This window comes from Streptomyces sp. NPDC059452, assembly GCF_042750035.1.
GTDB lineage: Bacteria > Actinomycetota > Actinomycetes > Streptomycetales > Streptomycetaceae > Streptomyces.
The window spans coordinates 1-229,814 of sequence record NZ_JBHYVE010000001.1 but is presented as its reverse complement, the minus strand read 5'-3'; the positions used below and the strand labels follow the sequence as shown (position 1 = coordinate 229,814).

184 protein-coding genes, 1 other RNA gene and 1 pseudogene (1 of these 186 running past the window's edge) are annotated in these 229,814 nt (G+C 71.7%); 79 read left to right on the top strand and 107 right to left on the bottom strand.

Going from position 1 to position 229,814, the window contains the following annotated elements; genetic code table 11:
- The 3 genes from ACFW9Z_RS00930 to ACFW9Z_RS00920 form a co-directional block, all read right to left on the bottom strand.
- A protein-coding gene (locus ACFW9Z_RS00930) for a hypothetical protein (protein WP_175511947.1) crosses the window boundary here: on the bottom strand, positions 1 to 96 show its 5' end (the start). 105 nt of this gene lie to the left of the window's left edge; only the first 96 of its 201 coding nucleotides appear in the window; it begins with the start codon at positions 94 to 96; the stop codon falls past the left edge of the window.
- 87 nt (positions 97 to 183) lie between these two features.
- The gene (locus ACFW9Z_RS00925; protein ID WP_175511948.1) at positions 184 to 1,536 is read right to left on the bottom strand and encodes an FtsK/SpoIIIE domain-containing protein; all 1,353 of its coding nucleotides are present in this window, start codon (positions 1,534 to 1,536) and stop codon (positions 184 to 186) included.
- Positions 1,537 to 1,538: 2 nt separating this feature from the next.
- Positions 1,539 to 1,868 (bottom strand): hypothetical protein, encoded by a 330-nt coding sequence (locus tag ACFW9Z_RS00920; protein ID WP_112491631.1) that lies wholly within the window; start codon positions 1,866 to 1,868, stop codon positions 1,539 to 1,541.
- A 141-nt stretch (positions 1,869 to 2,009) separates the two neighbouring features.
- Here ACFW9Z_RS00920 and ACFW9Z_RS00915 point away from each other — a divergent pair, with 141 nt between their 5' ends.
- Positions 2,010 to 2,783, top strand: a complete 774-nt coding sequence (locus ACFW9Z_RS00915; protein WP_127465667.1) for a GntR family transcriptional regulator — start codon at positions 2,010 to 2,012, stop codon at positions 2,781 to 2,783.
- 21 nt (positions 2,784 to 2,804) lie between these two features.
- Positions 2,805 to 3,314 (top strand): GNAT family N-acetyltransferase, encoded by a 510-nt coding sequence (locus tag ACFW9Z_RS00910; RefSeq protein WP_175511949.1) that lies wholly within the window; start codon positions 2,805 to 2,807, stop codon positions 3,312 to 3,314.
- 471 nt (positions 3,315 to 3,785) lie between these two features.
- Here ACFW9Z_RS00910 and ACFW9Z_RS00905 read toward each other — a convergent pair whose 3' ends face one another.
- Both ACFW9Z_RS00905 and ACFW9Z_RS00900 read right to left on the bottom strand, forming a co-directional pair.
- Positions 3,786 to 4,805 (bottom strand): ParA family protein, encoded by a 1,020-nt coding sequence (locus ACFW9Z_RS00905; RefSeq protein ID WP_175511950.1) that lies wholly within the window; start codon positions 4,803 to 4,805, stop codon positions 3,786 to 3,788.
- A 263-nt stretch (positions 4,806 to 5,068) separates the two neighbouring features.
- Complete coding sequence (locus ACFW9Z_RS00900) at positions 5,069 to 5,683, bottom strand: hypothetical protein (protein WP_112491634.1); 615 nt, start codon at positions 5,681 to 5,683, stop codon at positions 5,069 to 5,071.
- A gap of 175 nt (positions 5,684 to 5,858) precedes the next feature.
- On the opposite strand from ACFW9Z_RS00900, the gene ACFW9Z_RS00895 reads away from it, so the two are divergent.
- The 7 genes from ACFW9Z_RS00895 (at position 5,859) to ACFW9Z_RS00865 (ending at position 10,977) form a co-directional block, all read left to right on the top strand.
- A complete protein-coding gene (locus ACFW9Z_RS00895; protein WP_112492617.1) occupies positions 5,859 to 6,923 on the top strand; it encodes an HNH endonuclease in 1,065 nt (354 codons plus the stop codon).
- A 258-nt stretch (positions 6,924 to 7,181) separates the two neighbouring features.
- Positions 7,182 to 7,739 (top strand): DUF3592 domain-containing protein, encoded by a 558-nt coding sequence (locus ACFW9Z_RS00890; protein ID WP_384632281.1) that lies wholly within the window; start codon positions 7,182 to 7,184, stop codon positions 7,737 to 7,739.
- 199 nt (positions 7,740 to 7,938) lie between these two features.
- On the top strand, positions 7,939 to 8,337 hold the full coding sequence (locus ACFW9Z_RS00885) for a TraR/DksA family transcriptional regulator (protein WP_384632278.1): 399 nt from the start codon (positions 7,939 to 7,941) through the stop codon (positions 8,335 to 8,337).
- A gap of 82 nt (positions 8,338 to 8,419) precedes the next feature.
- On the top strand, positions 8,420 to 8,638 hold the full coding sequence (locus ACFW9Z_RS00880) for a hypothetical protein (RefSeq protein ID WP_384632275.1): 219 nt from the start codon (positions 8,420 to 8,422) through the stop codon (positions 8,636 to 8,638).
- Positions 8,639 to 8,851: 213 nt separating this feature from the next.
- A complete protein-coding gene (locus ACFW9Z_RS00875; RefSeq protein ID WP_384632272.1) occupies positions 8,852 to 9,295 on the top strand; it encodes a hypothetical protein in 444 nt (147 codons plus the stop codon).
- 1 nt (position 9,296) lies between these two features.
- A complete protein-coding gene (locus ACFW9Z_RS00870) occupies positions 9,297 to 10,697 on the top strand; it encodes a DUF1254 domain-containing protein (RefSeq protein ID WP_384632269.1) in 1,401 nt (466 codons plus the stop codon).
- A gap of 40 nt (positions 10,698 to 10,737) precedes the next feature.
- Positions 10,738 to 10,977 (top strand): DUF2277 domain-containing protein, encoded by a 240-nt coding sequence (locus ACFW9Z_RS00865; protein WP_384632267.1) that lies wholly within the window; start codon positions 10,738 to 10,740, stop codon positions 10,975 to 10,977.
- Positions 10,978 to 10,995: 18 nt separating this feature from the next.
- Here ACFW9Z_RS00865 and ACFW9Z_RS00860 read toward each other — a convergent pair whose 3' ends face one another.
- Complete coding sequence (locus ACFW9Z_RS00860; protein ID WP_384632264.1) at positions 10,996 to 11,802, bottom strand: DedA family protein; 807 nt, start codon at positions 11,800 to 11,802, stop codon at positions 10,996 to 10,998.
- Positions 11,803 to 12,002: 200 nt separating this feature from the next.
- Here ACFW9Z_RS00860 and ACFW9Z_RS00855 point away from each other — a divergent pair, with 200 nt between their 5' ends.
- The gene (locus tag ACFW9Z_RS00855) at positions 12,003 to 12,863 is read left to right on the top strand and encodes a superoxide dismutase family protein (RefSeq protein WP_384632261.1); all 861 of its coding nucleotides are present in this window, start codon (positions 12,003 to 12,005) and stop codon (positions 12,861 to 12,863) included.
- A gap of 227 nt (positions 12,864 to 13,090) precedes the next feature.
- Here the strand turns inward: ACFW9Z_RS00855 and ACFW9Z_RS00850 are convergent, their stop codons facing one another.
- From ACFW9Z_RS00850 to ACFW9Z_RS00840, 3 genes are all read right to left on the bottom strand, one after another.
- On the bottom strand, positions 13,091 to 13,537 hold the full coding sequence (locus ACFW9Z_RS00850; RefSeq protein ID WP_384632258.1) for a DoxX family protein: 447 nt from the start codon (positions 13,535 to 13,537) through the stop codon (positions 13,091 to 13,093).
- Between the two features lie 113 nt (positions 13,538 to 13,650).
- The gene (locus ACFW9Z_RS00845) at positions 13,651 to 15,327 is read right to left on the bottom strand and encodes an alkaline phosphatase D family protein (protein WP_384632255.1); all 1,677 of its coding nucleotides are present in this window, start codon (positions 15,325 to 15,327) and stop codon (positions 13,651 to 13,653) included.
- 192 nt (positions 15,328 to 15,519) lie between these two features.
- Complete coding sequence (locus ACFW9Z_RS00840) at positions 15,520 to 16,161, bottom strand: DUF1524 domain-containing protein (RefSeq protein WP_384632252.1); 642 nt, start codon at positions 16,159 to 16,161, stop codon at positions 15,520 to 15,522.
- A gap of 267 nt (positions 16,162 to 16,428) precedes the next feature.
- Here ACFW9Z_RS00840 and ACFW9Z_RS00835 point away from each other — a divergent pair, with 267 nt between their 5' ends.
- The gene (locus tag ACFW9Z_RS00835) at positions 16,429 to 17,163 is read left to right on the top strand and encodes an ABC transporter permease (protein WP_384632249.1); all 735 of its coding nucleotides are present in this window, start codon (positions 16,429 to 16,431) and stop codon (positions 17,161 to 17,163) included.
- 13 nt (positions 17,164 to 17,176) lie between these two features.
- On the opposite strand, the gene ACFW9Z_RS00830 is transcribed toward ACFW9Z_RS00835, so the two are convergent.
- The gene (locus tag ACFW9Z_RS00830; RefSeq protein WP_384632246.1) at positions 17,177 to 17,839 is read right to left on the bottom strand and encodes an HAD-IA family hydrolase; all 663 of its coding nucleotides are present in this window, start codon (positions 17,837 to 17,839) and stop codon (positions 17,177 to 17,179) included.
- Positions 17,840 to 18,096: 257 nt separating this feature from the next.
- Positions 18,097 to 19,260 carry a peptidoglycan-binding protein gene (locus ACFW9Z_RS00825; protein ID WP_384632244.1) on the bottom strand — a complete coding sequence of 388 codons (1,164 nt, stop codon included), beginning with the start codon at positions 19,258 to 19,260 and terminating at the stop codon, positions 18,097 to 18,099.
- A gap of 165 nt (positions 19,261 to 19,425) precedes the next feature.
- Between ACFW9Z_RS00825 and ACFW9Z_RS00820 the strand changes: the two genes are divergently transcribed.
- On the top strand, positions 19,426 to 21,579 hold the full coding sequence (locus ACFW9Z_RS00820; protein WP_384632241.1) for a DHA2 family efflux MFS transporter permease subunit: 2,154 nt from the start codon (positions 19,426 to 19,428) through the stop codon (positions 21,577 to 21,579).
- 120 nt (positions 21,580 to 21,699) lie between these two features.
- Here ACFW9Z_RS00820 and ACFW9Z_RS00815 read toward each other — a convergent pair whose 3' ends face one another.
- Positions 21,700 to 22,188: a GNAT family N-acetyltransferase gene (locus ACFW9Z_RS00815; protein ID WP_384632238.1), complete on the bottom strand. Its 489-nt coding sequence runs from the start codon at positions 22,186 to 22,188 to the stop codon at positions 21,700 to 21,702.
- A 147-nt stretch (positions 22,189 to 22,335) separates the two neighbouring features.
- Here ACFW9Z_RS00815 and ACFW9Z_RS00810 point away from each other — a divergent pair, with 147 nt between their 5' ends.
- Both ACFW9Z_RS00810 and ACFW9Z_RS00805 read left to right on the top strand, forming a co-directional pair.
- The gene (locus tag ACFW9Z_RS00810) at positions 22,336 to 23,439 is read left to right on the top strand and encodes a serpin family protein (protein ID WP_384633343.1); all 1,104 of its coding nucleotides are present in this window, start codon (positions 22,336 to 22,338) and stop codon (positions 23,437 to 23,439) included.
- Positions 23,440 to 23,676: 237 nt separating this feature from the next.
- Positions 23,677 to 25,953, top strand: coding sequence for a bifunctional glycosyltransferase 87/phosphatase PAP2 family protein (locus ACFW9Z_RS00805; RefSeq protein ID WP_384632235.1), 2,277 nt, complete (start codon positions 23,677 to 23,679; stop codon positions 25,951 to 25,953).
- A 152-nt stretch (positions 25,954 to 26,105) separates the two neighbouring features.
- On the opposite strand, the gene ACFW9Z_RS00800 is transcribed toward ACFW9Z_RS00805, so the two are convergent.
- Positions 26,106 to 27,386 carry a cytochrome P450 gene (locus ACFW9Z_RS00800; RefSeq protein ID WP_384632232.1) on the bottom strand — a complete coding sequence of 427 codons (1,281 nt, stop codon included), beginning with the start codon at positions 27,384 to 27,386 and terminating at the stop codon, positions 26,106 to 26,108.
- Positions 27,387 to 27,714: 328 nt separating this feature from the next.
- On the opposite strand from ACFW9Z_RS00800, the gene ACFW9Z_RS00795 reads away from it, so the two are divergent.
- Complete coding sequence (locus tag ACFW9Z_RS00795; protein ID WP_384632229.1) at positions 27,715 to 28,893, top strand: steroid 3-ketoacyl-CoA thiolase; 1,179 nt, start codon at positions 27,715 to 27,717, stop codon at positions 28,891 to 28,893.
- 66 nt (positions 28,894 to 28,959) lie between these two features.
- On the opposite strand, the gene ACFW9Z_RS00790 is transcribed toward ACFW9Z_RS00795, so the two are convergent.
- From ACFW9Z_RS00790 to ACFW9Z_RS00765, 6 genes are all read right to left on the bottom strand, one after another.
- Positions 28,960 to 29,841, bottom strand: a complete 882-nt coding sequence (locus ACFW9Z_RS00790; protein ID WP_384632226.1) for an ECF transporter S component — start codon at positions 29,839 to 29,841, stop codon at positions 28,960 to 28,962.
- Positions 29,838 to 31,547 carry an ABC transporter ATP-binding protein gene (locus ACFW9Z_RS00785; RefSeq protein WP_384632223.1) on the bottom strand — a complete coding sequence of 570 codons (1,710 nt, stop codon included), beginning with the start codon at positions 31,545 to 31,547 and terminating at the stop codon, positions 29,838 to 29,840. Before ACFW9Z_RS00785 ends, ACFW9Z_RS00790 begins: the two co-directional genes overlap by 4 nt.
- On the bottom strand, positions 31,544 to 32,752 hold the full coding sequence (locus ACFW9Z_RS00780) for an energy-coupling factor transporter transmembrane component T (RefSeq protein WP_384632221.1): 1,209 nt from the start codon (positions 32,750 to 32,752) through the stop codon (positions 31,544 to 31,546). The genes ACFW9Z_RS00785 and ACFW9Z_RS00780 overlap by 4 nt, the downstream gene beginning before the upstream one ends.
- A complete protein-coding gene (locus ACFW9Z_RS00775) occupies positions 32,749 to 33,570 on the bottom strand; it encodes an SCO2322 family protein (protein WP_384632218.1) in 822 nt (273 codons plus the stop codon). Before ACFW9Z_RS00775 ends, ACFW9Z_RS00780 begins: the two co-directional genes overlap by 4 nt.
- Complete coding sequence (locus ACFW9Z_RS00770; RefSeq protein ID WP_384632215.1) at positions 33,567 to 34,832, bottom strand: prenyltransferase/squalene oxidase repeat-containing protein; 1,266 nt, start codon at positions 34,830 to 34,832, stop codon at positions 33,567 to 33,569. Before ACFW9Z_RS00770 ends, ACFW9Z_RS00775 begins: the two co-directional genes overlap by 4 nt.
- Positions 34,833 to 35,243: 411 nt before the next feature.
- On the bottom strand, positions 35,244 to 36,290 hold the full coding sequence (locus tag ACFW9Z_RS00765) for an MBL fold metallo-hydrolase (protein ID WP_384632212.1): 1,047 nt from the start codon (positions 36,288 to 36,290) through the stop codon (positions 35,244 to 35,246).
- A 210-nt stretch (positions 36,291 to 36,500) separates the two neighbouring features.
- Between ACFW9Z_RS00765 and ACFW9Z_RS00760 the strand changes: the two genes are divergently transcribed.
- Together ACFW9Z_RS00760 and ACFW9Z_RS00755 are read left to right on the top strand one after the other, a co-directional pair.
- Complete coding sequence (locus ACFW9Z_RS00760) at positions 36,501 to 37,970, top strand: aldehyde dehydrogenase (protein WP_384632209.1); 1,470 nt, start codon at positions 36,501 to 36,503, stop codon at positions 37,968 to 37,970.
- Positions 37,970 to 38,203, top strand: a complete 234-nt coding sequence (locus tag ACFW9Z_RS00755; RefSeq protein ID WP_384632207.1) for a ferredoxin — start codon at positions 37,970 to 37,972, stop codon at positions 38,201 to 38,203. Before ACFW9Z_RS00760 ends, ACFW9Z_RS00755 begins: the two co-directional genes overlap by 1 nt.
- A 256-nt stretch (positions 38,204 to 38,459) precedes the next feature.
- Here the strand turns inward: ACFW9Z_RS00755 and ACFW9Z_RS00750 are convergent, their stop codons facing one another.
- The 7 genes from ACFW9Z_RS00750 to ACFW9Z_RS00720 form a co-directional block, all read right to left on the bottom strand.
- Positions 38,460 to 38,861 (bottom strand): Imm50 family immunity protein, encoded by a 402-nt coding sequence (locus ACFW9Z_RS00750; RefSeq protein WP_384632204.1) that lies wholly within the window; start codon positions 38,859 to 38,861, stop codon positions 38,460 to 38,462.
- Positions 38,848 to 39,351 carry an Imm50 family immunity protein gene (locus ACFW9Z_RS00745; RefSeq protein WP_384632201.1) on the bottom strand — a complete coding sequence of 168 codons (504 nt, stop codon included), beginning with the start codon at positions 39,349 to 39,351 and terminating at the stop codon, positions 38,848 to 38,850. Before ACFW9Z_RS00745 ends, ACFW9Z_RS00750 begins: the two co-directional genes overlap by 14 nt.
- A 61-nt stretch (positions 39,352 to 39,412) precedes the next feature.
- Positions 39,413 to 40,006: a DinB family protein gene (locus tag ACFW9Z_RS00740; RefSeq protein WP_384632198.1), complete on the bottom strand. Its 594-nt coding sequence runs from the start codon at positions 40,004 to 40,006 to the stop codon at positions 39,413 to 39,415.
- Between the two features lie 404 nt (positions 40,007 to 40,410).
- The gene (locus ACFW9Z_RS00735) at positions 40,411 to 41,031 is read right to left on the bottom strand and encodes a hypothetical protein (protein ID WP_384632195.1); all 621 of its coding nucleotides are present in this window, start codon (positions 41,029 to 41,031) and stop codon (positions 40,411 to 40,413) included.
- A gap of 976 nt (positions 41,032 to 42,007) precedes the next feature.
- On the bottom strand, positions 42,008 to 46,297 hold the full coding sequence (locus ACFW9Z_RS00730) for a caspase family protein (protein ID WP_384632192.1): 4,290 nt from the start codon (positions 46,295 to 46,297) through the stop codon (positions 42,008 to 42,010).
- The gene (locus ACFW9Z_RS00725; protein WP_384632189.1) at positions 46,294 to 46,680 is read right to left on the bottom strand and encodes a hypothetical protein; all 387 of its coding nucleotides are present in this window, start codon (positions 46,678 to 46,680) and stop codon (positions 46,294 to 46,296) included. Before ACFW9Z_RS00725 ends, ACFW9Z_RS00730 begins: the two co-directional genes overlap by 4 nt.
- A 227-nt stretch (positions 46,681 to 46,907) precedes the next feature.
- Entirely contained in the window at positions 46,908 to 47,543 is a 636-nt protein-coding gene (locus tag ACFW9Z_RS00720; RefSeq protein ID WP_384632186.1) for a TetR family transcriptional regulator, read from the bottom strand.
- Positions 47,544 to 47,883: 340 nt separating this feature from the next.
- On the opposite strand from ACFW9Z_RS00720, the gene ACFW9Z_RS00715 reads away from it, so the two are divergent.
- The 3 genes from ACFW9Z_RS00715 to ACFW9Z_RS00705 all read left to right on the top strand — a co-directional run bounded on the left by ACFW9Z_RS00715 (position 47,884) and on the right by ACFW9Z_RS00705 (position 51,117).
- On the top strand, positions 47,884 to 49,200 hold the full coding sequence (locus ACFW9Z_RS00715) for a glycosyltransferase family 4 protein (RefSeq protein ID WP_384632183.1): 1,317 nt from the start codon (positions 47,884 to 47,886) through the stop codon (positions 49,198 to 49,200).
- A 115-nt stretch (positions 49,201 to 49,315) separates the two neighbouring features.
- Positions 49,316 to 50,047: a class I SAM-dependent methyltransferase gene (locus ACFW9Z_RS00710; protein ID WP_384632180.1), complete on the top strand. Its 732-nt coding sequence runs from the start codon at positions 49,316 to 49,318 to the stop codon at positions 50,045 to 50,047.
- On the top strand, positions 50,044 to 51,117 hold the full coding sequence (locus tag ACFW9Z_RS00705) for a prenyltransferase (RefSeq protein ID WP_384632177.1): 1,074 nt from the start codon (positions 50,044 to 50,046) through the stop codon (positions 51,115 to 51,117). The genes ACFW9Z_RS00710 and ACFW9Z_RS00705 overlap by 4 nt, the downstream gene beginning before the upstream one ends.
- Before the next feature lie 29 nt (positions 51,118 to 51,146).
- On the opposite strand, the gene ACFW9Z_RS00700 is transcribed toward ACFW9Z_RS00705, so the two are convergent.
- Complete coding sequence (locus tag ACFW9Z_RS00700) at positions 51,147 to 51,437, bottom strand: hypothetical protein (protein ID WP_384632174.1); 291 nt, start codon at positions 51,435 to 51,437, stop codon at positions 51,147 to 51,149.
- Between the two features lie 104 nt (positions 51,438 to 51,541).
- On the opposite strand from ACFW9Z_RS00700, the gene ACFW9Z_RS00695 reads away from it, so the two are divergent.
- The gene (locus ACFW9Z_RS00695) at positions 51,542 to 52,321 is read left to right on the top strand and encodes a maleylpyruvate isomerase family mycothiol-dependent enzyme (RefSeq protein WP_384632172.1); all 780 of its coding nucleotides are present in this window, start codon (positions 51,542 to 51,544) and stop codon (positions 52,319 to 52,321) included.
- A 24-nt stretch (positions 52,322 to 52,345) separates the two neighbouring features.
- On the opposite strand, the gene ACFW9Z_RS00690 is transcribed toward ACFW9Z_RS00695, so the two are convergent.
- From ACFW9Z_RS00690 to ACFW9Z_RS00675, 4 genes are all read right to left on the bottom strand, one after another.
- Complete coding sequence (locus ACFW9Z_RS00690; protein WP_384632170.1) at positions 52,346 to 53,356, bottom strand: LLM class F420-dependent oxidoreductase; 1,011 nt, start codon at positions 53,354 to 53,356, stop codon at positions 52,346 to 52,348.
- Between the two features lie 126 nt (positions 53,357 to 53,482).
- Positions 53,483 to 54,298, bottom strand: coding sequence for a hypothetical protein (locus ACFW9Z_RS00685; protein WP_384632167.1), 816 nt, complete (start codon positions 54,296 to 54,298; stop codon positions 53,483 to 53,485).
- A 209-nt stretch (positions 54,299 to 54,507) separates the two neighbouring features.
- Positions 54,508 to 55,461: an N-acetylmuramoyl-L-alanine amidase gene (locus ACFW9Z_RS00680; protein ID WP_384632164.1), complete on the bottom strand. Its 954-nt coding sequence runs from the start codon at positions 55,459 to 55,461 to the stop codon at positions 54,508 to 54,510.
- A 197-nt stretch (positions 55,462 to 55,658) separates the two neighbouring features.
- Positions 55,659 to 56,306: a class I SAM-dependent methyltransferase gene (locus tag ACFW9Z_RS00675; protein ID WP_384632161.1), complete on the bottom strand. Its 648-nt coding sequence runs from the start codon at positions 56,304 to 56,306 to the stop codon at positions 55,659 to 55,661.
- A gap of 183 nt (positions 56,307 to 56,489) precedes the next feature.
- On the opposite strand from ACFW9Z_RS00675, the gene ACFW9Z_RS00670 reads away from it, so the two are divergent.
- The 4 genes from ACFW9Z_RS00670 to ACFW9Z_RS00655 all read left to right on the top strand — a co-directional run bounded on the left by ACFW9Z_RS00670 (position 56,490) and on the right by ACFW9Z_RS00655 (position 61,912).
- Positions 56,490 to 56,942 carry a carboxymuconolactone decarboxylase family protein gene (locus tag ACFW9Z_RS00670; RefSeq protein WP_384632158.1) on the top strand — a complete coding sequence of 151 codons (453 nt, stop codon included), beginning with the start codon at positions 56,490 to 56,492 and terminating at the stop codon, positions 56,940 to 56,942.
- A 148-nt stretch (positions 56,943 to 57,090) separates the two neighbouring features.
- Positions 57,091 to 58,293: an MFS transporter gene (locus ACFW9Z_RS00665; protein ID WP_384632156.1), complete on the top strand. Its 1,203-nt coding sequence runs from the start codon at positions 57,091 to 57,093 to the stop codon at positions 58,291 to 58,293.
- A gap of 104 nt (positions 58,294 to 58,397) precedes the next feature.
- Positions 58,398 to 60,686, top strand: a complete 2,289-nt coding sequence (locus ACFW9Z_RS00660) for an acyl-CoA dehydrogenase (RefSeq protein ID WP_384632153.1) — start codon at positions 58,398 to 58,400, stop codon at positions 60,684 to 60,686.
- Between the two features lie 29 nt (positions 60,687 to 60,715).
- Positions 60,716 to 61,912: a lipid-transfer protein gene (locus tag ACFW9Z_RS00655; RefSeq protein ID WP_384632150.1), complete on the top strand. Its 1,197-nt coding sequence runs from the start codon at positions 60,716 to 60,718 to the stop codon at positions 61,910 to 61,912.
- A gap of 40 nt (positions 61,913 to 61,952) precedes the next feature.
- On the opposite strand, the gene ACFW9Z_RS00650 is transcribed toward ACFW9Z_RS00655, so the two are convergent.
- Entirely contained in the window at positions 61,953 to 62,315 is a 363-nt protein-coding gene (locus ACFW9Z_RS00650; RefSeq protein WP_384632147.1) for an RICIN domain-containing protein, read from the bottom strand.
- Positions 62,316 to 62,482: 167 nt separating this feature from the next.
- Between ACFW9Z_RS00650 and ACFW9Z_RS00645 the strand changes: the two genes are divergently transcribed.
- The 4 genes from ACFW9Z_RS00645 to ACFW9Z_RS00630 all read left to right on the top strand — a co-directional run bounded on the left by ACFW9Z_RS00645 (position 62,483) and on the right by ACFW9Z_RS00630 (position 67,196).
- Positions 62,483 to 63,994 (top strand): MFS transporter, encoded by a 1,512-nt coding sequence (locus ACFW9Z_RS00645; RefSeq protein ID WP_384632144.1) that lies wholly within the window; start codon positions 62,483 to 62,485, stop codon positions 63,992 to 63,994.
- Positions 63,995 to 64,196: 202 nt separating this feature from the next.
- Positions 64,197 to 65,063: a MaoC/PaaZ C-terminal domain-containing protein gene (locus ACFW9Z_RS00640; RefSeq protein ID WP_384632141.1), complete on the top strand. Its 867-nt coding sequence runs from the start codon at positions 64,197 to 64,199 to the stop codon at positions 65,061 to 65,063.
- A gap of 68 nt (positions 65,064 to 65,131) precedes the next feature.
- A complete protein-coding gene (locus ACFW9Z_RS00635) occupies positions 65,132 to 66,208 on the top strand; it encodes a Zn-dependent alcohol dehydrogenase (protein WP_384632138.1) in 1,077 nt (358 codons plus the stop codon).
- A 37-nt stretch (positions 66,209 to 66,245) separates the two neighbouring features.
- Complete coding sequence (locus tag ACFW9Z_RS00630; protein WP_384632135.1) at positions 66,246 to 67,196, top strand: 3-oxoacyl-ACP reductase; 951 nt, start codon at positions 66,246 to 66,248, stop codon at positions 67,194 to 67,196.
- Positions 67,197 to 67,605: 409 nt separating this feature from the next.
- On the opposite strand, the gene ACFW9Z_RS00625 is transcribed toward ACFW9Z_RS00630, so the two are convergent.
- Positions 67,606 to 68,904, bottom strand: coding sequence for a hypothetical protein (locus ACFW9Z_RS00625; protein WP_384632132.1), 1,299 nt, complete (start codon positions 68,902 to 68,904; stop codon positions 67,606 to 67,608).
- Positions 68,905 to 69,117: 213 nt separating this feature from the next.
- Between ACFW9Z_RS00625 and ACFW9Z_RS00620 the strand changes: the two genes are divergently transcribed.
- The 5 genes from ACFW9Z_RS00620 to ACFW9Z_RS00600 all read left to right on the top strand — a co-directional run bounded on the left by ACFW9Z_RS00620 (position 69,118) and on the right by ACFW9Z_RS00600 (position 73,958).
- On the top strand, positions 69,118 to 70,155 hold the full coding sequence (locus ACFW9Z_RS00620) for an ABC transporter substrate-binding protein (protein ID WP_384632129.1): 1,038 nt from the start codon (positions 69,118 to 69,120) through the stop codon (positions 70,153 to 70,155).
- A 105-nt stretch (positions 70,156 to 70,260) separates the two neighbouring features.
- Entirely contained in the window at positions 70,261 to 71,097 is an 837-nt protein-coding gene (locus ACFW9Z_RS00615; protein WP_384632126.1) for a Nif3-like dinuclear metal center hexameric protein, read from the top strand.
- Positions 71,094 to 71,837, top strand: coding sequence for a zinc ribbon domain-containing protein (locus tag ACFW9Z_RS00610; protein WP_384633340.1), 744 nt, complete (start codon positions 71,094 to 71,096; stop codon positions 71,835 to 71,837). The genes ACFW9Z_RS00615 and ACFW9Z_RS00610 overlap by 4 nt, the downstream gene beginning before the upstream one ends.
- A complete protein-coding gene (locus ACFW9Z_RS00605) occupies positions 71,837 to 73,147 on the top strand; it encodes a bifunctional RNase H/acid phosphatase (protein WP_384632123.1) in 1,311 nt (436 codons plus the stop codon). Before ACFW9Z_RS00610 ends, ACFW9Z_RS00605 begins: the two co-directional genes overlap by 1 nt.
- Positions 73,148 to 73,169: 22 nt before the next feature.
- Positions 73,170 to 73,958, top strand: a complete 789-nt coding sequence (locus tag ACFW9Z_RS00600; protein ID WP_384632119.1) for a TSUP family transporter — start codon at positions 73,170 to 73,172, stop codon at positions 73,956 to 73,958.
- 45 nt (positions 73,959 to 74,003) lie between these two features.
- On the opposite strand, the gene eda is transcribed toward ACFW9Z_RS00600, so the two are convergent.
- From eda to ACFW9Z_RS00580, 4 genes are all read right to left on the bottom strand, one after another.
- A complete protein-coding gene (gene eda, locus ACFW9Z_RS00595; RefSeq protein WP_384632116.1) occupies positions 74,004 to 74,657 on the bottom strand; it encodes a bifunctional 4-hydroxy-2-oxoglutarate aldolase/2-dehydro-3-deoxy-phosphogluconate aldolase in 654 nt (217 codons plus the stop codon).
- A gap of 70 nt (positions 74,658 to 74,727) precedes the next feature.
- Positions 74,728 to 75,528 (bottom strand): peroxide stress protein YaaA, encoded by an 801-nt coding sequence (yaaA, locus tag ACFW9Z_RS00590; protein WP_384632114.1) that lies wholly within the window; start codon positions 75,526 to 75,528, stop codon positions 74,728 to 74,730.
- A gap of 87 nt (positions 75,529 to 75,615) precedes the next feature.
- Positions 75,616 to 76,524, bottom strand: coding sequence for a hypothetical protein (locus ACFW9Z_RS00585; RefSeq protein WP_384632111.1), 909 nt, complete (start codon positions 76,522 to 76,524; stop codon positions 75,616 to 75,618).
- On the bottom strand, positions 76,521 to 77,282 hold the full coding sequence (locus ACFW9Z_RS00580; RefSeq protein ID WP_384632108.1) for a MerR family transcriptional regulator: 762 nt from the start codon (positions 77,280 to 77,282) through the stop codon (positions 76,521 to 76,523). Before ACFW9Z_RS00580 ends, ACFW9Z_RS00585 begins: the two co-directional genes overlap by 4 nt.
- A 145-nt stretch (positions 77,283 to 77,427) precedes the next feature.
- Between ACFW9Z_RS00580 and rnpB the strand changes: the two genes are divergently transcribed.
- An RNA gene (gene rnpB, locus ACFW9Z_RS00575) (RNase P RNA component class A) lies at positions 77,428 to 77,836 on the top strand.
- Positions 77,837 to 78,023: 187 nt separating this feature from the next.
- Here rnpB and ACFW9Z_RS00570 read toward each other — a convergent pair.
- The 4 genes from ACFW9Z_RS00570 to leuC form a co-directional block, all read right to left on the bottom strand.
- Positions 78,024 to 78,875, bottom strand: a complete 852-nt coding sequence (locus tag ACFW9Z_RS00570) for a hypothetical protein (RefSeq protein ID WP_384632105.1) — start codon at positions 78,873 to 78,875, stop codon at positions 78,024 to 78,026.
- 59 nt (positions 78,876 to 78,934) lie between these two features.
- Positions 78,935 to 79,648 (bottom strand): winged helix-turn-helix domain-containing protein, encoded by a 714-nt coding sequence (locus tag ACFW9Z_RS00565; RefSeq protein ID WP_384632102.1) that lies wholly within the window; start codon positions 79,646 to 79,648, stop codon positions 78,935 to 78,937.
- Between the two features lie 382 nt (positions 79,649 to 80,030).
- Positions 80,031 to 80,666 (bottom strand): 3-isopropylmalate dehydratase small subunit, encoded by a 636-nt coding sequence (gene leuD / locus ACFW9Z_RS00560; RefSeq protein WP_384632099.1) that lies wholly within the window; start codon positions 80,664 to 80,666, stop codon positions 80,031 to 80,033.
- Between the two features lie 68 nt (positions 80,667 to 80,734).
- Positions 80,735 to 82,141, bottom strand: coding sequence for a 3-isopropylmalate dehydratase large subunit (leuC, locus tag ACFW9Z_RS00555; RefSeq protein ID WP_384632096.1), 1,407 nt, complete (start codon positions 82,139 to 82,141; stop codon positions 80,735 to 80,737).
- A gap of 415 nt (positions 82,142 to 82,556) precedes the next feature.
- Between leuC and ACFW9Z_RS00550 the strand changes: the two genes are divergently transcribed.
- Entirely contained in the window at positions 82,557 to 83,915 is a 1,359-nt protein-coding gene (locus ACFW9Z_RS00550) for an alpha/beta hydrolase (protein ID WP_384632093.1), read from the top strand.
- An 83-nt stretch (positions 83,916 to 83,998) separates the two neighbouring features.
- Positions 83,999 to 85,270, top strand: a complete 1,272-nt coding sequence (locus ACFW9Z_RS00545; RefSeq protein ID WP_384632090.1) for an acyltransferase family protein — start codon at positions 83,999 to 84,001, stop codon at positions 85,268 to 85,270.
- On the opposite strand, the gene ACFW9Z_RS00540 is transcribed toward ACFW9Z_RS00545, so the two are convergent.
- On the bottom strand, positions 85,265 to 86,713 hold the full coding sequence (locus ACFW9Z_RS00540) for a class II 3-deoxy-7-phosphoheptulonate synthase (protein WP_384633337.1): 1,449 nt from the start codon (positions 86,711 to 86,713) through the stop codon (positions 85,265 to 85,267). The genes ACFW9Z_RS00545 and ACFW9Z_RS00540 overlap by 6 nt on opposite strands.
- A 236-nt stretch (positions 86,714 to 86,949) precedes the next feature.
- Here ACFW9Z_RS00540 and ACFW9Z_RS00535 point away from each other — a divergent pair, with 236 nt between their 5' ends.
- Entirely contained in the window at positions 86,950 to 88,476 is a 1,527-nt protein-coding gene (locus ACFW9Z_RS00535; protein WP_384632087.1) for an anthranilate synthase component I family protein, read from the top strand.
- Complete coding sequence (locus ACFW9Z_RS00530; RefSeq protein WP_384632084.1) at positions 88,473 to 89,120, top strand: anthranilate synthase component II; 648 nt, start codon at positions 88,473 to 88,475, stop codon at positions 89,118 to 89,120. The genes ACFW9Z_RS00535 and ACFW9Z_RS00530 overlap by 4 nt, the downstream gene beginning before the upstream one ends.
- Before the next feature lie 15 nt (positions 89,121 to 89,135).
- Here ACFW9Z_RS00530 and ACFW9Z_RS00525 read toward each other — a convergent pair whose 3' ends face one another.
- Positions 89,136 to 90,539, bottom strand: a complete 1,404-nt coding sequence (locus ACFW9Z_RS00525; protein ID WP_384632081.1) for a PLP-dependent aminotransferase family protein — start codon at positions 90,537 to 90,539, stop codon at positions 89,136 to 89,138.
- A gap of 189 nt (positions 90,540 to 90,728) precedes the next feature.
- Here ACFW9Z_RS00525 and trpD point away from each other — a divergent pair, with 189 nt between their 5' ends.
- Complete coding sequence (gene trpD, locus ACFW9Z_RS00520; protein ID WP_384632078.1) at positions 90,729 to 91,805, top strand: anthranilate phosphoribosyltransferase; 1,077 nt, start codon at positions 90,729 to 90,731, stop codon at positions 91,803 to 91,805.
- A gap of 233 nt (positions 91,806 to 92,038) precedes the next feature.
- On the opposite strand, the gene trpC is transcribed toward trpD, so the two are convergent.
- The 17 genes from trpC to ACFW9Z_RS00435 all read right to left on the bottom strand — a co-directional run bounded on the left by trpC (position 92,039) and on the right by ACFW9Z_RS00435 (position 130,735).
- Positions 92,039 to 92,836 carry an indole-3-glycerol phosphate synthase TrpC gene (trpC, locus tag ACFW9Z_RS00515; RefSeq protein ID WP_384632075.1) on the bottom strand — a complete coding sequence of 266 codons (798 nt, stop codon included), beginning with the start codon at positions 92,834 to 92,836 and terminating at the stop codon, positions 92,039 to 92,041.
- On the bottom strand, positions 92,833 to 94,533 hold the full coding sequence (locus tag ACFW9Z_RS00510; protein WP_384632072.1) for a 2-isopropylmalate synthase: 1,701 nt from the start codon (positions 94,531 to 94,533) through the stop codon (positions 92,833 to 92,835). The genes trpC and ACFW9Z_RS00510 overlap by 4 nt, the downstream gene beginning before the upstream one ends.
- Before the next feature lie 95 nt (positions 94,534 to 94,628).
- Positions 94,629 to 95,483, bottom strand: coding sequence for a dimethylargininase (gene ddaH / locus ACFW9Z_RS00505; protein WP_384632069.1), 855 nt, complete (start codon positions 95,481 to 95,483; stop codon positions 94,629 to 94,631).
- A 251-nt stretch (positions 95,484 to 95,734) separates the two neighbouring features.
- A complete protein-coding gene (locus ACFW9Z_RS00500) occupies positions 95,735 to 96,250 on the bottom strand; it encodes a flavin reductase family protein (protein WP_384632066.1) in 516 nt (171 codons plus the stop codon).
- Positions 96,251 to 96,255: 5 nt separating this feature from the next.
- Entirely contained in the window at positions 96,256 to 97,524 is a 1,269-nt protein-coding gene (locus ACFW9Z_RS00495) for a cation:proton antiporter (protein ID WP_384632063.1), read from the bottom strand.
- Positions 97,525 to 97,576: 52 nt separating this feature from the next.
- Positions 97,577 to 99,124: a tryptophan halogenase family protein gene (locus ACFW9Z_RS00490; RefSeq protein WP_384632060.1), complete on the bottom strand. Its 1,548-nt coding sequence runs from the start codon at positions 99,122 to 99,124 to the stop codon at positions 97,577 to 97,579.
- A gap of 105 nt (positions 99,125 to 99,229) precedes the next feature.
- On the bottom strand, positions 99,230 to 99,748 hold the full coding sequence (locus ACFW9Z_RS00485; RefSeq protein ID WP_384632057.1) for a YbaK/EbsC family protein: 519 nt from the start codon (positions 99,746 to 99,748) through the stop codon (positions 99,230 to 99,232).
- Positions 99,745 to 100,893 (bottom strand): branched-chain amino acid aminotransferase, encoded by a 1,149-nt coding sequence (locus ACFW9Z_RS00480; RefSeq protein ID WP_384632054.1) that lies wholly within the window; start codon positions 100,891 to 100,893, stop codon positions 99,745 to 99,747. Before ACFW9Z_RS00480 ends, ACFW9Z_RS00485 begins: the two co-directional genes overlap by 4 nt.
- A 32-nt stretch (positions 100,894 to 100,925) precedes the next feature.
- The gene (locus tag ACFW9Z_RS00475) at positions 100,926 to 101,315 is read right to left on the bottom strand and encodes a nuclear transport factor 2 family protein (protein ID WP_384632051.1); all 390 of its coding nucleotides are present in this window, start codon (positions 101,313 to 101,315) and stop codon (positions 100,926 to 100,928) included.
- Positions 101,312 to 102,316: a TauD/TfdA family dioxygenase gene (locus tag ACFW9Z_RS00470; protein ID WP_384632049.1), complete on the bottom strand. Its 1,005-nt coding sequence runs from the start codon at positions 102,314 to 102,316 to the stop codon at positions 101,312 to 101,314. The genes ACFW9Z_RS00475 and ACFW9Z_RS00470 overlap by 4 nt, the downstream gene beginning before the upstream one ends.
- Before the next feature lie 45 nt (positions 102,317 to 102,361).
- Positions 102,362 to 102,571, bottom strand: a complete 210-nt coding sequence (locus ACFW9Z_RS00465; RefSeq protein ID WP_384632046.1) for an MbtH family protein — start codon at positions 102,569 to 102,571, stop codon at positions 102,362 to 102,364.
- An 80-nt stretch (positions 102,572 to 102,651) separates the two neighbouring features.
- On the bottom strand, positions 102,652 to 110,574 hold the full coding sequence (locus tag ACFW9Z_RS00460) for an amino acid adenylation domain-containing protein (protein ID WP_384632044.1): 7,923 nt from the start codon (positions 110,572 to 110,574) through the stop codon (positions 102,652 to 102,654).
- 60 nt (positions 110,575 to 110,634) lie between these two features.
- Positions 110,635 to 124,770, bottom strand: a complete 14,136-nt coding sequence (locus ACFW9Z_RS00455) for an amino acid adenylation domain-containing protein (protein WP_384632041.1) — start codon at positions 124,768 to 124,770, stop codon at positions 110,635 to 110,637.
- A 241-nt stretch (positions 124,771 to 125,011) separates the two neighbouring features.
- Positions 125,012 to 126,307 carry a serine hydrolase gene (locus ACFW9Z_RS00450; protein WP_384633334.1) on the bottom strand — a complete coding sequence of 432 codons (1,296 nt, stop codon included), beginning with the start codon at positions 126,305 to 126,307 and terminating at the stop codon, positions 125,012 to 125,014.
- 304 nt (positions 126,308 to 126,611) lie between these two features.
- Positions 126,612 to 127,022 (bottom strand): hypothetical protein, encoded by a 411-nt coding sequence (locus tag ACFW9Z_RS00445; RefSeq protein WP_384632039.1) that lies wholly within the window; start codon positions 127,020 to 127,022, stop codon positions 126,612 to 126,614.
- A 142-nt stretch (positions 127,023 to 127,164) separates the two neighbouring features.
- Entirely contained in the window at positions 127,165 to 129,909 is a 2,745-nt protein-coding gene (locus ACFW9Z_RS00440) for an FtsX-like permease family protein (RefSeq protein WP_384632036.1), read from the bottom strand.
- Between the two features lie 7 nt (positions 129,910 to 129,916).
- Complete coding sequence (locus tag ACFW9Z_RS00435) at positions 129,917 to 130,735, bottom strand: ABC transporter ATP-binding protein (RefSeq protein ID WP_384633332.1); 819 nt, start codon at positions 130,733 to 130,735, stop codon at positions 129,917 to 129,919.
- 264 nt (positions 130,736 to 130,999) lie between these two features.
- Between ACFW9Z_RS00435 and ACFW9Z_RS00430 the strand changes: the two genes are divergently transcribed.
- Positions 131,000 to 132,211, top strand: a complete 1,212-nt coding sequence (locus ACFW9Z_RS00430; RefSeq protein ID WP_384632033.1) for a sensor histidine kinase — start codon at positions 131,000 to 131,002, stop codon at positions 132,209 to 132,211.
- Positions 132,199 to 132,873: a response regulator gene (locus tag ACFW9Z_RS00425; protein WP_384632030.1), complete on the top strand. Its 675-nt coding sequence runs from the start codon at positions 132,199 to 132,201 to the stop codon at positions 132,871 to 132,873. Before ACFW9Z_RS00430 ends, ACFW9Z_RS00425 begins: the two co-directional genes overlap by 13 nt.
- Before the next feature lie 172 nt (positions 132,874 to 133,045).
- Here the strand turns inward: ACFW9Z_RS00425 and ACFW9Z_RS00420 are convergent, their stop codons facing one another.
- The gene (locus ACFW9Z_RS00420) at positions 133,046 to 133,477 is read right to left on the bottom strand and encodes a hypothetical protein (RefSeq protein ID WP_384632027.1); all 432 of its coding nucleotides are present in this window, start codon (positions 133,475 to 133,477) and stop codon (positions 133,046 to 133,048) included.
- Between the two features lie 88 nt (positions 133,478 to 133,565).
- Positions 133,566 to 133,775: a hypothetical protein gene (locus ACFW9Z_RS00415; protein WP_384632024.1), complete on the bottom strand. Its 210-nt coding sequence runs from the start codon at positions 133,773 to 133,775 to the stop codon at positions 133,566 to 133,568.
- Between the two features lie 320 nt (positions 133,776 to 134,095).
- Between ACFW9Z_RS00415 and ACFW9Z_RS00410 the strand changes: the two genes are divergently transcribed.
- Positions 134,096 to 135,460 carry an MFS transporter gene (locus tag ACFW9Z_RS00410; RefSeq protein WP_384632021.1) on the top strand — a complete coding sequence of 455 codons (1,365 nt, stop codon included), beginning with the start codon at positions 134,096 to 134,098 and terminating at the stop codon, positions 135,458 to 135,460.
- 61 nt (positions 135,461 to 135,521) lie between these two features.
- Positions 135,522 to 136,304, top strand: a complete 783-nt coding sequence (locus ACFW9Z_RS00405; RefSeq protein WP_384632019.1) for a thioesterase II family protein — start codon at positions 135,522 to 135,524, stop codon at positions 136,302 to 136,304.
- Here ACFW9Z_RS00405 and ACFW9Z_RS00400 read toward each other — a convergent pair.
- From ACFW9Z_RS00400 to ACFW9Z_RS00385, 4 genes are all read right to left on the bottom strand, one after another.
- Positions 136,261 to 136,806, bottom strand: coding sequence for an ATP-binding cassette domain-containing protein (locus ACFW9Z_RS00400; protein ID WP_384632016.1), 546 nt, complete (start codon positions 136,804 to 136,806; stop codon positions 136,261 to 136,263). The genes ACFW9Z_RS00405 and ACFW9Z_RS00400 overlap by 44 nt on opposite strands.
- Before the next feature lie 256 nt (positions 136,807 to 137,062).
- Positions 137,063 to 137,521, bottom strand: coding sequence for a hypothetical protein (locus ACFW9Z_RS00395; protein WP_384632013.1), 459 nt, complete (start codon positions 137,519 to 137,521; stop codon positions 137,063 to 137,065).
- Positions 137,522 to 137,631: 110 nt separating this feature from the next.
- Positions 137,632 to 138,534 (bottom strand): glycosyltransferase family 2 protein, encoded by a 903-nt coding sequence (locus ACFW9Z_RS00390; RefSeq protein WP_384633329.1) that lies wholly within the window; start codon positions 138,532 to 138,534, stop codon positions 137,632 to 137,634.
- Positions 138,535 to 138,618: 84 nt separating this feature from the next.
- Positions 138,619 to 139,173, bottom strand: coding sequence for a GNAT family N-acetyltransferase (locus ACFW9Z_RS00385; protein ID WP_384633326.1), 555 nt, complete (start codon positions 139,171 to 139,173; stop codon positions 138,619 to 138,621).
- A gap of 244 nt (positions 139,174 to 139,417) precedes the next feature.
- Between ACFW9Z_RS00385 and ACFW9Z_RS00380 the strand changes: the two genes are divergently transcribed.
- Entirely contained in the window at positions 139,418 to 140,443 is a 1,026-nt protein-coding gene (locus tag ACFW9Z_RS00380) for a hypothetical protein (RefSeq protein ID WP_384632011.1), read from the top strand.
- A gap of 113 nt (positions 140,444 to 140,556) precedes the next feature.
- On the opposite strand, the gene ACFW9Z_RS00375 is transcribed toward ACFW9Z_RS00380, so the two are convergent.
- The 3 genes from ACFW9Z_RS00375 to ACFW9Z_RS00365 form a co-directional block, all read right to left on the bottom strand.
- The gene (locus ACFW9Z_RS00375) at positions 140,557 to 141,411 is read right to left on the bottom strand and encodes a PhzF family phenazine biosynthesis protein (RefSeq protein ID WP_384632008.1); all 855 of its coding nucleotides are present in this window, start codon (positions 141,409 to 141,411) and stop codon (positions 140,557 to 140,559) included.
- A gap of 109 nt (positions 141,412 to 141,520) precedes the next feature.
- Positions 141,521 to 142,000 (bottom strand): lamin tail domain-containing protein, encoded by a 480-nt coding sequence (locus tag ACFW9Z_RS00370; protein ID WP_384632005.1) that lies wholly within the window; start codon positions 141,998 to 142,000, stop codon positions 141,521 to 141,523.
- Positions 142,001 to 142,163: 163 nt separating this feature from the next.
- Positions 142,164 to 142,919: an SDR family oxidoreductase gene (locus ACFW9Z_RS00365; protein ID WP_384632003.1), complete on the bottom strand. Its 756-nt coding sequence runs from the start codon at positions 142,917 to 142,919 to the stop codon at positions 142,164 to 142,166.
- A gap of 280 nt (positions 142,920 to 143,199) precedes the next feature.
- On the opposite strand from ACFW9Z_RS00365, the gene ACFW9Z_RS00360 reads away from it, so the two are divergent.
- The gene (locus tag ACFW9Z_RS00360) at positions 143,200 to 144,870 is read left to right on the top strand and encodes an alkaline phosphatase D family protein (RefSeq protein ID WP_384632000.1); all 1,671 of its coding nucleotides are present in this window, start codon (positions 143,200 to 143,202) and stop codon (positions 144,868 to 144,870) included.
- 24 nt (positions 144,871 to 144,894) lie between these two features.
- On the opposite strand, the gene ACFW9Z_RS00355 is transcribed toward ACFW9Z_RS00360, so the two are convergent.
- Positions 144,895 to 145,890, bottom strand: coding sequence for a Gfo/Idh/MocA family protein (locus tag ACFW9Z_RS00355; RefSeq protein WP_384631997.1), 996 nt, complete (start codon positions 145,888 to 145,890; stop codon positions 144,895 to 144,897).
- A 90-nt stretch (positions 145,891 to 145,980) separates the two neighbouring features.
- Here ACFW9Z_RS00355 and ACFW9Z_RS00350 point away from each other — a divergent pair, with 90 nt between their 5' ends.
- Positions 145,981 to 147,321 carry a multidrug effflux MFS transporter gene (locus ACFW9Z_RS00350; protein ID WP_384631994.1) on the top strand — a complete coding sequence of 447 codons (1,341 nt, stop codon included), beginning with the start codon at positions 145,981 to 145,983 and terminating at the stop codon, positions 147,319 to 147,321.
- Between the two features lie 160 nt (positions 147,322 to 147,481).
- Here the strand turns inward: ACFW9Z_RS00350 and ACFW9Z_RS00345 are convergent, their stop codons facing one another.
- Positions 147,482 to 148,816, bottom strand: coding sequence for a hypothetical protein (locus tag ACFW9Z_RS00345; protein ID WP_384631991.1), 1,335 nt, complete (start codon positions 148,814 to 148,816; stop codon positions 147,482 to 147,484).
- 259 nt (positions 148,817 to 149,075) lie between these two features.
- Between ACFW9Z_RS00345 and ACFW9Z_RS00340 the strand changes: the two genes are divergently transcribed.
- The gene (locus ACFW9Z_RS00340; RefSeq protein ID WP_384631988.1) at positions 149,076 to 150,104 is read left to right on the top strand and encodes a small ribosomal subunit Rsm22 family protein; all 1,029 of its coding nucleotides are present in this window, start codon (positions 149,076 to 149,078) and stop codon (positions 150,102 to 150,104) included.
- A 4-nt stretch (positions 150,105 to 150,108) separates the two neighbouring features.
- Here the strand turns inward: ACFW9Z_RS00340 and ddaH (ACFW9Z_RS00335) are convergent, their stop codons facing one another.
- Positions 150,109 to 150,969 carry a dimethylargininase gene (gene ddaH, locus ACFW9Z_RS00335; protein ID WP_384633323.1) on the bottom strand — a complete coding sequence of 287 codons (861 nt, stop codon included), beginning with the start codon at positions 150,967 to 150,969 and terminating at the stop codon, positions 150,109 to 150,111.
- Positions 150,970 to 151,170: 201 nt separating this feature from the next.
- Here ddaH (ACFW9Z_RS00335) and ACFW9Z_RS00330 point away from each other — a divergent pair, with 201 nt between their 5' ends.
- Both ACFW9Z_RS00330 and ACFW9Z_RS00325 read left to right on the top strand, forming a co-directional pair.
- The gene (locus tag ACFW9Z_RS00330; RefSeq protein WP_384631985.1) at positions 151,171 to 151,800 is read left to right on the top strand and encodes a TetR/AcrR family transcriptional regulator; all 630 of its coding nucleotides are present in this window, start codon (positions 151,171 to 151,173) and stop codon (positions 151,798 to 151,800) included.
- A gap of 152 nt (positions 151,801 to 151,952) precedes the next feature.
- On the top strand, positions 151,953 to 152,699 hold the full coding sequence (locus tag ACFW9Z_RS00325; protein ID WP_384631982.1) for a bifunctional DNA primase/polymerase: 747 nt from the start codon (positions 151,953 to 151,955) through the stop codon (positions 152,697 to 152,699).
- 73 nt (positions 152,700 to 152,772) lie between these two features.
- Here ACFW9Z_RS00325 and ACFW9Z_RS00320 read toward each other — a convergent pair whose 3' ends face one another.
- From ACFW9Z_RS00320 to ACFW9Z_RS00305, 4 genes are all read right to left on the bottom strand, one after another.
- Complete coding sequence (locus ACFW9Z_RS00320; protein WP_384631979.1) at positions 152,773 to 153,777, bottom strand: hypothetical protein; 1,005 nt, start codon at positions 153,775 to 153,777, stop codon at positions 152,773 to 152,775.
- A gap of 151 nt (positions 153,778 to 153,928) precedes the next feature.
- Entirely contained in the window at positions 153,929 to 154,765 is an 837-nt protein-coding gene (locus tag ACFW9Z_RS00315; RefSeq protein WP_384631976.1) for a heme ABC transporter ATP-binding protein, read from the bottom strand.
- Positions 154,762 to 155,913 (bottom strand): FecCD family ABC transporter permease, encoded by a 1,152-nt coding sequence (locus ACFW9Z_RS00310; RefSeq protein WP_384631973.1) that lies wholly within the window; start codon positions 155,911 to 155,913, stop codon positions 154,762 to 154,764. The genes ACFW9Z_RS00315 and ACFW9Z_RS00310 overlap by 4 nt, the downstream gene beginning before the upstream one ends.
- Positions 155,910 to 156,986: a hemin ABC transporter substrate-binding protein gene (locus tag ACFW9Z_RS00305; RefSeq protein WP_384631971.1), complete on the bottom strand. Its 1,077-nt coding sequence runs from the start codon at positions 156,984 to 156,986 to the stop codon at positions 155,910 to 155,912. The genes ACFW9Z_RS00310 and ACFW9Z_RS00305 overlap by 4 nt, the downstream gene beginning before the upstream one ends.
- A 192-nt stretch (positions 156,987 to 157,178) precedes the next feature.
- On the opposite strand from ACFW9Z_RS00305, the gene ACFW9Z_RS00300 reads away from it, so the two are divergent.
- The 3 genes from ACFW9Z_RS00300 to ACFW9Z_RS00290 all read left to right on the top strand — a co-directional run bounded on the left by ACFW9Z_RS00300 (position 157,179) and on the right by ACFW9Z_RS00290 (position 161,218).
- Positions 157,179 to 158,684, top strand: coding sequence for an HtaA domain-containing protein (locus ACFW9Z_RS00300; RefSeq protein WP_384631968.1), 1,506 nt, complete (start codon positions 157,179 to 157,181; stop codon positions 158,682 to 158,684).
- Positions 158,685 to 158,768: 84 nt separating this feature from the next.
- Positions 158,769 to 160,409, top strand: coding sequence for an HtaA domain-containing protein (locus tag ACFW9Z_RS00295; RefSeq protein ID WP_384631965.1), 1,641 nt, complete (start codon positions 158,769 to 158,771; stop codon positions 160,407 to 160,409).
- Between the two features lie 137 nt (positions 160,410 to 160,546).
- Positions 160,547 to 161,218 (top strand): PhzF family phenazine biosynthesis protein, encoded by a 672-nt coding sequence (locus ACFW9Z_RS00290; protein WP_384633321.1) that lies wholly within the window; start codon positions 160,547 to 160,549, stop codon positions 161,216 to 161,218.
- Between the two features lie 32 nt (positions 161,219 to 161,250).
- Here the strand turns inward: ACFW9Z_RS00290 and ACFW9Z_RS00285 are convergent, their stop codons facing one another.
- Together ACFW9Z_RS00285 and map are read right to left on the bottom strand one after the other, a co-directional pair.
- Positions 161,251 to 161,916 (bottom strand): heme oxygenase (biliverdin-producing), encoded by a 666-nt coding sequence (locus ACFW9Z_RS00285; protein ID WP_384631963.1) that lies wholly within the window; start codon positions 161,914 to 161,916, stop codon positions 161,251 to 161,253.
- 222 nt (positions 161,917 to 162,138) lie between these two features.
- The gene (gene map / locus ACFW9Z_RS00280) at positions 162,139 to 162,996 is read right to left on the bottom strand and encodes a type I methionyl aminopeptidase (protein ID WP_384631960.1); all 858 of its coding nucleotides are present in this window, start codon (positions 162,994 to 162,996) and stop codon (positions 162,139 to 162,141) included.
- 58 nt (positions 162,997 to 163,054) lie between these two features.
- On the opposite strand from map, the gene ACFW9Z_RS00275 reads away from it, so the two are divergent.
- Positions 163,055 to 163,312, top strand: coding sequence for a hypothetical protein (locus tag ACFW9Z_RS00275; RefSeq protein ID WP_384631958.1), 258 nt, complete (start codon positions 163,055 to 163,057; stop codon positions 163,310 to 163,312).
- Between the two features lie 83 nt (positions 163,313 to 163,395).
- On the opposite strand, the gene ACFW9Z_RS00270 is transcribed toward ACFW9Z_RS00275, so the two are convergent.
- Both ACFW9Z_RS00270 and ACFW9Z_RS00265 read right to left on the bottom strand, forming a co-directional pair.
- Positions 163,396 to 164,712 (bottom strand): MFS transporter, encoded by a 1,317-nt coding sequence (locus ACFW9Z_RS00270; protein ID WP_384631956.1) that lies wholly within the window; start codon positions 164,710 to 164,712, stop codon positions 163,396 to 163,398.
- A gap of 70 nt (positions 164,713 to 164,782) precedes the next feature.
- Positions 164,783 to 165,385: a hypothetical protein gene (locus tag ACFW9Z_RS00265; protein WP_384631954.1), complete on the bottom strand. Its 603-nt coding sequence runs from the start codon at positions 165,383 to 165,385 to the stop codon at positions 164,783 to 164,785.
- A 186-nt stretch (positions 165,386 to 165,571) separates the two neighbouring features.
- Here ACFW9Z_RS00265 and npdG point away from each other — a divergent pair, with 186 nt between their 5' ends.
- The 3 genes from npdG to ACFW9Z_RS00250 all read left to right on the top strand — a co-directional run bounded on the left by npdG (position 165,572) and on the right by ACFW9Z_RS00250 (position 167,899).
- On the top strand, positions 165,572 to 166,285 hold the full coding sequence (npdG, locus tag ACFW9Z_RS00260) for an NADPH-dependent F420 reductase (protein ID WP_384631952.1): 714 nt from the start codon (positions 165,572 to 165,574) through the stop codon (positions 166,283 to 166,285).
- 106 nt (positions 166,286 to 166,391) lie between these two features.
- The gene (locus tag ACFW9Z_RS00255) at positions 166,392 to 166,574 is read left to right on the top strand and encodes a hypothetical protein (RefSeq protein WP_384631950.1); all 183 of its coding nucleotides are present in this window, start codon (positions 166,392 to 166,394) and stop codon (positions 166,572 to 166,574) included.
- A gap of 158 nt (positions 166,575 to 166,732) precedes the next feature.
- Entirely contained in the window at positions 166,733 to 167,899 is a 1,167-nt protein-coding gene (locus ACFW9Z_RS00250) for a DUF3533 domain-containing protein (protein ID WP_384631948.1), read from the top strand.
- A 16-nt stretch (positions 167,900 to 167,915) separates the two neighbouring features.
- Here ACFW9Z_RS00250 and ACFW9Z_RS00245 read toward each other — a convergent pair whose 3' ends face one another.
- Positions 167,916 to 168,722: a site-2 protease family protein gene (locus tag ACFW9Z_RS00245; protein WP_384631945.1), complete on the bottom strand. Its 807-nt coding sequence runs from the start codon at positions 168,720 to 168,722 to the stop codon at positions 167,916 to 167,918.
- Positions 168,723 to 169,131: 409 nt separating this feature from the next.
- Here ACFW9Z_RS00245 and ACFW9Z_RS00240 point away from each other — a divergent pair, with 409 nt between their 5' ends.
- Positions 169,132 to 172,764: a BTAD domain-containing putative transcriptional regulator gene (locus tag ACFW9Z_RS00240; protein WP_384631942.1), complete on the top strand. Its 3,633-nt coding sequence runs from the start codon at positions 169,132 to 169,134 to the stop codon at positions 172,762 to 172,764.
- Between the two features lie 96 nt (positions 172,765 to 172,860).
- On the opposite strand, the gene ACFW9Z_RS00235 is transcribed toward ACFW9Z_RS00240, so the two are convergent.
- From ACFW9Z_RS00235 to panB, 3 genes are all read right to left on the bottom strand, one after another.
- Positions 172,861 to 173,724: an ABC transporter permease gene (locus tag ACFW9Z_RS00235; protein ID WP_384631939.1), complete on the bottom strand. Its 864-nt coding sequence runs from the start codon at positions 173,722 to 173,724 to the stop codon at positions 172,861 to 172,863.
- Positions 173,721 to 174,743, bottom strand: coding sequence for an ATP-binding cassette domain-containing protein (locus tag ACFW9Z_RS00230; protein WP_384631936.1), 1,023 nt, complete (start codon positions 174,741 to 174,743; stop codon positions 173,721 to 173,723). Before ACFW9Z_RS00230 ends, ACFW9Z_RS00235 begins: the two co-directional genes overlap by 4 nt.
- A gap of 177 nt (positions 174,744 to 174,920) precedes the next feature.
- A complete protein-coding gene (gene panB / locus ACFW9Z_RS00225; protein ID WP_384631933.1) occupies positions 174,921 to 175,817 on the bottom strand; it encodes a 3-methyl-2-oxobutanoate hydroxymethyltransferase in 897 nt (298 codons plus the stop codon).
- Positions 175,818 to 176,000: 183 nt separating this feature from the next.
- Between panB and ACFW9Z_RS00220 the strand changes: the two genes are divergently transcribed.
- From ACFW9Z_RS00220 to ACFW9Z_RS00205, 4 genes are all read left to right on the top strand, one after another.
- Positions 176,001 to 177,620 (top strand): MFS transporter, encoded by a 1,620-nt coding sequence (locus ACFW9Z_RS00220; RefSeq protein ID WP_384631930.1) that lies wholly within the window; start codon positions 176,001 to 176,003, stop codon positions 177,618 to 177,620.
- A gap of 141 nt (positions 177,621 to 177,761) precedes the next feature.
- Complete coding sequence (locus ACFW9Z_RS00215; RefSeq protein ID WP_384631927.1) at positions 177,762 to 178,463, top strand: TetR/AcrR family transcriptional regulator; 702 nt, start codon at positions 177,762 to 177,764, stop codon at positions 178,461 to 178,463.
- Between the two features lie 284 nt (positions 178,464 to 178,747).
- A complete protein-coding gene (locus ACFW9Z_RS00210; protein ID WP_384633318.1) occupies positions 178,748 to 179,773 on the top strand; it encodes an endonuclease/exonuclease/phosphatase family protein in 1,026 nt (341 codons plus the stop codon).
- A gap of 137 nt (positions 179,774 to 179,910) precedes the next feature.
- Positions 179,911 to 181,161: an MFS transporter gene (locus tag ACFW9Z_RS00205; RefSeq protein ID WP_384631924.1), complete on the top strand. Its 1,251-nt coding sequence runs from the start codon at positions 179,911 to 179,913 to the stop codon at positions 181,159 to 181,161.
- Positions 181,162 to 181,242: 81 nt separating this feature from the next.
- Here the strand turns inward: ACFW9Z_RS00205 and ACFW9Z_RS00200 are convergent, their stop codons facing one another.
- The 4 genes from ACFW9Z_RS00200 to ACFW9Z_RS00185 all read right to left on the bottom strand — a co-directional run bounded on the left by ACFW9Z_RS00200 (position 181,243) and on the right by ACFW9Z_RS00185 (position 185,860).
- Positions 181,243 to 182,997 carry an NAD+ synthase gene (locus ACFW9Z_RS00200; protein ID WP_384631921.1) on the bottom strand — a complete coding sequence of 585 codons (1,755 nt, stop codon included), beginning with the start codon at positions 182,995 to 182,997 and terminating at the stop codon, positions 181,243 to 181,245.
- A gap of 110 nt (positions 182,998 to 183,107) precedes the next feature.
- Positions 183,108 to 184,724 carry a multicopper oxidase family protein gene (locus ACFW9Z_RS00195; RefSeq protein WP_384631918.1) on the bottom strand — a complete coding sequence of 539 codons (1,617 nt, stop codon included), beginning with the start codon at positions 184,722 to 184,724 and terminating at the stop codon, positions 183,108 to 183,110.
- An 85-nt stretch (positions 184,725 to 184,809) separates the two neighbouring features.
- Positions 184,810 to 185,340, bottom strand: coding sequence for a hypothetical protein (locus ACFW9Z_RS00190; RefSeq protein WP_384631916.1), 531 nt, complete (start codon positions 185,338 to 185,340; stop codon positions 184,810 to 184,812).
- Positions 185,341 to 185,434: 94 nt separating this feature from the next.
- Complete coding sequence (locus ACFW9Z_RS00185; protein ID WP_070203308.1) at positions 185,435 to 185,860, bottom strand: CBS domain-containing protein; 426 nt, start codon at positions 185,858 to 185,860, stop codon at positions 185,435 to 185,437.
- 302 nt (positions 185,861 to 186,162) lie between these two features.
- On the opposite strand from ACFW9Z_RS00185, the gene glnA reads away from it, so the two are divergent.
- Positions 186,163 to 187,524: a type I glutamate--ammonia ligase gene (gene glnA / locus ACFW9Z_RS00180; protein WP_164616245.1), complete on the top strand. Its 1,362-nt coding sequence runs from the start codon at positions 186,163 to 186,165 to the stop codon at positions 187,522 to 187,524.
- Between the two features lie 96 nt (positions 187,525 to 187,620).
- On the opposite strand, the gene ACFW9Z_RS00175 is transcribed toward glnA, so the two are convergent.
- The 4 genes from ACFW9Z_RS00175 to ACFW9Z_RS00160 all read right to left on the bottom strand — a co-directional run bounded on the left by ACFW9Z_RS00175 (position 187,621) and on the right by ACFW9Z_RS00160 (position 189,750).
- Complete coding sequence (locus tag ACFW9Z_RS00175) at positions 187,621 to 188,043, bottom strand: hypothetical protein (protein ID WP_384631912.1); 423 nt, start codon at positions 188,041 to 188,043, stop codon at positions 187,621 to 187,623.
- Positions 188,044 to 188,051: 8 nt separating this feature from the next.
- Positions 188,052 to 188,810, bottom strand: a complete 759-nt coding sequence (locus ACFW9Z_RS00170) for a hypothetical protein (protein WP_384631910.1) — start codon at positions 188,808 to 188,810, stop codon at positions 188,052 to 188,054.
- Positions 188,811 to 188,978: 168 nt separating this feature from the next.
- Positions 188,979 to 189,293 carry a hypothetical protein gene (locus ACFW9Z_RS00165; protein ID WP_384631907.1) on the bottom strand — a complete coding sequence of 105 codons (315 nt, stop codon included), beginning with the start codon at positions 189,291 to 189,293 and terminating at the stop codon, positions 188,979 to 188,981.
- Between the two features lie 118 nt (positions 189,294 to 189,411).
- Complete coding sequence (locus ACFW9Z_RS00160; protein WP_384633315.1) at positions 189,412 to 189,750, bottom strand: hypothetical protein; 339 nt, start codon at positions 189,748 to 189,750, stop codon at positions 189,412 to 189,414.
- A 156-nt stretch (positions 189,751 to 189,906) separates the two neighbouring features.
- On the opposite strand from ACFW9Z_RS00160, the gene ACFW9Z_RS00155 reads away from it, so the two are divergent.
- Complete coding sequence (locus tag ACFW9Z_RS00155) at positions 189,907 to 190,662, top strand: GntR family transcriptional regulator (protein ID WP_384631904.1); 756 nt, start codon at positions 189,907 to 189,909, stop codon at positions 190,660 to 190,662.
- Positions 190,663 to 190,724: 62 nt separating this feature from the next.
- Here the strand turns inward: ACFW9Z_RS00155 and ACFW9Z_RS00150 are convergent, their stop codons facing one another.
- The 5 genes from ACFW9Z_RS00150 to ACFW9Z_RS00130 form a co-directional block, all read right to left on the bottom strand.
- Entirely contained in the window at positions 190,725 to 191,270 is a 546-nt protein-coding gene (locus ACFW9Z_RS00150; RefSeq protein WP_384633312.1) for a GNAT family N-acetyltransferase, read from the bottom strand.
- A 4-nt stretch (positions 191,271 to 191,274) separates the two neighbouring features.
- On the bottom strand, positions 191,275 to 191,772 hold the full coding sequence (locus ACFW9Z_RS00145) for a lasso peptide biosynthesis B2 protein (RefSeq protein WP_384631901.1): 498 nt from the start codon (positions 191,770 to 191,772) through the stop codon (positions 191,275 to 191,277).
- A 220-nt stretch (positions 191,773 to 191,992) separates the two neighbouring features.
- On the bottom strand, positions 191,993 to 193,813 hold the full coding sequence (locus ACFW9Z_RS00140) for an albusnodin/ikarugamycin family macrolactam cyclase (RefSeq protein WP_384633309.1): 1,821 nt from the start codon (positions 193,811 to 193,813) through the stop codon (positions 191,993 to 191,995).
- A 72-nt stretch (positions 193,814 to 193,885) separates the two neighbouring features.
- Positions 193,886 to 194,029: an albusnodin family lasso peptide gene (locus ACFW9Z_RS00135; protein ID WP_384631898.1), complete on the bottom strand. Its 144-nt coding sequence runs from the start codon at positions 194,027 to 194,029 to the stop codon at positions 193,886 to 193,888.
- A gap of 87 nt (positions 194,030 to 194,116) precedes the next feature.
- A complete protein-coding gene (locus ACFW9Z_RS00130) occupies positions 194,117 to 194,647 on the bottom strand; it encodes an ATP-binding protein (RefSeq protein ID WP_384631895.1) in 531 nt (176 codons plus the stop codon).
- Positions 194,648 to 194,865: 218 nt separating this feature from the next.
- Between ACFW9Z_RS00130 and ACFW9Z_RS00125 the strand changes: the two genes are divergently transcribed.
- Both ACFW9Z_RS00125 and ACFW9Z_RS00120 read left to right on the top strand, forming a co-directional pair.
- On the top strand, positions 194,866 to 196,143 hold the full coding sequence (locus ACFW9Z_RS00125; RefSeq protein WP_384631892.1) for a helix-turn-helix domain-containing protein: 1,278 nt from the start codon (positions 194,866 to 194,868) through the stop codon (positions 196,141 to 196,143).
- Between the two features lie 421 nt (positions 196,144 to 196,564).
- Positions 196,565 to 197,401 (top strand): putative protein N(5)-glutamine methyltransferase, encoded by an 837-nt coding sequence (locus ACFW9Z_RS00120; RefSeq protein ID WP_384631889.1) that lies wholly within the window; start codon positions 196,565 to 196,567, stop codon positions 197,399 to 197,401.
- Here the strand turns inward: ACFW9Z_RS00120 and ACFW9Z_RS00115 are convergent.
- Entirely contained in the window at positions 197,386 to 197,907 is a 522-nt protein-coding gene (locus tag ACFW9Z_RS00115; protein WP_384631886.1) for a pyridoxamine 5'-phosphate oxidase family protein, read from the bottom strand. The two genes, ACFW9Z_RS00120 and ACFW9Z_RS00115, sit on opposite strands and share 16 nt — an antisense overlap.
- A gap of 174 nt (positions 197,908 to 198,081) precedes the next feature.
- On the opposite strand from ACFW9Z_RS00115, the gene ACFW9Z_RS00110 reads away from it, so the two are divergent.
- Positions 198,082 to 201,075: a bifunctional [glutamine synthetase] adenylyltransferase/[glutamine synthetase]-adenylyl-L-tyrosine phosphorylase gene (locus ACFW9Z_RS00110; RefSeq protein WP_384631883.1), complete on the top strand. Its 2,994-nt coding sequence runs from the start codon at positions 198,082 to 198,084 to the stop codon at positions 201,073 to 201,075.
- A gap of 157 nt (positions 201,076 to 201,232) precedes the next feature.
- Here the strand turns inward: ACFW9Z_RS00110 and ACFW9Z_RS00105 are convergent, their stop codons facing one another.
- Positions 201,233 to 202,201: a phosphatase PAP2 family protein gene (locus ACFW9Z_RS00105; RefSeq protein ID WP_384631881.1), complete on the bottom strand. Its 969-nt coding sequence runs from the start codon at positions 202,199 to 202,201 to the stop codon at positions 201,233 to 201,235.
- Between the two features lie 76 nt (positions 202,202 to 202,277).
- Entirely contained in the window at positions 202,278 to 203,321 is a 1,044-nt protein-coding gene (locus ACFW9Z_RS00100) for a LacI family DNA-binding transcriptional regulator (protein ID WP_384631878.1), read from the bottom strand.
- Between the two features lie 417 nt (positions 203,322 to 203,738).
- Between ACFW9Z_RS00100 and ACFW9Z_RS00095 the strand changes: the two genes are divergently transcribed.
- The 9 genes from ACFW9Z_RS00095 to ACFW9Z_RS00055 all read left to right on the top strand — a co-directional run bounded on the left by ACFW9Z_RS00095 (position 203,739) and on the right by ACFW9Z_RS00055 (position 220,650).
- Positions 203,739 to 205,010: an extracellular solute-binding protein gene (locus tag ACFW9Z_RS00095; protein WP_384631875.1), complete on the top strand. Its 1,272-nt coding sequence runs from the start codon at positions 203,739 to 203,741 to the stop codon at positions 205,008 to 205,010.
- 19 nt (positions 205,011 to 205,029) lie between these two features.
- Positions 205,030 to 206,049: a carbohydrate ABC transporter permease gene (locus ACFW9Z_RS00090; RefSeq protein ID WP_384631872.1), complete on the top strand. Its 1,020-nt coding sequence runs from the start codon at positions 205,030 to 205,032 to the stop codon at positions 206,047 to 206,049.
- Positions 206,046 to 206,924, top strand: coding sequence for a sugar ABC transporter permease (locus ACFW9Z_RS00085; protein WP_384631869.1), 879 nt, complete (start codon positions 206,046 to 206,048; stop codon positions 206,922 to 206,924). The genes ACFW9Z_RS00090 and ACFW9Z_RS00085 overlap by 4 nt, the downstream gene beginning before the upstream one ends.
- 111 nt (positions 206,925 to 207,035) lie before the next feature.
- Positions 207,036 to 208,712, top strand: coding sequence for a glycoside hydrolase family 13 protein (locus ACFW9Z_RS00080; RefSeq protein ID WP_384631866.1), 1,677 nt, complete (start codon positions 207,036 to 207,038; stop codon positions 208,710 to 208,712).
- Positions 208,697 to 209,755 carry a LacI family DNA-binding transcriptional regulator gene (locus tag ACFW9Z_RS00075; RefSeq protein ID WP_384631863.1) on the top strand — a complete coding sequence of 353 codons (1,059 nt, stop codon included), beginning with the start codon at positions 208,697 to 208,699 and terminating at the stop codon, positions 209,753 to 209,755. Before ACFW9Z_RS00080 ends, ACFW9Z_RS00075 begins: the two co-directional genes overlap by 16 nt.
- A gap of 433 nt (positions 209,756 to 210,188) precedes the next feature.
- A complete protein-coding gene (locus ACFW9Z_RS00070; protein WP_384631860.1) occupies positions 210,189 to 211,931 on the top strand; it encodes a carbohydrate-binding module family 20 domain-containing protein in 1,743 nt (580 codons plus the stop codon).
- 90 nt (positions 211,932 to 212,021) lie between these two features.
- Entirely contained in the window at positions 212,022 to 217,340 is a 5,319-nt protein-coding gene (gene pulA / locus ACFW9Z_RS00065; protein WP_384631857.1) for a pullulanase-type alpha-1,6-glucosidase, read from the top strand.
- Between the two features lie 209 nt (positions 217,341 to 217,549).
- The gene (locus ACFW9Z_RS00060; protein ID WP_384631854.1) at positions 217,550 to 219,817 is read left to right on the top strand and encodes an ATP-binding protein; all 2,268 of its coding nucleotides are present in this window, start codon (positions 217,550 to 217,552) and stop codon (positions 219,815 to 219,817) included.
- Positions 219,818 to 219,945: 128 nt separating this feature from the next.
- Positions 219,946 to 220,650, top strand: a complete 705-nt coding sequence (locus ACFW9Z_RS00055) for a DUF2470 domain-containing protein (RefSeq protein WP_384631852.1) — start codon at positions 219,946 to 219,948, stop codon at positions 220,648 to 220,650.
- Here the strand turns inward: ACFW9Z_RS00055 and ACFW9Z_RS00050 are convergent.
- From ACFW9Z_RS00050 to ACFW9Z_RS00040, 3 genes are read right to left on the bottom strand one after another with little or no spacing between them, the layout of a single operon-like run.
- A complete protein-coding gene (locus ACFW9Z_RS00050) occupies positions 220,647 to 221,381 on the bottom strand; it encodes a TetR/AcrR family transcriptional regulator (RefSeq protein WP_384631849.1) in 735 nt (244 codons plus the stop codon). The genes ACFW9Z_RS00055 and ACFW9Z_RS00050 overlap by 4 nt on opposite strands.
- 35 nt (positions 221,382 to 221,416) lie before the next feature.
- A complete protein-coding gene (locus ACFW9Z_RS00045; RefSeq protein ID WP_384631846.1) occupies positions 221,417 to 222,493 on the bottom strand; it encodes a PDR/VanB family oxidoreductase in 1,077 nt (358 codons plus the stop codon).
- Positions 222,494 to 222,496: 3 nt separating this feature from the next.
- Positions 222,497 to 223,402 carry a metal-dependent hydrolase gene (locus ACFW9Z_RS00040; protein ID WP_384631843.1) on the bottom strand — a complete coding sequence of 302 codons (906 nt, stop codon included), beginning with the start codon at positions 223,400 to 223,402 and terminating at the stop codon, positions 222,497 to 222,499.
- Positions 223,403 to 223,499: 97 nt separating this feature from the next.
- On the opposite strand from ACFW9Z_RS00040, the gene ACFW9Z_RS00035 reads away from it, so the two are divergent.
- Positions 223,500 to 224,252 carry a class I SAM-dependent methyltransferase gene (locus ACFW9Z_RS00035; protein ID WP_384631840.1) on the top strand — a complete coding sequence of 251 codons (753 nt, stop codon included), beginning with the start codon at positions 223,500 to 223,502 and terminating at the stop codon, positions 224,250 to 224,252.
- Between the two features lie 27 nt (positions 224,253 to 224,279).
- Positions 224,280 to 224,777 carry a hypothetical protein gene (locus tag ACFW9Z_RS00030; protein ID WP_384631837.1) on the top strand — a complete coding sequence of 166 codons (498 nt, stop codon included), beginning with the start codon at positions 224,280 to 224,282 and terminating at the stop codon, positions 224,775 to 224,777.
- Positions 224,778 to 224,859: 82 nt separating this feature from the next.
- Here ACFW9Z_RS00030 and ACFW9Z_RS00025 read toward each other — a convergent pair whose 3' ends face one another.
- Positions 224,860 to 226,386, bottom strand: coding sequence for a DUF1996 domain-containing protein (locus ACFW9Z_RS00025; protein WP_384631834.1), 1,527 nt, complete (start codon positions 226,384 to 226,386; stop codon positions 224,860 to 224,862).
- Positions 226,387 to 226,507: 121 nt separating this feature from the next.
- The gene (locus ACFW9Z_RS00020; RefSeq protein WP_384631832.1) at positions 226,508 to 227,050 is read right to left on the bottom strand and encodes a carboxymuconolactone decarboxylase family protein; all 543 of its coding nucleotides are present in this window, start codon (positions 227,048 to 227,050) and stop codon (positions 226,508 to 226,510) included.
- Between the two features lie 44 nt (positions 227,051 to 227,094).
- On the opposite strand from ACFW9Z_RS00020, the pseudogene ACFW9Z_RS00015 reads away from it, so the two are divergent.
- Positions 227,095 to 227,632 (top strand): annotated as a pseudogene (locus ACFW9Z_RS00015) (MarR family winged helix-turn-helix transcriptional regulator).
- Positions 227,633 to 227,724: 92 nt separating this feature from the next.
- Here ACFW9Z_RS00015 and ACFW9Z_RS00010 read toward each other — a convergent pair.
- Together ACFW9Z_RS00010 and ACFW9Z_RS00005 are read right to left on the bottom strand one after the other, a co-directional pair.
- Positions 227,725 to 228,372 (bottom strand): LuxR C-terminal-related transcriptional regulator, encoded by a 648-nt coding sequence (locus tag ACFW9Z_RS00010; protein WP_384631829.1) that lies wholly within the window; start codon positions 228,370 to 228,372, stop codon positions 227,725 to 227,727.
- Complete coding sequence (locus ACFW9Z_RS00005; protein WP_384631826.1) at positions 228,357 to 229,628, bottom strand: sensor domain-containing protein; 1,272 nt, start codon at positions 229,626 to 229,628, stop codon at positions 228,357 to 228,359. Before ACFW9Z_RS00005 ends, ACFW9Z_RS00010 begins: the two co-directional genes overlap by 16 nt.
- Positions 229,629 to 229,814: the final 186 nt, after the last annotated feature.

Sequence of the window (229,814 nt, the reverse complement as noted above, 5' to 3'; positions counted from 1 at the left end):
CCCGGACCCGTTACACGGCGAGCAGACAACCGGCTCGGCCGGGGCGGGCGGGGCGGGGTTCTTAGGGGGCTTGGTGGTGGTCCGTCGAGGTGCCATGGCGGTGGTTCCTTCCGGTTCCGGGCATGGGCGGGGTAGGGACCTGGCGCGAAGCAGTCACGCCAACTGGCAGTGCAGGGAGGGGTGTTAGCTGGTTGCCGGGCGGGGCTTGAGGAGCGACGGGCCCGGGGCGGGGGCGGCGGACACGGCGGGCCGGAACGGTGCCAGAGCGGCAAGGTGGGGGGTGAGGTGCGCGTACTCGTGGCAGACCGCGACGGCTTGGGCGGGGGTCATGGCGGGGGTGCGGATGCGGGACCAGCCACCGGAGGAGTCCCCGGCCACCGCGACACCGGGACGGTCCGGCGCGATGGTCGTGGCAGTGAAGACGGCTTCGGGGGCGATGTCCCCCAGGGCCATCTCGGCGGTCTGCTTGTCGTTGACCCGGTGCACCACACGCCCGGTGAGCTGAGCGCGCAAGGCGGTGGCGCCCTTGCCGAGGTCGGAGCCGAACCGCTGCCCGCACACCTCCAGGAAGATCCCCACCGCACGGGCCATCTGCGCGAGCCGGATCATCCGCATCACCATCCGGTCCCGCCGCTCCTCATCCTTCTTCGCGGCGACGAGGAACAGCTCCGCGACCTCATCGACCAGGACGACCAGCGGCACCGGCCGCACCTTCGCAGGCAGGCCCCACATGTCCGGAACACCGTGGGAGCTGAGGAGGTCGAAGCGCTCTTCCATCTCGCCCACGAGGGCTTCCAGCAGCCCGTCCGCCTCATCCGGAGTGACCGCCAGAGCGGAGAACCGGGGCGCGTAGGCCCGCTGTTCCACACCCCTTTTGCAGTCGATGCCGACCAGGCCGACCGGCCGTTTCGCCAGGCCGGAGATGAGGTTGCGCTGATACATCGACTTGCCCGACTGATTCGCCCCCACGGTGAGGGCGTGCGGGATCTTCCGGTAGTCCCGGACGAACGCCGAACCGTCCTCCCGCAGTGCCACCGGCACGACCAGCGGCCCAGCGGTGACGTTGCGGGGGAGGCGGCGGGGCATCTTCACGCGGCGCAGCACGTCGTAGCCGGTCATCCGCAGTTCCACGAACCCCGGCTTCACCTCCACCACGTGCACGGAGTGGACGCCCCAGGCGTGGCGGAGCCGTTCCGAGGCGGCGGACACGTCGGCAGGCTCCAGACCAGCAGGGAGGCGGAGGATGGCCCGCATCCCGGTGGTGGAGTAGCGGACCCGGCGGACCTGCGGGGGAACGGGCTGAACGTCCTGGCGACGGGCCACGTTGCGGACCATGAACGCCCGTAGACGGGACGGCTGGACCGTCAGCCCACACACATCCATCGTCGCCCGGTACGTCACCGCGAACCGCACCCGGGCGACCGGGGCACCAACCAGCGACCAGAACACCCGAGGAGACCGAGCCTTCGCGTAACCGAGGCCACCGGCAGCCGATAAGGCCCCCGCAACCTCGATCACCGTGGACAGGTCCGACATGCTCAGGCACCCGCCGTGATGGCCACCGCACGGAAGCTGATCCCGTGCCGGGTCTGGCCGTTGAACGTGTTCTCCCAGTCCCGGGCTTTGAGCCCGACCACCGTGACCGGGGTGCCCGGGACCAGGTTCTCCGGGACCCCCGTGCTCGGCACGGTCACCTGGTACAGGTTGCCCTCGCCCTCGTCGGAGATCAGCAGACCCACCGTCGCCAGCGGGGCACCGGTCTCACGGTCGATGGCAATCTCGCCGGTCTGCTTGCTCACGAGCTTCGGCGTCGGAGGCGTCGCCACGAACACGACAGCGGTCGAAGTGTCGATCTTGAACGACGGCATGAGCGTCTCCCTCATCGCGTGGGGCAGCACGAGAAGCGCCAGCCCCAACTGGCTTGAGCCACTAACTGGCTTAAGCCAGTTGAGCATGCTGTGGGAAGCGTCGTCAAGCTTCTGGCTTGAGCCAGTTGCTACGCTGTCGGTATGACCCCGCCCGAGCCCCCTACTCAGCAGCCAGCAAGCAGACGCATCGCGGAAGAGCTACGCCGACGGATCTGCGAGGGAGAGATCCCGGCCGGGGAGAAGTTGCCTTCGGAGCGAGCCTTGGCCGAGGAGTACGGGGCCGCCCGGAACACCGCGCGCGAGGCTGTGCGACTGCTCGCGGAGCAAGGTCTCGTGACTGCCAAGCACGGGCGGGGGGTGTTCGTGCGCGAGCCGCAGAAGCTGTTCCGGTTCGGGAGTGATCGGTACTCGATCAAGAACCGGGAGACTGGGCTGACCCCGTTCCGCCTGGAGGCGCAGCGCCAAGGCAAAGTGCCCAGGATCGACGTGCTGTACATCGAGCGCGAGACGCCTCCGCTCGACGTGGCGGAGCGCCTCGGTGTGGCCTCGGACGAACTGAGCGTCGTGCACCGGGAGAACCACTACTTCGCGGACGACGAACCCGTTCAGATCGTCTCGACGTACCTCCGGTGGGACGAGGCCCGGGGCACTCTGCTTATGCAGCCGAAAACCGGCAAGGACGGAATCTATGGGCGGCTTGAGGATCTAGGGCACGTCATGACGCGGGTCCGTGACGAGATCAGCGCGCGGATGCCGACGCCTGAGGAAGCCCGGTTCCTCCAGTTGCTGCCAGGCGTGCCGGTTCTAGAGGTGCTCCACACCAGCCTTGATCAGGACTCGCAGCCGTTCGAGGTGTCTAGGTATGTACACCGTGCCGACCAAACGGGACTGCTCTACGAACTGCCGGTTGAGTAATCCGCAATAGAGGGGGAGACCATGTCAACAGCCACAGTTCGCCCGCGTGAGTCACGTGACCTTGCGGAAGCGGCAACAGCTCTCATGGCAGTACATGAATCCGACGGATACCCGGTCGAAGGGGTGAAGGACCCGGAAGCCTGGCTATCTCCAGAAGGACTTCTGGCGGCATGGGTCGCGGAACTCGATGGACATGTGGTGGGGCATGTCGCCATCAACAGCCCGCAGTCAGGGGAAGAGGTAGCCCGGCTGTGGAGGGAAGAGAGCGGTGACGACGACTCCCGCATCGGGGTCCTAGCCCGACTCTTCGTGGTACGTGAGGCGCGTAAGGCGTCCGTCGGTAAACTCCTCATGGAAGCCGCTACGGCCTACGCCCGACAGAGGCGCCTGCGCTTGGTGCTGGAAGTCCTGACGAAGGATGCAGCCGCGATTCGCCTCTATGAACGGCTTGGCTGGAAACGCATCGGTGAAGCCGTCCACACCTTCGGCGGCAAGCAGTTCGACGCCGTCTGCTTCGTGGCACCCGCCTGACGGCGAGAGCTGTTACAGGTTTCTCTACCTCATCAAGGCACCCGGCTGCGCTCCGCTCCGCCGGGCGCGCTTCCCGGCTCCGCTCCGGGCGCCGCTCCTGCCTTCGGCCCGCTCCGCCCGCGCTGCGCCGACGCGCGCCCGCAGTGGATAGGCCCCGTGGGGCATGAGTCGAGAGCCAAGCCCGCGGCTTCAAGAGGATGCCTCCGGCGGGGGCGCTCAGACTCCGGGAGGGGAGGGGCGCCGTTCGCGAGTGCCGGCCGGAGCGGGGCGAGCGTCGTGGGGCTCCCATCCCGACCGCCTTCGACCCAGGCAGAGCCGAGCAGTCGCGGCCCAGGGCGTCAAGGTCGTTCGTACAGTGGCGCGCTCCACCTTGACGCCCTGAACCACGACCGCTCCACGACGTGTGGGTCGAAGGCGGACGGGATGGGAGCCGGGGTGGGTGATAAAAAGTCACCCGTCCCCCCTCGTCGGTTACAGCATCGACGTCAGCTCGTTCATGGCGGCGACACAGTTCTGCCTGTAGTCCTCGTGTACGGAAACCCTATGACCCATCACGTCCAGGCGCCCGGCCTGCAAGCCGTACAACGGGCATCCGCGAGCGAATGCGACGACACCAGTGGTCTGGAAGTCGCGAATGTCAACCACTCCGTCGGCCCGGTTCTCGAAAGTGAAGATCTCGGGGTTGCTCTGCAGCAACTTACTGATGTCGCCATCGATCGAGCGGAGAACGGCGGCGTATGCCGATGCAGGCCCCATGTACTGAGTGAGGCGATTCTTAGCGATCGCGTGCACTCGCGGTAGCTCCCGGTCCGCTGCCTTCAGGCGCGTCGCAAACGCGTAGGTGGCGTAGATGTCCGAGGGAAGTTTCAGTCCGTACACCAGAGAGAAAGCGTTCTGGATGGCGCGCCGCGAAGAGTCGTCCGCCATGACCGGGAGAATCAGGCGATCCACCGCAGATAGAGCGATCTGCGTGTAGATCGAGAAGCTTGGATTGCAGTCGACGAAGATTGTGTCGTACTGATCCTTGATTGGTTCCAGTAGGTCGCGAATCCAGTCGATCACCGACAACCAAGCATTTGTTCCCGGAATCTGGTTGTTGGCCAGAGTCGAGATCGCATTTGCCTGGAGCTCCAGCAGCGGATCGCCGCACACGAGGTCGATGTTCTCGGGCACCGACTGGTTGTAGTCGCTGGGCTTTGTCACGAAGTCGAGCGGCGACAAGTTGGGTGCGGAGTAGGGCGAGGGGAGCCTCTGCTGGAAGTAGCCGCCGATCGTCGCGCGAGGCATCTCCCCCTGGCGGGCGAGCAGTTTCGCGCTGCCGTCGTTCGCGAGCCCACCAAGAAACAACTCGGACAGATTTGCCTGGGGGCAGACATCGATTGCCAGGATTCGCTCATCGGGATGCTCGTTGGCGTAGAAGCAGATCGATTGGAAGCACAGGCTCGTCTTGCCGGTGCCGCCCTTGTTGTTCCAGAACGCGTAGACAGTCATATGCAACCCCTAGATCGTCGACTGTGACCATAGTAGCGTCATGTTGGGACCTTGTCACGTCCAATTATGACGCGCAATCGTCGTGAGGGGTTCTTTGGGTGGTGCTCTCCTTGCCCGCAGGCGTCTCGCGCCCCGTGTCCGGGACGTCCATAGGCCGTGCGGGGTCAACTAGGAGCGACCGCAGGCGACAGCTAGTGACAGATCAACTACGCGCTCGAAGCGGTGGTGCCCAGACGAGACGGGTTACCGTCCGGGGATGAACGTCAGGCAAGATGGGGTGTTTCTTGCCGTGGCGGTAGGCGAAGCGGCTCGTGGTGGTGCCAGACGAGGTAGCGGTCCTCGCGGCGCAACTCAGCGGAGCCCCACTCAATGCGCATGACGCCAGAAGCCATGGAGCAGGCGTAAGCGACGAGTACTAGCTTGACGTCCTCTGACAGCAGCGCTAGGTCAGGATGGGACTCTTGCTCGTCCAGCTCGTCAAGCCCCAGGTCAAAAGCTTGTTGCATGGGCTCGGGACCATGTCGGCGTATCAGGTCGGCACGGAAGCCTGTGGCCCGTCGCAGTCGTGCCGCCGTGACGGGCACGTCCTTCTTCGCATAGCGGAGCGGATAGATCACATGACCGCCAAGGATCATGAGCGTCCGCCCCTGTAAGCGCACGGGCGTGGCTGCAGGGAGTGAGGCGAGGCCGACTTCCAGTTCTTCGTACTGCGCGGCGTACAGACCGTGCCCGTATGCCTCCAAGGTCTGTGTGTGCACCCCCTCATGGCCGTTACGGGCTCGGGCATGTGCACGAACCAAGCTGGAAGGGATCAGGTCGGCCAAGGGTCCTGCGGTGTCACCGAAGGTCCTCTCGGCCCACCCTGTCACGGTTGCCATGGCCTACCGCCCCCCTCTTTGTGGCACCTGAGTGTCGAGCAGCGTGCAGCAGAACCGTGCAGGCTGGGGGTGAGCTACGCAAGAGGGCATACGGAGCGTGGAGAGGCGCACGGTGGCCTGAATCGATCGGGTCTGGGGGCAGGTGGATGTCAGCAGCGGGCCGTACGCTGCCGCCATGCACAAAGGAGCGATCACGCAGGAATCCATCCTCAAGGCCATTGCTGAGTATGACGAGTTAGGCCGGGATGCGTTCCTGGCAAAGTACGGCTTTGGCGAGGCGCGCTCGTACGTCGTGGTGCACGACGGGCAGGAGTACGACTCCAAGGCCATAGCTGGGGTGGCCCACCACTGGGACCAGGGGCGACCTCTTAGGCCTGATGAGTTCAGCGGAGGCAAGGAGCACGCCGCGGCGTGGCTGAGGCGGGCGGGCTTTCAGATCAAGGCCGTCAAGAATCCCGATTGGGTTCGGGACGAGATCATTCTTGCCTGTCAGCTTGTGATGGAGAACGGCTGGAAGGGGCTGGATGCTCAGGACGCGAGTGTGGTTGAGCTGTCCGACCTACTCCAGTTGCTTCCGATCCATGTCGAGGCGGAGCGCAACGAGAAGTTCCGTAACCCGAACGGAGTGGCGCGCAAGACGTTCGACATCGCCACTCGCCACCCGGACTACCGGGGGAAGCCCACCAACGGCGGCGCGCTGGATGTGGCTGTGCTGCATGAGTTCCTTGCCCGACCGCAGGAGATGACGGAGGCCGCGCGGCTGATCCGTCAGGGGATCGCGACTGGCGAGTTGCAGTCCTTCGCGCCGACTGAGGACGAGGAGTTCGGCGACGACTACAGCGCGCCCGAGGGGCGTCTGCTCATGCGGCGGCACCGGGCGCGTGAACGGAACAAGAGCCTGCGCAAGAAGAAGATCGCTTCGGTTCTTCAGCGTGGCGGACAGCTCGCTTGTGAGGCGTGCGGCTTCGACTTCGAGAAGATCTACGGGGACCGCGGTGCCGGGTACATCGAGTGCCATCACGTTCTTCCGCTCCACGTAGCGGGGGAGGGCCGTACCAAGCTCAGCGATCTCGCCCTCATCTGCGCCAACTGTCACCGCATGATCCACCGGCGCGCGCCATGGCCGACTCCTGCGGAGTTGCGAGCCTCGATAGAGCAGAAGCACGCTGACGACAGGCGCGCCGCAGTGGCTTTGACGCGACCGCGCAGGGCAGCCGACGAGCAGATGCCTAACCCGTGAGCTGACATCCACGGCCGACATCAACGTCGGCGCACAACGGCAGCCCCGGAGAGCCCTGGACGGCAGCCGCGACCGGGCCCGCCAGGGCCCTCAACTACCTCCGGCCGAACTTACAAAGCAGATGTCGGCGGTTCGAAACCGTCCGCGCCCACCAGTGTCCACCGTCAACGCCCCCGCAGCGAGCCGCTGCGGGGGCGTTGACGGTGGGTGGGGACAGGAACGGTGGGCGGCGACGACAGCCGGGGGGTGTCGTAACAGATGGCGAAAGACCTGGACGGCAAGGCGAACGCAGCGGCCTCCAGCGCGAGTGGGCAGCAGCCGAATCCTCGTGCGGCCCTGCTCTGGTCGCTGGTGCTCGGGCTTCTCCTGGGCTGGGTGGCGGTGGTGATGTTTCCGGCGGCCCAGCACCTGCGCTCCTTCCAGGACGGTGAGCGGGCTCAGGCGACGATGCATACGAGCGGGACGTGCATGCTGGGCCGCTGCAAGGTCGAGTTCGAGGCCGATGGCCGGACCGTCGTGGCGGATCTGCCGGTGGGCAGCGGCGCCGGCAAGCGTTCGGTCGGCGACCCGCTGACCATCCGCCACCGGGCGGACGATCCCCGGACCGTCGCCCTCGAAGGGGATCTCTGGGGCGGCGGCGCAGCCGTGGTGACGGTGCTCTTTGGCGGGGCCGCCCTGCTCTTCCTGATGATGGCGGCCGTGGCGGCGTTCTTCGTGGTGCGGGAGAGGCGCGGGCGTCCGGCGCCGGGCCGCACTCCCCAGGACGGGCAGGAGCCCGGTGGTCACGCGGGACCGTCGGACACTGCCGCTCGCTAGCCCTCATCCCCAGGCCCCATCCTGCAGGTCCCGCACGACACCCTCAGTGGTTACGCCTGGTCCGTCCGTTTCAGCGAGGGTTCGCAGCAGACCCCCAGCAGCGGACCCCAGCAGCAGACTCCAGTAGCAGACCCCCAGCAGCGGACCCTCAGGGGGAGCGGCCCGGAATGGCCGCTCCCGGTCCGGCGTTGTTCAGTGGGTGACCGACAGCACCCGTGGCTCCCCGTACACCCCGTCCGAGCGTGCAGCGGTACGGGAGCGTCTCGTGGCCGAACGCGTCGGAACGGCCGAACAGATGGCGGCGCTGAGCCGCGACTTCGAGGCCATCGTCGAGGCGAACGCCCTGGTGGCCGTCGACGACGAGCACGACCCCGAGGGAGCGAGCACCGCTTTCGAGCGGGCCCACGTCGTGGCCCTGCTGGCGCGGGCGCGCGAGCACCTGGCCGAGCTGGACCTGGCCGTGGAACGGCTGGAGACGGGTGACTACGGATGCTGCGAGGCGTGCGGTGAGCCCATTCCGGCCGCGCGCCTGGAGGTGCGGCCGGCGGCGACCACCTGTGTCGGCTGTGCCACCGGGGACGCGGGCCGCCGCCGTTGAGAGCGTTCCGGCCCGCTCCCGCGCGGCAGCGGGCGTCCCCTCCCGGGATGCGCTCCCGCAGTGCCCAAGGCACCGTGGAGACATGGCCGCGCATCCGCCTGTGATCGTTCATCCGCCCTCCGCGACCGGAGCGCGGCGCGTCACCGTGCACGGGCAGATCGTGGGGCTGGCGCACGGGCGGGGTGAGGTGGCCGCGTTGTTGCGGGCCGCCGGGTTCGCGCCGGGGCCGGACGAGGTCATCGAGCTGGACCGGCCCGGACTGATCGAATGGCGCGGGGGCGATCTCGACACCTGGGCGTGAGTCCGTCCCGCCTTGTGAGCCCGTGAGCCCGTGGGCCCGTGAATTCCTGAACCCGTGAGTCCGTGTGTCCGTGTGTCCGTGACCGTCACCCGAATGGGTGCGTCCAGGTGGCTCGGCCGACGGGCTGCGAGGAACGTCGAAGCTGATCTGCACACACCATCAGCGCAGGTCAGGACCGCAGGCGCCCGCGTCTGCCCCGGCCGAGGAGTCCTCATGTCCCAGTCCACCGCATCCACGCCCGGCGCCTCCCGACCCGCCGCCTCCGGCGACGACACCGGTAACCCGTGGGCCGGCGGCGGAACGCTCTTCGCCGGTTTCCTGCTCCTCGTCGACGGTGTCCTCGGGGTGATCAAGGGCATCGCGGGGATCGCCACCAACGACGTCTACGCGGCGGTCAACGACTACGTCTTCAAGTTCAACGTCACCACATGGGGATGGATCCACCTCATCCTCGGCGTGGTCCTGATCTTCGTCGGCTGGGGCATCCTCAAGGGCGCGACCTGGGCCCGGGCCGTGGGCATCGCCCTGGTCTCCCTGAACCTGATCGTCAACTTCATGTGGCTCCCGTACACGCCGATCTGGGCCATCGTCACCATCGCCATCGACGTCTTCATCATCTGGGCCCTGTGCACCGACCGCTCCAAGCCGGTGTTCTGAGGTGGCCGACAAGGCCGGGACGGGGCTCGTGGACCTCGCCGCCGAGGCGTACGTCTACGGGTCCCCCCTCGTCCACGACCTCTCCATGGTCCGGACCTCGCTCCACGAGGGGTTCGGCGCGATGGCGGCCGCGCCCTTCAACCGGTTCGCCCACTCCGGGCACCTCGCCGACCACCGTACGGAGTTCGTCTCCGTCAACAACGACACCCTCTACTCCGTCGCCCAGCTCGACCTGTCCGGCGGGCCGCTGCGCCTCCACGTCCCGGACACGGGCGGCGCGTACTACGTGCTCCAGTTCGTCGACGCGTGGACGAACAACTTCGCGTACGTCGGCCGGCGCGCCACCGGTACCGGCGAGGGTGAGTGGCTGATCGTGCCGCCCGGCTGGTCCGGCAGCGTCCCCGACGGCGTACGCGGGGTCATCGACGCGCCCACCTCCGTGGTGACCGTCGCCGGGCGCAACGCCTGCGACGGCCCCGAGGACCTGGAGCGCGTCCGGGCCCTCCAGGAGCGGTTCACCCTCACCCCGCTCGACGGCAGGCCCCACCGCACGGGGCTGCCCGCGCCGGAGCCGGGCGTACCGGAGGAGCTGGGCTTCTTCGAGCGGCTGCGGGTGTGGATGGCCGACTTCCCGCCGTCCTCGGCCGACCAGGCGTACCAGGACCGGTTCCAGCCGCTGGGGCTCCTGGAGGAGGGGCCGTCGCCGTACGCGGGCGCCGAGCCGGCTCTCGTCGAGGCGCTGGCGAAGGGGCTGGAGCGCGGGCGGGCCCGGGTCGAGGGGGTCAGCCGCGCCGGGGTGAGCGGCGGCGGTGGTGGGGGCGGGGGCGTCGGTGGGGGCGCTGACGGGGGTAGGAGGCCGGGGAGCTGGGACCTGAACCCGCACCTCTTCGACTACAACCTGGACCACTTCGGCGTGGGCACGATGAACTCGCCGGAGTGGCGGATCGCCGACCGCGAGGACTCCTACCTGGCGCGCGCGGTGGCGGCCCGGATCGGGCTGTGGGGGAACCACGGGTACGAGGCGGTGTACGCCCAGACCTTCCAGGACAGCGAGGGACGGCAGCTGAACGGGGCGCACTCCTACGTACTGCGTTTCCCTCAGCCGCCGCCCGCCGAGGCGTTCTGGTCGGTGACCATGTACGGCACCCCGGACTACTACCTGGTCGAGAACCCGGCCGGCCGGTACTCGATCGGGGACCGTACACCCGGCCTCGTCCACGCGGACGACGGCTCGCTCACCCTGTACGTGTCCCGGGAGCGGCCCGCCGACCCCGAGCGGGCGGCGAACTGGCTTCCGGCGCCCGCCGGGGACTTCCGACCGATGTTGCGGCTGTACACGCCGGGGGCCGCCGTCCTCGACGGGAGCTACGAGATCCCCGCCGTCGAGCGGGTGGGGGGATGAGGGAGGGGCCGTTGTCAGTGGGGCGGTCCACACTGGAGTCATGTGCCGCAGTATCAAGACCCTTCGACCGCCCGCCCTCCCCGAAGAGGCCACCGAGGAGGACATGCGGGCCGCAGCCCTTCAGTACGTGCGCAAGGTGTCCGGCTTCCGTGCGCCCGCCGCGCACAACCGGGAGGTGTTCGACCGTGCCGTCGACGAGATCACCGCAGCCACGATGAAGCTGCTGGACGGCCTGGAGATACGGGGAGCCGCCGCGGGCCGGAGCACCGCCGGAGGCTGAGCCGCCCCGGGAGGAAGCTCAGGGGGAGACCGGCGCCGGTGCCGTGACCGGGGCGGGGCCGCTCGTCTGGCCGGAAGCGGAGCCCGGGACCGTCCGGGACGCCGAGGCCTGTGCGGGCACAGCTCCCGGCGCGGACGGTACAGACGGTATGGACGGCACGGCGGAGCCCTGGAGCGCCTGCGCCTTCGCCTGCACCTTGGTCATGGCGGCCCGTCGGCCGGCCGGCCGCTTCACGACGAACGCGGCCAGCGCGCCCGCCATGAACAGGGCCAGCACCGAGACGGCCGTCCCGAACCAGGTCGAACCGAGCCACCGGCCCCCGAAGTAGCCGAGCCCCACGCTGTAGCCCGCCCAGGCCAGGCCCGCCAGGGCCGACCACGGAAGGAAGTCCCGCACCCTGCGGTGGGCGGCGCCCGCCCCGAGGGAGACCACCGACCGTCCGGCGGGCGCGAACCGGGCGATGACGACGAGCGCGCCGCCGCCCCGGCTCAGGGCGACGCCGAGACGTTCCTGCGCTCGGGTGAGACGGCGTGAGCGGGCGATCGCCCGGTCCAGCCGGTCGCCTCCACGCCAGGCGAGGCGGTACGCGACGAGGTCGCCGAGCACCGACGCGGTGGCCGCGCAGAGGATGAGGACGACGAGCGAGGGCACCTCACCGCTGCCGACACCGTTGACACCGGTGGAGCCCGCGGCGGCCGCGGTGGCGGCGGTGATCACGAGGACCCCGCTGGGCAGCAGGGGCAGAAAGACGTCCAGGAGCACCGAGACGCCGACCACCACGTAGATCCATGGGCTGCTGGTCAGTGCGCCCACACTCTCAAGCACCCGTGTACTCCCCGATCGTGTCAACGCCGCGACGTCGCAGGGGAGCGGCATGGGCGGCAGGTTCAGCTGTACAGCGTACGCGTGAGGGTTCCGCGCAGATCCCTCAGGGTCGGGTGATGTTCCGCGCGTCACGTACACCTCGCGGGCGGTACGCGCGTTAAGGAGGCGAAACGACCGGTACGAGCGAGGAGCGGCAGCGTATGACGGCACGGGCGGACCAGGCGGCGGAAGCGGACCGGGCGGCGGAAGCGGACCAGGCGGCGGGAGCGGCAGGCGAAGGGGGAGGAGGAGCGGCAGGCGAGACGGGCGAGGTGGGCCGGGTACGGAGGCGGCGCCGGGTGCTGGTCGGGGCGGTCGCCCTGCTCCTGCTCACCGGAGGTGTCTCCATCGCTCACGGCGCGGCGGACGGTTCGGGCGGCGCGCCCGGCCCGGACGGCGCAGGGCACGCAGGTCAGCAGGCAGGGCAGCACGCAGAGCAGCACGCAGGTCAGCAGCCAGGGCACGCGGCCCACAGCGCGGGGAAGGCAAGCGGCACCGGAGAGGCGGGCGGGGCCGCCGCAGAAGCGGGCGGGGCCGCTGGGGAGGCGGGGCCGGTCGGTGGTGCCTCGCGGAGCGGTGGCCTCTGGATGCGGGTCGACGGGGTCTTCTCCCCGCCCGGCTCCTTCGTCCCGTCCGACGCCCTGACATACGACACCGGCCTCGTGCCGGCCGCCGCGCGGATCGAGGTCACGCAGTACGCGGACCGGTCCGCCACCCGCGTCTCCACCCGGCTCCGGGGCCTCGTCCCGAACCGCGCGTACGGGATGCACGTGCACACCTCACCCTGTGGAGCCGACCCCGCGTCGGCGGGGCCGCACTATCAGCACCGGACCTTGCCCACCGCGGACCCGGTCAACGAGGTGTGGCTGGACTTCCGCACCGACCGGAACGGTGACGCCACGGCGGAGGCGCGGCACGACTGGGGGTTCCGCGACGGCGGTGCCCGGTCGGTGATCATCCACGATGTGCAGGGCGGCGCGGGGAAGCGGGTGGCCTGCTTCACGGTGCCGTTCTCGGCGTAGGGAGTGCCAGGACGGGGAGTACGGGGAGTACGGCGGTGCCCCGTCCCCGCGCGACCGTCGCGCGAGGAGCGGGGCACCGTACCGTCCGGGGGCCCGGCCACCGGGTCGGCGCCGGTGGGGGCTCTGCCGGAGTCCCGGGAAGTGTCTATGTACCGATGTACCGATGTATCGGCGTACCGATGTACCGATGTACCGGCGTATCGACGTACCGCCGGTACCGGTGTGCGTCAGACCGATACGGCCGGTGACTGCTCCCGCCGGGTCTCGTCGGCCGGGGCCTGCGTGTTCCGCTCCTTGAAGAGCCGGTCCAGGGCCAGGGCGCCCGGGCCGGTGAAGACCAGCAGCAGGAACGCCCAGCAGAAGATGGCCGATGTCTCGCCGCCGTTCTCCACCGGGGTGAGCGCCTCGGGCTGGTGGACCACGAAGTACGCGTAGGCCATCGAGCCGGAGGCCAGGAAGGCGGCGATACGGGTGCCGAGGCCAAGAGCCACGAACGTGCCGCAGACCAGCTGGATCAGGGCGGCGTACCAGCCCGGCCAGGCTCCGACCTCCGTGTCCCGGCCGTTGAACACTCCGAAGAGGGAGGAGGCGCCGTGGATGGCGAAGATCAGGCCGATGACGAAGCGGAAAAGGCCGAGTGCGTAGGGCTGGGCCGCGTTCAGGCGGATGAGCATGGGGGGTGGCTCCTTCGGTCTGGGTGGGGACGTGAACCGACTGAGCGCCTCAGGTTAGGGACACCTCACTAGTACTTGCAAGTTCAACATTTGGTCGTGTGGCTGAAAATCGTCTAGCTCTCGCCGGTGAGTGAACGCTCAAGAACGCTCCTTAGCTGGTCGTCCCTGCCGATCGACTTGGCCTGGACCAATGTCAGCGCAGAGTTCCGGCCATGTAACGTCAACGTCATGAGCTGATTGCCGAACCAGGGGCCGCCCACCCTGCTCCAGGTCACCGGTGAGCGCTCCGTACGTCCGTGGCGCGTCAGCATCCGGCCGATGCGCCGGCCCGCCCGGCTCCAGCCGAAGCGGAAACCCAGCCGGATCGACCGGGGCACCGCGTTGTGCGCGGGCGAGCACGTCAGCTGGAGGACGCGGGCCTCCGGGGCGCCGCCGGGGGTGGACACGGGCCAGTGGGGCTCGGCGATGTAGGCGTGGTGCACGTCCCCGGACAGCACACATACCGTCGCCGGGGCGTCCGGCCCGCTCCCCGCCCGGCGGAGCAGCTCCGTGAACCGCCCGAAGGAATCCGGGAACGCGGCCCAGTGCTCCAGATCGGCCGCGCGGCGCAGCCGCTCGCCGAACCGGGCCCACCGCCTGCCCCGGGAGCCCGAGCACAGGGCCGCGTTCCAGGTCTCCGCGTCGTGGACGAGCGGCGGCAGCAGCCACGGCAGCGAGCTGCCGATCAGGACGTGGTCGTACGCGGAGGGGTCCGACAGCACCCTCTCGCGGAGCCAGCGGGCCTCGTCCTCATCCAGCATCGCCCGCCGCCCCTCGTCCAGGACGCGGGCCGCCCGGGTGTCGACCATCAGCAGTTGTACTCGGCCGAAAATGCGCTGGTAGCTCCAGCGGGTCCGGGCGGGATCCGCGTCGGTCTCCGCGGCGAACCGGCGCAGCGCCTCGGTGCCGTCGGGGGAGGCGCGGACCGCCGCGTACACGGGGTCGGCGGCCAGTTCGGCGGGGGAGAGGTTGCCCAGGTGCTGGTAGACCCAGTACGACATCAGTCCGCTGACGATCCGTTCGTGCCACCAGGGCGTGGCGCGGATCTGCTCCTGCCAGGCGGCGCTGGTGTTCCAGTCGTCGATGACGTCATGGTCGTCGAAGATCATGCAGCTCGGCACGGTGGAGAGCAGCCAGCGGACGTCGGGGTCGCGCCACGATTCGTCGTACAGGCAGGTGTACTCGTCGTAGTCCGCGACCTCCGCGCCCGGCGGCTCGCGCAGATCGCGCCGGGCCGCGAGCCTGCGCCGCGTCGCCCCGGACGTCTCGTCCGCGTACACCTGGTCGCCGAGCAGGAGGAGTACGTCGGGGCGTTGAGCGGCCGGGTCGGCGGCGAGGTGGGCGGCCAGGGTGACCAGCGCGTCCGGGCCCGCCGGGTCGTGGCCGGTACCGGCACCGGGGGAGGCGGCCCAGCGGCACGAGCCGAACGAGATCCGGAGCTCGCGCGGTTCCTGGGCCGACGGGGGTGTGGTGATGGTGCTGGGCGGGTGGCGGGAGTCCTCGGGCGGCCAGACGCGCCGGCTCCCGATCCGCACCTCGTACGTCGTGGTCGAGCCGGGCGTCAGCCCCTCCACGACCACCAGCGCGTAGTGGTGCCCGGCCACCGCGAAGGTCGGGGCCGCCCCCGAGGCGCCGTCCGCGCACCGGACCTCCACGGTGCACGGACGGCTCGCCTCGGCCCAGACGGTCGCGGTGGTACCGGACTCCTGGTCGACGTACCGCAGCAGTGGCCCCAGACGCAGTCCGGCCATGTCGTGCCCTCCTCGCGCCTCGCTCCTCGCGCCTCGTGCTCACGTCACGGATGGGCTCCGTAACGTACAGAACGACGAGGAAGGGCGCACGCGTTCCGGCGGGCCCGTGGCCGGGTCGCGGTGGCCGGGGTGCGGTCGCCGGGTCGCGGTGGCCGGGGTGCGGCGGGGGCGTCGGCCGGTCGGTGGGTGCGGTCAGCAGCCGTTGAGTGCTGTCTGCAGGGCGCTCTTCTCGTTGGCGTCCACGCTCAGGCCGTAGTAGTGCTTCACGTGCACCCATGCGCGGGCGTAGGTGCACTTGTACGCGGCGCGCGGGGGCATCCACTTGGCCGGGTCCTTGTCGCCCTTGGCCTGGTTGACGTTGTCGGTGACCGCGATGAGCTGGGGGCGGGTCAGGTCGTTGGCGAAGGACTGCCGTTGGGCGTTGGTCCAGCTGCTCGCGCCGGAGCGCCAGGCCTCGGCGAGCGGGATCACGTGGTCGATGTCGACGTCGGAGGCGGCGCTCCAGGTGGCGCCGTCGTACTGCGAGTACCAACTGCCGCTGACGGCGGCGCAGGAGGCGTTCTGCTGGACGTTCGTGCCGTCGCGCTTGAGGACCACCTCGCGGGTGTTGCAGGTCCCCGACTGGGTGATCCAGTGCGGGAACTTGTCGCGGCTGTAGCCGCTGGACGAGCCCTCGGCGCCGACGGTGAGCTGGCCGAGGTAGGTGCGTGCGGTCGCCGCGCTGACCGGGGTGGGGAGCGCGGCCTGCGCGGTCGGGGCGGTGAGCAGTACGGAGGTGGCGGCGAGGGTGGCGGTTGCGGCGACGAGTGAGCGACGCGCGTAGATACCGGACATGCGAACTCCCTTGGCGTGGGGGGTGCTTGGGCGGGCGGCATGTGGAGCCCGACCAGCGTGGCGGCGCCAGGTTTCGGTGGGGTGGGCACCAGGTAACAGCGTGACGACATGGGCATGTCATATCAAGGGGTGTGACGGGGTCCGTGGAGGTGAACCGACCGCCGGGCGTGCGGGGGGAGTTGAACCGTCGGTCCGTCTGCCGGGGGTGCGTCCGTCAGTGGGTGTGCCGGGGGCGTGCCGACGGCCGGGCGGTTCTATCGTTGCCGCGTGCTGCTTCCCGTCTCACCGGCCCTCGGGGTCGTCCTCGCCGGTCTGCTGCTCTTCGCGGCCGCCGTCGCCGCGCGGGCCCGGCTGGGGCGCTCCCGCGAGATCCTCGTGGCGGGGGTACGGGCCGCGGCCCAACTCGGCGCGGTCTCCCTGCTCATCGGCTGGGTGGCCCGCCATCTGGGGCCGCTGCTCGGCTTCGTGGCGCTGATGTTCGCCGTGGCGGCCTGGACGGCGGGGCGCCGTATCACCCGCAACCGCACCTGGTGGTGGGCGGCCGTGCCGATCGCGGCGGGGGCGCTCCCGGTGGTCGGGCTGCTGCTGGTCACCGGGCTCGTGCCGGTCCGGGGCCTGGCGCTCATCCCGGTGGCGGGCATCCTCATCGGAGGGGCGCTCACCGCGACCGTACTCGGTGGGCGGCGCGCGCTGGACGAACTCACCACCCGTTACGGGGAGGTGGAGGCGGGGATGGCCCTCGGGATGCTGGACCGGGACGCCCGGCTGGAGATCGTGCGGCCCGCGGCCTCGGACGCGCTGCTGCCGGGGCTCGACCAGACGCGGACGGTGGGGCTCGTCACGTTGCCGGGGGCGTTCGTGGGCATGCTGCTGGGCGGCGCCTCACCGGTGGAGGCGGGTGCCGTGCAGCTCTTCGTCCTGGTGGCGCTGATGGCGGTGCAGGTGGTGGCCGTCGCGGCGGTGCTGGAACTGGTCGCGCGGGGGCTGCTGCACCGGGAGTGAGAGCGGGGCGGGCTCAGGCCCCGCTGATGTGCAGGCGGATCCGGCCGTCCTCGGCCGCCTCCACCCGTACCCGCGTCAGGTCCTCGACGTGCACGTCCGGTGCCAGCGCCGCCGCGCGCGGGCCGACGCCCATGACCCGCATCCCGGCCGCCCGGCCCGCCGCGATGCCCGCCTCGGAGTCCTCGAACACGATGCAGTCCGCCGGGTCGAAGCCCAGCTCCGCCGCGCCCTTGAGGAAGCCCTCGGGGTCCGGCTTGCTGGCGCCGACCTGCTCGGCGGTGACGCGGACGGCGGGCATCGGCAGTGCGGCCGCGCCCATCCGGGCCGTCGCGAGGGCGCTGTCGGCCGAGGTCACCAAGGCGTGCGGGAGGTCGGCGATCGCGGCCATGAACGCTGCGGCGCCACCGATCGGGACCACGCCGTCGACATCGGCGGTCTCCTCGGCGAGCATCGCGCGGTTGTCCGCGTAGTTCTCCTCGACGGGGCGGTCCGGGAGCAGGACGGCCATCGTGGCGTACCCCTGACGGCCGTGGACCACCTTCAGTGCCGCCTCGGGGTCCAGTCCGTGCCTGAGGGCCCAGCGGCGCCAGCAGCGCTCCACGACCGCGTCGGAGTTCACGAGGGTGCCGTCCATGTCCAAGAGGAGGGCGCTTGCGGTGAGGACGGTGGCCGACATCGGCTGGCTCCAGAACGCGGGGGGATGGTGGTGCGGTGACGCGGGGGTGCTCGGTACAGCGGGGTGCTCAGTACGGCGGGGTGCTCGGTACAAGAGCAGCCCCGCCCGCCGGTCAGGGAGTGCGGGCGGGAGCTACTTTGTTCCACGAACATACAAAAACCTGGGCCGGAAAGCCAATCCCGCAGGTCCGACCCGTAGGTTCGCCCCCGCCTGAAGGGCTCGGGGTCCGCCCCTGCCTGAAGGGCTCGCGCGGCCGGTCAGTCGCGCCCCCGCCCGGTCGTCTCCGCCTCCAGCGCGCGCCGGGTGTTCGGCCCGTACACGCCGGGTGGGTCGCCCTGGATCGCCTGATACGACTGGTAGATCCTTACGCCGTTCATCACCTGGTGGTTGAATTTTCCGTCCACCGGGCCGCCGTACAGCCATACCTCCATGAGCCGGTTCTGCAACTCGGCCACCTGCGGGCCCTGGTCGCCCTGGCGCAGAGAGGAGGGGGCCAGCTCCGCGGGCGGGGCGGCGGACGGCGGGACCGGGTCCGGGCTGCCGGTCTCCGGTGCGGACGGGGCGCCCGCGCTCGGCGTCGCCGGGGCGGAGGCGGTCGGGCTGGGCGACGCGCTCTCCGAGGGCGAGGCGGAGGGGGACGGCGAGGCGGACGGGGTGGAGGGGGTGGGTGAGGCGGATGCGGTACGGGAGGGAGCGGCCGAGGGGGAGGGGGACGGGGCGACGGAGGCCGCCGGTTCATCCGTCGTGTCCGGGGCGCTCGTGGTCGCCTCCGGCAGCGCCTCGTCCTGGCTCCCGTCCCCGCTGAAGAGCCCCCCGGCGAAGGCCGCCGTGCCGACCACCGCCGCCACGGCCGCCCCCACGGCCAGGGCTGCGAAGGGGCGCCTCCGGCGCGGCTGCACGGGGTCGACGCCCTGAGCACCCGCCCCGAAGGCGGGGTCGGCACCGAAACCGGGGCCCGTACCCATGCCCGTACGAGAGTCCGAGCCCATGCCCGTACGGGAATCCGCGCCCATGTCCGTACGGGAGTCCATGCCCGGGCCTGCGGGGGAGCCCGGGGTGCCGCCCAGATGGAGCGGCATGGTGGCGTCGTCGTCGCCGAAACCTTCCTGCGCGGGTCCACCGGCAGTCGGCCCTTTGGCTCCCCGGGGCCCGTCGGCCCCGGCCTCCTGCGCTCTGCCGTACGTGGCCCCCGCGGCCCCGACGTCACCCGCGGACGCGTCCCCCAGCGTCACGTACGGCCTGATCCGCAGCGGGTCGAAGTCCTCCGCCGCCGCCATCTCCGCCGAGCGGGCGGCGCGCAGCTCGTCCCCCGTGAGCTGCGCCGTACCCGTGTCGGCACCGCACCGGCAGGGCACCCGGTGTTCCGTACCGGGCTCGCTCGCCGTCCGTCTGCCGCACTCCGGGCATGCGTGTCCGGTCATCGTGGGTCCCCTCCCTTGAACTGCCTGCGATTATGCAGCCCGCTCCGGCGAAGCCCAATGCCCCCCGGTACTGCCCGGCAGGACACAAACGGCACTCGGCAGGCCATAACAGGGCAGAACGTCCAGGATGGGGGTGTAGTGGATCAGCGGATCTAGGAGATGTCCATGGCCCAGCAGCTGAGCCCGCCGCCCATGGCCCCCGGCGAGGGACAGTCCCGCCGGACCGTCCTGGTGGCGATCGGCGCGCTGCTCCTCGGCATGCTGCTCGCGGCACTCGATCAGACCATCGTCTCCACCGCGCTGCCGACGATCGTCAGCGAACTCGGCGGCATGGACCACCTCTCCTGGGTGGTCACCGCCTATCTGCTGGCGGCTACGGCCGCGACCCCGCTCTGGGGCAAGCTCGGCGACCAGTACGGCCGCAAGAAGCTCTTCCAGACCGCGATCGTCATTTTCCTGATCGGCTCCGCCCTCTGCGGCATGGCCCAGAACATGCCCCAGCTCATCGGCTTCCGCGCCCTCCAGGGGCTCGGCGGCGGCGGGCTCATGGTGCTCTCGATGGCGATCGTCGGCGACCTCGTCACCCCGCGCGAACGCGGCAAGTACCAGGGCCTGTTCGGTGCCGTCTTCGGCGTGACGAGCGTGCTCGGGCCGCTGCTCGGCGGGTTCTTCACCGAAGCCCTCAGCTGGCGCTGGGTGTTCTACATCAACCTGCCGATCGGCGTCGTCGCCCTGCTCGTCATCGCGGCCGTACTGCACATCCCGGTCCACCGCGAGAAGCACACCATCGACTATCTCGGCACCTTCCTCATCGCCTCCGTCGCCACCTGCCTGATCCTCGTCGCCTCCCTCGGCGGTACGACCTGGGCCTGGGGATCGGCGCAGATCATCGCGCTGGCGGTGCTCGCCGCCGTGCTGCTGGTCGCGTTCGTCGCCGTCGAGCGGCGGGCGGCGGAACCGGTGCTGCCGCTGAAGCTCTTCCGGATCAGGACCTTCAGCCTCGTCGCCGTGATCAGCTTCGTCGTCGGCTTCGCGATGTTCGGTGCGATGACCTACCTGCCCACCTTCCTCCAGGTGGTCCACGACATCACGCCGACCATGTCCGGTGTGCACATGCTGCCGATGGTCCTCGGCATGCTGCTCACCTCGACCGGCTCCGGCCAGATCGTCAGCCGCACCGGCCGCTGGAAGGTCTTCCCGCTCGCGGGCACCGCCCTCACCGCCGCCGGACTGCTCCTGCTCCACCGGCTCTCCCCGGCCAGCTCCACCTGGGAGATGAGCCTCTCCTTCTTCGTCTTCGGTGCGGGGCTCGGCCTGGTCATGCAGGTCCTCGTCCTCGTCGTGCAGAACGCGGTCTCCTACCGGGACCTCGGCGTCGCCACCTCCGGCGCCACCTTCTTCCGCTCCATCGGCGCCTCGTTCGGCGTGGCCATCTTCGGCACCGTCTTCACCAACCGGCTCACCGGCCAGCTCGACAGCGCGCTCGCGGGCCGCTCCCTGCCGCCGGGCGTCGACGCCGACCGGCTGGCGGCCGACCCCCGGGCCATCCAGATGCTCCCGGCCGACCTGCGCCCGACCATCCTGGACGCGTACTCCACCTCCATCACGGACGTCTTCCTGTACGCGGCCCCCGTCGTCCTCGTCGCCTTCGTGCTGGCCTGGTTCCTGCGGGAGGACAAGCTCCGGGGCTCGGTGACCGCCCCCGACACCAGCCAGACGCTCGCCTCGAACCCCGTCGAGCGGTCCTCGTACGACGAGTGCGCCCGCGCACTCTCGGTGCTGGCCACCCGTGAGGGGCGCCGGGAGATCTACGAGAAGATCACCGCGCGCGCCGGGTACGACCTGTTGCCCGCCGCGAGCTGGCTGCTGCTGCGGATCAAGCGGCACGGCACGGTCGAGCCCGCGCGGCTCGCGGAGGTGGCCCCCGTACCGCTGCGGGTGATCACGGATGCGGCCCGGCAGGTGGAGGAGCGCGGGCTGGCCCGGCGCGAGGGGCTCCAGATGATCCTGACCGACGAGGGGGCCGAGGCCGTCGTCCGGCTCTCCCAGGCCCGGGAGGACTCCCTCGCGGAGCTGCTGGGGGACTGGTGGGGGCCCGAGCGCCCCACCGACCTGGTCAAGCTCGTCGCCGAACTGACGGCCGAGGTCAGCGGGTCGAGCAAGGAGCGCCCGCACATGCCGGCCCCGCCGCGCGACCACGCGGCGGACTGGCACCACGACATCGACCACCCGGACCGGCGGGGGCGCGGTCGTCACGGGGACCGGGGCCGGGGCCAGGACGACAGGGATCACCCGGACCGGCGCGGCCACCGGCCCTGAGGCCCCGCCGGGACGGGTCGGTACGGGACGGATCTCCCAGGACGACCGGCCTCGACGCCCCTCTCACAGCTCCTTCGCGAACTCACACCTCCTTCGCGAAGTCACACCCCCTTCGCGAACTCACAGCTTCTTCGCGAACCAGACCTCCGCGTACGGGTTGCGCCGGTGGAAGGCCTCCACCTCCCCGTAACCGTGCTTCGCGTACAGCCCCCGCGCCTCGACCAGGTCGAGACGGGTGTCCAGCCGGAGCAGCCGCACCCCGAGCGCCCGCGCCTCCTCCTCGATCGCGGCCAGCAGCAGCCCGCCGCCCCCCGTCCCACGGAACTCCGGCCGTACGTAGACCCGCGTCAGCTCTGCCGTACCCGGCGCGGCCTCCTCCGTCACCACCAGCCCGGCGCAGCTCGCGGCCTTGCCCTCGTGGCGGCCGACGACGAACTGGCCGGTCGGCGGCAGCAGCAGGTCGGCGCCGTCGTCGGCGAGCCCCTCGGCTATCTCCGCGTCGGTGGCGGGCCGCTGCCAGTAGCGGCTGGCGACCTCGTCGTAGTAGTCGCGGCGCAGCGTCGTCGCGTCGGGGGAGTCGAATCGTTCGGCGGTCACGGTCCAGGCCATGTGGGGCATTCTTGCTCCCGCACGAGCAGTGGGCGACGCGATTATCCCCAGGGGGCAGCAGTGAACCGACCGAAGACCGGCACCGACAGTCGCAGCGGCACTACCACCACCACCGACACCACCACCAGCACTACCGACACCAGCACCATCGACGCCGCAGCGAGGGCCCGGGCCGTCCAGCACCTCGCCGACCGCTGGATACGGGACGCCCCGGCCACCGGGAAGCCGGGGGACGGGGACAGCTTCGTCCGCTCGCCCGCCGGGCTGTGGCTCGCGCTGGCCGCCGTGGCCGCCGGGGCGCGCGGCGGGACCGCCCGGGAGCTGCGGGCGCTCCTCGGTACGGCGGACCGGGAGGCGGCGCCCGCCGTGACGGCGGTGGCCCGGGAGCTGGCGCTGACCGGGGCGCTGGGGGTGGCGACCCGGGTGTGGAGCCGGGTGCCGGTGGAGCGCGCGTACCGCGAGGCGCTGCCCGACGTCCGCTTCGACGCGATGGACCCGGCGTCCGTCGACGCCTGGGTGCGCGAGGTGACGGGCGGGCTGATCGAACGGCTGCCCCTGAAGATCACCGACGAGACCCTCCTCGCCCTGGTCAACGTCCTGGCGCTGAAGGCCCGCTGGGAGAAGCCCTTCGACGCCGGGCGGACCCGGGAGCTGCCGTTCACGGACACGTCCGGGACGACCCGCCCGGTGCCGACGATGACCAAGGACGTGGCGCCCGCCGACGTGTGGGCGGTGGACGGTACGTACGTCGTCGAGCTGCGCTGTGCCGCCGGGTCGGACGGCGCCGGGGCCCGGGTCAGGTTCGTCCTGGGCGAGCCGGGCGCGAGCGCCGGCCGGGTGCTGCCCGCCGGATGGGCGGACCGGGCGGCGGGCACCCCGCCGGAGGCGGACCGGGTGAGCATCGCGCTGCCGCGCCTCACCCTCCGTACGCGCGTCGACGTCACCGGGCAGCTCCCCGCGCTCGGCGTCCTGCTGGCCACCTCCGACGCGGCGGACTTCTCCGGTCTCTCGCCCGTACCGCTCTCCGTCTCCGCCGTCGTCCAGGAGGCCGTGCTGAAGGTCGCCGAGGAGGGCGTGGAGGCCGTGGCGGTGACGGCGGTCGCCATGCGGTTCGGCAGTGCGCCCCCGCAGCCCCGGCGGGTCCTGGAACTCGCCTTCGACCGCCCGTTCGGCATCGTCGTGCTCCCCGCCGACGGCGAGGTTCCGCTCTTCACCGCCTGGCAGGCGGAGACGCCCGTCGACCCGGCCTGAGCCCTCCTCACGCGGCCGCCGCGAGCACCCGACCGCTCCTCCCGTTCCTTCCGTTCCTTCCGTTCCTTCCGATCTCTCCGGACCGGAGAGCCGGACCGGAGAGCCGGACCGGAGTTCTCAGGAATTCTCCGGAACGAAAGCGTGATGGCAGTCAGGCAAAGAGGGGGTTGATTGTGTCTACCTCTTGGGGCAATGCGAGGCTTCATCCGGCACTGCCCCGAGTCGAAGGGGCGGGGCATGGAACGGTGGGAGGGTCGGCGCAGCGTGGCAAAGGCGGATCACAGAGTGCGCGGTGACGCGTTGGCGGACATCAGGACGAGGACCGGGCTGACCCGGGCCCTCCTGTGGCTGGTCGTGGCCGCGCTGGCGGTACGGCAGACGGCGGTGGTGCTGCGGCAGCCGCCCGGTGAACGGCTCCCCGATCTGGAGACCTGGATCGGGGAGAACGGCGTCCTGCGGGTGACGGGCTCGCTGTACGACGGCGGCCGGTTCACCGGTACCCCCTTCGCCGGCCTGCTGCTGAAGCCGCTCACCCTCTCGCCCGGGGCGGCCTCCGGCATCGCGTGGACCTTCGGGACCCTCCTCCTGGTGGCCGCCCTCGGCGTGGTCGCGGCCCGGGCCCTGCCCGCCCCGGTCGGCAGGCGTACGGCGCTGCTCGCGGTTCCGGCCGCGATCGCCCTGCTCCTGCTGTCGCTGCCGGTCCGCAACAGCCTCCACCTCGGCCAGACCAGCATCCTGCCGGTCCTGCTGGTGCTGCTGGCCTGGTTCGTCGTCCGGGACCACCGCTTGCAGGGCGTCCTGGTCGGCCTCGCCGCCGCCCTTCAGCCGATGCTCCTGCTCTTCGCGGCGCTGCTCTGGCTGACCGGGAAGCGGCGGGCCTCGGTGACCGCGGGGGCCGCCTTCGCCTTCTGCACGGCCGCCGCCTGGGCCGCGGTGCCGAAGGACTCGTGGACGTACTGGATGCACCATGCGGCGGGCGCCGGGCTCAGTGAGCGGCCGGACGGCCTCGCCAACCAGTCCCTGCACGGCGTGTTGCTCCGGCTCGGCCTGGAGGGACCGGCGGAGATCGCCCTGTTCCTGGTCCTCGCCGCGGCGGTCACCGTCATCGGCGTGCGCCGCGCGGTCCGGTACGCCCAGGACGGGCAGCTGCTCCTCGCCGTGGCCGTGACCGGGTGCGTCGTCGTGGTGATCTCGCCGACCGCCTGGCAGCACCAGCTCCTGTGGGTGCTCCTCGCGGTCGTCGGCAAGGTCGGCAAGCGCGCCTCCGACCGGCTGGTCTGGCCCGCCGTCGTGGTGCTCGTCCTCACACTCCCCGGCAAGATGCTGCTCCCGAGCATGGGCCCGGTCACTCCCGTACGGGACAACGGGCTGCTCCTCGTGGCGCTCGGCGCGGCCTGCCTCGTCCCGTTCCTGCCGCGCACCTCGCCGTACTGGCAGCGGCCGATCCCCACCGACTACGCGAAACCGGTCGCCGCGCGCTGGAGACGCGTGCCGCTCCTGCCGTTCTGGCGCCGGGTGCTCCACCGCCCCAACCTCCTGCTGGAACTCCTGCTCATCCGCGCCGTCTACTCCGCGTACTCCCAGGTCCGCCTCGCCGCCACCGCCGGCCGCCCCGTCGCCGAGGAGCACGGCCGGCAGATCCACGCCATCGAGCAGTGGCTGCACATCGACATCGAGCTGTGGGCCAACCAGACGGTCGTCCAGATCGCCTGGCTGCGGGAGTTCTTCGACTACTACTACTCGACCTTCCACTTCCTCATCCCGCTGGCGATCCTCGGTGTGCTGTACGCGCGCCGCCCCGCCGACTACCGCTGGGCCCGCTCCTCCATCGGCTTCGCCACCGTGCTCGCGCTCGTCGGCTTCTGGCTCTACCCGCTGGCCCCGCCCCGGCTGATGCCCGGCCTCGGCTTCATCGACACCCTCAACGGGGTCCAGGACTTCGCGAAGCCCGATTACGGGACGCTGACGGGGGTCACCAACCAGTACGCGGCGATGCCGTCGCTGCACTTCGGCTGGTCGCTGTGGTGCGGGCTGGTCATCGTGATCCTCGCCCCAAAGATGTGGATGAAGGCGCTCGGCCTGCTCCACCCGCTCCTCACCGTCGCGGCGATCGTGGCGACGGCGAACCACTGGGTGCTGGACGCGGTCGGCGGGGCGCTGGTCGTCACGCTGGGCTTCGGGCTGACGTACCTGCTGTCGGGTCCGCGCAAGCTGGCGACGGAGCAGGAACAGGCGCAGGAGCCCGACGCGAGGGCAGAGCCGGTGACGGAGCCGGTGGAGGTCCCGGTTGCGGTCCCGGTGGCGGTGGCGAAGGCCGGAGAGCAGCGGTCGGCAGCACGGTCCACCGTGCCCGCCCCCGCAGCCACTCCGGCAGCCGAATCCGTCCCCGCGTCCGTCCCCGCGTCCGAATCCGCCCCCGTGTCCGAGGCCGTCCCAGCATCCGCGTCCGCGCCCGTCCCCGCCTCCGCCTCCGCTTCCGCCGAGGTGGCGGAGAAGGTCGGCGGCGGTACGTAAACAGGCGGCCAGCAGCAGCCCGAAGGGGTGCCGGGACGACGTTCACCGCCGTCCCGGCACCCCTTCCGCATGGATCGCCGCGTCTCCCCATGGTCCGCCCGCCGCGCCCGCCCCGCCACTCGTGCACCCCTGAGGGAGTCCCGGGGGAGCCCTCACCCCCGGGACGTACTCACCTGCAACTGCTTGATCCCGTTGAGCCAGGCCGAGCGCAGCCGCCGTGGGTCATCGAGCAGCCGCAGATCGGGCAGTACGTCGGCGATGGCGTTGAAGATCAGGTCGATCTCCATCACGGCCAGCGACTTGCCCAGGCAGAAGTGCGGGCCACCGCCCCCGAACCCGAGGTGCGGGTTGGGGTCGCGGGTGATGTCGAAGGCCTCCGGGGCGTCGAACACCTCGGGGTCGTTGTTGGCGGAGGAGTAGAACAGCCCGACCCGCTCGCCCTTCCTGATCCGCTGACCGCCCAGCTCCACGTCCTGGGTGGCGGTCCGCTGGAAGGAGACCACCGGGGTCGCCCAGCGCACGATCTCCTCGGCTGTGGTCTTCGGACGCTCCCTCTTGTAGAGCTCCCACTGCTTGGGGTGGGTGAGGAAGGCGTGCATGCCGTGGCTGATGGCGTTACGGGTGGTCTCGTTGCCCGCCACCGCGAGCAGGATCACGAAGAACCCGAACTCGTCGGAGGACAGGTTCCCCTCGCCCTCCGCCGCGACCAACTGGCTCACGATGTCCTTGGCGGGGCACTCCTTGCGGGCCGCCGCCAGGTTCATCGCGTACGCCACGATCTCCATCGCCGCCTCGGCGCCGACCTCCTCGGTGATCGCGTACTCGGGATCGTCGTACGCGGCCATCTTGTTCGACCAGTCGAAGATCTTGGAACGGTCCTCCTGCGGTACGCCGATGAGTTCGGCGATCGCCTGGAGCGGCAGCTCCACCGCGATGTTCGTGACGAAGTCGAACGAGCCGTCGCCCCCGCCCCCGGCCCCAGCCCCGCCCCCGGCCGCTGCCGCCGCGTGCGCGGTCTCCACGATGGAACGGGCCCGCGCCCGCAGCGCCTGCTCCAGCGAGCGCACCGCACGCGGGGTGAAGCCGCGCTGGACGATCTGGCGGACTCGGGTGTGCTCGGGCGGGTCCATGTTCAGCATGATGAGCTTCTGGACCTCGATCTGGTCGCGGCTGATCGTCTCGTTGAAGCGGATGACAGCGGTGTTGGTGTTCGAGGAGAACAACTCGGGGTGTGTGGAGACGTACTTGACGTCCGCGTGCCGGGTGACGGCCCAGTACCCCTCGTCGCCGAAGCCCGAGATGTTGGCGGGCTGAGTGCACCACCACACCGGGGCGGTCTGCCGCATCAGGGCGAACTCCGGGTGCGGGACCCGGGATTGGAGGAGGTCGGGGTCGGTGAAGTCGAACCCGTCGGGCAGATGGGGGCAGGGCATGGGGCACCTCTCCACTCCGGATCCGGCGGCGGACCGTCCGACGGCCGCCGTCTCCTTGCATTCCTGACGCTCCATCAGAAGCTGCCCGCAAGGTAGTAACGAGTTCTACAAGTCGCAAGGCTCCCGGCCCGATTCGTTCCCCGGCGGCCCCGCGCGCGGGCGGTCACCCCGGTGCGGGGGGCGCGCGTAAGGGGTGTACGCGGTGGCTGCACGCCCCTTGCGCAGTCGGCCCCGCGTCACGAGACTGCTTGCATAACTAGAACGCGTACTAGTTCCTTCCGTGGGCGCCGGGACGCCCCCGACGGAAGGGCGAGGAGAGGACGAGCTCATGGCCGCGGAACCCGTCATCGTCGAAGCCGTACGCACCCCGATCGGCAAGCGCGGAGGCGCGCTCGCCAATCTGCACCCCGCCTATCTGCTGGGCGAGACCTACCGTGAACTGCTCGGCCGCACCGGCATCCAGGCCGACTGCGTCGAGCAGATCGTCGGCGGCACCGTCACCCACGCCGGGGAGCAATCCATGAACCCGGCCCGCAACGCCTGGCTGGCCGTGGGCCTGCCGTACGAGACCGCCGCGACCACCGTGGACTGCCAGTGCGGCTCCTCGCAGCAGGCCTCCCACATGGTCGCCAACATGGTGGCCGCCGGGGTCATCGACGTGGGCATCAGCTGCGGCGTCGAGGCGATGTCCCGGGTGCCGCTGGGCAGCGGCTCCAAACACGGGCCGGGCAAGCCCTGGCCCGACGAGTGGAACGTCGACCTGCCCAACCAGTTCGAGGCCGCCGAGCGCATCGCCCGCAAACGCGGCCTCACCCGCGAGAGGGTCGACGCGCTCGGCCTCCTCTCCCAGCAGCGGGCGGCCGAGGCCTGGGCCGAGGAACGCTTCAAGCGCGAGACGTACGCCGTCCAGGTCCCCACCACCGAGGAGGAGCAGGCGGCCGGGCAGGGCATGTGGCGGCTCGTCGACCGGGACGAGGGGCTGCGGGACACCTCGATGGAGGCGCTCGCCGGGCTGAAGGCGGTCATGCCGAGCGCGGTCCACACGGCAGGCAACTCCTCGCAGATATCGGACGGGGCCGCCGCCATCCTCTGGTCCTCGAAGCGGATGGCCCGCGCCCTCAAGCTCAAGCCCCGGGCCCGGATCGTGGCCCAGGCCCTGGTCGGCTCCGACCCGCACTTCCACCTGGACGGCCCGATCGACGCCACCCGGGCGGTGCTCGGCAAGGCGGGCATGTCGCTGAGGGACATCGACATCGTCGAGATCAACGAGGCGTTCGCGTCGGTGGTGCTGAGCTGGGCCCAGGAGTTCGAGGCGGACCTCGACGGCCTGGAGAAGGTCAACGTCAACGGCGGCGCGATCGCGCTGGGCCACCCGGTCGGCGCGACGGGCGCCCGCCTGATCACCACGGCCCTGCACGAACTGGAACGCCGGGACAAGGAGTTCGCGCTGATCACGATGTGCGCGGGCGGGGCACTGGCCACGGGGACGATCATCCAGCGGCTGTAACGGCCCTGGGCTCTCGGGAGCCCTCGCGTCCTCAGGGGCCGGGTCCCCAGGAGCCCAGGGGGCCGTTCACCCCCCGGGCTTCCCAGGCTTCCCGGGCTTCCCGGGCTTCCCGGGCTTCCCGGGCTTCCCGGGCTCCTCGAACCCCACCCGCGCGTCGAACGCCGCCCGCCGGGTCGCCCGGCGCAGCGCCTTCAGCAGCGTCGGGCCGATCGTCAGCGTCAGCACCACCGTGAGCACCGCCCGCCCCAGGTCCCACCCCAGCGACGTCGCCGCACAGTAGGCGAGGAACCGGACCAGGTTCTCGTGGAGCGGGTCGCCCGCCACGAACGAGATGCCCGAGGCAAGACCCGGGATGATCGTCCACCCGTACAGATTCATGATCGTGCCGTACGCGAACGCCGCCACGGACCCGTAGACCGCGAGCATCGCCAACTCGGCCCGGCCGCGCAGCCGGTCCGGGCCCGGCAGCAGCCCCGCGCCCATCGTGAACCAGCCCATCGCCAGCATCTGGAACGGCATCCACGGCCCCACCCCGCCCGTGAGCAGGGCGGACGCGAACATCGTCACCGAGCCGAGGACGAAGCCGAAACCGGGCCCCAGCACCCGCCCGCTCAGCACCATCAGGAAGAACATCGGCTCCAGGCCCGCCGTGCCCGCCCCCAGCGGGCGCAGCGCCGCCCCGACCGCCGCCAGCACGCCGAGCATGGCGACGGCCTTGGCGTCCATGCCGGACTCCGAGATCGTCGCCACCACCACCGCGACCAGCAGCGGCAGCAGCGCGGCGAACAGCCACGGCGCGTCCTGCGCATGGGCGAGCCCGGAGTCGGCACCGGCCAGCAGCGGCCACCCGAAGGCGACCACCCCGATGGCGCTGACCAGCACCAGCGCGGCCACCGACTTCGGCCCGAGCCGCACGGGCCGGGGGGCCCGTTGCCGTACGCCGCTCACGCGCCCGCCTCCAGCGCGCCGCGTACCTGGGAGACGGTCAGCCACTCCTGCGGGGCCAGGATCTTCGCGGTCTGCGGGGCGAAGGCGGGGGAGGAGACCACCACCCGGCCGGTCGGGCCGTCCGCGACGACCTCCCCGTCGGCGAGGATCACCACCCGGTGGGCCAGCTCCGCCGCCAGCTCCACATCGTGCGTGGCCAGGACGATCGCGTGCCCCTCGGCCGCCAGCGACCGCAGTACGCCGACGAGCCGGCCCTTCGCCGCGTAGTCCAGGCCCCGGGTCGGCTCGTCCAGCAGCAACAGCGGCGGGCGGGCCGTCAGCACCAGCGCGAGGGCCAGCGCGAGCCGCTGCCCCTCGGAGAGGTCACGGGGGTGCGTGGTGTCCTCGACCCCCGGCAGCAGCTCGGAGACCAGCGCCCGGCAGGTGCCCTCCGCCGCGCCCGCGTCCCGGTCGGCGGCGGCGCACTCGGCGGCCACCGTGTCCGCGTACAGCAGATCGCGCGGCTCCTGCGGGACCAGGCCGACCCGGCGGACCATGGCGCGCGGATCGGTACGGGCCGGGGCCAGACCTCCCACGCGTACGGAACCGGACGTGGGCTCGACCATGCCGACGAGGGCGTTGAGCAGCGTGGACTTACCGGCCCCGTTACGGCCCATCAGCGCCACGGTCTCACCGGGCGCCACGGTGAGCGTGACCCGCCGCAGCGCCTCGATCCGCCCGCGCCGCACGCTGAGCGCATCGACCCGGGTGACGGGATCGGCGGCGGGCGCGGGGGCTTCCACGGCCTTCGTACGTCCCAGGAGCCGGGCGATCCGACCGGGGCGCGGCCCGCCCGGCACCGGCGCGACCGGCACACTCCCGGACGGCCCCGGCGGCGCGGGCACTTCGGCGGACGCCAGCCGAGCCCGCAGCTCACCGGCCCCGCGCCGGGCGTCCCGTACGGACAGTGGCAGCGGGTCCCAGCCCGCCAGCAGCCCCAGCTGGGCGACCGGCGGCCGGACCGGCGACACCTTCATGATCTCGGCGGGCGGCCCCAGCACGGGGGCGGCGCCCGGCGCGGGCAGCAGGACGACCTGGTCCGCGTACTGCACGACCCGCTCCAGCCGGTGCTCGGCCATCAGGACGGTCGTCCCGAGGTCGTGCACCAGCCGCTGGAGTACGGCGAGGACCTCCTCGGCCGCCGCCGGGTCCAGCGCGGACGTCGGCTCGTCGAGGACCAGCACCTTGGGGTGCGGGGTCAGCACCGAACCGATCGCCACCCGCTGCTGCTGGCCGCCCGAGAGGGTTGCGATCGGCCGGTCGCGCAGCTCGGCCAGGCCCAGCAGATCGAGCGTCTCCTCCACGCGTCGGCGCATGACGTCCGGGGCCAGGCCCAACGACTCCATGCCGTAAGCGAGTTCGTCCTCGACCGTGTCCGTGACGAAGTGGGCCAAGGGGTCCTGCCCCACCGTGCCCACCAGATCGGCCAGTTCACGCGGCTTGTGGGTGCGGGTGTCCCGCCCGTCCACCATGACCCGGCCGCTCAGCACCCCGCCCGTGAAGTGCGGCACGAGCCCCGACACCGTACCGAGCAACGTCGACTTGCCGACCCCCGACGGGCCGACGAGCAGCACCAACTCCCCTTCCGGGACCGCGAGATCGACGCCGGACAGGGTGGGCCGGTCCGTCCCGTCGTACCGAACGGAGACCTGCTCGAACCTGATCACGCCTGCTCCTTGCTGCGACGGTCATGCTCTTCGAAGCCCCGGTCGTTCTGTGCCGACGGCGGTACGGGGGCGGCGTCCCGGGCCGACGGCGGTACGGGGGCGACCAGCGCGGGCAGCAGCCCCACCAGCACAGCGGCGGCGGGCCACAGTGGCAGCTCGGGCGCGGTCAGCGGTACGACCCCGGGGTGCAGCGCCTCCGGATCGACGGAGCCCGCCCAGATCATCGCGGCCGCCACCACCGCACCCGACCCCGCCACCAGCCACGCCCGCACACCCCACCGGTCCGGGCGGTACCGGGTGCGCACCGAGCGCCGCCCGCCCAGCCGCAGCCCCGCCATCGCCGCGACGAGCCCCGCCAGCAGAACCGGCAGCCCGTACACGGCCCCCTGCGCGGCCAGCAGCCCATAAGTCCCCGCGCACACCCCGAGCAGCCCGCCCAGGGTGAGGACGTTGGTGGTGTGCCGGACGGCGGGCGGGACCTGGGCGGTACGCCCGTAACCGCGCGCGTCCATCGACGCGGCCACCGCCACCGACCGCTCCAACGCCCCTTCCAGCACCGGCAGTCCGATCTGTGCGACGGCCTTCACGCCACCGGTCGGCCGTCCCCGCAGCCGCCGCGCGGTCCGCAGCCGGACCACATCGGCGACCATGTTCGGGGCGAACGTCATCGCGACGACGACGGCGACCCCGGCCTCGTACAGCGCGCCGGGCAGCGACTTCAGCAGCCGGGCCGGGTTGGCGAGCGAGTTCGCCGCGCCGATGCAGATCAGCAGGGCGGCCAGCTTCATCCCGTCGTAGAGCGAGAAGACCAGCTGCTCCGCCGTGACCCGGCCACCGATCCGCACCCCCTGCGCCCAGCCGGGCAGGGGCACTTCGGGGAGCGTGAACACGGTGTGCGAGCCGGGGATCTGCGAGCCGAGGAAGACGGAGAAGAGCAGCCGCAGCGCGATGACGAAGAGCCCGAGCTTGATGAACGCCCCGTAGGAGCGGGCCCAGGGCGCGTCGGTACGCCGGGCGGCCACCACGTACCCGGCCACGCCGACCAGCAGCCCGAGCAGCAGCGGGTTGGTGGTCCGGGAGGCGGCGGTGGCGAGCCCCAGCGCCCAGAGCCACCACGCCCCGGCGGGCAGCGCGTTGGCGCGGCCCGCCTCGGGCGCGTGCAGGGCACGCCGGAGCAGCCGGGCCGTCCCCGGGGAGTGCGTCATCGGCGCCGACGGGCCTGGAACACGGCGGCGACGCCCAGCAGCAGGACGGCCCCGATACCGACGAGGAGCCCGGCGGAGGGACCACCGCCGCTGTCCCCGTCGCTGTCCCCGTCGTCGGCTGCCGGGGCCGAGGAGGCGGCGGGAGCAGAGGGCTTCTCGCTACCGTCCTTCTTGCCGCCGTCCCCGTCCCCGTCCCCGGACACCTGCTCGCCGCAGCCCGTCTTCGGGTAGCCGGAGATCGCGCAGATCATCGCGCTGCTGTCGTACCGCAGCGGCTTCGCCACCGAGGCGAGCGCCTCCGCGCTGCTGGCGTCCGGGGCGACCTGGGCGCAGGCGGTGCGAAGGGCGGGCGGCTTCTCCCCGGCCGGGGCGTCCTCCGGCGTACCGGGGTCGATCACCAGGGCGACCCGCTTGGAGCCGTCCTTCGCCGGGGTGGACGCGCAGATCGCCCCGAAGTCGGGGGCGCGGCGCGGCTGGTCGGCGTCGGTGGAGTCCTCGCTGACGGAGAACCGGAAGCCCTGGACCGTACCGTCGTCGGGGCGCAGGAGGGACGGGCCCTGGGTGGCGTACTCCCAGTTCTTGCCGTTGCCCTCCCAGAAGGACCAGTAGCGATACCCGGCGGCCTCGGCGCCGCCCGCCCCGAGGAGGACCGCGGAGGCGGCGAGGAGGGTGGCGAGGAGAACGCCGATCGACGACCGGAGCGGTGCTCCGGACTGTGTGCTCCGCTCACGACCGGTACGCGCGGTACGCGTGTGCCACTCGTCGGCTGACCCGCTCCGCGCGCTCCGCTCACCGATGGCCCCGGTCCGCATCGTCACGGCTGCTGCTTCTTCCGGCGCATGCTGAGCAGGAAACCGATGCCCGCGCCGAACAGCAGACCGATCCCGACCAGCCACCACAGGCCGAGCCCGCCGTCCTCGCTGCTGGTGCCGCTGGTGGGCTGCGTCCCGGTCGGCGTCGCCGAGGGGGCGGCGGTCGCGGCGGGGGAGGGGCCCATCGCGTTCAGCTGCTTGACGAGGTCGACCCCGCCGAAGCTGCGGGCGTCGGCGTCCGTCGCATGCGCGGCGAAGATCAGCTGCGCGGTGGCGGCGGGCCCGCCCTGCTGTGCCCAGTCCTTGGCGTTCTCCTCCAGCCACTTCACCGAGGCGGTGGCCTTGTCCTTGTGCCCGGAGGCGGCGAGGGAGACGACCGCGTCCGCCGTGTTGCCGAAGTCGGGCTGCGGCGCGCTGTCCTCGGCGCCGGGCATCGGGGGCTGGTTGAGGTAGGGGGAGGCGGCCAGGGTCTCGGCGAGGTAGTGGGCGCCGTTCTGCGCGCTCTCCTCGGGGGTGAGGTCGTCGCCCTTGCGGCAGACGGGGTCCTTCACCGCGTTGGCGTTCCCGACGGCCATACCCTTGCCCATCAGCCCGAGCACGGCGGCGGCCGAGGCGTCGGCGTTGGCGACGAGCTCGCCCTTCTTGCCGGGCTGGTAGGCGAAGGCGCCGCCGTCCTTCTTCCCGCACGGGATGGCCAGGGCCTGGAGCGCGGTGTACGGGGTCTTGCCGTCGGCGGTGGTGAGCTCGCTGATCGGGACGCTCGTACGGGCGAGGGCGCCGATCACGACGGCGGTGGAGTTGGCGTCGCTGGGGCTGCCCGCGTTGTACCCCCAGCCGCCGTCCTCGTTCTGGATGGACTTCAGCCAGTCGGCCCCGTTGTTCGCCGCGTCGCGGTGCTGGTTCAGCTCGACGAGCGCCTGGACGGCGGCGGCGGTGGCGTTGGTGTCCATCACGGTCGACGCGTCGCACGGCTTGGAGGTGTCGCGGTACGAGGCGAACGCACCGCTGTCGCACTGCTGCGCCACCAGCCAGTCCACGGCCTGGGTGGACGGTGTGGCGTACTCGATCTTCTGGGCGAGGAAGGCCAGCGACTGCCGCCAGACCCCGTCGTACGTGGGGTCCGTGGTGCCGTAGAGCCCGGGCGGCAGCTCGGCCGACGGGGAAGGGCTCGGTGCGGCGACCGCGACGGGCGCCACCGCGAGGGGTGCGGCCGCGCCCAGAAGAACGGCGGTGGTCGCGAGCGCGGCTGCGCTGCGGCGTACGGTCATGACGGGGTGGGCCTCTCCTGCGGGGGCCGGTCCTCCCGGGCGGCGTACGAGGCCACCGGGCTCCGGCCCCGTATGCCTCGACGGTGCCGGCCACCGGGGGGTCCGGTGGCCCTGGGGCCTGTGGTCACACTGCCCCTGGCCGCCCACGCTCCGCGGACAGGGCGTTCCGGCTGCCGTCGGGCTCGACGGGTTCACGGCTGGGGTCCGGTGCCGGGTTCGCACCGGCTTCCCCCTGTACGGGCATGATGACGACCTGCCCACTCTACCGGGCCGTAGCCCAGCTCCCGAGGGTGGCAGACCGCCCGCATCGTCCGAAGGGAGCAGTGCCCGGGCTCGTCACACCGGGTACACGCGATGCCGGTGCCTGGGCTCGTCACACCGGGTGCACGCGATACCAATGCCCCGGGCTCGTCACACCGCGATGTACGTCACCGGGTCGCTGCCGCCCACCGCCTCCGCGCGCCCCAGCTTCACCAGCCGCCGCAGATGGGCCTCGGCCTCCGACACGGCGATCGACCGCGAACCGTGCGGGATCTGCTCCCAGGGCCGGTTCCACTCCATCCGCTCGGCGAGCTGCCACGGGGTGAGCGGCGTGGCGAGGAGCGCGAGCAGCCCGGTCAGCCGCTCCTCGTGATGGCCGAGCAGCTCCCGTACGCGCCCGCCCGCATCGGTGAACGCGTGCTGGTGCGCGGGCAGCACCTCCGCCACCCCGAGCCGCCCGATCCGCTCCAGCGAGGCGAGGTAGTCCCCGAGCGGGTCGGTCACCTCGGTCTCGTCGGGGTCCTCGTACAGCCCGATGTGCGGACTGATCCCGGGCAGCAGGTGGTCCCCGGAGAACAGCCGCCCGTGCCCCGGCAGATTCGCCGGATGCCGTTCCTCCAGATGGAGGCAGACATGGCCCGGGGTGTGGCCGGGGGTCCAGACGGCGCGCAGCCGCCGCCCGGCCAGGCCGAGCAGCTCGCCGGGCACGATCTCCCGGTCCGGCAGGGCGGCGCGCAGCCCGGGAAGCGTTCGCAGCCGGCCGCTGCCGCGGGCGGCGAGCAGCGGGGCGAGGTGGTCCTCGGGGGCGCCGACGGCGGCGAGCTTGTGGGTGAGGTAGTCGAGCCAGGTGGAGGGCCCGGCCTCCCGGGTGCGGCGGACGATCGCGGTGTCCGCCTCGTGCATCGCGATCCAGGCCCCGGACGCCTCGCGGACCTGGCCGGAGAGCCCGTGGTGGTCGGGGTGGTGGTGGGTGATGACGATGCCGTGTACGTCGGTGACGGAGGTGCCGAGCGCGGCGAGCCCGGCCACCAGCGTGTCCCAGGAGGCCGGATCGTCCCAGCCGGTGTCGATGAGGACGGGGCCCCGGTCGGTGTCGACGAGGTGGACCAGGGTGTGGCCGAGCGGGTTGTCCGGGATGGGGACCTTGATGCTGTGGACGCCTCCGCCGTGGTCGGTCACCTGCGTCACCTGCGTCATGGGCTTCCCATCTCTGCTCGGCGGCGTGCGCTGTCCCCACTGTAACGAGAACTCGTTCCAGTGGTAGCCCGGGTCTACCAATTCTTCGACGCCTGTCCGGTCCGGGTGCGGTCCGCACCGTGGACTCCTGGAACAGGAACTGGTATCAGTTCTGACGAACAGTCAGTTTCAGTTGGGCGTGCGCGTGCGGGGCCACGGGAGGCAACAGCCATGACGGAACCTACGGAGCTTGTGGAACACGGACACCTGTTCATCGGCGGGGAGTTCACCGATCCGCTCGGCACGGACGTCATCGAGGTGATCTCCCCGCACACCGAACAGGTCATCGGCCGCGTCCCGCACGCCTCCGAGGCCGATGTGGACCGGGCGGTCGCCGCGGCCCGCCGGGCCTTCGACGAAGGCCCCTGGCCCCGTATGTCGCCGGACGAGCGGATCGCGGTGATCACGCGGATCAAGGATGCCTTCGCCGTACGCCACGAGGAGTTCGCCCGCCTGATCAGTGCCCAGAACGGCACCCCGTACAGCGCGAGCGTGATGGTGCAGGCGCTGGCCGCGATGATGGTCTGGGACTCCGCGATCACGGTGGCGCGCACGTTCCCGTACGAGGAGCGGCGCGACGGCGTCCTCGGCCCGCTCCTGGTCCGCCGAGAACCGGTCGGAGTGGTGGCGGCGGTCGTCCCGTGGAACGTCCCCCAGTTCACGGCTGCGGCGAAACTGGCCCCCGCGCTGCTGGCAGGCTGCACGGCGGTCCTGAAGGTCTCCCCGGAAACCCCCTTGGACGCCTACCTTCTGGCGGAGATAGTGAGAGAGGCGGGACTGCCTCCCGGTGTCCTCTCCATCCTCCCGGCGGACCGTGAGGTGAGCGAGTACCTGGTGGCGCACCGGGACATCGACAAGGTCTCCTTCACCGGCTCGGTCGCCGCCGGCCGCCGCGTGATGGAGGTGGCCTCCCGCAACCTGACCCGCGTCACCCTCGAACTGGGCGGCAAGTCGGCGGCGGTGATCCTGCCGGACGCGGACCTGGAGGCGGCGGTCGCGGGCATCGTCCCGTTCGCCTGGATGATCAACGGCCAGGCGTGCGTGGCCCAGACGCGCATCCTGGCCCCCCGCTCCCGCTACGACGAGATAGCGGAAGCGTTCGCCGCCGCCGCAGGGGCCCTCCGCGTGGGCGACCCCCTGGACCCCACCACCGAACTGGGCCCCCTGGTGGCCCGCCGCCAGCAACAACGCTCCCTCGACTACATCCGCCTGGGCCAGGAGGAGGGCGCCAAGATCCTCACGGGCGGCAACGTACCGGCCTCCCAGGAACGCGGCTGGTACGTCGAACCCACCCTCTTCGGCTCGGTCGACAACTCCATGCGCATCGCCCGCGAGGAGATCTTCGGCCCGGTGATCTGCCTGATCCCGTACGGAGACGAGGCCGAGGCCGTCCGCATCGCCGACGACTCCCCGTACGGCCTCAGCGGCAGCGTCTGGACGGCGGACACGGAACGCGGCATCGACATCGCCCGCCGCGTCCGCACGGGCACGTACAGCGTGAACACCTTCAGCCTCGACATGCTCGGCCCGTTCGGCGGCTACAAGAACTCCGGCCTGGGCCGCGAGTTCGGCCCCGAGGGCTACGGCGAGTTCTTCGAGCACAAGATGATCCACCTCCCCGCCGGCTACCGGGAGTCCTGATGGGCGACCGCTGGCACGTGGAGGTCGACCGCTCGGTCTGCATAGGCTCCGGCATGTGCGTGAACCACGCCCCGACCACCTTCCACCTGGACACCGCCCGCCAGTCCCACCCGTCGGAGGAGGACCACGACGCGGCCGAACAGATCCTCACGGCGGCGGAGGGCTGCCCGGTGGAGGCGATCACTCTGACGTTGGCGGGGTCGGGGGAGGTGGTTTTTCCGCCGGAGGAGTAGCGGGAAATCCGGATGCTCCGAGGCGCTGGCCGCCCGTTTCCGATTTCATCCACTTGGGCAGCCCCAACCCCAGCCCCTGGCTGTCAGGCCGCCGCCTCATCACTGCACGGAGGGACCTCCTGCCATCCCTGACGGCTGCTCAGAAGTACTCGCTCGCCAAGTAGTCGAAGTGCTCTGCGTCCGACTCCGGCAGGAGTTCGCGCTACCACCCTGACTTCGCACCGTCATCGTTTCTGGGTTCTGAATCGACCCGGCATCATCGGGAAACCAGCCCGACACGCGCTGCGGTGAGGGAAGCCTGACCTGCGCGAAAGGTGACCGACGTGCCCTCTGATGTGATGGCTACCATCAATATTCCATCGATGTCGCGCCGGATGGACACACTCTTCTGTGCAGGGGAAACCCACCCCCGGGCGGTCATTCCCTGAACCCCGGTAAAAACGATATAGAAGGTGAAGGAATTGTGTTCTGCTCCTTCCCATTCGGGCCTGATGCGCGTAGGCATCTGTGCTGTCCGGAACCCCAGCGTGATGCTGTCCGCTCGCTCGTCTGCCAGCAGATGAAACAGGTCGCTTCGGTCGAGGTCGGGCTCCTCGTCGTACAGCGCGTAGATGGGTTGCGGATCGTCCAGGAATTGTCCCCAATCAGGTGTGTCCATAGAAAGTTCCCTCGTGTGTTCCGGGTAGAGATGAGAATCTGCGTGCATCGAGGGGATGCAAGAAACTGCGCATCCCTTCGTCGGACCCGGATGCGGTGCGGCGAAAGGAGCTGAGGTGGCCGATGATGAGCGAATCGCTGCAGGTGAAAGTGGAATCCAACGCGGTGCCAGGGACCTGTGTGCGGATTCTCCGGTCGTCCAGCCGTGAGAAGTTGATGTCGACTGGGGTAGCTGGAATCCACCCGTCTAAGATCAGATCGTCCACAGCCAAGAATCTCAGATGAAGCTGGAGAGTGTTGTGGCCATACTTCGACCAGTCAGGTGGTGCGTGATCAGGGTAGGAAGGAAGGTCGATCCGCAAGGTCAGCGTAGGGCCTCGCCAATCGAGATGAAGGGATCTCAACCGTACGGATTGCAGAGGTGGAACAGCGGAGTAGAGAGATTTCAGAGGATGCGGGTTGGCCACGAGATCGATCCAGTGATCTGTCATGGTGACGCTGTCCTCTCTCCTGGCGTCAGTCAGGCCGACGGGGAAGCAGGCAGGCCAGGGGTCAGCCGCTGTAAGCCCTGAGCGGTGCGGCCGACCTGGCGGCCTGCTCGATTTTCGCGCAGTAGGCCGCACGGGCTTCCTCGTCGATCGGCTTCTCGTGTTCGGCGCGCAACCCGGTCCGGCCGTCGAGGCCCTCGCGGAGGATATCGGTGTGCCCGGCATGCCGGATGGTCTCGCCGAGGACATGGACCATGATGGCGAACAGGTTCGTGTGGGTATAAGGCTCCGGCCACCACGGCACATGGCCGGGGGCGTCGAGGGAAAGCTCGTTGATCGTCGCGTCCGAGTGTTCCCATGTGCGCCGGTAGAACCCGATGATCTGATCGCAGGTCTCGTCCTCGGCCGCCCACAGATCGCTACCGTCGGAGTCCTGCCACCGGGGCAGCGGCTCCGGGGAAGGGCGGTCGAAGACCTCGCCGAAGTACCTGGCCTCGACGAAGGCCATGTGCTTGACCAGGCCGAGGAGGTTGGTCCCGGTCGCCGTCAGAGGCCGACGGGCGTCGTATTCGGACAGGCCGTCGAGTTTCCAGAGCAGCGCCTCGCGGTCCCGCCGCAGTCTCCCGTGCAGGTTGTCCTTCGCGAATTCATCGATCATGCGGCATGAGCCTGCCATGGGCTGCTCGTGGTCTCAAGATCCCGTACGTGGTCCGCGGCGACCGGCAGAGCCGAGACCTGGCCATCGCCGCCACCGCAGTGCCCTGTCAGCCGCTGTCAGGCCTCCGTCTCGGTCAGGAGTTCCTGGATATTTTCCTGGACGTACGGCGAGGCCGATCAGCCTGCTCAGCTTGTGTGTGCTGAGGCTGTCGACCGGTTTTTTCGCGGGTTGTGCACAGCCTTGACCAATCCGGTCGCATCGGCAGGAGGGGCGGGCCATTTGATGCCTTCCAGCTCTTCGAGAGACTTCCCTAAGCGCGTGGGCAAACTGCCGGGACCGGGTATTTGCTGCTGAGGGCAGGGCGGATGGGGGCGGTCAGGGGGCCGGTTCGGTCACCGAGAGGCTCAGACGACCTTGAGGGTCTCGGGCCAGCCCTTGGCCGAGGACTTGGTGAACAGGCTCTTGATGTGTGCGGGCTTCAGCTTGATGCAGGCCAGGGACTTGTAGTCGTGGTCACCCTCCCAGCGCCACGGGGAGTCCTTGCCCTTCTTGGGGCCCTGCTTGCCGTTCTTCTGCATCTCGCTGTGGATGAAGAGTTCGGTGCGCTTGGTGCCGTTGCTGCACTTCTTGTCCTGCAGCTTGATGACGTAGCCCTTGATGGCGCTCCCGTTGAAGTTCTTCTTGTGGAACTCGATCTTGTACGAGCCGTTGGGCAGCCAACCCGCGTTGGGCTTGCAGGCGTTCGTGGAACCGTTGCCCGAACCGGCCCGCCACGTGGCGACGGCCTTCTTCTTGCCCTTCATCATCAGGTGCAGCCGGGAATTGCTCGGGTTCTTCTTGTTCTTGACGAACTTCAGGTACTGCTGCGGCTTCCCCGCCTTCTTGCCCGCGGTCGCGAACGTCGCCGCGACTTCGGCCGACTGTGCGGTGGCGGGCTGGGCGGTGGCCATCGACATGCCCGTGCTCAGGAGCACCACGGCCAGCGCGGCCGGTGCGAAGCGTGTGCGGAGGGTCTGACTGTTCATGGAGCAGGTCCCCGTTCTTCTCTGGCTGGTGGGTGGCGGAGTCTCGATCCCGTCACCCGCTGGGCCAGACACTGCCCGTACCGCCGCCCCGGCGCCCGCAGAAAGCGGCGGGACGGGCATACGTGGGACGCGACCCGCCCGAACTGCTGCTATTGCCCTGCCTGGTGGGTCGTGATGGGACGCCCCGGACGTGGGACGGGGCGTCCCTCCCGGCCTGCCGGGCACCTTGAGAAGGCCTCAAACGAGGTGAGGCTCCAGGAGGTGCCGACTCGCGCCGCGCGGGTGGCTCGGCTGTGGGAGGGCCACATCCTGGAGGTGCTGCACGGATTGCCGCCGGAGGCTCCCCAGGGGCGGTACCGCGACCGGAGTTCGACCCTGGTTGCCTTCGCCGGCCGAACGCGAGCGGGCCGTGGCGGCCGAGCTGAGGGCGGCGGCTCGTCCTGCTCGACCGCCACGCGATCAGCGCCCGCCGCGGGCTGATCGTTTCCGGCCCCGGTTTGCACCACTGCCGGTCCGGCTCCGCCCCTGCCCCGGAGAGTCCGCTGACTCCTGCATCCGGCGACTGGCTCGCGCCGACCATCTCAAGCCCAGTTTCCCGCACTGCTATCGCTCCGGCCCACCACTGGTGGTTCGCCAAGCCGCTCCTCGAAAATCTCGCCTGGTCGCAGGTCACTCGCCCGAAGCATTCGAACGTGCCCTCGCTGACGCCAACGCCCTGGGCGGCACGAAACAGACCACACCGGCGCCTCCCCAGGAAGAACCCCTTCACCGGGCATCAGAGCCTGACCCACCGCATCGCCCAAGAAGTTCTCAAAGGAACACAAATCCATACGCTCGCGAAGCGCTACCAGCCAGCCAGGAAACCGACAGATCAGCCTTCCGGCGAGACGCCGTGAAGGCGCCCGGTGCACGAGACCGAAGACACTGACTCCTGGTGACGACTCTGCGCTCGCCGGACTTATCGGCGGGAGCCAGGTCAACAGACGCTGAACGATCGGTACGGCACCGAGGGCAGGTAAGTTGCCCACTCCTTCCGGGTCAGTTCACGTCCGGCCTGCCGGCAGACGGCGGCGTACGGGTCCCGGAGGAAGCCGACGTTCAGCAGCTTCACCCCTGAAGCCGTGGCGATCGCTACCGTCCAGGCATCGGAGGCGAATTCGACGTCGCTGACATTGCCCGACACGTTGACGTTCGTGACAAGCCGGTCTCGGTCGAGGTCCCAGATCAGAACGCGAAATGCTCCGCTCGACAGCACGGCGAACCGTCCGTCGGGCGAGAGGCTGACGTCCCCGTAGCTTTCGTTCTTGTCCAGACCGGCGGTCGCGAGGACTTTGTGGCGACCGTTGCGCGTATCCCACACGGAAAGGCTGTCCGCGGCGGCGACCAAAGTGGTTCCGCCATGGTCGAACGCCAGAGAGCTGGGGCGTCCGTGGCTGCCGTGGAGCACCCTCTTGAGGCGTCCCGTCCGGGTGTCCCAGAGGCGCACGGCTCCTGATTCGTCCGCAGTGGCGACCCTGGAACCTTCGGGGCTGAAGCTCACTTCCCAGACGCTGCTGGTGTGGCCGGTGAGCTCGGCATGTATCGCACCGGAGGCGGTATCCCACAGCAGAGCTTTGGTGTCGGGACCGCTTTTGTTGCCGAAGGCTTGTCCCGCGCTGCTGACCAGCATGGTCCCGTCCGGGCTGAACGCGAGGGAGCCGATGGCCCGGGTGTGACCGCGCAGGGTGCGGATGAGCTTGCCTGATGCGAGGTCCCACAGGTCGATCTCTGCGAGTCGTGGGTTGGAGGCTGCGGTTGCCACGGTGGTGCCGTCCGGGCTGAGCGCGACGAGTTCGCCGGGGTGATCGGGATACGCCTTGACGACTTCGGCAGGCCTGCCGGAACCCCCGGGGTTGCTCCAGTGGACCGTTCCCTTGCGGCCCGTGGTGATCAGACCGGACGCGCCGCGAGTGAACTTCACCCCATGTGGTGCGTCAGCCTGCATCAGCGGCACACGGCCTTCAGGCCGTGCGCGGCTGAGATCCCACAGCTGCACGCCTCGGGAGGTTCCCGCTGCCAGGATCGAGCCATGCGGTTGGAAAGTCAGGCCGATCAAACCTACGGTATCGCCTACGTAGAACTTCGCGACCTGCTTCTTTGTTCTGGTGTTCCAGACAGTGAGAAACCCGTCATAGCCGTCGACGGCGATGAGGCTGCCGTCGGAGTTGACCGTGGGATCGCCGTCCACTTCCATACGGGACATCCGGTTGATGTCCAACGGCCCAATGTGGCAGTCAATGCCGGCGCAGACGATCGTCTCGTCGACACTGTCAGGGCTGGACCATATGTGCTGGATTTTGTTTGCGAAATTGACGGATGACTTCAGCTTTCCGTCGGCAACGTCCCAGCGGTGAACGATGCCGTCATCTCCGCCGGCGGTGAGAACGGTGCCGTCCGCCGCGAAGGCTATTTTGCTGGCTGGGCTGTCGAACCTGGCTTTCTCCTTGCCAGTGGCGACGTCCCACACTCGGGCCTTCCGGAAATCGGCGCTGGCAATCATCTCCCCGTCGGGGCTGAACGTGATGGCGGAGCTGTCGGTCACCTGGTCGAGGACGACCTTGACCGTGGCGGTGCTGGTGTCCCATATCTTGATTCCCTGGAGTGAGTTGGCTGCGAACAGAGCCCCGTCGGGACTGAACGTCACAGAGGAGAAGCCGCCCCCGTACGCGGTCTCAGTCAGGTGGGTCGGTTTCCACGTGTCGGTCCGCCACAGCGTCATCGTTCCGTTGACGGCCCTGGATACCAGCTTCGATCCGTCCGGGTGGAACGCCAATCCGTTCACCCGGCTGAACCGGTCATCGGTCAGTCGGCCGACGGAAGGATCCTGAGAGGACATGGCCATGGCAGCGAACGCCTCGTCGGTGTTGCTCCGCTGCCAGGCCGCGGCCGACAGCAGTCGTGCCAGCGTGCCGTTGGTGCCACGCAGGGCGGTGCTGCTGGCGGCTACGTCACGCGACAACAGCACGGCCTCGTTCTGGGAGCGTGCGAGGTCGGCTCGGTCTGCGGTGTCAAGCGCACGGAAGGCCAGCCCAGCGGCGATGACCACGAGCACCGTCAGTCCGCCGAGCAGACCCTTGGCGAGCCTGCGGCGGCGGCGACCACGGCTTTCGTGCTGCCAGGAGGCCTCCATGAACGCGGCGAGCGCGGGCTCCAGCTCTGCTGAGCTGGTCGGCGCCCGGGCGGCACGTTCGCGCATGGCGGTCAGCCGGTTGCCCCGGTAGAGCAGAGATGTGTCGCGGCCGGACCGCCCCCATGCCTTGGCATCGTCGGCGAGTTGCTGCTCAGCATGTAGCCAGTCACGGTCTGCTTCCACCCATCCACGCAGCCGGGGCCAGGCACGCAGAAGCGCCTCGTGGCTGATGCGGGCCGTGCCGTTGTCGAGGGTGAGCAGCCGCGCTTTGACGAACCGCTCGATCGCCAGTTGCGCGACGTGAGGGTCCGGTATGCCGTGCAGTAGCGCGGAGTGTTCGACGGGGCGGGCGGTGTCGCTGCTGTCCTCACCCACACGTACGAGCCTGGGCAGTATGTGCCGCGTGGCTTCCTGTCCGGCGGTGTCCAGCCCTGTGTACACCTGCTCGGCGGTGGTCGCGACCGCTTCCGCGATTCCACCGGCTGAGTGGTAGCCGGTGATGGAGAGCCGCCATCCGGTGCGTCTACGCCACGTCGCCCACATGGCGTGAGACAGCAGCGGCAGCGCTCCGGTTGACGGCTGTCCGTCGACGGTCGAGCCGAGTTCGTACAGGATGACGTCGGCGAGCCCGTTCTCGAGCTTCAATCCGGCTTTGCCCGCCGGTTTCTCGATCGCCTCGCGCAACTCCTCGGCCGTCATCGGTTCGACCAGCATCTGACGGTCACGAAGCGTTTCGAAGAGTTCGGGGTGCTTGGCCGCCTGCTCGTAGAAGTCCGCTCGCAGTGAGAAGACCACCAGTCCCCGGGGCCGGTTGCCTTTCGATTGCCCGGTAAGGGCAGTCAACGCCCGAAGGAACGCTGTGCGTCCCGAGGGGTCCTGGCCCAGCGTGAACAGCTCCTCAAGCTGGTCGACCAAGACGACGAGCCGCTGGTCCGGACGGTCCGCCAGCAGGCTGTCGACCAGTTCGACCACGTGCCCCGGGTCCTCCCGTAGCCGCTCGGCGGCGTCAGCCGTTGGAGCGTTGAGCTGCACGGCCAGGCGGTGCAGCGGGCTCGTGCCAGGGGTGAGACGGACGACAGGCCAGCCCGCCGATCCCGGCACCTCTGGCAGTCCGCCGTTTCGTAATGCGGCCAGCAGCCCGGCGTTGAGCAGCGAGCTCTTGCCCGAGCCTGAAGGGCCGACCAGTATCCATGGACCGGACTGCTCGGGGCTGCCGACGGATGACGCCACCGCGGCGAGAATCCGCTTGGTCATCCGCCCACGCCCGAAGAACAGGTCGGCGTCGTCGATTCCGAACGCCTCAAGCCCCGGGTAGGGGCAACGGCCGGGTGCGGGCTCCGGCTCCTCGGCCGGCTCCGCCTGTGCCGGTATGGCCGGGTTCGGTGCGATGACCAGGTTGCCGGCGCGGTCTCCGGCCTGCCGCCGGGGAAGTGGGCCCTGGCTGTCGCGCATCGCGCGGAACACCCCGTCGTAAACCGTGTCCAGAGTGAGCTGATGGGGGCCGCGCGGGTCGCCGTGCGTGAGCAGTTCGATGAACGCTCCGGTGAACGCGGTGTGTGCGGCGTCCTGCGGTGCGAGCGCCAGCTGCTCCGCGGACCCGATCAGATAGATACCGTTTGCGGGCCCCGTCATGAACGCGGGAACGGACACCCCGGCCTGTAACGAACCCCGGGTGGAGAAACAGCAGTCGAGCACGACCACGATCGACGATGCGCGGCTGACGGCGAGTGCCTGCCGCAGCGACGAGAACGACAGCGCCTGATGCTCAGCCAGGCCGGGAACGAGCTGATCGGTGCCGCTGGCCGCCAGGTACAGCTCACCACCCGGACCGAGCAGACCGTGCCCCACGAAGTAGACCAGCAGCACGGTGCCCGCCGCCTGTGCCTCTTCCGTGACGGCCAGAGCCATGGTCTGTGCGTCTGCCGGGTCGGACAGCACGCGCAGCCGTTCGGGCCGCACCCCGCACCGTTCCAGAAGGACGGTGCGTAAGTCCTCGCAGGTGCGCGCGACGGAAGGCACCGATGGCAGATTGCGGCCGTGATGTGTGGCAGTGGCGATCAGCAGAACCCTGGCGTCGTCACCGGACAGGCCGGTCATCGGTCGTCGGCGGGCGCCTGCCCCTGCTCAAGCATCGCGACGATGTGATCAACCTGCTGTTGAAGGGCGGCGGAGTTGAGATCGGACACGTTCTTGGCGGTCAGTTCCAGCGACCTGCGGTCCGCGAGCGTCACCTTGATGCGCACCTCGCCACGCCGGGTGCGTAGCCAGGCGATCGTGGCGGTGGTGAACGCAGTCGCCGCCCCGGCCGGTCCGAGGGCTACGACGAGTGTGTCCAGCACCGGCCCCAGAGTTCCCGGCTCGGGCGGTCGTTCCGCGAGCCTGATCCGGCCTCGGAACTCCTGGACGTCACCCAACCACTCGTTCAGCGAACGGAGTTCATCGGCGCCGTCCAGGCCGTCGGCGCGCACTTCCACATCCATACGTCCCCCTGCCAGCATACGAACCGCTCGTCCCGACAGCGTACAGATGAACGCCCCCATCAGTTATGCCACTTCGGCTGCTCGCTCGATAGCCTGACGCAGTTTCTTCAGCCGTAGCTGCGGCCACTGACGGACACCGATGAACGAAGGCCAGGCGAAACCCGTCCCCGACTGGGCTGACTGACTGACCGGCCTGGCCCCCTTGCTCACCCAGCAGAACTGCCTCCTCAGCCCCGTCCCGGTTCCGCCGTCAGGTCGATCAGGCGGCAGACCGTTTCGATGTCGATCTTGACCTGGGCGATCGACGCCCGGCCCGACAGCCAGGTGATCAGGGCCGAGTGCCAGGTGTGCTCGATGACCCGGACCGCCGAGAGCTGCTCCGGGGTCGGGTGCTCCAGGCCCATCGCGTCCAGGATGATCGCCGTCGTCAGGCGGGAGACCGTGTCCACCTCGGGGCTGACGCTGCGGTCGGCGAAGGTCAGGGCGCGGACCATGGCGTCGGCGAGGTGGGGTTCGCGCTGGAGGGCGCGGAAGGCGCGCATCAGGGTTTCGGCGACCCGCTGGGCCGCGTCGTCGCCGGCCGGGGGGCGTTTGCGGAGCGTGGTGTGGAGGTGCTGGAGCTGGTCCTGCATGGTGGCGACCAGCAGATGGATCTTGGAGGGGAAGTAGCGGTAGAGGGTGCCCAGCGCGACCCCGGCCGCCTCCGCCACCTCGCGCATCTGCACCGCCTCGAAACCGCCCCGGCTGGCGAGCTGGGCGCTGGCGTGCAGGATGCGGCGGCGGCGGGCCTCCTGCCGCTCGGTCAGTGGAGGCGTCGCGCGGTCCGTCGGCGCGGGCACTGCCGGTCTGGCGTCCGCGGTCATGCTGTCCCCATCCGCGATCCGTGAGTGGTCATGATCCGCGGTCCGTGAGCCGTCACGCTCCCCGTCCGCGATCCGTGACTGGTCATCCTGTCCCCGTTCACGATCCGTGATCCGCGATCCATGGTCGGTCGTCCCGCACCCGGGCGGACGCGGTGCGTGCGTCCGGGCGCGCACAGCATGCCAGGGCGTCCGTCGTGGCGCGAATCACCTGATCCGGACCTCACACCGACGCTACCTGCCGGTAGATTCGATGCACGTCGAACGAACAAGTCTGAAACTTGTTCTAGATTAGCGCTACCGGTTACGCTCCGGCGAACACGCAGCCAGAAGGGGGCCGAGTGTGACCGCTGAGGCCATAGAGACGGGCCCCCGCACGGGCGACAGCAGCTCCATCGCCGGGGCCGGCGGCCGGCCGCTGCGCATCGCGCTCCTCACGTACAAGGGCAACCCGTTCTGCGGCGGTCAGGGCGTCTACGTACGCCACCTCGGGCGGGAGCTTGTACGGCTGGGCCACAGCGTCGAGGTCATCGGCGCGCAGCCCTACCCCGTGCTCGACGAGGGCGTTCCGCTCACCGAGCTGCCCAGCCTGGATCTGTACCGGCAGCCCGATCCGTTCCGTACGCCGAAGCGGGGCGAGTACCGGGACTGGATCGACCTCGCCGAGGTCGCCACCATGTGGACCGGCGGCTTCCCCGAACCGCTCACCTTCAGCCTCCGCGCCCGCCGCCATCTCCTCTCCCGGCGCGGTGAGTTCGACGTCGTCCACGACAACCAGACCCTCGGTTACGGGCTCCTCGGCGACCTCGGGGCCCCGCTCGTGACGACGATCCACCACCCCATCACCGTGGACCGCAGGCTCGACCTGGCCGCCGCCACCAGCCGCCGCCGCAGGGCTTCCGTACGCCGCTGGTACGCCTTCACCCGGATGCAGAAGCGGGTCGCCCGCAAGCTGGACACCGTCCTCACCGTCTCCGGCTCCTCCCGCGACGAGATAGTCGAGGACCTCGGCGTACGCAAGGACCGGATCAGCGTCGTCCACATCGGCGCCGACACCGACCTGTGGTCGCCCGACCCCTCCGTCGCCGAGGTGCCCGGCCGCATCGTCACCACCTCCAGCGCCGATGTCCCGCTCAAGGGGCTCGTCCACCTCGTCGACGCCCTCGCCAAGCTCCGTACGGAGAACCCCGACGCCCACCTCGTCGTCGTCGGCAAGCGCGCCGAGGACGGGCCGGTCGCCCGGGCCATCGAGCGGCACGGGCTGACCGGCGCCGTCGAGTTCGTCAAGGGCATCAGCGACGCCGAGCTGGTCGACCTCGTGCGCGGCGCCCAGGTCTCCTGTGTGCCCTCGCTGTACGAAGGGTTCTCGCTGCCCGCCGCCGAGGCCATGGCCACCGGCACCCCGCTCGTCGCCACGACCGGCGGCGCGATCCCCGAGGTCTCCGGCCGCGACGGGGAGACCTGCCTCGCGGTGGAGCCCGGCGACGCGGACGCGCTGGCCGGGGCGCTGGCCCGGCTGCTGGCCGACCCCGAGCTGCGCGCCCGGCTCGGTGCGGCGGGCCGGGCGCGGGTGCTCGCCAACTTCACCTGGGCCCGCGCGGCCGCCGGAACGGCCGAGCTGTACCGTCAGGCGATCGCCGCCCGCGGAGCCCGCCGGTGACTGCGCCGTATCCGCCGGTGGCGGCGTTGTACCCGCCGGTGACGGCGATCCCGTTCACCGGCACCCGTAACCCGCTTTCCTGAACCCGTACCTCCGACCTCGAAGGCAGGCCCTCGTGCTGACCGTCGACTTCACCCGCTTCCCGCTCGCCGCAGGCGACCGAGTGCTCGACCTGGGCTGCGGTGCCGGCCGGCATGCCTTCGAGTGTTACCGGCGCGGTGCGCAGGTCGTCGCCCTCGACCGGAACGGCGAGGAGATCCGCGAGGTCGCCAAGTGGTTCGCCGCGATGAAGGAGGCCGGGGAGGCCCCCGAGGGCGCCACCGCCACCGCGATGGAGGGCGACGCCCTCAACCTGCCCTTCCCCGACGACTCCTTCGACGTCGTGATCATCTCCGAGGTCATGGAGCACATCCCGGACGACAAGGGCGTCCTCGCCGAGATGGTCCGGGTCCTCAGGCCGGGCGGCCGGATCGCCATCACCGTCCCGCGCTACGGCCCCGAGAAGGTCTGCTGGACCCTCTCCGACGCCTACCACGAGGTCGAGGGCGGCCACATCCGCATCTACAAGGCCGACCAGCTCCTCGCCCGCATCCGCGAGGCCGGGCTCAAGCCGTACGGCACCCACCACGCCCACGCGCTGCACTCGCCGTACTGGTGGCTGAAGTGCGCGTTCGGCGTCGACAACGACAAGGCGCTGCCCGTGCGGGCGTACCACAAGCTGCTGGTCTGGGACATCATGAAGAAGCCGCTCGCGACCCGGCTCGCCGAGCAGCTCCTGAACCCGGTCGTCGGCAAGAGCTTCGTCGCCTACGCCACCAAGCCGCACCTTCCGAAGGCCGAGGCGTGAGCACTCCCGAACAGACCGAGCACCTTGTCCTTCCCGGGGTCCTGACCGCCGCCGAGGCCGCCGAGACGGTCGCCGCACTCGCCGCCGTACAGCGCGAGGACGGGGCGCTGCCCTGGTTCCGGGGCCACCACCTCGACCCGTGGGACCACACCGAGGCCGCCATGGCGCTGGACGCGGCGGGCGAGCACGAGGCGGCGGAGCGCGCCTACGACTGGCTGGCCCGCCACCAGAACGCGGACGGTTCCTGGTACGCCGCCTACCACGACGGCGATCCGGGGCAGCCCACCGACCTCAGCCGCGAGACCAACTTCTGCGCGTACGTGGCCGTCGGCGTCTGGCACCACTACCTCGCCACCGGGGACGACGCGTTCGTCGACCGGATGTGGCCGACCGTCTTCGCGGCGATCGAGTTCGTGCTCCGGCTCCAGCAGCCCGGCGGGCAGATCGGCTGGAAGCGGGAGGCGGACGGGACGGCGGTGAACGACGCGCTGCTGACCGGCTCGTCATCGATCCACCAGGCGCTGCGCTGTGCGCTCGCCATCGCGGAGCGGCGCGAAGAGCCGCAGCCCGACTGGGAGTTGGCGACCGGGGCGCTGGCCCACGCGATCCGCAACCACCCCGAGCGCTTCCTCGACAAGAACCGCTACTCGATGGACTGGTACTACCCGGTCCTCGGCGGCGCGATCACGGGGGCCGAGGCCACCGCCCGGATCCAGGAGGGCTGGGACCGCTTCGTCGTCCCCGGCCTCGGGGTGCGCTGCGTGCTGCCCAACCCCTGGGTGACCGGCGGCGAGAGCTGCGAACTCGCCCTCGCCCTCTGGGTGACGGGGGAGTCGGACCGGGCCCTGGAGATCCTCCAGTCCATCCAGCATCTGCGCGCCGAGGGCGGGCTGTACTGGACGGGGTACGTCTTCGAGGGCAACAAGGCCTTCTGGCCCGAGGAGCTCACCACCTGGACGGCGGGCTCCCTGCTGCTGGCGGTGGCCGCGCTCGGGGGGGACGAGGCGACCACCGCGGTCTTCTCCGGCGAGCGGCTGCCGGTCGGCCTGGAGCCGGACTGCTGTCACTGAGGGTCGTCACGGGTGCGGCCGGGCCGGCGTCAGCGGCGGATCCGGCCCGCTACCGCGTGCCCGATGAACAGGTAGACCAGGGCCGCGAGACCGTAGCCCGCGACGACCCGTGCCCACGCCCTGTCGAACGTGAACAGGTCGTACGACCAGCCTGCCAGCCAGGTGGCCGCGTCGTGCACCCACTGCACGAAGTCGTTGCCCCGGTTGGCGTCCAGCAGGTACATCAGGATCCAGAGAATGATGATGAAGGCCAGGATGTCGGCCACGGCGGCGATGATCCGCGCTGCTGTACTGCTGCCTGAGCTGGTTCTGGGAGACATGGACTCCGGGTTACCGCTTTACGCAGGGTGAAACCGGCAGGGCGGAAACGAGGCAGGCGGAAATGAGGTGAGCCGCGTCCCGCGCCGCCGCTAGGGTCCCCGCCATGACGCTTCTCTCGTACGACCGTTACTGCGACGAGGTCCTCGCCCAGACCGACGCCCTGCGTTCGGTGCTGGACGGCGCGGATCCGACCGCGACCGTCCCCTCCTGCCCCGACTGGAACCTGCGCGAGCTCGTCGTGCACGTCGGTGGCGCGTACCGCTGGGTCGGGGAGATCGTCCGGGGGCGGGCCACCGAGGAGGTTCCGGAGGAGAAGGTGCCGGGGTTCGCCGGGCCCGAGGACGACGATCCCGCCGCACTGGACGCCTGGCTCGCCGAGGGGGCGGCGGCCACCGTCGCCGCGCTGCGGGAGGCGGGGCCGGACGCGGAGGTGTGGGCCTGGGGGTGGGAGCGGAGTACGGCGTTCTGGGCGCGGCGCATGACGCACGAGATGGTGGTGCACCGGGCGGACGCGGCGCTCGCCGCGCGGGTTCCGTACACGGTCGACCCCGAGGTGGCCGCCGACACCATCGAGGAGTGGCTGCGGATCGTCTCCTTCTCCCAGGACGGCGGCGACCCGGAGGCGGCGGAACTGCGCGGCGGCGGGCGCTCGTTGCATCTGCACGCCACCGATGTGCCCGGCGCGGAGTGGCTGATCGAGTTCGGTGAGGACCGCTTCACCTGGCGGCACGCGCACGAGAAGGCGACGGTTGCGCTGCGGGGCCCGCTGACCGAGCTGATGCTTGTCTTCAACCGCCGCCTGGAGCCGACGAGTGAGCGGGTGGAGGTGCTGGGCGATGCGCGGTTGCTGGACTTCTGGCTGGACCGGTCGGCGTTCGGCTGAGGCACTGGCCGTGGAGTACGGCGCCTAACCGTTGAGCTCTGCCAGGACCCGTAGCGTCCGCGGGTCCGGGGCGGTGACCAGCAGGTCCGTCACCGGGCCCTTGCGCCACTCCGCCAGCTTCTCCGCGATCCGGGCGCGCGGGCCGATCAGGGAGATCTCGTCCGCGAAGGTGTCCGGGACCGCCCGCACCGCTTCCTCCTTGCGGCCCTGGAGGAACAGCTCCTGGATGCGCCGGGCCTCCTCCTCGAACCCCATCCGCGCCATCAGGTCCGCGTGGAAGTTGCGGGCCGCGTGGCCCATGCCGCCGATGTAGAAGCCCAGCATCGCCTTCACCGGCAGCAGGCCCTCCGCCACGTCGTCGCAGACGTGGGCGCGGGCCATCGGCGCCACCATGAAGCCCTCGCGGAGTCCGGTGAGCGCGGCCTCGTACACGTAGCTACGCCGTGGTGACCAGTACAGCGGCAGCCAGCCGTCCGCGATCCGGACCGTCTGGGCGATGTTCTTCGGGCCCTCCGCCCCCAGCAGGACGGGGAGGGAGGACCGCAGCGGGTGCGTGATCGGCTTCAGCGGTCTGCCGAGGCCGGTGGCGTCCGGGCCGGTGTACGGGTGGGAGTGGAAGCGGCCCGCCAGCTCGACCGGCGCCTGCCGGGCCAGCACCTGCCGGATCACCTCGACGTACTCCCGGGTCGCGGTCAGCGGGCTCCGCGGGAACGGGCGGCCGTACCACCCCTCCACCACCTGCGGCCCGGACAGCCCGAGGCCGAGCAGCATCCGGCCGCCCGAGAGATGGTCCAGGGTCAGCGCGTGCATGGCCGTCGCGGTCGGGGTGCGGGCCGCCATCTGCGCGATGCCCGTACCCAGCCGGATACGGGAGGTGTGGGCGGCGATCCAGGTCAGCGGGGTGAAGGCGTCCGATCCCCACGCCTCCGCCGTCCACACCGAGTCGTAGCCGAGCCGCTCCGCCTCCTGGGCGAGGGCGAGATGGCGGGGGTCCGGGCCCCGGCCCCAGTATCCGAGTGCGAGTCCGAGCCGCATTCCGTTGCCTCCGGCCGTAAGTGACGATCCGTCAGGTGGTGGCGGTGCGGGACGGACTGTACGACAACGGCCCCCCGCCCGGAAGGGCGGGGGGCCGCGGTGCGATGCGGTGCGGTGTGCGCAGGGTCAGCCGCGCTGGATGCCCGTCGTGTCCTGGAGCACGCCGCGACGGCCGTCCTGGGTCTGGGCGATGAGGCCCTGGCCGCGCTGCTCGACCGCGAGGTACCAGGTGCCCGGCGCCAGCTCGGCGATCGGGTTCGGGGCGCCGTCCTCGCCGTAGAGCGGGCGGGCCACCGGTACGGCGAACCAGAACGGGGTGAAGTCGCCCGCCGGAGCCGCGCCGCCCTGCGGGGCGGCCTGCTGGGCCTGGGCGGCCTGCGCCTGGGCCGGGTCGGCCTGACCCGGCTGCCCCTGCTGGCCGGGGGCGCCGGGGTAGCCGTAGCCCTGGCCGGGCTGGGCGCCGTAGGGCTGCTGCTGGGCGCCCGGGTACCCGTAGCCCTGGCTGGGCTGGCCACCGTACGGCGGCTGCACGGCCTGCGGCTTGGGGGCGCCGACCAGCGGGGCCTTGAGCGCGGGGACCAGCGGGCCCGCGATCGCTCCGGCGGCGAGCACGATGGTGGCCAGCAGGCCGAGGATCAGACCGGCACCGGCGTCGTTGAAGGAGATGATGGTCCAGAAGGCGGTCCACAGCGCGAAGACGGTGAACGCGGCCCCGAACTGGCCGAGGTCGAAGCCCACGACCTTGCGGCCGGGGGTCAGACGGCCGACGATCACCAGCGCCGCGCCGATGATGCCCGCGAGGAAGATGCTCATCAGGAGCCCGAGCGAGTCCCAGGCGTTCGCGTTGTTGATGCGGGAGCAGTCCACGCCGCGGGGGCAGTCGAAACCGGAGAGGTCGAGGAAAGAGGCGACGAACAGCACGACCGCTGCTCCGATCACCACGCCGTCGCCTCGAGTGAGGGAGCGGATATTCACGTGAAGGTCCTTAGTCGGTCGTCTCGTCGGGGCGGTCGTCGCTGCCGCCTGTGCGGCGGGTACGGCACGAAGCTCGGAAGTGGCTCCCCATCGTACGGATGAATCTATCGTCTGCCCGGGCGGGTTGCCCCCCTGTCCGGGGCTTGAACCGTTATCCCCCCAATATCCCCGCAGACCTACCCCTTCAGGTAGCCGGTGATGCCGTCCGCCAGCCCCTGGGCCGCCTTCTGCCGCCAGCCCGCGCTGGTGAGGAGGGCCGCGTCCTGCGGGTCACGCATGTTGCCGCACTCCACGAAGACCTTGGGCACGGTCGACAGGTTCAGTCCGCCGAGGTCGTCGCGGGTGTCCAGGCCGGTGCCGCCCCCGATGTAGTTCGAGGGCGCGCTCCCGGTGGAGCGGACGAAGTGCCCCGCGATCCGGGCCCCGAGATTGGCCGAACTCTTCACGATCTTCGAGGTGTCCGCCCCGCCGCCCTTCACCGCCGCGGGCAGGATCACATGGAAGCCCCGGTTGCCCACCGCCGATCCGTCCGCGTGGACCGAGACCACCGCGTCGGCCTTCGCCTCGTTGCCGATCCGGGCCCGCTCGTCGATGCAGGGCCCGAACGGCCGGTCGTCGTCGTGCGTCAGCAGGACCCGGGCCCCCTGTGCCTCCAGCAACTCCCGGAGCCGGTGCGACACGTCGAGGGTGAACCGGGCCTCCGGGTAACCGGCGTTCGTGGACGTGCCGGTCGTGTCGCACTCCTTGCGCCCGGTGCCGATGTCGACCTGTTCGTTGATCTCCCGGGTGTGCTCGCGGTTGCGCGGATTGTGGCCGGGGTCGATCACCACGGTCCGGCCGGTCAGGGGGCCTCGGGGCAGCGGCTCGGCGGTGGGCCCGGAGGTCGGTCCGGTGGTCGCCTCGGTGGTCGGCGTCGTGGTGGAAGGCGTGGAAGGCATCGCGGTGGTCGGCGCTGGGGACGCCGAGGCGGCGCCCCCGCCCGGCCGGGGCGAGGCCGCACCGGCCTCCTCCGGGTCCGGGCCGCCGCCGCATCCGGTGACAGCCGTCAGGCAGAGCGCGGCCAGCGCGGCGGCCACCAGGAGGGGCCGCCGGGTGCGGCGGGTGGGGGGAACGCTGTCGTCGTACGGCACGCGGCGATGCTATCCGTACGGGGGCGTCGCGCCGGGGTACGCCTTCAGACCCGGGCCCGTACGTCTCAGACCGCGGGCCGGTGCGCCGTGGCACCCGGGCCCGTGCGCCGCAGACCGCGGGCCGGTGCGCTGCGGCACCCGGGCCCGCATGTCTCAGGCCGCGGGCCGGTGCGCCGCAGACCCCGGGCCCGTACGCCTCAGATCCCCGGCCCCGTCCGCCGCAGCACCCGCAGGGAGTCCGTCGCCGATACCTCCGTGAACGCCCCCGAGGCCAGCGCCCGCAGGTACACCCGGTACGGGGCCTGCCCGCCGTGGGCCGGGTCGGGGAACACGTCGTGGATCACCAGGAGGCCGCCCTCGGCGAGGTGCGGGGCCCAGCCCTCGTAGTCGCCGTTCGCGTGCTCGTCGGTGTGGCCGCCGTCGATGAAGACCAGGCCGAGCGGCCCGGCCCAGACCGCGGCGACCTGCGGGGAGCGGCCGACGAGCGCCACCACGTGCTCCTCCAGACGGGCCCGGTGCAGGGTGCGGCGGAACGTCGGCAGGGTGTCCATCAGCCCGACCTCCGGGTCCACCACGTCCGGGTCGTGGTACTCCCAGCCCGGCTGCTGCTCCTCGCTGCCCCGGTGGTGGTCCACGGTGAGGGCGCTCACCCCGGCCGTCCGGGCCGCGTCGGCCAGCAGGATCGTGGAGCGCCCGCAGTACGTGCCTACCTCCAGCAGGGGCAGCCCCAGCGCACCGGCCCCGGCGGCGGCCGCGTACAGGGCGAGCCCCTCGTGGACCGGCATGAAGCCCTTGGCGGCCTCGAACGCGGCGAGCACTTCCGGGGAGGGGGCGGCGGCGGTCACGGGATTCCTCCAGGTGGGACGGGTCTGCTGACGACGGCGCCCCATCGTGCCGCACGTTCCGGCCGGCCCTTCCGGCGGGGGCGGCCCCCGGGCCCGTACGCCACCACAGGCCTGTGATTGACCCATGATTTTGCCGGAAGAATGCACCATCTCCCGGGTCGCTTCCGCGTCTACGGTCGTTGCATGACCACTTACCAGGTGCCTCAGCGCATGAACTTCACCACCGTCGCTCCCAAGGTCTTCAAGGCCGTTCTCGCCCTCGACGCCGCCGCCCGTGAGGGGATCGACCCCGTTCTGCTGGAGCTGGTGCAGATCCGCGCCTCGCAGGTCAACCGCTGTGCGTACTGCATCGACTACCACACCTCCGACGCCCGCAAGGCGGGGGAGACGGAGGAGCGGATCTACCAGCTCTCCGCGTGGGAGGAGTCGAGCCTCTTCACCGAGAAGGAGCGGGCGGCCCTGGCGCTGACCGAGGCCGTCACCCTCCTGCCCCAGGGCGTTTCGGACGAGGTGTACGCACAGGCCGCGGCGCACTTCGAGGAGAAGGAGCTCGCTCAGCTCATCGCCCTCATCTTCACGGTCAACGCCTGGAACCGCATGAACGTCGCCACGCGCAAGACGCCCGGCACCGAGTAGCCGGAAGCCCCCTCAGCCCGGGCGGTGGCCGCCTCACTCCCCTTGGCGGCCGCCGCCCGTTCCATGCCCTCGGCCTTTTCCGTCCTCCCCGTCCTCCCCGTCCTCACCCACGCCTTCCCGTCCTCACTCATGAAGGGCTGACCACGCCATGACCACCGTCGAGACCGGGGTCTCCGCCGACACCGGCCGTTCACCCGTCAAGGGGTGGCTCGCCGTTCTGGCGGTCACCCTGGGCATCTTCTCCCTGATGACCTCCGAGCTGCTTCCCGTGGGGCTGCTCACCCCCGTCGGTACCGCCCTGGACGTCTCCGAGGGCACCGCCGGGCTGATGGTGACAGTGCCCGGCCTGGTCGCCGCCGTCTCCGCGCCCCTGGTCACCGTGGCCACCGGGCGCATCGACCGCCGGATCGTCCTGGTGGTCCTGATCGGCCTGATGGGCGCGGCCAACCTGGCCTCCGCCTTCGCCACCAGCTTCACGGTGGTCCTCGTCGCCCGGTTCCTGATCGGCGTCAGCGTCGGCGGCTTCTGGTCCATCGCCGGAGGCATCGCCCTGCGCCTGGTGCCCGCCAAACATGTCGCCCGGGCCACCGCCGTCATCTTCGGCGGGGTGGAGACCGCGTCCGTCCTGGGCGTGCCGCTCGGTACGTTCATCGGGGACCTCAGCGGCTGGCGTACGGCGTTCGGCGCCGTGGGCGTCCTCGGGCTGGTCTCCCTGGTCTGCATGCTCTTCCTCATGCCGAAGGTCCCGGCCGAGCAGAGCATCTCGTTCTCGGCCCTGCCGAAGGTCTTCAGGACCAACGCGGGAGTCCGCATCGGTATCGCCCTCACCTTCCTGGTCATCACCGGTCACTTCCTGGCCTACACGTTCGTCCGGCCGATCCTCCAGGAGGACGGGATCAGGTCCGGCGCGATCGGCGTGCTGCTGCTGACCTTCGGAGTCGCGGGCATCTGCGGCAACTTCATCGCCGGGGCCCTCATCACCAGGAGCCTGCGGAAGACCGTCATGGGCATCTCGGTGGTCCTCACCGCGGGCATGGTCGTCCTCGCGGTCGTCGACACCAACGCCTTCACCGCCGGGGCCATCCTGGTCCTGTGGGGTCTGGGTTACGGGGCGGTGCCGGTCACCTTCCAGAGCTGGATCATGGACGCGGCCCCGGAAGCCACCGAGGCGGCCACCTCGCTGTACGTCTCCGCGTTCAACCTCTCCATCGCGCTCGGCGCGCTCTTCGGCGGCTTCGCCGTCGACGGGGTCGGTGCCACCAGCGTGCTGTGGATCGGGGCAGGGCTGGCCTTCCTGGCGCTGTTCGTGGTGGGTGGCACCCGTGACTCCGGGAATCGGCAAGCCTCTTAGCGGCTTCCTGACCTTCCGTTCCGGCCTTCCGTCCCGGCCTTCCGTCGTAGTGAAACGTGTTCTACTCTTGCGCCGTTCCAGTGGCTGCGACCGGCGGGATTCGCATGGGCATCGGCACGGGTACGCGTACGGGTACGGGTATCGGGATCACGGAGGAGCACCGCGCGCTGGCGCACTCCGTACGGGGGTGGCTGGCGCGGGCCGTGCCGCCCGGCGAGGTGCGCAAGCTCCTGGACGCGGGGAGCCCGGCTGCCCCCGGGGTGCGCCCCGCGCACTGGGAGGCGCTTGCCGGGCAGGGGCTGACCGGGGTTCATCTGCCCGAGGAGTACGGGGGTGGGGGCGGCGGTCTCCTCGACCTGGCCGTGGTCCTGGAGGAGGCGGCGTACGGCTCGCTGCCGGGGCCGTACCTCGCGACGGTGCTGGTGGGCGCGGTGCTGGACCGGGCGGCGGGGTCCGGTGGCGCGGCCCCGGACCGGGGCGCGGGAGCCGAGGGTGTCGCCCCCCGCCGGGGCGCGGCCCCCGGGGCCCGTGACCTGCTCCGGTGCATCGCCGCCGGGACCCGTACCGCCGCCCTCGCCCTCACCCCCGGCACCCTCACCGCCACCCCCGCCCCGGCCGAGGGCGGCCACCGCCTCGACGGGACCGCGCCGCCCGTCCTCTCCGCCGAGGCGGCCGACCTGCTGCTCCTCCCCGCCGCCACGCCCTCCGGCGAGCGCTGGTTCCTCGTGGACGCCGGGGCCGACGGGCTCACCGTGCGCCCGCACCGCAGCGTCGACCCGACCCGGCCGACCGCCGAGGTGCGGGCCGACGCCGTCCACGTACCGGAACACCTGACCCTGCCTCTCGACTCCGCGCTCGTCCGCGACCTGGCCGCCGTCCTCCTCGCCGCCGACGCCTGCGGGACCGCCGCCCGGAGTCTGGACACCGCCGTCCAGCACGCGGGCGTACGCGAGCAGTTCGGGCGGCCCATCGGGGCGTTCCAGGCGGTCAAGCACCTCTGCGCCGATATGCTCGTCCGCCTCGAACAGGCCCGTGCCCTGACCTGGGACGCGGCCCGTGCCGCCGATGAACAGCCTCAAGTCCGCGCGCTCACCGCCGCCTTGGCCGCCGCCACCGCCCCGGAGGCCGCGTACACCTGCGCCAAGGGCGCCATCCAGATCCTCGGTGGCATCGGCTTCACCTGGGAGCACGACGCCCACATCTCCTTGCGCCGGGCCGTTCTCGCCCGTCAGCTCCTCGGCGCCGCCGACACCCACCGGCTGCGCGCCGCCCGCCTCGCCGAGGGCGGGGCCCGCCGTGAACTCGCCCTGGAACTCCCCGCCGAGGCCGCCCGCCACCGCGCCGAGGCCCGCCCTCACCTTGCCGCCGCCCGGGGCCTGTCACCCCACGAGGCCCGCCGCGCCCTCGCCGCCACCGGTTACGCCGCCCCGCACCTCCCGGCCCCGTACGGACTGGGCGCAGGCCCCGTACAACAGCTCGCGATCCAGCAGGAGTTGAGCGAGCAGGGCGTCCGGATCGGCGATCTGTCCATCGCCACCTGGGTGGTGCCGTCGCTCATCGCGTACGGGACCGAGGCGCAGCGGGAGCGCTATCTCCCCGCCACTCTGCGCGGCGACCTCCAGTGGTGCCAGCTCTTCTCCGAACCCGAGGCCGGGTCCGACCTCGCCGCCCTGCGCACCCGCGCCGTACGGACCGGCGAGGGCTGGCGGATCACCGGGCAGAAGATCTGGACGAGCGCCGCCCGCACCGCCGACCACGGCATCCTGCTGGCCCGGACCGACCCGGACGCCCCCAAGCACCGGGGGCTCACCTACTTCCTGGTCGACATGAAGAACACCGAAGGCATCGACATCCGACCGCTGAAGGAGATCACCGGGGACGCCCTCTTCAACGAGGTGTACTTCGACGACGTGCTCCTCCCCGCCGACGCCGTCGTGGGCGAGGTCGGCGGCGGCTGGCGCGTCGCCCGCAACACGCTCGGCAACGAACGCGTCCACATGGCCGACCAGATGACCTTCGACAGCGGCCTCGAAGCGCTGATCGCCCGCTCGGCGGAGACCGATGAGGTGACCCGTACCCGGATCGGCGCGCTTGCCGCCGAGGCCCACGCCCTCGCCTGCATCGGGTTGCGCACCACGCTCCGGCAGGTCTCCGGGACCGAGCCGGGCGCCGGGGCCTCCGTACGGAAGCTCGTCCAGACCGTCCACCAGCAGAAGGTCGCCGAACTCACCCTCGAACTCCTCGGCCCGGCAGGCGCGGTGGACGAGCCGGCGGCCGGTGAGCGGGCTCTGCACGGCTTCCTGATGTCCCGCTGTCTGACCATCGCGGGCGGCACCACCCAGATCCAGCTCAACGTCGTCGCCGAGCGGATCCTCGGCCTCCCCCGGGACTGACCACACCGAACGCAGAGAGGACGCGGAACATGAAGGCCTACATCGTCGGCGTCGGCATGACGAAGTTCGAGAAGCCCGAGACCCGCGACTGGCAGTACTGGGACATGGTCCGCGAGGCGGGCACCGCGGCGCTGGAGGACGCGGGGGTCCGGTACGAGCAGGTCGAACAGGTCCCCGTCGGCTACTGCTTCCAGCCGTCCACCGCCGGACAGCGGGCCGTCTACGAGCTGGGTCTGACCGGCGTCCCGGTCTGCAACGTCAACAACAACTGCGCCACCGGCTCCACCGCGCTCATGCTGGCCCGGCAGTTCGTGGCGGGCGGCGGCAGCGACTGCGTTCTGGCGGTCGGCTTCGAGAAGATGGCGCGCGGGTCGCTGGGCGGTGGCGGCTCCGACGGCGGCGAGGACTTCGCGGCCTCGCCCGTCGCCCGGCACTACGGGATCATGGCGGCCGCCCACGGCTTCGCGATGTCCCCGCCCACCGCCCAGATCTTCGGCAACGCGGCCCGCGAGCACATGGAGCGGTACGGGACCACGCCCGCGCAGCTCGCGGCCGTCGGGGCCAAGAACCACCGGCACTCGGTGCACAACCCGTACGCCCAGTTCCAGGACCCGTACACGGTGGCGGAGGTCCTGGCCGCCCGTACCGTCCACGATCCCCTCACCAAGCTCCAGTGCTCACCCACCTCCGACGGCGCGGCGGCGGCCGTGGTCGTCTCCGAGCGGTTCGTCGAGCGCCATGGCCTGGGCGAGCGGGCCGTGGAGATCGCCGCCCAGGCCATGGCCACCGACACCGGCGCCTCCTTCGCCTCCGGCACCTGCGTCGACGCGGTCGGCACCCCGATGTCCCGGGCCGCCGCCCGGCAGGTGTACGCGGCCTCCGGCCTCGGGCCCGGCGATCTCGACGTGATCGAGCTGCACGACTGCTTCTCCGTCAACGAGCTCCTCACCTACGAGGCTCTCGGGCTCTGCGGCGAGGGGGAGTCGGGCAAGCTCGTGGAGTCCGGGGCGACCACGTACGGCGGGCGGTGGGTGGTGAACCCGTCGGGCGGGCTGATCTCCAAGGGGCATCCGCTGGGCGCGACCGGGATCGCCCAGGCCGCCGAGCTGACCTGGCAGTTGCGCGGCGAGGCCGGTCCACGACAGGTCCCGGGCGCCCGCACCGGCCTCGCCCACAACATCGGACTGGGCGGGGCGGCGGTGGTCACGCTGCTGCGGCGGAGGTGAGGGAGGCGTGCCCGGCCGGTGCGTGCCCGGCCGGACGTGTTCAGCGGATCGTGCGCGTCACGGTGCTCAACAGACCTTGTGCGTCACGGTTGTTCGGAGTCGGCCGGCCGGGCGGGCAGATGGCTCCGACCTCCACCTGCCGCGTCGTCCGCGAGGAAGTCGGCTGGTAGCTGTTCATCCGGTGGATGTCGCCGATGCCGGGGTGGACGACGGCGGGCAGGTCGAGCACCGCCCTGAACTCGTCCTCGACTTCGAGGATCCACTGCTGCGAGGCCGCGTCGGCGCCGCCGGCCTGGGGCCACTGCTCCAGCGGGGCGCTCGGCTGCGTGCTGAAGCTCTTGACGTTGGCCGGCAGTCGGCTCCTGTCGCTGATGATCTGTACGGCCCCGGGCACGGAGTTCACGGCCGGAGATGAGCCGATCACGCTGAGTTGAGGCCGTGCAGGGGGTGAACCGGCCACGGAACCCGGCCGGGGTCCGCTCCGGACCGGCCTGTCCGGGGTCCTGGGCCGCTCCGGCTCCAGGATCTCCGGCCGATACCCGATGTACGGGGCACCCACTACCTGCGACCATGACGGGCATGGCAGACGTCCCGGCACCCGCGCCCACCCGTACCTCCCGATCCCGCATACCCACCGCCGCCTGGGCCGTCGTGCTCGCCGCCTGCACGGGACAGTTCCTCGTCGTCCTCGACGTGTCCGTGGTCAATGTGGCGCTGCCCTCCATGCGGGCCGACCTGGGGCTGAGCCACAGTGCGCTCCAGTGGGTCGTCAACGCCTACTCGATCGCGTTCGCCGGGTTCATGCTGCTGGGCGGGCGGGCCGCCGACATCTACGGGCGCAAGCGGATGTTCCTCGTCGGGCTCGGTGTCTTCACCGTCGCCTCCCTGGCGGGCGGCCTCGCCCAGGAGGGCTGGCAGCTCCTCGCGGCCCGTGGGGCCCAGGGGCTCGGGGCCGCCGTCCTGGCCCCCGCCACCCTGACCATCCTCACGGCGGCCGTGCCCGAGGGGCCCGCCCGGACCCGGGCGATAGCGACCTGGATGGCGGTCGGCGCGGGCGGCGGCGCGGCCGGGGGCCTCATCGGCGGGATCCTCACCGACGCCCTCTCCTGGCGCTGGGTCCTCCTCATCAACGTGCCCATCGGCGCGCTCGTCCTGGTCGCCGCCGCCCTGTGGATCACCGAGGGCCGGGCGGGCGACCGCCGCCGCATCGACCTGCTGGGGGCGGTCCTGGTCACCGCGGGCCTCGCCACCGTCGCGTACGGCATCGTCCAGACCGAGGCCGTGGGCTGGACGGCCGCCGCCACCCTCGTACCGCTGCTCTCCGGGGCGGTGCTGCTGGCCACCTTCGTCCTGGTCGAGGCGCGGACGGCGGTCCCGCTGATCCCGCTGCGGGTCTTCGGCGTACGGGCGGTCTCCTCGGCCAACGTGGCGATGTTCCTCATGGGGTCGGCGACCTTCTCCATGTGGTACTTCATGACCGTCTACGCCCAGAACGTGCTCGGCTACACGCCGTTGCAGGCCGGGCTCGCCCTGATACCGACCTCGGCCGCCGTCATCCTCGGCTCCAAGGCGGCACCCCGCATCATGGTGCGTACGGGGGCCAAGAGCCTCGCCGTCGCCGGGGTGCTGATCACCGCCGCGGGGTTCGGCTGGCAGTCCACCATGGGCGTCGACGGCTCCTACCTCACCGCGATCTGTCTGCCCGGCGTCCTGATGATGGCCGGTGCCGGTCTCGCCTCCACCCCGCTGGCCACCCTCGCCACCTCCGGCGCGGCCCCCGGGGACGCCGGACTCGTCTCCGGTCTGGTCAACACCTCGCGCACCATGGGCGGCGCGCTCGGCCTCGCGGTGCTCTCCACGGTCGCCGCCGCCCGCACGGCGGGCTCCCTCGACGCGGCCGAGGTCACCGCCGGGTACGCGGCCGCCTTCCGCACGGCGTGCGGGGTGCTGCTGCTCGGGGTGGTGGTGATGCTGGTGTGGCTGCCGAACCACCGGACGCGCCGCCTGCGGGAGGAGCGGGCGGTGGAAGCGAAGGCGAAGGGGGAGACGAAGGTGAAGGCGCAGCCGCAGGAGCGGGTCTGAGCGCCTCGGCCACCTGGACCTGACGTGGTGTCAGCAGTCTTCCCAACTTCGGAGGGCTGCGTTATACATGGGCCATCGGCTAGAACGCGTTCTAGAACGGCGTGCCCTGCCGGTCCCCGCACGGCCTCGGTGCGGTAGGTGGTGCGGACAGCCGCGCCGAGGTCTTCCACCGTCGGTCTCCCCGTCAAGGAGCGGCTTCGCCATGCCCATCGATGCCCGAACGGCCCTCGCCGCCGACCCCCGCCGAGCCGAGATCGCCTGGACCCCCAAGGACGTCCAGCTCTACCACCTGGGCCTCGGCGCGGGCACCCCCGCCACCGACCCCGACGAGCTGCGCTACACCCTGGAGTCCCGGCTCCAGGTGCTGCCGAGCTTCGCCACCGTCGCGGGCGCGGGAACGGCCGCGTTCGGCGGGATGGGCGCGCCCGGGATCGACGTGGACCTGGCCGCCGTCCTGCACGGCGGGCAGTCCGTACGTGTCCACCGGCCCATCCCCGTGACCGGCCGGGCCGTGCAGACCTCGAAGGTCGCGGCGGTGTACGACAAGGGCAGGGCGGCCGTCATCGTGCTGCGTACCGAGGCGGGCGACGACGAGGGGCCGCTCTGGACCAACGACGCCCAGATCTTCGTACGGGGAGAAGGCGGGTTCGGCGGCGAGCGCGGGCCCTCCGACCGGCTCGCCCTGCCCGACCGGGCGCCGGACCGCACGGTGGAGCGCCCGATCCGCGAGGACCAGGCGCTGCTGTACCGGCTCTCCGGGGACGGGAACCCGCTGCACGCCGACCCCGCCTTCGCCAAGCTCGCGGGCTTCGACCGGCCGATCCTGCACGGGCTGTGCACGTACGGCATGACCCTGAAGGCCGTCACCGACACCCTGCTGGACGGTGACACCTCCCGTATCGCCGCCTACCGCACCCGCTTCGCCGGAGTGGTCTTCCCCGGCGAGACCCTGCGCATCCGGATGTGGACGGTGGCGGACGGCCGCGTCCAGGTGGCGGTCACCGCCGCCGAGCGGGACGACGCCCCGGTCCTCGCCGACACGCTCGTCGAGCACTCCCAGTACCTCTGAGCACTCCTGAGCACTCCCGAACCCAGCAACACCCTTATCTGGCAGCCGATTCGAGGGGAGCCGTACCCATGCGCGCAGCCGTACTGCACGAGATAGGCCAGGAGAAGCTGGAAGTCCTCGACGACGTCGAGGCGGTGGGGTTCGGCCCCGGAAAGGTCAGGCTCCGCATCCGGGCCACCGGGCTCTGCCACTCCGACGTCTCCGCGATGAGCGGCGTCCTCCCGCAGCCCGCCCCCTTCATCCCCGGCCACGAGGGCGCGGGCGAGGTCGTCGACGTCGGTGACGGGGTGAGCGGTCTGAGCGCCGGGGACCGGGTCCTCGTCTGCTGGCTGCCCGCCTGCGGGGCCTGTCCGTCCTGCGGGCGCGGCCAGACCCAGCTCTGCCTGGCGGGCTTCATGAACGCGGGCACCCCCAACTTCAGGCGCCCCGGCGGCGATGTCTTCGGCTTCGCGGGCACCGGCACCTTCACCGAGGAGGTCGTCGTCGGCGCGGGCTGCGCGGTGCCGATCCCCGACGACGTACCGTTCGAGATCGCCGCCCTGATCGGCTGCGGGGTCACCACCGGCCTCGGCGCGGCCATCAACACGGCCAAGGTGGAAGCTGGTTCATCGGTCGCGGTGATCGGCTGCGGTGGCGTCGGCATATCCACCATCCAGGGCGCCCGGGTCCAGGGCGCCGCCCAGATCGTCGCCGTCGACCCGGTCGCCTCCCGGCGCGAGGCCGCCCTGCGCTTCGGCGCCACCGAGGCCGTCGCCCCCGACGGGCTGGCCGACGCCAAGCAGCGCATCACGGGCGGCGAGGGCTTCGACTACGTCTTCGAGGTCGTCGGCAAGTCCGCCACCGCCCGCACCGCCTACGAGCACACCCGGCGCGGCGGCACCCTCTGCGTCGTCGGAGCGGGCGCCATGGACGACCACTTCCAGGTCAACATGTTCGAGCTGTTCTTCGACGAGAAGCGCATCCTGCCCTCCATGTACGGTGGCGGGGACGTGCTGCGCTCCTACGAACGGGCCATCGCGCTCTGGCGGGCGGGCCGGATCGACCTGGAGTCGATGATCACCCACCGGGTCCGGCTGGAGGGGATCAACGACGCCCTGGACCAGATGCGCACCGGTGAGTCGCTGCGTACCTGCATCGAACTCTGAACACAGCCCTGAACCAACGACGTTGTCGAGGAATGCGATGTCACTTCCCCTTCCGCTGGACGGTCTGTCCGCGATCGTCACGGGCGCCGCCCGGGGTCTCGGCCGCGCCGAAGCCCTCGAACTGGCCCGGCTCGGCGCGGCCGTCGTCGTCAACGACTTCGGTCAGCCGGCCCGCGACGGCTCGGGCGAGGCGTCGGCCGCGCCCGCCGAGGAGGTCGCCGCCGAGATCCGCGCGGCGGGCGGCCGGGCGATCGCCCACGTCGGAGACGTGGCCGAGTTCCAGCAGGCCCGAGAGCTGGTGGAGCTGGCCGTCTCCACCTACGGAAAGCTCGACATCCTGGTCAACAACGCGGGCATCCTGCGGGACCGGATGATCTTCTCGATGAACGAGGACGAGTGGGACGCGGTGATCCGCGTCCACCTCAAGGGCCACTTCAACACCACGCACTTCGCCGCGATCCACTGGCGCGAGCGCTCCAAGCAGAGCGGCGGCTCGGTCTACGGCCGGATCGTCAACACCTCATCGGAGGCGTTCCTCGCGGGCTCGGCGGGGCAGCCCAACTACGCGGCGGCCAAGGGCGGCATCGTCGGGCTCACCACCTCCACCGCCCTGGCGCTGGCCAAGTACGGGGTCACCGCCAACGCGATCTGCCCGCGCGCCCGGACCCGGATGACCCAGGACGTGTTCGCGGGCTTCCAGGAACCGGCCGACGGCACGCTCGACGCGCTGGCCCCCGAACATGTCTCCCCGCTCGTCGGGTATCTCGCCTCGCCCGCGGCGGCCGGGGTCAACGGGCAACTGCTCGTCGTCCACGGGGGCATGGTCGCGATCGTCGAACGGCCCAGGGTGGCGGCCAAGTTCGACGCGGCGAAGGAGGCGTTCACCTTCGCCGAGCTGGACGAGCTGATCACCCCGTACTACGCGGACCGGCCCGGTGGCGAGACCTTCGCCGCCGCCGAGGTGCTGGGCCTGAAGCGGGAGCGGTAGGTAAGCGGTAGGTAAGGGAGGGGAGCGGGGGCGTAGCCGAAGGGGCCCGGTACGGCTGTTCGCCGTACCGGGCCCCTTTCCTGTGCTCAGGCGGCCCTGGACTCCTCCTGGGCGGGCCTGCGGTGGCGTCCGTGCGGCTGCACCGATGTGTTCTCCATCGACGCACCCCCTCGGTGCTTTCCGGAACCGCCGGTCCCGGACCCTTCCGCGTCGCCCCCCGGCGTGCGCGGCGTGGTCGTGTCGGTTCGGGCTTCAGACATGTGGGAAGTCACCCCGTTGTGATCGCTTACCTGTGTCGCACGTACGTGTTTCGGTCGTACGTACGTGTTTCGCAAGCCCCGCCGCCATCCGACGCGGTCACCGTCGGCACCCGCCCGGTACGGCCGCGCAGCCCAGCAGAGCCCCGATTCTAGGGCCTCTCGTTACGAAAGGCCCTGGCCAGTGACGCCGCTCGGTGCAGCGGCGCCTGCCCCAACGGAACGGGCTTGCACACGACAGGAGGGGTGACGGCGGCGGACGGTTCCGTTCCGGCCGAACCGCAGCCCGAACCGCCCGCCCCAGGGAGTGGTTCCTCGTCGGCCGGGGCGTCGAGCAGGGCCACCCCGCAGGACGTCGCCTCGTTGGCGTACGGGAGGTGCAGCACCCCGTCCCGGCTCCAGTACCCGGCCCCCGCCGACCAGCCATCCGGCGCCGCGAACTGGTGCAGCCGCCGCCCCTCCGGGCGCCAGACCCCCACCCAGCTGCCGGCCGGACCGTCGATCCGCAGCGCCACGGCACAGCTCTCCGGCATCAGCATCCGGCCGGGCTGGACGGCGAACGGCGTCACCGCCACATCCGCCGGACGCAGGCACTCCGGGAAGCGCACAGGCAGGCAGCTGCCGAGCACGCCCCAGCCGAGCCGGTCGTGGCCCGGCGCGTCCGAGCGCAGTATCAGCAGCCCGCTGTCCGCGTCGGCCAGCAGCAGCCGGTCGTTGCTCTCCGGCGTGATCTGGAGCAGCGGGGTCACCTCGCCGTGGCGCTCCAGGTCGACGGCGACCGCCTTGACCGGCCCGCCGCCCGGAAGCCGCCGGTCCAGGGCCAGCATCCGGCCCGCCCCGTCCAGCCAGGCCCCGCCGGAGCAGTGCCCGGGGATCTCCGCGGCCAGCTCCGGCCCGAAGGCGCCACCGGCCACCAGCCACAGCAGCGAGGAGCGTTCGCCCGGGGAGAGGGCGTAGACGCTGGAGCCGTCCGGTGAGGGCGGCAGCAGTGTCATCCCGTCGCACTCGACCGCGCCGAGGGCCAGTTCTCCGGTGCCGGGCCCGGTCGGGTAGAGCAGCGAGAACATCTGCCGGTCCGCCACCCGGCGCCGGATCAGCACCCGCCCGTCGGCGAGCGGCACCACCTGCGCGTCCGGCTCCTCGGGCTGGTTGAGCGGCAGGGGCACGGCGTAGGGCTCGGGGCCGTCCAGCGTCCAGCGCTCCGGGTACCAGGCGCGCTGCTCGCCCGGGGCGCCGGGCGCCGCCGTCAGCCGGGCCCCGTACGCACCGTCCGCGGTGAGCGTGAAGGTCCCGGGGGCGTGGGGGACGCGGGGGGCACTGGACAGGCCGGACGGGCCGGGCGCGGCCGGTCCCGTCCCGGCGGGTTCCTCGGGCTCGCCGGACTCTTCAGGACCGGGGTCCGCCGTCGTGGCGGCCCCGGCGGTTCCGCCCTCGATGGCACAGGCAGTCATGGACTCGTCACCTCCGGCTACGAAAACTAGTTTTCGCACTTCCAGCCGAACAACACGAGCCACCTCACTTCACACATAAGGGTGGCGATGTCCGGATTCTCCTGAGGGGGAGGGGGTGAGTGTGCTGGAGGGGGTGGCCGGGCCTAGGGTGAGGCAGCCCTAACCATCAGGCGTGCCCCCCGGCGCACGTACGCGTATCAGCAGGAGCAAGCGATGTCCCTTCGGCCCCGCGGCACCGCCGCAGTCGCCCTGGCGGTCGCCGCCGCCCTCTCCCTCTCCGCCTGCGGGAGCGGCGACAGCGGGGACGCGGCCAACGGGGACGGGGGCGGTGACAAGAAGGCGGCCGTCGCCACCGGGGGCAAGGACTTCGCGGACGCGGCGAGGAAGACGGCGGCGTACGGCACCCATGCCGAGCCCGGCGAGTTCCCCCGGACCCTCACCCACGCCATGGGGAAGACCGAGATCAAGGCCGCCCCCCAGCGGGTCGTCGTCCTGGACGTCGGCGAGTTCGACAACGTTGTTTCGCTCGGCCTGAAGCCGGTCGGCTACGCGCCCAGCGAAGGTGACGCGGCCATCCCCTCGTACCTGAAGAAGGGCGCGGGGAACCCGAAGAGCGTCGGCACGATCAACAGCCTCAACCTGGAAGCGATCGCGGGTCTCAAGCCGGACCTGATCCTCGGCAGCCAGTTGCGCGCGGCGGACAAGTACGACGAGCTGTCGAAGATCGCCCCCACCGTCTTCTCCATCCGCCCCGGCTTCACCTGGAAGGAGAACTACCTCCTCAACGCCCAGGCCCTGGACCGCACCGAGCGGGCCCATTCGGCGCTCGCCGCGTACCAGGCGAAGGCCGAGAAGCTCGGGAAGGACATCGGCGCCGACAAGCCGACCGTCTCCATGGTCCGCTACATGCCCGACCGCCTCCGGCTGTACGCCAAGGCGTCGTTCATCGGCACGATCCTCGACGACGTCGGCCTGCCCCGCCCGGAGAACCAGCAGATCGACGACCTCGCCACCGAGATCAGCCCGGAGCGGATCGACGAGGCGGACGCCGACTGGATCTTCACGGGCGTCTACGGGGACGCGAAGGCGACCCAGCGCGACACCGCCCAGTCCAACCCGCTGTGGAAGAAGCTGGACGCGGTCAGGGAGGGCCGGGCCAAGGACGTCTCCGACGAGACCTGGTACCTCGGCCTCGGCGTCACCTCCGCCGGTCTCGTCCTGGACGACCTCCGCGCGGACCTGGTGAAGTGAGCCGGTGAGCAGCTGAAGTAACGATTCGTGTCCGGCCGCCGGTCCAGGCGTACAGGTCCGGCGGTCAGGGGCGGCGGACCACGCCGGACAGGTAGCCTTTCCCCCGTGCCCCGTCTGTCTGAAGTCATCGCCGCCCTCGACGCCCTCTGGCCCCCCGAGCGGGCCGAGGGGTGGGACGCGGTCGGGACGGTCTGCGGCGACCCGGACGCCGAGGTCGACCGCGTGCTGTTCGCCGTCGACCCCGTCCACGCGATCGCCGACGAGGCACTGAAGCTCGGCGCCCAGCTGATCGTCACCCACCACCCGCTCTACTTGCGCGGGACGACGACGGTCGCCGCCGACACCTTCAAGGGCAAGGTCGTCCACACCCTCATCAGGCAGGGCGTCGCGCTCCACGTGGCGCACACCAACGCCGACACCGCCGACCCCGGGGTCTCCGACGCCCTGGCCGGCGCCCTGGACCTGCGGGTCACCGGCCCTCTCGTACCGGACCCCACCGACCCCCACGGGCGGCGCGGACTCGGCCGGATCTGCGAGCTGGACCACCCCGAGACCCTGGCCGACTTCGCCGCCCGCGCCGCCGCCCGGCTCCCCGCCACCGCGCAGGGCATCCGGCTGGCCGGCGACCCGGAGGCGCTCGTGCGCACCGTCGCCGTCAGCGGCGGCTCCGGCGACAGCCTCTTCGACGCCGTACGAGCCTCCGGCGTCGACGCCTTCCTCACCGCCGACCTGCGCCACCACCCGGCCTCCGAGGCCGTGCAGCACTCGCCGCTCGGCCTGGTCGACGCCGCGCACTGGGCCACCGAGTGGCCCTGGTGCGAGCAGGCGGCCGCGCAGCTCGACGCGCTTTCCGACCGCCACGGATGGGACCTGCGGGTCCATGTCTCGAAGCAGGTCACCGACCCCTGGACCACCCACCATTCCTCTGGAGCCCCCAACTGAACGCCGCGCCCGCCGACCAGATCCGACTCCTCGAAGTCCAGGCCCTCGACGTACGTCTCGCCCAGCTCTCCCACAAGCGCACCTCGCTGCCGGAGCACGCCGAGATCGAGCAGCTGAGCAACGACCTCGCGCAGCTGCGTGACCTGCTGGTCGCCTCCACCACCGAGGAGAGCGACACCACCCGCGAGCAGACCAAGGCCGAGCAGGACGTCGACCAGGTGCGCCAGCGTGCCGTCCGCGACCAGCAGCGCCTGGACTCCGGAGCGGTCTCCTCGCCCAAGGACCTCGAAAGCCTCCAGCGCGAGATCACCTCGCTCGCCAAGCGCCAGGCCGATCTGGAGGACGTCGTCCTGGAGATCATGGAGCGCCGCGAGTCCGCCCAGGAGCGGGTCGCCGAGCTGACCGAGCGGGTCTCCGCCGTCCAGGCCAAGGTCGACGACGCCACCGCCCGCCGCGACGCCGCCACCGCCGAGCTGGACGCCGAGGCCGCCACGGTGACCAAGGACCGGCAGGTCGTCGCCGAGGTCATCCCCGACGCCCTGATGAAGCTGTACGACAAGCTCCGCGCCCAGCAGGGCGGGGTCGGCGCCGCCCGGCTCTACCAGCGCCGCTGCGAGGGCTGCCGACTGGAGCTGAACATCACCGAGGTCAACGACGTGAAGGCCGCGTCCCCCGACACGGTGCTGCGCTGCGAGAACTGCCACCGCATCCTGGTGCGCACCGCGGAGTCGGGCCTGTAATGAGCGTCGCCCGTCAGCTGGTGGTCGAGGCCGACGGCGGCTCCCGGGGCAACCCGGGGCCCGCCGGTTACGGCGCGGTCGTCCTCGACGCGGCCACCGGCGAGACCCTCGCCGAGGCCGCCGAGTACATCGGTGTCGCGACGAACAACGTCGCCGAGTACCGGGGCCTGATCGCCGGTCTGACGGCCGCGAAGGCGCTGTTCCCGGAGACGGACCCCACGGACCTCAGGGTCCACGTCCGGATGGACTCCAAACTGGTGGTCGAGCAGATGTCGGGGCGCTGGAAGATCAAGCACCCCGACATGAAGCCGCTGGCGGCCCGTGCCGCCGCCCTTCTGCCGCCGTCCTCCGTCACGTACGAGTGGATCCCGCGCGCGCAGAACAAGCACGCGGACCGGCTCGCCAACGAGGCGATGGACGCGGGCCGCGACGGCCGGCAGTGGGAGGCGTCCGCCTCCACGGCCGAGCTGGACGCCCCCGCCCGCACCCCGCTGCCCGACCGGGGTCCGCCCGGCGACGCGGCGGCGGGAGCGGCGAAGGCCCGGGCGGCGCTGGCGGCGGCGCGGGGCGGGTCGGACGCCGGGACGCTGTTCGAGGTCGACGCCGGGGCCGCTGCTTCGGAAGAACCCGAGCCCACCGACGTCACAGCGGCCCCGCAGGTCGGCTGGGCCGCCGCCCCCGACCTCGGCGCACCCGCCACCTTCGTCCTGCTCCGGCACGGCGAGACGCTGCTCACCCCCGAGAAGCGGTTCTCCGGCAGCGGCGGCACCGACCCCGAACTCTCCGCCACCGGCCGCGACCAGGCGGCCCGCGCCGCCGCCCACTTCGCCGCCCTCGGCACCATCCAGGAGATCGTCAGCTCGCCGCTGCGCCGCTGCCGCGAGACCGCCGCCGCCGTCGCCGGACGCCTCGGCCTGGACGTCCGCATCGAGGACGGCCTGCGTGAGACGGACTTCGGCGCGTGGGAGGGGCTGACCTTCGGGGAAGTGCGTGAGCGGTACGGGGACGACCTCACGGCCTGGCTGGCCTCACCGGACACCCCGCCGACGGGCGGCGGCGAGAGCTTCACGGAGGTCGCCGACCGGGTCGCGGCCGCCCGGGACCGGCTGACCGCCCGTCACGCGGGCCGCACGGTCCTGGCCGTCACGCATGTGACCCCGATCAAGACCCTGGTCCGGCTGGCGCTCGGGGCCCCGGCGGAGTCGATGTTCCGGATGGAGCTGTCGGCGGCCTCGGTCTCGGCCGTGGCGTACTACGGGGACGGCAACGCCTCCGTACGCCTCCTCAACGACACCTCGCACCTGCGCTAGCGGCGACGGGGGGCGGCCGTACATGGACTGGTCGACGGGGCTGCTCGGGTTCGCCGCCGGGCTGCTGATCTCGGTGGTGACCGCCCCGGTCGGGGTGTCCGGGGCGGTGTTCCTGCTGCCGGTCCAGGTCAGCGTGCTCGGGGTGCCCAGCCCGGCGGTCACCCCGACCAACCTGCTCTACAACGTGGTGGCCGGGCCCGGGGCCCTGCTGCGCCACCACCGGAACGGCGGGCTGCGCGGGCCCCTGACCCGGCTGCTGGTCCTGGGCACCGTCCCCGGGGTCGTCGTCGGCGCGGTGATCCGGGTCTTCGCGGTGCCGGGCCCCTCGGTCTTCCGGCTGCTGATCGCGGTGCTGCTGCTCCCGCTGGGCGGCTGGCTCTGTCTCCGTACGCTGCACCGCGCCGCCCGCAGGACAACCCCCGCGCGGGAACCCTCGCCCCGGACCGTCACCCGCCTCGCCATGGCCGTCGGGGTCGCCGGGGGCATCTACGGGATCGGCGGCGGCTCGCTTCTCGGCCCGATCCTGGTCGGGCGCGGGATGCCGGTCGCGAAGGTGGCCCCGGCCGCGCTCGCCGCCACCTTCGTGACCTCGGTCGTGGGCGCGGGGACGTACGCCCTGCTCTCCCTGACCACGACCGGCGACATCGCCCCGTACTGGTCGCTCGGCCTGGCCTGCGGTCTCGGCGGCCTGTGCGGGGGATACCTGGGCGCGTACCTCCAACCCCGCCTGCCGGAGACGGCGTTGCGGCTGCTGCTGGGGGTGCTGGCACTGGGGATCGGCGGGATCTACGCGGTGCAGATCCTGCGCTGAGGTTTGGTGAGGTCGGGCGGTGAGCGCCGCCGCCTCCTCGCGGGCTCAGGCCCCCAGCGCCGCCGCCTCCGCCGTCAGCCGCGCCACCCGGTCCCAGTCCTTCGCCGCCACCGCGTCGCCCGGGACCATCCAACTGCCGCCCACGCAGGCCACGTTGGGCAGAGCGAGGTACGCGGGTGCGGAGGCGGCCGAGATGCCGCCGGTCGGGCAGAAGCGGGCCTGGGGGAGCGGGGCGGAGAGCGCCTTGAGATAGGCGGTGCCGCCCGCCGCCTCGGCCGGGAAGAACTTCATGTCGCTCACCCCGCGCTCCAGCAGGGCCACCACCTCCGAGGTGGTCGAGACGCCGGGCAGGAACGGCACTCCGGCCTCCCGCATCGCCTCCAGCAGCGCGTCCGTCCACCCCGGGCTGACCAGGAACCGGGCCCCCGCCTCGACGGTCTCCCGTACCTGCTGCGGAGAGATGACCGTCCCCGCGCCGACCACCGCCCCCGGCACCTCGGCGGCGATGGCCCGGATGGCGTCCGGCGCGGCGGGTGTCCGCAGGGTCACCTCGATCGCCGGGAGCCCGCCCGCCACCAGCGCCCGCGCCAGCGGCACCGCGTCGGCCACGTCGTGCAGGACGACGACGGGGACGACGGGGGCGAGATCCAGGACGGAGGTGTCGGAGGGGGCGGCCGGGGGCGGTGAGGAAGAGGTCATGGAGTCATCCTGTCGCGAGGCGGACGTTGTGTGCAACGGCCGTTGCGCAGGATGCAACAGGAGCCCGGTCTCAGTGGATCTCCGTCACCACCACATCCAGCGCCCACGGCCGCCCGGCCCGCGCGGGGGCCTCGGCCTCCACCACGTACCCGAGATCCCGCAGCGCATCCACCAGCTCCGCCGGGCTCTTCGGCCGCGCCCCGGACAGCAGCAGGTCCCGCACCATCCGGCCCTTGGTCGCCTTGTTGAAGTGGCTGACCACGGACCGCTTCTCCACCCCGTCCACGATCTGCGACTGGAGCACCCGCACACTCGCCGTACGCGCGGCCACCTCGCCCTTGGGCTTCCAGGCCGCGGTGTACGCCGACGAGCGGAGGTCCAGGACGAGTCCGGCCCCGGCGGCCTCGGGCATGACCGTTTCCATGGGCCCGCGCCAGTACGCGCCGAGCGCGCCGAGGCCGGGGAGCTTCACGCCCATCGAGCAGCGGTACGGGGGAATCCGGTCGCCGATCCGGACCGCGCCCCACAGCCCGGAGAAGACCAGCAGGGAGGTGGCGGCGCGGCGCCGGGCGTCCGCGTCCAGGGTGGCCAGGCCGAGGGCGTCGTAGAGGACACCCGTGTACAGCTCCCCGGCCGGACGGGTCCCGGCGGTCCGCAGCTCCGCGTTCTTCCCCACCTCGCCCCGCAGCCCCACACTCAGCCCGAGCACCTCGCGGGCCTTCTCCTCGTCCGCCTGGCACAGCTCGACCAGCTCGTCCAGGACCGCCGCCCGGCCCTCGGCGAGCCCCGGCAGCGACAGGGACTCCGGCTTCAGGGGAGCCCCGCGCCCCGAGGCGGCCTTTCCTTCGGAGGGCGGCAACAGCACGAGCACGGCGGTTCTCCTTCGTACGCACGACAAGCGGGGCCCGGTCCGCGTGCGGGCTTTCCGGGTCCCCGGCAAGGGTACGGGGGCGGGCCCTCACTCCGGCGTGGGCGAGGGTGCCCGCCTCTGCGTGAGCGCGGCGACCGCCGCCCGGGGGCCGTCCGCGTGGAAGCGGAGCGTCCGGGCCGTACCGCGCCGGCCGAGCGGCCGTACGAACTCCACCGGCTCCGTCAGCTCCACCGTCACCGTCGTCCGGCTCCCCACCACCAGATCCAGCGTGCCGTCCTCGTCGACCCGCACGAGCGAGCCGTCCGGGTAGCGCCGCTCCACCCGGGCGGAGGCGATACCGGAAGCGGGGACCCGCAGGTCGAACAGGGCGCCGTAGCGCAGCCGCAGCGAACCGTCGGCCTCCACCACGTGCGGCCGGGTCACACAGGCCGCGTGCAGGGCCAGGACCAGCAGCACGCCGTACACGCCCACCACGAGCAGGATCGCGTGGACCAGCGGCCAGGGGATGACCAGGGCCAGCACCACGGTCTCCAGGACGGAGGCGAAGAGGAACGCGTACATCATCCCGGTCTGCGCGCCCGTGTACGGGACGGGCAGCGCACCCTCCGGGAGCCGGTGGCGTCGGCGTACGGCCCACAGGCCGAGACTGTGCAGCGCCCGGAACTCGTGCACCACCAGCCGCCGCACGGCCACCGGCACCAGAACGCGCACCGCCCCCCGCGAGGCCTCCCGCCGTCCGGCCCCGGCCCGCCGCCGGGCCGCGTACAGCCGCCCCAGCACGGCGGCCTCCAGCGCCAGCACGCCCGCCACCAGCACCTCGGCCACCAGCAGGACGGCGCCCGGTACCCGCACCCCGGCCACCACACAGACGATCAGCACCGCTTCCGCGGGCAGCACCGCCCACGCCGTACCCCGCGCCACCCGCAGGGACGCCGTCATCTCCGCGGCCTCTGCTGCCGTCCCCGTCCCCGTCCCTGCTCCCGCTCCCGTACTCATGAAGTCCTCCCCTGAGGCCCGTGCATCCGCATCCGCATCCGTTCGGTCAGCGCTTCCATCACCAGGCGCACCACCTCGCGCTGTGCGGGCGGATAGTCGGCGAGCAGCGCCTGCCCGAACCCCGTCGACAGCGAGGCCCCCTCCGGGATCACCGCCAGGGCGTCCTCCGGTACGGCGGCGGCGAGGTCGGCGGCCAGCGGGGCGATGCGCGGGTCGTCCGCCCCGGCCCCGGCCAGCTCGTCCAGCCGCTCGTACAGCGCCTGTGCGCCGGGATCCTCGGCCAGCGGCCGCAGCGCCGCGTACACCTCGGCCCCGCCGACCGCCGTGTCCAGCAACGCCAGGTGCTCGCGGTCCTTCACGGCGGCGGGGGACCCGGCGGCGGGCGCGCCCTCCAGGAGGGCGGTCAGGGCGGGGGAGAGCGGCCCGTCGGCGGTGAGCGGTGTCTCCAGGAGCGCGGCCAGCACCTGCCGCCGCTCGTGGATCTCCCGCTCCTGCCGGGCCAGGTCCGCGTCGAGCTCCCCCAGCACCTCGGCCAGCTCCCGCCCCGCGTCGTCCGCGAGCACGTCCCGTACCTCGTCCAGGGAGAGCCCGATCTCGGTCAGCCGCCGGATACGGGCCAGCAGCACGGCATCGCGGACGGTGTAGGCCCGGTAGCCGTTGGCGTGCCGGGCGGGCTCGGGCAGGAGGCCGATGTGGTGGTAGTGCCGGACGGCCCGGGAGGTGACTCCGACGAGCGCGGCGATCTCTCCGATACGCATGCGGCCAGTAGAAACCCTGACGCTGCGGCAAGGTCAAGCACCGCTCTCCTTCCCGCTGTCCTCCCGCTGTCCTTCCCGCTCTCCTTCCCGTTGTCCTTCCTGCCGGGCTGCCTGTGCGGCCCGGTAGGATGGCGCGTACGGCAGAAGAGTCGGCCGGACGGCCGCGTGGGGATCCCCGGATCCTCCCGAGGAACGTCCGGGCTCCACAGGGCAGGGTGGTGGCTAACGGCCACCCGGGGTGACCCGCGGGACAGTGCCACAGAAAACAGACCGCCCGGGATCTCGGTCCCGGGTAAGGGTGAAACGGTGGTGTAAGAGACCACCAGCGCCTGAGGTGACTCAGGCGGCTAGGTAAACCCCACCCGGAGCAAGGTCAAGAGGGGCCGTTCCCGTCGAGGGAGCGGGCCTGCGTGAACGCCTGAGGGCTGCTCGCCCGAGTTCACGGGTAGACCGCACGAGGCCGGCAGCAATGCCGGTCCTAGATGGATGGCCGTCTCCCCGGCCGCCGCGAGGCGACCGGGCGACAGAACCCGGCGTAGAGGCCGGCTCGTTCTGCCGGTACGCGAGAAGGGCCTTCGACCCCTTGGGTTCCACCGGGTCGAAGGCCCTTCTCGCGTTGTGCGGGGGGTGCGCGTTCTCCATGGGCCCCGACGGCCTGATGGGATGGGGCCCATGGAGAACGCGCAGAACAAGGCCCAAGAGACCTGGTGGGCAAGGCCGTTGACGGTGTTCCTGACTGGTTCACTGCTGCTGTCCGTGCTGTCGCACGCCTTCCAGGGCTGGTTCCGGACCGTGCTCATGACCGTCGGCGCCGTCCTCGAAGCGACCGGGGTGGTCTGGGGCGTGGTGCGGTGGTTCACCTGGCGGCGCCGCCGGGACGCCACCGCCACCGCCGGGCGCTCCACGCCGCTGCCGGCCGAGCGCCCCGGTGCGCTGCCTGGCCGCCATGGCCAGAGCCGACAGGACGGAGACCGAGAGCCCCACGAGGACGGCCGCGTAGCCGGTCGCACCGGCAGCGCCACCGAGGTAGCCGAGGCCGACGGTGTACGAGACGAAGACGAGTTCGGCCAGACACGCGGCCCCCAGGAAGCGGGCGGCGGTGAAGCCCGCCGGGGCGGCCACGAGCCCGCCCACGAACCGGCCACCTGGCACGAAGCGGACACCGATCACCCCGGGCGTCCCGTAGGCACGGATGTGCCGGGTGATCCGCGTCCGCGCCTCGGGCCCGGCTCCGCGCCGGACGAACGTGCGCGCCTTGGGCCCGGTTCCGGAGCGGACGAACGTACGCACCACCGGCCCGGCTCCGGAGCGGACGAACGTGCGCGTCTCGGGCCCGGCTCCGGAGCGGGTGAACCGGAGCCGGGCCCGTGAGGCGAGCAGGGACCCGGCGGCGAAGACGGCCAGGTCGCCGAGGACCGCGCCCACGAACGGCGCGGTGAGGACGAGCGGGACGCTCAGTCTGCCCGCGGCGGCCAGCGCTCCGGCGGTGGCCAGGACAGCGGCGTTGGGGACGAGGGGCAGAGCCATGACGAGGGCGAGCGCGGGATAGATCCACAAGGACTCCACCGGCATCGCGCTCAGCTCCGGCCCCATGGCCGTCCTCCTCGGTCGGTGTCGTACGGCAGCCGGTGGCGTACGGCCGCGGCGGGGCGTCAGAGCCGGCCGGTGGACTCTCCGTGCAGCAGGGCGCCGCCGAGCGGAGTGATGGAGTGCTGCACCTTGTTGAACGTGCGCAAGGTGGTGATCAGGCCGGCCGCCCGGAGGATCGAGGTGTGCTGACTGGCCGCCGCCGAGGAGATCCCGACCCGCTCGCCGACCTCCGTGGTCGTCAGGCTTCTGGTGAGGATTTCCAGTACGGCCGTGCGGGTGCGGCCCATGAGCGCGTCGAGCGCGTTGTCGTCGGCCTGGCAGTCCTCCCACAGCGACTCGACCCACTCCGGTCTGACCGGGATCGGGTAGATCAGGGTCATGCCGTCGCCGTTCTCGTCCTCGATCAGCACGGGCGGGCGGCCCGCCAGGAAGAGCGACGGCTCCAGGGTGATCCCGGTCGCCTCAAGTTTGAGGTCTTCCCCGACACCCGGGATTCCCAGCACCGGCGGGTTCCAGCGGATCGCGGGGTGGAGCGTGGAGAGCAGCTTGCCGACGCCTCCGCTGAGCATGATCTGGCCACGTGCCACCCGGTCGGCGTCCAGCCGCTTGGCCATGGCCTTCCAGTAGGGGGCCACCGCGGTGCGCCGGAAGTCCTCCAGGTCCTTGACGACCTGCGGCCAGGAGACGGCACGTTTTCCGGCCGCCTGCTCCGCCCGGAGCTGCCGCACCACCTGGTCGATGTCGGGGAAGGGGCGCACGATCTGGGCGAGTTGCACCAGAGGGCGTACGGAACCCGCGCTTCCCGTTCTCTTCCGCCATGTCTTGAAAGCGGCCCCGCCGCCTCCGCTGGACAGCATGTCCAGGGCGAAGACGGTCTCTCTGAGCTGGCTGGAATGGGTTCGTATGTGAATCTTGGACAGGCTTTCAGGCGTCAGGTATAAGCCACGCATATTCCCCCCGTAGGATTTGTGCGCATGTAGAGCTGCCGCTACCGAGACTCGATGAACGAAGTTCGGCTCCCGAATCGTCTGCTGCATTGGCGGTGCCCGAGTTTACCTCAGCGAAATTGATCTCGCTCGCCCGAGACCGTGCCTCTTGCCATCATGATGCAAGGGCCTACGGGGATCTGGAAGTGGTGTCCGCACTCCTTCCAGGGGTTCAGCTGGCTGCACCGTCCGGATTCCCGAGTTCCGGACCTTCCGGATTCCTGAGTTCCGGAAGCCAGGGCGCCCGGCTCTGCTCATGCGCAAATATCAGATCGGCGTGGCGGAGGGAGGACGATATTGCGTCGTGTCCGGCGAGGAGCAGCCGTCGCGCCCGCGCCTCCACTGTGAAATCCCATACCTCCTCGTCGTGGGAGACCGTGCAGTTCACCAGATCGACGGCGACCGTCCCCTCAGGGTTCGCCTCCACCGACGACATGAGGTGCTCCACCACCGGCAACGGCTGTTCGATCGGGAGTAGCCCGTTATTCAGTGCGTTGCGTTGAAAAATATCACCGAATCCAGCGGCGATCACCACCGTGAATCCGCCATCCCGGAGCGCCCAGACGGCGTGCTCCCGGGAGCTGCCGATGCCGAAGTTGCGCCCGGCCAGCAATAGGGAAGCACCGGCGGCCCGCGGTTGCGACAGAGCGAAATCGGCCTCCTTGCGCCAGTTGGCGAAGAGAGCGTCCTCGTAGCCCGATTTCGTCACTCTCTTGCAGAATTCGGCAGGCACGATCTGGTCGGTGTCGACGTTGTCGCGGCGGAGCGCCACGGCGCGCCCGATATGTTGGTGGAAGGGCTGGGGCATTTCTCTGCTCCGATCGGCGGTGCGGGCATGGGCCCGCGCTGGTGGGTCCCGGTGGGCGCGGGGCTGGTTCACAGGTCGCCGGGGGCGGCCAGCCGCCCCGCGACGGCGGTCGCGGCCGCGACGGAGGGCGACACCAGGTGCGTACGGGCCCGGGAGCCCTGGCGGCCCTCGTAGTTCCGGTTGGACGTGGAGGCGCACCGCTCACCGCCGGTGAGCCGGTCGCTGTTCATGCCGAGGCACATGGAGCAGCCGGGCAGCCGCCACTCGGCCCCCGCCGCGCCGAACACCTGGTCCAGCCCCTCGCTCTCGGCCTGTTCGCGGACGAGCGCCGAGCCGGGCACCACGATCATGCGGGTCCCCGCGGCCACCTTGCGGCCGTCGAGGACCTCGGCCGCCGAGCGCAGGTCCTCAAGCCTTCCGTTGGTGCACGAGCCCAGGAAGACGACATCGATGGGGATGTCCCGCACCCGGGTCCCCGGCGTCAGCCCCATGTAGTCGAGCGCGCGCCGGGCGGCCGACCGGGCCTGGTCGTCGGGGAGCCCCTCCGGGTCGGGCACGACCCCGTGGACGGGAACGACCTGGCCGGGATTGGTCCCCCAGGTCACCAGCGGCGTCAGACCGGAGACATCGAGGGTGACGGAACGGTCGAAGACGGCTCCCTCGTCGGTGCGCAGGGTCTTCCAGTGGGCCAGGGCCGCGTCCCACAGCTCGCCCCGGGGGGCGTACGGGCGGTCCCGCAGATAGGCGAACGTCGTCGCGTCGGGGGCGATCAGGCCGGCTCGCGCGCCTGCCTCGATGCTCATGTTGCAGATGGTCATCCGGGCTTCCATGGAGAGACCGCGGATGATCTCGCCGCGGTACTCGATCATGTGGCCGCGCCCGCCGTTCGTCCCGATCTCGCCGATCAGGGCGAGGACGAGGTCCTTGGCGCCGACGCCGGGTGGCAGGGTGCCGGTGAACTCGACGGACATCGTGTCCGGACGATTCATCGCCAGGCACTGGGTGGCCAGGACGTGTTCCACGTCGCTGGTTCCGATACCGAAGGCCAGCGCACCGAGGGCGCCGTGGGTGGAGGTGTGACTGTCCCCGCAGACGACGGTCATACCGGGCTGGACCAGGCCGAGTTGGGGGCCGACCACATGGACGATCCCCTGACGGTCGTCACCCATGCGGTACAGCTCGATGCCGTGCTGGTCGCAGTTGGCGCGCAGCGTCTCGATCTGGGTGCGGCTGACCGGGTCCCGGAGCTCGCTCGTGTCCGTGGGGACGTTGTGGTCCTCCAGAGCCAGGGTCAGCCGGGGACGGCGTACCTCACGGCCCGTGAGCCGTAACCCGTCGAAGGCCTGCGGAGAGGTCGCCTCGTGGGTCAGATGGAGATCGACGTAGAGGAGGTCCGGCTCCCCCTCCTCCCGGTGCACCACGTGGCTCTCCCACAGCTTCTCCGCCAGCGTCCTCCGGCCGTCCGGGTGATCCATCTCGTTCCCCTGTCTGGTGAGCGGCAGCAGGCTGTCCGATGAGCAGCCGACTGTCCGGAACTCCTGAGCAACCGCAGCTCCGCGTAGCCCCGCAGCTCCGTGGCCCCGCAGCCCCGTAACTCCGTAGCCCAGCAGCCCCGCAGCCCCGCGCGTCATGACGCGCCACCGAGCGTCACACGGGGCTCAGCGGCTTGCCAGGGGATTAAGCACTGGGCTAACCCCCCAGCCCACCGGCCTCCGCGACACCGTCCTGACCGGGGGAGAACGCCCAGCCTCCAGCCTCCTGCAGTGAGGCCGGTACAGGAGGCCATACCTCGGTCCGGGCGCTGGCCTCACTGTGCGAACTCCCCTCGCCCGCAACGATGGTTGAGGGGCCTCGAACGGCCCGGCAGGTGGTGCCGAGGGGAGCTGGATCATGTGGGGGAATCGTGGGTCGCGCGGTCGGCGCCGTCTGTCGGCCGTCGTCCTGACCGTCCTGACGGTCCTCGGTACGGGCAGCTGGACGACCGGGGCCGAACCGCTCACACCGTCCACCCCGCCCGGGATCGAGGCCTGGCAGGCCGACCGCGCCCGAGGTGAGCGGCTGCCCGACCCCGCCACCGCCTCGCCCGCCGAGGTGTCCGGATTCTTCGCCCGCGCGACCGCCGCCCGGCTCGGCCGGCTGCTCGACCGCCATCCGGGGACGCTCGGCAATCTGGACGGCGCCCCCGTGCGGCTGCGGTACGCGGCCAACAGGAAGGCGATCCGGGCGGAGGCGCTGCGCGAGCTCACCCGGGCCGAGGACCGGTCGCTGCCGGACCGCACCCGTCGGCGGGCACATGAACGCGCCGGACGGTACGGCGAACTCCTGCTGCCGGGACGGCAGATCCTCGCCTTCGACCCGCGGGGCCGCGGTCAACTCGTCGAGGTGTACGGGGATCTGACGGCCGCGGCCCGTACGGCGGTCGTCGTGCCCGGCTCGGACATCGACCTGATGTCGTTCGACCGGGCCAAGGACCCGTACGGCACCCCGTCGGGGATGGCGAAGTCCCTGCACGGGCGGATGGCGGCCGTCGCCCCGTCGACACCGACGGCGGTGATCGCCTGGGCCGGGTACACCACCCCGTCCGGCATCGGCGTCGACGCCGCCACCGGACGGCTCGCCGAGGCGGGCGCCCCGCGCCTGTCCCGGCTGCTGTCGGGCCTGGCGGCCACGGGCGCACCGGCCCCCGCCGTGTTCTGCCACAGCTACGGCTCCGTGGTGTGCGGCCTGACGGCACGGCAGGCGCAGCCGGGCACCCTGGGCGACCTGGTGTTCGTCGCGGCGCCGGGCACCCGGGCCGGTTCGGCCACCGGCCTGGGGACGACCTCCAGGGTGTGGGCCGCGACCGCCGCCTCCGACTGGATCCAGCATGTCGCCGGGCTCAGGATCCTCGGGCTCGGCCACGGGGCCGACCCGTCCGACCCCGCCTACGGCGCCCGCCCGGTGCCCACGGCCCGTGTCACGTCCCACACGGGCTACTTCGCCCCGGGCAGCGACGCGCTGGCCGCCTTCACGGACATCGCGCTGGGCCGCCCGCCTGGTGGGGATGTGGCGTCGGCCCGTCTGTCCGGTGGGGATGTGGCGCTGGGCCGTCCGCCCGGTGGGGGTGTGGCGTCGGCCCGTCTGTCGGGTGGGGACGCGGTGCCCGCCCATCCGCCTGGTGGGGATGTCGCGCCCGCCCGTCCGCCCGGTGGGGACGCGGCACCGGCCCGTCCGCCCGGTGCGGGCGGAAACGCCCCGCACCCCCGGTGAACCGGCTGAACCGGCGCCGCAGGGCGCTCACCTCCTCCCGCCCGTTTCCTGCGGCAGTCGCCGCCGACGCTCCGAGGAACGCCATGACCACTCCTCCTGACACCGCCGCCGCCTCGCGGCTGTCCCGGCTGTCCCGGCTGCGCGCCTCCGCGCGGCGGGTGGCCCTCGCGATCGACGCCCGGACCCCCTTGGGGCGCGACCGGGGGCTCGACGGGCTGCGGGCGCTCGCCCTGCTCGCCGTGCCGACCGGGCACTGGCTGGTCGGCGGCTTCACGCTCGACGCCGACGGTGCCCTGCGCAACGCGAGTCCGCTGACCGCCCTGCCGTTCCTCGCCCCGGTCAGCTGGCTCCTCCAACTGCTCGGCATCTTCTTCCTGGTCGGCGGATACGCCTCCGCGCGGTCGTACGGGCGGGCCGCCCGGAGCGGTGTTCCGGCCACGGAGTGGCTCCGCTCCCGGCTGCTGCGGCTGGGCCGTCCGGTGCTGGCCGTCGCCGCCGTCTGGGCCGTGCTCGTGACGGTGCTGCACGCGGCCGGTGTACCCGCCGCGACCGTGCGTACGGCGGCGACCCTGGTGATCCAGCCGCTCTGGTTCGTGGGCGTGTACGCGTTCATCACGGCCCTCACCCCCTGGTGCCTGCGCGCCGCCCGCCGCCTGGGGCCCCTCTCCGCCGGGATCCTGCTCGTGACGGTCGCCGCGGTGGACTTCCTGCGGTACGGACCGTACGCGGACGCCGTGCCCGGCTGGGTGAGCCTGGTCAACCTGCTGGCCGGCTGGCTCTTCGGCTACCAGCTCGGAGTCTGCTGGAGCGAGCACCGGCTGAGCCGGCGCACCGCGCTGGCGCTGCTGGCGGGCGGGGCGGCCCTGTTCGCCACGCTGCTGCTGGCCTTCGGCTACCCGGTCAGCATGGTGGGCGTCCCCGGCGAGGGCCGCACCAACGCCCACCCGCCGTCGCTGCTGGTGGTGGCGCTGGCCGCCGCCCAGTGCGGCGCGGCCGTGCTGCTGCGCGACCGGATCGGCCGGGCCCTGCTGCGGCCGGCGCTCTGGGCCCCCGTGGTCGCGGTCAACCTCTGCGCCCTGACCATTCTCTGCTGGCACCAGACGGCGATGCTGGCCACCGCGATACCCGGGTCCTTCCTCGGTGCGCTGCCCGGTCTGACGACGGCGCCGCAGAGCACGGAGTGGGTCCTCGCCCGGCTGCTCTGGCTGCCCGTCTTCGCGCTCGTCTTAGCCCTGATCGCCCGGTACACACGGCGGTTCGAGGGGCCGTGGACCGGGGCGGGCCGGGCGCGCGGGGTGATCGCGTCCGTCCTGGCGGCGGTGTTCGCCGCCTTCGCCCTCGGGTTCGTCTCATGACCGCGCCGCCTGCTCGCGGCCCTTCCTCCGACGCAGCATCTGGGCGGTCAGGAAGGCCAGTTCGAGGGACTGGGTGTGGTTGAGACGAGGGTCGCAGGCGGTCTCGTAGCGGCGGTGCAGATCGGCCTCGCGCACGTTCCCGCCGCCCCCGACGCACTCGGTGACGTCGTCGCCGGTGAGCTCGACATGGATGCCTCCCGCATGGGTGCCGAGGGCGGCGTGCACATCGAAGAAGCCCTGCACCTCGTCCATGATGTCCTCGAACCGGCGTGTCTTGTGCCCGCTCGCCGCCTCGAAGGTGTTGCCGTGCATCGGGTCGCAGACCCACGCGACCGGCACGCTGTTGGCGGTGACCTTCTCCACCAGGGCGGGCAGCCGCTCGCGGACCCGGTCCGCGCCCATCCGCACCACGAACGTGAGCCGCCCCTCCTCGCCGAGCGGGTTGAGGCGCTCCGCGTACGCGAGTGCCTCGTCGGCGGTGGCGTCCGGGCCGAGCTTGACGGCCACGGGGTTGCGGATCCGGGAGAAGAACTCGACGTGCGCGCCGTCCAGCGCCCGGGTGCGCTCCCCGATCCACAGCAGATGGCCACTGGTGGCGTACGGCAGACCGGTGCGGCTGTCGGCACGGGTCAGGGCGGCCTCGTACTCCAGGAGCAGCCCCTCGTGGCTCGCGAAGAACTCGACGGCGCGCAGCTCGTGGGGGCGGACCCCGCAGGCCGCCATGAAGCGCAGTGCCCGGGAGACCTCGTCGCTCAGCGCCGTGTACCGGCGCCCGGCGGGGGAGTCGTCGATGAACCCGCGGTTCCAGGTGTGGGCCTGCTCCAGGTCCGCGGCCCCGCCCGCGGCGAACGCCCGCACCAGGTTGAGGGTCGCTGCCGAGGCCTCGTAGACACGGCGCAGCCGCCCCGGGTCGGCCCGGCGCGCCTCGGGCGTGAACTCCGGGGAGTTGACGGCGTCGCCCCGGTAGACGGGCAGGGTGACCCCGTCGCGTGTCTCGGTGGGGCGGGAGCGCGGCTTGCCGTACTGGCCGGCCACCCTGCCCACCTTGACCACCGGCACCGAGGCCGCGTGGGTGAGGACGACGGCCATCTGGAGCAGGGTTCTGAGCTTCGCCTCGATGGCTTCGCCCGACACCCCCGAGAGGGTCTCGGCGCAGTCGCCGCCCTGGAGCAGGAACGCCTCCCCCCGGGCCACGGCGCCGAGCCGCCGCTTCAGCCGGTCGCACTCCTGCGCGAGGACGAGCCCCGGGGCCTTCGCGAGCCCGGTGACGACCTGACGCAGGGCGTCGGGGTCGGGCCACTCGGGCTGCTGGGCTGCGGGCAGGTCCCGCCAGCTCTCCGCGGTCTCCCCGGGAGCGTGAGCCGGAGCGGAAGCGGAAGCGGAAGCAGAAGTGGAAGTGGAGGCAGGGGAAGGGGAAGGGGTTCGGGATGTGGTCGGAAGCATGGTCACTGCGGCCTTTCCTGACAGACGGATTCTCCGGCGGTGAAGGCGGCGGAGATGGCGGAGATGGCGGAGGAAGGGAAACGCGAACGGGTCCGTATGAATTGCAGCGTGTGGCGCGGAATGGGGTCAACGATTCCCGGAGTGGTCCGTAGGAGGGTGCGGGAATTGGTCTGGTCGCTCTTCACGGAGCGGTGTTTGACTGACGCGGCCCGATGACCGACACGTAAAGGACCGCCATGGATCTCACACCGTGTGCCGTGCGCGTCACCTCCACGGAGCTGCCGCCCCATGAACCGCTCGCCCTGTACACCGCCCTGCTCGGTGAGCTGGGGCAGCAGGAGGTCTTCCTCCTGGAGAGCCTGTCCGGCCCCGACCGGGACCGCCGTGCCTCGGTCGTCGGGTACGGCCGGCTCGCGGAGATACGGGTCTTCGCCCGTCATGCGGAGATCGAGGGCGTACCGGCGCTGCGGGAGCGGCTGGCCGCCGTGGCCGACGCCGCCGGGATGACCACCGACGCCTCCGGGGCGGACGGGGCGGACGGGGTGGGCGGGGCGGCCGAGGGCCGTCTGGTGCGCCGGTTCGCCGCTCCCGAGCAGATCTGGGAGCTGCTGCGAGGCGCCCAGGCGCTGTTCGCCGTCGAGGGCGATGTGCTGCCGGACGCCTACTCCTTCGGCTTCCTGACCACCGTGGCCTACGAGTCGGCCTGGCACATGGACGAGCTGCCGGACCGGGAGACCCCGTCGTCCGGCGCGGACATCACGTTCACCCTGTTCCGGGACACCGTCCGCTACGAGCGGGGAGCCACGGCCCCGCTGTCCCTCACGGCCCGTTCGCAGGCGTTCCCCTCACCGGACGCCGCCTCGGTCCTGGCCCGCGCCGAGAAGGCGGCCCGCGCCGCCGCCCCACCGCCGTGCCCGGACGCTCCGGCCCCCCGCTCCGTGCGCGACAGCGTCAGCCGGGACACCTTCCTGGGCTGGGCCCGCCGCTGCCTGGAGCACATCCGGGTCGGGGACATCTACCAGATCCAGATCGGGCACCGGGTCGACGTCGACACGGAACTGACCCCCGTCGAGGTGTACCGGCGCCTGAGGTCCCGCAACCCGTCCCCGTACATGTACCTGGCACCGAGGGCCGACGGGACGCTCATCGGCGCGAGCCCCGAGCTGTTCTTCCGCACCGAGGGCGACGAGGTCGTGATGCGGCCGATCGCCGGCACCACCCGGCGGGCGGCGACCGACGAGGAGAACGAGCGGCGTGTCAAGGAGATGCTCACCAGTACGAAGGAGCAGGCCGAGCACGTGATGCTGGTGGACCTGTGCCGCAACGACATCGGGCGGGTCTGCCGGCCGCGCACGCTCGCCGTCGGCGAACTGATGGCGGTGGAGGCGTACTCCCACGTCTTCCACATGGTGTCCACCGTCAGCGGCCGCCCGGAGCCGGGCTCCGACGTCTGGAGCCTGCTCCGCGCGACCTTCCCGGCCGGCACGATGACCGGCGCCCCCAAGCTGCGCGCGATGGAGATCATCGACGGTCTGGAGGAGGAGCCGAGGGGGGCGTACGCGGGCGCGGTCGGACTGGTCGACGTGGGGGGCTGGAGCGAACTCGCCCTGTGCATCCGCACCATCGTGCACGACGGGCGTACGTACTCCACGCAGAGCTCCGCAGGCATGGTCGCCGAGTCGGCGCCGGAGGCGGAGTGGAACGAGACCCTGGCGAAGATGGGCGCCGCCTACTGGGCGCTGACCGGTGAGGAGCTGGTGTGACGAACGTACTGCTGGTGGACGCCTACGACAGCTTCGTCCACATCATCGACCAGTATCTGCGCGCCCTCGGCGCGACCACGGAGGTCGTGCGCTCCGGAGCGCACACGCCACAGGAGCTGGCCGCCCGCCGACCGGACGCCGTCGTCCTCGGCCCGGGGCCCGGCCACCCCTCGGTGAGCGGACACGTCGAGCTGGTGCGCGAGTTCGCCGGGAAGGCCCCGCTGCTGGGCGTCTGCCTGGGCCACCAGGCCATCGGCCTCGCCTTCGGCGGCCGCGTGGAGCTCGCGGACCATCTGATGCACGGCCGCACGAGCACCATCCGCCACGACGGCGAGGGCGTCTTCGAGGAGCTGGGCAGGAGCACGGTGGCCACCCGGTACCACTCGCTGGTGGTCGCCCGGCCGCTGCCGGACGTGCTGGTGGAGACGGCCACGGCCGTCGACGACGGCTATGTGATGGGCGTACGCCACCGGGAACTGCCCATCGAGGGCGTGCAGTTCCACCCCGAGAGCATCATGACGGAGGGCGGTATGCGACTGTTCGAGAACTTCCTGTCGACCTCGACTCCGACTCCGGCCCCGACCTCGGCCCCGACCCCGACTCCGACCTCGGCCCCGACTCCGGTGCCGACCCCGGTCGCGTAGCGCCACCGGGACCCGCTACGCCGCCAGCCCCGGTCTGCGCGCGTACGCCGCTCCCAGCGCCCCGACCGCTTCGGCCAGGGCGGTGTGCGGTACGCCGGTGTAGCCGACGACCAGGGCGGGTGCGGCGAGCCGGGGCCGGGCGTGATGCCGGGCCCCGCCCCGTACGAGTACGGAGAAGTCCAGTGCCCGGGCGACCAGTTCGGCCTCGTCGACACGGCGCGGCAGCGTGATGTACGCGTGCAGACCCGCCGCCGAGCCGATCACCCGGGCGCCCGGCAGATGCCGGTTCACCGCCCGCTCCAGGGACGTGCGCCTGGCCCGGTAACGCGCCCGCTGACGGCGCAGATGGTGGTCGAAGCGGCCCGAGCGCATCAGCTCGGCCAGGGCGAGCTGGGTGAAGACGTCCGACCCCAGGTCGTGCAGGGAGCGGGCCCGCTCCAGCAGCGGGATCAGCCGGGACGGGGCCGCGAGCCAGCCCGAACGCAGCCCCGGCGCGAGCGACTTGCTGGCCGTGCCCCCGTACACCACCCGCTCCGGGGCGAGCCGCTGCAACGCGGGCGGGCGGGCCCCGTGCTCCAGCCAGAGATCCCCGTCGTAGTCGTCCTCGATCACCCACGCGTCGTTCGCCCGGGCCCAGCGCACCAGGGCCTCCCGGCGCGCCGCGGACAGCGTGATGCCGGTCGGGAACTGGTGGGTGGGAGTGACCATGACTGCCCGCGCCCCGGTCCTGCTCAGCGCCTGGACATCGATGCCCTCCTCGTCCAGCGGTACGGGTACGGGGCGCAGCCCCGCCTCCGCGATGAACTGCCGCTGCTGGTGGTGACAGGGGTCCTCCATCGCGATGGCGCCGATGTCCAACTCCGCGAGGACCGTGCACAGCAGCCCGAGCGCCTGCCCGAAACCGGAGACCGCCATGACCTGGCCCGGCGTGGTGCGGACGCCCCGGGCGCGGCCCAGATACCGGGCCAGCTCCTCGCGCAGCGCGGGGGCGCCGGCCAGCGGCGGGTAGTCGAGGTCGGCGGGGTCCGCCGCCCGGACGGCCCGCTGGTAGGCGGCCAGCCACTCCCGGTGCGGGAACCCGCTGACGGGCGAGGTGCCCGCGCGCAGGTCCCACCGGGCCCGGGGAACGGTCCCGTCGTCCAGGAGGGTCGCGACGGCGGGCGGGGCGACATGGGCCGCGACCCGGGTTCCGGAGCCGCGTACGGACTCCAGGTACCCCTCGGCGATGAGCCGCCCGTACGCCTCGACGACGACGCTGCGCGAGACCCCGACGTCCTCGGCGAGCTGCCTGCTGGACGGCAGCCGGGCGCCGGGGTGGAGCTCGCCGTCGGAGATCCGGGCGCGCAGTGTCGACTCGATCTGCGCCGTGAGGGGTTCCTTGCATTCCCGTGAAATATCGATGAGCGCATGCCAGGGCATTATCTCCTCCTCCCGTTCACCGAAATCCGGAGAAGCGGACTCCGGAGAAGTGGCCTGCGGAGAAGCGGACTCCGGGGAAGTGGACTGCGTATCCGGGAGCCGATTGGTCTGGTGGCCGATTCCGTACGCGGCACAGAATTGCCGGGTACCGAGAGAACGGGTGCCGAGAGAAAAGGGAGAGGGCGCGTGATGAACGCGGAACCGGAAGCGGGCAGGGAACATTCCTGGCCCGGACTGCTCATGGCACTCCTCGCGGGGGAGGACCTCCCGGCGGACCGGACGGCCTGGGCGATGGACCAGGTGATGCTCGGCCTCGCCACTCCGGCGCAGCTCGGGGGCTTCCTGGTCGCCCTGCGCGCCAAGGGCGAGACGGCCCAGGAGGTCGAGGGACTTGTCCGGGCGATGTACGACCACGCCGTCCCGCTGGACGTCCCCGGGCCGGTACTGGACATCGTGGGCACCGGAGGGGACCACTCCAACAGCGTCAACATCTCCACCATGGGCGCCGTCGTGGCGGCGGGCGCCGGAGCCCGGGTCGTCAAGCACGGCAACCGGTCGGCGTCGTCGCGGTCCGGTTCGGCCGACGTCCTGGAGCAGTTGGGCGTCGCCTTCGACCTGACACCGGGGGAGACCGCCTCGCTCGCCGAGGAGACCGGTATCACCTTCTGCTTCGCTCCGCTGTTCCACCCGGCGATGCGCCACGCGGGCCCGGCCCGCCGGGAGCTGGGCATCCCGACGGTCTTCAACACCCTCGGCCCGCTGACCAATCCGGCCCGCCCGGCCGCCCAGGCCGTCGGTGTCGCCGATGCCCGGTGGGCGCGGCCGGTGGCCGGAGTGCTGGCCGCCCGGGGCGTCGGCGCGCTGGTCTTCCGCGGGGACGACGGGCTGGACGAGCTGACGGTCACCACTACCTCCACGGTCTGGTCGGTGGTCGACGGGCACGTGTACGAGGAGGTCTTCGACCCACGCGACATCGGGATCCCGCGCGCACCGCTCGATGCGCTCCGGGGCGGGGACGCGGCCCACAACGCGCAGGTCGCCCACGATGTGCTGGCCGGGGCGCGCGGCCCCGTCCGTGATGTGGTCCTGCTCTCCGCGGCGGCCGGTCTGGCCGCGCTGGAGCCCTCCCGCCTGCCGATCGCGACGCGGCTCGCGGCCGGTGTGGAGCGGGCGGGCGAGGCGATCGACTCGGGTGCGGCGGCGGCGGTGCTCCAGCGCTGGGCCGCGCTCTCGACGAAGCTGTCCGCCGCCGGGACGTCCCGGTAGCCCCGGCACGGGCCGGGGCGGACACTTGCCGGGACGTCCCAGTAGCCTCCCGGCGGGCCGTAACGGACACCCGCCGGGACATCTCGGTAGCCCCCAGCGCGAGCCGGGACGGACACCCGCCGGGACGACCCGGTAGCCCCCGGCGGGCCGGGGCGGACACCCGCCCCGGCCCTCCCCCGTGTGCCGAAGCCGCTCCGGGAAGCGCCCGCGCGCCCCATGGCCATGACAGCCCCTCAGCGCACCGCGGAGCGCAGTGCGTGGAGCATCGGGGCAGGCCCGTCGGGGGCCGTGACCAGGCTCTCGCCGACCAGGACCGCGTCGGCGCCGTGCGCGGCGACGGCGGCCACGTCCGCCGGCCCCCGGATACCGGACTCCGCGACGCGCACGACCTCGGGCGGGATGAGCGGAGCCAGCCGCGCGAAGGTGTTCCGCTCCACCCGAAGCGTCTTCAGGTCCCGGGCGTTGACACCGATCATGGTGGCCCCGGCCGCCAGCGCCCGCTCGGTCTCGGCCTCGTCGTGCACCTCCACCAGGGCGGTGAGACCCAGCTCCCGGGCCTGGGCGAGCAGATCGCGCAGCTCGGCCCGGGACAGCGACGCCACGATCAGCAGGGCCAGGTCGGCACCGTACGCGCGCGCCTCCCACAGCTGGTACGGGGTCAGGATGAAGTCCTTGCGCAGGACCGGCAGCCGCACCGCCGCCCGTACCCCGACGAGGTCGTCGAGCGACCCGGAGAAGTACGTCTCCTCGGTCAGTACGCTGACGGCGGCGGCCCCCGCCCGCTCGTAGGCGAGCGCCAGCTCCGCCGGGTCGGGGATCTCCGCGAGCGAGCCCCGGGACGGACTGGCCCGCTTCACCTCGGCGATGACCTGGACCCCGCCGGGCCTCCGGCGCAGCGCGGCGGCCGCGTCGAGAGCGGGAGCGGCGTCCTGGGCCAGCGCGCGCAGCTCGCTCTCGGGCACCCGGCGCACCCGCTCCACCAGCGAGGCCCGCACCGCGTCGTTGATTTGGTCGAGCACCCGCCCCGTCATACCGGCATCGACGGCACGCCCGCCCCCGCCAGCTGGACGGCCCGCGCCACCGCGGCCCGCTTGGCCCGCCGCAGCGCCACGGCCCGGTCGGCGTGCAGGCCCACACCCCAGAACGGGCGGTTGAGCACCGCGAATTCGACGTACACCACATATCCGCGGGCCGGGCCGCCGACGGTCGCGGTGTGCAGGGCACGGATCTCGCCCTGCCCACCGGGACCGCCCGGCAGCAGCTCGGCGTACGCCTGCCAGGCGTCCTCGTCCTCCGGGCCCTCGGCCGGTGCCGCCGGAGCGGCGTCGTCCGGGGGCCCGGCCGCGCCCGGGTCCACGTACCGCTCCTGGAAGGCCTGCCACAGCTGGGCGGCGGTCACCTCGCCGCCCAGGTTCTCGCAGAGCAGCTGCATGGTCGCGGCGAAGTCGATCTGGAGCCGGCGCGGCAGGTCGAGACCGTAGGAGGTGCGCAGCAGATGGTTGATGCCGCCCTTGCCCGACTGGGTGTTGATCCGGATCAGGGCCTGGTAGTCCCGGCCGATGTCCCGCGGGTCGACCGGCAGGTAGGGGACGTCCCATACGTCGTCGTCGTGGTGACGGTTCCGCAGCCCCTTGGCGATCGCGTCCTGATGCGTACCGGCGAAGGAGGTGTAGACGAAGTCGCCGGCCCAGGGGTGGCGGGCGGGCACCGGCAGATGGTTGCAGTCCTCGACGACCCGCCGGACGGCGTCGAGCTCCCGGAGGTCCAGCATGGGGTCGATGCCCTGCGAGAAGAGGTTCATGGCGAGCGTGACCAGGCAGACGTTGCCGGTGCGCTCGCCGTTGCCGAAGAGCGTGCCCTCGACGCGCTGCGCACCGGCCAGCACGGCCAGTTCGGCCGCGGCCACGCCGCTGCCCCGGTCGTTGTGGGGGTGGACGGAGAGCAGCACGCGGTCCCGGTGGGCCAGGTTGCGGCTCATGTACTCGATGCGGTCGGCGAACTCCGCGGGCGGGAACACCTCGACCGTGGCCGGGAGGTTGATCCGCAGGGTGTGCGCGGCTCGGGGCGCCCAGTGCTCCAGGACGGTGTTGCAGATGTCCAGCGCGTACTCCGGTTCCGTCTGGGTGTAGGACTCGGGGGCGTACTGGAGGTAGAGCTCGGTGCCGGGCAGCGAGTCCTGGAGGCCGAGGGCCTGTCGGGCGCCGTCCAGGGCGAGTTCGAGGGTCTGCCGCCGGTCGGTGCGCAGCACCAGTCGGCGCTGCACCTCGGAGGTGGGGTTGAAGACCTGGAGGACGGCCCGGCGCGCTCCGCGCAGGCACTCCACGGTGCGCTCGATGAAGTGCTCGCGGATGGGGGCCATCACCTGGATCACGACGTCGTCGGGGATGGCGTCGTCCTCGATGAGGTGGCGGACGAAGTCGTAGTCGTCCCGGGAGGCCGTGGGGTAGCCGACCTCGATCTCCTTGAAGCCCATGCCGACGAGGAGGTCGAACATGCGCCGTTTGCGCCGGACGTCCATCGGCTCGATGAGCGCCTGGTTCCCGTCCCGCAGGTCGACGCTGGCCCAGAGGGGCGCGCCGGTGGCCCGCCGGTCCGGCCAGGTGCGGTCGGCGAGGCCGAGGGGTTCGTACGGGCGGTACTTGGCGACCGGCATCCCGCTGGGCCGCTGGGTGCCCCAGGACGGGGCTCTGCCGTCCTCGGGTCTTGATGTGTGCACGGTGTCTTCCATCGGAGGCCTCCATGGGAACGATGGAGGCGCCGGGCCGCCGCTGGGGGACGGCGGCCCGGCGCTCCCGGCGTGGGGTGGGCCCTGACGTCCTGGCGTCAGTGGCGCGGGCGCAGTTCGAGGGTGCAGCACTTGACGCTGCCGCCCCCCTTGAGGAGCTCGGACAGGTCCACACCGACCGGCCGGAAACCGGCGGCCCGGAGCTGGTCGGCGAGGCCGGTGGCGGCCTCCGGAAGGACCACGTGCAGACCGTCGCTGACGGCGTTCAGCCCGAACACGGCGGCGTCGGCGGGATCGGCGAGCACGGCGTCGGGGAAGAGCCGCCGCAGCACGGCCAGGCTCCCGGGCGTGAACGCCTGCGGGTTGTACATGACCTCGTCGGTGTCCAGCACGGCGAGGGCCGTGTCCAGGTGGTAGTAGCGCGGGTCCGTCAGCTCCAGGCCGATGACGGGCCGGCCGAAGAACTCCTGTGCCTCGGCGTGCCCCGCGGGGGTGCTGCGGAAGCCGCGCCCGGCCAGGACCCAGGAGCCGGTGACGAGGAAGTCGCCCTCGCCCTCGTTGACGTACTGCGGATCGTGCCGCTCGGTGAAGCCCGCCGTGCGGAACCAGTCCAGATAGGCGGGGCCCTCCGCCGCGCGTTCGGCGTTACGGAAGCGGGCACCGAGCACCTTCCCGTCCACGACCGTGGCGCCGTTGGCCGCGTAGACCATGTCCGGCAGGCCCGGGAGGGGATCGATCAGCTCCACCTGGTGGCCGAGCTCCAGATACAGGGCGCGCAGCCGCTCCCACTGCGCGATCGCCAGGTCCGTGTCGACGGGCTTGGAGGGGTCCATCCACGGGTTGATGGCGTAGGTGACGTCGAAGTGGGTGGGGCGGCACATCAGATAGCGGCGGGGCCGCTGCCGGCGCTCGCTTCGCGCACCGTCGGCCGGGGAAGCCGCAACAGCGTTCATGACACTCCAGTCGTGAGGGGGCGAGGGCAGGGCCGGACCCAGGAGAAGGACAGGGCCGGGCCCGGAAGGGACAGAGCCGGACTCCGGAAGGACAGGGCCGGGCCCGGAAGGGACAGAGCCGGACTCCGGAAGGACAGGGCCGGGCCCGGAAGGGACAGAGCCGGGCTCCGGAACGAAAGGACCGAGCCCAGAAGGGACAGGACCGGGCTCCGCAAGGACAGAGCCGGGCTCCGGGGCGGCCCCGGGCGGCGTCAGCCGGTCGGCCAGGTGCCGAAGCGGCGCAGCCCGTAGAGCAGCGGCGGTTCGGCCACCGCCTGCTCGCAGATCTGGTAGACCTCGCCGAAGACCATGCGGTGTCCGCCGACCTGCACGTTCTGGGTGACGCGGCAGTCGGCGACGGACCGCGCCGCGTCCGTGAGGTGGCTGCCCGCGGCGTCGGCGGGGGTGGTCCAGTTGACGAGGTCGAAGCGGTCCGGCGCGCCGGAGGCGAACAGCTCCGCCGTGCCCTGCGCACCGGCGTGCAGCAGGTTCACGCTGAACCGGCCGGTGTGCAGGGCGGCGGCGAGGGTGGGGCTCTCCGCCCGCATCCCGACGAGCAGGGTCGGCGGTTCGACGGCGACACTGCACAGCGCCGAACAGGTCATTCCCCAGGGCCGGTTGTCGGAGCCGAAGGCGGTGACGATCGCGACCCCGCTGGGGAAACCGGACATCAGCGAACGGAAGAGGGCCGGGGTGGCGGCCTGGACGGAGGGACTGGCGACTTCCACGACGATCAGCGCTCCACGGGTTGAGGGGTCGGATCGGCACGGGTGGGGGAGTGCGGGGGAGCGGCGCCGGGCCATCGGTCGATCGCCCAGAGCAGGGGACCGCTGAGGCCCGTGGTGACCAGCGCCATGATCACGAGGGCGAGGTAGAGGCCGGGGGTGAGGATGCCGGCGCTGTATCCGGTCTGCAGGACGACGATCTCGGTGAGGCCGCGGGTGTTCATCAGGGCGGCCAGCCGCAGGGAGCCGATGTGGTCCTGGGCCCCGGCCCGGGCTCCGAGGTAGGTGCCGACGAGCTTGGACGCGATGGCCAGGACGATGCCCAGGACCATCACCTGCCAGGAGAACTCCGTGTCGGGACCGGTGACCAGGGTCGTGCCCGTCACCGTGAACAGGAGGGGGAGCACCTGGCGGCCGATCGACCCGAGCTTCTTCGCGGCCCGGGTGAACGGCCCCTCGTCGCCGTCGGCGGGCAGGGCGAGCCCGACGAGCACCGCGCCGAACACCTCGGTGAGGCCGAGGCGGCCGGTGGCCGTGGCCGCGGCCCCGGCGGCCAGCGCCACCAGCAGCAGGGTCGGCAGTGGGCGTTTGCCGGCCCAGGTGCGGACGGTGGTGCCGGCGGCCACCCGGCGCAGGAGGATGACGGCGATACCGCCGGCCGCGAGGACCCCGGCGGCCCCGGCGTAACCGTTGTCGCCGGTGGCGAGGCCGATGGCCACCGTCAGCATGATCCAGGTGACGGCGTCGATGGTGACGGCACCGGCCATGGCGAGCCGTCCGGTCTCCGTACGGTCCATCCCCCGGTCCTCCAGGATGCCGGCGAGCACCGGGACCGCGGTCACGGCGAGCGAGATGGCCAGCATCAGGACGAGCGCCGGTACGGGGGCGTCGCCGCGCAGCCCCGCGCCCCCGTAGTTCAGGACCCAGACGGCCAGCAGGCCGCCCGCCGCCAGCGGCAGCAGGGCCGAACCGGCGGCCAGCCAGGCGACCGCCCGGCCGGAGATCCGGGAGGCGCCGCCCCGGATCTCATGGGCGGCTCCGACGAGGAAGAGCGCCAGACCGAAGTGGCCGAGGTCCTTGAGCAGGCCCAGTCCTTCCGAGCCGGGCCTGCCCCAGCCGGCCTGGCTGACCAGGACGACTCCGAGCAGCAGGCTGAACGCGATCTCTCCGACCACGGCCGGCTGCCCGAGCCCGCGCGCCACCCAGCGGCCCAGCAGAGCGGTCGGCACGACCGCCGCGAGTACCAGGACCGGCACGATGACGGCGTAGATGTCCACGAGTCTCCTTCTGTGGGGACGAGTGCGGGGACGAGGGGGTGTGGTGCCCCGGTCAGCGCATCTGGGAGAGGTACTCGTACTGGCTGGGCAGCCGCTCCACGATGTTGTCCGCCTGGTCCTTGAGCAGCTGGAACTCCTTGGCCGCCCGGGTGTCGTCCATCAGCGACAGCACGGGGGCGGACCGGAGGTCGATACCGCCGAGCCCGAGCAGCATCGAGTGGTACGAGTAGGGCTCGAAGCCGTGGTACTGCGGGTAGATCGTCTCGGTGGTCGGCAGCTTGGACTTCCAGGCCTCCAGCCGCTCGGCGAGCCCGTCGGGGATCGGACGGGTCTTGGCGTCGCGCCAGTACGCGTTGTCGGCGCGGCCGGAGCCGAAGTAGTGCAGGACGAGGAATTCCCGTACGCCGTCCATCGCGTGGGCGAGAGCGGTGTTGTACGACTTCCGGAGCTTCGGGTCCCAGTCCGCGTTCGGGAAGTGCTTGACGAGCTGCTCGATGCCCTGCTGGATGAAGAAGATTCCGGTGGATTCCAGCGGCTCGACGAATCCGGCGGAAAGGCCGATGGCCACGCAGTTGTTGACCCAGGCGTTACGGCTGCGGCCCACGCGCATACGAATGTGATTGGCTTCGAGGCCTTCGGACTCGGGTCCGATGAATTCCCGCAGCGTGCGCTCGGCCTCCTCGGGCGACAGATAGTCGCTCGCGTAGACGTATCCGGTGCCGATCCGGTCGAAGAGCGGAATGGTCCAGATCCAGCCGGCGTCCTGGGCGGTGGCGGTGGTGCACGGCCGCAGCCCGCGCTTCTCCACGTCGACGGGCGCCCGGAGCGCGACGGCGCTGTCGTTGGGGAGGGTGTCCTGGTAGGAGATGAACGGCTCCTCCAGCGCCTGGTTCAGCAGCATGCCCCGGAAGCCCGTGCAGTCGATGAACAGCTCACCGGAGACATCGCCGTGCTCGCGGGTCCTGAGGTGGCTGATCCAGCCGCGGTCGTCGAGGGCGACATCCAGCACGTCGTCCTGGATGTGCTTCACCCCGCGGTCCGTCGCGTACTCCGAGAGGTACTCGGCCAGCAGCGTGGCGTCGAACTGGTAGGCGTACGGGAACTGGGTGGCCTGCTCGCTGAGGGTGGTGCGCTCCAGCTGCAGGGTCGGCCGCTCGACGAAGTCCTGCTCGAAGAGCGTGCCGTCCAGGTAGCGCGGGGACTTCTCGGCGTCGCAGATCGCCGACATCAGGAACACGTCCCGGTCGAAGTTCTCGCTGCGCGGCGAGTCGAGCCACCAGTCGGTGAGCGGGAAGCCGTCGACCACCCGGAGCCGCTCGAAGGGGTGGTAGAAGTAGTGCCCCTTCTTGCGCCAGTTCTCGAACCTGATGCCGAGTTTGTACGTGGCATTGGTCCGCGGCATCCACTCGTGCTCGGGCAGACCGAGGTAGTCGAAGAAATGCCGGACCGTGCTGAAGGTGGCCTCTCCGACACCGATCGTCTTGATCCGCTTCGATTCGACGACGGTGACGGAAATGCTGTCACCGAGGGCGGCTCGCAAGTACGCGGCGGTCATCCATCCCGATGTACCGCCTCCGACAATGACGACGCTCGCGGGCATGAGAATCCTCCACTGGATTTCTTTCGGGGAATCATTGCGGCAGGGTTCAGCTTTCACCGGCCGCAGGTTTTGGGACAGGCGTTTAAGCAGTGTTGAAAACACGCACTACAGGGCGATCGGAACGATCTTGGGATTGGCCAGGGAGCGGTAGTCGTCCGATGCCAGGGCGACCGAGAGGTCGAGGCGGGCCGCGTTGAAATACAGGGTGGGCTCGCCGAACAGGGCGGGGTCGGCCAGGACGGTCAGCTCGTCGCTGAAGGTGAAGGGGATGATCGTGCCGCTCACGGAACCGGCCAGCGTCTCCGCCACCTCCAGGCGGGCCAGCCGCGCCCGGCGGCCCCCGCACTCCTCGGCGACCCGGCTCAGGTCGACCCGCTGATGACCGGCGACGACGGCCAGGATGTGGCGTTCGGCGGGCTCACCGCCGGTCACGGTCACGATCATGCACTTGGCGGCGGCGGAGAGCGGGTGCCCGCGCAGTTCGCTGGCTCGCGCGGTCTGCCCCTCGGGCGCGTGGGCGAGCAGGTCGTACCGGGCGCCGCCCGTCCTCAGGAGCCGCAGCAGCAGGCCGGTGGTGTCGGTGCCGGCCTGCCCGCCCGGAGCGCCGACCGCGGGTGCGCTCACGCCCCGCCCGCCCGCCCGGACGGCGGGACCGGCCGCATCCACCCGTGGGGATCGGGCAGTTCACCGCGCTGGAGGCTCGTGAGCGCCTCCGACAGCCGCAGCGTGACCTCCCCCGTCCTGCCGTCGCCGATCGTCCACGAACCGGTGCTGGTGGCCACCTCGTTGACCGGGCTGACCCGGGCCGCCGTACCGCAGGCGAACACCTCGGTGATCTCCCCCGAGGCGCAGCCCTCCCGCCAGTCGGCCACACTCACCGGAGCCTCCTCGGCGGGGATGCCGAGCTCCGGGGCGAGCCGCAGCAGGGCGTCCCGGGTGACACCGGCCAGCAGACTGCCCGTCAGCGGCGGGGTGACGAGCCGGGCGTCCGCCCCCGACCCGCGGACGAAGAAGAGGTTCATGCCCCCCATCTCCTCCACCCACTTCCGCTCCACCGGGTCGAGCCAGACGACCTGGTCGCACCCCCTCTCCCGGGCCTCCTCCTGGGCGAGCAGACTGCCCGCGTAGTTGCCGGCGCACTTGGCGGCTCCGGTGCCGCCGGCCGCGGCCCGGGTGTACTCGTCGGTGATCCACACCCGTACCGGGCGCTGATCCGGGCCGAAGTACCCCTCGGTGACGAACGCCAGCAGGACGAAGCGGTACGCGCGGGCCGGGCGCAGCGCCAGGGTGCGTTCGCTCGCGAAGAGCAGGGGGCGCAGATACAGGCTCATGCCGGGGTCGTCCGGGATCCACGCCTGGTCATGACCGACCAGGGAGTCCACGGCGGCGAGGAACAGCTCCTCCGGCATCTCCGGCATCATCAGCCGACGGGCGGAGGACCGGAACCGCCGGGCGTGGGCCTCCGCACGGAAGACCGAGACCTCCCCGGCGGGCGAGCGGAACGCCTTCAGCCCCTCGAAGACCGACTGCCCGTAGTGCAGCCCCACCGTGGCGGGGTCCAGCAGCAACGGTGCGTACGGCAGCAGTTCGGCATCGTGCCAGCCGCGGTCCTCGCTCCAGACGGCGGAGACCATGTGCTCGGTCATGGCCGTGCCGAACGCCGGCGAGGCCGTGCGGCGGCCGCGCTCCTCGGCGGAGAGCGGACTCTCGACGGGTTTCTCGATGATCACGGGTCCCGGGCCGGTGCCCGGCAGGGATCTGGTGTCCACGGCTTCCTCCTGAAGCGGGTGGGGGCGGGGGATCAGACCAGCGGGGCGAAGAAGAAGGTGTCCCGGCGGCTGAAGCGCTGCTCGTCGTCGAGCGTGAAGAAGTCGGCGAACTGGAGGGAGACCTCGCGGCCGTCCTTGAGCACGCCGTCGAAGGTGCCGTTGACCGCTACGCGCCCGGGATCGGCGACCAGCGTCGTCACCGTGTGGCGGCCGCTCGCGATGACCCGCTCACCGGTGTAGAAGGCCCTCAGACCCTCGTGGCCCCGCATCGGCGGGTAGCCGGGACGCCGGTAGACGGCGTCCTCGGTGAACAGCGCGATGAGACCGGGTACGTCGTCGGCGTCGACGAGCCGGTAGTACGCGCGCACCCTCTCGGCGGCGGCCTCGGTCACCCGCACCTCGGGGGAGACAGTGGGGCTCATGCCTCGTCACCTCCCCGGCCCGCCATGGCGACGAGCGTCTGCCGGGGCCCGGTGTAGGGGCTGCGGCCGTGCGAGACCAGGATGTTCTTGACGACCAGCAGGTCGCCGCGCTTCCAGGGGAAGGCGTACAGGCACTCCTCGAAGGCGTCGTTGACCAGCTTCATCTCCTCGTCGGGGATCGGTGTGCCGTCCCCGTAGTAGGCGTTGCGCGGCATGTCCTCCTCGTCGAACATCTCCGCCAGCGCCGCCCGGGTGGCCGGCGGCAGGCTGGAGACATGGAACAGGTGGGCCTGGTTGAACCAGGACTCGCGGCCGCCGACCGGGTCGGTGATCAGGGCCGGGCGGTGGTGCCGGGTGCGCAGCCCGTCGTCGTCGGTCCAGGTGTACGCGATGCCGTTGGCGTCGCAGTACCGCTCGACCTCGGCGCGGTCCTCGGTCTGGTACGACTCCTGCCAGGTGAGGCCCATGCCCTCGCGGTAGGAGCGCGTGTACAGGACGCCCTTGTCCCGGAAGCGGCTCACCAGGTCGGCGGGGAGGCGGTCGAGGACGGAGCGGCTGTCCGCGAGCGGTGTCTCGCCGCCCGTCAGGGCCGCGACCGCGCTCGCGAAGAAGAGCCAGCGCGGGTAGTTGCGCGAGTAGGCGCTCTCGTTGTGCTGGACGATGGTCTGGTTGGCCGGGTACTCGGTCGAGGTGTAGACGTTGCCGTCGACCTGCTTGCGCGGGGTGGAGCGCTCGGTGTAGTCGAGGAGCTCGCCGCCGATCCTTCCGGCTACCTCGTTGAGCAGGGCCGCGTTGTCGACCACACCCCGCACGAGCAGGGCGCCGTGGTGGTCCAGGGCCTGCAGGAGCGCGGGCCGGTGCTCGGTGGCCCACCGGACGATGTCCGTGCCGGCCGCGCCGTCCTCCGCCTCGTACACCACCACCTTGGTGCGGTCGGTGCCGTCGACCCGGCCGGTGAACCCGCCGAGCGGGGCGATCCGTTCGGGAAGCAACTCGGTCATGTGCGTATGCCTTTCTCGCAGTCGCGTGAGGTGAGGGGGCGCCGGTCAGGCGCCCATGGCCTCGATCAGGCTCTTGGGGCGCATGTCGGTCCAGTGGCCCTCGACGTACTCCAGGCAGGACTGACGCGGCTCGGGGCCGAAGGCGATGTCCCAGCCGCCCGGTACGTCGGCGAAGGTGGGCCACAGGGAGTGCTGGCCCTCCTTGTTGACCAGGACCAGGTAGGACGCCTCGTCGTTCTCGAACGGGTTGGACATGTCGGTTCCTCTTCCTTGAACGGATGTACGGGGTCGGGTGGACGGGGTCGGGTGTGTACGGGGTCGGGTGTACGGGGAGGTCAGCCCAGCAGCGAGCGCAGCTCGGCCAGGAAGCCGTCGGCCAGCCGGGCCACGGTCTCCTCGCGGTGGAGGTCACGGGAGTAGCGCAGCGAGAGCCGGAAGCGCCCGTCGCTCACCGCCCCCGTGACGTCGAGCAGATGCGTCCGCTCTCCGGCCTCGCTCTGCTGGGCGACGGCGGGCCGGACGGCGGTGAAGGGGCCCTTCCCCTCCGCACCGCCCGGACTGCCGTCGAACCGGCCCAGGTAGTTGAAGATCACTTCGGGGGCGGCGGCCCCCGCCAGCGACGGCGCCCCCGCGAAGTGCCGCAGCGCGCCGTAGCCGATGCCGTGCGAGGGCACCGCGCGCAGCTGCCGGGCCACGGCCTTCGCGCGCTGCCGGGGCGTCCCGTCCGCCGGGAGCGCCAGATGGACCGGGTGGATGGTGGTGAACCAGCCGACGGTGCGCGACACGTCGGCACCTTCGAGGAGTTCGTCCCGGCCGTGCGCCTCCAGGTCGATCGTGACGCCCTCGCCCCCGGTCCACCGGGTCAGGCTCGCGGTGAGGGCGGTCAGCAGGAGGTCCTGGGTGCGGACCCGGTGCGTGCCGGGGGCCGTGCGCAGGAGCGCCTCGGTCTCCGCCTCGTCGAGCTCCGCTCCGTACTCCGCCTCCGAACCGACGGAGTTGGTCCCGTCCGTGTCCGAGGGGATGCGCGCGGAGGTCCGGCCCACCGTCTCCTGCCAGTACGGCAGTTCGGCGTCGAACCCGCCCCGGCGCGTGTGGTCGGCGAGGCGGCCCACCCAGTCGGTGAACGGGGTGCCCACCGGCTCCGGGCGGGGCTCGGCGCCCCGGCCGATCTGCGCGTACACGGTGTCCAGGTCCTCCAGGAGCACCCGCAGGGAGACCGCGTCGGTCACCAGATGGTGCACGGCCAGGAGCAGCAGCGAGGGGTGGGCGCCGCCGCCGTCGAAGAGGACGGCGCGCCCCACCGGCCCGTCGGCCAGGTCGAGTCGCGTCTGTGCCCCGGTCACCGCGCGGTCCACCACGGCGTCCACCTCGGTGGCCGGGACGGCGGAGATGTCCTCGCGGCCGAGCGGGAGCGCGTCGCCGCCCGCCACCGCGGCCTGCCTCCGCCCGTCGGGCCCGTCGGTGAAGCGCAGCCGCAGGGACGCGTGGTGCTCGCCCACCACCGCGACCGCCCGGGCGAGGGCGTCGAGGTCGGTGCCGGGGGCCAGTTCGAGCAGGACGGACATGTTGTAGTGGTCCGGGGCCGTACGGTGCGTGTCCAGGAACCAGCTCTGTACGGGCATGAGCGGCACGGGCGCGGAGCCGTCCCCTGTCGCCGCCGCGCTCGTGGCGGGCCCGGCGGTGGCCTCCGAAGCCGCCTCGGCCTCGGCCGCCGCCGCGTCGACGGCCTCCGCGAGCCCCCGTACCGACCCGTCCCGGAACACCTTCTTGGAGGTCACCGGCAGCCCCGCCCGGCGCAGGCTCGCCACGAGCTGGATGCTGAGGATGGAATCGCCGCCGAGCTCGAAGAAGTTGTCGTCCACGCCGACCGCGTCCACGCCCAGCAGCTCGCCGAAGACCGCGGCGATCCGCCGCTGCGTCTCCGTGGCCGGTGCCCCGCCCGCCGCCCCGCCGCCCGCCGGGGCGTCGGGGGCCGGGAGCGCCGAGCGGTCCACCTTGCCGTTGCCCGTCAGGGGCAGCCGGTCCAGGACGACCACGGCGGAGGGGACCATGTACTCCGGCAGGACCCCGGCCACCGACTCCGTGAGCTCTGCCGCCACCAGCGGGGGCCCGTCCGGACGGGGAGCCGCGTAGCCGACGAGCCGGGGTCCTGTGGGGCCGTCCACGACCGTCACACAGACCTGGCCGACACCGGGGGCGGCGGCCAGCGCGGCCTCCACCTCACCCGGTTCGACACGGTGCGACCGGATCTTCACCTGGTCGTCGGTGCGCCCCAGGTACTCCAGCTGCCCTGCCGCCGTCCACCGCACCCGGTCGCCGGTGCGGTACATCCGGGCGCCCGGCCCCTCTCCGTACGGGTCGGCGACGAAGCGCTCGGCGGTGCTGCCGGGCCGCCCCAGGTAGCCGCGGGCCAGCTGGTCCCCGGCGAGGTACAGCTCCCCGGGTACGCCGACGGGCACCGGGCGCAGCCGCGCGTCCAGGACGTGGGCCCGCATGTTCCACGACGGCGTACCGATCGGGACGGCCCCGGACGGGTCCGGGTCACCGGGGCGCAGGGCCGACACGACACAGCCGACCGTCGCCTCCGTGGGACCGTACTCGTTGACGACCGTGGCGCCGGGGTGCCGGGACCGCCAGTGCGCCAGCGACCGGCCGAGCAACTGCTCGCCGCCCACGACCAGATCGCCCTGGGCCAGGACCGAGTCCGGCAGCGACTCCAGCAGCGCCACATGGCTGGGGGTGGCCTTGACGAAGGTCGGCGCGGGCAGCCCGGGGCCGCTCCACAGCGCCGGATCGAGCTCGTCCAGCCCGCCCGCGTACACCGTTCCGCCCACGGCGAGCGGGGCGAACAGGGTGGTGACGGTCAGGTCGAAGGAGACCGACGAGTGCAGCACCGCCCCGCCCCGGAGGCCCGGGTAGGAGCCCTCGCACCAGTTCAGATAGGTGCTCAGCCCGTGGTGCGGGACGACGACGCCCTTGGGGCGGCCGGTGGAGCCCGAGGTGTAGATCATGTACGCCGCGTTGGCGGGCCGCAGCGGCGCCCGGCGGTCCCGGTCGGTGGGATCACCGGCCGGCAGTTCGGCCAGGCGCCGCCGGAGTGCGGCGTCGTCGAGGACGAGGTGGCCGCAGCCGTCCGGGAGCCGGGCGGGCAGATCGTCGGCGCCCATGGTGACCACCTGCGCCGGGCGGGCGTCCGCCAGCAGGGTGGAGACGCGTTCGGCGGAGAGTCCGGGGTCGACCGGGAGGTACGCCGCACCCGCCTTGAGCACCGCGTACAGGGTGGCCAGCAGCTCGGCCGACCGGGGCAGCCGCACGGCGACGACGTCCTCGGGACCGATGCCCAGCGAGATCAGATGCCGGGCGAGCCGGTTGGCCCGCTCGTTGAGCCGTGCGTAGTCGACCGTCCCGTCCGGTGAGACCACCGCCGGGGCGTTCGGTGTCCGGGCCGCCTGCCGCTCGAACCGCTCGGCGGCGAAGGCACCCGGCACCTCGCGCACCTCTCCCGTACGGAGCACGGCGAGCGCCCCGGACTCCTCCCGGGTGAGCAGGTCGAGCGCGGCCATCGGCCGGTCGGCCCCGCCGGCCAACTGCTCGGCCACCACGCCGAGATGGCTGGTCAGACGGGCGATGGTGGGTTCGTCGAAGAGATCGGTGCTGAACTCGACGGAACCACGCAGCCCGCCCCCTTCCTCCAGGAAGTTGAACGTGATGTCGAAGAGCGAGAAGTCCCGGGCGAGCGGCTGCTCGGACAGTTCCAGTCCGTGCAGCACCAGGGGTTCGGCGGGGGTGTTCTGGAAGGCGATCAGGGCCTGGACCAGCGGGGGGCGGCTCAGGTCGCGTTCGGTGACGACCGCGTCGACGACCCGCTCGAAGGGGACCTCGCCGTGGGTGAAGGCGTCCAGCACCGTTTCGCGGACCGAGTCCAGGAACTCACCGAAGGACAGCTCCTCGTCCACCCGCGAGCGCAGCACGAGCGTGTTGACGAAGAACCCGATCAGGTCCTCGACCTCGCTCCGGTCACGTCCCGAGCTGAGGGTGCCGAGGGCGATGTCCCGCTGCCCGGTCCACCGGGAGAGCACCAGATTCGTCAGGGCGGTGACCGCCATGAACAGGGACGCGCCGTGCTCCTGGGCGACATCGGCGAGGGCCTCGGTCGCCCGCTTCGAGAGGCGGAACTCGTGGAGGGAGCCGGAGTAGCCGCGCACCGGGGGGCGGGGCCTGTCCGTCGGCAGGTCGAGCACCGGCACCCCGTCCAGCGTGCTCTTCCAGAACTCCAGCTGGGAGTCGAGCCGTTCGCCCGACAGGTGTTCGCGCTGCCAGACCGCGTAGTCCGCGTACTGCACGGGCAGCGGGGCCAGGGCCGAGAACTCCAGGACCTCCTGGGCGCTCCGGGACCCGCTCTCCAGGGCCGCGCCGTACAGGGCCCCCAGTTCGCGGGCCACGACGCCCATGGACCAGCCGTCGGTCACGATGTGGTGCATCGTGACGGCCAGGGCGTGCTCCTCGTCGGCGGCCCGGACCAGCAGGGCGCGCAGCAGCGGCCCGGAGGTGAGGTCGAACGGTACGGCGATCTCCGCGCCCAGGACCGCGCGCAGCTCCGCCTCGCGGGCGGCCGGGTCCCGCTCGGTGAGGCCCACGACGGGCACGGCCACCTCGTAGGGCTCGCCCACCACCTGCACGGCGGTGCCGGAGACGGTGGTGAAGCCGGTGCGCAGCACCTCGTGGCGCCGGACGAGGGCGGAGAGCGCGGTGGAGAGGGCCGAGATGTCGAGCGGGCCCGACAGGCGCAGCACCCCGCCCGCGTTGTAGGCGGCGTTGCCGGACTCGAACGTGTCGAGGAACCACATGCGCGACTGGGCGAAGGAGAGCGGCAGCTCCCGGTCCCGGTCCGCCGGGAGGATGCGGCCGGTGGACCGGGAGGCCCTGCCCTCGGTGACCCGCTCGGCGAGCCCCGCGATGGTGGGCCGGTCGAAGATCGCCCGCGCCGACAGTTCGATGCCGAACGTCTTCCGTACGCGCGAGATGATCTGGATGCTCAGGATCGAGTTGCCGCCGAGCTCGAAGAAGTTGTCGTGCACGCCGACCCCGTCCAGGCGCAGCACCTGGGTCCAGATCCCGGCGAGGGTCTCCTCCAGGGTGGTGCGGGGCGCGACCCGGGCCGCCGCCGAGGCGAACAGCGCCGGGTCGGGCGCGGGCAGGGCCTTGCGGTCGACCTTGCGGCTGCTGGTCATCGGCAGGGTGTCGAGCGCCACGACGACGGCCGGGACCATGTAGTCGGGCAGGGTACGGGCGAGCAGCGCCCGCAGTTCGGTGGTCTCCGGCGCCTCCGTGCCGGGGACGGGCACCACGTACCCGATCAGCTGCTTCCCGCCGGCGCGGCCCTCCCGCGCGACGACCACGGCCTGCGCGACGGCGGGGTGGGCGGCGAGCGCGGCCTCGATCTCGCCCAGCTCGATGCGGAAGCCGCGCACCTTGACCTGGTCGTCGGTGCGGCCCAGGTACTCCACGATGCCCTCGGCGGTCCACCGGACGAGGTCGCCCGTACGGTACATACGCCCGCCGGGCCCGCCGTACGGGTCGGCGACGAACCGTTCGGCGGTCAGTCCGGCCCGGCCCAGATAGCCGCGCGCCAACTGCGGTCCCGACAGGTGGAGTTCACCGGGCACGCCGACCGGGACGGGCCGCAGCCGGGTGTCCAGGACCCGTACGCCGGTGTTGTGCACGGGCCGCCCCACGACCGGGCGCGGGCTCTCGGAGAGCCTGCACCACAGGGTGTCCACGGTGGCCTCGGTCGGGCCGTAGAAGTTGTAGCCGGTGGTCCCCGGGGCCTCGCGCACCTGCTGCCACAGCGCCTCCCCGACCGCCTCGCCGCCGAGCATGAGCACGGTGGGGCGGTGTCCGGGCTGGGTGAGGAGACCGGCCGCCAGGACCTGTTCGGCATAGGTCGGGGTGAGGTCGAGGAGGTCGATGCGCTCCTTGGCCACGTACGCGACGATCGCCTCGGGGTCGCGCCGCACCTCGTCGTCGACGACGTGCAGCTCATGCCCGGCGACCATCCAGAGCAGGCCCTCCCACGAGGTGTCGAAGGAGAACACGGCGGTCAGCGCGGCCCGGAACCGGCGGCCGCCCGCTGCCCGCTCCTCGGGCCGGATGAACTCGGCCTCGTGGTTGCGGTACAGGTTGAGCAGCCCCGCGTGGTCGGTCAGGACGCCCTTGGGGCGGCCGGTGGACCCGGAGGTGTAGATCAGATGGGCCGGGTTGGCCGGACGCAGCGGGGCGGTACGGTCCTCGTCCGTCACGGCGGTGGCGGGGCACTGCGCGAGGGCGGTACGGGCCTCCTCGCCGGTCACGTCGAGGCTGGGCAGACTCCCGGGCACGCCGAGGCGGTCGGCGGTACCGGCCCCGGCGACGAGCACCAGGGCCGGGGCGGAGTCCTGGAGCATGAACGCGACCCGGTCGCGGGGCAGGTCCGGGTCGACCGGAACGTACGCGGCGCCCGCCTTGAGCACGGCGAGGATGCCGATCACCATGTCCTCGGTCCGGGGCAGCGCGAGGACGACCAGGTCCTCCGGGCCGACGGACCGCGACACGAGGTGGTGGGCGAGCCGGTTGGCCCGCTCGTCCAGCTCCCGGAAGGTGAGCACCGACGTGCCGCAGACCAGGGCGGTCTCCCCGGGGGTACGGGCCGCCTGCCGCTCGAAGACGGCCCCGAGCGTCAGCGTGCCCGGCAGCTCGTGGACCGGGCCTCCCCAGCCGTGGAGCAGCCGCCGCTCCTCCTCCCCGCCGAGCATGGACACCTCGGCCATGGGCCGGTCCTGGGCGGTGGTCAGCCGGTCGGCCAGGGCCAGCAGATGGCCGCAGAGCTGCTCGACCGTCCGCGCGTCGAAGAGGTCGGGGTTGTACTGCACCGCGCCGAGGAGCCCCCCGTCGCGCTCCCAGAAGTCGAAGTCGATGTCGAACAGGGACTGTTCGCGGGAGAAGATGTAGTCCTCGGTGGTCAGCCCGGACAGCCGCAGCGGTTCGGACGGCGTGTTCTGCAGGGAGACCATCGCCTGCACCAGCGGGGGGCGGCTCAGATCGCGTTCGGTGACGACCGCGTCGACGACCCGCTCGAAGGGGACCTCACCGTGGGTGAAGGCCTCCAGCACCGTTTCACGGACCGAGTCCAGGAACGCGCCGAAGGACAGCTCCTCGTCCACCTCCGAGCGCAGCACCAGGGTGTTGACGAAGAAGCCGACCATGCCCTCCGTCTCACCGTTCTCCCGGCCGGAGACCGAGGTCCCGACCGCCACGTCGCGCTGCCCCGAGTAGCGCGACAGCGCCAGTTGGCTGAGGGCGGTGACCGCCATGAACAGGGTCGCGCCGTGCTCCCGCGCCACCTGGGTGAGCCGCTCGGCGGTCTCCCTCGGGACGGTGAACAGATGCTGGGCGCCGGCAGTGGTGCGCACCGCCGGGCGCGGCCGGTCGGTGGGCAGCTCCAGCGCCGCCACACCGGCCAGCTTCCCCTTCCAGTAGTCGAGTTGGCGCTCCAGCTCACCGCCCGCGAGGCGCTCGCGCTGCCAGACGGCGAAGTCCGCGTAGTGCAGCGCGGGCGCCGCCAGACCGGCGCGGGCGGCCAGGGCGGTGGGATCGTACGCCTCCGAGACGCGGATGGCCTCCTCGGCGGCCCCGTAGAGCGCGCTCAGCTCGCGCCCGATCACCCCCATCGACCAGCCGTCCGTGACGATGTGATGGATCGTCAGGGTGAGGATGTGGTCCCGGGCGTCGAGCCTGATCAGCAGGGCGCGCAGCAGCGGGCCCGTCCGCAGGTCGAAGGGGCGGGCGACCTCGGCCCGCAGCAGACTCCGGGTGATGTGCTCCCGGTCGGCCTCGGATGCCCGGGGCACCTCGGCGACCGGCAGCAGCACCGTGAACGGCTCACCGATCCGCTGGACACCGACCCCGTCCACCGCGTCGAACGTGGTGCGCAACGACTCGTGCCGCGCCACCAGGGCGGTCAGGGCCGCCGACAGCGCCCGTACGTCCAGATCACCGCGCACCCGCAGCGAGGTGCACGAGTTGTACTCGGCGCTGCCCGGCTCGAACTCGTCGAGGAACCACAGCCGTTGCTGGGCGAACGACAGCGGCAGATCGCGCTCGCGATCCACGGCCACGATCCGCGCCGCCCCGGAACCGCCGGTCAGCCGTCGGCGCATCTTGGCCTGTACGTGTTCGGGCAGGGACTGTATCCAGCTCTCGCGCGACGCCGCCGCATCCATGCGTGTCTCTCCTCATACGGGTACTACGGGATGTCTGTGGGTGATCGGTGCGGTGCGGGGCTACTCCAGCTCGGCCAGCACCTGGGCCTCGACGGCGGCGGCCAGTTCGGCCACCGTCGGGTTGTCGAACAGGGTCCGCGCCGGCACATCCGTGGCGAACAGCTCGCGGATCCGGGAGATCACCTGGATGGTGAGGATCGAGTCGCCGCCGAGGTCGAAGAAGTTCTCGTCGACACCGACCTCCTCGACACTCAGCACATCGGCCCAGATGCCCGCGATCAGCTCCTCGCCGGGCGTGCGCGGGGCGAGACTTCCCCCGGCCGGGGGCCCGGAGGCCTCCTCCGGCGACGGCAGGGCCCGCCGGTCGACCTTCCCGTTGGGGTTCAGCGGGAAGGCGTCCAGCACGACCACGGCCGCGGGCACCATGTAGGCGGGAAGGGAGCGGGCGATGTGCTCCTTCACCTCACCGGGGGCAGGGGCGCCGGTGCCCGCGTCGGGCACCGCGTACGCCACCAGCCGCTTCGACCCCGGGACGTCCTCGCGGGCCAGGACCAGGGCCTGGGCGATCCCGGGATACGACGCCGCCACCGCCTCGATCTCGCCCAGCTCGATCCGCAGACCGCGGATCTTGACCTGGAAGTCGGTACGGGAGACGAAGTCGAGGTTCCCGTCCGGCAGCCAGCGCACCAGGTCGCCGGAGCGGTACATCCGTGCCCCGGGCTCCCCGAACGGGTCGGCCACGAACCGCTCGGCGGTGATGCCGGGCCGGTTGACGTACCCGCGCGCCATCCCGTCCCCGGTCAGATACAGCTCGCCGGTCACCCCCGGCGGCACCGGACGCAGCTCCGGGTCCAGGACATAGACCGCCGTGCCCGCGACCGGTGTGCCGATGGGCATGGGGCCACTGCCCCGGTAGTTGTCGTTGACGACGAAGAGCGAGGTGAACACGGTGCCCTCGGTCGGCCCGTACCCGTTGATCATCCGGGCACCCGGCACCTGCGCGACGACCTTCTCGCAGTGGGCCGGGGACAGCGTGTCGCCGCCCGACATGATCAGCCGCAGCCCGGCCAGGACCCGTACGTCGCTGTCCACGATCTCGTGGAAGAGACCCGCGGTGATCCAGATCGCGGTGACGCCCTTCTCGTGGAGGAACGCCCCGGTCTCGGCCGCCGACATCATCCGGGACGGACTGACGGCCAGCGAGGCGCCGTTGAGCAGGGCGCTCCAGATCTCCAGCGTCCCCGCGTCGAAGGAGACCGTCGCCAACTGCCCCACCACGTCCTTCTCGGTCATGGCGAGCTTGGGGTCCCGGGCGACGCGCAGCACCCCGCGGTGCGGCAGCACGGCACCCTTGGGGCGGCCGGTGGAGCCGGAGGTGTAGATGACGTGCGCGAGGTTGTCCGGGTGCACCTCGACCTCGGGCGCCCCGCCGGGCCGCGCGGCCACGGCGGCCAGCTCGGCCGGGTCGTCGAGGACGAGCCGGGCGGCCCCGCTCTCCGGCAGCGCACCCGCGCACGCCCGGTCGGTGACGACCAGACCCGCCCCGGAGTCGGTCACCATGAACGCGAGCCGGTCGACCGGGTACTCCGGGTCCAGCGGCACATAGGCGCCGCCCGCCTTGAGTACGGCGAGCAGGGCCACGAACAGCTCCACACGCCGCCCCAGGCACACCCCCACCCGGCTGTCCGGGCCCACCCCGAGCTCCACGAGCCGGTGGGCCAGACGGTTGGCCCGTACGTCCAGTTCGGCGTAGGTCACCTGCTCCTCGCCCACCACCAGCGCCGTGTTGCCGGGGGCACGCGCCACATGCTCGGCGAAGACGGCGGTCAGCGTCGTCCCCGGGTCACCGGGCGCACCCTGCCCCCACTCCTCAAGCAGCCGCTCCCGCTCCTCACTCCGTACGCTGCCGAGCTCGGCGAGCCGCCGCCCGCCACCGGCCCCCGGCGCTTCGGTGACCAGAGTCCGCGCGTGGTGGACCAGATCGTCACGCAGGGCCTCGACGGTGGACCGGTCCAGGACCTCGGGGTCGTGGAGCAGGATCAGCGTGAGGGACCGGCCCGTGTAAGCAGCCAGGTTCAGCGGGTAGTTGGTCGCCTCGACGGCGCTGATCTCCCCGACCCGCAGCCCGTTCTCGGCCGCCGCCTCCGTGTCCACCGGATAGTTGGCGAACACGATCAGACTGTCGAAGAGGGGCTGTTCGGCGGTGAGTTGGCTGAGGGTCTGGATGCGGGTGAGGGGGAGGTGGTCGTGGTGGCGGGCTTCGACCTGGGTGGCCTGGAGGTTCTGGAGCCAGGTGACGAGGTCGGTCTCGGGGTCGAGGTGGACGCGGACGGGGAGGGAGTTGATGAAGAGGCCGATCATGTCGTCGGCGCCGGGAAGGTCGGTGGGGCGGCCTGAGGTGGTGGCGCCGAAGACGATGTCGCGTTGTCCGGTGCGTCCGGCGAGGAGGAGGGCCCAGAGGCCCTGGACGACGGTGTTGACGGTCAGCCGGTGCCGCCGCGCGAAGGCATAGAGCTCTTCGGACAGCTCCTCCGAGAGCCCCACCTCGACCCGCGCCGAGGAGCGCCCCTGCCCGGTGCGGCCGGCCGGCCGGTCGTAGGGCAGGGCGACCGGCGAATCGAACCCCTCAAGCGTGGAACGCCAGAACTCCTCCGCCCCCAGGACATCCCTGTCACGGTTCCAACGGGCCTGGTCGGCAAGCCGGTTGCCACCGGTGATCACCGGCACCGGACGTCCGTCCCGCAACGCTGTGTAGTGGTCGAAGATGTGGGTGAGGAGGCGGGCGAGGCTCCAGCCGTCGAGGAGGAGGTGGTGGAAGGTGAAGAGGATTTTGACGCGGTTGTCGGGGAGTTGGGCGAGGGTGAGGCGGGCGAGGGGGGTGTGGTGGAGGTTGATTCCTTGGTTGCGGTCGTGGGTGAGGTGGGTGTTCCAGTGGGTGGTTTGTTCGTGTTCGGTGAGGTGGCGCCAGTCGAGGATGTGGGTGGGGAGGGTGGTGTGGTGGTGGATGATTTGGAGGGGTTGGGGTGTGTGTTCCCAGGTGACGCTGATGCGGAGGGCTTGGGTGTGGTTGGTGATGTGTTGCCAGGAGTGGGCGAGGGTGGTGGGGTCGGGTATGTCGTCGATGGTGAGGATGAGTTGTTCGATGTAGGCGGGTGAGTCGGGTTCCATGAGGGCGTGGAAGAGCATTCCGGCCTGCATGGGCATGAGGGGGAGGATGTCTTGGATGTCGGTGTGGTGGTGGGTGATGTGGTCGAGGGTGGGTTGGTCGAGGTTGGCGAGGGGGAAGTCGGTGGGGGTGTGTCCGCCGGTGGTGTCGGGGTGGGTGCAGTGGTCGATGAATTCCTGGAGTGCGGTGATGTAGTGGGTGGCGAGGATGTCGATGTCGGTGGTGGGGAGGGTGCCTTCCTGTCGTCCGAACTCGATGAGGAGGCGGCCGTCGACGATGCGGCTGACGACATCCAGCAGATACGGCCGCGGATCCAGCGGACTGGTGTCACCGTCCTGGAGGAAACCGACGTCCCGGAGAAGGGCACCGTCGCCGGAGGCGTCCGGCTCGGGGCTCGTACTGTCGAACTGGCCCAGGTAGTTGAACGAGACGGTCGGCTGTACGGGCTTGTCGAACCGGTTTCCGAGGTGGCGGAGGGCGCCGTGGCCGATGCCTCGGTTGGGGGTGGTGCGGAGGTGTTCCTTGGCGGTTTTGACGGCGGTGGGGGTGTCGGGTCCGGTGTGGAGTTCGAGGGGGAAGACGGAGGTGAACCAGCCGACGGTGCGGGAGAGGTCGATGTCGTCGATGATCTCTTCGCGGCCGTGTCCTTCGACGTCGACGACGGTGCGTTCGGTGCCGGTCCAGTTGCCGAGGACGTGGCCGAGGATGCCGAGGAGGACTTCGTTGATGCGGGTGTGGTAGGTGGCGGGGACGTCCTGGAGGAGTGCTTGGGTGGCTTCGGCCGTCAGGGTGGCTGAGGTGATGGTGAGTTCACCGGGGGTGGTGGCGGTGGTGGTTCCGGGGAGTTCGGTGGGGATGTCGGTGCCTACGGTGGTCCAGTGGTCGAGTTCGTTGTCGAAGCCGCCTGCTTCGACGTGGTCGCGGAGTCGGCCGGCCCAGGTGAGGAAGGAGGTGGTCTTGGGTCCGAGGTCGATGGGGGTGCCGGTGACGGCCTGTTCGTAGGCGCGGCCGAGGTCTTCGAGGAGGATGCGCCAGGAAACACCGTCGACGACCAGGTGGTGGGCGACGGCGACGAGCTCGACGGTGCCGGAGTCGAACAGGAACAGATGGAACCGGATCAGCGGCCCGGCTGACAGATCGAACCCGGTCTGGAGGGCGGCGACTTCCTCGTCCATGGCCGCCCGCGCGGCCTCCCCGCCCAGAAGGGACAGATCGGTGCGGCCCACCGTGGTCGTCACGTTCTCGGCGAGCTCCTGTGTCCAGCGGCCGTCACCGTCGGCGGTGAACCGCGTCCGCAGGGCGTCGTGATGGGCGACGACTCCGGCGATCGCCGAGGCGAGGGCGTCGAGATCGGCACCTGCCCGTACCGTGGCCGACATCGACATGCCGAAGTGGTGCGGAGCGCTCGGGTGGGTGCGGAAGAACCACTCCTGGACCGGAGTCGTCCCCACGGGACCTTCGACGGCCACGTCGGCGGGCCGTGGCGCGCCGCCCTCCTGTCCGGCGGAGTGCTCCAGTCGCTCGGCGAGGGCCCGGACGCTCTGGCAGTCGAAGACGTCCGCCGGGGAGAGCGACAGCCCCGCCGCACGGGCGCGGGAGACGACCTGGATGCTGAGGATGGAGTCGCCGCCGAGGTCGAAGAAGTTGTCCTCGGCCCCGACGCTCGCCACGCCCAGGACGTCGGCCCAGATGGCCGCGAGCTCCGCTTCCAGCGGGGTCCGGGCCGCCACGTGCTCGCGCTCCGGCCCGTACGTCTCCGGTGCGGGCAGCGCCTTGCGGTCCACCTTGCCGTTCGGCGTCAGCGGCAGGCTCTCCAGCACCACGAACACCGACGGCACCATGTAGTCCGGCAGCGCGTCCGAGGCGAACCGGCGGAGATCCGCCGTGTCCAGGGCGTCGGTGGCCAGCCCGGCGGCCGGGGACACATACCCGATGAGCCGCCCGGAGCCCGGACCGTCGCCGCGCAGCGCCACCGCGACCTGGCCGACCGCGGGGTGGTCCGCGAGGGCCGCCTCCACCTCACCGGTCTCGACGCGGTGTCCGCGTACCTTCACCTGCGCGTCGGCCCGGCCCACGAACTCCAGCTGACCGTCGGCGGACCAGCGGACCAGGTCGCCGGAGCGGTACATCCGTGCCCCGGGCTCCGCGAACGGGTCGGCCACGAACCGCTCGGCGGTGATGCCGGGCCGGTTCACATACCCCTGGGCCACCCCCTCGCCGCCGATGTACAGCTCACCCGCGACCCCGTGCGCCACCGGCCGCAGCCAGTCGTCCAGGACGTAGACCCGGACGTTGCCGTACGGGCGGCCGATGGGCGGGGCGCCCGGGTCGGCGGCGTCGAGCGGGTCGCTGAACGTCGTCGCGATCGTCGCCTCGGTCGGGCCGTATCCGTTGATCATCCGCCGCCCGCCGGACCAGCGCGCCACCAGATCGGCGCTGACCGCCTCGGTGCCCGTCAACAGGACTCGCAGCTCGGGGAGTTCGGCGGCGGGAAGGGTGGCGAGCAGCGCGGGAACGATCAGGGCCTGGTTGACCCGCTCGCGCTCCAGCAGCTCCACCAGGTCCTCGGCCGAGGACGTACCGGCCGGGGTGAGCACGAGGGTCCCGCCCGTGCCGAGCCCCCACAGCATCTCGAAGACCGACGCGTCGAAGCTGGGCGAGCAGTTCTGGAGGACGCGGTCGCCCGGCCGGACGCCGAACGTGTCGATGATGCACCTCAGCAGGGCGGCGAGGCCGGTGTGCGCCACCTCTACCCCCTTGGGGACGCCCGTCGACCCCGAGGTGTAGATGACGTAGGCGGGCAGCTCAGGATCGACGTCGATACCGGGGAGGGCATCGGGCAGGGTCGCCAGCTCGGCCCCGAGCGTGTCCACGAGAACGGTCTCGCAGGCCGCGTCGGCCGGGAGCCGGTCCGCGTGCCGCTCCTCGGTGAGCAGGAACGTGATGGCGGAGTCGGCCACCATGTGCGCGATGCGGTCGGCCGGATAGGCCGGGTCGACCGGGACGTAGACACCACCGGCCTGGATCACGGCCTGCGTGGCGACCAGCCAGGGGATACCGCGCTCCAGCGCGACACCGACCCGGACACCGGGACGGACGCCCCGGCCGATGAGGTGGTGGGAGAGCCGGGCGGCCCGGGAGAACAGCTCGGCGTACGTGAGGGTGGTGTCCCCGGCGACCACGGCCGGGAGCTCGGGCGTACGGGCCAGCTGGGCGCGGAACAGGCCGCCGAAGGTGAGCGTGTCCACGGCGAGCGGGGTGTGGCCCCACTCCTCCAGGACACGGTCCCGTACGTCGGTGGGTACGGCGTCCAGCGCCGCGAGCGGGCGGTCCGCGCTTCCCACGATGCTCCGGGTGAGGTGCGCGAGGTCTTCGCGCAGGGCCTCGATGGTGGAGCGGTCGAAGACGTCGGGGTCGTACACGAGGACGTACTCCAGCTGCTCGCCGCCGTACGTCATGAGGTTGAGGGGGTAGTTGGTGGCCTCGACGGCGCTGATCTCCCCGACCCGCAGTCCCTTGGCGGCGGCCGCATCGGTGTCCACCGGGTAGTTCTCGAAGACCGTGAGGGTGTCGAAGAGGGGCTGTTCGGGGGTGAGTTGGCTGAGGGTCTGGATGCGGGTGAGGGGGAGGTGGTCGTGGTGGCGGGCTTCGACCTGGGTGGCCTGGAGGTTCTGGAGCCAGGTGACGAGGTCGGTCTCGGGGTCGAGGTGGACGCGGACGGGGAGGGAGTTGATGAAGAGGCCGATCATGTCGTCGGCGCCGGGGAGGTCGGTGGGGCGGCCTGAGGTGGTGGCGCCGAAGACGATGTCGCGTTGTCCGGTGCGTCCGGCGAGGAGGAGGGCCCAGAGGCCCTGGACGACGGTGTTGACGGTCAGCCGGTGCCGCCGCGCGAAGGCGTAGAGCTGTCCGGAGAGCTCCCGGTCCACCGTGAGGTGCAGCCGGGCGGTGGAACGCGCCTGCCCCGGGCGGGCGGGCGGCCGGTCGTAGGGCAGCGCGACCGGTGAGTCGAACCCGGCCAGCGTCGTCCTCCAGTACTCCTCGGCGGCCGCCACGTCCCGCTGCTGGAACCAGCGGGCCTGCTCGGCCAGGGGCCGGATGCGGGGCGAAGCGCTGTCGCCGTCCGTGTAGTGGTCGAAGATGTGGGTGAGGAGGCGGGCGAGGCTCCAGCCGTCGAGGAGGAGGTGGTGGAAGGTGAAGAGGATTTTGACGCGGTTGTCGGGGAGTTGGGCGAGGGTGAGGCGGGCGAGGGGGGTGTGGTGGAGGTTGATTCCTTGGTTGCGGTCGTGGGTGAGGTGGGTGTTCCAGTGGGTGGTTTGTTCGTGTTCGGTGAGGTGGCGCCAGTCGAGGATGTGGGTGGGGAGGGTGGTGTGGTGGTGGATGATTTGGAGGGGTTGGGGGGTGTGTTCCCAGGTGACGCTGATGCGGAGGGCTTGGGTGTGGTTGGTGATGTGTTGCCAGGAGTGGGCGAGGGTGGTGGGGTCGGGTATGTCGTCGATGGTGAGGATGAGTTGTTCGATGTAGGCGGGTGAGTCGGGTTCCATGAGGGCGTGGAAGAGCATTCCGGCCTGCATGGGCATGAGGGGGAGGATGTCTTGGATGTCGGTGTGGTGGTGGGTGATGTGGTCGAGGGTGGGTTGGTCGAGGTCGGCGAGGGGGAAGTCGGTGGGGGTGTGTCCGCCGGTGGTGTCGGGGTGGGTGCAGTGGTCGATGAATTCCTGGAGTGCGGTGATGTAGTGGGTGGCGAGGATGTCGATGTCGGTGGTGGGGAGGGTGCCTTCCTGTCGTCCGAACTCGACGAGGAGGCGGCCGTCGACGATGCGGCTGACGACATCCAGCAGGTACGGCCGCGGATCCAGCGGACTGTGTTCTCCCGCGAGGCCGGGCAGCACGGCGGTGACCAGGGGGTTGTCGGCGACCATGCCGTCGAACTGCCCCAGGTAGTTGAAGGAGACCTGGGGCCGTACGTCGCGGCCGAGGTCCCCCGCCGGGGAGTCCGGGTCTCCGAGGTGGCGGAGGGCGCCGTGGCCGATGCCTCGGTTGGGGGTGGTGCGGAGGTGTTCCTTGGCGGTTTTGACGGCGGTGGGGGTGTCGGGTCCGGTGTGGAGTTCGAGGGGGAAGACGGAGGTGAACCAGCCGACGGTGCGGGAGAGGTCGACGTCGTCGATGATCTCTTCGCGGCCGTGTCCTTCGACGTCGACGACGGTGCGTTCGGTGCCGGTCCAGTTGCCGAGGACGTGGCCGAGGATGCCGAGGAGGACTTCGTTGATGCGGGTGTGGTAGGTGGCGGGGACGTCCTGGAGGAGTGCTTGGGTGGCTTCGGCTGTGAGGCTTGCTGAGGTGATGGTGAGTTCACCGGGGGTGGTGGCGGGGGTGGTTCCGGGGAGTTCGGTGGGGATGCCGGTGCCTACGGCGGTCCAGTGGTCGAGTTCGTCATCGAAGCCGCCTGCTTCGACGTGGTCGCGGAGTCGGCCGGCCCAGGTGAGGAAGGAGGTGGTCTTGGGTCCGAGATCCACAGCAGTGCCGGTGACGGCTTGTTCGTAGGCGCGGCCGAGGTCTTCGAGGAGGATGCGCCAGGAAACACCGTCGACGACCAGGTGGTGGGCGACGGCGACGAGCTCGACGGTCTCGGAGTCCAGGACGAACAGGTGGAAGCGGATCAGCGGCCCTGCCGAGAGGTCGAACCCGGTCTGGAGGGCGGCGACTTCCTCGTCCATGGCCGCCCGCGCGGCCTCCCCGTCCAGATGCGACAGATCGGTGCGCTCCAGCGTGACGTCCGGGTCCTCCGCGAGGTTGTGCTGACGCCACCCGGCGCCGGTCCGCGTGTACCGCATGCGCAGGGCGTCGTGATGGGCGGCGAGCGCGGTGACCGCGGACGAGAGCGCCGCCGCGTCGACGCCGGGGCGCAGGCCGAAGCGCATGGCCTGGTTGAAGTGGTGCGGGGCGTTCCGGTGGGTGCGGAAGAACCAGCGCTGGATGGGGGTGAGTACCACGGGGCCCTCCACGGGGGGCAGTTCGGGGCTCTCGCCCCCGGCATCGCCGGAGCGGGCGTCCTGAACGCCTTCGGCGAGTGCGGCGACGGTCTGCCGCACGAAGATGTCCTGAGAGGCGAGCACGATGCCCGCCCGGCGGGCGCGGGAGACGACCTGGATGCTGAGGATGGAGTCGCCGCCGAGGTCGAAGAAGTTCTCGTCGACGCCGACGCTCGCCACGCCCAGGACGTCGGCCCAGATGGCCGCGAGCTCCGCTTCCAGCGGGGTCCGGGCCGCCACGTGCTCGCGCTCCGGCCCGTACGTCTCCGGTGCGGGCAGCGCCTTGCGGTCCACCTTGCCGTTCGGCGTCAGCGGCAGCGTCTCCAGCACCACGAAGGCCGACGGCACCAGGTGGTCCGGCAGCGCGTTGGCCGTGAAGCTCCGCAGCTCGCCGGGGTCGGGCGCCGCGCCCGGAGCCGCCGGTACGGCGTAGGCGACGAGCCGCTTGGCCCCCGAGGGCCCCGGCCGGGCCACGACCACCGCGCGCGACAGCCGGGGGTGGGCGGCGAGCGCGGCCTCGATCTCGCCGAGCTCGACGCGGAAGCCCCGGATCTTGACCTGGTCGTCGCCCCGGCCGAGGAATTCCAGCAGCCCCCCGGAGGTCCGGCGCACCAGGTCGCCGGAGCGGTACATCCGTGCCCCGGGCCCGCCGAACGGGTCGGCGACGAACCGCTCGGAGGTCATCCCCGGCAGGTTCACATAGCCCTGGGCCACCCCCTCGCCGCCGATGTACAGCTCACCCGCGACCCCCTGGGCCACCGGCCGCAGCCACGCGTCCAGGACGTACAGCCGGGTGTCGGCGATGGCGGTGCCGATGGGCACTCCGTCGCCGGTCAGCTGCTCGGCGGTGATGCGGGCCGCGGCGGCGAACGTGGTGGTCTCGGTGGGACCGTAACCGTTGATCAGGGTGACCCCGGGCAGCCGCTCCAGGACGGTCCGGCAGTGCCGCACCGAGAGCGCGTCACCCCCGGCCAGGAGATGGCGCAGCCCGGCGAGCACCTCGGGGTCGGCGTCGACGGTCTCGTGGAACAGCCCGGCCGTCAGCCACAGCGTGGTCACCCCGTGTGAGGTGACGAAGGCGCCCAGCTCGGGCGGGGCGAGCACGCCCGGCGGGGCGATGGCGAGGGTGGCGCCGTTGAGGAGGGCTCCCCAGATCTCGAAGGTGGCGGCGTCGAAGGAGACCGAGGCCATCTGGGCGACGACATCGGCGTCGGTGAGCGTGATGTACGGGGTGTCGCGGACGACCCGGTCGATGGCCCGGTGCGGAGTGAGCGTGCCCTTGGGTGTGCCGGTGGAGCCGGATGTGTAGATCACGTACGCGCCGCTGTCGGGGGTGATGGCTCCATCCGGCCTACCGGGGTCCCCGGCGTCGATGAGGGCGCGGTCCGTGTCGAGCAGCAGCCGCGCGATCCCGTCCTCACCGTCGGCGGGGGAGCCGTCCCCGTACAGGGTGCTGTCGGTGACGACGAGGAACAGTCCCGCGTCCCGCGCCATGAACTCCCGGCGTGCGGCGGGGTATCCGGGGTCCAGCGGTACGTAGGCCGCACCTGCCTTGAGGATGCCGAGCAGGCTGGTGATCAGCTCCGGGCCGCGCTCCAGGCATACTCCGACCCGGCTGCCGGGGCGCACCCCCAGGCCGCGCAGATGCCGGGCCAGCCGGTTCGCCGCCGCGTCCAGCTCCGCGTAGGTGACGCGGGTGGAGCCGTGCAGGAGGGCCACGGCATCGGGCGCGCGGTCCACCCGCGCCTCGAACAGCGCGGGGAGCGTGGCGGGTTCGGTGCCGCGACCGGTGGCGTCCCACTCCTCCGCCAGCCGCCGGGTCTCGGACGGGTCCAGCATGCCGACGGCGGCCATGGGGGTGGCGGGGGCCGTGGTCAGCCCGTCGAGCAGGGCGCCCAGATGCCCGGTGAGCCGCTGGATGGTGGCCGCGTCGAAGAGGTCGGTGCTGTACTCGACGGAACCGGTCAGCCCGCCGTCGGCGTCCGCCCAGAACTCCAGGGTGAGGTCGAAGAGCGAGGCCTCGCGGGGCAGTTGGACCTCGGTCACCTCGATGCCCGGGAGTCGGGGCAGGGCGGCGGGCGCGTTCTGGAGCACAAGGGCGACCTGGACGAGCGGCGGACGGCTGGGGTCGCGCTCGGGAAGCACGGCGTCCACGACCCGTTCGAATGGTGCCTGGCTGTGGGCCAGCGCCTCGTGGACGGCCTCGCGGGTACGGGCGGTGAAGTCCTCGAACGTCAGCGCCTCGTCGACATCGCCGCGCAGGGCCAGGGTGTCCACGAAGAACCCGACGATCCCGGCGAGTTCGGCCCGGTCACGGCCCGCGTCCACGGTGCCGAGCAGAATGTCCCGCTGCCCCGACCAGCGGGAGAGCAGCAGCTGCACGGCGGCGGTGAGCGGGGCGAACAGCGTGGCCCGCTGCCGGTGGCCGAGCTCGGTGAGCCGGTGGACGACGGGGGCGGGCACGGAGAAGAGGTGCCGCGCCCCGGCGGAGGTCCGTACGGGCGGGCGGGGCCGGTCGGTCGGCAGCTCCAGCGGGGTGGCACCGGCCAGCCGCTTCGCCCAGTGGGCGAGGTGCCGCTCGGCGACGGGCCCTTCGAGGCGCCGTTGCTGCCAGGCGGCGAAATCGGCGTACTGGAGCGGTACCGGGGCCGGGGCGGAGTGCTCCTCGCCGGAGGTCCCGGCCGTGTAGAGCTCACCCAGCTCGCGGCACATCACCTCCATCGACCAGGCGTCCGCCGCGATGTGATGGGCCGTCAGGACGAGCAGGTGTTCCCGGGGGCCGGTGTGCACCAGCAGCCCCCGCAGGACGGGGCCGTTACGGAGGTCGAAGGGGGCCGACACCTCGGACCGCAGGGCCCTCTCCAGCTCCCGGTCCCGCTCGGCGGCGGGCAGCGCGGTGAGGTCCACGACGGGCAGCGGTACGGGGCCGGGGGCCCGGACGATCTGGAGCAGCGCGCCGTCCCGCTCCTCGAAGGTGGTGCGCAGCGACTCGTGGCGGGCGGCCAGGGCGGTCAGCGCGGCGGCCAGCGCTTCGGTGTCCAGCGTGCCGGTGAGCCGGAGGCCGGTGGCGCAGTTGTAGGCGGCGCCGCCCGGCTCGTACGTGTCGAGGAACCACAGGCGGCGCTGGGCGGCCGAGGCCGGCAGATCGCCGGTACGCGGGACGGGGACGGGGACGGGCAGGCCGACGCCCTCGGCCGTCCCGGGCTCCTCGGCGAGGCGGGCCGCGTACGCGGCGACGGTCCGGTGGCCGAAGAGCCAGGCGGGCTCGGGGGTGATCCCGGTCCGGCGCTGGACGGCGAAGGCCATCCGCAGCCCGGATATGGAGTCGCCCCCCGACACGAAGAAGTCGTCGTCGATCCCGACGCGTTCGCGGCCGAGGACGGTGGCCCAGACCTCGGTCAGCAGGCTCTCCAGCTCGGTCCGGGGAGCGGCGTAGGGGGTGTCCTCGGCCGGGCCCGGGGCGGGCAGTGCCCGGCGGTCGACCTTGCCGTTGGAGGTGAGGGGCAGGCGGTCCATGGCGACGAAGTCGGTGGGCACCATATGGGCGGGCAGCCGGCCGGACAGGTGGGCGCGCAGCTCGGCGGTGCCGGGTGCGGCGCCGGGGACCGCCGGAGTGTGGTGGGCGACGAGCCGGCCGGTGGCGCCGCCGGGCAGCAGGGAGACCGCCGCCTGGAGGACGGAGTCGTGCTCGACGAGCGCGGTCTCGATCTCGCCGAGCTCGACCCGCAGCCCGCGGATCTTGACCTGCTGGTCCGAGCGGCCGATGAACTCGTACGTCCCGTCGGCCTGCCGGCGGGCGAGGTCGCCCGTCCGGTACATCCGGGAACCGTCCGGGCCGTACGGATCGGCGACGAAGCGCTCCGCGGTGAGCCCGGCCCGGTTGACGTACCCGCGGGCCAGGCTGTCGCCCGCGATGCACAGCTCGCCGACACCGCCGTCCGGTACGGGGCGCAGCCGTTCGTCCAGGACCATCACGCGTACGCCGTCGACGGCGCGCCCCAGCCCGGGCGGGGCGCCGACCGCGCTGGGCAGGGGCCCGTTGAGGGTGGCGGTGACCGTCGCCTCGGTGGGGCCGTACGCGTTGAACATGCGCCGTCCGTCCGCCCAGCGGGCGACCACATCGGGCGGGCAGGGCTCGCCGCCGGTGGCCAGGGCGCGCAGCCGGGGCAGCTCCACCGGGGGGATCGTGGCCAGGACGGACGGCGGGATCATGGCATGGGTGACGGCCGCGTCGGCCAGCAGTCCGGCCAGGGCCTCGCCGACGACCTGGGCGGGCGTGGCGGGCAGGATGAGCGTCGCCCCCGCGTACCAGGTCTGGACGAGGTCGGCGATCGACACGTCGAAGTTGGCCGAGGCGAACTGGAGGACCCGGCTGTGCTCGTCGATGGCGAGCGCCGAGACATGGGCCCCGCCGAGTCCGCCGATGCCGCGGTGGGTGACGGCGACACCCTTGGGCGTGCCGGTGGAGCCCGAGGTGAACAGGACGTACGCAGTGTTGTCGAGACGTACGGTGACATCCGGCGCCCGGTCCCCGGCGTCCTCGGCGCGTCCACCCGCCGGAGAGGCGTCCGCCTGCCCGGCGGCGTCCAGCAGCAGGGTGTCGGGTGCGGCGGGAATCCGGGCGCCGAGCCCGCTCTCGGCGACGACGAGGCCGATGCCCGCGTCCTCGACCATGAAGGCCAGCCGGTCCGCCGGGTAGTCCGGGTCCAGCGGGACGTAGCAGCCGCCCGCCTTGAGCACCGCGAGCACGGCGACGATCAGTTCGGGGCCCCGGCGGACGCAGACGCCGACGCGGGTCTCGGGCGCCACCCCGCGGGTGACGAGCCGGTGGGCCAGTCTGTTGGCCAGCCGGTCCACCTCACCGTAGGAGAGCCGCCTGTCCCCGCATTCGACGGCCGGGTGGCCGGGTTGGTGCGCGGCCCGGTCCTCGAACAGGCCGTGCAGGGTGATGCCGCCGTCCGTCCGTCGGTCGAGCCGGAAGGAGGTGCTGTCAGAATTCATGCCAAGACCCCATAGAGCGCCGAGAGCGTGTAAGGCATTTCTTTGTGTGCGTCGTCACCGTGCTGCGCGCTGTCCCGTGCCGCCGCGGCTCCATTGCCCCGGCATTCCCGAATTCTTTTCGCGCTGTTCCCGCCCGGATCACCGTCGTTCCGAGGTGTTTCCGCGCATGCCGAGCAGTCCCCGCGCCGAAGCGGAGGAGACGAAGGAGGTGCGTGTCCGCTGCTGTGATGGTCAGGTCAGGTCACATGGGTTCGTCCCACATCCTCAGCAGGGTGCGGCCGCTGTACTGGAGGGCCTCGATCCGGCCGGTCTCCGCCGACCGGAGGAACCGGCCCCGGGCCGGACCGGCGACCTCCGGCGGTCCGGAGAAGACGAGCCCGGCCCCCGGTACCCCGGTCGCGCGCGCACCGCCCGGCAGCCGGAGCACCAGGTGCGGCTCGTCCAGCTCCACGGTCACCGTGAGCCCGCCGTTGCGGTAGGTCCCCGTACAGTCCGCGAACTCCGCGGCGGGGACGCCGGGCGGCAGCGGCGGCCGGTACACGCCCACGTCGACGCCGCAGGCCGTCCGCAACTCCTCCACCAGGGCCTCCCAGAGGTCCTGGCCCGTCGAGGAGTTGGTGGTCAGGGCGAGGGCGGTGCCCGATGCGGGGTGGGCCCGCAGATGGCAGGTCGTCCCGTCGAGCCCGCCGTCGTGGCCGAGCCAGCGGTTGTCCGCGGGCCCGAAGTGCCCGACGCCCAGGGCCCACGCCCCGGCCAGCCCGAAGGGCTCGGCGCCGGCCACCGGCCGTGTCATCTCCCGTACGGCCGAGGCTTCGACGAGCCCCCCGGCCGCCTCGCCGACCAGTAGGGACGCGGCCTTGACCAGGTCGGCCGCGCTGCCCGCGAGACCGCCCGCCGGGGCGGAACCGGGATCGGTGGCACACACCACGGACCGGGTGGTCCGCCGCCCCGCCGGCCCGGTGCCCGGCCGGTGGCCGGGCGCGGCGTGCACGGTCTCGGCCTGCGCGGCCGCGCCGGGCAGAACACCGATGCCGGTGCCGAGCGGCCGCAGCAGATAGTCCCGTACGGCCTGCCACCAGGGCAGCGCGGTGGCGTTCTCCACCGCGCGGCCGACAAGGGCGTATCCGGTGTTCGCGTACGAGAAGGTCCCCGGCGCGGGCCATGCGGCCCGGGCCTCAGCCTCCTCGGTCGCGGCCAGGAACCCGGTGGTCCAGTGGCCCAGCGAGCCGGCGCTCTCGTCGTCGTGGTCGGACGGCAGCCCCGCCGTGTGGCTGAGGAGATGCCGGAGGGTGGCGGTGCGGGCGGGGTGGCCGCCCGCCGCGCCGGGGGAGAGCCACTGCCCTGCGGGGGCGTCGAGGTCCAGGTCCCCGTCGGCGGCCAACTGGACCGCGGACAGGGCTGTCAGCGTTTTCGTCACGGACCCGTAGGCGAATACGGAACGGGGGGTGACGGGCCGCCCGCTGCCGTATTCCTCCTCCCCGTGGACCCACGTTTCGATCGATCCCCGGCGATAAAGGGACAACTGGCAGCCGACCACTTCGAAGGATTCGGCCAGCCGCCCGAGAATTTCACCGGGCGAAGCCGCGGAAGAAAGGCTGGAATTGGCCGTGCCGTCCTGAGGGGCGGTGAATGTTTCGCACACTGCCGCTTCTCCTGCCCTTCCGAAGCATTCGCCGGTTCCTTTGCTCGGCGATCGACCCGCAAGCTGAATTCTTCACCAGCGGAGAAGCTCAGGGCAGAGGATTAAGCGGTGCTGTAAAGGTGCAGTCCAGGTACACGATCGCGGCTGCCGGAGAGGCGATCGGCCTTCTCCGGCAGCCGCGATCGCGGTCAGGGGCCCGTCACCGGCCGCGGCTCGGCAGGACCGCCACCGTCAGCAGGACCAGCAGGACACCGCCCGCCGCGTTCCACAACCCGCGCTCCAGGTCCGTGAACCCGAAGGCGACCGGCGCCACGTCCCGGCCCTGCTGCACCACCCACAGGACACAGGTCGTCAGCCCCGCCACTCCGGCGAGCGTCATCAGCACCTTGGAGCGCACCAGCAGCGCGAGCACGGCGATGCCCGCCGCGACCGCGAGCGGAAGGAACATCGAGGCGGCGATGGAACCGGGAGGCCCTTCCAGCCCCGTGAACAGGTCCAGGGCCGGGACGTCACGCGCCGTGCGGCCCTGGTACCAGGGCTGGAAGGCGCTCAGGACGAGCGCGGCCGCCCCGGCCACTCCCATCAGGGAGGCCACCACCCAACGAGCCATGTCATCCACTCCTGTCGTCTGTTCCGGAGCACCGGGTATGCCGGGTGTCTCCGGTGTCTCCGGTGTCCCGCGTGTTCCGAGTGCCCCGGGTGTCTCCCGTGCTCCGGCTGTCGGCTGTCGGCTGTCGGCCGCCGGACACCCGTCACCGGCCGCCGAGGCCGGCGGGGTGCTTCCTGCGCAGCGCCGATCCGGCCGGCACCAGGCAGCCCACGAAGGTGGTCACCACCATCGTCAGGACGATCAATCCTGCCTGGAGGGGCGGGATGTAGGGGAGGGATCCGGCCAGCGCGAAGCTGAACGCCGTCAGCGGGATCGCCGCGGCCAGCCCGCCCACGATCAGACCGATCAGCACGATCAGCGTCGCCTCGGTCGTCAGCATCCGCCGGATCTGGCCCCGGCCGGAGCCGACCAGCCGCAGCAGCGCCAGCTCCTGACGGCGCCCCACCATGATGAGCGTGAGCGTGTTGAGGACGGAGATCACGGTGAAGACCCCGATGACGCTCACCGCCACCACCGTGATCACCTGCCCCACCCCCCGGTCCTCGGACTCCAGGTGCTCGGCCGCCGGCCCCCGCGACACCGACACGTCCAGGACCGATCCGCCGAGCGCCCGCTCCACGGCGGCGCGCACATCGCCCCCGCCCGGCTCCTCGGCGACCAGGACGCGGCGGTTCAGCGGAGCGGCCACGTGCGGAGCGAGTTCGGCGGTCGAGAACAGGAAGTCGCCGAGGGCCAGCGACCGCCGGTAGAGCGCGGCCACCTCGACCGCCACCGCGGCCCCGTCGCCGTACCGCACGGTGACCTTGTCACCGACCCCGACGCCGAGCGAGCGCGCCCGGTCCTCGCCGATCGCGACCGTGCCCGCGCCCAGCTTCCCCAGGCTGCCCCGGCTGACGTCCGGGTCGAGCGTGGCGGGCAGCGCGGCCGGGTCCACCCCGATGACGGGGAGCCGGTCCAGCTTGGGCTCGCCCGTCTCCCGGCGGGCCAGCACCACGGTGCTGTGCATGACCCCGGTGGCGGCGGCCACCCCGGGCACCTGCCGTACCGCGTCCACCGCGTCCTGCGGGATTCCGGGCCCGTCCGTCGTGACCTCCAGCGTCGCGTTCATGGCCGCCGCGGCCTGCCTGCTGCCCTCCCGGTCGAGCGTCGCCCCGGCCGAGAGCTGGACCCCCACGAACGCCACGACCAGCACGATCGGGGTGATGGCGGCGCCCAGCCGCCGGGAGTTGGCCTGCGAGGCGGCGACCGCGAGATAGCCGCCGGGGCCCAGCTTCCGGGCCGGTGCGCCGAGCACCCGCAGGGCCGCTCGGGCGATCCACGGCCCCAGCAGCGCACAGGCGATCACCAGGGCCATCGCCGCCGTACTGGCCGCCATCGCGGCGAGCTCGCCGTACTGGAGCACCGCCGTGCCCGCGGAGCTGAGCCCCGCGAACAGCAGGACGACCCCGGTGATGCTCCGCCCCCGGCCGGGCTGTTCCGGCTCGGTCGCCGCCTCACCCATCGCCTGCGCGGGCCGCACCTTCGCGATCCGCCCGCAGGCGATGGCCGCCGACACCCGTGCCACCACCAGCGTCAGTACGGCGGTGACCACGGGGGTGGCCAGGAGCCAGTAGGCCGTGGGCAGTTCGAGGCCGATGGGGACGGCGCCACGGGCGCGCAGCAGATGGATCAGCAGGAGGAACACGGGCACCGCGCCGATCGCGCCGAGCACGGCGGCGGGCACCGCCACCCCCCGTACCTCGCGGCCCACGGTCAGCCGCAGCTGTCGCGGTGTCGCACCGACCGCGCGCAGCAGCGCCATCTCCCGCGCCCGCTGGTGGATGGCCTGGGTCACCGTGCTCGCGACGACGAGGAGGGCGATCATCAGGACCGTCGCGCACACCGTCGAGAGCAGCATGAGGAGCGCCGACCTGCTCGGCGCCGACTCCACGAACTCCGGATCGCCCCGGCCGTTCCCCGTCAGCACGCGCAGCGCCGCGGAGTCCTCCTCGTACCGGCTGTCGGCGGAGGCGTCCTTCGCGGGTGTGCCCTCGTCCAGCGCCTTGCGCAGCGCCGGGTACAACGCGTGTACGGAGACGCCCGGTTCGGCCAGCACGCCGATCGCGTCGGTGGTGTCCGGGTGCCCGGCGAGCCGGCGGGCGTGGGCGTCGGTGAAGAAGACGGTGCCCTGGTGGGCGAGGCCCGCGGAGTCGCCCTCGCCCCGAGGGGCGGCGATGCCGGAGACCTCGTACAGGACCGGAGATCCGTACGCCTGGAGCTGTACGCGGTCGCCGACGCGGGCTCCGGCCCGCGCGGCCAGGTCCCCGTCGAGGACGACCTCCCGGTCGGTGGCCGGGGCGCGCCCGTCCCGCAGGGTGAAGGGCGCGAGCGAGGCGACCTGCCAGCCGTGGCCGCTGACGGGGGCCCGGCCGGAATCGGTGGAGCGGCCCGGCACCGCCCGGCCGTCCCCGTCCGCGACGGTGAGGGGCACGTTGTCGTCGGCGACCGCCGACCGTACGCCCTCGACGGCCTCGATCCTGGGGACCAGCGAGCGCGGCACCCGCACCCGCTCGGTGAGGGCGGCCGTGACGGTCGTCGGCGGATCGCCCCACGGTTTGGCGGTGTACCGGGTGCTCTGGTCGCCCGCGACGACCGCGGTCGTCGCGGCGTACCGCTCGACGCGCGCGTGACCGGCGAAGGCCGACAGCGTGGCGAGGGCGAAGCTGCCGAGCAGCAGCGAGGTGAGGACGAGAGCCGCGAACACGGCGGCCCACGCCTTGCGGTGCCGGCGCATCGACCGCTTCGCGAGGAAGCGGGTGGTGCGCTGATCGGCGATCACCTCACCGGCCGGGCGGCGCCTGCCGCCCGGACCCGCCTTCGGACGGCTGGGTGCGAGAGTGTCCGTCATCCGCCGCTCACCGCTCCCCGAGACGTGCCATCGTCCTTGCGACAGCCTCCGGTTCGGGCCGGTCGAGGGTGTCGACGATCCGTCCCGCCTCGATGAACACCGCCTCGTCCGTCCACGAGGCGGCGACCGGGTCGTGCGTGACCATCACCACCGTGTGGCCCTGCCGGTCCACCGCGTCCCGCAGGAGCGTGAGGACATCGCGGGCCGTCACCGGGTCGAGAGCCCCGGTGGGCTCATCGGCGAAGATCACCGCCGGATCGGTCACCAGCGCACGGGCGATGGCCACCCGCTGCTGCTGCCCGCCGGACAGCCGCAGCGGAGAGTCGTCGGCCCGCTCCGCGAGCCCCACCGCCGACAGCACCCGCAGAGCCCGCTCCCGTACGGCGGGGGAGTCGGGGCGTTCGCCGCCGAGGAGCAGCGGCAGCGCCGTGTTCTCCTGCACGGTGAGCGAGGGTACGAGGTTGAGCGCCTGGAACACGAAGCCGATCCGGTCCCTGCGCAGCCGGGTCAGCGCCCCCTCGCTGAGCCGGGACAGATCGGTCTCACCGATCCGCACCACCCCGGAGGTCGGCCGGTCGAGCCCGGCCGCGCACTGCAGGAACGTCGTCTTGCCGGACCCGGAACGCCCCATGACCGCCAGGAAGTGACCGCGGTCCACGGTGAGACTGACGTCGTCCAGCGCGTGCACCTGCTGGGAGCCGCGCAGATAGCTGCGGGTGACCGACTCCAGCGTCAGAGCCGGTACGGGGCCGCCGGTCTCCGCCCGCGCCGCCGTCCGCGCGTCCACGGCCGTCACCGAATCACGTTTTGCCGACCGAAGCCTCACCATGCTCATGCCTTCCGGGCTGTGCGACCGGTTCGCCGGCCTCGTCCTGTGACCGGCCGCCGCCCTGCCGGGCGGGTCCGGTTCTCCCCTGCGAGCAACGGTATGGATCTTCGGGGCTGCGGGCGATGGTGCATGTACCCAGCTCCGGGTTCATCCAGCCCCACCATCCACTGAGGTGGCGGGTGCACCGCGCGCGGAGGCTGTGATCCGTATGCTCGACGGTGTGCCGCCCGGGGTGCCGGCGTGCCCCTCCAGGGAGTCCTCATGACCGATCTCGCGTTACAGGCCCGCCGCTCCTGGCAGGCCTGTCTCTACCTCTACACGGGCCTGCTGGTGGCCTGGCTCTGTTTCCTGGGCATCTTCGCCGTGTCGGCCGGGCTCTTCTTCACCGTGTCCCTCATCGGCGCCCCCGCCTGGCCGGAGATCGTGCGCCTGCTGCGCAGACTCGCCGGCTACGAACGGGTGCGTGCCGGCGCCCGGCTCGGCTACCCCGTCCCCGAGCAGTACCTGCCCCTCGACGGCTCACCGGCCGACCGGGTGCGCCTGGCCCTGACCGACCCGGGGACCTGGCGGGACGCCCGGTGGCTGCCCGTGGCGGTCGTGACGATCATCGTCTTCTCCGTGCTGACCCTGCCGTTCTGGCTGATCGGCCTGCTCGTCGACGGGCCGCGCCTGGGCATCGGCAGCGCCCTCGACCAGCGCCGCCTGGAGAGGGACGGCACCCCGCCCCGTGAGCGCTCCCCCCTGGTGCTGCACGGCATGGAGAAGCTGGCCGACCTCCAGGCGTCCTGGACCGCGTCCCTGCTGCGCCCCTCCTCCTCGGCCCGGCTGGGCGAGCGGATCGCCGAGCTGTCGGAGAGCCGGGCCGGTGCGGTGGAGGCGCACAGCGCCGAACTGCGCCGCATCGAACGGGACCTGCACGACGGGGTCCAGGCCCAGCTGGTGGCTCTCTCCCTGCGGATCGGCCTGGCCAAGCAGCGGCTGCGCACCGACCCGGACGCCGCGCTCGCCCGGCTCGACGAGGCGCAGGCCGGACTGGAGAGCGCACTCGCGGAGCTGCGGCACGTCGTACGCACCGTCCACCCGCCGGTCCTGACGGACCGTGGGCTCGCCGGAGCCGTACGGGCGCTCGCGGCCTCCTCGGAGATCCCCGTCGACATGAGCCTGAGCCCGGTGGAGAACGGCCACCGGCTGCCCGCCGCGGCCGAGGCGGCCGCGTACTTCGTGGTGGCGGAGGCCCTGACCAACATCCGCAAGCACAGTGGTGCCCGGCGGGCGTCGGTACGCTTCACCCGGAGCAAGGGGCTGCTGATGGTGTCGGTGACCGACGACGGCCGGGGCGGAGCCGACGAGAAGGGCGGCAGCGGTCTGCTGGGTATCCGCAGACGCATTGCCGCGTTGGACGGAACAGCGAGCCTGACCAGCCCTGTGGGCGGGCCGACCGAACTGAAAGTGGAGCTGCCGTGCGGATCGTGATCGCGGAGGACAACACCCTGTTACGTGAGGGAATGGTGTTGCTCCTGACCAGCAACGACCACGAGGTGGTGGCCACCTGCGCCGCCGGTCCGGAGATCCTGCCGGCCCTGCGGGACCACCGCCCGGACGTCGCCGTGCTCGACGTACGGCTGCCGCCGTCCTTCCGCGACGAGGGGCTGCGCGCGGCCGTCGCGGCCCGTGAGGAGTTCCCCGACCTGCCCATCCTGGTCCTCTCCCAGTACGTGGAACAGGCGTACGCGGCGGAGCTGCTGGCGGGCGGTGCGCGCGGCATCGGCTATCTGCTCAAGGACCGGGTCGGCCGGGTCGAGCAGTTCCTGGAGGCCCTGGAGCGCATCACCTCCGGCGGCACGGCGCTGGACCCGGAGGTGGTGACCGAGATCCTCAGCCAGAAGGCGGCGGAGCGGCCCCTGCAAGGGCTGACGCCGCGTGAGTACGAGGTGCTGGGGATGATGGCCCAGGGGCTCGCCAACGGCGCCATCGCGGAGCGCCTGGTGATCACCGAGCGGGCCGTGAGCAAGCACATCCGGGGCGTCTTCGACAAGCTGGGGCTGCCTCCGGAGGGCGGCAGCGTGCACCGCAGGGTGCTGGCGGTGCTCGCCTTCCTCGGCGGGGGCAGCGCACCGACGGTCTCCGGCCCCTGATCCGGTGGCCCCGGCCCCTTCCCCGGAAGGGGCCGGGGCCACCGGTCATGCGAAAAACCCCGGGTGTCCGGAAGAGCTTCCGGACACCCGGGGCGGGGACTCGGCGCGACGTCGACGGGGGGTGACCAGTCGCGCTGCCCCGGTCACAGGGGCGCGGGCGGGTCCGCGCGCGTCAGAGGTAGTCCTTCATGGACGTGCACGTGCCGCGCAGGGCTTCCAGACGCTTGTTCTGGGCGGAGACGTACTCGGAGACCGAGGCCGGACTGCGGTCCTTCGGCGCGGTGTCGCGCAACTCCTTCGCCGCGTCCCGTGCGGCCCCGGCGAGCTTGTCGTCCTCGGTCTTGTCAGCCAGTTCGTCGAGCTTGTCGGCGCGGTCCTCGACGTCCTTCTCTGCCGCGTCCGCATCCTTGGTGTTGGGGTCGAAGAGGGCCAGGTCCAGGATCTCCAGGCACACATCGCCCCGGTCCAGCACCTTCTGCGGAGTGTTCTCGCAGGCGGCCAGTCCGATGACGGCGGGCACGACGAGCATGACCGCCACCACACCCCTGACGAATCCCTGCCGCTTTCCTCCTGCGAGGCCCTTCAGGTCCTCGTTCGCATCCATTCTTCCCGCTCTCCTCGGAGTGGTTCTTCGGTGGCGTACCGGCGGTGGCCGCGCGTCGGTCGTGGCCGCGCGTCAGCCGTGGTGTGCGTCAGTCGTCGGCGCGGGTGACGCGCATCCAGCGCACCACGGCCCAGATCACGGCGATGGCGTCCAGGGAGAAGCCCACGATCATCACCGTCGTCCGGGTCGACCCGGTGACCGTGTGGGAGACCACCGAGGTCAGCATGGCTCCCACGAAGAAGACGAACAGCGGCGGGATGATCCACCCGCTCCCGATCTTTCGTTTCGTCCGTGCCATGGGGGCCTCCAGTCGTACGGTCCGTCGCACGGTCTCGACCCGCGCTGTCCTGGTCCATGCTCTCCGGAGCCCCGGGTCCGGGGCAGTACACCGCATACCCGAACCGGGGTGAAGCCTGTACCACCATGCGGCGTTCAGCGTTCCAAACGAGCCTGCGGGCCGGGCCGCGCCCCGCCTCTCCCCGGGCCCGTCCGGCCCCCCACCAGGGCAGTTGCACCGAGCCTTAAAGACCTGCCGCCCCCGCTCCACGGCTGCCAGCATCGGCAGGGTTTCGTCCGGCCAGGCAGACCGCGGCCGGACCGGAGAAGGGGCCAACACCGATGGACGCGCCGAAGGACGAACTACCGCTGCGCCGCAACAGGAACTACCACGTTCTCTGGGGCAGCCAGGCTCTCTCCGAACTCGGCGCCCAGATATCGCTGTTCGCCCTCCCGCTGCTGGTTCTCGTGCTGACGGACTCCGCCCTCTACGCCGGAGCGGTCGGAGCGGTCAGCGCGGTGACTCGGCTGGTCGTCCTGATCCCGGCCGGCGCACTCATCGACCGCTGGAACCGCAAGTCGGTGATGCTCGTCTGCGAGCTCGCCCGCGTCCCCGTGATGGTCGTGCTGGCCTGGGCCGTCCTGCGGGGCGAGGCGACGCTCGTGCACATCCTCGCGGTGGCCGTGGTCGACGGTGCCGCCGCGGCGATGTTCGCCCCGGCGGAGGACGCGGCGCTCCCCCAGGTCGTGGCCAGGAGCCAGCTCTCCACCGCGGTCTCCGTCAGCGCCGCGCGCAGCTACCTCGCCACGCTCGCCGGTCCCGGCGTCGGCGGCTTCCTCTTCAGTGCCCACAAGGCGCTGCCGTTCACCGTCAACGCCCTGACGTACATCGCGTCCTTCGTGATGATCCTCTTCCTGCGGCTGCGAACGGCGGCGCCGACCGCCCCGCAGCCCGGCGGGACCCTGCTGCGGGACATCCGCGAAGGCGCCGGCTGGATCTGGCGGCGGCCGGTCATCCGGGCGAGCATGATGGTCGCGGTGATGGTGAGCGTCTGTTTCAACGCGCTGTACCTGATCGTGCTCACCTCGGCCGAGCGGGCCGACATCTCCGCACCGGAGATCGGTGCCATCGGCGTCATGGTCGGCCTCGGCGGGCTCGTCGGCGCCCTGACCGCGCCGCGCGTCCACCGGCTGCTCTCCCCCCGGGCCTCCATCATCCTGCTCGGCTGGCTGGGCGTGGCCTTCGCACCGCTGCTGCTGCTGGGGAACAGCGGCTTCCTGTTCGGCGGTGTGCTGGCGGTCGTCGCGCTCTTCGCACCGGTCGTGCAGACCGCCGTGGTGACGTACCAGATGTCCACGACCCCGGACCGGCTGCGCGGCCGGGTCAGCGCCGCGATGGGCCTGGCCGGCGGCGTCGCGGGAGCCGCCGGGCCGCTGCTGGGCGGGGCCCTGATGGACGCGGGCGGCAAGACCGTCGCCGTGCTGGTCTGCACGGCGGTCCTGCTGGTGTCGGCCGTCCTGGCGGGCCTGAGCCCGGCCCTGCGGGACTTCACCGGCCTGGACGGCCTGGACGGTCCGGACGGCTTGGACGGTCCGGACGGCCTGGGCAGTCCGCGGCAGGAGGCCGCCCCGCCGGACGGCGGCCCCGGCCCCGCCGCCGGAGGACCGCCCGGCCAGGCGCCCGCCCCCACCTCCACCCCTCAGTGACCCGCCCTACGCCCCTATGTTTCTACGCCCGCCCCCATGCCCCTAACGAAAGGTGACCGGCATGAACCGACCCCACGTCTCCCGTCCCGGGCCACGCGTCGCGGTGGCCCGGCCTCCCAGGCCCGCGGCATCCGTACGGCTGTTCTGCTTCCCGTACGCGGGCGGCGGCTCCAGCCTCTTCCGCCTCTGGAGCGACCATGTGGACGAAGGCATCGAGGTGTGCCCCGTACTGCTGCCGGGGCGCGAGGAGCGGTTCAGTGAACCGCCGTGGACCTCGATGGAGGAGCTGGTGCCCTCGCTCGCGGAGAGCCTGGCCCCCTGGTTCGACAAACCCTTCGCGTTCTTCGGGCACAGCCTCGGCGGCCAGATCGCTTTCGCACTGAGCCGGTATCTCTGCGAACGGGGAGGGCCGCGCCCCCGGCGGATCTTCGTCTCCGGCTGTGCGCCTCACGGCGCCCCGGTCATGCGGCACACCCTGCCGGACGAAGAATTCCTCTCGGAGGTCAGGAAGATGAATGGTGCCCCGCCGGGGGCTCTGGACAATCCCGAGATCGTCGCACTGGTGCTGCCGACGCTCAGAGCGGATTTCACTCTGGCGGAGACTTCTTCGGTGCCCTCCGGGGCGGTCGTCCCCATTCCGCTGACGGCATTCGCCGGAACGGAGGACCCCGAGGCGCCCATCGGCCGGGTCGAGGAGTGGGCCCGGCACACCGGGAGCGATTTCGACGCCCACGAACTCCAGGGGGACCACTTCTTCCTGCACGATCCGGCCGCACTGCTCGACATCGTGGGCCGCAGGCTCACGACGGATCCGGGCGCGCGGCCCGTTCCAGACAGCCGCTGATCCTCGCGGGGTCGGCGCCCGCGATCATGTCCACAACGGCGCCGCCCCGCAGGAACACGACGGCATCGGCCCACGCCGCCGCGTCGGGTTTCGCGGTCGTCATGACCACGGCCACCCCTCCCCGGTCCACCGCCTCGCGCAGCGCCGCCCCGTCCCGCTCCGAGGCGGTGTCGGTCAGCAGGACCTGCGGCCCGGCGGCCAGCGCGCCGTTCACGCACTCGGTGTTCACCGGCCCGGCCAGCCAGGCCACGGTGGGCGGCTCCTCCGGGGCACCCCGCCGGTACACGGAGCCGGACGTCGGCTGAACCTCTCCGGAGATACATCGGAGCAGGGTGCTCTTGCCCTGCTTCCCCTCACCCATGACGGCCAGGAATTTCCCTTCCCGGAGCGCCAGACTGACATTGCGCAGTGCGTAAATCGGAGAGGAACCCGACTCGTAGACCTTGGATACGTTGTCGAGCGTGATTATTTCTTGTGCGGGCTCGGTATTCTTCGCAGCCACATGATTCATTCACTCTCTCCCTAGGCAGAACGCTTGACCGCGCATCCTCCGCCAGAGCGCAGCAATCAGCACATTACAGAGGGTCCGCCTCCAGCGACAGAGGGGTAAGTGAGAGGGTGCAAGGTACAGCTGGCTACCCCGGAGGGTACAGAGCAAGCCCCCTCGAATCGCACAGGCATTCGCGTGCGAGAGTCCGCTATTACTTCGCGAAGGACTCCGGAATCCGAACCGCAGAATACCGGCCGAAACAATTGAGTCATCCGGCGGACGGCCCGGTGGATGGCCCGGCGGTCCGATCGGTGGCCGGATCAGCGGCCGAATCGGTGTCCGGGCCGACGGCCGGATCGGCCGGCCAGCGGTCCGTCAGCTCCTCCGCGTACACCTGCGAGAGCGGCTGTGGACCCACGTACTGCTGGCAGTTGCACCGTCCGGGCTCGTAGCTCAGCGGCTTCTTGTCCTTGTCCCAGGCCGTCGGCACCTCGACCTGTTCATGGCACAGGCCCTGCTTGTCGTGCTTGGCGAGATGGTGGGTGCAGCCGCAGACCGGCTCCGGCGGCCTGTGCGCGGCCTCGATCGCCAGCCGTTCCCGTTGGCCCGCCTCCAGCAGCCGCAGCTTCCGCTTGTGCCGTTTGCGCAGGGCCTTGCTGATGGTGTCGTCGGTCCAGAGGAAGCCCACGATCCAGGAAAAGATGAGAAACGCCCAGAACCAGCCCAACGGATTTTTCCTCCCCCTGTGCGCCGGCCTCTTCGTACGGTCGGCTGCCCGGGCCATTGTTACCCACCCGTACGGGCCGGGCGTACGGGTTCCGGGCCGCCGGGCGCGGCTCAGATGACCGGCGGCCGCCCCAGCCGGGTCATCCGCCACACCGTCGACCAGCTCATCGGGCGCCGCTCGCCGCAAGGGGTGCGGACGCCCTCCGCGAAGCCGCCCGCCCAGGCCCGCAGGCCCTTCGCGTCGCGGGTGCGGGCCAGGGTGAGCAGGGTCCAGGTGGAGAGGTAGGCCGGGACGAGGGGGAGGGGCAGGTTGCGGCGGGCGAGCCAGACGCGGTTGCGGGCCGTCATCCGGTAGTAGACCGCGTGCCGGGCCGGGGAGGTCTTCGGGTGCTGGAGCAGCAGCTCGGGGTCGTACTCCACCCTCCAGCCCGCGTCCAGCGCCCGCCAGGCGAGGTCCGTCTCCTCGTGGGTGAAGAAGAACTCGGCGGGCCACAGCCCCGTCTCCGCCAGCATCTTCATGGAGAACGCGTGGCCCCCGCCGAGGAAGGCCGTCACCGGGCCGCCGCGCATCGGGTCGCCCGCCCGCAGCCGGGGCACATGCCGCCGCTGGGTCTCGCCGTGCTCGTCCGCGATCCGGAAGCCGACGATGCCGAGCCGGTCGTCGGCGGCGAAGTGGTCCCGGACCCGGCGGAGGACGTCCTTGTCGACCAGGAGGCCGTCGTCGTCCAGCTCGACCACCACGTCCACGTCACCGATCTCGGCGAGCCTGCGCAGCCCCTCGTTCCGGCCGCCCGGGCAGCCCAGGTTCTCCGGCAGCTCGATGGTGGTCACCCCGCCGTCGAGGTCCTCCAGGCCGGGGGTGGCGGCGTAGTCCGGGAGCTCCGTCCCGTTGCCGATGATCACGAGCCGGGTGGGCCGGACGTCCTGCATCGCGACCGACGCCAGCAGCGCCTCGACCGCCTGCGGGCGGTCCCCCATGGTGACGATGGATACGCCGATGCGTGGTGCGGACAAGGCGGACAAGTTCGGTACTCCTGGGCTCGGCCGCCCTACGGCTTCTGGTCGGCGGCGGTGCCCGCGATCGTAACGCCTCGCTGTTCAGTCCGTGGTTACCGCCCGGCCATCCCTGGGTCCGTCACTGTTCAGGAGCCCGTACACGGCCATGTCCCGCCGCTCGTCGCCCACCTGCTGCCAGCCGCGCAGCAGCCCCTCGCGCCGGTATCCGACGTCCTCGGCGATCCGGGCGGAGGCGGTGTTCCAGGGTTCGACGAAGAGCTGGAGGCGGGGGACGCCGAGGTCGCGCAGGGCCCAGCCCGTCACCGTACGCAGGGCGGCGCGGGTGACACCCTGGCCGCGCCCGGAGGCCACCATCCAGTACCCGATCGAGGCCCGGCCCTCCGGCAGGTCCCGCAGCCAGAGCCCGATGGCCCCCACCGGGCGCCGGTCCCGGGAGCGGACGATGGCGAACGGGTAGCCCGCGCCGGTCGCCGCCCGCTCCCACTGCCCGCGGACGAACGCCTCGGCGGCCCGGTCCGAGTAGGGAGACGGGACGGTGGTGATGAGGGGGATGTACGGGTCCTGCGCGGCCTCCCGGACCAGGGGGAGGTCGCTCATCTCCCAGGGGCGCAGGACGAAGTCCGGGCCCGCGGACATGCTCGGCACGGTCACCGGCCCGGGCCCGGGCCGGTCGTCGGCGTCCGCCTCGCTACCGGGGCCGGAGTCGGAGGCGGATCCGGGGCCGGAGTCGGAGGCGGGCCCGGCGCCCGTCCCGGGCGGGGAAGCAGGCTTGCGGTCAGCCATGCCCGTATCCTCCCGCGATCGGCGCGGTTCCGCCCCTCGGCCCGCCGGACCCCGACCGGCTTCACGGCGCCCGGCACCGCGTCGATAAAGTGCTGGAATGATATTCAGCAAGGCCGGGTTCGGGGGAGCGGTCGCGGACTTCGGGACCGCGGTGGTGGCCCAGGACGCGAAACGGTCCGGTAAGGCGTTCGTCCGGCTCCAGGAGACCTTCGGGCAGGCCAAGGAGGCGGAACTGCTGGACGGCGGGCCGCGCCTCGCCGCCGTACTGGAGCACGTTCCGCCCGGCCCCCGGGCCGTCGTCGCCGTCCTCGTCGGTGCCTGCGTCGAGCGCGGCGCGGACGCCGAGCGGTGCGCCCCCGACGTCCTGACCGGACTGCGGGTGGCACTTGAGGACGCCGTGGCGTTCACGGAGGCGTGGGAGGCGACCGGCGGCGGGGCCTTCCCCGTACCGGACGGCGGCGAGCCGGGCGAGGAGATCGTCGAGCGGGCGGGGTTCGACGCGACCATCGGCTGGTGGACGCTGCGCCAGTGGGAGATGGCGGCCGTGGCGATGCTCAACCACCCGGCGGTACGGGCGCGCGCCGAGGACGTCCGGGGCGGGCTGCTGCACCTGCTCACCACCGTGGAGCGGGCGTCCGGCGCGGAGTTCAAGTGCCTCGCCCACGCGCTCCTGGTGCTGGACGACGAACCGCTCGTCGCGCTCCACCGGCCGAGCGGCACCGGCTACGCCCTGCGGTTCTCCGGCATCGGCGACACCTTCCAGCTGCACACCCTGCTCGCCGACGCGCTCATAGGCGGCGGCCATGTCGAGGGCCACGCGCCTTCACCGCAGGAGGTCGCCGTCTGCCGGGAGACCCCGGGGCAGGTCGACACGGTGGGCTCCTTCGACCTGACCGCCCCGGACGGCGGCCGGCTGTGGAACGAGGGGAGCCCCTTCGACATCCCCGTCGTCGACGGCGTACGCCTGCTGGTGCTCGACGAGCCGACCTACCGGCGCTCCTGGCCCGCGGGCCGCTTCTTCCCCGGCATGCGCGGAGACCTCGTCCTGGAACGCGCCCTCGAACCGGAGGAGACGGAACGCTGGTTCGCCCATGTCTCCCCGGCCAAGGAGCTCACGGGCTGACCCCTCGGGGCCCGTACAGCCGACTCGCCTGCTGCCCCCCGGAGCCCGTACAGCCGTCGACTCAGCCCCATCAGCCCCATCAGCCCCATCAGCCCCATCAGCGGCTCGGCCCCTCAGCCGATCCGGGTCCCCGTCCCGCTGACCCGGACCCGGTCCTCCCCGGCGCGCAGCTCGACCGTGAGGGTGCCGGGGCGGCCCATGTCCGTGCCCTGGTGCAGGGTCAGTACGGCGGCCTCCGGTACGAGCCCCAGCTCGCGTACGTACGCGCCGAAGGCGGCCGCCGCGGCCCCCGTCGCCGGGTCCTCGACCACCCCGCCCACCGGGAACGGGTCCCGGACGTGGAAGACCACCGGCCCCTCGCGCCACACCAGTTGCAGGGTCGTCAGGTCGAGCCGGCGCATCAGCGCTTCGAGCCGCGCGAAGTCGTAGGCCAGTCCCGCGAGCCGCTCGCGGGTGGCGGCGGCCAGCACCAGGTGGCGGGCGCCCGCGTAGGCGATCCGGGGCGGCAGAGCGGGGTCGAGGTCGGCGGCCGGCCAGTCCAGGGCCGCCAGCGCCTCCGCGAGGTCCGCCGCGCCGATCTCCGTGACGTGCGGGACCACGCTGGTCAGGGTGGCCCGCAGCGTGCCGCCCTCCCGGACGACGGTGACCGGCACCCGGCCCGCGGCCGTGGCGAACTCCAGCGGGCCCGGCCCGTCCCGCTCGGCCAGGGCGATGGCGGTGGCGACCGTGGCGTGGCCGCAGAACGGCACCTCGGCCTTCGGGCTGAAGTAGCGGATGGTGTACGCGCCTTCGCCGGTCCGCTCCGTCAGGAACGCCGACTCGCTGTACCCCACCTCCGCCGCGACGGTGAGCATCCGCTCCTCGTCAAGACCCGCCGCGTCCAGGACGACGCCCGCCGGGTTGCCGCCCCCGGGGTCGGCGGAGAAGGCGGTGTAGCGCAGGACCTCGGGCTCATGATCACGTGTCATGCGGCACCCTAACCCCCGCCGCACGCACTGTCCCGGGCCTTTCGGCCGGTCCGCGTACGGCTGCCGCAGTCCCCCCGAACCGCGGCAGCCCCATCGGTACGGCGACCGGTCAGTGGCAGTTCTTCTTGCCCTGGTTCGCCGGGGTCGACTTCTTCCAGGAGCAGGAGTCCTGGAGCTTCCCGTTCGGCTTGATCAGCCGGGCCTTGTCACCGGTGTTGTTCCAGACGTACGAGCCCCGGTTCCAGTACACGGTGCCCGCGACGTTCTTGCCCTTGCCGGTGCGGAGCTTGACGGTCTTGCCCGCGCCGATGGTGTAGCTGCCGAAGGTGTAGGTGTAGCCGGTGTTGTCCTTCACCTTGAAGCCCTTGAGCTGGACCTTCTTCTTGCCGTTGTTGTGGATGTTCACCCACTCGGCGTTCAGGGACTTGTTCGAGCGGTCGTCCTTGCCGGGACCGTCGTACTGGACGAGCCCGAAGTGCAGCCCGCCCTGATGGGCGGCCGCCGTGGCCGGTGCCGCCGTGGCGAGGAGCGAGCCGGCCAGTGCGGTGGCGGCGGCCAGGGCGATCGGCGCAGCGGTGCGTATGCGCATGCGGTGTTCCTTCTGTGTCGTTCTGGTGAAGGCGTAACGAGGTGCGATCATACGGTCAGTACGCGCTTGCTCACCCGGAAGTGAGGAAATCCGCAGAATCGGCCACTCGGTGACAAGTTCCGACGCGAATGGTCACTTTCGGGCGCCGCCGCTCAGGGTCCGCTCAACCCCGCCCCACGTACGGCATGTTCGTCGCCATGACCGTCAGAAACGGGATGTTCGCCTCCAGCGGCAGCTCCGCCATGTGCACCACCGTGCGCGCCACATCGGCCGCCGCCATCACCGGCTCCACCGCCAGTTTCCCGTCGGCCTGGAGGATGCCGGTCCGCATCCGCTCGGTCATCTCGGTCGCCGCGTTGCCGATGTCGATCTGGCCGCAGGCGATCCGGTACGGCCGCCCGTCCAGCGCCAGCGACTTCGTCAGCCCGGTGACCGCGTGTTTGGTCGCGGTGTACGCGACCGAGTGCGGGCGCGGCACGTGGGCGGAGATCGAGCCGTTGTTGATGATCCGGCCGCCCTGTGGGTCCTGCTCCTTCATCAGCCGGTACGCCGCCTGCGCGCAGAGGAACGCCCCCGTCAGGTTCACGTCCACCACCGTCCGCCAGTCCGCCGCCGCCAGCTCCTCCACCGGCACGCCCCCGGGCCCGAAGGTGCCCGCGTTGTTGAACAGCAGGTCCAGCCGGCCGAACCGCTCCCGTACGGCGGTGAAGAGCGCGCCCACCTCGTCCTCGTCGGACACGTCTGTGGTGACGCACAGCGCCTCCGGGGCCCCGGCCGCCGCGGCCGTCTCCGCCAGCGGTTCCGCCCGCCGCCCGGCCAGCGCGAGCGACCATCCGGCCTGCGCGAGGGCGAGCGCGACGGCCCGCCCGATCCCCGAACCGGCACCCGTGACGACGGCGACTTTCCGATCAGTGCTCATGGCCCGGGAGCGTACGGCAGAGGTCCGGTTGTGTGCGGGAGAGGTCCAGCCGTGTACGGCAGAGGTCCGGCCGTGTGCGGGAGAAGTCCGGCCGTGTACGGCAGGGGATCGGTGGCGTACGGGAAGGGCTCGGCGGCGTACGGCGGAGGTCGGTGCACAGGGCGCGGGGTGCTCATCGACCCGCCATGCGGATGTTGTGCACGCGACAACGGCGCGTCGCGCGCGGCGGTTGCTCTGGAGTCCGACACCATCCGGCAGCATCCGGCACAGCGAGGGGCATATGACAGCCGCACAGACGTCCATGACGCCCGGTCAGGGTGTCCGATCCAGCGAACTCCCCACCGCCACCGCACGGTTACCCCGTCCCGGTCTGGACCGCCGACGCCTGCTCACCGGGGCCGGAGCTGCCGCCGCGCTCGCCTTCACCATGAACCTGCCCGCCGCCGGAACGGCGAGCGCCGTCGAGCTGGACGCCCGCAGGATCACCGAGGACCCCTTCACCCTCGGCGTGGCCTCCGGCGACCCGCTCCCCGACTCCGTACTCATCTGGACCCGGCTGGCCCCCCGCCCGTACGAGCCCGGCGGCGGCCTCCCCGCCAACCGGGTCGAGGTGCGCTGGGAGCTGGCCCACGACGAGGGTTTCCGCCGCATCGCCCGGCGCGGATCGGTCACCGCCCACGCGGAGTTCGCCCACAGCGTCCGCGCGGACGTCCAGGGCCTCGACTCCGGCCGCGCCTACTACTACCGCTTCCGCACCGGCAGCTGGACCAGCCCGACCGGCCGCACCCGCACCGCCCCCGCCGCCGGGACCCGTAACAGCTCCCTCACCCTGGCCGCCGTCTCCTGCCAGGCGTACCACGACGGGTACTTCACCGCCCACCGCCACCTCGCCGCCGAGGACGTCGACGTGGTCTTCCACCTCGGGGACTACCTCTACGAGTACGCCGTCAACGCCACCGGAGGCGCCCGCGCCTACACCGACCGCCGCCTCCCCGCCCACTACAACCGCGAGACCATGACCCTGGAGGACTACCGGCTGCGGTACGCCCTCTACAAGTCCGACCCGGACCTGCGCGCCGCCCACGCCGCCCACCCCTTCGTCGTCACCTGGGACGACCACGAGACCGAGAACAACTACGCGGGCGAGATCCCCGAGAACGACGTACCGCCCGAGGAGTTCCTGCTGCGCCGGGCCGCCGCGTACCGCGCGTACTGGGAGAACCAGCCCCTGCGCACCCCGCAGCGGCCCACCGGCCCCGACATGCGGCTCTACCGCCGTCTCACCTTCGGGCGGCTCGCCCAGTTCGACATCCTGGACACCCGTCAGTACCGCAGCGACCAGGCGTACGGGGACGGCTGGCGCACCCCGGGCCCGGAGTCCGAGGACCCCGCGCGCACCATGACCGGGGCCGCCCAGGAGCGCTGGCTGATCGACGGCTGGCGCGCCTCGGACGCCACCTGGAACGTGGTGCCGCAGCAGGTCACCTTCGCCCGGCGGCGCGATGTGCCCACCGCCGCGTACAAGCTCTCCATGGACGCCTGGGACGGCTACCCGGCCTCCCGGCAGCGGGTGCTGGACGGGGCCGAGTCCGCCGGGGTGGCGAACCTGATGGTCCTCACCGGGGACGTCCACGTCTCGCACGCCTTCGACCTCAAGAAGGACTTCGACGACCCGGCGTCGAGGACCGTCGGCACGGAGATCGTCACCACCTCGATCTCCAGTGGCAGGGACGGCGCGGAACGGCCCGCCAACTGGGAGAACCGCACCCGCGCCAACCCGCACATGAAGTTCTACGACGGGCGGCGCGGGTACGTCCTCGTCACCCTCGGCGAGCGGGAGGCCCGCGCCGACTTCCGTACGGTGTCGGCGGTCACCACCCCCGGAGCGCCGCTCTCCACGGCGGCCTCCTTCGTCACCGAGGCGGGGAACCCGGGCCTCACCCCCGCGTAGAACGGGGCGAACGAGTCGAACGGGTCAGTGGTCCGCCGGGTAGCGGACGCCGATGCGGTCCCGTACCGCGTCGAGCGTCCGCATCACCGCGAGCGTGCCCTCCAGCGGTACGAGCGGGGACTCGCTCTCGCCCGCCCGGATCGCGCGTGCCACCTCGGCCGCCTCGTACTGCATCCCGGACAGACCCCGCGGCCCCGGACCCGAGGTGACCGTCTCCGGCTCCTTGCCCGGCCGGTGCAGCACGAAGTGGTCCGGGTGGAAGAAGTCGCGCGGGAGGTCGATCCGGCCCTCCGTGCCGATGACGGTGGCCGCCGTCGGGTGGTGGCCGACGATCGAGCAGGAGAGCAGCGCGGTGGCGCCCGCGTCCCAGCCCAGCAGCATCCCCGTGCTCAGGTCCACACCCTCGGGCGAGAGCAGCGCGTCCGCCTGCACCCGGTCCGGCTCGCCCAGCAGCAGGTGGGCGAAGGAGACCGGGTAGACGCCCAGGTCCAGCAGCGCCCCGCCGCCCAGGTCCGGATCGCGCAGCCGGTGGCCGGGGGCGAAGTCGCCCGCGAAGCCGAAGTCCGCCTGTACGGTACGGATCTCGCCGATCGCCCCGTCCCGCACCAGCTCGGTCAGCCGGCGGACCACCGGGTTCAGATAGGTCCACATGGCCTCCATCAGGAAGAGGCCCCGGTCCCGGGCGAGCGCCACCAGCTCCCGCGCCTCCCGGCTGTTGAGCGTGAACGCCTTCTCGCACAGCACGTGCTTCCCGGCCCTCAGCGCGAGCGCGGCGGCCGCGTGGTGCGCCGAGTGCGGGGTGGCCACGTACACCACGTCCACCGCGTCGTCGGCGACCAGCTCCGCCCAGCTCCCGTAGGCCCGCGCGATCCCGTGGCGCTCGGCGAAGGCCATCGCCGAGGCCTCCGTACGCGAGGCGACCGCCACCACCTCGGCGCCGGGCAGCGCCCGTACGTCCGCCGTGAAGGTCCCGGCTATGCCGCCCGTCGCCAGAACACCCCAGCGCACCGTCCCGCCCATGCCCGCCACCCCAAACCAGCCCGAAAAAGGTATCGACCACTCCGGCCGAGCTGAGAGCATAGATGCGGATTCAACGATTCGGAGACGAGAATGCCGGACAGCGGCGGCAGCCGGGCCCAGCGAGAGCACCACATACCCACCCCCCGGAGCGACGGGACCGGCGCCGGGGCCCCGCCCGCCCCTCCGGAGCGGTCGGCCACATCGGTCAAGGCGGCCCGGCGCACCGGGTTCCTGGTCACCATGGTCCTCGGCGGGCTCACCGCCCTGCCGCCGCTCTCCATGGACATGTACCTCCCGGCGCTCCCCGCCGTCACCGACTCGCTCAGCGCCCCCGCCGCCACCATCCAGCTCACGCTGACCGCGTGCCTGGCCGGAATGGCGCTCGGACAGCTCGTCGTCGGACCGATGAGCGACCGCTGGGGCCGCCGTCGGCCGCTGCTGCTGGGCATGGTCGTCTACGTCATCGCCACCGCGATCTGCGCGCTCGCCCCCTCCGCCGAACTCCTCATCGGCTTCCGCCTCCTCCAGGGGCTGGCAGGCGCTGCGGGCATCGTGATCGCCCGGGCGGTGGTGCGCGACCTCTACGACGGCGTGGAGATGGCCCGGTTCTTCTCCACCCTGATGCTGATCTCCGGCGTCGCCCCGATCATCGCCCCGCTGATCGGCGGGCAGGTGATGCGCTTCACCGACTGGCGCGGCATCTTCGTCGTGCTGACCGGGGTCGGGATCGTCCTCACCCTGATCGTCTGGAAGTGGCTGCACGAGACCCTGCCGCCCGGCGACCGCCACACCGGCGGGGTCGGCGAGGCGCTGCGCACCATGCGCGGGCTGCTCGCGGACCGGGTCTTCACCGGCTACATGATCGCGGGCGGGCTCGCCTTCGCCGTCCTGTTCGCCTACATCGCCGCCTCCCCGTTCGTCGTGCAGGAGATCTACGGGGCCTCCCCGCAGACCTTCAGCCTGCTGTTCGGCCTCAACTCCATCGGGCTGATCGCCGTCGGCCAGATCAACGGCAAGCTGCTGGTGGGCCGGTTCAGCCTGGACAAGGTGCTGGGCTTCGGCCTCGCGGTCATCGTGCTCTCGGCGCTCGCGCTGCTGCTGATGACCCTGGGCGTCTTCGGCGAGGTGGGCCTCGTCCCCGTCGCGGCCGGGCTGTTCGTGCTGATGTCGGCGATGGGCCTCGCGATGCCCAACACCAACGCCCAGGCCCTGATGCGCACCAAGCACGCGGCGGGCTCGGCCTCCGCGCTGCTCGGCACGACCTCGTTCCTGATCGGGGCGATCGCCTCGCCGCTGGTCGGTATCGCGGGGGAGGACACGGCCGTCCCGATGGCGGTCGTGCAGCTGGTGTGCGCGGTGGCGGCGGTCGGCTGCTTCCTGGGGCTGTGCCGCCCGTGGCAGCGGACGGGGCGCGAGGGCGGGGGGCTGTAGGCGCGGCCTCGGTGAGGTGCGGGCGCGAGGCCGGGGGCTGCTGGGGCCGCCGTCGCGAGGACGCGCCTCTGCGAGGGCCGGGGGAGGCCGTGGGCCCTCAGTCCGTACGCCGCCGTCGCGAGGACGCGCCTCTGCGAGGGCCGGGGGAGGCCGTGGGCCCTCAGTCCGTACGCGGGTAGCCGGTCAGCCGCGCCCGGTCCTGCCGGTCCGTCCAGCGGAACACCCCGACCCCGGTCGCTTCCGTCCCCGGCAGCCGCGCGTTGCGCGACAGCGGGTCGGTGGTCCAGGTCGCGAAGTTCATCGCGACCGGCAGCCCGGCCCCGGAGAGCGCCTCCGAGGCGTCGCGGGCGTTCTCGGCCCCGTAGGCGATGCCGTCGTCCGTCACCGTGGCCAGGGTCAGATGGCCGGAGCCGTCCTCCGCCTCGAAGCAGTGGCCCCGCCCGGCCGCCAGGTCGAAGGCCAGGTTTCCGGCGATCAGGTAGTCGCCCGAGGGGGAGAGGACCGCCTGCGGGTGGCGCCCCGGCTCTATGGCGGGCCGGTGGCACTCGACGGAGACCAGCGGCCGGCCGGTGGCCGCGTCGTGCACGGCCCACAGCTCGTGGGTGGCCGCCCGCTCCGCCTTCCTCGCCAGGGCCCACTTCGCCAGCACCCGGCCCGGGGTCACCGATGTCACCGTGCCGCTGCCCCGGTCGACGCCCTTGGGCGCCACGTTCCGGCTGAACCAGCCGCCGCGCACCCAGAACTCCCGGGCCCCGCCGACCAGCAGCCCGGCGGCGGTCTGCCCGTGCACCTCGGTGAGCTGCTTGCAGGCCGGGCAGCCCTTCGGGTACTTCAGCTCGTCCGCGCCCAGCTCGGAGACCGTGCCCGTGACCGGGTCGACCAGCGTGCTGTTGGCCTCGCCGTCGCTGATCACGATCTCCGGTCCGCTCGTGTGGACGGCCGGGGCGCCGGACCACGGCACCTCGACGCGCTGCCAGGAGCCGTTCGTCACGTCGTACAGATCGAGCGATACGAGGGTGGAGGCGGGCGTCATCCCGTCCCCGGCCTTCCCGTATGCCCAAGTCACGAAGTACTGCCGGGCCCCCGCGGTGACCGTGGCGAGCTTCGGGTAGTGCGGCGGTTCCGGCGGCCGCCAGGCCCGGCCCTGCCAGCCCGGCTTCCCGGTGGCCGTGTCGACGGTGCGCAGCCGGTAGCGGTCCCCGGCGGACCGCTCCAGATAGGCGAGCAGGCCCGTCGCATGGGAGACGGCGATGTCGGGGGAGGAGCCGATGACCTCCCAGCCCCGGGCGTTCGTGTACTGCGGGGGGACGGTGAGCCGGGTGACCTCACCCGCGCCCGGCACCACCCGCTCGGCCGGACCGGAGACGGCGGATCGGGTGGTGGACTCCTTCCCGTCCGGGCCGTCCGGTTTGCCGCCGCAGGCCGCCAGGAGAAGGAGCAGGGCGAGGAGGACCGCCCCGCCGACCAGGGCCAGCCGCACGATCTTCTGTCTCATGGTTCCCCCGCAGGCCCATCCGGCCGTCCCGTGCCCGATCCCGCGCGGGCCAGCGTAGCAACAGGCTCCCGGCGGCGAGGAGTTCGCGGAAATCCTGTTCCGTAACGTTGACGCGGGCCGACCGGGGGCTCCCCGTACGACCTCTGGAGCTCCCTGTATGCCCTCCGTACGCCCCTCCCCGCGCCCTCCCCTTACGTCTCCGCCCCCCCCGGCCGAGCGGAGTGCGCCCCGCCGGGCCCCCTCCGCCTACAATTCGGCGGTGAACGTCACCCTCCCCACCGCCCAGTCCCTGCGTGCGGCACTGGCCGGGCTGCTCGACGGGCTGCCGCCCAAGCAGGCCGCGCAGGCCGTCGACCGGCTGATCGCCAGCTACCGGGGGGAGACCCCGACCGACGCCCCGATCCTGCGGGACCGCTCGGACGTCGTCGCGTACGCCGCGTACCGGATGCCCGCCACCTTCGAGGCCGTACGGTCCGCCCTCGACGCCCTGGCCGAGGCCGCGCCCGACTGGGTGCCCGCCACCCACACCGACGTCGGCGGCGGCACGGGCGCGGCGAGCTGGGCGGTGGCCGGGGCCTGGGAGGGCCCGGCCACCACCGTCCTGGACTGGGCCGAGCCCGCCCTCGCGCTGGGCCGCGAACTGGCCGGGGCCTCCGGAGTGCCGGGGCTGCGCGAGGCCCGGTGGGAGCGGGCCCGGATCGGTGCGGCGCTGGAGCTGGCCCCGGCGGACCTGGTCACCGTCAGCTACGTACTCAAGGAGCTGACGGCGCAGGCCAGGACCGAGCTGGTCGACGCGGCCGCCGGGGCCGGGCAGGCCGTGGTGATCGTGGAGCCCGGCACCCCCGACGGGTACGCCCGGATCATCGAGGCCCGGGACCGGCTGATCGCGGTCGGGCTGAGCATCGCCGCCCCCTGCCCGCACAGCGCCGCCTGCCCGATCGAACCGGGCACCGACTGGTGCCACTTCTCGGCCCGGGTCAGCCGCTCCTCGCTGCACCGGCAGGTCAAGGGCGGCTCGCTGAGCCACGAGGACGAGAAGTTCAGTTACGTCGTCGCCACCCGCTTCCCCACCGCCCCGGCGCCCGCCCGGGTCACCCGCAGGCCGCAGATCCGCAAGGGCCAGGTGCTGCTGGAGCTCTGCACCCGGGACGAGGGCCTGGACCGCTCCACGGTCACCAAGCGCCACGGCGAGCTGTACCGGGCGGCCAGGAACGTGGCCTGGGGCGATCCCTGGCCGCCGGAGAGCCCTCAGGGCCCTGCTCAGGAGAGCCCTCAGGGCCCTGCTTAGGCGCTCAGCCCCGCAGCTCCTGGGTGCAGCACTTCACGCTGCCGCCGCCCTTGAGCAGCTCGCCCAGGTCCATCGGGACCGGCTCGAAGCCCCGGTCCCGCAGCGGGTCGAGCAGCCCCGTCGCGCCCTGGGGCAGCAGGACATGGCGGCCGTCGCTGACCGAGTTCAGCCCGAACGCCGCCGCGTCCGCCTCCCGGGCCAGCAGCGCGTCGGGGAAGAGCCGGCGCAGCACGGACCGGCTGCCGGGCGAGAAGGCGTCCGGGTAGTACATGATCTCGTCGGCCTCCGCGTCCAGCACACAGAGCGCGGTGTCCAGGTGGTAGTAGCGCGGGTCCACCAGGTCGAGCCCGATGACCGGCACCCCGAAGAACTCCTGGGCCTCGTCGTGCGAGAGCGGGCTGGAGCGGAAGCCGCGCCCGGCGAGCAGGTAGGAGGCGGTGACCGCGAAGTCCCCCTCGCCCTCGTTGACGTGGTCCGGCTCCCGGATGTCGGTGAAGCCGTGTCCCCGGAACCACTCGCGGTGGGCCTCGGCCTCCTCGTACCGTTCCCGGTAGGCGAAGAGGGCGCCGAGCACCCGCCCGCCGATCACCGTGGCGCCGTTGGCCGCGAAGACCATGTCCGGCAGGTCCGGGCGGGGGGTGAGCAGCTCGACGGTGTGGCCGAGGGACCGGTAGCGGTCGCGCAGGTCCTCCCACTGGGTCTGGGCCAGCGGCAGGTCGACGGGTTTGGACGGGTCCATCCACGGGTTGATGGAGTAGGTGACCCGGAAGTGCGTCGGGGCGCACATCAGGTAGCGACGAGGGGTGGCGTCACGGTTCAACTGGGGCTCCTCGCGAACGGCGGCCGGGCCGCGGAACGGTGGGATGCGCACGGTCTGTGCGTGAGCCCATGGTGCGCTGTGCGGGGCCGATCCGCAGTGGACCGATCGGGTGGTTCATCAGACCGTCCGATCACGGCCACCGACCGGTCGTTCCACAGGTGCGGGGGACGGTCGTTCCTCGCCCGAGGGTTCACGGGTTATGGGCAAGACGATACGTATCGGCTCGGAGGGTACTAGATTGGCCGCATGGCACCCCACAAGGCCCCCGACGCCAGCCGCCGCAGCGACCGCTCCCGCCGGGCCATCTACGACGCGGCCCTCGCCCTCGTCGGCGAGAGCGGCTACCGGCGTACGACGATCGAGGGTATCGCCGCCCGCGCCGGGGTCGGCAAACAGACGATCTACCGCTGGTGGCCCTCGAAGGCGGCCGTCCTGATGGAGGCCTTCCTCGACCTGGCCGCCCGGGCCGCCGAGGAGGCGGGCCCGCAGGCGGGCGGCGCCGAGCACGGCATCCCCGACACCGGGGACCTGGCCGCCGACCTGAAGCTCGTCCTGCGCGCCACCGTCGACGAGCTGAACGACCCCCTGATGGAGGCTCCCACCCGGGCGCTCACCGCCGAAGGCATCGTCGACGCGAAACTGGGCGCCGAATTCGTCGCGAAGCTGCTCGATCCGCAGCTCGCGTTGTATGTCACACGGCTGCGCGCAGCGCAGGAGGCCGGGCAGCTCCGTGCCGACGCCGATCCCCGGATCGCCCTGGAGCTCCTCATCGCGCCACTCACCCACCGCTGGCTGCTCAGAACCCTCCCGCTCACCCATGCGTACGCCGACACGATCGTGGACTACGCCCTCGGCGGGCTGGCCCCTCGACCTTGATCGATATCCGGTATGTGGTGACATGGGGCGTGATGGTGCTCACTCGGTGCAGTGGTACGCGGCCCCGCTGGTGAACTCTGGCCACCCGAGCCGCAGGATGGTGCGACGATGGAGAGGCAACGCTGAGGTGAAATGCTGAGGTGAGGGGATAGATGGGCGCCGATTCCGGCCGTTTCCGCGGCACAGAGAGCAGGATCTCCCAGTGGCTGCGGCGACGTCCCAAATCACCGGGGGCCGAAGCCGAGGAGACGGCCAGAGTGGCGCTGCTCCTGGCAGTCGCCGACGCGGGCATGCCCATCGCCCCCGCCGCCCACCCCCTCGGATACCGATGTTCGTGCGAGCGCATCGGCTGTCCCACCCCCGCCCGGCACCCCATCTCCTTCGCCTGGCAGACGCAGTCGACCACCGACCGCGCCCAGATCGAGCGCTGGGCCCGCAGCCAGCCGCTCGCCAACTTCATCACCGCGACCGGCATGATCCACGACGTGCTGGACGTCCCGCTCACCGCCGGCCGCGGCGCTTTGGAGCGTCTTCTCGCGGCGGGCATCGATGTCGGCCCGGTCGCCCAGTCCGGCGAGGACCGGATGCTCTTCTTCACCGCCACCCGGGGCACCCCCGAGGACGAGGACGAGTGGTGGCCCTGCGAGCTGGACTGCCACCCCGAGACCATGGACGCCCACCCGGGCCTGCGCTGGCACTGCCGCGGCAGCTACGTACTCCTGCCGCCGGCCCGGCTCCCCGGTGAGCTCGACGTCCACTGGGTGCGCGGCCCCGAGCACGAGCTGCCCGACCCGCTGACCCTGCTGGAGACGCTCACCGACGCCTGCGCCCGGTATGCGGGGAGCGCCGAGCAGAGCGAGCTGGACCACGACTCGATCGCCTGGCCGCTGAGCCGCTGACCGCTGAGGATCAGGGGGTGGCGTTCAGGCCCCGACACCACCCCCACACGACCCCCACGCATCTGCACGTCTTCTACTCGCCCTTCGCCGCGACCAGCCCCGGCAGCCGGTTCAGCACCCGCACCTTGCCGCCGGAGCCGGCCGCCTCCCCGCGCGCGGGCACATGGACCAGCTGGCTGGAGACCCGCTCCTTGGTCAGGCTGTTGGTCACCTCGCCGGTCATCAGCGCCTTCACATCCGCGTTGACCTCCGGCTTCAGCCCCTCCGCCGTGACCTGCCGCTCGAAGTGCTTGCTGCTGAAGAAGACCAGCGCCCCGCCGTCCTCGGTGCGCAGCCCGAGCGGCCCGAAGGTGGAGCCGGACAGCGGCTGGTCGATGTACTGGTAGGAGAACCCGGCCCGCCGGGTGGTGCGGCGCGTCTCGCGCCACCCCGAGGTCGCGGTGCCGGGGGCGAACGCGTCCGGGGTGCCCTTCTGCAGGTACTCCGTGTACGCGATGCTCAAGTCGGCCGGGGACACGATCAGTTCGTCGCTCTGCGGCTCCACCGGAGTGGCGAGCCCGTCCGCGTCCAGGGTGAACTCCGGCACCTGGGAGGGCGGGACGACCGCGAGATAGGACGCCTTCCAGAGCGCGTCGGGACCGGTCCGTACGAACGTCAGCAGCCAGCGGCTGTCCAGCTTCCCGCCGTCCTCGTCCCGGTTGGAGTCGGTGTCGGCCAGGAACCAGCGCGGCCAGCCCGCCTTCTTCGGGATGATGTAGGTGGCGTCGGTCAGCTCCAGCGGCTTGTGCGCCTTGTTGCCCTCGGGGCTGTTCGTCTGCCGCGCCTTCAGCCCGGCCTGGTTGATCGCCCCGAGCGACCCCGTCACCCGGTCCGCGTCCAGCGCCGGATCGTACGCCTTGTCCGCCGCGTTGTAGGCGTCGGTGAAGTCCTTCAGGGCCTGCGCGGCCTCCGACTCCGTGGCTCCCGGCAGCACTTCCAGCTCACCGTGGACCGTCATGCAGCCGCTCACCGTCAGGCACAGCACCGTCGCCGTCGCGAGCGCCGCCGTCAGCCGACCCACCCCAGGGACTCTCGTCATCCGTTGCTTCTGCGCCTTCTGCATCCGTCGCCCGCACTGACCGTCGAAACCCTACCGGGGCGCCGAACGGCGTGCGGGCGCGGACCGGATACAGCACCCACAACGTGACCTGGCACTCCGGAAAGCGTCCGGGGAAAGCCGGTCTCCAGGCTCAGTGGCGTACGGGGACGACCAGCGGGGCCCCCGTACGCGGATGCGGGAACACCTCCACCGGCTGCCGGTACACCTCGCCGAGCAGTTCACCGTCGAAGATCTCCCGCGGCGGCCCCACCACCGCGATCCGCCCCTCGTGCAGGACGGCCACCCGGTCCGCGTACGCGGCCGCCAGCCCCAGATCGTGCAGGACCACCACCACCGCGTCCCCCGCGGCGGCCCGCTCCCGGCAGATCCGCAGCACCAGCTCCTGGTGGCGCAGGTCCAGGGCGGCCGTCGGCTCGTCCAGCAGCATCAGCGGGGCCCGCTGGGCCAGCACCCGGGCGAGCGCCACCCGGGCCCGCTCACCGCCCGACAGCTCGGAGAAGGGGCGGGCGGCGAACCGGGTCACCTCGGTGGCCGCCATCGCCGCCGCCACGGCCGTGTCGTCCTCGTCCTCCAGCTCCGTACCGGACCAGGGCGCCCGCCCCATCCGTACGACGTCCTCCACCGGGAACGGGAAGGAGAGCACGGCGGACTGGGGCAGCACCGAGCGGCGCAGGGCCAGTTCGGGCGGGGTCCACTCGCCGACCGGGCGGCCGCCGATGCGCACCTCGCCGCTGCCGGGGGCCAGGTCGGCGGCGAGCGCGGCCAGGAGCGTCGACTTGCCGGCCCCGTTCGGCCCGACCAGGGCCACCACCTCGCCCGCGTGCGCGGTGATGTCCACGGAGTCCAGCACCTGCCGCCCGCCGAGGCGGACCGAGACCCCGGCGGCCTGGACGGCGGCGGAGCCGGGCGCGATGGGCGAGGGCAGCTCCCGGCTCCGTACCGCGAACAGATCTCTCAGCGTCCTCATGCCCAACCACCTTGCTTACGACGGGTCCTGCGCAGCAGCCAGAAGAAGAACGGGCTGCCGAAGAGCGCGGTCAGCACACCGAGCGGCAGCTCGGCGGGGGCGGCCACGGTCCGGGCGGCGAGGTCGCCCGCGACCAGCACCAGCGCACCGCCCAGGGCGCTCCCGGGGACCAGGAAGCGGTGGCCGGGGCCGTTCGCCATCCGCAGCAGGTGCGGGACGAGCAGCCCGACGAACGAGATGATCCCGGCCACGGCCACGGCGGCGGCCGTCAGCAGCGCCACGACCAGCACCAGCGTGATCCGCAGCCGCTCCACGTCCACGCCCAGATGGCGGGCGGGCCGCTCACCGAGGGCCAGCAGGTCCAGCTTGCGGGCGTAGAACGGGGCGATGAGCAGTCCGGCCAAGGCGCACGGCAGCACGGCCAGCACCTTGGGCCAGGTCGCCTGCGAGAGCGAACCGAGCTGCCAGAAGGTGATCTGGGTGATCTGCGCGTTGTCCGCGAAGAAGATGAACAGCCCGATCAGCGCGCCCGCGAAGGCGTTGACGGCGATACCGGTGAGGATCAGCGTCACCACCTCCGTCCGGCCGCCGGACCGCGAGAGCGTATAGACGAGCAGCACGGTGGCGAGACCGGCGATGAACGCGAAGACGGTGATCGTCCAGTTGCCGAAGAAGGTCAGCCCCAGCGCGATCGAGGCGACCGCGCCGACCGCCGCGCCCGCTGAGATCCCGATGACACCGGGCTCGGCCAGCGGGTTGCCGAACACGCCCTGCATCAGGGCGCCCGCGCAGCCGAGCGAGGCGCCGACGAGCAGCGCGAGGACGACCCGGGGGAGCCGCACGTTCCACAGGACGCTCTCGCCGACCCGGTCCAGCGGCTGCCCGCCGAGCCCGATCCGGTGCTGGACGGAGGCGAGTACGTCCCCGATGGGGATGGAGTACGCGCCGATCGCGGCGGAGAGCAGACACCCGGCGAGCAGGGCGAGGGAGAGCCCGATCGTGAGCACGAACGTTCTGCTGCGGGGGGACTTGGGGAGGTCCGCCTTCAGACCGGTCGCAGCTGCGGGGTCCTCCTTGGAGAGGGTGACCCGGGGCTCCGGGCCTTCGGCCTCCGGCTCCCCGGTGCGTTCCTCGTACGAGGTGGTCACTGGCCCTTGCCGCCCTTCGCGTACAGCTGCTCGACGATCTCGGCGAGCACCCGGTCGGTGCGCGGGCCGTAGTTCAGCAGCACGCCGTCGTCGACCGTGACGACCCGGCGGTCCATCCCGGCGGGCGTCTCCGCGATGCCGGGGATCTTCACCAGACCGTCCATACCGCCCACCGAGTCGAACCCCTTGGTCATCAGGAGGATCGCGTCGGGCGCGGCCTTGGCGAGCGCCTCGCTGGTGATGGCGGTGAAGTCCTTCTTCAGCCCGGACGTCTTGCCCGCGTCGACCGCGCCCGCCGCCTCCAGCAGCGAACTCGCCCCCGACTCCGCGCCGCCCAGCAGATAGACGGAGGCCGAACCGCGCAGGTAGAGGAAGGCCACCCGGGGCTTCTTGCCGTCCGTGTGGTCCGGGATGGTCTTCTGCACGGCCGCGATACGCGCCTCGGTGCGCTCCTTCAGCTCGCTCCCGGCGGCCGGTACGCCCAGCACCTCGGCGACCGTGTCGATCCGGCGGCCGACATCGTCGAGCCCCTTGGCGGGATCGACCACGACGAGCGGGATGCCCGCGTCGCGGATCTGGTCGATCGCCTCGCGCGGCCCGGTCGTGGTGTCTGCGAGGACGACGGTCGGCTTCAGCGAGAGGACGCTCTCCGCCGAGACGTCGTGGGCGCGGGTCACCACCGGGAGCTTCTCGGCCTGTTCGAAGGTGGCGGTGATGTCCCGGGCGACGACCTGCTTGCCGAAACCGAGGGTGAAGACGATCTCGCTCAGCGACCCGGTCAGCGGCACGATCCGGTCGGTGGAGTCGATCGTGACCTTTTTGCCGTCCGCCGAGTCCACCGTCACCGGCAGCTTCGGCGCGGGCGCGGCGGCCAGCGGCTCGACCCGGTCCGCGTCGGCGGAGCTCTTGGCGGGCTTCGATGCGGAATCGTTGCCTCCGCCGCAGCCCGTCAGGAGCAGGGCGAAGGCCACGGCGGCAGTGAGGGCGGCGCCCGCCCGGCCACGGGCCGGGCGACGGCCCGAGGCCGGCCCGGTGTCCGGGCCCTGAGGGGCGAAGTCCTGCGAGATGCGCACGGGGCACCGTCCTGTCGTTCTGCGGTGTAGCGGTGGGTGGTTCGGGGTGGAGCGGGGTGGAGCGGGTGGTTCGGGGTGGGACAGATGTGACGAATGTGTCGCGGGTGTGGAGGCGCCGGAGGGGTTCCTGCACAGGCTGGGAATACCTTAGGTTAGCCTTACCTGCACATCTAGCCCTCGGAGGGGTCCCCCATGCTGTCGTCCAGATCCGCCCGCGCGCTCGCCGTCGCGCTCCTCGCGGTGCTGCTGGGAGCGATGCTCCCCGCCGCCACCGCGCAAGCGGCCAGCCGTACGGTGCAGGGCGGACGACTGGACTGGGGCATCAAGGCCTCCTTCCAGAGTTACGTCACCGGCCCCATCGCCCAGGGCCGTTGGAGCCTGACCGGCGGCGCCGCCACGGTCGGCGGCAGCCAGTTCCGCTTCCACTCCGCGAGCGGTTCCTACGACCCGGCGACCGGCGCCTTCAGCTCCGGTTTCTCCGGCGGGGTGCACTTCACCGGCCACACGAAGGCCGACGGAACCAACGAGCTGGACCTCACCATCAGCCGCCCCACCATCAGGATCAACGGCGGCAGCGGCACGCTCTTCGCCGACATGGTCAGCAAGGAGCGGGGGACCGGCAAGGTCAGCAACCGCTCCCAGGTGCCGCTCGCCAAGCTCGGCCTCGGCGGCATCAACATGAAGGGCGGCTCCACCCCCATCGCCCTCAACAACGTTCCCGCGACGCTGACCGCGGAAGGCGCCTCCGCCTTCGCCGGCTACTACACCGCCGGTACGCCGCTCGACCCGATCAGCCTCTCCGTGGACACCCAGGCCCCGGCCGAGCCCAAGCCCGCCCCGTCCGAGAAGAAGGACGCGGAGGACAAGGACGCGGAGAAGGACGCCGACAAGGCCAAGGAGAAGGACAAGGAGAAGGCCGCGAAGGAGAAGGCGGGCCGCGTCGAGGACGCCGCCGTCGACTGGGGCGTCCGCCGCACCTTCCGCGAGTACGTCACCGGCTCCATCGGCCAGGGCAAGTGGACGCTGGCCGACGGCGCCCAGGACGGCGGGGCACTCTTCCGCTTCCCGCAGGGCAAGGGCACGTACGACGCGAAGAAGCAGACCCTGGACGCAGGCTTCGGCGGCAGCATCCACTTCACCGGCGCCCACGACCTCGACCTGAAGTTCGCCGGGGTCACGGTCGCCGTCGCCAAGGGCGAGGGCACGCTCTCGGCGGACGTCACGAGCGCGGGCACCACCCGCAAGGACGTCCCCCTGATCACCTTCGAGGCCAAGGACTTCGCACCGAAGGAGGGCCTCGCGGTCCTGACGGAGGTCCCGGCCACCCTCACCGCCGAGGGGGCCAAGGCGTTCGGATCCATGTACAAGGCGGGCACCGAGATGGACCCCGTCTCGCTCGCCGTCGCCGTGGACGAGAAGGCCGAACTGCCCGCGCTGCCCGACCTCGGCAGTGAGCCGACGGCCGCCGCCGAGCCCACCGCGAAGCCCTCGGCCGAGCCCTCCGCCGAACCGGTCGCCGCCGCATCGGACTCCGGCCCGGGCGCCGGCACGTACGCCGCGATCGGCGGCGGGGTGCTGCTGCTCGGCGCGGCCGGGGCGTTCTTCGCCCTGCGCCGCCGCAAGGCCGCCGGTACCGACGCCGCCGCCACGGGCTCCGACGCCACCTCTTCGGGCTCCGACGCCCCCCAGACCTCCTGACGTCCCGATGCGCGCCTTATGGTTCCCCACCCCCTCGCCCCGCGCCTCGCTTCCTCCCCCTGTTCCCTTAGGAGACCCACCGACATGGCAGCAACACGCCGCCCCATAGCCCTCGCTGCGGCCATCGCCACGGCCGCCGCCCTGGGCGCGACCTTCGCCCTCCCGGCCTTCGCCGCCGATCCCCCCACGGCCCCGGCCGCCGCAGCCCCCGCCGCACCGGTCTCCCAGCTGGAGTCGGGCGCCCTCGACTGGGGCTTCAAGGAGTCCTGGCGCAGGATGATCGCGGGCGCCAACGGCACCACCACCCTGGCCGACGGTGTCACCCAGAACGCGGACGGCACGTACAAGTTCCCCCTGGACAAGGGGGAGTACGACCTCGGCAACGACGGCGTGACGTCCTCGTTCAAGGGCAGCCTGCACTACGTGGCACGCGGCGGCGTCCTGGACATCAAGCTGTCCGACGTCAAGGTCGTCAAGGTCGGGAAGAGCGGCCACATCGCCGTCGACATCACCGCCAAGTCCCCCGGCAAGGACCCGGTCGTCACCAAGAACGTGGTGTTCTCGACGCTCGACCTCAACGGCATCACCGCCTCCGACGGGCCCGAGGGCACGACCTACGCGGACATCCCGGGTGCCTTTACCGAGGAGGGCGCGGCGGCCTTCGCCGGCTACTACAAGAAGGGCGACGTGGTCGACCCGGCCACCCTGACGGTCAAGCAGGCCAAGCCTCCCGTCGACCCGCCGGTCAAGCCTCCGGTCGACCCGCCGGTGCAGCCCCCCGTGGACCCCCCGGTGCAGCCTCCCGTGGACCCGCCGGTGAAGCCCCCGGTCAAGCCGACCATCGAGCCGACCCCCACCGAGACCGCGGCGCCCACCAGCGGCCCGGTCGTCGACGGCACCCTGGACTGGGGCGTCAGGAAGTCCTGGCGTTCGTACGTCGTCGGCCCGATCGCGCACGGCAAGATCGAGACGAGCGAGGGCGCCACCGCCAACGCCGACGGCTACCGCTTCAACAAGGCCACCGGCCACCTCGACGCCGACAAGAACACGCTCGCCGCCGAGTTCAAGGGCAAGGTGCGCTTCCTGGGCCACGAGTCCAAGGGCGAGTTCGGGCTCGACCTCTCCTTCAGCAACCTGAAGGTCGACATCCAGGGCACCACCGGCAAGCTCGTCGCCGACGCCTCGGCCAAGAACCGTGACACCGGCAAGGTCAACGAGTTCACCGACGTGGCCATCGCCGACCTGAAGGTGCCCGCCGGAGCGCTCACCGCCAAGGACGGCATCGTGAACCTCGTGGGCATCCCGGCGACCCTCACCGAGGACGGCTCCAAGGCGTTCAGCGCCAGCTACCAGCCGGGCGACGAGCTCGACCCCCTGACCGTCGCGGTCTCGCTCGACAAGAACGCCACGCTGCCTCCGGGCGGCTCGAACGGCGGCTCCGGTTCGAACGGCGGCTCCGGCTCCACCGGCGGCTCGGGCTCCACGGGCGGCTCCACCGCAGGCGGTTCCACCACGGGTGGCGGAACGGTCGGCGGCGGTGGCACCGTCGGCGGAGGCGCGGTCGGCGGCTCCACCGGCGGTTCGGTCGGCGGCGGCTCCGGCGCCCTCGCCGCGACCGGCGCGGACACCCCGACCGGCGCCCTGCTCGCCGCCTCCGGCGTCGTCGTGGTGGCCGGTGCCGGCATCGTGATCGCGGCGCGCCGTCGCCGTAACGAAACCGCCTGACCGAACAGCACCACCCGCACCACGCGCACCACCTGAACCCGCAGGGCCGTACCAGCTGGTACGGCCCTGCGGCCGTTCCCGGCTCCCTCAACCCCCGCCCCGGGCCCGGGTGATGCTTGAATGCGCACGTGAACCACGTGAACCACTACGACGTACCCCGGGGCATCGACGTCCTGCGGGTGTTCTGCGGACCCGACGGACGCCACGGCAACGCCCTCGGTGTCGTACGCGACGGGCGCAGCCACCCCGACGAGCCCTCCCGGCAGCGGCTGGCCCGGCAGCTCGGCTTCAGCGAGACCGTGTTCGTCGACGACCCGGAGCGGGGCAGGGTGGACATCCACGCCCCGGGCCTCCGGCTGCCGTTCGCCGGGCATCCGCTCCTCGGCGCGGCCTGGCTGCTGGACCTGGAGATCCTGGAGCTGGCCGTCGGGGACGTGTTCGCCCGCCAGGACGGGGAGTTCACCTGGATCACCGCGCGCCCCGAGTGGGCCCCGCCGCGCATGCTCCAGCAGTACGCGACGGCGGCCGAGGTGGAGGCGCTGCCCGGCCCGCCGCCGGGGGAGGGCTGGCTCTACGCCTGGGCCTGGGAGGACGAGGCGGCCGGGCGGGTGCGCGCGCGGGCCTTCCCCCGGCGCGGGGAGGACATCGTCGAGGACGAGGCGACGGGCGCGGCGGCCATGCTGCTGAGCGCGCACCTCGGCCGGGCCCTGAACATCACACAAGGACGCGGCTCCCAGATCCTCACAGCACCCGCGCCGGACGGCACGGTGGAGGTAGGGGGCCGCGTCCTGATGGCCGCCCGGGGCTGAACCACGGGCGGCCATGAACGATATGAGCGGGACTACGCGCTGAGCGGGAACACCTCGCCCAGCTCCCGGAAGACCGCGGTGTTCAGCGCGAAGGCGCGCTTGCACTCCTCGATGATCCGCTGCTTCTCCAGGTCGTCCGCGTTCACGCCGTCCAGCAGCTCGCGGTAACCCCGCTTGAAGGCGGCTGGGTTGGTGATCTCCTCGAAGACGTAGAACCGCACGCCGTCGCCCTTGCGCTCGAAGCCCCAGGTCTTCTCCGCCTTGTCGCGGATGATCTGGCCGCCCGAGAGGTCGCCGAGGTAGCGGGTGTAGTGGTGCGCGATGTAACCGGCGGGCCAGGTGCGCGCGCACTCGGTGACCCGGGCGGCGTACGCGGCGGTGGCGGGCAGCGGCTCCAGGCCCTCGCGCCAGTTCTCCCCGCGCAGGTGCGCCAGGTCGCGCTCCAGCTCGGTGGAGCGCATCAGCTCGGGCTGTATGAAGGGGCCCGCGACCGGGTCGTTCCGCAGGGCCTCCGCGCCTTCCTCCAGCGCCCGGTAGACGAACCACAGCTGCTCGGTGTAGCGCGTGTACGCGTCCACGCCCAGCCGGCCGCCGAGCAGGTCACCCATGAAGGTCGAGGTCTCGGCCTCGGTGTGCTGCTCGTGCGACGCGGTGCGGATGAGCGTCGAGAAGGGAGTGACGGTGGCGGTTGCGTCCAAGGCGGGCCTCCGGGGCCGAGGGGGACGGGAAGTCCAGAAACAGACGGAAATATCGGCAGGCGACCGCCGCAACGCTGCGGCGGCGCGTGCCGGTACGCCGATCCTCCTACTTAGGTTTACCTAAGTCAACTGGTTCCCGACTGCTTGTCGGTAAAAAAATACGCGACAAAGGAGAGCGCGGCCCCCTCGGGGGTGTTTTGTCCCGATTGCGGAAGGTTCTGACTACGGCAGGGTCAGGATCTCCGCCCCGGTCTCCGTGACGACGAGCGTGTGCTCGAACTGCGCGGTCCGCTTGCGGTCCTTCGTCACCACGGTCCAGCCGTCCTCCCACATGTCGTACTCGTGGGTGCCCAGCGTCAGCATCGGCTCGATGGTGAACGTCATGCCCGGCTGCATCACGGTGGTCGCCTGCGGGCTGTCGTAGTGCGGGATGATCAGGCCGGAGTGGAACGAGGAGTTGATCCCGTGCCCCGTGAAGTCGCGCACGACCCCGTAGCCGAACCGTTTCGCGTACGACTCGATGACCCGCCCGATGACGTTGATCTGCCGGCCGGGCCTGACCGCCTTGATGGCCCGGTTCAGCGACTCCCGGGTGCGCTCGACGAGCAGCCGGGACTCCTCGTCCACGTCACCGCAGAGGTAGGTGGCGTTGTTGTCGCCGTGCACCCCGTTGATGTACGCGGTGACGTCGAGGTTCACGATGTCCCCGTCGCGCAGCACGGTGGAGTCGGGGATGCCGTGGCAGATGACCTCGTTGAGCGAGCTGCACAGCGACTTCGGGAAGCCCCGGTAGCCGAGGGTGGAGGGGTACGCGCCGTGGTCGATCATGAACTCGTGCGCGACCCGGTCGAGTTCGTCCGTGGTGACGCCCGGGGCGATGTGCTTGGCGGCCTCCTCCATCGCCTGAGCGGCGATGCGGCCCGCGATCCGCATCCGCTCGATGGTGTCGGTGTCCTGGATCTCCGGGCCGGTGTACGGCTTCGGAGCCGGCTTCCCCACGTACTCGGGGCGCCGGATGTTTCCGGGGACGGAACGGACGGGAGTGATCTCCCCTGGTACGAGAAGCGACTGGCCAGACATGCCAGCGAGTCTAACCAGCGGCCCCGGGGCACCATGGCGATAAGGAAAGGAGCCGTCCATGGCCCTGTTCAAGAAGCGCACGGTCGGCAAACCGGGCGAATGGTACTACTGCCTGCAGCACAAGAAGGTCGAGGAGGGCCCGGAGTGCCCTGCCCAGAACCGGTTCGGCCCCTACACCTCCCGCGAGGCGGCCGAACACGCGATGGACACGGCCCGCGAACGGAACCTGGAGTGGGAGACGGACCCGAAGTGGCACGACGAGGACAAGGGCGATCGCTCCGGCCCGTCCGGCCCGTCCAGCCCGTCCGGCGACTGAGGACATCTCTCAGCCCCTCCGGCGTTCGAGGAGCGGGGTACGGGGCGGAGCCCCGGAAGCCCGGCCACCCGGCCGGGCCCGGGTCACCCCTCCACCCCCGCCCCCCTCCTCCGCACCGCATCCTCATCCGTCTCCGAGTCGTACCGCACCAGCTTCGGCAGCGCCGCCGTCAGCAGCACCACCGACGCCACGCACGCCACCCCGCCCGTCCAGATCGCCGACCGGGTCCCCGTCCAGCCCGCCATCGCCCCGGCCCGCACCTGCCCCAGCTGCGGTCCCACGCTGTACGAGAGCACCTCGATGCCCGCCAGCCGCCCGCGCAGCTCGTCCGGGATGGTCTGGTTCCAGATGGTCGCCCGCCCCAGTCCGCTCAGCATGTCGCCCGCCCCCGCCACGCCCAGGCAGAACAGCACCACCCACACGCTGGAGAACCACCCCGCCGCCGCGATCGCCAGCCCCCAGACCGCCGCGCCGAACACCACGAACAGCCCGTGCCTGCGCACCCGGGACGTCCAGCCGCTGGTCAGCCCCAGCGCCAGCGAGCCCACCGCGCCCGCCGAGTACATCAGCCCCAGCGACCACTCCGCGTCCAGCTCGTCCGCCAGGAACGGGAAGATGGTGTTCGGGAAGGCGAAGAACATCGCCGCCAGGTCGATCGCGTACGTCCCCAGCAGCACCGGCCGGCTCCAGGCGTACCGGGCCCCCTCCACGATCCCCCGGAGCGAGGGCTTCTGAGCCTCCTCGGCGGGCGGTGCCGGGGTGAGGCGCAGGCAGAGCACGACGGAGACGGCGAACGTGCACACCGTCACCGCGTACGCCGTGCCGTGACCGGCGTACGCCACCACCAGACCGGCCAGCGCCGGGCCCGCGATCGCCCCGATCTGCCAGCGCAGCGAGTTCAGCGCGGCCGCCGCCGTCTGCTGGGCGTGCGGCACGATCCGGGCCATCAGGGAGTCCAGCGCGGGCCGCTGGAGCCCGGCCAGCGCGGCGACCCCGCCGGCCACCACGTACAGCGGCCACAGCAGCGGCTCCGGCAGCAGGGCGTTCACCAGCAGGATCGCGGCGAGCACACCGAGCCCCGCCTCGGTGAGGAGGATGACCCGGCGCCGGTCCACGGCATCGGCGAGCGCCCCGCCGTACAGCCCGAAGACCACCAGCGGCACCAGCTCCACCGCCCCCATCGCCCCGACCGCGAGCGGCGAGCCGGTGAGGTGCTTGATCTGGAGCGGCAGGGCGATGAGCGCCATGAAGCTGCCGAAGTACGTGATCAGCCCCTGGATCCACAGCAGCCGGAAGTCACGCGAGGAGCGCCACGGGGACAGATCCGGCAGCAGGGCACGGAACCTGCCGGGGCGCGGGGGAGGGGGAGGAGGCTGGGAGCCAGGGGGAGCTTCGGTCACGAAGGGCCATGATCGGCACTGCGGGGCACCACGGGCAAACCGATTTCTCCGGCGGAGCCCACGCGGTACGTCACCACCGCGTCGGCGGCGGCTCCGTCAGCCGGTCGGCGAGGCGGGAGAGCCGGTCCCGGAAGGTGCGGCCGCCGCGCGCCACCGGCCCGCCGTTCTCCCCGGCCGCCGCGCTCACCAGGTGCTGCACGATGTCCAGGTCCACCGCGTCGTCCCCCGGCACCACCAGCGACTCGTGGGCCAGCCCGCCGACCTCCGGGTCACCGCCGCCCAGCGCCAGCACCCGCGCCCCGGCCCGCCGCGCGTCGTGCACCCGCTCCAGGAGCCCGCCGCCCGGCCGCTCCGGCGCGACGAGCAGCACGGTCGCACCCCGCCCCGCCGCCTCGATCCGGCCGAGCCCGACCGCGAGATGCGCCGGGTCGTCCGGCGCCACCCGGTGCCGTACCAGCGTGGGCACCAGCTCCGGCAGCCCGGACCAGGTGGACTCGTCGGCGAGGTGGGCCGCCAGATGCCACGGCTCGTACGCCTCGGTCCCCACCAGGAGCAGCCCGCCGCCCTGCGGTACGACGGACGAGCGCAGCGCCACCGCGAACCGGCGGGCGGAGGCCGGCCACCGGGTCCCGGCCAGCACGTCACGGAGCAGGGCGACACGTACGGCATCCATGGCCCGGCATCCTGCCCCCGCCCTCCGCCCGGCGGCGCCCGCACGCCTCCCCGTCACCCGAACGGAGGACCGTACGGTGTTGGGGCGGCGGGCGGGACGGTGAAAGGGACCGTGGGCCGGACGGGTGAGGGAGTCCGCGGGCCCGGGGGCGGGATTCCGGGCCCTACCTGGCAGTAGGGTCGGCCCATGACTACACAGGACAGCAGCGGCAGCGCGCCCAAGCCCCCCGCCAAGGACCCCTGGGACCTCCCCGACGTCTCCGGGCTGAGCGTCGGCGTACTCGGCGGGACCGGCCCGCAGGGGCGAGGCCTCGCCTACCGGCTCGCCCGCGCCGGACAGCGGGTCACCCTCGGTTCCCGGGACGCCGGACGGGCCGCCGAGGCGGCCCGCGAGCTCGGCCACGGCATCGAGGGCGCGGACAACGCGGAGTGCGCCCGGCGCAGCGACATCGTGATCATCGCCGTGCCGTGGGACGGCCACGCCAAGACCCTGGAGTCACTGCGCGAGGAGCTCGCGGGCAAGCTCGTCATCGACTGCGTCAACCCGCTCGGCTTCGACAAGAAGGGCGCCTACGCCCTCAGGCCGGAGGAGGGCAGCGCCGCCGAGCAGGCCGCCGCCCTGCTGCCCGACTCGCGGGTCACCGCCGCCTTCCACCACCTCTCGGCGGTGCTGCTCCAGGACGAGTCCATCGAGGAGATCGACACCGACGTCCTGGTCCTGGGCGAGGCGCGGGCCGACACGGACATCGTGCAGGCGCTGGCGGGCCGGATCCCCGGGATGCGCGGCATCTTCGCGGGCCGACTGCGCAACGCCCACCAGGTCGAGTCCCTGGTCGCCAACCTGATCTCGGTCAACCGCCGCTACAAGGCCCACGCGGGCCTGCGCACCACCGACGTCTGACGCCACCCGCCCGGCCGGTGGTCCGCGGGGCCACGGGCGGGGCACAACGGGGCATGGGGGACACTGGACGGGACCACGACCCGTTCCCCGACAGGAGCCGCCCCCCATGCCCCGCCTCGCCCTCTACGCCCTCGTCGTCTGCGTCCTCGCCGTCACGGCGGCCGTGGTCTCCTTCGTCCAGGGCAGCCTGCTCGGGATCGTCTGGGTGCTGATCGCGGGGCTGTCGTCGAACATGGTGTGGTTCTACGTGCGCAAGCACCGTATGGAGGCAGCCGCCGAGGTCGGCTGACCCCGCCGCACCGCGCACCGCCCCCTTCCCCTCCCTCCCTCCGCCGATCGGGTCGAGCGCCCCTCCCCGTGGGCGCGCCCCGGAGACCGGACGCCGCCCGGGGCCGACCATGTGACGGCCTCGCCACGGCCGTGGCGCGCACGACGAGGGAGGACCGCGTGGCAGACGCGAGGGACGACGGCGACGCCGGAGACGCCGGGAACGCCGGGAACGCCGGATCCGGATCGACCGCACGGACAGGCTCCGGCACAGGCACAGGCACGGACACCGGCACCGGCACCGGAGGGCAAGGCTTCCTGGGGGAGGTGCGCGACGCCGTCTCCACCCGGTCCGCGCTCGTCATGCTCGGGGTGCTCCTGCTGCAACTGGGCTTCGCCCTCTCCTACATGGGCGCCTTCCACGCACCCAAGCCGCACAAGGTGCCGATCACGGTCGTCGCGCCGCCCGCCGTGGAACGGGACCTGGTGGCCCGGCTCGACGCGCTGCCCGGCGACCCCCTCCAGGTCACCCCCGCCGCGACCCGCGCCCAGGCCCGGGCGCGGCTGCTGGACCGGAGCACCGACGCCGCCCTCCTCGTGGACCCGGCCGGGCGCACCGACACCCTGCTCGTCGCCTCGGCGGGCGGCCCGTCGGCCACCACGGCGGCCACGGAGATCCTCCAGGAGGTCGCCCGAGCGCAGGACCGTGCGATCGTCGTACGGGACATCCGTCCGCCCGCGGCGGGCGACTCGCGCGGCCTGTCGTCCTTCTACCTCGTCCTCAGCTGGACGATCGGCGGCTACCTCGCCGCCTCGGCCCTGAACATGGCGGCCGGTTCGAAGAAGCCCACCCTGCGCCGCACCCTGGTCCGGCTGACGGCGATGCTCCCGTACGGCTTCGTCTCGGGCATCGGCGGCGCGATCATCGTGGGGCCCGTGCTGGACTGTCTGCCGGGCGCGTTCTGGGAGCTGGTCGGCATCGGCACCCTGGTGGTGTTCGCCTCCGGGGCCGTGGGGGTGGCCCTCCAGTCGGTGGCGGGCACGGTCGGCCTCGGCCTCACCATCCTGATCTTCACGATCCTGGGCAACCCCAGCTCCGGCGGGGTGTACCCGTCCTCGCTGCTGCCACCGTTCTGGAGCGCGATCGGCCAGGCCCTGCCGCCGGGGGCCGGGACGACCGTGGTGCGCAACACCGTCTACTTCGACGGCAACGCCACCACCGGTGCCCTGTGGATCCTCGGCGCCTGGGCGTTCGGCGGCGTCGTCGTGGCGATCCTCGCCGCCGGTCTCCGCCAGGGGTGGCTGCGAGGATCCCGTACGCGACCGGCGGCGGCCGCCGCGCACTGAAGGGGCCCCGCGCGGCTCACGCCACCGCGCAGACCGGGTTCTGCTCGCCGAAGAACGCCCGCCAGAAGCGGTAGAGGTCGTACCCGCAGTACCGCTGGAGGTCATCGACGCCCAGGAGGCCCAGCAGCGCGTCGATCCCGTCGAAGAAGGCGATGTTCACCCCGGGGATCCACAGGATGGCGAACACGGCGATCAGCCCGAACGGTGCGATCGGCTCCACCGCGCGGCGGATCCGGTACGAGAGCCAGGGCTCGATCACCCCGTAGCCGTCCAGCCCCGGGATCGGCAGGGAGTTCAGGATCGCCGCCGTCACCTGGAGCATTGCCAGGAACGCCAGCGCGTACCGGAAGGCGGGCGGCACTCCGTCGAGTGCGTCCAGCCAGAACGGAGCCGTGCACACGATCGCGAACGCCACGTTCGTCAGCGGGCCCGCCGCCGAGATCAGGCTGTGCTTCCACCGGCCGTGGATGCGGGCCCGCTCGATGTAGACCGCCCCGCCGGGCAGCCCGATCCCGCCCAGGACCACGAAGAGGACCGGCAGCACGACGCTGAGGAGGGCGTGGGTGTATTTCAGCGGATTGAGCGTCAGATAGCCCTTGGCCCCCACCGAGAGGTCCCCGCTGTGCAGGGCGGTGCGGGCGTGGGCGTACTCGTGGAGACAGAGCGAGACGATCCAGGCCCCGGTGACGAAGAGGAAGACCGCGAAGCCGGTGGCTCCCCCGATCCCCGTCCAGACGGCCCAGCCCGCGACGGCGGTGACGGCGGCGATCCCGAGGAAGACCGGGCTGATCCTCCGGTCCCCGCGGGTGGCTGCGGTGGTCATCGGCACACAACTCCAGGGGCTGGACGGAACGGCGACGGCGGTGGGTACGCCGATACGGCGGCAACGACGACGACCCGGCCAGGAGTTCCATCGGGTCAACCCGGGGCCCTTCCGGGGGCACTCAGGCCAGGAGCCGGCCCCGGTCACCCCGGCCAGGAGCCGGTTCAGGTCACCCCGGTCAGTAGCGGGCCCAGGTCACCCCGGTCAGTAGCGGGCCCCGGTCACCCGGCCAGGAGTGCCACCGGTCACCCCGTCCAGGAGCTCCACCAGGTGACTTGGCCAGGAGCTCCACCGGGTTACCAGGCCGGGAGTTCGTCCGGTTGACCGGAGGAGTTCCTTCCGGGGGCACCCCGGCCGGAAGCTGGCCCCGGTCACCACCGTGCCCGCCTCCGTCCATGACAATGGGCCCGTGCGCTACTGCATCCTCGGCACCACCCGGGCACTCCGCGACGACGGTACGGCCGTCGCCCTCGGCGGGGCGCGGCTGCGCGCCCTGCTCACCGTCCTCGCGCTGAACCCCGGCCGGACGGTCCCGGCCGGGGTCCTCGTGGACGAGGTGTGGGACGGCGACCCGCCCGCCGACGCGGCCGGTGCGCTCCAGGCGCTCGTCGGGCGGCTGCGCCGGGCGCTGGGCCGCGGCGCCGTCGAGTCCGTGGCGGGCGGCTACCGGCTCGCCGCCGCGCCGGACGCCGTGGACCTGCACTGCTTCGAGCGGCTGGCGGGGGAGGGGAGCCGGGCCCTGGAGCAGGGGGACGCGGTCAAGGCCGTCACCGTCCTCGACGAGGCCCTCGCGCTCTGGGGCGGGCCCCCGCTCGCCGACCTCCCCGACCGTACGGCGCCCGTCTCCCGCCTGGAGTCCCGCAGGCTCGGTGCCCGGCGGGCCCGGCTGGAGGCGCTGCGCCTCCTCGGGCGGGCGGACGAGGCGCTGTGGGAGCTGACCGCGCTCTGCGCCGCCCACCCGCTGGACGAACCGCTCCAGGCCCTGCGCATCAGGGCCCTGCGGGACGCCGGACGTACGGCCGAGGCGCTGGCGGCGTACGACGAGGTCCGCACCGTACTCTCCGAACGCCTCGGCACCGACCCGGGCCCCGAACTGCGCGGCCTGTACGAAGACCTCCTCCACCAGAAACCCCCGACGCCACCGACCTCCGGTCAGCCCGCCACCTCCGGTCAGCTCCCCACCTCCGGTCAGCCCTCCGCCTTCGGACAGCCCCCTGCCCCGGGAGAGCCCTCTGCTCCCGGGCGCCCTTCCGCCGCCGGGCAACCCCTTGCCTCGGGTCAGCCCCCCACTGCCGGACAGCCTGCTGCCTCGGGCCACCCCTCCGCCCCCGGTCAGCTCTCCACCCCCGGTCAACCCCCCGCCGCATGGCCGACCCCCACCCCCGGATACCCCCTCGCCCCCGCACACACCCCCACCTCCACCCCCCACCAGCCCCCCGCACCCCCCAAGCACCCCTCCCCGCCCCCGCCGGGGAATCTCCGTGCCCGGCTCACCAGCTTCGTCGGCCGGGACGGCGACATCGCGGCCCTGCGCGAGGACCTCACCCACGCCCGGCTCGTCACCCTCCTCGGCCCCGGCGGCGCGGGCAAGACACGGCTCTCGCAGGAGGCCGCGGAGGCCGTCGCCGAGTGCTGGCCCGACGGTGTCTGGCTGGCGGAGCTGGCCCCCGTCGACGACCCGGACGCCGTGCCCGAGGCCGTCCTGAGCGCGCTCGGGGCCCGTGAGACCGTGCTGCGCGGGGCGGGCGCCGAGGAGCTGCGGGCCGCCGCCGACCACGACACCGGTGACCCCCTCGTACGGCTCACCGAGTACTGCTCCCGGCGCCGGATGCTCCTCCTGCTGGACAACTGCGAGCATGTCGTCGAGGCGGCCGCCGCCCTCACCGACCACCTCCTCACCCACTGCCCGCAGCTCACCGTCCTCGCGACGAGCCGTGAACCCCTCGGCGTACCGGGCGAGTTCGTCCGGCCCGTCGAACCGCTCCCCGACCCGATGGCGCTGCGCCTCCTCGCCGAGCGCGGGGCCGCCGCCCGGCCCGGGTTCCGTACCGACGCCGACGAGGAGACCGCCGCCGCCTGCGCCGAGATCTGCCGTCGGCTCGACGGGCTGCCGCTCGCCATCGAACTGGCCGCCGCCCGGCTGCGGATGCTCACCCCGCGCCAGATCGCCGACCGGCTGGACGACCGCTTCCGCCTCCTCACCAGCGGCAGCCGGACCGTGCTGCCCCGCCAGCAGACCCTGCGTGCGGTCGTCGACTGGTCCTGGGAACTGCTGGACGGGGCCGAACGCGCCGTCCTGCGCCGCCTCGCCGTCTTCGCGGGCGGCTGCTCCCTCGCCGCCGCCGAGGAGGTGTGCGCCCTGCCCGCCCCGGAGGACGGCGTCACCGTCGACTCCCTCGAAGTCGCCGCCCTGCTCGGCTCCCTGGTCGACAAGTCCCTCGTCGTCGCCGCGCCCGGCGAGGACGCGGAGATGCGCTACCGGCTGCTGGAGACCGTCGGGGAGTACGCCGCCGAGCGGCTGGTGGAGGCGGGCGAGCGGGAGGCCGTCGAGCGGCGCCACCTGGTCCACTACCGCGAACTGGCCCGCACCACGGGGCCGATGCTGCGCGGCGCCGGACAGCGGGCGGCCATCGAGCTCTTCCGCCGCGAGTACGAGAACCTGCGCACCGCGCTGCGCCACGCCGTCGCCGCCCGGGAGGAGCAGGAGGGGCTCTGCCTGGTGCTGTCGCTGTCCTGGTACTGGCTGATGCGCGATCTGAACGCCGACGCCCGACAGTGGTCCGGGGCGGTGGCCGGCCTCGGTCCCGACCCCTTCGCCCCGCCCGGCACCCAGGCCCCCTCCCTGCTGGAGCGGGCCACCGACCGTCCGCCGCCCTGGGTCCCGGAACAGGTGGCGGAGGCCCGGCGCGGAGTGGCGCTGATCCGGCTGGTCAGCTCGGACCGGCTGATGGACGAGTGGCAGCACCAAGCCGGCCAGGAGCGGCTGCGGGCCATCACCCGCACCTACCGGCCCGGGCAGCCGCAGACCTGCCGGGCCCCCGTCTCGTACTGGATGTTCGCGTTCCTGCTCACCGGCGAGGTCGACCAGCTGCGCGAACTGCTGGACACGACGGTCCGGGCCTCCCGCGAGTTCGGTTACGAGTGGGAGCTCGGCGCGGCGCTGGAGATGCGCGCCCGGATTCTGGCCAACCGCCCCGACTGGGCGGGGGAGGCGCTGGCCGACACCGACGAGAGCCTGGAGATCTTCGTCCGGCTCGGCGACGACTGGGGGGCCGCCGAGGCGCACTCCTCCCGGGGCGAGGCGCAGGAGCGGGCGGGCGACTTCGCCGCGGCCGCCGAGAGCTACCTGGCCGCGGTCGGCCACGCGCGGGCGCTCGGCGCCCAGGCCCAGGTCGCGGTGTTGCGAGCGCGGTACGCCGGGGCCCTCACCGAACTCGGCCGCTTCGAGGAGGCCGAGGCCATCCTGAGCGAGATCGTCGACAACGGGCGGTTCGACAGCCCGGAGGCGGTGACGGTCGCCCGGCTGTACTGGGGATTCCTGCTCGGACACCAGGGGCGGGTGGCCGAGGCGCGTGAACAGCTGGTCCTGCTGCGCAAGGATTACGCGTCCAACATGGTCGCCGTCTTCGACGGGTTCGTGATCGGGGCGCTCGCCTGGCTGGACAATCTGGACGGCGCGTACGCCTCCGCGCTCGACACCGCGCTGACCGCGCTGAACAGTTCCCGGGACCGGCTCTCGGCGTTGATGGCCCCGCACGCGGCCTCCATGCAGCTGACCACGATGGCCCGTGCGCTCGCCGGGTTCGACGCCCCGGGCGCCCCGGAGACCGCCGCCCGGCTCCTCGGCCTCCAGGCGGCGCTGCTGCCCCGGGGGTACGTGGTGAGCGCCATGGACGGCCGGAACCTCGCCGACGCCGAGCAGGCCGTACGCGCCCGGCTCGACGACGAGGCGTACACGACGGCGTACGAGGAGGGCGGCGGCCTCACGCTCGACGAGGCCACCGCCCTGGTGGAGACGTACCGGCGGGACCCGTTGGCGTAACAGCCCCCGGGACCCGTTGGCGTAACAGCCCGGGACCCGTCGGTGTAACAGCCCCGGGACCCGTCGGCGTGACGCCGGTATGTCTCCTCAGGCGCCTCAGGTCTTCTTGCGGAACTTGGCGACCGCCAGCGGCGCCATCACCAGCGTGATCCCGGCGCTCCAGGCGAGCGTCGCCCAGACCGATCCGGCGGCCGGGGTGCCCATCATGAGCCCGCGCACCGCGTCCGCGAGGTTGGAGAGCGGGTTGTAGTCGGTGAACGTCTGGAGCCAGCCCGGCATGGTCTGCGTCGGGACGAAGATGGACGAGCCGAACTGCAGCGGCATCAGCACGATCATCGCCGTCCCCTGAACAGCCTGGGCCGTCGGCATGGACAGCCCGAGCAGGATGAAGATCCACATGATGGCCGCGCCGAACACGGCGGCCAGCGCGATGGCTCCGATGAGCCCGAACACCGAGCCCTTCAGCTCCATGCCGAGCAGGAAGCCCATGAACAGCAGGATCAGCGTGGCGACCATCAGCCGCCCCAGCTCCACCACGATCTTGGCGATGAGCACCGAGGAACGGGCGATCGGCATCGTCCGGAACCGGTCCATGACCCCCTTGCGGAAGTCGTCGTTGACCCCCGTGCCGACGGCCATGGAGATGTTCATCCCCATCATCGCGAGCAGCCCCGGAACGAGGTAGTTCAGGTAGTCCTCCCGGTTTCCGCCGAGGCTGGCGCCGATCGAGCCGCCGAAGACGTACACGAAGAGCAGGATGAAGATGACCGGCATCAGAAGGACGTCGAACATCGACTCCGGGTCCTTCTTGATCTGGAGCAGATTGCGCCGGACCAGGGCCCCGATGTGCCGCAGATTGGCCCGCAGCCCGATCCGGCCCTCCGCGGCCGGCACCGCCTTCGAGGGCGTGGTGCCGGCGGAACCGGCGGGTGCGGGGGTCAGGGTGGTGGTGCTGCTCATGCGGCGACCTCCTGGGGAGCCGGGTCGGTGAGGAGGGAGGCCTTGTCGCCGGTGATCGCGAGGAACACCTCGTCCAGGCTGGGCAGGTCGGTGGAGACATGGGCCAGGGAGAAGCCCCGGGCGCCCAGCAGCCCGATGACGGCGGTCAGCTGCTCGTCGCTGAGGATGGGCACGTACAGCAGCCCCTCGTCCGGTACGGCCTGCGCCCCGGCGACCCCGTCGAGCCCGGCCTCCCGGATCGCCTGGCCCATCGCGGCCAGATCCGCCGGGTCCGAGGGCCGGATGCGCAGCGTGCGGCCGCCCACCCTGGCCTTCAGCTCGTCGACCCCGCCCCGGGCGATGATCTTCCCGTGGTCGATGACCGTCAGCTCCGTGGCGAGCTGCTCGGCCTCCTCCATGTACTGGGTGGTCAGGAGTACGGTCGCGCCCTCCGCCACCATGCGCTGCACCTCGTCCCAGACCTCGTTGCGGGTACGGGGGTCGAGCCCGGTCGTCGGCTCGTCCAGGTACAGCACGGACGGGCTGCCGATCATCGAGGCGGCCAGGTCGAGCCGGCGGCGCATCCCGCCGGAGTACTCCACGCAGGCCCGCTTGGCGGCCTCGGTGAGCGAGAACCGCTCCAGCAGCTCGTCCGCGCGGGCCCGCGCCCGCTTGCGGGGCAGATCGAGCAGCCGCCCGATCATGTAGAGGTTCTCCCAGCCGGAGAGCTTCTCGTCGACCGAGGCGTACTGCCCGGTCAGGCCGATCCTGCGGCGCAGCTCGCGCGGCTGCTTCACCACGTCGAAGCCCGCGACGACCGCGCGTCCGGAGTCCGGGGCGATCAGGGTCGAGAGACAGCGTACGAGGGTGGTCTTGCCCGCTCCGTTGGGGCCGAGCACGCCGAGGACGGTGCCTTCGCGGACGTCGAGGTCCACGCCGTCCAGTGCTTTGGTCTCGCCGTAGTGCTTGACCAGCCCCCGTACCTCGACGGCGTTGGTGCCGCTCCTGGGGTTCGTGTCGATGCGTTCCATGCCCACCATGGGACCAGCACCCACCGACAGCTCACCGACATCCGGCCGATACGGCTCCGGTACGTGCTCCGGTACGGGCTCCGATCCGCGCTCCGATCCGCGCTCCGGACGCGCGACAGCCCGCCGATGGGGGATGTCGGCGGGCTGTCGGTGGTGCGGGAAATGGTCGGTGAGGGGTTGGGCGGGTCAGTGGAAGGTGTGCTCCGGCGCCGGGAACGTACCGCCCACGACCTCGTCGGCGAATTCCTTGGCCGCGTCCCCGAGCACCTTGCGCATGTTCGCGTACTGCTTGGTGAAGCGCGGCGTCCTGCCGCCGGTCAGCCCGACCATGTCGGTGTAGACGAGCACCTGCGCGTCGGTCGCCGCGCCCGCGCCGATGCCGACGGTCGGGATGTGCAGCGTACGGGTGACCTCGGCGGCCAGCTCCTCGGGAACGAGCTCCAGCACGACGGCGAACGCGCCCGCGTCCTGGACCGCCTTGGCGTCCCGCAGCAGCTGGTGGGCCGCCTCCTCGCCGCGCCCCTGCACCCGGTAGCCCATGGCGTTGACGGACTGCGGGGTCAGGCCGATGTGGGCCATGACCGGGATGCCCGCCTCGACCAGCAGCCGGATCTGTTCGTGGGACCGCTCGCCGCCCTCCAGCTTGACCGCGCCGACGCCCGACTCCTTGATCAGCCGGGTGGCGTTGCGCAGCGCCTGGACGGGACCTTCCTGGTACGAGCCGAAGGGCAGGTCCGCGACGATGAGGGCGCGCTTGGTGCCCCGTACGACGGCGGCGGAGAGCACGGCCATCTCGTCCATCGTGACGGGCACGGTGGTCTCGTAGCCGAGGTGACAGTTGCCCATCGAGTCGCCGACGAGCATGACCGGGATACCGGCCTCGTCGAAGACGGACGCGGTCATCGCGTCGTAGGCGGTGAGCATGGGCCACTTCTCGCCGCGCTCGGTGGCGGCGGCGATGTCGTGGACGGTGATGCGGCGGGTGGACTTGCCTCCGTACAGCGCCTTGCTGCTGTCGGCCCTGCTGCTGTCGGGGGTCGCACCTGCGGGGGAGGACGGATTCTGTGCAGCCGAAAGTGACATGGCTGGTGAACTCCTTCGTCATCTCGAGGCGCCCTGACGGCGTCCCCGGATCCCTTCCATGGTGGCATCCCGTCCGGGCAAACGGGAAGTGGGCCCGCACGGGGCCGTCCGTCCGGTGGCCGTTGGGCAAAGTTTTAACAATACGAGACGGTCTCGTATCGAAATGGCGTTAGGCTCGCCCTCATGCCCGCACCGTCACCCTCCCCCTCCAGCCCTGCCTCCGCCGCCGAGCCCCGGATACCCGAGGCGATCCACCGCCGCCGCTGGTGGATCCTCACCGTCCTCATGTTCAGCCTGCTCATCGTGGTGCTGGACAACTCGATCCTGAACGTCGCGGTCAAGACGATCGCCGGCCCCGCCCCCACCGGCATCGGCGCCACCCAGAGCGAGCTGGAGTGGGCGATCAACTCCTACACGCTCGTCTTCGCCGGACTCCTCTTCACCGCGGGCCTGCTCGGCGACCGCATCGGCCGCAAGAAGGTCCTCCTCTTCGGCATCCTGGTCTTCGGCATCGGCTCCGCCCTGGCCGCGCTCTCCGCCTCGCCCGGTGAACTCATCACCTGGCGGGCCCTGATGGGCTTCGGCGCGGCCTTCGTGATGCCCGCCACCCTCGCCGTCCTGATGAACGTCTTCGAGCGCGACGAACAGCCCAAGGCCATCGGCATCTGGGCGGGCAGCGTCGGCCTCGGCATCGCGATCGGCCCGATCACGGGCGGGCTCCTCCTGGAGCACTTCTGGTGGGGCTCGATCTTCCTCGTGAACGTCCCCGTGGTCGTCCTCGCCCTCATCGCCATGGCGATCCTGGTCCCGGACTCCCGCGACCCCGAGCCCGGCAGGGTCGACCCGCTCGGCGTCCTGCTCTCCATCGTCGGCCTGGTCCTGCTGGTGTACGGGATCATCCGGGGCGGCGAGCTGGCCGACTTCACGGACACCACCGTCCTGCTCTCCATCCTCGGCGGAGTGCTGGTACTGGCCGGATTCGTCTGGCACGAGAAGCGCAGCAGCCACCCGGCGATGGACGTCACGTACTTCCGGAAGCCCGCGTTCTCCGCCGCCGTCGCGGCCATAGCGCTGGTCTTCTTCGCCCTCATGGGCGTGACCTTCTTCTCCGCCTTCTACCTCCAGAGCGTGCGCGGCTACAGCGCCCTCCAGTCGGGCCTGCTGATCGTTCCGCTCGCCGCCGCCCAGATGATCTTCGCGCCCCGTGCCCGGCTGGTCGTGGACCGCTTCGGGGCGCGTGCGGTCTGCACGGTGGGCATGCTGCTGGTGGCGGCCGGTCTCGCGTCGTTCGCGCTGTTCGACGCCGGTACGCCGGTGTGGGTGATGTGCCTCGTCTTCTTCGTCCAGGGCACCGGGATGGCGCACATCATGCCGCCCGTCACGGTGGCGGTGATGCAGGCGCTGCCGCGCGAGAAGGCCGGTTCCGGTTCCGCCATCAACAACACCTTCCGCCAGGTCGGCGGGGCGCTCGGGATCGCGGTCCTCGGCTCGGTGCTCTCCACCGTCTACCGAGGTGACATCGAGGGCCACCTCGGCGCGGTCCCGGCCGGGGTGAGGGGCGTGGCGGGCGAGTCCGTCGAGGCCACGCTCGGCGCCGCCGCACAGCTCGGCCCGGTGGCCGGAAAGCCGCTGGTCGCCGCCGCCCACGACGCCTTCATCGGCGCGATGCACGTGACCGCGCTCGGCTCGGCGGCCGTCGCCCTGATCGGCGCCCTGGTCGTCGGCCTGTACCTGCCGGGCCGGGACCCGGCGGCCACGGAGGAGTCCTCGGACCGCCCGGTGAAGGAGCTCACGGGCAGCTGACGGGCGGCTCACGGCGGCTGAGGCACGGCTGCCGGGCCGGGGGCCTGGCCTCCCGCCCCGCCCCGGTCGGCGAGAATCGGGGCGGGGCGCGACGGTCGTACGGCGACGGTCGTACGAGGGCACGGCGAGAGGCGGCTTCAGGTGCGGGACCAGGACGGCGGGCGGGACGGGGCGCGGGGAGAGCGGCGGGACGGTGAACGGCCCGGGTGCTCCCCGCCCCCCGACGGCCCGGAGCCCCGCCGCGGCCGCCCCCGCTCCGCCGCCGCCGAACGGGCGATCCTGGACGCCGTCATCGCCCTCCTGGAGGCGGGCGAACCCCTGGCCGGCCTCTCCATCGAACGCATCGCGCGCACGGCGGGCGTGGGCAAGGCGACGATCTACCGTCGCTGGACGGGCAAGGAAGAGCTCTTCGTCGACGTCGTACGGGACATGGAACCGGTCGACCCGCCGGTCTCCGGCACCGCGGGCCTCGCCGACCTGCGGGTCATGCTGGAAGCGCTGCGCACCCGGGGCCTCGCCCAGCGCTCCTCGGTGCTGCTGCACAACATCTTCGCCCAGATGAAGAGCCACCCGAAGCTGTGGGACGAGTACTTCGGCACGGTGATCGCCCCCCGGCGCGTGGCGATGCTGGCGGCGGTCCGGCGGGCCGTCGCGGCGGGGGAGCTGCGTGACGACCTCGACGTGGAGCTGATCGACGACCTCTTCGTCGGCCCGATGCTCGTCCGTACCGTCCACCGCCCCGACGCCCCGCTCCCCGACGACCTGGCCGACCGCATCATCACGGCACTGCTCCAGGGCCTGGCCCCGGCGACAACGGAAACAGGGGCCGAGACGCACGGCTGACGGAAACAGAGGCCGAGACATACGGCTGACGCGGATGAGGGAGACGTACGGCTGACCCGCCGGGAACGGAACGACCCCCGTCCGTCCCTCCCCGGCGAGTGTGATCGTTCTGTCACAAGCCCCGCCCTCCCGCCCCGGACCGGAACCCCCCGTCCCGCTCCGCTCGTCCTGCTCACGAAGGACCGTCGCGGGCAGCGGGAAGTCGGCGACGGGAAAGGCGCCGCCCATCACCTAGGGTCGAGGGGCGCGGAGATGTGTACGGCAAGGCAGTGAGGACGAGCGCGATGGTGCAGGCGTACGGAGCGGACACGGGCAACGGCAGCGCGGAGCGCCCGCAGCCCGACGGAACCCGCTTCCGGAGCCTGTGGAACAGAACGACCCGGGACCGGGGCATCTGGCGGCGTGGGATCGTGCTGGCCCTCTGCTCCGTCGCCCTGACCCTGGTGATGATCGTCCACGCCCAGATCCCGAACCGGGTCGGCAACCTCGGCAGCCTCATCGAGACGTTCCTGCCGTGGATCGCGCTGTTCATCCCGGTGCTGCTGCTCCTGGCCCTGCTGCGGCGCTCCGCCACCGCGCTGATCGCCCTGCTGCTCCCCGCCGTGGTCTGGCTCAACATCTTCGGCGGCCTGATCACCGACAAGTCCGGGACCGGCGGCGACCTCACCGTCGCCACCCACAACGTCAACGCGGGCAACCCCGACCCGGCCGGCACCGCCCAGCAGGTCGCGGGCTCCGGGGCCGACGTCGTGGCCCTCCAGGAACTGCCGGGCGGGCAGGTGTCGACGTACGAGAAGTCGCTGGCCGCCCGCTACCCGTACCACTCGGTGCAGGGCACGGTCGGGCTGTGGAGCAAGTACCCGCTGGCCAACACCAGGCCGGTCGACATCAAGATGGGCTGGACCCGGGCCATGCGCTCCACGGTCAAGGCCCCGCAGGGCGAGGTCGCGGTGTACGTGGCCCACCTGCCGTCGGTCCGGGTGAAGCTGCACGCCGGGTTCACCGCCAACCAGCGCGACAACAGCGCCGACGCCCTCGGCGAGGCCATCGCCGACGAACCGGTCAAGCGGGTCGTCCTGCTCGGCGACCTCAACGGCACGATGAACGACCGCTCGCTGAACGCGGTCACCTCCCAGATGCGCTCCACCCAGGGCGCGGTGGGCGACGGCTTCGGCTTCAGCTGGCCCGCCTCGTTCCCGATGGCCCGGATCGACCAGATCATGGTCAAGGGCGTCGAGCCGAAGTCCTCCTGGACGCTCGCCGCGACCGACAGCGACCACCTGCCGCTGGCGGCCCGCGTGCAGTTGTGACCGTCGTGCGGAGCGTCTGCGACAATTTGTTCTAGTCACTTACATAAGCAGGACCAGCCGTCGCCCGGAGCCAGCTCCGAGGCGACGGCTCTCTGTTCTGCCCGTACTGCCCCGCTCCGAGATCACGAAGGTCCCCCATGCCCCTGGCCCTGCTCGCCCTGGCCGTGAGCGCCTTCGGCATAGGCACCACGGAGTTCGTCATGATGGGCCTGCTGCCCAATGTGGCGGACGACCTGGGAACGTCCGTACCCACCGCCGGTCACCTCGTGTCGGCGTACGCGATCGGCGTCGTCGTGGGCGCGCCTCTGCTCACCGGCCTCGGCTCCCGCGTCCCGCGCAAGCGGATGCTGCTGCTCCTGATGGCGCTGTTCACCGTCGGCAATCTGGCCTCGGCGCTCGCCCCCGACTTCGGCTGGCTGCTCGCGGGCCGCTTCCTCGCAGGACTCCCGCACGGTGCGTTCTTCGGCGTCGGCGCGGTCGTCGCCGCCCGGCTGGTCGCCGAGGGCCGTCAGGCGCGGGCGGTGGCGACGATGTTCCTCGGCCTGACGGTCGCCAACATCGTCGGCGTACCCGCGGCCACCCTGCTCGGCCAGCACCTCGGCTGGCGCTCCACCTTCCTCGTCGTCGCGGCGATCGGCCTGGCGGCGATGGCGGCCCTGGCCCGCCTGGTGCCCCGCATCCCGGTCGAGACGCACCAGGACGTACGCCGTGAACTCCGCGCCCTCGGCAACCGTCAGGTGCTCCTGGGCCTGCTCACGGCCGTGTTCGGCTTCGCCGGGGTCTTCGCGGTGTACTCGTACCTCTCGGCGATGACCACGAAGGCGATGGGCTTCGGCGAGTCCTCGGTCACCGTCGTCCTCGCCCTCTTCGGCATCGGGATGACCCTGGGCGCCCTGGCGGCGGGCCCTCTCACGGACCGGGCGCTGCGCCCAACCCTGTACGGCTCGCTCGGCGCGCTCGCGGTGGTGCTGGTGGTGTTCCCGTTCACGGTGCACGTGCAGTGGGCGGCGCTGGTGATGGTGGTGCTGCTGGGCGGCGTCGGCTTCATGACGACGACCCCGCTCCAGATGCTGGTGATGAACAAGGCGAAGGACGCCCCGACCCTGGCCTCCGCCTCCAACCACTCGGCCTTCAACCTGGCCAACGCGGGCGGCGCCTGGCTAGGGGGGATGGCGATAGCAGCGGGCTGGGGCTGGACGTCCCCGGCGCTGGTGGGCGCGGTACTGGCGGCAATCGGCCTGACGATCGCGGCGACGGCAGGCCACCTGGACAGGCACACCCTCCCAGCCACCCCTTCCCCCCTCCCAGCCGGTCCGGCACCCCTCCCACAGCCACCCCTTCCCCCTCCCAGCCGGTCCGGCACCCCTCCCAGCCCGTCCGGCGTTTGAGGACGGAACCGATACGGACGAAGGCGGCCACCGGACGCCCCAGTAACCGCCCCCGGTAACCGCCCCCCCGGGTACCCCCCGCTAAGACGACTCGCGCCACCGATTCGTGATCGGCAACCGCCGGTCCTTCCCGAACCCCTTCGGCGAGATCTTCGTCCCCGGCGGATACTGCCGCCGCTTGTACTCCGCCGTATCCACCATCCGCAACGTCTTCGCCACCAGCTCCGCGTCGAACCCGGCCGCCACGATGGCCTCCATGCCCTGGTCCCGGTCCACGTACATCTCCAGGATCGCGTCCAGGACGTCGTAGTCCGGCAGCGAGTCCGTGTCGACCTGCCCCGGCCGCAGCTCCGCGCTCGGCGGCTTGGCGATCGAGTCCTCCGGGATCGGCGGGATCTGCCCCCGCTCCTCGGCGGCCCGGTTGCGCCACTTGGCCAGCCGGAAGACCCAGGACTTGTAGACGTCCTTGATCGGCCCGTACGCGCCGACCGCGTCCCCGTACAGCGTGGAATACCCCACCGCCAGCTCGGACTTGTTGCCCGGCGCCAGCACGATCTGCCCCTCCTGGTTGGAGATGGCCATCAGCGTCGTACCGCGCAGCCGCGCCTGGAGGTTCTCCTCCGCGAGACCGCTGAGCCCCAAAGACTCCATGTACGCGTCGAACATCGGCGCGATCGACACCGTACGGAAGTGGAGCCCGGTCCGCCGGGCCAGCTCCGCCGCATCGCCCTTGGAGTGGTCCGAGGAGTACTTCGACGGCATCGACACGCCGTACACGTTCTGCGCGCCGAGCGCATCGCACGCGATCGCCGCGCAGAGCGCCGAGTCGATCCCGCCGGAGAGTCCGAGCAGCACACTGCTGAAACCGTTCTTCGCGGCGTACGCGCGGAGCCCGACGACCAGCGCGGAGTAGATCTCCTCCTCGTCGCCCAGCCGGTCCGCGTACCCGCCCGCGAGCTCGGGCTCGTACGCGGGCAGGGGCCGGTCGGAGAGGACGACACGGTCGATGCGCAGCCCGTCGTCCACGACGCCCGAGGGCGCCACGGTCTCGGCGGCGGGCAGCTCCAGATCGAGGATGACGCTGCCCTCGGAGAACTGCGGGGCGCGGGCGATGACCTCGCCCTCCTTGTCGACGACGATCGAGTCGCCGTCGAAGACCAGCTCGTCCTGCCCGCCGATCATGGCCAGGTACGCGGTCGTGCAGCCCGCCTCCCGGGCCCGCTTGCGGACCAGGTCGAGCCGGGTGTCGTCCTTGTCCCGCTCGTACGGCGAGGCGTTGACCGACAGCAGCAGCCCGGCCCCGGCCGACCGGGCGGCCGGGACGCGACCGCCGTCCTGCCAGAGGTCCTCGCAGATGGCGAGGGCCACGTCGATGCCGTGGACGCGTACGACGGGCATCGTGTCGCCCGGCACGAAGTACCGGAACTCGTCGAACACCCCGTAGTTCGGCAGGTGGTGCTTGGCGAAGTTGAGCGCGATCCCGCCCCGGTGCAGCACGGCCGCCGCGTTGCGCGGGGAGCCGGCGGGCTGCCCGTACCGCACGGCGGCGTGCTCGGAGCGGTCGAGGTAACCGACGACGACCGGCAGTTCGCCGAAGCCCTCCGCGTCGAGCCGGGCGGCCAGCGCGCGCAGCGCCTGACGCGAGGCCTCGACGAAGGACGACCGCAGGGCCAGGTCCTCGACGGGGTATCCGGTCAGCACCATCTCGGGGAACGCCACGAGGTGGGCGCCCTGCTCGGCGGCGTGCCGGGTCCAGTGGACGATCGCCTCGGAGTTGCCGGCGAGGTCGCCGACGGTCGAGTCGATCTGATTCAGTGCGAGGCGTAGTTGAGGCACGTCGGCCAGTGTAATCGTCTTTCTGACGCGATGTCCCGGCGGCCCGGGCAAAATCTGCCCGGGCCGCACGGAACCGCAGGTCGGAGCGGTATCAGCGCCGCATCACACTCTCAGCCCCGATACCCGAGGACTGTCATCATCCCCGCCTCCGCGTGGTAGACGTTGTGGCAGTGGACCATCCACAGCCCCGGGTTGTCGGCGTCGAACTCCACCGTCAGCGACCGGTGCGGCAGCACGATCGCGGTGTCCTTGCGGGCCCCGGCGGCGTTCCCGCCCAGCGCGAACGTGTGCCCGTGCAGATGGAGGGGATGCCACATGGCCGTCCCGTTCTCGAAGACGACCCGCACCCGCTCCCCGGCCTCCACCGGCCGCCGCTGCCCGGCGCTGTACGGCTGCCCGTCGAAGGCCCAGTCGTACTCCGCCATCCCGCCGGTGAGCCGCATCCGGATCTCCCGGTCCGGCGCACGGTCGGCCAGCGCCACGGCCGGGTCCGGCACCAGCCGCCCCGCCTCGACGAGCTTCCCCTCCAGCTCCTTCGGCCGGACGGAGGCGGCGGGCGCGGCCCCGCTCCCGGTCCGCAGTACGGCGAGGGCGGCCGCCTTCTTCCCCTCGGCCAGGGCGGTGAGCGGGAAGACTCCGTCCCCGGCGGTGACGAGGACGTCGTACCGCTCGCCCATCCCCAGCAGCAGCGCGTCCCCCGTGGTGTGCCGGACGGGGAAGCCGTCGGTGTGGGTGACGGTCAGCCGGTGCCCGCCGAGCGCGACCCGGAAGGCGGTGTCGCCCCCGGCGTTGATGATGCGCAGCCGGATACGCTCACCGGCCCGCGCCCGAAACACCTCCGGATCCGCCGCCACCCGCCCATTGACCAGGTAGTACGGATACGCGACATCACCGGCATCCCCGCCCAGCAACGCGCTACGGGCGCCCATCATCATCCGCGAGGGCCCGTCCCCGTCCGGCCCGTTCCCGTTCGGATCGTTCGGCCCGTCCCCGTCCGGATCGTCCTCATCGGAACGGGACATGGAGTGCGCGCCATGATCCATCCCGCCGCCGCCACCCATCCCCCCGGACAGCTCCTTCAGCACGGCATCGGGAGTGGACCCCTCCACCCCGTCGACCCAGTCGTCGAGGACGACGACCCACTCCTTGTCGTACGCCAACGGCTCCTTCGGGTCCTCGACGATGAGCGGCGCGTAGAGCCCCCGGTCCTGCTGGACGCCGGAGTGCGGGTGGAACCAGTACGTCCCCGGGTGGGGCACCGCGAACCGGTAGCGGAAGTCGGCCCCCGGCGCGATGTCCCGCTGGGTGAGCCCGGGGACCCCGTCCATGTCGTTGCGCAGGGCGAGGCCGTGCCAGTGCATCGAGGTGGGCTGCGGGAGGTGGTTGGCCAGGGTGAGGTCGAGGGTGTCCCCGGCGCTCACCCGCACCTCACGCCCGGGCAGCCGGTCCCCGTACGCCCAGGAGGCGACGGTGGTGCCGCCGCCCAGATCGAGCCGGGTGCGGGTGGCGGTGAGGGAGACCTTGCGTACGGGGCCGGAGCCGCGCGCCTTCTCGGCCGCCGCGACCTCCTTGCCGTCGGGCGAGACGTACGTACCGGAGTCCTGGGCTCCGCCGGGCGAGTGGGCGCCGCCATGGCCGCCGCCGTCGGAACAGGCGGTGAGGACTCCCGTACCGGCGACGGCGAGAGCGGCGCCGAGCACGGCGCGTCGGGTGGGTTGCGTGGGCATGCTGAATACACCTCTGGGAACTGCTGGTCGGTCCGGATCAGGGAGAGCCCGGATCAGGGAGAAGGGCGGAGATGAACGCCCACTCCTAAATACGCAGCACCGAAACGCTGGCGAGCACCGATATGCGGGGCGGCGGATTCGGCCGCAGCACCCGCAGAAGCCCCGCCCCCACTGGCGTACCGATCCCCCGCCCGTCCGCGCGCAGCCCGAGCATCCAGGCACCGACGAGGGCGAGCCCCCAGGCGCCGAGGACGGCGAGACAGACGGAGAGCGGGTCCATGCCGCTCATGGGGGCGTCGCCGGGGGAGCCGTGCGAGGGATGACCGACACCGGAAGCCACCGAGCCGACGGTTACGGCTCCGTCGACGGCGCTGGCTACGGCATCGGCGACCGGCATGGTCACGGCGTTGGCAACGAATGCAGATACGGCGTCGGCATCGGCGACCGGCATGGTCACGGCCTCTTGGCCCGTGGCCCCGGACACGGAAGCCGAGGGGGCATGCTCGGCCGGATGCCCGACCGTATGCATGGTGACGATGCCGAAGAGCAGCGCGGCGAGCAGCAGGAGCTGCCGGTACGCCCGGCTCCCGCTCCCGCTTCCCGTCCTGCTCGCCATACGGCCACCTTACCCCCGGCGGGTATACGGGCACGGGGCGGCCCGGCACCCCCACCCAAGGGGGGCACCGGGCCACGGAAACCCGGGAACGGGTTCAGCTGCGCGAGTACACCTTCTCCGCCCAGGCCGCGATCTGCTCCTCGGTGAGGTGCTGCGCGAGATCGGCTTCGCTGATCATGCCGACGAGCTTCTTGTTCTCGACGACGGGGAGCCGGCGGATGCGGTGGTTCTGCATCTCCTCCAGGACCGCGTTCACGTCCGCGTCCGCCTCGATCCAGCGGGGCGTGCCCTGGGCGAGGTCCCCGGCGGTCACCTTCGCGGGGTCATGGCCCTTGGCCACACACCCGACGACGATGTCGCGGTCGGTGATGATGCCGACCATCCGGTCCGAATCACCGTTGGCGGAGACGGGCAGCGCGCCCACGTTGTGCTCACGCATGAGCTGCGCGGCACGGTCGAGCGTCTCGTGGGCGGGGATCCAGCGGGCCCCGCTGTGCATGATGTCTTTGGCGGTCGTCATGGGGGATTTCCTCCTGCGTGCCGATGGCACTGCCGTACGGCCCCGAGCCCAACCCATCGTCATCGCCCCGCCCGGCTCGCGCGACCGCAACCACCCGTTCAGGTGCGGTGGGTACGGGGACGGGGGCCGCCGCACGGCCCGCCGAGGCGCCCGCGCGGCAGGGCCGCCGACCGTATCGGGTGGCCGGGTGCTCCCTCTCACACCGTGTGCGTAATCTGGGGGAAATCCCGGGTCGCGATACTGAAGTGTCCCCCTACCCCGGGCGGTGGTGCACGGACCGTCTGAACTGCAAGGATGTGGCAATGGACAAGCAGCAGGAATTCGTCCTCAGGACCCTTGAGGAGCGCGACATCCGCTTCGTGCGGCTGTGGTTCACCGACGTCCTCGGGTTCCTCAAGTCCGTCGCCGTGGCCCCGGCCGAACTGGAGCAGGCCTTCGACGAGGGCATCGGCTTCGACGGCTCGGCCATCGAGGGCTTCGCCCGGGTGTACGAATCGGACATGATCGCCAAGCCGGACCCGGCCACCTTCCAGATCCTGCCCTGGCGCGCGGAGGCCCCCGGCACGGCGCGGATGTTCTGCGACATCCTGATGCCGGACGGCTCCCCGTCCTTCGCGGACCCGCGCTACGTGCTGAAGCGCATCCTGGCGAAGACCTCCGACCTGGGCTTCACCTTCTACACCCACCCCGAGATCGAGTTCTTCCTGCTGAAGAACAAGCCGGTGGACGGCACGCGCCCGACCCCGGCGGACAGCTCGGGCTACTTCGACCACACCCCGCAGAACGTGGGCATGGACTTCCGCCGACAGGCGATCACGATGCTCGAATCCATGGGCATTTCCGTCGAGTTCAGCCACCACGAGGGCGCGCCGGGCCAGCAGGAGATCGACCTCCGCTACGCGGACGCGCTGTCGACGGCGGACAACATCATGACGTTCCGCCTGGTGATGAAGCAGGTCGCGCTGGAACAGGGCGTCCAGGCCACGTTCATGCCGAAGCCCTTCTCGGAGTACCCGGGTTCGGGCATGCACACCCACCTCTCCCTCTTCGAGGGCGACCGCAACGCGTTCTACGAGTCGGGCGCGGAGTACCAGCTCTCCAAGGTCGGCCGCTCCTTCATCGCGGGCCTCCTGACGCACGCGGCGGAGATCTCGGCCGTCACCAACCAGTGGGTCAACTCCTACAAGCGCATCTGGGGCGGCTCGTCCCGCGCGGCCGGCGCGGGCGGCGAGGCCCCCTCGTACATCTGCTGGGGCCACAACAACCGCTCCGCCCTCATCCGCGTCCCCATGTACAAGCCCGGCAAGACCGGCTCGGCCCGCGTCGAGGTCCGCTCCATCGACTCCGGCGCCAACCCCTACCTCACCTACGCGGTCCTCCTCGCCGCAGGCCTCAAGGGCATCGAGGAGGGCTACGAACTCCCGGCCGGCGCCGACGACGACGTCTGGGCCCTCTCCGACGCGGAACGCCGAGCCATGGGCATCGAACCGCTCCCGCAGAACCTGGGCGAGGCGATCTCCCTGATGGAGAAGAGCGAGTTGGTCGCCGAAACCCTGGGCGAGCACGTCTTCGACTTCTTCCTCCGCAACAAGAAGCAGGAGTGGGAGGAGTACCGCAGCGAGGTGACGGCCTTCGAGCTGAAGAACCTGCTCCCGGTGCTGTAGGGCATGGTCGGCGGGCGTGGAGCCCGCATCTGCAGCTTTGGGCCGACGACGGTGTGAAACCGTCGTCGGCCCAAAGCTGTTCGAGGCTTCAGCCGGCTACTTGGTGGCGGACCTTTCGTGTTCTTCTATCAGCTCGATATCCCGCTGGTCCTTGGCGCGGTTGGATCGCGTCTTCCATTCTCGGACTTCGGCGAGGGAGCAGAAGGGGATTCCCTCTATCAGTTCTGCCGAATCGATCAATTCGTCGGCATCTCGGGCACCGGGGAGCCACTGGTCGAATATTTCGATGTTGCCACCGAACAGCACCACCATCAGCCCATGGCCTGAAGGGGGAACCTGCGCTTCGGCCATGCTCAACGCGATCTTCCAGGCGTCAGCTCTTGCCACGATGTCGAGGTCACTCACGTCCTGCCTCAGCCCATGCGCCAGCAAGGGGCCGCTCCCGGCCACGACGTAGTCAGCCGGGGGAAGGCGCAAACTGAGCAACTCGCGGATGAAAGGGTGCTGCCTGAGTTCCAAGAGATCTCCTAGAGGACGGGCAGCCCCACTGCTGCGCGTGCAGCCACACTCATGATCAGTGCTGCGATGACACTCGCCAGCGTACCGATGAGGAAGTACTTGGACGCATGGTTGACGTGGTCCACCGGAGCGCGTGCCAACGCCTTGGCTGCCAGTACGAGCGCCGCGGCCTCAGGCTGACCGGCGGCGAGGAAGGCGAAGAGGAGGCCGCGTTCGATGAGGCCGATGCTTCGACCGCCGCTGTGAATCAACGCCAGGGCAGCGTCCTTCTGGGGTCCTGCTGGCATGCTGCGGACCTCGCCCGCCACGGGGTCGGTGGCGGCCTTGACCAGTGCACCTCCCCCGAAAACCGCAATGAGCAGGGTGGAGAGCATCACTGCCAGCGTGTCGTTGCGCAGCAGCTCGGCACCGACCGAGGAGGCGGTGGCCCACGCCGTCCACGTGCCGACACATGCCGCGAGCACCACCGTCAGGACGCCGATCCGTTTGGTGCTGCTCGATGTTCCGGCGGTCAGCGAGCTTGTGATCGAGAATCCGAGAGAGGGCGTGGATGGAGACCGGCTCAGCAGGGTGCAGCCCACGGCCAGGATCACTGCTGTTGCCAACGCACCCCAAGACCTCGACTCAGTGCCGTACGGGGCAATGGCATAGCCGCCGTACACGAGAGTGAACAGGATTGCTGAGCCGGGCTGAGTTCTGAACCACTTTCCCTCCCAGGCCACGACCAGCGGTGCCGCCAGGCCGAAGAAGATCCGCGTTGCTTCCAAAGATCCCCCACATCATCTTTGAACAAGCCGAGTTCGCCTCCCCTGCGATTCTAGAGGTTGTCCGATAAATGATCTATGGCCTGTTGGTTGAGCAGCCCGCTCTCTCTGCCGCCCGGCGGAGGCCTCGGGCCCGAACCCCCTCCTGTGAGGGCGCGGGCCCGAACTCCCTTACACCGGCGGTGTCCCCGGCGGCGACGGTGTCGGCCGTGGATAGGGCAGTGCGGGCCCCGGGTCCGGTGGCAGTTTCGGGGGGCCGCTGCCGTGTTTGCCGTCGTTCAGGATCTTGCGGGCGTTCAGGACCTTGCGGGTGGTCAGGCCGTAGATGCCGAACGGCGGGAAGAGATCGACGCGGCGCGGGTAGTCGGCTGTCGCGCACACCTCGCAGAGCAGGTCACGGCCGGCGGGTGTGTGCCGGGCGGCGGTGACCGGGGTGTTCCAGCAGGCCTCGCAGGTGCGGACGTCCGTCGCGGACAGGGTGATCATCGGCGCCTCCGGGGTGGCGCCGGTAAAGCGTGACGGGTGGGACGCATGAGGTGCCTCCGTCTCTCGTGGATGGGGGTGAACCGTCCCGGCCGAGGGTCGGGACGGAGTGTGGTCAGCCTCACCGGCGGGTTTCGCGCCATGCGCGGACGAGCTTCGCCGCCGTGGGGCAGGCCGAGCCCGCGCGGCAGGCGGCGCACTTCGTCGTATGGCCGAGCAGGTCGCGGTAGGCCGCGTCGGGGGAGTCGGGTGCTGTCACGGTCGCCTCTCTGCTGATCTCGGCCCAGACGAATTCGGTGGTGCGGGTGAGGGTGTGGCCGAAGTGGTCGGCGGTGGCCAGGGCGGCGAGGACCGCCGTGTGGGCGGTCTCGGTGAGTTCGGTGGGGAGGTCCGCCTCGATCCGGATGCCGGACGCTGTGTCGGCGATGCGCGGTTCGGTGCCGATGGCGGCGGCGAGCATGCCGGTCAGTGCGGCTGCCCGCGCTTGTGCTGAGTGCACAGTTCTCCCCTGTGAACGGATGTCACTCCATGTAATGCTGAATATTCAGCTTCAACCTGATGGGTTAGCTTTGTCAATATCGAGCCCTGAACGCCGCACCCTCACGGAGCCGCCGAAATGCCTCGCGATACCCCGTACTTGCAGGTGGCCGCCAAGATCCGCGCCCGGGTTCAGGCGGGTGAATGGGCAGTCGGCGACAAGCTGCCGTCCCGCGCCCGGTTCGCCGAGGAGTACGACGTCGGCCCGTCCGTGGCCCAGCGGGCGGTGGAGTGCCTGATCGTCGAGGGCCTCCTCGAAGGCCGTGCCGGATCGGGCACGTACGTCCGTAAGCCCCGCGAGCGCCGCAGGATGGTCCGCTCACGTCTCCGCGAAGGCTCCCCGTTCCGCTCCAAGATGCGGGACCAGGGCTCCGAGGGCACCTGGGAGTGCAACAGCCGGGCGCGGGTCCCGGCCACCGAGGACATCGCCGAACGGCTGGCGATCGAGCCCGGCGACCTCTGCGTCATGACCGACTACGAGTTCCTCGCCGACGGGCAGCCCGTCCAGCTCGCCCGGAGCTGGGAACCGATGGCCGTCACCGGCGGCACGCCCATCCTGCTTCCGGAGATGGGCCCGAGGGGCAAGATCGGCGTCGTCGAGCGGATGCGCTCCATCGACGTGCACATCGCCACCGCCATCGAGATGCCGCGCCCGGCCCGCGCCACCCGCGAGCAGGCCCACTTCCTCGGCATCTCCGTGGGCGACCTGGTCACCCAGCTGGAGCGTACGTACTTCGACGCCGAGGGCCGCCCGGTGGAGACCGCCGACATCATCGTGCCGGACATCCGCTGGGAGATCGCGTACGAGATCGAGGTCGACCCGCATCGGTTCTGAGCGGTTTCCGGGGCGGCCGGCCCGCGCAGTCGGCGTGGTCGGCCCCTCGGCCCCTCGGCCGGTCAGGCCCTGATGGCCGAAGGCCCCGTGAAGTCCGTGGCCAGCGTGTCCATCAGGATCTCGTCGCAGACCGTACCGAGCCAGAATCCCGCCTCCCGGAGCGTTCCGGCGGTCCGGAAGCCGGCCTTCTCGTAGGCCCGCAGCCCCGCCTTGTTCGGGGCCAGCACCTTCAGCCAGACCATCCGCAGGTTGGTGATGTGGAACGCGTAGTCCAGCACCAGCCGGGTGGCGGCCGTACCCAGGCCGCGTCCGCGGGCCTCGGGGGCGAGCATCACGACGTACTCCGCCGTGCGGACGGACAGGTCGGGCAGCAGCGTCGCCACCCCGACCGGGACCGGGCTGCCGGTGGCGAGGTCGTACACCGTGAACCGGATGTTGTCCCCGCGCAGTTGATGGGCCATGCCCTCCGTGCGGGACTCCAGCGACTCCGGCTGCTGACGCCCGTAGCCGACCAGGAGCGCGGGGTCCTGCTCCCAGCGCCAGTACGTCTCCACGAGGTCCGCCCGGTAGGGGCCGAGCGCACAGGTGTCGGTGCCGATCCAGAGGATGGGGTCAGAAGGCGTGTCGATGGCGGGCTCCGATGGTGAGTGCGGGTGTATAGGCAAGAGTTGAGGGCGGCTCGGCGACAGTTTCGCCGTCCACAGTCTGTATCCAGGCGTGTAGCCGGACAGGGTCTGCGGCGACGCCGTGGCACCACACGGTGGCAAGTCCGTGCGTCGCGAGCAGAAAGACGGTGGCCGCTGATTCTTCCAGGCAGGCGGTGCGGACAGGAGCGTGCCACGCGGCCCGGCGGATGGCGAGCACGGCGTCCGTTGCATCCGTCAGGGAAGCCGGGCGGCGCGCGGATGCCGTGGAGGTCCGGAGTGCCGAGACGAGGCGGCTCATCGCTCCCCCCTTATGGCCTGCCCGTTGGACGAACCACGTCGCTGCCAGGGCGGTAGCGGCCCTCGTCGAGAAGGGACCGGTCGTGTCGATGAGACCGGCGGGATGCTCGGCGCTGCCCCAGCTCGCCGCAGGAGTCGGGGCAGCTACCGGTGCTGCCCACGGCATTGGAATCGGAGTGGGATGCAGAGCCCCGACACGCAAGAGGTGGGCTGCCAGCGGCGGTGGCATTGCGGTGAGCCGACCCGAGTGTGCCGCTTCGTGCCAGTGCGCCGCAGCTTTCGGTAGCAGACACTGCACGTGCCCGGTCCGGTAATCGATGAGAACCAGGACGTGGGGGAAGGCGACGGCACGGATGTGCCCAGGGGCGGAGGCGTACCGAGGGAGATCAGTCACAGCATGTCTCCTCGGACGGTGTGACCCACATCAGCTCAGGATCGCGTTCGTGTGCCCTCAGCCAGACCTCGGCGCTGAGGGCCTGCTCCAGAGTGGCGAGCGACATGGGAACACCGGCGGCCGCCTGCCTCAACGAAGAGTTGAAGTGGGAAGGGTCGACCAGATCCATCCCTGCCAAGCGCCCGTCGCTCAACTCCAGGAGGGTGGGCAGATTGGCCCGCAGGCCCGCGTAGTGGTCGGCGTCGAAGCTGCCCTTGGTACGTCGGTCCGCGACGGCCCTCGGCAGGAGTCCGGCCATCGCCCTGCCCAGCAAGGGCTTGTAGGCGTGGACGGGTGCACTCAGGTCGATGGGCGTCCGGAGCACGGCATCCACAACCATGGGGTCGAGGAACGGGTTGGTGAGATCGATCTCCGAGGCCGCGGCCATCTCGGCGTCTGCGACGGCCGTGCGGGCGACTTCGCGGATCTCGTCCACCGACGTGCGTACCGAGGAGTCCAGGCCCGATAGCTGGTCCGGAGCCGCTGCGGCTCGGCCGGCGGCGGTGCGTAACAGGTCCCGGGCGGCGGTACCAGCCCATGGAGGAAAAGGCAGCAGAGGAAACCATCGGACGCGTCCGAGGTCGCCGTGCGCTGCTCCGCCGACATGATCGACGAGCCTGGTGAGAGCGCGGACGCGACTGGTCCGTGAGGCGAGTACGGCGTCACGCAGGAGTGGAACAGGTGAGATGCGGCGCAGCCTGGACCAGCCGAACCCCTCGCTCACGGCGCGGCGGACGCGGCCGTGGCGAAAGAGATCCGCCAGATGAAGGGGAGGCTGGAAGAGCAGGCTGTCGCCACCGTCGCCCGTCATGTGGGTACGGGTCCCGAACTCCTCCCTCATCCATGCGAACTGGCCCGTCAGCCGCGACCGGGTGATCGTAGAGGGAGCTGGTTCATCGGTGGCCGGAACGGCGGAAATGGCTGTGTACGGCAAGTGCTTCGCCGACATCGCCAGCAGGTGGTGCTCGATCCGCCCAGCGTAGGCATCGGCTGTCCGGCGGGCGTGGCATACGTCGGCGCCCGCAGTGTTGCCTTCGGGGTGGATGGTGACGGCGTGCAGCCGGAAGCAGTCCGGCAGAGCGACGGCGGCCAGGACGGCGAGAGACGTCGAATCGAGTCCGCCCGACATGTCGCAGGAGAGTTCGGGGTCCGACGCGACTCTGGCTGCGACGGCTCCGTAGAGCGTCGTGCGCAACCGTTCTGCGGGTGATCGGCAGACGTCCGGGGCGGGTCTCCACACCGTGGTGGTGCGAGGGGTGCTGCCGTCGGTCGGCAGGACGATCCGGCTTCCGGGTGGGAGCTGTTCGATACCCGTGAAGAACGAGCGTCCGCCGGAGAGCGTTGGAACGGACGGCAGAAAGATCGAGCAGGCCAGGCGCTCGGTGTCCACCGTGGCGCGTGTGAGCGAGGCAAGGGCGCGGGCCGAACTGCACCATACCCACGCGCCCTCATGGCCGACGAGATACACCGGGCGGGTGGAGGCAGGGTCCGTGTGCAGCACGACAGCTTCTTCGGATTCCTCGATGACCGTATAGGTGCCGGGCCATCTCCAGGTGATGTCCTCGGGCAGCGCCGCCGAGCGAAGGCGTTGCAGGTCGGAATCCTCTGCTCCGCACCAGCCGAGGACGAGCACCTGGCGTCGCCCGTCCATGGATGTCACCGAGCGGACCGGAACAGCCCCGAGTGTCCAGGTGCGGCGTCGCGAGGTGAGGTGACGGGAACCCTCCGGCCGACACCCGGGCCGGAGGGGCGGACTGCTTCCACCGAAAATCATGGTCAGAACTCCGGAGTCAAGGTTGTGCCCGACGGGGCGCGAGCGTGTGGCCCGCACCCCGCAGCGGAGAGATCAGCTGTTGTAGGCGCGACGCTTGTCCTCGCTGTGACCGCCGCCCTGACCTTCGGTGAGCACGGTTGCGTCACCGATTTCGACCGGGAGCAGCTCGCGTTCGTCGGTGCTCTTGGGGTTCTCGGCGTTCTGCGATGCGCTCACGATGTGTCTCCTTCTGGTTGGGTGATGAGTGGCTTGCTCCCCCCTCCGGGGGGGGCTGAATGGCAGGGCCGGGAGCTCTGTAAGCAGTCAGTGGGTGCGCAGGAGCGCTGAGATCCGGAGCCTCGCGCGCAACCGGGTCCACCGGACGGCCGAGAACCCACGGGCGAGTGCGCGCAATGCGCGGCGCGGACCGAGGGAGCGCCGACCGGCCGTCGGGTGTGGAGGCAGGGCCAGCTCGGCCCAGACCCGTTTGCCGCGCGCGGTGTTCTCGGCGCCGTAGGCGATCGCCAGGTGCTCGACAAGCAGCATGCCTCGACCGCTTTCGGCGTCCGGGCCCGGGTGGCATCGTCGCGGGAGGACGGGGGAGGCGTCGTGGACTTCGATCGTCATCCTGCCCCGACCGATGTCCGCACTCGCGACCACCTCGATCATGTCACCGGAGCCGTGGGAGACAGCGTTGGTCACCAGCTCGGAGACCACGGTGCCCATGGCCATGTCGCTGTCGTCGTCCTGCGGTACGCGCCACGTGCTGATCAGGTCGCCCAGCCGCAGACGGCTGATCGCAACCGAAGTGGGGGCGCGTACCAGGAAGAAGCTCTGGCTGTTCACATGCTTCACGGGTGGACCCTTCGGCGGAGAACGAGATGACCTGCGGACGAATGGGTGGCTCGCCAACGGAAAGATTCCTTTCCGAGCGGCCGTCCTGTCTGCTGGTGTTAAGTCAACTCCGTTACCGGCGAGAGGTCCTGGGCCATCCGGTGGTGCAAATTTCCGCAGGGGGCCGCATTGGGGGGCCAGAATCCGGTACGGGACTTCCGGAAGCTTGGGGGGCGGGCATGATGGCATCAGAAGGCATCGGCGCATTACTGAGGGGCATTCGTGAGGCGGCCGGTCTGACGCGCGAGGAGCAGGCCGCTGTCTTGCAGGCGGCTCAGGGCGGTAAGTGGTTCGACCCGGAGAACCTGAAGCGGTGGGAGACCGAGAAGCGCTTGCCCACGCCGATGTGGCACGCGCTTCTCGCCGAGTGCTACGGCAGGTCGACCGAGGAGATCGTTCGCGCAGTTGTGGTCAGCCGACGCCGGCGAAGGCTTCACCGGCTGATCGACGAGGGAGCGCGGGAGGAGGGTTCGGCGGTGGACCGACGGAAGTTCCTCGGTGTGGCAGCGGCGGCGACCGGCATGGCAGGGCTGCCCGACATCGCGGAAGCGAGGCAGGGCATCAACGCCGGTCTGTCCACTTCGGACAGCGGTGATCTTGCCTATCTGGAAGGGGCGTTCGAGCGTCACCGGGGCGGGTACCGGGGGCGTCCGCCGAACGAGGTGCTGGGGCAGATGAGGGCCGATCTCGATCTGCTGCGAGAGCTGCTGAGCCGACCCCACCCCGTCGCCGTACGAAAGGAGTTGGCCCGCACGGCCGCAGGCATCACCGGGTTGGTGGCCATCATCCAGCATGATCGGGGCGATCAACGGGATGCCGTCGGCTGGTTCGCCACGGCCGAGCAGGCGGCGCGTGAATCCGGCGACCGGCACATGCTCGCCTGGGTGCTGAGCCGGCATGCGATGGTGCCGCTCAACTACGGTGCTCCGCACGCCGCCGCGACCATGGCCATTCGCGCCCGGGCCGAAGCCGGTCGGACCGCGAGCGCGGCCGGTGCCCTGGCCGCGGCCGTCACCGCACGGTCACTCGCCTCCATCGGAGACAGGGAAGGTGCGTTGCGGGCGGTTGCCGATGCCCGTGCCGCCGCCGCGCGGCTCGACTCCGTACAGGGCGCCGATACCTGGTTCGGCTATCCGCCGCAGAAGCACCATGTTCACCTCTCCCAGGCGTTCACCCTCATGGGGCGGACCCGTGAGGCGTACGCGGAGCAGGAGTCCGCACTGGCACTCACCACGTCTCCGTCCGTCATGACCCGCGCGTTGATCGCCGTCGACCGCGCCGCCTGCGTCCGGGCGGACGGCGATGCGGCCACGGCTGCCGACCTTGCCGTGAACGCATGGCTCCAGCTCCCCACGGCCTACCGTGACGGCCTGGTCCGCTCACGGGCCGAGTCGTTGTGCCAGTCGCTTCCCGGACGTTCGGGGAACACACTGCGCGACGCGTTGGCGAGCCGCTGAGCACACCGGCGGAGGCCTGGGCTGCCGGGGGTGCCGCGCGGAAGAGGGCGGTCGGGGGCGTCTCCCGGGGACCGGCTGAGCATCTTGCGCCGGCCGGACCGGTCCCGGTGGGCCCAGCCGGTCGATGCCACGGCTCGTGACCGTGGTCCGAGCCCCGACTTGTGCCCCGCTCCGGAGCCGTCCCGCCCCCCCCGGGGCCCCGGAGTCGTCCCCGCCCCCACCCGCCCTGTTGTAGTGTTACCACCCCCGTACAGGGACCGCCCCGACACGGGGCCCGACCGAGGAGGTGAGACCCATTACCGCTGGATCAGGCTGGGTGCTCACCTCGTACGATCGCGTCGACCGGCCGGTGTAACCGCCGAGGCCACCGACAGCGAGCGATCGCGGAGCGCCCATCGGTTTTCCGAAAGGCTTCTCCCGTATGTCGGTTCACTCTCTTTCTCTTACCGCTGACACCCTCCGCCGCGCCGGCTGCGTCTTCGCCGAGGACGAGGCCGCGCTGCTCCATGGAGCCGCCGCCTCCCCGGACGAACTGTCCCTGCTCGTCGAGCGCCGTGCCGCCGGGCTGCCGCTCGAACACGTCCTGGGCTGGGCCGAGTTCTGCGGGCGGCGGCTCGCCGTGGACGCCGGGGTCTTCGTGCCCCGGCGCCGTACGGAGTTCCTGGTGCGGCAGGCCGTCGAGCTCGCGCCTCGGCGGGCCGTCGTCGTCGACCTCTGCTGTGGTTCGGGTGCGCTCGGTGTCGCCCTCGCCACCGAGCTGGACCAGGTCGAGCTGCACGCCTGTGACGTCGAACCCGCCGCCGTACGCTGTGCCCGGCGGAACGTCGGTGGGCTCGGGCAGGTCTACGAGGGCGATCTCTTCGCGCCTCTCCCGGCCCGTCTGCTCGGGCGGGTCGATGTGCTGCTCGCCAATGTGCCGTACGTTCCGAGCGCCGATGTGGAGTTCCTTCCCGCCGAGGCCCGCGTCCACGAACCGCGCGTCGCTCTGGACGGAGGTGGGGACGGGCTCGATGTCATGCGGCGCGTCGCCGTGGAAGCGCCCCGGTGGCTCGCTCCCGGCGGCAGCCTGCTCGTGGAGGTGAGCGAGCGGCAGCAGGGCGCGGCCGTGGAGGTCCTGCGCGCTGCCGGGCTGAGCCCGCGGGTCCTGGTCTCCGAGGAGCTGTACGTGACCGTCGTCGTCGGGGTCCTGGAGGGGGCCTCGGAAACTGTCACCGGGGGCGCGGAGGACGGCCGCCCGGCAGCTCACGGGAAGCGGTAGCGCGTCTGGCTGTACGGCTCCCCCTTGCCGAAGCCGAAGGCCGTACGGGGGCGGACCGCGAACACGTGGGCGGGGCCGGACTCCGGCTGGACGAAGCTGCCGTCCTCGACGTCGAAGTGCCAGTCGCCGCCGTACTTCGCCTCCCACTCCCGGGCCAGAGCGGTCAGCCGGCCGTGGTCCGTCACCCGGTCCGCCCGGCCCTCGATCACCACGTCGACGCCGGAATCGAGGGCGTTGGTCCCCGTCGTCAGGACCACCTCGGGGTTGGCCGCGAGGTTGCGGGCCTTGCGTTCGGCCGGGCCCGTACAGAAGTGGAGGGCGCCGTCGGACCAGACGCCGATCAGAGGGGTGACGTGGGGGCGGCCGTCCGGGTGGACCGTGGAGAGCCAGTACAGCGGGGCCGCGCTCAGCAGGGCCGCCGTCTCCGGCCAGGGGCGGGCCGTCGCGCCCTCGCTGCTGTAGCGGGCGTCCAGCTCGGTGGCCGGGGGGTGCTCGGTCGTCGACATGGTTCCTCCGGGGTGGCGTCAGGGGGAGGGGGTGCTGTCAGGTGTTTTCCCCGTGGGTGGACTCCGCCGCCGCCCCGAATTCATCGGTACGGGACTAGGCTCGGAGAGCTGTGACGCGGCGAGGGAGCGGCCGAGCAGTGAAGCAGATCGGGTCGGGCGGCGGGAGAGCGTGCAATGACGACGGTGCCGGGGCGCAGAAGCAGTACGTTCACCAGGCTGCTGCGGCACGGATTCACCGACCCGTCCGCCGCCGAGCAGCTTCTGGAGCTGGACGACCTCGCCTCCGTACGGTCCGATCCCGTCCTCCTGGAGGCGCTCGGCGCCACCGCCGACCCCGATCTGGCCCTGCGCGGCCTCGTCCGGCTCGTGGAGGCCGAGGAGGCGGGCGAGCGGCAGGTGCTGCTCGACACCCTCGTGACCGCCAAGCCCCTGCGGGACCGGCTCCTCGGGGTCCTCGGGGCGTCCGAGGCGCTCGGCGACCATCTGGCCCGGCACCCGCGCGACTGGCAGGCGCTCGTCACGTACGAGGCGGTCGACCTGCACCCCGGGGTCGCCGAGTTCGAGCGCGGGCTCGCCGAGGCCGTCGACCCGGACTCGCTGCGCGTCGGCTACCGGCGGTGCCTGCTCACCCTGGCCGCCCGGGACGTCTGCGGGACCACCGGCCTCGCCCAGACCGCCGCCGAGCTGGCCGACCTCGCCACCGCCACCCTTCGCGCCGCCCTCGCCATCGCCCGCACGGCGGCCCCCGAGGACGCGGCGCAGTGCCGGCTCGCCGTCGTCGCGATGGGCAAGTGCGGCGGGCACGAGCTGAACTACGTCTCCGACGTCGACGTGATCTTCGTGGGGGAGGCGCGCGACGGGGTCGACGAGAACAAGGCCATGCAGGCCGCCACCCGGCTGGCCGCCCACATGATGCGGATCTGCTCCGACAACACCCCCGAGGGCACCATCTGGCCGGTCGACGCCAACCTCCGCCCCGAGGGGCGCAACGGGCCCCTGGTGCGCACCCTCACCTCCCACCTCGCCTACTACCAGCGGTGGGCGAAGACCTGGGAGTTCCAGGCGCTGCTGAAGGCCCGGGCGGTCGCCGGGGACCCGGAGCTGGGCGCCGAGTACGTCGAGGCCGTCTCGCCGCTCGTCTGGCAGGCCGCCGACCGGGAGAACTTCGTCCCCGACGTGCAGAAGATGCGCCGCCGCGTCGTCGACAACATCCCCGCCGACCGGATAGACCGCGAGCTGAAGCTCGGGCCCGGCGGGCTGCGGGACGTCGAGTTCGCCGTACAGCTGCTCCAGTTGGTGCACGGGCGCAGTGACGCCTCGCTGCACAGCGGGACCACGCTGGAGGCCCTGCGGGCGCTCGCCGAGGGCGGGTACGTGGGGCGCGCGGACGCCGCCCAGCTCGATGAGGCGTACCGCTTCCTGCGCTCCATGGAGCACCGCATCCAGCTCTACCGGCTGCGCCGCACCCACCTGGTCCCCGAGGACGAGGCGGATCTGCGGCGGCTCGGGCGGTCGCTCGGGATGCGGACCGACCCGGTCGCCGAGCTCAACAAGGCGTGGCGGCGGCACGCCTCCGTGGTGCGGCGGCTGCACGAGAAGATCTTCTACCGGCCGCTCCTGGACGCCGTGGCCCAGCTGGCCCCCGCCGAGTCCCGGCTCAGCGCGAAGGCCGCCGCGATCCGGCTGGAGGCGCTGGGGTACGCGGATCCGGCCGCCGCCCTGCGCCACCTGGAGGCCCTCTCCTCCGGGGTCTCCCGCAAGGCGGCGATCCAGCGCACGCTGCTGCCGGTGCTGCTCGGCTGGTTCGCGGACTCCGCCGACCCGGACGCCGGGCTCCTCGGCTTCCGCAAGGTGTCCGACGCGCTGGGCAAGACCCCGTGGTACCTGCGGCTCCTGCGCGACGAGGGCGCGGCGGCGGAGAACCTCGCCCGGGTCCTCTCCGCCGGCCGCCTCGCCCCCGACCTGCTCATGCGGGCCCCGGAGGCGGTGGCGATCCTGGGCGACCCGGAGGGGCTGAAGCCCCGCACCCGGGAACACCTGGAGCAGGAGGTGCTGGCGGCGGTGGGGCGCGCGGGGGGCGCGGAATCGGCGGTCGCGGTGGTGCGCGGGGTGCGGCGGCGGGAGCTGTTCCGGACCACGGCCGCCGACATCATCGGCTCGTACGGCACCGAGGACAGCCCGGCCGAGCAGGACCACGGGGCCCTCGTCGACCGGGTCGGCTCCGCCGTCACCGACCTCAACGCCGCCACCATCGCGGGCGCGCTGCGGGCCGCCGTACGGGAGCGGTGGGGCGACACCCTGCCGACCCGGTTCGCCGTCATCGGCATGGGCCGCTTCGGCGGGCACGAGCTGAGTTACGGCTCCGACGCCGACGTCCTCTTCGTGCACCGGCCGCGCGAGGGCGTGAGCGACGAGGAGGCGGCCCGGGCCGCCAACGCGGTCGTGGGGGAGATGCGGAGGCTTCTTCAGCTGCCGACCGCCGATCCGCCCCTGCTCATCGACGCCGACCTGCGGCCCGAGGGCAAGACCGGGCCGCTGGTACGGACCCTGAAGTCGTACGAGGCGTACTACCGGCGCTGGTCGCTGGTCTGGGAGAGCCAGGCGCTGCTGCGGGCCGAGCCGATGGCGGGCGACGCGGAGCTGGGGCGCGACTTCATCGAGGTCGTCGACCCGCTGCGGTATCCGGCGGAGGGGCTGGGTGAGGACGCCGTACGCGAGATCCGTCGGCTCAAGGCCCGGATGGAGTCCGAGCGGATGCCGCGCGGCGCGGACCCCACGCTCCACGCGAAGCTGGGGCGCGGCGGGCTGAGCGACGTCGAGTGGACCGTCCAGCTGATGCAGATGCAGCACGGGTGGGCGGAGCCGGGGCTGCGGACGACCCGTACGCGGGAGGCACTGGCGGCGGCGTGCGCGGCGGGGCTGATCCCGGCCGAGGACGCGGAGATGCTGGACGAGGCGTGGGTGCTGGCCACCCGGGTGCGCAACGCGGTGATGCTGGTACGGGGGCGGGCGAGCGACACGTTCCCGTCCGACTCCCGGGAGATGACCGCGGTGGGGCGGTACCTGGGGTACGAGCCGGGGCACGTCGGGGACATGCTGGACGACTACCGGCGCATCACACGGAGGGCGCGCGCGGTGGTGGAGGAGCGGTTCTACGGGGCCGGGTGAGGGCGGGGAAGCTAGGAGCCGGGTTCCTGGGCAGCTGGGGGATCGGGGAGCCGGGGTTCCCGGGGGCCGGGGGCTTCGGCCCCGGACACCCGCAGCTTCCGGCCGCCCCGGACACCCGCAGCTTCCGGCCCCGGACACCCGAGGCCGGCCGGTCGCGCTACGGCCTCCGGGCCCCTGCCGTCTCCGGCTCCGGGGTGGGTTCCGTGCTCGGGCGGGGCAGCCGTGCCGAGCGCACCCCCGTCAGTCTGCCGGTCTTCTGCGTGGGCACCCACTTCGGCAGGTGGTGCGGCAGCGAGCCGTACCAGGTGCGGGAGACCGCGTAGCCGAAGGCGAGGCAGATCATGCCGCCCACCGCGTCCAGCCAGAAGTGGTTGGCGGTGGCCACGATGACGACCAGGGTGAGCGTCGGGTAGAGCAGGCCCAGGATGCGGGCCCAGGGGGCCGAGGCCAGGGCGAAGATCGTCAGGCCGCACCAGAGAGACCAGCCGATGTGCATCGACGGCATCGCCGCGTACTGGTTCGACATGTTCTTGAAGTTGCCCGAGGCCATCGAGCCCCAGGTCTCGTGCACGAGCACCGTGTCGATGAAGTTCGCGCCGTTCATCAGACGGGGGGGAGCCAGCGGGTAGAGGTAGTAGCCGAGCAGGGCCACCGCCGTCGTCGCGAAGAGCACGAGGCGCGTTGCCGCGTACCGGCCGGGGTGGCGGCGGAAGAGCCAGACGAGGACGCCGATGGTCACGACGAAGTGCAGCGTCGCGTAGTAGTAGTTCATCGACACGATCAGCCATGTCACGGAATTGACCGCGTGATTGACCGTTTCCTCGAACGCGAGGCCCATGGACTTCTCCGCCGACCAGATCCAGTCCGCGTTCGCCAGGGCCTGCGCCTTCTGCTCGGGCACGGCGTTGCGCACGAGCGAGTACAGCCAGTAACTGACCGCGATGAGCAGGATCTCGAACCAGAGCCGGGGTCGGCCGGGCGAGCGCAGTGCGCGGAGCCGGGCCTGCCAGCCGGAGTCACCGGTGGCGGGTGAGGTGGCGGGCGGCTCGGGGGCCGCCTCGGCCACGATGGGTGAAGAACCGGCCGTCGACCGGCCTTCCTGTGCTGTCACGTCCGTTTCACCCATAGGCAGAGAGTCTTCCATAGAGATTCCCCTGCCCTCGATCATCCTCCGGTCGGGTTCCGGTCGCACATTCTGCACCTCAAGGATGAGTGTGCGACCCTGAGGCCGTTCCGGGGCCGGAGGCCGTCGTACCGCGAACCACCAGCTCGGGCATGAAGACGAACTCGCTGTGCGGGGCCGGGGTCCCGCCGATCTCCTCCAGCAGCGTGCGCACCGCGGCCTGGCCCATCGCCGTCACCGGCTGCCGGATGGTGGTCAGCGGCGGATCGGTGAACGCTATGAGGGGCGAGTCGTCGTAGCCGACGACGGAGAGGTCCCGGGGGACTTCCCTGGAGAGCCTGCGGGCCGCCCGGATCGCCCCGAGCGCCATCATGTCGCTCGCGCAGACGACCGCCGTGCAGCCGCGCTCCATCAGGGCGGAGGCGGCGGCCTGGCCACCCTCCAGCGTGTACAGGGAGTGCTGGATCAACCCCTCGACCTCGTCCGGGGACAGGCCCAGCTGCTCCTGCATGGTGGAGTGGAAGCCCTCGATCTTGCGGAGCACCGGCACGAAGCGCTTGGGGCCGACCGCGAGGCCGATACGGGTGTGGCCCAGCGCCACCAGATGCGTGACCGCGAGCCGCATCGCCGCCCGGTCGTCGGGGGAGATGAACGGGGCCTGCACCTTGGCGGAGAAGCCGTTCACCAGCACGAAGGGGACGCCCTTGCCGCGCAGTTGCTCGTAGCGCTGCATATCGGCGGAGGTGTCGGCGTGCAGCCCGGAGACGAAGATGATGCCCGATACGCCCCGGTCCACCAGCATTTCGGTGAGTTCGTCCTCGGTGGAGCCGCCGGGGGTCTGGGTGGCGAGGACCGGTGTGTACCCCTGCCGGGTCAGTGCCTGGCCGATGACCTGGGCCAGCGCCGGGAAGATGGGGTTCTCCAGCTCGGGTGTGATCAGTCCGACCAGGCCCGCGCTGCGCCTGCGCAGCCGTACGGGGCGTTCGTAGCCCAGGACGTCGAGCGCCGCGAGGACGGATTCGCGGGTGGTCGCCGCGACCCCGGGCTTGCCGTTCAGGACTCGGCTGACCGTCGCTTCGCTGACCCCCGCCTGAGTTGCGATATCGGCAAGCCGTGCGGTCATGTGAGTGGACTGTACCGGGCCGGTGTCGGATTGCCCACCGTGCGGCGGGCGGGGGGAACGCCGTGCGGCGGGCGGGGGCCCGTGCTCGCCCGGAGGTCCCTTGCCGCGTGCCTGCGTAACAAGGTCTCCGAGCCTCCGTAGCAGGGTCTCCGGCAAGGTCTTGCAAGCTCTTGCGGCCCCCGATCGCGGGCTGCGGTCAGATCGTCGCACTGCGGATATGCCGTACGTGGCCTGCCCCTGCCAGGGTCCCCTCGCTCCCGTCAAGGGGCTTGACGGCAACCTTGAGGACACGCGAATGTAACGATCAACAGGGCTTGCAGAAATCTTCCGCAAGGTCTTTCGGTGGTCTTTCATCCTTGTTACGTTCACGTCGACCCGGCGCCGCGACGGAGCGGTACGGCAGTTGAAGGAGTTCAGATGCGACGTGGCATAACGGCCACCGCCCTGGTCGCGGCCCTGGCGCTCGCGGCGACCGCCTGCGGCAGTGACGGCAAGTCCGACGGCGGTTCGAGCTCGGGCGAGCTCTCCGGCACCGTGACCTGGTGGGACACCTCCAGCGTCGGCAGCGAGGACAAGGTCTTCAAGAAGCTGGCCGCAGGCTTCGAGAAGAAGCACCCGAAGGTCGACGTCAAGTACGTCAGCGTCCCCTTCGGTGACGCGCAGAACAAGTTCAAGAACGCGGCCCAGGCCGGCAGCTCCGCGCCCGACGTGATCCGCTCCGAGGTCGCCTGGACGCCGGACTTCGCCTCGCTCGGCTACCTGGCCCCGCTGGACGGCACCGCCGCCCTGAAGAACCAGGACGACTTCCTGCCGCAGGCCGTCGCCTCCACCAAGTACGACGGCAAGACCTTCGCCGTCCCGCAGGTCATCGACTCCATGGGCATCTTCTACAACAAGAAGCTGATGGAAAAGGCGGGCGTCGAGGCCCCCGCCAACCTGGACGAGCTGAAGACCGCCGCCAAGAAGATCAAGGACAAGACCGGCAAGACCGGCCTCTACCTGCGCGGCGACGACCCGTACTTCTTCCTCTCCTTCCTGTACGGCGAGGGCGGCGACCTGGTCGACGCCGAGACCAAGACCGTCACCGTGGACAAGCCCGAGGGCGTCAAGGCCTTCCAGGCGGTCAAGGACCTGGTCGACGACGGCACCGCGAAGACGGATGCCTCGGACGGCTGGGAGAACATGATGCAGGCGTTCAAGAACGGCGACGTCGCGATGATGATCAACGGCCCCTGGGCCGTCGCCGACACGCTGACCGGCAAGGAGTTCGCCGACAAGGACAACCTGGGCATCGCCACGGTCCCGGCCGGTTCCGCCGCCCACGGCGCCCCGCAGGGCGGTCACAACCTCGCGGTCTACGCCGGTTCGAAGAACCTGGAGGCCTCCTACGCCTTCGTCGAGTACATGACGTCCGTGGAGTCCCAGGCCACCACCGCCGGTGAGCTGAACCTGCTGCCGACGCGCACCTCCGCGTACGCCAAGAAGGAAGCCGTCAACAGCGAGATCGTCGGCTTCTTCAAGCCGGTCGTCGAGACCGCCGTCGAGCGCCCCTGGATCCCCGAGGGCGGCAGCCTCTTCGCCCCGCTGGGCGTCGAGTACACCAAGGTCCTCACCAACCAGACCACGCCGGAGAAGGCCGCCAAGGCGACCGGCGACGCGTACCGCAAGCTCCTCGACGGCTGGAAGTAACAGGAAGGTTGGCCGACTGATGGCTGTCCACACCAGCCAGTCGGTGGCGAAGGCCGCGGGCGGGAACACCGCCCGCGGCCGGAGCCGCGGTACTGGCACCCCACCACCGGCCCCCGGCCGTTTCCGGCGCGGTCTGTCGACCCACTGGTACGCCTGGACCATGGTCGCCCCGGTCGTCCTCGTGATCGGCGTGATCATCGGCTACCCGCTGCTGCGCGGTATCTACCTGTCGATGACCGACGCCACCGAGCGCAACGTCGCGCGCACCATCGGCGTCAACGAGATGCCCGCCACCTACAAGTTCGTCGGGGCGGACAACTACATCGAGGCGCTGACCGGTTCGCAGTTCCTCGGCACGCTCGGCTGGACGCTGGTGTGGACGGTCTCCTGCGTGAGCATCACGTTCGCCCTCGGCATGGGCCTCGCCAACATCCTCAACCGCAGGATCGCCGGCCGCTCCGCCTACCGCATGGCCCTCATCCTCCCGTGGGCCATCCCCGGCTTCGTCTCGGTCTTCGCCTGGCGCTTCCTCTACAACGAGGAGCGCGGCCTGCTCAACTCCCTGCTCGGCGGTGTGGGCGTCGACGGCATCCCGTGGCTGAACGACCCGACCTGGGCCAAGTTCGCCGTCATCGCCGTCAACGTCTGGCTCGGCATCCCCTTCATGATGGTCGCCCTGCTCGGCGGACTCCAGTCCATCCCCTCGGAGCAGTACGAGGCCGCCGAGATGGACGGGGCCACCGCCTGGCAGCGGTTCCGCCACATCACGCTGCCCGGACTGCGCCCGGTCTCCACCACGGTGATCCTGCTCTCCACCATCTGGACCTTCAACATGTTCCCGGTGATCTTCCTGCTGACCCGCGGCGGACCCGGTGAGGCGACCCAGATCCTCGTCACCCAGGCGTACAAGTTCTCCTTCGAGATCAACCCGCGCGACTTCGCGCAGTCCTCCACGTGGGGCGTGCTGATCCTCGTACTCCTGATGCTCTTCGCCGTGATCTACCGGCGAGTCCTGCGCACCCAGGGAGACAACTGGTGACCACCGTGACCAACACCCCCGCGCGGCACGCCGTGCCCAAGGTCCGGCTGCGCGGCGAACGCTCCCCGCTCGCCTCCGTCGCCCTGCACCTCACCCTGATCACCGCCTCGGTGATCGCGGTCTTCCCGGTGCTGTGGGTCCTGCTGACCTCGCTCAAGCCCGCCAAGTACGCGACCACCACGGACTTCTTCCGCGAGACCACGTTCGTCAACTACACGAACCTCATCCGCGACACCGAGTTCCTCAACTGGTTCGCCAACTCCGCGATCATCGCCGGACTCTCCACCGTCATCGGCGTCTTCGTCTCCGCCACCACCGGCTACGCGGTGAGCCGCTTCCGCTTCCCCGGCAAGCGCGGGCTGATGTGGACGCTGCTGATCACCCAGATGTTCCCGGTCGCCGTCCTCATCGTGCCGATCTACAACATCATGGCGAGCCTCGGACTGCTCAACACGTCCGCCGGTCTCGTCATCACCTACCTCACCATCGCGGTGCCGTTCTGCGCCTGGATGATGAAGGGCTTCTTCGACACCATCCCGCGCGAGATCGACGAGTCGGGCGAGGTCGACGGCCTCACCCCGTTCGGCACCTTCTGGCGGCTGATCCTGCCGCTGGCCAAGCCGGGCCTCGCGGTCACCGCGTTCTACTTCTTCATCACCGCCTGGGGCGAAGTGGCGTACGCCTCCGCCTTCCTGGTCGGTGACGAGAACCTGACGCTCGCCGGCGGACTCCAGAAGTTCGTCAACCAGTACGGAGCGCAGTGGGGCCCGATGACCGCCGCCTCCGTCCTCATCGCCATCCCGGCCGCCCTGGTCTTCCTGTTCGCGCAGAAGCACCTGGTCACCGGCATGTCCGCCGGAGCCGTCAAGGGCTGAGAGACCTCCTGGACACCAGTACCCGCACGCATCACCGCATTTGTCACGGCGGCGCCGGCTCCCCGACCCGGACACCGGCGCCGCTCCCCACCCAGACACCCCAGGGACGACATGACCCAGCACCTCGCTGCCCCCTCCACCGGCACGTCCGACGACGCCCCGGGCCACCGCACCGGCTGGTGGCAGGACGCGGTGATCTACCAGGTCTATCCGCGGAGCTTCGCCGACGGCAACGGTGACGGCATGGGCGACCTCGCCGGTGTCACCGCCCGCCTGCCCTACCTGCGGGACCTCGGTGTCGACGCGGTGTGGCTCTCCCCCTTCTACGCCTCCCCGCAGGCCGACGCCGGTTACGACGTCGCCGACTACCGGGCCATCGACCCGATGTTCGGCACCCTGCTGGACGCCGACGCGCTGATCCGCGAGGCGCACGGCCTGGGCCTGCGCATCATCGTCGACCTGGTGCCCAACCACTCCTCCGACCAGCACGAGTGGTTCAAGCGCGCCCTGGCCGAGGGCCCCGGCTCCGCGCTGCGCGAGCGCTACCACTTCCGCCCGGGCAAGGGCACGAACGGCGAACTCCCGCCCAACGACTGGGAGTCCATCTTCGGCGGCCCCGCCTGGACCCGTACGGTGAACCCGGACGGCACCCCCGGCGACTGGTATCTCCACCTCTTCGCCCCCGAGCAGCCCGACTTCAACTGGGAGCACCCGGCCGTCGCCGACGAGTTCCGCTCCATCCTGCGCTTCTGGCTCGACATGGGCGTCGACGGCTTCCGCGTCGATGTCGCCCACGGCCTCGTCAAGGCCGAGGGCCTGCCCGACCTCGGCACCCACGACCAGCTCAAGCTGCTCGGCAACGACGTGATGCCCTTCTTCGACCAGGACGGCGTCCACGCGATCTACCGCAGCTGGCGCACGATCCTGGACGAGTACCCCGGCGAGCGCATTGCCGTCGCGGAAGCGTGGACCCCGACCGTCGAGCGCACCGCCAACTACGTGCGCCCCGACGAGATGCACCAGGCGTTCAACTTCCAGTACCTGGGCACCGCCTGGGACGCGGCGGAGCTGCGCGAGGTCATCGACGTCTCGCTCGACGCGATGCGCCCGGTCGGCGCCCCCACCACCTGGGTGCTCTCCAACCACGACGTCACCCGGCACGCCACCCGGTTCGCCAACCCGGCGGGCCTGGGCACCCAGATCCGTACCCCCGGCGACCGCGAACTCGGCCTGCGCCGGGCCCGCGCCGCCACCCTCCTGATGCTCGCCCTGCCCGGCTCCGCCTACGTCTACCAGGGCGAGGAGCTCGGCCTGCCCGACGTCACCGACCTGCCCGACGAGGCCCGCCAGGACCCCTCGTTCTTCCGCGCCGAGGGCCAGGACGGCTTCCGCGACGGCTGCCGCGTCCCGATCCCGTGGACCCGCGAGGGCACGTCGTACGGGTTCGGCGAAGGCGGCAGCTGGCTCCCGCAGCCCACCGGCTGGGGCGAGCTCTCCGTGGAGGCGCAGACCGGCGTGGAGGGCTCCACCCTGGAGCTGTACCGGGCCGCGCTCGCCGCCCGCCGGGACCACCCGGGCCTCGGCGCGGGCACGGACGTGGAGTGGCTGGACGGCCCCGAGGGCGTTCTCGTCCTCGCCCGCCCCGGCTTCGTCTGCACCGTCAACACCACCGGTGCCCCGGTCCGCATCACCGCCCGGGGCCGGGTGCTGCTCGCCAGCTCCCCGGTCACCGTCGACGGCGCCGAGGCCGTACTGCCCGCCGACACCACGGTGTGGTGGACGGTGTGACACTGCCCGCACCCAGGACCACGGCGGCGCCCCGCCTCTCCGACATCGCCGGACAGGCGGCGGTCAGCGAGGCGACGGTCAGCCGGGTCCTGAACGGGAAGCAGGGCGTCGCGGACACCACGCGTCAGCGGGTGCTCGCGGCGCTCGACATCCTGGGCTACGAGCGGCCCGTACGGCTGCGGCAGCGCAGCGCCGGACTGATCGGCCTGGTGACGCCCGAACTCACCAACCCGATCTTCCCGGCGTTCGCGCAGTCCGTCGAACAGGTGCTGGCCGGACACGGCTACACCCCCGTGCTCTGCACCCAGCTCCCGGGCGGGGCGACGGAGGACGAGCTGGTCGAACAGCTCGTGGAGCGGGGAGTCGGCGGGATCGTCTTCCTCTCCGGGCTGCACGCCGACACCTCGGCCGACCCGGCCCGGTACGCCGCGCTCACCGAGCGCGGTGTGCCGTTCGTCCTGATCAACGGCTACAACGAACGGATCAGCGCCCCCTTCGTCTCGCCCGACGACAACGCCGCCGTACGGATGGCCGTCGGTCACCTCGCCGAGCTCGGCCACCGCCGGATCGGCCTGGCCATCGGCCCGCAGCGGTACGTCCCGTCACGGCGCAAGCGCGACGGGTTCGTGGAGGCGGCGATCTCGCTGCTGGGCATGGACCGGGCGGAGGCCGAAGGGCTCGTCTGCTCCACGCTGTTCAGCGTGGAGGGCGGCCAGGTGGCGGCGGGGGCCCTGCTGGACGCGGGGTGCACCGGCATCGTCTGCGGCAGCGACCTGATGGCCCTGGGTGTCGTGCGCGCCGCCCGGGGGAGGGGGCTCGACGTCCCGCGTGACGTCTCGGTCGTCGGCTTCGACGACTCGCAGCTCATCGCCTTCACCGACCCGCCGCTGACCACTGTGCGCCAGCCCGTGCAGGCGATGGCGGCGGCCGCGGTGGGCGCGTTGCTGGAGGAGATCGGCGGGAGCCCGGTGCAGCGCACGGAGTACGTGTTCCAGCCGGAGCTGGTGGTACGCGGCTCGACGGCGGCGGTCCGCACGGACTGACCCGAACACGGCGGAACACGTACAGGAGAGGCACCAGGAGTCGGCCCAGGAAGGGCCGGCGGGGAGTTTCAGCGACTCCGGGTGCCTCTCTTGTCCGTGACCGGCCCGGCCGGCCGGGCGCGTGGAGTCCGGCACCGCGAAGCAGCACCGGAACCCTCGGCCGACCGGACCGGAGGCAGGTGAAACGTAACAGGCCCGCAATATCTTGCGAAAGACCTTGCAGCAAGAAACCGCGAAGAAAAATGGCTTGTTTCGTGGATGTGAGCGGGGGATGTCCAAAGGGTTGACCAGTCCCTGACGGCCTCGTACGGTCTGGTCCGCGGCAAGGTTTGCATTCTTGCAGCAAGAACCTTCAGGAGCCTTGAGGGCATGGCGCGTTGCCGGCTGAGGCTGCACCGTCACCCGCGTTTCCCCCACCCGCAGGAGGAAAGACATGGCACGCAGACCCCTGTCTGCCGCGCTCGCCCTCGTGGCCGGCGCCGCTGCCGCCCTCGTCATCCCCACCGGATTCGGCACCGCGTCCCCCGCGCTGGCCGCCGCTCCGGGCGACAAGGACGTCACGGCCGTACTGTTCGAGTGGAAGTTCGCCTCCGTGGCCAAGGCCTGCACGGACTCCCTGGGTCCGGCGGGCTACGGCTACGTCCAGGTCTCGCCGCCCCAGGAGCACATCCAGGGCGGCCAGTGGTGGACGTCGTACCAGCCCGTCAGCTACAAGATCGCCGGTCGGCTCGGTGACCGGGCCGCCTTCTCCGCCATGGTGAACACGTGTCACTCGGCCGGGGTCAAGGTCGTCGTGGACGCCGTCATCAACCACATGTCGGCGGGCAACGGCACGGGCACCGGAGGCTCGTCGTACACCAAGTACAACTACCCGGGCATCTACTCCGGCAGCGACATGGACGACTGCCGGGCGGAGATCACGAACTACCGGGACCGCGCCAACGTCCAGAACTGCGAACTCGTCGGCCTCGCGGACCTGGACACGGGCGAGGAGTACGTACGCGGCAGGATCGCCGGATACCTCAACGACCTGCTCTCCCTCGGCGTCGACGGCTTCCGGATCGACGCGGCCAAGCACATGCCCGCCGCCGACCTCGCCAACATCAAGTCCCGGCTGACCAACCCGAACGTCTACTGGAAGCAGGAGGCGATCCACGGGGCGGGCGAGGCCGTCTCGCCCTCGGAGTACCTCGGCACCGGGGACGTCCAGGAGTTCCGGTACGCGCGCGCCCTCAAGCAGGTGTTCCTCAACGAGAACCTCGCCCACCTGAAGAACTTCGGCGAGAGCTGGGGCTTCATGGAGTCCGGCAAGTCCGGTGTCTTCGTCGACAACCACGACACCGAGCGCGTCGGTGACACCCTCAGCTACAAGAACGGCTCCGCCTACACGCTGGCCAACGTCTTCATGCTGGCCTGGCCCTACGGTTCCCCGGACGTCCACTCCGGCTACGAGTTCAGCGACCACGACGCCGGACCGCCCAACAACGGCCAGGTGAACGCCTGTTACGCCGACGGCTGGAAGTGCCAGCACGACTGGCGCGAGATCTCCTCCATGGTCGGCCTCCGTAACGCGGCACGCGGCCAGGCCGTCACCAACTGGTGGGACAACGGGGGCGACCAGATCGCCTTCGGCCGGGGGAACAAGGCGTACGTGGCCATCAACCACGAGGGCTCCTCGCTGACCCGGACCTTCCAGACCTCGCTGCCCGCCGGTGACTACTGCGATGTGCAGTCCGGGCGGGGCGTCACGGTGAACGGTTCCGGCCAGTTCACCGCCACGCTCGGCGCCGGTACGGCCGTGGCCCTGCACGCCAACGCCCGTACGTGCTCCGGCGATGGCGGCGGCGGCTCCAACCCCGACCCCGGCCCCGGCAACGGCCAGTCCGGCGCCTCCTTCGGCGTCCACGCCACCACCCAGCTCGGCCAGAACATCCACGTCACCGGGGACCAGGCCGCCCTCGGCAACTGGAACCCGGCGAACGCGCCGAAGCTCGACCCGGCCACGTACCCCGTCTGGAAGCTGGACGTGAACCTGCCCGCCGGGACCACGTTCGCGTACAAGTACGTCCGCAGGGACGCGAACGGCAACGTCACCTGGGAGAGCGGCGCCAACCGCACCGCCACCGTCCCGGCCTCCGGAAAGGTCACGCTGACCGCCGACGTGTGGCGCGGCTGACCCGTACCCCTTCCCCCGGTGGGCCGGAGGCGCGCTGCCTCCGGCCCACCGCCAACCCTCCTGCCACACCAGCCGAGGAGCGACCCTCTCGTGTCCAGAACCACCCTCAGGCGAGGGGTGATCGCCGCGCTCTGCGTGGCGCTGCTGCCCGTCGTCCCGGCGGCCACCGCCGCCGCAGCGCCCCGACCGCCCGCCCCGCCCTCCGATGCGAAACTGGCGAAGGAGGCGGCCCGGCACGACCTCACGCGTGAGCAGTTCTACTTCGTGCTGCCGGACCGGTTCGCCAACGGCTCCACCGCCAACGACCGGGGCGGGCTGAAGGGTTCACGCCTGGAGCACGGCTTCGACCCCACCGACAAGGGGTTCTACCAGGGCGGCGACCTCAAGGGCCTGACCCAGAAGCTCGACTACATCAAGGGCCTCGGCACCACCGCGATCTGGCTCGCCCCGATCTTCAAGAACCGGCCCGTCCAGGGCACCGGCAAGGACGCCTCGGCCGGCTACCACGGTTACTGGATCACCGACTTCACCCAGGTCGACCCGCACTTCGGCACCAACGCCGACCTGGAGAAGCTGATCGACAAGGCCCACGCCAAGGGCATGAAGGTCTTCTTCGACGTCATCACCAACCACACCGCCGACACCGTCGACTACGCGGAGAAGGCCTACGGCTACAAGCCCAAGGGTGCCTTCCCCTACCTCGACAAGGACGGCCGCCCCTTCGACGACCGCGAGGAAGTGAAGAAGGTCGACCGGGACTCGTTCCCGTACACCCCGGTGACGGTCCCCGGCGCGGAGAAGAAGGTCCCGTCCTGGCTCAACGACCCGACGATGTACCACAATCGGGGCGACTCGACGTGGGCGGGCGAGTCCAACGAGTACGGCGACTTCTCCGGGCTCGACGACCTGTGGACCGAGCGTCCCGAGGTCGTGGAGGGCATGCGGAAGATCTACGAGAAGTGGGTCCGCGACTTCGGCATCGACGGGTTCCGCATCGACACCGTCAAACACGTCGACCTGGACTTCTGGACCCAGTGGGCCACCGCGCTCGACGCGTACGCGGCCAAGCGGGGCCGGAAGGACTTCTTTATGTTCGGTGAGGTCTACTCCGCCGATCCGGCGATCACCTCGCCGTACGTCACGCGGGGCCGCCTGGACTCGACGCTGGACTTTCCGTTCCAGGAGGCCGCCCGGCAGTTCGCCTCCCAGGGCGCCCCGGCCGACCGGCTCGCCTCGGTGTACGGCCAGGACTACCGCTACACCACGGACAAGGCCAACGCCTACGAGCAGGTCACCTTCCTCGGCAACCACGACATGGGCCGCATCGGGACCTTCCTCAAGCAGGACAACCCGCAGGCCGGTGACGCCGAGCTGCTGAAGCGGGCCCGGCTCGCGAATGAGCTGATGTTCCTCGGCCGGGGCAACCCGGTCATCTACTACGGCGACGAGCAGGGCTTCACCGGAGCGGGCGGCGACAAGGACTCCCGCCAGACCCTCTTCGCCTCGAAGACCGCCGACTACCTGGACGACGACCAGCTCGGCACCGACCGCACCCACGCCTCGGACGCGTACGACACCACGCACCCCATCTACCGCTCCATCGCCGGGCTCGCCAAGCTCACCAAGGACCACCCGGCGCTGCGGGACGGGGTGCAGAGCGAGCGGTACGCGCAAGGCTCGGTGTACGCCACCTCGCGCATCGAGACCAAGCGGCCGTACGAGTACCTGGTCGCCTCCAACAACGCCACCACCCCGAAGAAGGTCCAGCTCGCCACCGAGTCGGCCGGGGTCAACTTCCGTACGATCTACGGTGGTTCCGGCGCGGTCCGCAGCGGTGCGGACAAGAAGGTCACCGTCACCGTGCCCGCCCTCTCCAGCATCGTGCTGCGGGCGGAGAAGCCGCTCGGCGCCCCCGCCACCAAGCCCGTGATCACGCTGAAGGCCCCGGCCGCCGGAGCGACCGGCACCGTCGAGATCGCCGCCGATGTGGACGGCGGCCAGCTCAACCGGGTGGTCTTCGCCGCCCAGGTGGGCAACGGCAAGTGGCAGACGCTCGGTTCGGCCGACCATGCCCCGTACCAGGTCACCCAGTACCTCGACGGGACGGTGAAGGCGGGAACGCCCCTGCGCTACAAGGCCGTTGTCGTCGACCGGGCGGGCCGTACCTCCAGCGCCCTCGCCGCCACCACCGCCGGGCAGACCCCGCCGGTCCCGAAGCCCGTCGCCGTCGAGCGCGACCGGGCCGTCGTCCACTACCAGCGTACGGACGGCGACTACGAGGGCTGGCAGCTCAAGTCCGGTACCAAGACCGCCGACTTCATCGGGCGGAGCGCGTTCGGCGCGTTCGCCTGGCTCGACCTGGAGGAGGGCACGGGCTCGGTCCCGTACACCGTCGAGAAGAACGGCACGGCGGACGGCCCGGAGCGGACCATCGACCTCGGGGTGACCGGGCAGGTCTGGGTGGAGCAGGGCAAGGACGGGCAGGCGGTCGAAGCCCCCGAGGCCCCGCCGCAGGACACCACCAAGGCGGTCCTCAACTACCACCGGGCCGACGGGAATTACGACGGCTGGGGGATTCACACCTGGACCGGCGCCAAGGAGCCCACCGACTGGGCCAAGCCGCTGATGCCGGTCAGGGAGGACGCCTACGGGGTCACCTTCGAGGTGCCGCTCGTCGATGGCGCCACCTCGCTGAGCTACATCCTGCACAAGGGCGACGAGAAGGACCTCCCCAGCGACCAGTCCCTGGACATCGCCACGTACGGCCACGAGGTCTGGCTGATCGGCGGCAGGCCCGGCTATCTGCTCCCGCAGGTCGGCGGCGGCACGGCTCCCGACCTCGGAAAGGCCGAGGCGCAGTGGATCGACGCGAACACCGTCGTCTGGAAGGTGAAGACCACCGACGCCACCAGCCAGCAGCTCGTGTACGCGAAGAAGGGCGGCATCTCCGTCGTCGACGGGGCGCTCTCCGACGAGGGCCAGTGGCTGCGGCTCAACCAGGCCGCGCTGAGTGACGCGCAGAAGGCCGAGTTCCCGCATCTGAAGGAGTATCCGGCCTTCACCGTCGACCCCCGCGACCGGGACCGCGTCCGCGCATCCCTGCGCGGCCAGGTCATCGCCACCCAGCGCGCCGCCAACGGTGCTCTCCTCGCCGCGACCGGCGTACAGACAGCGGGCATCCTGGACGACCTGTACGGGAAGCACGCGGCGACCGCCGAACTCGGCCCGGTCTTCCGGAAGTCGGTGCCCACCCTCTCCGTGTGGGCCCCCACCGCCGCGACCGTCGCCCTCGAACTCGACGGCCGTACGCACCCGATGAAGCGCGACGACCGCACCGGGGTCTGGTCGGTCACCGGAAAGAAGGAGTGGCGGGGCAAGCCCTACCGGTACGCCGTCACCGTCTGGGCGCCCACCGTCCAGAAGCTGGTCACCAACAAGGTCACCGACCCCTACTCCACCGCCCTGACCGCCGACTCGGCCCGCAGCCTCGTCGTCGACCTCACCGACCCGAAGCTGGCACCGAGCGGCTGGTCCGGCCTGAAGAAGCCCGCCGCCACCCCGCTGCGGGACGCCCAGATCCAGGAGCTGCACGTCCGGGACTTCTCGATCACGGACCGCACGGCGAAGCACCCGGGGGAGTACCGGGCCTTCACCGACACCCGCTCGGCCGGAATGAAGCACCTGAAGAAGCTCGCGGACTCCGGCACCGACTACGTCCACCTGCTGCCCGTCTTCGACATCGGGACGATCCCGGAGAGGAAGGCCGATCAGGCCAAACCCGCCTGCGACCTGCGCGCCTACGCCCCCGACTCCGAGGAGCAGCAGGCCTGCGTGAGCAAGGCCGCCGCCAAGGACGGCTTCAACTGGGGTTACGACCCGCTGCATTACACCGTCCCCGAGGGCTCGTACGCCTCCGACCCCGACGGCACCAAGCGCACGGTCGAGTTCCGGCAGATGGTCCAGGGGCTCAACCAGGCCGGGCTGCGGACCGTCATGGACGTCGTCTACAACCACACCGTCGCCTCCGGCCAGGACGACAAGTCGGTGCTCGACAGGATCGTGCCCGGCTACTACCAGCGGCTCCTGGAGGACGGCACCGTCGCCACCTCCACTTGCTGTGCCAACACCGCGCCCGAGAACACCATGATGGGCAAGCTCGTCGTGGAGTCGGTCGTCACCTGGGCCAAGGAGTACAAGGTCGACGGCTTCCGCTTCGACCTGATGGGCCACCACCCCAAGGAGAACATCCTCGCCGTCCGCAAGGCGCTGGACGGGCTCACGCTCGCCAAGGACGGCGTCGACGGGAAGAAGATCATCCTGTACGGGGAGGGCTGGAACTTCGGCGAGATCGCGGACGACGCCCGCTTCGTCCAGGCCACCCAGAAGAACATGGCCGGAACCGGCATCGCGACCTTCTCCGACCGGGCCCGTGACGCCGTGCGCGGCGGCGGCCCCTTCGACGAGGACCCCGGCGTCCAGGGCTTCGCCTCCGGCCTCTACACCGACCCCAACTCCTCCCCGGCCAACGGCACCCGCGCCGAGCAGAAGGCCCGGCTGCTGCACTACCAGGACCTGATCAAGGTCGGGCTCTCCGGCAACCTCGCCGACTACACCTTCACCGACACCTCCGGGCGTACGGTCAAGGGCTCGGACGTCGACTACAACGGGTCGCCCGCCGGATACGCGGCCGTGCCCGGCGACGCGCTGGCCTACTCCGACGCCCACGACAACGAGACGCTCTTCGACACCCTCGCCTTCAAGCTGCCGGTCTCCACCACGGCCGCCGAGCGGGCCAGGGCCCAGGTGGTCGCGATGGGCGCGTCCGTCCTCTCGCAGGGTCCCTCGCTCTCCCAGGCGGGCACCGATCTCCTGCGCTCCAAGTCGCTGGACCGCAACTCCTACGACAGCGGTGACTGGTTCAACGCCCTGCACTGGGACTGCCGCGACGGCAACGGCTTCGGCCGGGGCCTGCCGCCCGCCGCCGACAACGCGGACAAGTGGTCGTACGCGAAGCCGCTGCTGACGGCCTCCGCCACGATCTCCCCCAAGTGCGCCCAGATCGACGGCGCTTCGGCCGCCTACCGCGATCTGCTCACCATCCGTACGACCGAGAAGGAGTTCTCGCTCGCCACCGCCGGGCAGGTGCAGTCCGCCCTGTCCTTCCCGCTCTCCGGACCGGCCGAGACCCCCGGCGTGATCACCATGCGCCTGGGCAGGCTGGCCGTCGTCCTCAACGCCACCCCGGACACCGCCACCCAGAAGCTCGCCGCCCCGGCGGGGAAGACGTACGCGCTGCACCCGGTCCAGGCCAAGGGTGCGGATCTTACGGTCAAACGAGCCAGGTACGACGGGAAATCAGCCAGTTTCACCGTACCGGGACGCACAGTGGCGGTCTTCGTCCTGCGCTGACAGCCACCGGCACTACGGTGACGGCAGACGTCGGCGAAGGAGCCGCGACAGCCGTCCTGGCCACCGGGCCGGTCCCGCCTTCCCCGTCGAGGCCTTCCTCGCCGGAGGGAGGCGGGACCGGCCCGGTTCGCGCGGCGGGAAGCCCCGTCCGGGGCGGTCGGCTCACCGGCGCCCCCTGCCCCAGCGTGCGGACGGTGATGATGACCAAGGTGGGATTCCTTCCCGAGGAGACGAGCAGCTTCGTCGGGAGGCGGGCCGAACTGGCCCGGCTGGACACCGCGTTGACCACGCGGCGGATGACCACCCTGATCGGGCCCGGCGGCGTCGGCAAGACCCGGCTCGCCGTCCGGGCCGCCCGCGCCGCCGCCGACCGCTACCCGGACGGCGCCTGGTGGGCCGACCTCTCCCCGCTCTACGACGACGCGCTGCTGCTCCCCACCGTCTCGGACGCGGTCGGGCTCGCGGACCACACCCTGCGGATGCCCGTCGAGGCGCTCTGCGAATGGCTCAGCGACAAGCGCCTCCTGCTCGTCCTGGACTCCGCCGAGCATCTGCGCGCCCCCTGCTCCCATCTGCTGGCCGAGGTCCTGACCACCTCGCCCGGCCTGACCGTCCTGGTCACCAGCAGGCAGCCGCTGGGCACCCGGGGCGAGCACGTCGTACGGATCCAGCCGCTGCCGGTCGACGGCGCCCCCGACGCGCTCCGGCTCTTCGAGGACCGGCTGCGCGCGGGCGACCCCCGGGCGGGTCTTGACGCGCCGGGGGACCGGGCGGCCGCCGCCGACATCTGCCGCCGCCTCGAAGGCATCCCGCTCGCCATCGAACTGGCCGCCGCGGGCATCGGCCGCCACACCGTGGCCCAGCTCGCCACCCGTATCGGGACCCGCTTCGACGCCCCGGTGGACGCCGAGGACCTCACCGCCTCCCGGCTCGACCTCCTCGCCGACGACTCCCTCTGGCCCCGCCGCCACCGCACCCTGCGCACCACGATCGGCTGGAGCCACGAGCTCTGCACCCCGCTGGAACGGCTCCTGTGGGCGCGCCTGACCCTGCTCCGTACGGACTTCGACGAGGAGACCGCCCGCGAGGTCTGCACCGGGGGGCCGCTCACCCCCGACGAGGTGGACCGGGCGCTGCAAGGGCTCGTCGCCCAGTCGGTCGTCCAGCGCGACGGCACCCGCTACCGGATGCTCGACACCCTGCGCGAGTACGGCCGCATGTGGCTGACCGAGCTCGGTGAGGAGCGGGCCGCCGCCGACCGGCACGCCACCAGCTTCCTCGGCCTGGCCCGCCGCGCCCACGACGGCTGGACCGGCCCCGACCAGATCTCCTGGTACCACACGGTCGCCGACACCCATCTGGACCTGTGCGCGGCCCTGGACCACCTGCTCGCCCACGATGTGGCGGGCGCGCAGGAGATGGCGGGCCGGGTCGGCTTCTTCTGGGCCTGCTGCGGCCACCTGTCGGAGGCGCGCGGTTACGCCCAGCGGGCGCTGGACGCGGGCCCGGTGGACGGCCCGCACCGGACCCGGCTCCAGTGGGTGCTCGGGGTGGCGGCCCTGCTCCAGGGGGACTTCGCGACCGCCGAGAAGTACGGGGCGCTCTGCACGGCCATCGCGCTGTACGACCGGGACGACGAGGGGATGCTCGGCGCCACCTACCTCTCCGGCCTCACCCAGCTGATGAACGGGGAGCCCGCCGCCGCGCTGGAGGCGGCCGAGCGGGTGCTGCGGATGACGGAGACGGCACCGCCGGACGGAGGGCCTGCGGGGCGTCGGGGCGCCGCTGGGGAGGTCGGTGGGGAGGTCGGCGACGGGGCCGTGGGGGGAGTCGGCGGGGAGGCTACGGGTGCGGCCGCTGAGGAAGCCTCCGGCGAGGCTGCCGTGGACCCTGCCCCTGAGGCCGGTGGGGCCCCTGCCCCCGGGACCCCCGACGACCCCGCCCCCGTGGAGTCGGCCCACCGCCTCCGCTGCCGTCTCATCACCGTCTTCGCGCTCACCGCGCTCGGCCGGCTCGCCGAGTCCTCCCGGGCCGCTGCCGCGCTGCGCCGGTCCTGCGAGCGGGGCGGCGAGTACTGGACCCGCTCCTACGCCGACTACCAGCTCGCCCTGATCGCCCTCCTCCAGGGCCGCCCGGCCGACTCCGCCGCCCATGCCCGCGCGATGCTCGCGGGCAAGCACCGGCTCCGCGACAGCTTCGGCATCGCGCTGGGCCTGGACATCCTCGCCGCCGCGATCGCCGCCCAGGGCGCGGGGGCCCAGGCGGCCCGGGTCTACGGCACCGGACACGCGTACTGGCGGATGGTCGGCCACCCCCAGCGCGGCACCCCCGAGCTGTGCGCGGTCCGCGAGACCTGCGAGCTCCAGGCCCGGGCCGCCGTGGGCGACGAGGCCTACCAGCGCGCCTTCGAACGCGGTCAGGCGGACAACGCGGAGGTCGGTCTCGCCGCCGCGCTCACCAGCGAACTCCAGCTCTGAGGGGCCCCGGGAGGGTGAAGCGCGGGCACCGGTTCGGACCGCGGACTACCCCTGCCACCGCATCCTGGGTTAGGTTAGGCATGCCTAAGTAACCGCTTGGGTTTCCTGACCGCCTCTGGAGAACTCGGATGCGTCCTTTCAGCGCCCGTGCCACGCAGCCGACCCGCGCCGAGCGCGTCCGGTCGATCCTCGTCGTCGCCCATTCGATGACGGTGGTGAGCGACGGGGTGCAGACCGAAGTCCGCCGCCTCGACGGCACGGGGGCGATGGGCCACATCCACCTGCACGCCCCCACCGAGGGCGGCCACGCCCCGGCCGGCCAGCGGGTCCCGGCCCGCCTGGAGTTCACGGACATCGCCCCCACTCCCGTACGGGACCGGCTGCGCGCCCGCGTCACGGTGACCGGCCTGCTGGCGGCGCCGTACAGCACCGACACCAAGAGCTCCACCTGCATGGAGTTCGGCCAGGCGGTCCTGGAGGACGCCGAGGGCCGTACGTTCGTCACGCTCGAAGAGCTGGAGCAGACGGAAACGGACCCGGTCGCCGCGTGCGAGGCGGGGATGCTGACGCACCTGGTCGACGACCACAGCGAGCTCGTCCCGCTGCTGCTGCGCCTCGTCCGCCCCCACCCGGACCGGGGGATGGTGCGGGCCGTGCCCCTGGCCATGGACCGCTACGGGGTGACCCTGCGCCTGGAGTACCCGCACACCCACCGCGATGTACGGCTCCCGTTCCCGAAGCCGGTGACCGAGATCGACCAGGCGGGCCCGCAGATCCACGCCCTCCTGGCCGCCGCCCGCCGCGTCTCGCACCGCAACGGCCTGCTGACTTAAGGGCTTTCGCGCGGCAGCCGCTGCGCCGGGACGGCCGGTACGGCGGGGGCGAGAGCGGAGAGCCGGGCCAGCAGCTCCCCGAACGGGCCCTCCACCGGCTCCTGGGCGAGCACCCGCAGCACGATGTCCGCCATCTCCTGGTCGTAGGCGGCACTGACGGCGGCCAGCGCCGCGAAGTCGTGCACGAGCTGCGTCTCCAGCTCCTCGCGCGGGATGCGCCGCCCGTCCAGCCAGATCAGCGCGGTCGACTCGGCGAGCGAGACCCAGGAGCGAACCACCAACTCCAGCCGCGCGGGCGGGTCTTCCACCCCCAGATGGGTGATGATCTGCTCGTACGCGGCCTGCCGCACCCCGTCGATCATGGCATTGGCCGTGGAGGAGCCGACGGCCGGACCGCCGCGCATCAGCGCGGAGAAGCCCGGCCCGTGCTCGTCGACGAAGTCGAAGAACCGCCCCATCACCCGCAACAGCCGCGCTCCCAGGGGCCCTTCGAGCGGTTCCAGGAAGCGGGCGGCCAGCTCGTCGGCGGCTCGCCGCAGCGCCGCCTCGTACAGGCTCTGCTTCCCCGGGAAGTAGTGGTAGACCAGCGGCCGTGAGATGCCCGCGGCGGCGGCGATCTCATCGATCGACACATCCTCGGGGGAGCGCCGGCTGAACAAGTCCAGCGCGACGCCGATCAGTTGCTGCCTGCGCTCGTCGACGCCCATCCTGCGCCGTACCCCGGTCGTCATCCGGACAGCCTAGCCGGGGTGGGCGCCGCCATCGGTCACAGGTCCAGGACGAGGCGCCCGCTCCGGCACCGCGAGACACAGATCAGCATCGAGTCACCCCGCTCGTCGTCGGTCAGTAGCTCGTCCCGGTGGTCGATCTCGCCCGCCAGGACGCGCTGTTGGCAGGTCCCGCAGAAGCCCTGCTCGCAGGAGTACGAGACATGGGGCAGCTCCTCGCGCACTGCCGCCAGCACTGACTGCCCGGCCGCCACCTGGACCGTACGTCCGCTGCGGTGCAGCTCCACCTCGAAGGCGCCGGAGTCCCCGGCCTCGCCCGTCGCGGCGGAGAACCGCTCCAGATGCAGGGTGCGGCCCTCGGGGAGCGCGGCGGTGACGGCGGCCATCAGGGGCTCGGGGCCACAGCAGTAGACCGCCGTGCCGGGCGCGATGTCCGCCAGCGCGGCGGCGGTGTCCGGGTGCCCCGCCTCGTCCTGCGCGACCACGGTCACCCGCCCGCCCTCGGCCCCGAGCTTCTCGATCTCGTCCAGGAACGGCATCGAGGCCCGCGACCGACCCCCGTACAGCAGACGCCAGTCGGCCCCCCGCGCGGCCAGCGAACGCAGCATCGGCAGGATCGGGGTGATCCCGATCCCGCCCGCGACGAAGACATACGCCTCCGCCGCCACCAGCGGGAACCGGTTGCGCGGCCCGCGCACCTCGATCTCCTCGCCCTCCTGGAGCTGCTCGTGCACCTCCCGCGACCCGCCCCGCCCGTCCGCCACCAGCCGGGTCGCGACCGTGTACGTACCCGGGTCGTCCGGATCACCGCAGAGCGAGTACTGCCGCACGAGCCCCGAGGGCAGGACGAGGTCCAGATGGGCCCCGGGCTGCCAGGGCGGCAACTGGGCACCCTCAAGCCGCAGTTGTACGACCCCGTCGGCGATGGTGGTCCGTTCGGTGACGAGCAGTCGCCGGACGGCGGTGGCCCGCCGCTGGGAGTGCCCGGATATCGGCTCGGGCAGGGCGGGCATCGGCCACAGCGGGGACCGGGTGATCCGGCGGCGCAGCGCCCGCCGGGTGAGCAGGGCGGCACCGGCGACCACGACGACGGTACGGAGACGGGGCAGGGCCATGGGTCAGGACGTTCCCGTCGTACGGGCCTCGGCGGCGAGCGCCGCGGGCGAATGGGCGAGGTAGTCGACGGCCTGGGCCGTACTGCCCTCCTGGGAGGGGTGGTACGACCGGCTCAGATAGCTGGGTATGGACCGCAGGATCGCGCCCGTACCGGGCAGCGTCCCTTCCTTCCCGCTGGTGTGGAACGCCTTGAACGTGGCTTTGCCGTCCAGCAGGCTCGGATCGTTCTCCATGAAGAACCGGGTGCCGCGCTGCCAGAGGAAGACGAGCGCCGAGAAGGCCGCCGCCCAGGTCCGCACCCGCCTGCGGTAGCCGCCGTCGACATGCATGAACACCTCGAACGCCACCGACCGGTGCTCCACCTCCTCCGCACCGTGCCAGCGCAGCAGGTCCAGCATGGTCGGATCGGCGCCCTTGCGGTCCAGCGCCTCCGCGTTGAGGATCCAGTCGCCGAGGAACGCGGTGTAGTGCTCGATGGCCGCGATCATCGCCACCCGCTCCATCAGCCACCAGTGCGAGGGCCGCCCCGGCGGCAGCGTCCGGTCCCCGAGCAGCTTCTCGAAGAACCAGTCGACCTGCGCGGTGTACGGGGTCGGGTCGAGCCCCAACTCCCGCAGATGCGGCAGCACATCGTCGTGCGCCTGCGAGTGCACGGCCTCCTGGCCGATGAACCCGATGACGTCCTCGCGGAGCTGCTCGTCATGGATGTACGGGAGGATCTGCCGGTACACATGGATGAACCACCGCTCCCCGGCCGGGAGCAGCAGGTGGAGCACGTTGATGGTGTGCGTGGTGAACGGGTCGCCCGGCACCCAGTGGAGGGGGGTCTTCTCCCAGGCGAAGGAGACCTTGCGGGCCTTGAGCGGCGTCCGCTCCGACGCGACCGCCGCTGGCTGCGTGTTAGACATGGTGTCAATGTACTGACGGGTATGCGGGGGGACCAGAGGCGTGCACAGATTTCCCGAGTGACGGCCGGGGGGCGGAACGCCGGGCCATGATGGTTGTATGACGAACCCTGTGCAGGCGCGCTCCTTCGACGCGGAGGCCGCCGCTTACGCTGCCAACCGGCCCTCCTATCCGCCCGCTTTGTTCGACGCCGTCGAGGAGCTGTCCGGCCGCCCGCTGGCCGGAGCCCGGGTCGCGGACGTCGGTGCGGGCACCGGACTCGGCACCGCACGGCTGCGCGAGAGGGGCGCCCAGATCACCGCGGTGGAGCCGGGCGACGGGATGGCCGAGCAGTTCCGCCGTAGCCTGCCGGACGTGCCCGTGGTCCGGGGTGACGGCAACCGGCTGCCGCTGCGGACCGGCTCCATGGACCTGATCACGTACGCCCAGGCCTGGCACTGGACCGACCCCGCCCGCTCGGTCCCCGAGGTCCGCCGGGTGCTGCGGCCGGGCGGGGCGCTCGCCCTGTGGTGGAACGACTCCGACCCGCGCGTGGAGTGGATCGCTGACCAGGACCGGCGGCTGCGGGCCTTCTTCGGGGCCGAGGTCCCGACGGTGTACGACGACCGGGCCCGCTTCCGTGCCATGCTGCCCGACGCGCTCGACTTCCGTACCCGTCTGGTGACCTGGAGCCGTCGCGTACCGGTCGACACGCACCTCGCCAACATCGCCACGTACTCCGACTTCCTGATCGCGGACCCGGCGGCGGTGCGCGACTGCCTGGCCCGCGAACACGCCGTGCTGACCGCGCTGTTCCCGTCCGGAGAGGTGGAGGAGACCTATGTCGTGAGTCTTGCCGTAGCCCGTCCCTGAGCCCGGATTCGGGTGCAGGATGGGCTGATGGTGACAGAACCGGAATGGCGAGTCGGAGTCGGCCCCCGGGCCGCGGGCACCCTCCTGGCAGCACTGCTGCTCCTGAGCGGGTGCAGTGCGGACGGCAAACAGGAAGCGGCCGACGGCGCCGGGAACGACCGTCCCTCGGCACCGCCGACCGCGACGGGAACCCTGGAGCAGCTGGCCGAGAAGGCGGGCTGCGAACCCAACGTACAGACCGACGCCCAGGAGCTCCGGCAGGCCAACTGCAAGACCGCGAGCGGGCGTTATGTGCTGACCACCTTCGCGACCGACCGCGGCCAGCGCGAGTGGATCAACGAGGCCAAGGACTACGGCGGTTCGTATCTCGTCGGCCGGCGGTGGGTCGCCGTCGGTGACGCGAAGGTGGTCGCGGCGCTGCGCGGCCGGCTCGGGGGGACGGTGGAGACCGCCTCGCCGCACCACTCGGGGGAGAGCGGCGATGGGGGGAGCGAGGAAGGGCACTCCGGTCACCACGGGAGCTGACCGCGCAGGTTCAAGGGGACGGGCGCTGCCGGTGCCGGTGCCGAATCACCGGCACCGGCTCCGGCCTCTCATCGGTGGCGTATCAGCGGCACCGGCGCCCGTCGTTGATGCACCGCACCATCTTCTTCATCAGCCGCTGGTCGAAGACGTTGATGAAGTCGCCGTGGTCGGTGATCGGCTTGTGCAGCTGCTCGGGGAAGGAGTCGACGGCGAAGCCGGGCCCCGGCGGTACGTCGTACACGATCCGCTGGACCAGCTGCGGAACCGCCCGGAACCCGTTCGGGCAACGCCCGTTGGGCTGCGCGAACGCCACATGGGTGCGGTGGTTGGCGCTGTCGGTGTTCCGCCCGTCCCAGCAGTTCTGGAAGGCGAACGTACGCACCACCTGGCTGCCCTGGGGGCAGATGGGGTACTTGTCCTTCAGCTGGCGGTTCTCGAACCCGGTGCAGCTCCAGGAGGCGTTGGCGTTGGCGTCACCGTTGGTGAACGCCTTCGCGTCCCCGGTGATGATCCGCAGGAAGCGTGGCATCGCGGTGACCCTGCCGACGGGGGAGCCGACGAATTTCAGCGTCACCTGGGACGGCGTCTGGATCCGGCCGACGTTCTGGTCCCTGCCTCCGCCGTCGGCGTTCACATCGGCCTCGTCCTGCCCGTTCTGGAGCCGCAGCACGGGCCAGAAGTAGGACGACCGGTCGCCCTGGTTGCGGCAGGTGGTGACACCGTTCGCGAGGTCGTCGTCGCTGGCGAAGGCGTCGTTGGCCTGGTTGCCGACGTAATCGTGCATATGGTGCGCGCCGTTGCTGACGCCGGGGGCGACGATCACGTTGTCCGGGTTGAACTTCCCGTTCTCGTTGCGGCCGCAGTCGGTGGTGAAGGTGCCCCGGGAGGCGCCGCGGCGCTGGCGGGGGCGGTCGACGTTGGGCTGGACGGACTGGATGTCGACAAAATCGGAGGCTACGGGGCCGTTGCCGCTCTGGCCCTGGCCCTGGCCCTGGCCCTGGCCCTGGCCCTGACCTTGACCGTTGTCCTGGCCACCGTTCTGCCCGTCATTTCCGCCGTCGCCGCCATTGCCGCCGTCACCCGGGGCGCCGGGGTTGTCAGGGTTGCCGGGGGCGCTGTCGTCGGCGCGCAGGCTGCATCCGGCGAGGCCTTCGATCCCCGCAGGCCGCTCCCCGACGCGCCCGATCGCGATGCGGATGCGGTCGAGGCTCGCCGTCCGCTTGCTCCGCAACGGGCCGAGCACGGCGTTCTCGGCGAGGCCGGGGTCCTGGGATATCTGCTCCTTCCGGTCGGCGAACTGCCGGTAGGCATCGGTGATCTGGGTATCCATCGCCGCGAGTTCGCGGTCGACCTCGGGGCGTGCCTGCTCGGGCACCTCGGACAGTTCGATACCGGCATCGGGACAGTCGATGGTGGACATCTGTCGGGCCGTGTTCTGGGTCCGGGTCGGTGGTGAACCGGACGGCCCTTCCCCCGCGGAGGCGTAGACATTCACCGCCACCAGCCCGCCCCCGCCCAGGATCAGGGCGGCGGAGGCGGCTATGGCCCGGTTGGCCAGGCTGGAGCGTTTCTTGCGGGACGTGCGGGGGGTACGTGCTGTGCGTCGCATGGGACTCCTCTGCTTCGAGGGAGAAGCGTGACGTCCCATACGCGCGGGCCCGGCGGTCCGTTCAGCCCTCCGGCCGATTCGTGGAAAGCTCCAGCCGGAAAGCGGCCCGAATGCCCAACTCTCAGGCGAAGGCGGCCAATGGGGCGTCCACGGGAGCACCGGTGAGCCGGTTGGCCAGGGTCGAGAGCGTGTACGTGCCGATACCGAGGACCACTTCCAGGGCGTTCTGCTCGGTGTATCCGTACGGCAGGAAGTCCCGCAGCACCGCATCGTCGACCGCACCCGCCGAGGCGAGCACGGCCAGCGTGAACCGGCGTACGGCTTCCAGGCGTTGGTCAGGCAGCGGGGGCTCGGAGCGGTCACGCAGGGCGGTGATCAGCGTCGGGTCGGCGGCCATGGCGGTCAGCTTCGCCGTGTGCATCGCGACGCAGACATGGCAGTCGTTACGGGTGGCCACCGTCATGATCAGGACCTCGCGGGAGAGCGGGTTCAGGGTGCAGCTCTCGAAGATCGCGCTCAGCTTGAGGAAGCCGTCGAGGGTGTGGGGCGAGGCGGCGAGCCGGGCGACGGCGGCGGGCCGGTAGCCCAGGCGCTCCGTCACGGCCTTCAGCGCTCGCCGTGCCTCGGGCGGTGCGGTCTCGGGGGTGAGGTCGGGGAAGGGCATGGCGCACCTTTCTGGGGTGGGCGGGGGCGGGTAGAATAGACAACATGGTTGACGAAAAAAAGGTAAACCAGGTTGTCGAGTTCGGCAATGGCTGAGGCAGGGGCTGTGGCGCGGGAAGGGGGTGCGCCCGGCGGCTTCGAGCTGCCGCTGCTCCTCTTCGCCGGCTTCCGCTCGATCATCGACGCCCTGCACCGGGAGCTGGCCGAGCACGGGCACCCGGAGGCCCGTCCCGCGTACGGCTTCGCCCTCCAGGCCGTGGGCCGTGACGGCGCGGGCATCAGTGAGATCGGCCGACGGCTCGGGGTCTCCAAACAGGCGGCCGGGAAGACCGTCGAGAAGCTGTCGGTGCTCGGGTACGTGGAGCGCGCCGCCGACCCCGCCGACGGCCGGCGCACCGTGATCCGTCCGACCCCGCACGGCATCGACCTGCTGGCCCGGTCCGCCGAGGGCTTCGACCGGCTACGGGCCGAGTGGGCCCGGGTGCTGGGGGAGGAGCGGCTGACGGCCCTGGAGGCGGACCTGCGCACGATGGCCCCGGCGAACGCGTTCCGGCTCGACGCGGCCGGGTGGTTCACGGGCTGACCGGGGCCGGGAGCTGCCCGGGGCCAAGGGCTGACCGGCCAGGAGCTGACCGGCCACCCGGGTCGGCCGGTCAGCCCCAGTCCGGATATCGGTCAGCCGTGGTCCAGATACGCGAGCACCGCGAGGACCCGGCGGTTGTCGTCGTCCGAGGGCGGCAGCCCGAGCTTCCCGAAGATGTTCGAGGTGTGCTTGGCGATCGCCCGCTCCGTGACCACCAACTGCCCCGCGATGGCCGCGTTCGACCGGCCCTGGGCCATCAGCTCCATCACCTCCCGCTCGCGCGGGGTGAGGCCGCCCATCGGCTTGTCCTGCGAACGGCGGGACAGGAGCTGGGAGATGACCTGCGGGTCCATCGCCGTGCCGCCCGCCGCCACCCGGCGTACCGCGTCGATGAACTGGTCGGCGTCGAAGACCCGGTCCTTGAGGAGGTAGCCGATGGCTCCGTTGCCGTCGGCCAGCAACTCCCGTGCGTACAACTGCTCCACGTGCTGCGAGAGCACCAGCACCGGCAAGCCCGGCCGCGCCCGCCGGGCCGCCAGGGCGCACTGGAGGCCCTCGTCCGTGTGGGACGGCGGGAGCCGGACGTCGACGACCGCGACGTCCGGCTGCAACTCGGCGAGGGCCTTGGTCAGTTCGGGCCCGGTCTCCACGGCTGCGGCGATCTCGAACCCGTACGCCTCCAGCATGCGCACCAGGCCGTCGCGCAGCAGGAAGAGGTCTTCGGCTAGGACAACACGCAAGGAAGCTCCATGGTCACCATGGTGGGACCGCCCGCGGGGCTGCTGACGGCCAGGACACCGTCGAATGTACCCAGTCGCCGTTCGACCCCGCTCAGGCCGGAGCCCGATCCGACGCGCGCACCGCCCCCGCCGTTGTCCGTCACGGAGATCCGCAGCATCCCCTCGGTGTGGTGCAGGTCCGCCCAGATCCGGTCGCCCCCGGAGTGCTTCACGGCGTTGGTCAGGACCTCGCTCACCGCGAAGTACGCCGCCGACTCCACCGACGCCTCCGCCCGCCCCGGCAGATCCACGGTCACCTCCGTGGTCACCGGCAGCCGCAGGGCCAGCGCCTTGACCGCGTCGCCGAGGCCGCGTTCGGCCAGGACCGGCGGGTGGATGCCCCGGACCAGGTCGCGCAGCTCGGTCAGGGCCTCCGCCGAGGACTCCCGGGCCATGGCCAGCATCTTCTTCGCCTGCGCCGGGTCCTTCTCGATGAGCGCCTCGATCGTCCCCAGGTTCATCCCCATCGCGACCAGCCGCGCCTGCGCCCCGTCGTGCAGATCCCGCTCGATGCGCCGCAGTTCGGAGGCGGCGGTGTCCACCGCCTCGTGCCGGGTCTCGGTGAGCCGGTCCACGCGCTGCGCCAGGGTCTGCTCCGAGGTGGGCGCCAGCAGGGTGCGGGCCAGCAGGAAGTGCGCCCGCAGCACCGGTTCGGCGGCCCGCAGGCCGAGCCAGAAGAGCGCCGCGCCGAGCGCCAGGGCGGCCAGCCCCGTGAGCTGGCTGTCCACCGGCACGAACCCGTACCAGTACGGGTCGCCGTCCTGGAACACCCGCCACAGCCCCGCCGCCAGCACGACGGACTCGATCGGGTACAGCATCAGGGCCGCGGCCAGCACGGCCAGCACGGCCCCGGCCGTCATGTCGACCAGCAGCCACTGGAGGTCCCGCCAGGTCGCCGGGTCCTTCAGCAGCAGGGTCGTGCGCTCCACCTGCCCGGTGACGCCCCCGCGCAGATCCTTCGGGAGCGGGCGGTACGGAGCCGGGATGCGTACGCCGGACCAGGCGGCCGCCCACAGCCGCCGCTGGTTGGCGTGGCGGCGCACCGCCTCCAGCGCCACCGGGGTGGTGAACACGCCGATGCCCAGCAGGATGAAGCTGATCGACAGCACCGCGAGGACGAACAGGATGATGGAGACGGCCAGCCCGTAGACCGACAGGAAGAGCCCCCGGCCCGCCGCCAGCATCGGCGGCCGGACCCGTGTCACGAGTGCGTTCATGGTCGTCGTCCCTCTCCCCTGACCGGACCCGAACGGGCCCCGTTCCGCAGTCAGTCTCGCCCACGCCGCTCCCGCCCCGGCAGCCGGTCCGACACCCACCCGGGGGTGTACCTGGCACCACCCCGGACCCGCCCGCCCCGGCGGCCGGGGTCTCACGGCGGCGGCCCCGGACCACGGGCAGAAGAC

Coding starts and splice junctions, on each gene's coding strand:
- ACFW9Z_RS00695 (WP_384632172.1), top strand. CDS start 51,542: ATGACGCTTCTCTCGTACGACCGTTACTGCGACGAGGTCCTCGCCCAG.
- ACFW9Z_RS00100 (WP_384631878.1), bottom strand. CDS start 203,321: ATGACCGCACGGCTTGCCGATATCGCAACTCAGGCGGGGGTCAGCGAA.
- ACFW9Z_RS00585 (WP_384632111.1), bottom strand. CDS start 76,524: ATGAGTACGGGAGCGGGAGCAGGGACGGGGACGGGGACGGCAGCAGAG.
- ACFW9Z_RS00880 (WP_384632275.1), top strand. CDS start 8,420: ATGGCCGCGCATCCGCCTGTGATCGTTCATCCGCCCTCCGCGACCGGA.
- ACFW9Z_RS00570 (WP_384632105.1), bottom strand. CDS start 78,875: ATGGGGCCGGAGCTGAGCGCGATGCCGGTGGAGTCCTTGTGGATCTAT.
- ACFW9Z_RS00045 (WP_384631846.1), bottom strand. CDS start 222,493: ATGGCCCTGCCCCGTCTCCGTACCGTCGTCGTGGTCGCCGGTGCCGCC.
- ACFW9Z_RS00580 (WP_384632108.1), bottom strand. CDS start 77,282: ATGCGTATCGGAGAGATCGCCGCGCTCGTCGGAGTCACCTCCCGGGCC.
- ACFW9Z_RS00670 (WP_384632158.1), top strand. CDS start 56,490: ATGACCACTTACCAGGTGCCTCAGCGCATGAACTTCACCACCGTCGCT.
- panB (WP_384631933.1), bottom strand. CDS start 175,817: ATGTCACTTTCGGCTGCACAGAATCCGTCCTCCCCCGCAGGTGCGACC.
- ACFW9Z_RS00840 (WP_384632252.1), bottom strand. CDS start 16,161: ATGTCCGGTATCTACGCGCGTCGCTCACTCGTCGCCGCAACCGCCACC.
- ACFW9Z_RS00920 (WP_112491631.1), bottom strand. CDS start 1,868: ATGCCGTCGTTCAAGATCGACACTTCGACCGCTGTCGTGTTCGTGGCG.
- ACFW9Z_RS00765 (WP_384632212.1), bottom strand. CDS start 36,290: ATGACGCAGGTGACGCAGGTGACCGACCACGGCGGAGGCGTCCACAGC.
- ACFW9Z_RS00220 (WP_384631930.1), top strand. CDS start 176,001: ATGCCCGCACCGTCACCCTCCCCCTCCAGCCCTGCCTCCGCCGCCGAG.
- ACFW9Z_RS00745 (WP_384632201.1), bottom strand. CDS start 39,351: ATGACAGATCACTGGATCGATCTCGTGGCCAACCCGCATCCTCTGAAA.
- trpC (WP_384632075.1), bottom strand. CDS start 92,836: ATGACGGGGCGGGTGCTCGACCAAATCAACGACGCGGTGCGGGCCTCG.
- ACFW9Z_RS00895 (WP_112492617.1), top strand. CDS start 5,859: ATGCACAAAGGAGCGATCACGCAGGAATCCATCCTCAAGGCCATTGCT.
- ddaH (WP_384632069.1), bottom strand. CDS start 95,483: ATGAACGCTGTTGCGGCTTCCCCGGCCGACGGTGCGCGAAGCGAGCGC.
- ACFW9Z_RS00770 (WP_384632215.1), bottom strand. CDS start 34,832: ATGACCGTACGCCGCAGCGCAGCCGCGCTCGCGACCACCGCCGTTCTT.
- ACFW9Z_RS00820 (WP_384632241.1), top strand. CDS start 19,426: ATGGCCCAGCAGCTGAGCCCGCCGCCCATGGCCCCCGGCGAGGGACAG.
- ACFW9Z_RS00195 (WP_384631918.1), bottom strand. CDS start 184,724: ATGCCCACGCAACCCACCCGACGCGCCGTGCTCGGCGCCGCTCTCGCC.
- ACFW9Z_RS00315 (WP_384631976.1), bottom strand. CDS start 154,765: ATGAGGACGCTGAGAGATCTGTTCGCGGTACGGAGCCGGGAGCTGCCC.
- ACFW9Z_RS00155 (WP_384631904.1), top strand. CDS start 189,907: ATGCCTCGCGATACCCCGTACTTGCAGGTGGCCGCCAAGATCCGCGCC.
- ACFW9Z_RS00625 (WP_384632132.1), bottom strand. CDS start 68,904: ATGACTGCCTGTGCCATCGAGGGCGGAACCGCCGGGGCCGCCACGACG.
- ACFW9Z_RS00325 (WP_384631982.1), top strand. CDS start 151,953: ATGGGCGCCGATTCCGGCCGTTTCCGCGGCACAGAGAGCAGGATCTCC.
- map (WP_384631960.1), bottom strand. CDS start 162,996: ATGTCTGGCCAGTCGCTTCTCGTACCAGGGGAGATCACTCCCGTCCGT.
- ACFW9Z_RS00355 (WP_384631997.1), bottom strand. CDS start 145,890: ATGGGCGGGACGGTGCGCTGGGGTGTTCTGGCGACGGGCGGCATAGCC.
- ACFW9Z_RS00105 (WP_384631881.1), bottom strand. CDS start 202,201: ATGGGTGAAACGGACGTGACAGCACAGGAAGGCCGGTCGACGGCCGGT.
- leuD (WP_384632099.1), bottom strand. CDS start 80,666: ATGCCCCAGCCCTTCCACCAACATATCGGGCGCGCCGTGGCGCTCCGC.
- ACFW9Z_RS00605 (WP_384632123.1), top strand. CDS start 71,837: ATGAGCGTCGCCCGTCAGCTGGTGGTCGAGGCCGACGGCGGCTCCCGG.
- ACFW9Z_RS00050 (WP_384631849.1), bottom strand. CDS start 221,381: ATGACGACCGGGGTACGGCGCAGGATGGGCGTCGACGAGCGCAGGCAG.
- ACFW9Z_RS00635 (WP_384632138.1), top strand. CDS start 65,132: ATGCGCGCAGCCGTACTGCACGAGATAGGCCAGGAGAAGCTGGAAGTC.
- ACFW9Z_RS00440 (WP_384632036.1), bottom strand. CDS start 129,909: ATGACGGACACTCTCGCACCCAGCCGTCCGAAGGCGGGTCCGGGCGGC.
- ACFW9Z_RS00140 (WP_384633309.1), bottom strand. CDS start 193,813: ATGATTTTCGGTGGAAGCAGTCCGCCCCTCCGGCCCGGGTGTCGGCCG.
- ACFW9Z_RS00090 (WP_384631872.1), top strand. CDS start 205,030: ATGGCTGTCCACACCAGCCAGTCGGTGGCGAAGGCCGCGGGCGGGAAC.
- ACFW9Z_RS00190 (WP_384631916.1), bottom strand. CDS start 185,340: ATGGCGAGCAGGACGGGAAGCGGGAGCGGGAGCCGGGCGTACCGGCAG.
- ACFW9Z_RS00370 (WP_384632005.1), bottom strand. CDS start 142,000: ATGCGCATACGCACCGCTGCGCCGATCGCCCTGGCCGCCGCCACCGCA.
- ACFW9Z_RS00660 (WP_384632153.1), top strand. CDS start 58,398: ATGGGCATCGGCACGGGTACGCGTACGGGTACGGGTATCGGGATCACG.
- ACFW9Z_RS00830 (WP_384632246.1), bottom strand. CDS start 17,839: ATGTCGGCCACCGTCCTCACCGCAAGCGCCCTCCTCTTGGACATGGAC.
- ACFW9Z_RS00035 (WP_384631840.1), top strand. CDS start 223,500: ATGACGAACCCTGTGCAGGCGCGCTCCTTCGACGCGGAGGCCGCCGCT.
- npdG (WP_384631952.1), top strand. CDS start 165,572: ATGACTACACAGGACAGCAGCGGCAGCGCGCCCAAGCCCCCCGCCAAG.
- ACFW9Z_RS00825 (WP_384632244.1), bottom strand. CDS start 19,260: ATGACCGGACACGCATGCCCGGAGTGCGGCAGACGGACGGCGAGCGAG.
- ACFW9Z_RS00415 (WP_384632024.1), bottom strand. CDS start 133,775: ATGGCACGGACGAAACGAAAGATCGGGAGCGGGTGGATCATCCCGCCG.
- ACFW9Z_RS00915 (WP_127465667.1), top strand. CDS start 2,010: ATGACCCCGCCCGAGCCCCCTACTCAGCAGCCAGCAAGCAGACGCATC.
- ACFW9Z_RS00330 (WP_384631985.1), top strand. CDS start 151,171: ATGGCACCCCACAAGGCCCCCGACGCCAGCCGCCGCAGCGACCGCTCC.
- ACFW9Z_RS00255 (WP_384631950.1), top strand. CDS start 166,392: ATGCCCCGCCTCGCCCTCTACGCCCTCGTCGTCTGCGTCCTCGCCGTC.
- ACFW9Z_RS00205 (WP_384631924.1), top strand. CDS start 179,911: ATGCCCCTGGCCCTGCTCGCCCTGGCCGTGAGCGCCTTCGGCATAGGC.
- ACFW9Z_RS00300 (WP_384631968.1), top strand. CDS start 157,179: ATGCTGTCGTCCAGATCCGCCCGCGCGCTCGCCGTCGCGCTCCTCGCG.
- ACFW9Z_RS00005 (WP_384631826.1), bottom strand. CDS start 229,628: ATGAACGCACTCGTGACACGGGTCCGGCCGCCGATGCTGGCGGCGGGC.
- ACFW9Z_RS00245 (WP_384631945.1), bottom strand. CDS start 168,722: ATGACCACCGCAGCCACCCGCGGGGACCGGAGGATCAGCCCGGTCTTC.
- ACFW9Z_RS00910 (WP_175511949.1), top strand. CDS start 2,805: ATGTCAACAGCCACAGTTCGCCCGCGTGAGTCACGTGACCTTGCGGAA.
- ACFW9Z_RS00360 (WP_384632000.1), top strand. CDS start 143,200: ATGACAGCCGCACAGACGTCCATGACGCCCGGTCAGGGTGTCCGATCC.
- ACFW9Z_RS00645 (WP_384632144.1), top strand. CDS start 62,483: ATGACGGGCATGGCAGACGTCCCGGCACCCGCGCCCACCCGTACCTCC.
- ACFW9Z_RS00690 (WP_384632170.1), bottom strand. CDS start 53,356: ATGCGGCTCGGACTCGCACTCGGATACTGGGGCCGGGGCCCGGACCCC.
- ACFW9Z_RS00380 (WP_384632011.1), top strand. CDS start 139,418: ATGATATTCAGCAAGGCCGGGTTCGGGGGAGCGGTCGCGGACTTCGGG.
- leuC (WP_384632096.1), bottom strand. CDS start 82,141: ATGGATCACCCGGACGGCCGGAGGACGCTGGCGGAGAAGCTGTGGGAG.
- ACFW9Z_RS00795 (WP_384632229.1), top strand. CDS start 27,715: ATGGCCGCGGAACCCGTCATCGTCGAAGCCGTACGCACCCCGATCGGC.
- ACFW9Z_RS00490 (WP_384632060.1), bottom strand. CDS start 99,124: ATGCCCGCGAGCGTCGTCATTGTCGGAGGCGGTACATCGGGATGGATG.
- glnA (WP_164616245.1), top strand. CDS start 186,163: ATGGACAAGCAGCAGGAATTCGTCCTCAGGACCCTTGAGGAGCGCGAC.
- ACFW9Z_RS00385 (WP_384633326.1), bottom strand. CDS start 139,173: ATGTCCGCGGGCCCGGACTTCGTCCTGCGCCCCTGGGAGATGAGCGAC.
- ACFW9Z_RS00080 (WP_384631866.1), top strand. CDS start 207,036: ATGACCCAGCACCTCGCTGCCCCCTCCACCGGCACGTCCGACGACGCC.
- ACFW9Z_RS00545 (WP_384632090.1), top strand. CDS start 83,999: ATGACCACTCCTCCTGACACCGCCGCCGCCTCGCGGCTGTCCCGGCTG.
- ACFW9Z_RS00815 (WP_384632238.1), bottom strand. CDS start 22,188: ATGGCCTGGACCGTGACCGCCGAACGATTCGACTCCCCCGACGCGACG.
- ACFW9Z_RS00320 (WP_384631979.1), bottom strand. CDS start 153,777: ATGACGAGAGTCCCTGGGGTGGGTCGGCTGACGGCGGCGCTCGCGACG.
- ACFW9Z_RS00850 (WP_384632258.1), bottom strand. CDS start 13,537: ATGCTCATCCGCCTGAACGCGGCCCAGCCCTACGCACTCGGCCTTTTC.
- ACFW9Z_RS00410 (WP_384632021.1), top strand. CDS start 134,096: ATGGACGCGCCGAAGGACGAACTACCGCTGCGCCGCAACAGGAACTAC.
- ACFW9Z_RS00875 (WP_384632272.1), top strand. CDS start 8,852: ATGTCCCAGTCCACCGCATCCACGCCCGGCGCCTCCCGACCCGCCGCC.
- ACFW9Z_RS00665 (WP_384632156.1), top strand. CDS start 57,091: ATGACCACCGTCGAGACCGGGGTCTCCGCCGACACCGGCCGTTCACCC.
- ACFW9Z_RS00525 (WP_384632081.1), bottom strand. CDS start 90,539: ATGCCCTGGCATGCGCTCATCGATATTTCACGGGAATGCAAGGAACCC.
- ACFW9Z_RS00890 (WP_384632281.1), top strand. CDS start 7,182: ATGGCGAAAGACCTGGACGGCAAGGCGAACGCAGCGGCCTCCAGCGCG.
- ACFW9Z_RS00510 (WP_384632072.1), bottom strand. CDS start 94,533: ATGGAAGACACCGTGCACACATCAAGACCCGAGGACGGCAGAGCCCCG.
- ACFW9Z_RS00095 (WP_384631875.1), top strand. CDS start 203,739: ATGCGACGTGGCATAACGGCCACCGCCCTGGTCGCGGCCCTGGCGCTC.
- ACFW9Z_RS00365 (WP_384632003.1), bottom strand. CDS start 142,919: ATGAGCACTGATCGGAAAGTCGCCGTCGTCACGGGTGCCGGTTCGGGG.
- ACFW9Z_RS00780 (WP_384632221.1), bottom strand. CDS start 32,752: ATGACGCACTCCCCGGGGACGGCCCGGCTGCTCCGGCGTGCCCTGCAC.
- ACFW9Z_RS00460 (WP_384632044.1), bottom strand. CDS start 110,574: ATGGATGCGGCGGCGTCGCGCGAGAGCTGGATACAGTCCCTGCCCGAA.
- ACFW9Z_RS00185 (WP_070203308.1), bottom strand. CDS start 185,860: ATGACGACCGCCAAAGACATCATGCACAGCGGGGCCCGCTGGATCCCC.
- ACFW9Z_RS00040 (WP_384631843.1), bottom strand. CDS start 223,402: ATGTCTAACACGCAGCCAGCGGCGGTCGCGTCGGAGCGGACGCCGCTC.
- ACFW9Z_RS00700 (WP_384632174.1), bottom strand. CDS start 51,437: ATGTCTCCCAGAACCAGCTCAGGCAGCAGTACAGCAGCGCGGATCATC.
- ACFW9Z_RS00165 (WP_384631907.1), bottom strand. CDS start 189,293: ATGATCACCCTGTCCGCGACGGACGTCCGCACCTGCGAGGCCTGCTGG.
- ACFW9Z_RS00760 (WP_384632209.1), top strand. CDS start 36,501: ATGACGGAACCTACGGAGCTTGTGGAACACGGACACCTGTTCATCGGC.
- ACFW9Z_RS00725 (WP_384632189.1), bottom strand. CDS start 46,680: ATGGATGTGGAAGTGCGCGCCGACGGCCTGGACGGCGCCGATGAACTC.
- ACFW9Z_RS00160 (WP_384633315.1), bottom strand. CDS start 189,750: ATGCTCGCCGCCGCCATCGGCACCGAACCGCGCATCGCCGACACAGCG.
- ACFW9Z_RS00805 (WP_384632235.1), top strand. CDS start 23,677: ATGGAACGGTGGGAGGGTCGGCGCAGCGTGGCAAAGGCGGATCACAGA.
- ACFW9Z_RS00350 (WP_384631994.1), top strand. CDS start 145,981: ATGCCGGACAGCGGCGGCAGCCGGGCCCAGCGAGAGCACCACATACCC.
- ACFW9Z_RS00275 (WP_384631958.1), top strand. CDS start 163,055: ATGGCCCTGTTCAAGAAGCGCACGGTCGGCAAACCGGGCGAATGGTAC.
- ACFW9Z_RS00405 (WP_384632019.1), top strand. CDS start 135,522: ATGAACCGACCCCACGTCTCCCGTCCCGGGCCACGCGTCGCGGTGGCC.
- ACFW9Z_RS00905 (WP_175511950.1), bottom strand. CDS start 4,805: ATGACTGTCTACGCGTTCTGGAACAACAAGGGCGGCACCGGCAAGACG.
- ACFW9Z_RS00265 (WP_384631954.1), bottom strand. CDS start 165,385: ATGGATGCCGTACGTGTCGCCCTGCTCCGTGACGTGCTGGCCGGGACC.
- ACFW9Z_RS00420 (WP_384632027.1), bottom strand. CDS start 133,477: ATGGATGCGAACGAGGACCTGAAGGGCCTCGCAGGAGGAAAGCGGCAG.
- ACFW9Z_RS00110 (WP_384631883.1), top strand. CDS start 198,082: ATGACGACGGTGCCGGGGCGCAGAAGCAGTACGTTCACCAGGCTGCTG.
- ACFW9Z_RS00735 (WP_384632195.1), bottom strand. CDS start 41,031: ATGAACAGTCAGACCCTCCGCACACGCTTCGCACCGGCCGCGCTGGCC.
- ACFW9Z_RS00535 (WP_384632087.1), top strand. CDS start 86,950: ATGGATCTCACACCGTGTGCCGTGCGCGTCACCTCCACGGAGCTGCCG.
- ACFW9Z_RS00030 (WP_384631837.1), top strand. CDS start 224,280: ATGGTGACAGAACCGGAATGGCGAGTCGGAGTCGGCCCCCGGGCCGCG.
- ACFW9Z_RS00295 (WP_384631965.1), top strand. CDS start 158,769: ATGGCAGCAACACGCCGCCCCATAGCCCTCGCTGCGGCCATCGCCACG.
- ACFW9Z_RS00600 (WP_384632119.1), top strand. CDS start 73,170: ATGGACTGGTCGACGGGGCTGCTCGGGTTCGCCGCCGGGCTGCTGATC.
- ACFW9Z_RS00640 (WP_384632141.1), top strand. CDS start 64,197: ATGCCCATCGATGCCCGAACGGCCCTCGCCGCCGACCCCCGCCGAGCC.
- ACFW9Z_RS00925 (WP_175511948.1), bottom strand. CDS start 1,536: ATGTCGGACCTGTCCACGGTGATCGAGGTTGCGGGGGCCTTATCGGCT.
- ACFW9Z_RS00730 (WP_384632192.1), bottom strand. CDS start 46,297: ATGACCGGCCTGTCCGGTGACGACGCCAGGGTTCTGCTGATCGCCACT.
- ACFW9Z_RS00540 (WP_384633337.1), bottom strand. CDS start 86,713: ATGCTTCCGACCACATCCCGAACCCCTTCCCCTTCCCCTGCCTCCACT.
- ACFW9Z_RS00055 (WP_384631852.1), top strand. CDS start 219,946: ATGCGTCCTTTCAGCGCCCGTGCCACGCAGCCGACCCGCGCCGAGCGC.
- ACFW9Z_RS00125 (WP_384631892.1), top strand. CDS start 194,866: ATGATGGCATCAGAAGGCATCGGCGCATTACTGAGGGGCATTCGTGAG.
- ACFW9Z_RS00345 (WP_384631991.1), bottom strand. CDS start 148,816: ATGAGACAGAAGATCGTGCGGCTGGCCCTGGTCGGCGGGGCGGTCCTC.
- ACFW9Z_RS00070 (WP_384631860.1), top strand. CDS start 210,189: ATGGCACGCAGACCCCTGTCTGCCGCGCTCGCCCTCGTGGCCGGCGCC.
- ACFW9Z_RS00845 (WP_384632255.1), bottom strand. CDS start 15,327: ATGGCCGGACTGCGTCTGGGGCCACTGCTGCGGTACGTCGACCAGGAG.
- ACFW9Z_RS00475 (WP_384632051.1), bottom strand. CDS start 101,315: ATGAGCCCCACTGTCTCCCCCGAGGTGCGGGTGACCGAGGCCGCCGCC.
- ACFW9Z_RS00145 (WP_384631901.1), bottom strand. CDS start 191,772: ATGCCGTGGGCAGCACCGGTAGCTGCCCCGACTCCTGCGGCGAGCTGG.
- ACFW9Z_RS00120 (WP_384631889.1), top strand. CDS start 196,565: ATGTCGGTTCACTCTCTTTCTCTTACCGCTGACACCCTCCGCCGCGCC.
- trpD (WP_384632078.1), top strand. CDS start 90,729: ATGAACGCGGAACCGGAAGCGGGCAGGGAACATTCCTGGCCCGGACTG.
- ACFW9Z_RS00430 (WP_384632033.1), top strand. CDS start 131,000: ATGACCGATCTCGCGTTACAGGCCCGCCGCTCCTGGCAGGCCTGTCTC.
- ACFW9Z_RS00470 (WP_384632049.1), bottom strand. CDS start 102,316: ATGACCGAGTTGCTTCCCGAACGGATCGCCCCGCTCGGCGGGTTCACC.
- ACFW9Z_RS00900 (WP_112491634.1), bottom strand. CDS start 5,683: ATGGCAACCGTGACAGGGTGGGCCGAGAGGACCTTCGGTGACACCGCA.
- ACFW9Z_RS00620 (WP_384632129.1), top strand. CDS start 69,118: ATGTCCCTTCGGCCCCGCGGCACCGCCGCAGTCGCCCTGGCGGTCGCC.
- ACFW9Z_RS00235 (WP_384631939.1), bottom strand. CDS start 173,724: ATGAGCAGCACCACCACCCTGACCCCCGCACCCGCCGGTTCCGCCGGC.
- ACFW9Z_RS00230 (WP_384631936.1), bottom strand. CDS start 174,743: ATGGTGGGCATGGAACGCATCGACACGAACCCCAGGAGCGGCACCAAC.
- ACFW9Z_RS00720 (WP_384632186.1), bottom strand. CDS start 47,543: ATGACCGCGGACGCCAGACCGGCAGTGCCCGCGCCGACGGACCGCGCG.
- ACFW9Z_RS00755 (WP_384632207.1), top strand. CDS start 37,970: ATGGGCGACCGCTGGCACGTGGAGGTCGACCGCTCGGTCTGCATAGGC.
- ACFW9Z_RS00210 (WP_384633318.1), top strand. CDS start 178,748: ATGGTGCAGGCGTACGGAGCGGACACGGGCAACGGCAGCGCGGAGCGC.
- ACFW9Z_RS00855 (WP_384632261.1), top strand. CDS start 12,003: ATGACGGCACGGGCGGACCAGGCGGCGGAAGCGGACCGGGCGGCGGAA.
- ACFW9Z_RS00025 (WP_384631834.1), bottom strand. CDS start 226,386: ATGCGACGCACAGCACGTACCCCCCGCACGTCCCGCAAGAAACGCTCC.
- ACFW9Z_RS00020 (WP_384631832.1), bottom strand. CDS start 227,050: ATGCCCTTCCCCGACCTCACCCCCGAGACCGCACCGCCCGAGGCACGG.
- ACFW9Z_RS00445 (WP_384632039.1), bottom strand. CDS start 127,022: ATGGCTCGTTGGGTGGTGGCCTCCCTGATGGGAGTGGCCGGGGCGGCC.
- ACFW9Z_RS00740 (WP_384632198.1), bottom strand. CDS start 40,006: ATGATCGATGAATTCGCGAAGGACAACCTGCACGGGAGACTGCGGCGG.
- ACFW9Z_RS00655 (WP_384632150.1), top strand. CDS start 60,716: ATGAAGGCCTACATCGTCGGCGTCGGCATGACGAAGTTCGAGAAGCCC.
- eda (WP_384632116.1), bottom strand. CDS start 74,657: ATGACCTCTTCCTCACCGCCCCCGGCCGCCCCCTCCGACACCTCCGTC.
- ACFW9Z_RS00375 (WP_384632008.1), bottom strand. CDS start 141,411: ATGACACGTGATCATGAGCCCGAGGTCCTGCGCTACACCGCCTTCTCC.
- ACFW9Z_RS00630 (WP_384632135.1), top strand. CDS start 66,246: ATGTCACTTCCCCTTCCGCTGGACGGTCTGTCCGCGATCGTCACGGGC.
- ACFW9Z_RS00750 (WP_384632204.1), bottom strand. CDS start 38,861: ATGGACACACCTGATTGGGGACAATTCCTGGACGATCCGCAACCCATC.
- ACFW9Z_RS00455 (WP_384632041.1), bottom strand. CDS start 124,770: ATGAATTCTGACAGCACCTCCTTCCGGCTCGACCGACGGACGGACGGC.
- ACFW9Z_RS00800 (WP_384632232.1), bottom strand. CDS start 27,386: ATGCCCTGCCCCCATCTGCCCGACGGGTTCGACTTCACCGACCCCGAC.
- ACFW9Z_RS00865 (WP_384632267.1), top strand. CDS start 10,738: ATGTGCCGCAGTATCAAGACCCTTCGACCGCCCGCCCTCCCCGAAGAG.
- ACFW9Z_RS00550 (WP_384632093.1), top strand. CDS start 82,557: ATGTGGGGGAATCGTGGGTCGCGCGGTCGGCGCCGTCTGTCGGCCGTC.
- ACFW9Z_RS00115 (WP_384631886.1), bottom strand. CDS start 197,907: ATGTCGACGACCGAGCACCCCCCGGCCACCGAGCTGGACGCCCGCTAC.
- ACFW9Z_RS00465 (WP_384632046.1), bottom strand. CDS start 102,571: ATGTCCAACCCGTTCGAGAACGACGAGGCGTCCTACCTGGTCCTGGTC.